Annotated in this window: 198 protein-coding genes, 6 tRNA genes, 2 rRNA genes and 2 pseudogenes (2 of these 208 cut by a window edge); 149 read left to right on the top strand and 59 right to left on the bottom strand. The window is 59.2% G+C overall.

From position 1 onward, the window contains the following. Together JFT87_RS25555 and rrf are read left to right on the top strand one after the other, a co-directional pair. A 23S ribosomal RNA gene (locus JFT87_RS25555) occupies nt 1-1,323 on the top strand; it begins 1,571 nt to the left of the window's first position. Between the two features lie 184 nt (nt 1,324-1,507). Continuing rightward, nucleotides 1,508-1,623 (top strand): 5S ribosomal RNA (gene rrf, locus JFT87_RS25550). 109 nt (nt 1,624-1,732) lie between these two features. Here rrf and JFT87_RS25545 read toward each other — a convergent pair. After that, nucleotides 1,733-3,115 carry a lysozyme inhibitor LprI family protein gene (locus tag JFT87_RS25545; protein WP_201205922.1) on the bottom strand — a complete coding sequence of 461 codons (1,383 nt, stop codon included), beginning with the start codon at nt 3,113-3,115 and terminating at the stop codon, nt 1,733-1,735. Nucleotides 3,116-3,326: 211 nt separating this feature from the next. Between JFT87_RS25545 and JFT87_RS25540 the strand changes: the two genes are divergently transcribed. The 4 genes from JFT87_RS25540 to JFT87_RS25525 all read left to right on the top strand — a co-directional run bounded on the left by JFT87_RS25540 (nt 3,327) and on the right by JFT87_RS25525 (nt 8,610). Continuing rightward, nucleotides 3,327-4,931 (top strand): tetratricopeptide repeat-containing response regulator, encoded by a 1,605-nt coding sequence (locus tag JFT87_RS25540; protein ID WP_201205920.1) that lies wholly within the window; start codon nt 3,327-3,329, stop codon nt 4,929-4,931. Beyond that, nucleotides 4,928-5,617, top strand: a complete 690-nt coding sequence (locus JFT87_RS25535) for a sensor histidine kinase (protein ID WP_201205918.1) — start codon at nt 4,928-4,930, stop codon at nt 5,615-5,617. The genes JFT87_RS25540 and JFT87_RS25535 overlap by 4 nt, the downstream gene beginning before the upstream one ends. A gap of 307 nt (nt 5,618-5,924) precedes the next feature. Next, complete coding sequence (locus JFT87_RS25530) at nt 5,925-7,166, top strand: glutamine synthetase family protein (RefSeq protein ID WP_201206755.1); 1,242 nt, start codon at nt 5,925-5,927, stop codon at nt 7,164-7,166. A gap of 70 nt (nt 7,167-7,236) precedes the next feature. Further along, complete coding sequence (locus JFT87_RS25525; RefSeq protein WP_201205916.1) at nt 7,237-8,610, top strand: MFS transporter; 1,374 nt, start codon at nt 7,237-7,239, stop codon at nt 8,608-8,610. A gap of 66 nt (nt 8,611-8,676) precedes the next feature. Here the strand turns inward: JFT87_RS25525 and JFT87_RS25520 are convergent, their stop codons facing one another. From JFT87_RS25520 to flgA, 4 genes are all read right to left on the bottom strand, one after another. Continuing rightward, entirely contained in the window at nt 8,677-9,423 is a 747-nt protein-coding gene (locus tag JFT87_RS25520; RefSeq protein WP_201205914.1) for a flagellar brake protein, read from the bottom strand. Nucleotides 9,424-9,512: 89 nt separating this feature from the next. Further along, nucleotides 9,513-9,980: a flagella synthesis protein FlgN gene (locus JFT87_RS25515; protein ID WP_201205912.1), complete on the bottom strand. Its 468-nt coding sequence runs from the start codon at nt 9,978-9,980 to the stop codon at nt 9,513-9,515. Nucleotides 9,981-10,028: 48 nt separating this feature from the next. After that, nucleotides 10,029-10,355, bottom strand: a complete 327-nt coding sequence (flgM, locus tag JFT87_RS25510; protein WP_201205910.1) for a flagellar biosynthesis anti-sigma factor FlgM — start codon at nt 10,353-10,355, stop codon at nt 10,029-10,031. A 168-nt stretch (nt 10,356-10,523) separates the two neighbouring features. Beyond that, a complete protein-coding gene (flgA, locus tag JFT87_RS25505; protein ID WP_201205908.1) occupies nt 10,524-11,285 on the bottom strand; it encodes a flagellar basal body P-ring formation chaperone FlgA in 762 nt (253 codons plus the stop codon). Between the two features lie 82 nt (nt 11,286-11,367). Here flgA and JFT87_RS25500 point away from each other — a divergent pair, with 82 nt between their 5' ends. The 6 genes from JFT87_RS25500 to flgE all read left to right on the top strand — a co-directional run bounded on the left by JFT87_RS25500 (nt 11,368) and on the right by flgE (nt 16,502). Further along, nucleotides 11,368-12,300: a chemotaxis protein CheV gene (locus tag JFT87_RS25500; protein WP_201205906.1), complete on the top strand. Its 933-nt coding sequence runs from the start codon at nt 11,368-11,370 to the stop codon at nt 12,298-12,300. Nucleotides 12,301-12,346: 46 nt separating this feature from the next. Further along, the gene (gene cheR, locus JFT87_RS25495) at nt 12,347-13,174 is read left to right on the top strand and encodes a protein-glutamate O-methyltransferase CheR (protein WP_007899126.1); all 828 of its coding nucleotides are present in this window, start codon (nt 12,347-12,349) and stop codon (nt 13,172-13,174) included. Nucleotides 13,175-13,544: 370 nt separating this feature from the next. Beyond that, the gene (gene flgB, locus JFT87_RS25490; RefSeq protein WP_201191654.1) at nt 13,545-13,952 is read left to right on the top strand and encodes a flagellar basal body rod protein FlgB; all 408 of its coding nucleotides are present in this window, start codon (nt 13,545-13,547) and stop codon (nt 13,950-13,952) included. Nucleotides 13,953-13,955: 3 nt separating this feature from the next. Next, nucleotides 13,956-14,399: a flagellar basal body rod protein FlgC gene (gene flgC / locus JFT87_RS25485; protein WP_054054819.1), complete on the top strand. Its 444-nt coding sequence runs from the start codon at nt 13,956-13,958 to the stop codon at nt 14,397-14,399. 15 nt (nt 14,400-14,414) lie between these two features. Further along, nucleotides 14,415-15,143 carry a flagellar hook assembly protein FlgD gene (gene flgD, locus JFT87_RS25480; protein WP_201205904.1) on the top strand — a complete coding sequence of 243 codons (729 nt, stop codon included), beginning with the start codon at nt 14,415-14,417 and terminating at the stop codon, nt 15,141-15,143. Nucleotides 15,144-15,173: 30 nt separating this feature from the next. Beyond that, the gene (gene flgE, locus JFT87_RS25475) at nt 15,174-16,502 is read left to right on the top strand and encodes a flagellar hook protein FlgE (protein WP_201205902.1); all 1,329 of its coding nucleotides are present in this window, start codon (nt 15,174-15,176) and stop codon (nt 16,500-16,502) included. A 306-nt stretch (nt 16,503-16,808) separates the two neighbouring features. Here flgE and JFT87_RS25470 read toward each other — a convergent pair whose 3' ends face one another. Continuing rightward, nucleotides 16,809-19,703, bottom strand: coding sequence for a ribonucleoside-diphosphate reductase subunit alpha (locus tag JFT87_RS25470; protein ID WP_201205900.1), 2,895 nt, complete (start codon nt 19,701-19,703; stop codon nt 16,809-16,811). A 736-nt stretch (nt 19,704-20,439) separates the two neighbouring features. Between JFT87_RS25470 and JFT87_RS25465 the strand changes: the two genes are divergently transcribed. Further along, nucleotides 20,440-21,153 carry a winged helix-turn-helix domain-containing protein gene (locus JFT87_RS25465; protein WP_201205898.1) on the top strand — a complete coding sequence of 238 codons (714 nt, stop codon included), beginning with the start codon at nt 20,440-20,442 and terminating at the stop codon, nt 21,151-21,153. Further along, entirely contained in the window at nt 21,150-22,760 is a 1,611-nt protein-coding gene (locus tag JFT87_RS25460; protein ID WP_201205896.1) for an ATP-binding protein, read from the top strand. Before JFT87_RS25465 ends, JFT87_RS25460 begins: the two co-directional genes overlap by 4 nt. 115 nt (nt 22,761-22,875) lie before the next feature. Here the strand turns inward: JFT87_RS25460 and JFT87_RS25455 are convergent, their stop codons facing one another. Together JFT87_RS25455 and JFT87_RS25450 are read right to left on the bottom strand one after the other, a co-directional pair. Then, the gene (locus JFT87_RS25455) at nt 22,876-23,601 is read right to left on the bottom strand and encodes a 4'-phosphopantetheinyl transferase family protein (protein WP_201205894.1); all 726 of its coding nucleotides are present in this window, start codon (nt 23,599-23,601) and stop codon (nt 22,876-22,878) included. 150 nt (nt 23,602-23,751) lie between these two features. Beyond that, nucleotides 23,752-24,543 carry a dienelactone hydrolase family protein gene (locus JFT87_RS25450; protein ID WP_201205892.1) on the bottom strand — a complete coding sequence of 264 codons (792 nt, stop codon included), beginning with the start codon at nt 24,541-24,543 and terminating at the stop codon, nt 23,752-23,754. Between the two features lie 354 nt (nt 24,544-24,897). On the opposite strand from JFT87_RS25450, the gene JFT87_RS25445 reads away from it, so the two are divergent. Both JFT87_RS25445 and JFT87_RS25440 read left to right on the top strand, forming a co-directional pair. Beyond that, nucleotides 24,898-25,575: a response regulator transcription factor gene (locus tag JFT87_RS25445; protein WP_201205890.1), complete on the top strand. Its 678-nt coding sequence runs from the start codon at nt 24,898-24,900 to the stop codon at nt 25,573-25,575. Continuing rightward, entirely contained in the window at nt 25,572-26,918 is a 1,347-nt protein-coding gene (locus tag JFT87_RS25440; RefSeq protein WP_201205888.1) for an ATP-binding protein, read from the top strand. Before JFT87_RS25445 ends, JFT87_RS25440 begins: the two co-directional genes overlap by 4 nt. Nucleotides 26,919-27,469: 551 nt before the next feature. Here JFT87_RS25440 and JFT87_RS25435 read toward each other — a convergent pair. Then, nucleotides 27,470-28,468 (bottom strand): AraC family transcriptional regulator, encoded by a 999-nt coding sequence (locus JFT87_RS25435; RefSeq protein WP_201205886.1) that lies wholly within the window; start codon nt 28,466-28,468, stop codon nt 27,470-27,472. A 340-nt stretch (nt 28,469-28,808) separates the two neighbouring features. Here JFT87_RS25435 and JFT87_RS25430 point away from each other — a divergent pair, with 340 nt between their 5' ends. Beyond that, nucleotides 28,809-30,143: a dicarboxylate/amino acid:cation symporter gene (locus tag JFT87_RS25430; protein WP_201205884.1), complete on the top strand. Its 1,335-nt coding sequence runs from the start codon at nt 28,809-28,811 to the stop codon at nt 30,141-30,143. A 143-nt stretch (nt 30,144-30,286) separates the two neighbouring features. Further along, nucleotides 30,287-31,468: a CaiB/BaiF CoA transferase family protein gene (locus tag JFT87_RS25425; RefSeq protein ID WP_201205883.1), complete on the top strand. Its 1,182-nt coding sequence runs from the start codon at nt 30,287-30,289 to the stop codon at nt 31,466-31,468. Between the two features lie 120 nt (nt 31,469-31,588). On the opposite strand, the gene JFT87_RS25420 is transcribed toward JFT87_RS25425, so the two are convergent. Together JFT87_RS25420 and JFT87_RS25415 are read right to left on the bottom strand one after the other, a co-directional pair. Then, the gene (locus tag JFT87_RS25420; RefSeq protein ID WP_201205881.1) at nt 31,589-32,083 is read right to left on the bottom strand and encodes a SprT family zinc-dependent metalloprotease; all 495 of its coding nucleotides are present in this window, start codon (nt 32,081-32,083) and stop codon (nt 31,589-31,591) included. A 154-nt stretch (nt 32,084-32,237) separates the two neighbouring features. Beyond that, a complete protein-coding gene (locus JFT87_RS25415; RefSeq protein WP_201205879.1) occupies nt 32,238-32,840 on the bottom strand; it encodes a Yip1 family protein in 603 nt (200 codons plus the stop codon). Nucleotides 32,841-33,266: 426 nt separating this feature from the next. Between JFT87_RS25415 and ttcA the strand changes: the two genes are divergently transcribed. Both ttcA and JFT87_RS25405 read left to right on the top strand, forming a co-directional pair. Further along, the gene (gene ttcA, locus JFT87_RS25410; RefSeq protein ID WP_201205877.1) at nt 33,267-34,091 is read left to right on the top strand and encodes a tRNA 2-thiocytidine(32) synthetase TtcA; all 825 of its coding nucleotides are present in this window, start codon (nt 33,267-33,269) and stop codon (nt 34,089-34,091) included. Between the two features lie 173 nt (nt 34,092-34,264). Further along, entirely contained in the window at nt 34,265-34,939 is a 675-nt protein-coding gene (locus tag JFT87_RS25405) for a DNA-3-methyladenine glycosylase I (RefSeq protein WP_201205875.1), read from the top strand. A 118-nt stretch (nt 34,940-35,057) separates the two neighbouring features. On the opposite strand, the gene JFT87_RS25400 is transcribed toward JFT87_RS25405, so the two are convergent. Genes JFT87_RS25400 through arsC form a run of 3 tightly spaced genes read right to left on the bottom strand, consistent with a single transcriptional unit; the run spans nt 35,058 to nt 36,431 of the window. Then, nucleotides 35,058-35,483, bottom strand: a complete 426-nt coding sequence (locus tag JFT87_RS25400; protein ID WP_201205873.1) for a DUF2069 domain-containing protein — start codon at nt 35,481-35,483, stop codon at nt 35,058-35,060. Nucleotide 35,484: 1 nt separating this feature from the next. Continuing rightward, entirely contained in the window at nt 35,485-36,081 is a 597-nt protein-coding gene (gene wrbA / locus JFT87_RS25395; RefSeq protein WP_201191627.1) for an NAD(P)H:quinone oxidoreductase, read from the bottom strand. Continuing rightward, the gene (arsC, locus tag JFT87_RS25390; protein WP_201205872.1) at nt 36,078-36,431 is read right to left on the bottom strand and encodes an arsenate reductase (glutaredoxin); all 354 of its coding nucleotides are present in this window, start codon (nt 36,429-36,431) and stop codon (nt 36,078-36,080) included. Before arsC ends, wrbA begins: the two co-directional genes overlap by 4 nt. A gap of 114 nt (nt 36,432-36,545) precedes the next feature. Between arsC and JFT87_RS25385 the strand changes: the two genes are divergently transcribed. Next, a complete protein-coding gene (locus JFT87_RS25385; RefSeq protein ID WP_201205870.1) occupies nt 36,546-37,013 on the top strand; it encodes a TlpA family protein disulfide reductase in 468 nt (155 codons plus the stop codon). Between the two features lie 192 nt (nt 37,014-37,205). On the opposite strand, the gene JFT87_RS25380 is transcribed toward JFT87_RS25385, so the two are convergent. Then, nucleotides 37,206-37,610, bottom strand: a complete 405-nt coding sequence (locus JFT87_RS25380) for an META domain-containing protein (RefSeq protein WP_201205868.1) — start codon at nt 37,608-37,610, stop codon at nt 37,206-37,208. Continuing rightward, nucleotides 37,610-38,044: a hypothetical protein gene (locus JFT87_RS25375; protein WP_201205866.1), complete on the bottom strand. Its 435-nt coding sequence runs from the start codon at nt 38,042-38,044 to the stop codon at nt 37,610-37,612. The genes JFT87_RS25380 and JFT87_RS25375 overlap by 1 nt, the downstream gene beginning before the upstream one ends. Before the next feature lie 134 nt (nt 38,045-38,178). On the opposite strand from JFT87_RS25375, the gene JFT87_RS25370 reads away from it, so the two are divergent. Further along, a complete protein-coding gene (locus tag JFT87_RS25370) occupies nt 38,179-38,625 on the top strand; it encodes a hypothetical protein (RefSeq protein WP_201205864.1) in 447 nt (148 codons plus the stop codon). Nucleotides 38,626-38,637: 12 nt separating this feature from the next. On the opposite strand, the gene JFT87_RS25365 is transcribed toward JFT87_RS25370, so the two are convergent. Beyond that, nucleotides 38,638-39,627, bottom strand: coding sequence for a 2-hydroxyacid dehydrogenase (locus JFT87_RS25365; RefSeq protein WP_201205862.1), 990 nt, complete (start codon nt 39,625-39,627; stop codon nt 38,638-38,640). Between the two features lie 66 nt (nt 39,628-39,693). After that, a complete protein-coding gene (locus JFT87_RS25360; RefSeq protein ID WP_201205861.1) occupies nt 39,694-42,444 on the bottom strand; it encodes a response regulator in 2,751 nt (916 codons plus the stop codon). Nucleotides 42,445-42,658: 214 nt separating this feature from the next. Here JFT87_RS25360 and JFT87_RS25355 point away from each other — a divergent pair, with 214 nt between their 5' ends. The 8 genes from JFT87_RS25355 (at nt 42,659) to JFT87_RS25320 (ending at nt 52,362) form a co-directional block, all read left to right on the top strand. Beyond that, the gene (locus JFT87_RS25355) at nt 42,659-43,381 is read left to right on the top strand and encodes a response regulator transcription factor (RefSeq protein WP_201205859.1); all 723 of its coding nucleotides are present in this window, start codon (nt 42,659-42,661) and stop codon (nt 43,379-43,381) included. Continuing rightward, nucleotides 43,368-44,810, top strand: a complete 1,443-nt coding sequence (locus JFT87_RS25350) for a sensor histidine kinase (RefSeq protein ID WP_201205857.1) — start codon at nt 43,368-43,370, stop codon at nt 44,808-44,810. Before JFT87_RS25355 ends, JFT87_RS25350 begins: the two co-directional genes overlap by 14 nt. A gap of 271 nt (nt 44,811-45,081) precedes the next feature. Continuing rightward, the gene (locus JFT87_RS25345) at nt 45,082-46,131 is read left to right on the top strand and encodes a PDDEXK nuclease domain-containing protein (RefSeq protein WP_201205855.1); all 1,050 of its coding nucleotides are present in this window, start codon (nt 45,082-45,084) and stop codon (nt 46,129-46,131) included. Nucleotides 46,132-46,211: 80 nt separating this feature from the next. Then, a complete protein-coding gene (gene cysM, locus JFT87_RS25340; RefSeq protein WP_201205853.1) occupies nt 46,212-47,114 on the top strand; it encodes a cysteine synthase CysM in 903 nt (300 codons plus the stop codon). Further along, complete coding sequence (gene rlmD, locus JFT87_RS25335; RefSeq protein ID WP_201205850.1) at nt 47,114-48,466, top strand: 23S rRNA (uracil(1939)-C(5))-methyltransferase RlmD; 1,353 nt, start codon at nt 47,114-47,116, stop codon at nt 48,464-48,466. Before cysM ends, rlmD begins: the two co-directional genes overlap by 1 nt. A gap of 122 nt (nt 48,467-48,588) precedes the next feature. Next, a complete protein-coding gene (relA, locus tag JFT87_RS25330) occupies nt 48,589-50,832 on the top strand; it encodes a GTP diphosphokinase (protein ID WP_201191607.1) in 2,244 nt (747 codons plus the stop codon). Between the two features lie 125 nt (nt 50,833-50,957). Beyond that, nucleotides 50,958-51,791, top strand: a complete 834-nt coding sequence (mazG, locus tag JFT87_RS25325; protein WP_201205848.1) for a nucleoside triphosphate pyrophosphohydrolase — start codon at nt 50,958-50,960, stop codon at nt 51,789-51,791. Between the two features lie 28 nt (nt 51,792-51,819). Beyond that, entirely contained in the window at nt 51,820-52,362 is a 543-nt protein-coding gene (locus JFT87_RS25320) for a DUF2058 domain-containing protein (RefSeq protein WP_201205846.1), read from the top strand. Between the two features lie 83 nt (nt 52,363-52,445). On the opposite strand, the gene JFT87_RS25315 is transcribed toward JFT87_RS25320, so the two are convergent. From JFT87_RS25315 to JFT87_RS25290, 6 genes are all read right to left on the bottom strand, one after another. Continuing rightward, on the bottom strand, nt 52,446-52,634 hold the full coding sequence (locus JFT87_RS25315) for a hypothetical protein (protein WP_201205844.1): 189 nt from the start codon (nt 52,632-52,634) through the stop codon (nt 52,446-52,448). A 416-nt stretch (nt 52,635-53,050) separates the two neighbouring features. Then, on the bottom strand, nt 53,051-54,271 hold the full coding sequence (fabB, locus tag JFT87_RS25310) for a beta-ketoacyl-ACP synthase I (protein ID WP_201205842.1): 1,221 nt from the start codon (nt 54,269-54,271) through the stop codon (nt 53,051-53,053). An 11-nt stretch (nt 54,272-54,282) separates the two neighbouring features. Then, the gene (gene fabA, locus JFT87_RS25305) at nt 54,283-54,798 is read right to left on the bottom strand and encodes a 3-hydroxyacyl-[acyl-carrier-protein] dehydratase FabA (RefSeq protein ID WP_042560484.1); all 516 of its coding nucleotides are present in this window, start codon (nt 54,796-54,798) and stop codon (nt 54,283-54,285) included. Between the two features lie 247 nt (nt 54,799-55,045). Next, nucleotides 55,046-56,947 carry an ATP-binding protein gene (locus JFT87_RS25300; protein ID WP_201205840.1) on the bottom strand — a complete coding sequence of 634 codons (1,902 nt, stop codon included), beginning with the start codon at nt 56,945-56,947 and terminating at the stop codon, nt 55,046-55,048. After that, nucleotides 56,944-57,873 carry an ABC transporter substrate-binding protein gene (locus tag JFT87_RS25295; protein ID WP_201205838.1) on the bottom strand — a complete coding sequence of 310 codons (930 nt, stop codon included), beginning with the start codon at nt 57,871-57,873 and terminating at the stop codon, nt 56,944-56,946. Before JFT87_RS25295 ends, JFT87_RS25300 begins: the two co-directional genes overlap by 4 nt. Next, on the bottom strand, nt 57,874-59,997 hold the full coding sequence (locus JFT87_RS25290; RefSeq protein WP_201205835.1) for a TonB-dependent receptor domain-containing protein: 2,124 nt from the start codon (nt 59,995-59,997) through the stop codon (nt 57,874-57,876). It lies immediately after the preceding gene. A 196-nt stretch (nt 59,998-60,193) separates the two neighbouring features. On the opposite strand from JFT87_RS25290, the gene JFT87_RS25285 reads away from it, so the two are divergent. From JFT87_RS25285 to JFT87_RS25245, 9 genes are all read left to right on the top strand, one after another. Then, the gene (locus JFT87_RS25285; RefSeq protein WP_201205833.1) at nt 60,194-61,219 is read left to right on the top strand and encodes an NAD(P)H-dependent glycerol-3-phosphate dehydrogenase; all 1,026 of its coding nucleotides are present in this window, start codon (nt 60,194-60,196) and stop codon (nt 61,217-61,219) included. A 31-nt stretch (nt 61,220-61,250) separates the two neighbouring features. Then, nucleotides 61,251-61,598 (top strand): DUF4389 domain-containing protein, encoded by a 348-nt coding sequence (locus tag JFT87_RS25280; RefSeq protein ID WP_201205830.1) that lies wholly within the window; start codon nt 61,251-61,253, stop codon nt 61,596-61,598. Next, the gene (gene sixA, locus JFT87_RS25275) at nt 61,595-62,047 is read left to right on the top strand and encodes a phosphohistidine phosphatase SixA (protein WP_201205828.1); all 453 of its coding nucleotides are present in this window, start codon (nt 61,595-61,597) and stop codon (nt 62,045-62,047) included. The genes JFT87_RS25280 and sixA overlap by 4 nt, the downstream gene beginning before the upstream one ends. A gap of 208 nt (nt 62,048-62,255) precedes the next feature. Beyond that, nucleotides 62,256-63,911, top strand: a complete 1,656-nt coding sequence (locus tag JFT87_RS25270) for an AMP-binding protein (RefSeq protein ID WP_201205826.1) — start codon at nt 62,256-62,258, stop codon at nt 63,909-63,911. Between the two features lie 33 nt (nt 63,912-63,944). Further along, nucleotides 63,945-64,388 carry a hotdog fold thioesterase gene (locus tag JFT87_RS25265; protein WP_201205824.1) on the top strand — a complete coding sequence of 148 codons (444 nt, stop codon included), beginning with the start codon at nt 63,945-63,947 and terminating at the stop codon, nt 64,386-64,388. Between the two features lie 292 nt (nt 64,389-64,680). Beyond that, nucleotides 64,681-65,487 carry an alpha/beta fold hydrolase gene (locus JFT87_RS25260; RefSeq protein ID WP_201205822.1) on the top strand — a complete coding sequence of 269 codons (807 nt, stop codon included), beginning with the start codon at nt 64,681-64,683 and terminating at the stop codon, nt 65,485-65,487. Beyond that, on the top strand, nt 65,484-66,338 hold the full coding sequence (locus JFT87_RS25255; protein WP_201205820.1) for an alpha/beta hydrolase: 855 nt from the start codon (nt 65,484-65,486) through the stop codon (nt 66,336-66,338). The genes JFT87_RS25260 and JFT87_RS25255 overlap by 4 nt, the downstream gene beginning before the upstream one ends. Nucleotides 66,339-66,453: 115 nt before the next feature. Next, nucleotides 66,454-67,260: a DUF4892 domain-containing protein gene (locus JFT87_RS25250; protein WP_201205818.1), complete on the top strand. Its 807-nt coding sequence runs from the start codon at nt 66,454-66,456 to the stop codon at nt 67,258-67,260. Nucleotides 67,261-67,329: 69 nt separating this feature from the next. Further along, nucleotides 67,330-68,382 (top strand): AI-2E family transporter, encoded by a 1,053-nt coding sequence (locus tag JFT87_RS25245; RefSeq protein WP_201205816.1) that lies wholly within the window; start codon nt 67,330-67,332, stop codon nt 68,380-68,382. Between the two features lie 287 nt (nt 68,383-68,669). Here the strand turns inward: JFT87_RS25245 and xopAW are convergent, their stop codons facing one another. The 3 genes from xopAW to JFT87_RS25230 all read right to left on the bottom strand — a co-directional run bounded on the left by xopAW (nt 68,670) and on the right by JFT87_RS25230 (nt 71,482). Beyond that, nucleotides 68,670-69,536, bottom strand: a complete 867-nt coding sequence (xopAW, locus tag JFT87_RS25240; protein ID WP_201205814.1) for an EF-hand domain-containing protein — start codon at nt 69,534-69,536, stop codon at nt 68,670-68,672. A gap of 138 nt (nt 69,537-69,674) precedes the next feature. Beyond that, nucleotides 69,675-70,724, bottom strand: a complete 1,050-nt coding sequence (locus tag JFT87_RS25235) for a sensor histidine kinase (RefSeq protein ID WP_201205813.1) — start codon at nt 70,722-70,724, stop codon at nt 69,675-69,677. Further along, entirely contained in the window at nt 70,724-71,482 is a 759-nt protein-coding gene (locus JFT87_RS25230; protein WP_201205811.1) for a response regulator, read from the bottom strand. Before JFT87_RS25230 ends, JFT87_RS25235 begins: the two co-directional genes overlap by 1 nt. A gap of 293 nt (nt 71,483-71,775) precedes the next feature. Here JFT87_RS25230 and pyrF point away from each other — a divergent pair, with 293 nt between their 5' ends. Next, a complete protein-coding gene (gene pyrF, locus JFT87_RS25225; protein ID WP_201205809.1) occupies nt 71,776-72,474 on the top strand; it encodes an orotidine-5'-phosphate decarboxylase in 699 nt (232 codons plus the stop codon). A 139-nt stretch (nt 72,475-72,613) separates the two neighbouring features. Here pyrF and JFT87_RS25220 read toward each other — a convergent pair whose 3' ends face one another. Continuing rightward, nucleotides 72,614-73,618, bottom strand: coding sequence for an NADP-dependent oxidoreductase (locus JFT87_RS25220; protein WP_201205807.1), 1,005 nt, complete (start codon nt 73,616-73,618; stop codon nt 72,614-72,616). A 237-nt stretch (nt 73,619-73,855) separates the two neighbouring features. On the opposite strand from JFT87_RS25220, the gene JFT87_RS25215 reads away from it, so the two are divergent. From JFT87_RS25215 to JFT87_RS28935, 4 genes and pseudogenes are all read left to right on the top strand, one after another. Further along, nucleotides 73,856-74,617 carry an SDR family oxidoreductase gene (locus tag JFT87_RS25215; protein WP_201191566.1) on the top strand — a complete coding sequence of 254 codons (762 nt, stop codon included), beginning with the start codon at nt 73,856-73,858 and terminating at the stop codon, nt 74,615-74,617. Nucleotides 74,618-74,803: 186 nt separating this feature from the next. Beyond that, nucleotides 74,804-76,180, top strand: coding sequence for an aminotransferase-like domain-containing protein (locus tag JFT87_RS25210; protein ID WP_201205805.1), 1,377 nt, complete (start codon nt 74,804-74,806; stop codon nt 76,178-76,180). 108 nt (nt 76,181-76,288) lie between these two features. Beyond that, a pseudogene (locus tag JFT87_RS28940) lies at nt 76,289-77,347 on the top strand (methyl-accepting chemotaxis protein); the annotation flags it as partial. Nucleotides 77,348-77,374: 27 nt separating this feature from the next. Further along, nucleotides 77,375-78,256 (top strand): methyl-accepting chemotaxis protein, encoded by an 882-nt coding sequence (locus tag JFT87_RS28935; RefSeq protein WP_446739748.1) that lies wholly within the window; start codon nt 77,375-77,377, stop codon nt 78,254-78,256. Nucleotides 78,257-78,402: 146 nt separating this feature from the next. On the opposite strand, the gene JFT87_RS25200 is transcribed toward JFT87_RS28935, so the two are convergent. Continuing rightward, nucleotides 78,403-79,161 carry a hypothetical protein gene (locus JFT87_RS25200; RefSeq protein ID WP_201205802.1) on the bottom strand — a complete coding sequence of 253 codons (759 nt, stop codon included), beginning with the start codon at nt 79,159-79,161 and terminating at the stop codon, nt 78,403-78,405. Nucleotides 79,162-79,554: 393 nt separating this feature from the next. Here JFT87_RS25200 and JFT87_RS25195 point away from each other — a divergent pair. The 6 genes from JFT87_RS25195 (at nt 79,555) to JFT87_RS25170 (ending at nt 80,181) form a co-directional block, all read left to right on the top strand. Next, nucleotides 79,555-79,630: transfer RNA gene (locus JFT87_RS25195), tRNA-Glu, on the top strand. A gap of 3 nt (nt 79,631-79,633) precedes the next feature. Next, nucleotides 79,634-79,709 (top strand) — tRNA-Gly (locus JFT87_RS25190). 105 nt (nt 79,710-79,814) lie between these two features. Then, a tRNA-Glu gene (locus JFT87_RS25185) sits at nt 79,815-79,890 on the top strand. Between the two features lie 3 nt (nt 79,891-79,893). After that, nucleotides 79,894-79,969, top strand: a tRNA-Gly gene (locus JFT87_RS25180). A gap of 57 nt (nt 79,970-80,026) precedes the next feature. Then, a tRNA-Glu gene (locus JFT87_RS25175) sits at nt 80,027-80,102 on the top strand. Between the two features lie 3 nt (nt 80,103-80,105). After that, a tRNA-Gly gene (locus JFT87_RS25170) sits at nt 80,106-80,181 on the top strand. 141 nt (nt 80,182-80,322) lie between these two features. Here JFT87_RS25170 and JFT87_RS25165 read toward each other — a convergent pair. From JFT87_RS25165 to JFT87_RS25150, 4 genes are all read right to left on the bottom strand, one after another. After that, entirely contained in the window at nt 80,323-82,062 is a 1,740-nt protein-coding gene (locus JFT87_RS25165) for a dipeptidase (RefSeq protein ID WP_201205801.1), read from the bottom strand. Nucleotides 82,063-82,260: 198 nt separating this feature from the next. Then, a complete protein-coding gene (locus JFT87_RS25160; RefSeq protein ID WP_201205799.1) occupies nt 82,261-82,899 on the bottom strand; it encodes a LysE family translocator in 639 nt (212 codons plus the stop codon). Nucleotide 82,900: 1 nt separating this feature from the next. Beyond that, nucleotides 82,901-83,671 carry a 2OG-Fe(II) oxygenase gene (locus tag JFT87_RS25155; RefSeq protein WP_201205797.1) on the bottom strand — a complete coding sequence of 257 codons (771 nt, stop codon included), beginning with the start codon at nt 83,669-83,671 and terminating at the stop codon, nt 82,901-82,903. A 91-nt stretch (nt 83,672-83,762) separates the two neighbouring features. Then, entirely contained in the window at nt 83,763-84,389 is a 627-nt protein-coding gene (locus JFT87_RS25150) for an alanyl-tRNA editing protein (protein ID WP_201205795.1), read from the bottom strand. Nucleotides 84,390-84,479: 90 nt separating this feature from the next. On the opposite strand from JFT87_RS25150, the gene JFT87_RS25145 reads away from it, so the two are divergent. After that, nucleotides 84,480-85,478: a LysR family transcriptional regulator gene (locus JFT87_RS25145; RefSeq protein ID WP_201205793.1), complete on the top strand. Its 999-nt coding sequence runs from the start codon at nt 84,480-84,482 to the stop codon at nt 85,476-85,478. A gap of 140 nt (nt 85,479-85,618) precedes the next feature. On the opposite strand, the gene JFT87_RS25140 is transcribed toward JFT87_RS25145, so the two are convergent. Next, nucleotides 85,619-86,026: a PA2817 family protein gene (locus JFT87_RS25140; RefSeq protein ID WP_007905217.1), complete on the bottom strand. Its 408-nt coding sequence runs from the start codon at nt 86,024-86,026 to the stop codon at nt 85,619-85,621. Between the two features lie 74 nt (nt 86,027-86,100). Beyond that, entirely contained in the window at nt 86,101-88,548 is a 2,448-nt protein-coding gene (locus tag JFT87_RS25135) for an acyl-CoA dehydrogenase (protein WP_201205791.1), read from the bottom strand. 248 nt (nt 88,549-88,796) lie between these two features. Between JFT87_RS25135 and JFT87_RS25130 the strand changes: the two genes are divergently transcribed. From JFT87_RS25130 to JFT87_RS25115, 4 genes are all read left to right on the top strand, one after another. Beyond that, on the top strand, nt 88,797-89,456 hold the full coding sequence (locus JFT87_RS25130) for a transglutaminase-like domain-containing protein (RefSeq protein WP_201205789.1): 660 nt from the start codon (nt 88,797-88,799) through the stop codon (nt 89,454-89,456). Between the two features lie 43 nt (nt 89,457-89,499). Then, nucleotides 89,500-90,123: a glutathione S-transferase family protein gene (locus tag JFT87_RS25125; protein WP_201205787.1), complete on the top strand. Its 624-nt coding sequence runs from the start codon at nt 89,500-89,502 to the stop codon at nt 90,121-90,123. A 132-nt stretch (nt 90,124-90,255) separates the two neighbouring features. Continuing rightward, nucleotides 90,256-91,188, top strand: a complete 933-nt coding sequence (locus JFT87_RS25120; protein ID WP_201205785.1) for an ABC transporter ATP-binding protein — start codon at nt 90,256-90,258, stop codon at nt 91,186-91,188. Then, a complete protein-coding gene (locus JFT87_RS25115; RefSeq protein ID WP_201205783.1) occupies nt 91,185-91,964 on the top strand; it encodes an ABC transporter permease in 780 nt (259 codons plus the stop codon). Before JFT87_RS25120 ends, JFT87_RS25115 begins: the two co-directional genes overlap by 4 nt. 81 nt (nt 91,965-92,045) lie before the next feature. Here JFT87_RS25115 and JFT87_RS25110 read toward each other — a convergent pair whose 3' ends face one another. Continuing rightward, entirely contained in the window at nt 92,046-92,561 is a 516-nt protein-coding gene (locus JFT87_RS25110; RefSeq protein ID WP_201205781.1) for a DUF2062 domain-containing protein, read from the bottom strand. A gap of 136 nt (nt 92,562-92,697) precedes the next feature. Between JFT87_RS25110 and JFT87_RS25105 the strand changes: the two genes are divergently transcribed. From JFT87_RS25105 to JFT87_RS25050, 12 genes are all read left to right on the top strand, one after another. Then, complete coding sequence (locus JFT87_RS25105) at nt 92,698-94,932, top strand: DNA internalization-related competence protein ComEC/Rec2 (protein WP_201205779.1); 2,235 nt, start codon at nt 92,698-92,700, stop codon at nt 94,930-94,932. 101 nt (nt 94,933-95,033) lie between these two features. Beyond that, a complete protein-coding gene (locus tag JFT87_RS25100; RefSeq protein ID WP_167368554.1) occupies nt 95,034-95,669 on the top strand; it encodes a MotA/TolQ/ExbB proton channel family protein in 636 nt (211 codons plus the stop codon). Then, a complete protein-coding gene (locus tag JFT87_RS25095) occupies nt 95,666-96,094 on the top strand; it encodes an ExbD/TolR family protein (protein WP_201205777.1) in 429 nt (142 codons plus the stop codon). The genes JFT87_RS25100 and JFT87_RS25095 overlap by 4 nt, the downstream gene beginning before the upstream one ends. Further along, nucleotides 96,094-97,104: a tetraacyldisaccharide 4'-kinase gene (gene lpxK / locus JFT87_RS25090; RefSeq protein WP_201205775.1), complete on the top strand. Its 1,011-nt coding sequence runs from the start codon at nt 96,094-96,096 to the stop codon at nt 97,102-97,104. The genes JFT87_RS25095 and lpxK overlap by 1 nt, the downstream gene beginning before the upstream one ends. A gap of 25 nt (nt 97,105-97,129) precedes the next feature. After that, nucleotides 97,130-97,315 (top strand): Trm112 family protein, encoded by a 186-nt coding sequence (locus JFT87_RS25085; RefSeq protein ID WP_007945752.1) that lies wholly within the window; start codon nt 97,130-97,132, stop codon nt 97,313-97,315. Continuing rightward, entirely contained in the window at nt 97,312-98,076 is a 765-nt protein-coding gene (kdsB, locus tag JFT87_RS25080) for a 3-deoxy-manno-octulosonate cytidylyltransferase (RefSeq protein WP_201205773.1), read from the top strand. Before JFT87_RS25085 ends, kdsB begins: the two co-directional genes overlap by 4 nt. Continuing rightward, nucleotides 98,076-98,540 (top strand): low molecular weight protein-tyrosine-phosphatase, encoded by a 465-nt coding sequence (locus JFT87_RS25075; RefSeq protein WP_201205771.1) that lies wholly within the window; start codon nt 98,076-98,078, stop codon nt 98,538-98,540. The genes kdsB and JFT87_RS25075 overlap by 1 nt, the downstream gene beginning before the upstream one ends. Beyond that, nucleotides 98,537-99,556 carry a UDP-N-acetylmuramate dehydrogenase gene (murB, locus tag JFT87_RS25070; RefSeq protein WP_201205769.1) on the top strand — a complete coding sequence of 340 codons (1,020 nt, stop codon included), beginning with the start codon at nt 98,537-98,539 and terminating at the stop codon, nt 99,554-99,556. Before JFT87_RS25075 ends, murB begins: the two co-directional genes overlap by 4 nt. Nucleotides 99,557-99,800: 244 nt before the next feature. Beyond that, nucleotides 99,801-100,271 carry a (2Fe-2S)-binding protein gene (locus JFT87_RS25065; protein WP_201205767.1) on the top strand — a complete coding sequence of 157 codons (471 nt, stop codon included), beginning with the start codon at nt 99,801-99,803 and terminating at the stop codon, nt 100,269-100,271. Next, nucleotides 100,268-102,589, top strand: coding sequence for a xanthine dehydrogenase family protein molybdopterin-binding subunit (locus tag JFT87_RS25060; protein WP_201205765.1), 2,322 nt, complete (start codon nt 100,268-100,270; stop codon nt 102,587-102,589). Before JFT87_RS25065 ends, JFT87_RS25060 begins: the two co-directional genes overlap by 4 nt. Continuing rightward, a complete protein-coding gene (locus JFT87_RS25055; RefSeq protein WP_201205763.1) occupies nt 102,589-103,575 on the top strand; it encodes an XdhC family protein in 987 nt (328 codons plus the stop codon). The genes JFT87_RS25060 and JFT87_RS25055 overlap by 1 nt, the downstream gene beginning before the upstream one ends. After that, complete coding sequence (locus JFT87_RS25050) at nt 103,568-104,164, top strand: nucleotidyltransferase family protein (protein ID WP_201205761.1); 597 nt, start codon at nt 103,568-103,570, stop codon at nt 104,162-104,164. Before JFT87_RS25055 ends, JFT87_RS25050 begins: the two co-directional genes overlap by 8 nt. A 190-nt stretch (nt 104,165-104,354) precedes the next feature. On the opposite strand, the gene rne is transcribed toward JFT87_RS25050, so the two are convergent. Continuing rightward, nucleotides 104,355-107,624, bottom strand: coding sequence for a ribonuclease E (gene rne, locus JFT87_RS25045; RefSeq protein WP_201205759.1), 3,270 nt, complete (start codon nt 107,622-107,624; stop codon nt 104,355-104,357). A 703-nt stretch (nt 107,625-108,327) separates the two neighbouring features. On the opposite strand from rne, the gene rluC reads away from it, so the two are divergent. The 3 genes from rluC to sppA are packed head-to-tail and all read left to right on the top strand — an operon-like array spanning nt 108,328 to nt 110,950. Beyond that, on the top strand, nt 108,328-109,290 hold the full coding sequence (gene rluC, locus JFT87_RS25040; protein ID WP_201205757.1) for a 23S rRNA pseudouridine(955/2504/2580) synthase RluC: 963 nt from the start codon (nt 108,328-108,330) through the stop codon (nt 109,288-109,290). Then, the gene (locus JFT87_RS25035) at nt 109,277-109,936 is read left to right on the top strand and encodes an HAD-IA family hydrolase (RefSeq protein WP_201205755.1); all 660 of its coding nucleotides are present in this window, start codon (nt 109,277-109,279) and stop codon (nt 109,934-109,936) included. The genes rluC and JFT87_RS25035 overlap by 14 nt, the downstream gene beginning before the upstream one ends. Before the next feature lie 24 nt (nt 109,937-109,960). Further along, complete coding sequence (sppA, locus tag JFT87_RS25030) at nt 109,961-110,950, top strand: signal peptide peptidase SppA (RefSeq protein ID WP_201205753.1); 990 nt, start codon at nt 109,961-109,963, stop codon at nt 110,948-110,950. A 129-nt stretch (nt 110,951-111,079) separates the two neighbouring features. Here sppA and JFT87_RS25025 read toward each other — a convergent pair whose 3' ends face one another. After that, nucleotides 111,080-111,658 (bottom strand): Maf family protein, encoded by a 579-nt coding sequence (locus JFT87_RS25025; protein ID WP_201205751.1) that lies wholly within the window; start codon nt 111,656-111,658, stop codon nt 111,080-111,082. 105 nt (nt 111,659-111,763) lie between these two features. On the opposite strand from JFT87_RS25025, the gene JFT87_RS25020 reads away from it, so the two are divergent. The 27 genes from JFT87_RS25020 (at nt 111,764) to JFT87_RS24890 (ending at nt 136,700) form a co-directional block, all read left to right on the top strand. Next, nucleotides 111,764-112,291 carry a YceD family protein gene (locus JFT87_RS25020; protein ID WP_008152342.1) on the top strand — a complete coding sequence of 176 codons (528 nt, stop codon included), beginning with the start codon at nt 111,764-111,766 and terminating at the stop codon, nt 112,289-112,291. 13 nt (nt 112,292-112,304) lie between these two features. After that, nucleotides 112,305-112,487 (top strand): 50S ribosomal protein L32, encoded by a 183-nt coding sequence (rpmF, locus tag JFT87_RS25015; protein WP_008152339.1) that lies wholly within the window; start codon nt 112,305-112,307, stop codon nt 112,485-112,487. A 4-nt stretch (nt 112,488-112,491) separates the two neighbouring features. After that, nucleotides 112,492-113,502, top strand: coding sequence for a phosphate acyltransferase PlsX (gene plsX / locus JFT87_RS25010; RefSeq protein ID WP_201205749.1), 1,011 nt, complete (start codon nt 112,492-112,494; stop codon nt 113,500-113,502). 125 nt (nt 113,503-113,627) lie between these two features. Then, nucleotides 113,628-114,566 carry an ACP S-malonyltransferase gene (gene fabD, locus JFT87_RS25005; protein WP_201205746.1) on the top strand — a complete coding sequence of 313 codons (939 nt, stop codon included), beginning with the start codon at nt 113,628-113,630 and terminating at the stop codon, nt 114,564-114,566. A gap of 16 nt (nt 114,567-114,582) precedes the next feature. Next, the gene (gene fabG, locus JFT87_RS25000) at nt 114,583-115,326 is read left to right on the top strand and encodes a 3-oxoacyl-ACP reductase FabG (protein ID WP_201191512.1); all 744 of its coding nucleotides are present in this window, start codon (nt 114,583-114,585) and stop codon (nt 115,324-115,326) included. Between the two features lie 191 nt (nt 115,327-115,517). After that, nucleotides 115,518-115,754 (top strand): acyl carrier protein, encoded by a 237-nt coding sequence (gene acpP / locus JFT87_RS24995; RefSeq protein ID WP_003442511.1) that lies wholly within the window; start codon nt 115,518-115,520, stop codon nt 115,752-115,754. A 108-nt stretch (nt 115,755-115,862) separates the two neighbouring features. Further along, nucleotides 115,863-117,107: a beta-ketoacyl-ACP synthase II gene (gene fabF, locus JFT87_RS24990; protein WP_201205744.1), complete on the top strand. Its 1,245-nt coding sequence runs from the start codon at nt 115,863-115,865 to the stop codon at nt 117,105-117,107. Then, entirely contained in the window at nt 117,107-117,922 is an 816-nt protein-coding gene (gene pabC, locus JFT87_RS24985) for an aminodeoxychorismate lyase (RefSeq protein ID WP_201205742.1), read from the top strand. Before fabF ends, pabC begins: the two co-directional genes overlap by 1 nt. 3 nt (nt 117,923-117,925) lie before the next feature. Next, nucleotides 117,926-119,167 carry an endolytic transglycosylase MltG gene (gene mltG / locus JFT87_RS24980; protein WP_201205740.1) on the top strand — a complete coding sequence of 414 codons (1,242 nt, stop codon included), beginning with the start codon at nt 117,926-117,928 and terminating at the stop codon, nt 119,165-119,167. A 19-nt stretch (nt 119,168-119,186) separates the two neighbouring features. Then, nucleotides 119,187-119,819, top strand: a complete 633-nt coding sequence (gene tmk / locus JFT87_RS24975; protein ID WP_201205738.1) for a dTMP kinase — start codon at nt 119,187-119,189, stop codon at nt 119,817-119,819. Then, nucleotides 119,812-120,798 (top strand): DNA polymerase III subunit delta', encoded by a 987-nt coding sequence (locus JFT87_RS24970; RefSeq protein WP_201205736.1) that lies wholly within the window; start codon nt 119,812-119,814, stop codon nt 120,796-120,798. Before tmk ends, JFT87_RS24970 begins: the two co-directional genes overlap by 8 nt. Before the next feature lie 42 nt (nt 120,799-120,840). Continuing rightward, the gene (locus tag JFT87_RS24965) at nt 120,841-121,197 is read left to right on the top strand and encodes a PilZ domain-containing protein (protein ID WP_201205734.1); all 357 of its coding nucleotides are present in this window, start codon (nt 120,841-120,843) and stop codon (nt 121,195-121,197) included. 13 nt (nt 121,198-121,210) lie between these two features. After that, nucleotides 121,211-121,996 carry a TatD family hydrolase gene (locus tag JFT87_RS24960; RefSeq protein ID WP_201205732.1) on the top strand — a complete coding sequence of 262 codons (786 nt, stop codon included), beginning with the start codon at nt 121,211-121,213 and terminating at the stop codon, nt 121,994-121,996. Between the two features lie 342 nt (nt 121,997-122,338). Further along, a complete protein-coding gene (locus JFT87_RS24955; protein ID WP_201191498.1) occupies nt 122,339-122,977 on the top strand; it encodes a TetR/AcrR family transcriptional regulator in 639 nt (212 codons plus the stop codon). 138 nt (nt 122,978-123,115) lie between these two features. Next, nucleotides 123,116-124,084, top strand: a complete 969-nt coding sequence (locus tag JFT87_RS24950; protein WP_201205731.1) for a GTP 3',8-cyclase MoaA — start codon at nt 123,116-123,118, stop codon at nt 124,082-124,084. A gap of 246 nt (nt 124,085-124,330) precedes the next feature. Beyond that, nucleotides 124,331-124,936, top strand: a complete 606-nt coding sequence (locus tag JFT87_RS24945) for a DUF4823 domain-containing protein (protein WP_201205729.1) — start codon at nt 124,331-124,333, stop codon at nt 124,934-124,936. Between the two features lie 16 nt (nt 124,937-124,952). Continuing rightward, nucleotides 124,953-125,513 carry a DUF1285 domain-containing protein gene (locus JFT87_RS24940; RefSeq protein WP_201205727.1) on the top strand — a complete coding sequence of 187 codons (561 nt, stop codon included), beginning with the start codon at nt 124,953-124,955 and terminating at the stop codon, nt 125,511-125,513. Between the two features lie 193 nt (nt 125,514-125,706). Further along, nucleotides 125,707-126,423, top strand: a complete 717-nt coding sequence (locus tag JFT87_RS24935; RefSeq protein WP_201205725.1) for a FadR/GntR family transcriptional regulator — start codon at nt 125,707-125,709, stop codon at nt 126,421-126,423. A 132-nt stretch (nt 126,424-126,555) separates the two neighbouring features. Next, nucleotides 126,556-127,431: an SMP-30/gluconolactonase/LRE family protein gene (locus tag JFT87_RS24930; protein WP_201205723.1), complete on the top strand. Its 876-nt coding sequence runs from the start codon at nt 126,556-126,558 to the stop codon at nt 127,429-127,431. Between the two features lie 198 nt (nt 127,432-127,629). Next, the gene (locus tag JFT87_RS24925; protein ID WP_201205721.1) at nt 127,630-128,448 is read left to right on the top strand and encodes an SDR family oxidoreductase; all 819 of its coding nucleotides are present in this window, start codon (nt 127,630-127,632) and stop codon (nt 128,446-128,448) included. Between the two features lie 128 nt (nt 128,449-128,576). Beyond that, nucleotides 128,577-129,581 (top strand): substrate-binding domain-containing protein, encoded by a 1,005-nt coding sequence (locus JFT87_RS24920; protein WP_201205719.1) that lies wholly within the window; start codon nt 128,577-128,579, stop codon nt 129,579-129,581. 64 nt (nt 129,582-129,645) lie between these two features. Next, entirely contained in the window at nt 129,646-131,187 is a 1,542-nt protein-coding gene (araG, locus tag JFT87_RS24915) for an L-arabinose ABC transporter ATP-binding protein AraG (protein WP_201205717.1), read from the top strand. An 86-nt stretch (nt 131,188-131,273) separates the two neighbouring features. After that, the gene (gene araH / locus JFT87_RS24910) at nt 131,274-132,167 is read left to right on the top strand and encodes an L-arabinose ABC transporter permease AraH (protein ID WP_446739740.1); all 894 of its coding nucleotides are present in this window, start codon (nt 131,274-131,276) and stop codon (nt 132,165-132,167) included. Between the two features lie 222 nt (nt 132,168-132,389). Then, nucleotides 132,390-133,103 (top strand): GntR family transcriptional regulator, encoded by a 714-nt coding sequence (locus JFT87_RS24905; protein ID WP_201205715.1) that lies wholly within the window; start codon nt 132,390-132,392, stop codon nt 133,101-133,103. Continuing rightward, nucleotides 133,100-134,098: an ADP-ribosylglycohydrolase family protein gene (locus tag JFT87_RS24900; protein WP_201205713.1), complete on the top strand. Its 999-nt coding sequence runs from the start codon at nt 133,100-133,102 to the stop codon at nt 134,096-134,098. The genes JFT87_RS24905 and JFT87_RS24900 overlap by 4 nt, the downstream gene beginning before the upstream one ends. A gap of 213 nt (nt 134,099-134,311) precedes the next feature. Further along, nucleotides 134,312-135,778: a purine-cytosine permease family protein gene (locus JFT87_RS24895; RefSeq protein ID WP_201205711.1), complete on the top strand. Its 1,467-nt coding sequence runs from the start codon at nt 134,312-134,314 to the stop codon at nt 135,776-135,778. Continuing rightward, nucleotides 135,771-136,700, top strand: a complete 930-nt coding sequence (locus tag JFT87_RS24890; protein WP_201205709.1) for a PfkB family carbohydrate kinase — start codon at nt 135,771-135,773, stop codon at nt 136,698-136,700. Before JFT87_RS24895 ends, JFT87_RS24890 begins: the two co-directional genes overlap by 8 nt. Nucleotides 136,701-136,807: 107 nt before the next feature. On the opposite strand, the gene JFT87_RS24885 is transcribed toward JFT87_RS24890, so the two are convergent. The 5 genes from JFT87_RS24885 to JFT87_RS24865 form a co-directional block, all read right to left on the bottom strand. Next, entirely contained in the window at nt 136,808-137,188 is a 381-nt protein-coding gene (locus tag JFT87_RS24885) for a Rho termination factor N-terminal domain-containing protein (protein ID WP_201205707.1), read from the bottom strand. A gap of 134 nt (nt 137,189-137,322) precedes the next feature. After that, nucleotides 137,323-137,577: a hypothetical protein gene (locus JFT87_RS24880; RefSeq protein WP_201205705.1), complete on the bottom strand. Its 255-nt coding sequence runs from the start codon at nt 137,575-137,577 to the stop codon at nt 137,323-137,325. A gap of 53 nt (nt 137,578-137,630) precedes the next feature. Beyond that, complete coding sequence (locus JFT87_RS24875; RefSeq protein WP_201205704.1) at nt 137,631-137,972, bottom strand: hypothetical protein; 342 nt, start codon at nt 137,970-137,972, stop codon at nt 137,631-137,633. Nucleotides 137,973-138,054: 82 nt separating this feature from the next. Continuing rightward, nucleotides 138,055-139,251: an MFS transporter gene (locus JFT87_RS24870; protein ID WP_201205703.1), complete on the bottom strand. Its 1,197-nt coding sequence runs from the start codon at nt 139,249-139,251 to the stop codon at nt 138,055-138,057. A gap of 112 nt (nt 139,252-139,363) precedes the next feature. Further along, nucleotides 139,364-140,017, bottom strand: a complete 654-nt coding sequence (locus JFT87_RS24865) for an HD domain-containing protein (RefSeq protein ID WP_201205702.1) — start codon at nt 140,015-140,017, stop codon at nt 139,364-139,366. A gap of 219 nt (nt 140,018-140,236) precedes the next feature. Between JFT87_RS24865 and JFT87_RS24860 the strand changes: the two genes are divergently transcribed. From JFT87_RS24860 to JFT87_RS24810, 11 genes and pseudogenes are all read left to right on the top strand, one after another. Then, the gene (locus JFT87_RS24860; protein ID WP_201205701.1) at nt 140,237-140,719 is read left to right on the top strand and encodes a GNAT family N-acetyltransferase; all 483 of its coding nucleotides are present in this window, start codon (nt 140,237-140,239) and stop codon (nt 140,717-140,719) included. A gap of 184 nt (nt 140,720-140,903) precedes the next feature. Then, a pseudogene (locus tag JFT87_RS24855) lies at nt 140,904-141,388 on the top strand (PAAR domain-containing protein). 5 nt (nt 141,389-141,393) lie between these two features. After that, the gene (locus JFT87_RS24850; RefSeq protein WP_201205700.1) at nt 141,394-142,122 is read left to right on the top strand and encodes an alpha/beta hydrolase; all 729 of its coding nucleotides are present in this window, start codon (nt 141,394-141,396) and stop codon (nt 142,120-142,122) included. A 1-nt stretch (nt 142,123) separates the two neighbouring features. Beyond that, entirely contained in the window at nt 142,124-142,486 is a 363-nt protein-coding gene (locus JFT87_RS24845) for a hypothetical protein (RefSeq protein ID WP_201205699.1), read from the top strand. A 26-nt stretch (nt 142,487-142,512) separates the two neighbouring features. Next, a complete protein-coding gene (locus tag JFT87_RS24840) occupies nt 142,513-142,653 on the top strand; it encodes a hypothetical protein (protein WP_201205698.1) in 141 nt (46 codons plus the stop codon). 17 nt (nt 142,654-142,670) lie between these two features. Beyond that, on the top strand, nt 142,671-143,576 hold the full coding sequence (locus JFT87_RS24835) for a hypothetical protein (RefSeq protein ID WP_201205696.1): 906 nt from the start codon (nt 142,671-142,673) through the stop codon (nt 143,574-143,576). Nucleotides 143,577-143,665: 89 nt separating this feature from the next. Continuing rightward, nucleotides 143,666-144,658: a 2-dehydro-3-deoxygalactonokinase gene (locus tag JFT87_RS24830; RefSeq protein WP_201205694.1), complete on the top strand. Its 993-nt coding sequence runs from the start codon at nt 143,666-143,668 to the stop codon at nt 144,656-144,658. 19 nt (nt 144,659-144,677) lie between these two features. Continuing rightward, entirely contained in the window at nt 144,678-145,298 is a 621-nt protein-coding gene (locus JFT87_RS24825; protein ID WP_201205691.1) for a 2-dehydro-3-deoxy-6-phosphogalactonate aldolase, read from the top strand. A 46-nt stretch (nt 145,299-145,344) separates the two neighbouring features. Continuing rightward, entirely contained in the window at nt 145,345-146,493 is a 1,149-nt protein-coding gene (gene dgoD / locus JFT87_RS24820) for a galactonate dehydratase (RefSeq protein ID WP_090186690.1), read from the top strand. Nucleotides 146,494-146,667: 174 nt separating this feature from the next. Further along, entirely contained in the window at nt 146,668-147,978 is a 1,311-nt protein-coding gene (locus JFT87_RS24815) for an MFS transporter (protein ID WP_201205689.1), read from the top strand. Between the two features lie 60 nt (nt 147,979-148,038). Then, a complete protein-coding gene (locus JFT87_RS24810; RefSeq protein WP_201205687.1) occupies nt 148,039-148,842 on the top strand; it encodes an IclR family transcriptional regulator in 804 nt (267 codons plus the stop codon). On the opposite strand, the gene JFT87_RS24805 is transcribed toward JFT87_RS24810, so the two are convergent. Next, complete coding sequence (locus JFT87_RS24805; RefSeq protein WP_201205685.1) at nt 148,843-149,895, bottom strand: NAD(P)-dependent alcohol dehydrogenase; 1,053 nt, start codon at nt 149,893-149,895, stop codon at nt 148,843-148,845. A gap of 192 nt (nt 149,896-150,087) precedes the next feature. Between JFT87_RS24805 and JFT87_RS24800 the strand changes: the two genes are divergently transcribed. Continuing rightward, complete coding sequence (locus JFT87_RS24800; protein ID WP_201205683.1) at nt 150,088-150,978, top strand: AraC family transcriptional regulator; 891 nt, start codon at nt 150,088-150,090, stop codon at nt 150,976-150,978. Nucleotides 150,979-151,161: 183 nt separating this feature from the next. On the opposite strand, the gene JFT87_RS24795 is transcribed toward JFT87_RS24800, so the two are convergent. Then, nucleotides 151,162-152,826 carry an electron transfer flavoprotein-ubiquinone oxidoreductase gene (locus JFT87_RS24795; protein ID WP_201205681.1) on the bottom strand — a complete coding sequence of 555 codons (1,665 nt, stop codon included), beginning with the start codon at nt 152,824-152,826 and terminating at the stop codon, nt 151,162-151,164. Between the two features lie 547 nt (nt 152,827-153,373). Between JFT87_RS24795 and JFT87_RS24790 the strand changes: the two genes are divergently transcribed. The 10 genes from JFT87_RS24790 (at nt 153,374) to JFT87_RS24745 (ending at nt 162,911) form a co-directional block, all read left to right on the top strand. Beyond that, the gene (locus JFT87_RS24790; protein WP_201205679.1) at nt 153,374-154,123 is read left to right on the top strand and encodes an electron transfer flavoprotein subunit beta/FixA family protein; all 750 of its coding nucleotides are present in this window, start codon (nt 153,374-153,376) and stop codon (nt 154,121-154,123) included. Nucleotides 154,124-154,125: 2 nt separating this feature from the next. After that, nucleotides 154,126-155,055: an electron transfer flavoprotein subunit alpha/FixB family protein gene (locus JFT87_RS24785; protein WP_201205677.1), complete on the top strand. Its 930-nt coding sequence runs from the start codon at nt 154,126-154,128 to the stop codon at nt 155,053-155,055. A gap of 80 nt (nt 155,056-155,135) precedes the next feature. Next, nucleotides 155,136-155,972 carry a substrate-binding periplasmic protein gene (locus JFT87_RS24780; protein WP_201205676.1) on the top strand — a complete coding sequence of 279 codons (837 nt, stop codon included), beginning with the start codon at nt 155,136-155,138 and terminating at the stop codon, nt 155,970-155,972. Between the two features lie 9 nt (nt 155,973-155,981). Then, nucleotides 155,982-156,338: a DUF4398 domain-containing protein gene (locus JFT87_RS24775; protein ID WP_201205674.1), complete on the top strand. Its 357-nt coding sequence runs from the start codon at nt 155,982-155,984 to the stop codon at nt 156,336-156,338. Beyond that, a complete protein-coding gene (locus JFT87_RS24770) occupies nt 156,335-157,147 on the top strand; it encodes an OmpA family protein (protein WP_201205673.1) in 813 nt (270 codons plus the stop codon). The genes JFT87_RS24775 and JFT87_RS24770 overlap by 4 nt, the downstream gene beginning before the upstream one ends. Before the next feature lie 201 nt (nt 157,148-157,348). Beyond that, nucleotides 157,349-158,788 (top strand): aminotransferase-like domain-containing protein, encoded by a 1,440-nt coding sequence (locus JFT87_RS24765; RefSeq protein ID WP_201205671.1) that lies wholly within the window; start codon nt 157,349-157,351, stop codon nt 158,786-158,788. 78 nt (nt 158,789-158,866) lie between these two features. Further along, the gene (locus JFT87_RS24760; protein ID WP_201205669.1) at nt 158,867-159,337 is read left to right on the top strand and encodes a translation initiation factor 2; all 471 of its coding nucleotides are present in this window, start codon (nt 158,867-158,869) and stop codon (nt 159,335-159,337) included. 167 nt (nt 159,338-159,504) lie between these two features. Further along, the gene (locus tag JFT87_RS24755; RefSeq protein ID WP_201205667.1) at nt 159,505-159,759 is read left to right on the top strand and encodes a YkgJ family cysteine cluster protein; all 255 of its coding nucleotides are present in this window, start codon (nt 159,505-159,507) and stop codon (nt 159,757-159,759) included. A gap of 40 nt (nt 159,760-159,799) precedes the next feature. Next, nucleotides 159,800-160,405 carry an START domain-containing protein gene (locus JFT87_RS24750; RefSeq protein ID WP_201205665.1) on the top strand — a complete coding sequence of 202 codons (606 nt, stop codon included), beginning with the start codon at nt 159,800-159,802 and terminating at the stop codon, nt 160,403-160,405. A gap of 406 nt (nt 160,406-160,811) precedes the next feature. Beyond that, nucleotides 160,812-162,911 carry an LTA synthase family protein gene (locus JFT87_RS24745; protein ID WP_201205663.1) on the top strand — a complete coding sequence of 700 codons (2,100 nt, stop codon included), beginning with the start codon at nt 160,812-160,814 and terminating at the stop codon, nt 162,909-162,911. A 58-nt stretch (nt 162,912-162,969) separates the two neighbouring features. Here the strand turns inward: JFT87_RS24745 and JFT87_RS24740 are convergent, their stop codons facing one another. Further along, nucleotides 162,970-163,128 (bottom strand): DUF3309 family protein, encoded by a 159-nt coding sequence (locus JFT87_RS24740; RefSeq protein ID WP_201206751.1) that lies wholly within the window; start codon nt 163,126-163,128, stop codon nt 162,970-162,972. A gap of 324 nt (nt 163,129-163,452) precedes the next feature. On the opposite strand from JFT87_RS24740, the gene JFT87_RS24735 reads away from it, so the two are divergent. The 3 genes from JFT87_RS24735 to csrA all read left to right on the top strand — a co-directional run bounded on the left by JFT87_RS24735 (nt 163,453) and on the right by csrA (nt 165,003). Then, nucleotides 163,453-164,268, top strand: a complete 816-nt coding sequence (locus JFT87_RS24735) for an SDR family oxidoreductase (protein WP_201205661.1) — start codon at nt 163,453-163,455, stop codon at nt 164,266-164,268. A 64-nt stretch (nt 164,269-164,332) separates the two neighbouring features. Beyond that, a complete protein-coding gene (locus JFT87_RS24730; protein WP_201205659.1) occupies nt 164,333-164,665 on the top strand; it encodes a YnfA family protein in 333 nt (110 codons plus the stop codon). 152 nt (nt 164,666-164,817) lie between these two features. Continuing rightward, nucleotides 164,818-165,003, top strand: a complete 186-nt coding sequence (csrA, locus tag JFT87_RS24725; RefSeq protein WP_201205657.1) for a carbon storage regulator CsrA — start codon at nt 164,818-164,820, stop codon at nt 165,001-165,003. A 3-nt stretch (nt 165,004-165,006) separates the two neighbouring features. Here csrA and JFT87_RS24720 read toward each other — a convergent pair whose 3' ends face one another. The 4 genes from JFT87_RS24720 to JFT87_RS24705 all read right to left on the bottom strand — a co-directional run bounded on the left by JFT87_RS24720 (nt 165,007) and on the right by JFT87_RS24705 (nt 170,225). Next, nucleotides 165,007-165,234 (bottom strand): YheU family protein, encoded by a 228-nt coding sequence (locus tag JFT87_RS24720; protein ID WP_007945785.1) that lies wholly within the window; start codon nt 165,232-165,234, stop codon nt 165,007-165,009. Nucleotides 165,235-165,404: 170 nt separating this feature from the next. Beyond that, the gene (locus JFT87_RS24715; protein ID WP_201205655.1) at nt 165,405-166,595 is read right to left on the bottom strand and encodes an osmoprotectant NAGGN system M42 family peptidase; all 1,191 of its coding nucleotides are present in this window, start codon (nt 166,593-166,595) and stop codon (nt 165,405-165,407) included. 105 nt (nt 166,596-166,700) lie between these two features. Further along, nucleotides 166,701-168,449: an N-acetylglutaminylglutamine synthetase gene (ngg, locus tag JFT87_RS24710; protein ID WP_201205653.1), complete on the bottom strand. Its 1,749-nt coding sequence runs from the start codon at nt 168,447-168,449 to the stop codon at nt 166,701-166,703. 3 nt (nt 168,450-168,452) lie between these two features. Continuing rightward, nucleotides 168,453-170,225 carry an N-acetylglutaminylglutamine amidotransferase gene (locus JFT87_RS24705; RefSeq protein ID WP_201205650.1) on the bottom strand — a complete coding sequence of 591 codons (1,773 nt, stop codon included), beginning with the start codon at nt 170,223-170,225 and terminating at the stop codon, nt 168,453-168,455. Between the two features lie 296 nt (nt 170,226-170,521). Here JFT87_RS24705 and JFT87_RS24700 point away from each other — a divergent pair, with 296 nt between their 5' ends. Together JFT87_RS24700 and JFT87_RS28730 are read left to right on the top strand one after the other, a co-directional pair. After that, nucleotides 170,522-171,652, top strand: coding sequence for a dermonecrotic toxin domain-containing protein (locus JFT87_RS24700; protein WP_201205648.1), 1,131 nt, complete (start codon nt 170,522-170,524; stop codon nt 171,650-171,652). A 16-nt stretch (nt 171,653-171,668) separates the two neighbouring features. Further along, on the top strand, nt 171,669-175,319 hold the full coding sequence (locus tag JFT87_RS28730) for an NEL-type E3 ubiquitin ligase domain-containing protein (protein WP_201205646.1): 3,651 nt from the start codon (nt 171,669-171,671) through the stop codon (nt 175,317-175,319). Here the strand turns inward: JFT87_RS28730 and mnmC are convergent. Then, the gene (mnmC, locus tag JFT87_RS24690) at nt 175,316-177,298 is read right to left on the bottom strand and encodes a bifunctional tRNA (5-methylaminomethyl-2-thiouridine)(34)-methyltransferase MnmD/FAD-dependent 5-carboxymethylaminomethyl-2-thiouridine(34) oxidoreductase MnmC (protein WP_201205644.1); all 1,983 of its coding nucleotides are present in this window, start codon (nt 177,296-177,298) and stop codon (nt 175,316-175,318) included. The genes JFT87_RS28730 and mnmC overlap by 4 nt on opposite strands. A gap of 265 nt (nt 177,299-177,563) precedes the next feature. Between mnmC and pap the strand changes: the two genes are divergently transcribed. Together pap and JFT87_RS24680 are read left to right on the top strand one after the other, a co-directional pair. Then, entirely contained in the window at nt 177,564-179,078 is a 1,515-nt protein-coding gene (gene pap / locus JFT87_RS24685) for a polyphosphate:AMP phosphotransferase (RefSeq protein WP_201205642.1), read from the top strand. 102 nt (nt 179,079-179,180) lie between these two features. Further along, entirely contained in the window at nt 179,181-180,365 is a 1,185-nt protein-coding gene (locus tag JFT87_RS24680; protein ID WP_201205640.1) for a thiolase family protein, read from the top strand. 128 nt (nt 180,366-180,493) lie between these two features. Here the strand turns inward: JFT87_RS24680 and JFT87_RS24675 are convergent, their stop codons facing one another. Next, entirely contained in the window at nt 180,494-180,688 is a 195-nt protein-coding gene (locus tag JFT87_RS24675) for a DUF6316 family protein (RefSeq protein ID WP_201191433.1), read from the bottom strand. Nucleotides 180,689-180,898: 210 nt separating this feature from the next. Between JFT87_RS24675 and JFT87_RS24670 the strand changes: the two genes are divergently transcribed. Continuing rightward, nucleotides 180,899-181,861, top strand: a complete 963-nt coding sequence (locus JFT87_RS24670; RefSeq protein WP_201205638.1) for a DMT family transporter — start codon at nt 180,899-180,901, stop codon at nt 181,859-181,861. 105 nt (nt 181,862-181,966) lie between these two features. On the opposite strand, the gene JFT87_RS24665 is transcribed toward JFT87_RS24670, so the two are convergent. Further along, nucleotides 181,967-183,361, bottom strand: coding sequence for a class II fumarate hydratase (locus JFT87_RS24665; RefSeq protein ID WP_201205636.1), 1,395 nt, complete (start codon nt 183,359-183,361; stop codon nt 181,967-181,969). A gap of 192 nt (nt 183,362-183,553) precedes the next feature. On the opposite strand from JFT87_RS24665, the gene JFT87_RS24660 reads away from it, so the two are divergent. From JFT87_RS24660 to JFT87_RS24640, 5 genes are all read left to right on the top strand, one after another. Then, nucleotides 183,554-184,081, top strand: coding sequence for a DUF2059 domain-containing protein (locus JFT87_RS24660; protein ID WP_201191427.1), 528 nt, complete (start codon nt 183,554-183,556; stop codon nt 184,079-184,081). Between the two features lie 12 nt (nt 184,082-184,093). Further along, nucleotides 184,094-184,393 carry a BolA family protein gene (locus tag JFT87_RS24655; protein ID WP_201205634.1) on the top strand — a complete coding sequence of 100 codons (300 nt, stop codon included), beginning with the start codon at nt 184,094-184,096 and terminating at the stop codon, nt 184,391-184,393. A 174-nt stretch (nt 184,394-184,567) separates the two neighbouring features. Further along, nucleotides 184,568-185,509: an oxygen-dependent tRNA uridine(34) hydroxylase TrhO gene (trhO, locus tag JFT87_RS24650; RefSeq protein WP_201205632.1), complete on the top strand. Its 942-nt coding sequence runs from the start codon at nt 184,568-184,570 to the stop codon at nt 185,507-185,509. 37 nt (nt 185,510-185,546) lie between these two features. After that, nucleotides 185,547-186,149 carry a DsbA family protein gene (locus JFT87_RS24645; RefSeq protein ID WP_201206749.1) on the top strand — a complete coding sequence of 201 codons (603 nt, stop codon included), beginning with the start codon at nt 185,547-185,549 and terminating at the stop codon, nt 186,147-186,149. Further along, nucleotides 186,142-187,959, top strand: a complete 1,818-nt coding sequence (locus JFT87_RS24640) for an ATP-binding cassette domain-containing protein (protein WP_201205630.1) — start codon at nt 186,142-186,144, stop codon at nt 187,957-187,959. The genes JFT87_RS24645 and JFT87_RS24640 overlap by 8 nt, the downstream gene beginning before the upstream one ends. A 4-nt stretch (nt 187,960-187,963) precedes the next feature. On the opposite strand, the gene JFT87_RS24635 is transcribed toward JFT87_RS24640, so the two are convergent. Continuing rightward, nucleotides 187,964-192,109 carry a deaminase domain-containing protein gene (locus JFT87_RS24635; protein ID WP_201205629.1) on the bottom strand — a complete coding sequence of 1,382 codons (4,146 nt, stop codon included), beginning with the start codon at nt 192,107-192,109 and terminating at the stop codon, nt 187,964-187,966. Nucleotides 192,110-192,325: 216 nt separating this feature from the next. On the opposite strand from JFT87_RS24635, the gene JFT87_RS24630 reads away from it, so the two are divergent. Further along, entirely contained in the window at nt 192,326-194,785 is a 2,460-nt protein-coding gene (locus JFT87_RS24630) for an EAL domain-containing protein (RefSeq protein ID WP_201205627.1), read from the top strand. Between the two features lie 79 nt (nt 194,786-194,864). Further along, nucleotides 194,865-195,626: a TenA family transcriptional regulator gene (locus tag JFT87_RS24625; protein ID WP_207200039.1), complete on the top strand. Its 762-nt coding sequence runs from the start codon at nt 194,865-194,867 to the stop codon at nt 195,624-195,626. Nucleotides 195,627-195,763: 137 nt separating this feature from the next. On the opposite strand, the gene JFT87_RS24620 is transcribed toward JFT87_RS24625, so the two are convergent. The 5 genes from JFT87_RS24620 to JFT87_RS24600 all read right to left on the bottom strand — a co-directional run bounded on the left by JFT87_RS24620 (nt 195,764) and on the right by JFT87_RS24600 (nt 200,683). Then, the gene (locus tag JFT87_RS24620) at nt 195,764-196,690 is read right to left on the bottom strand and encodes a GGDEF domain-containing protein (protein ID WP_201205623.1); all 927 of its coding nucleotides are present in this window, start codon (nt 196,688-196,690) and stop codon (nt 195,764-195,766) included. Nucleotides 196,691-197,065: 375 nt separating this feature from the next. Next, entirely contained in the window at nt 197,066-197,806 is a 741-nt protein-coding gene (locus JFT87_RS24615; RefSeq protein WP_201205621.1) for a YciK family oxidoreductase, read from the bottom strand. 109 nt (nt 197,807-197,915) lie between these two features. Then, the gene (mupP, locus tag JFT87_RS24610) at nt 197,916-198,587 is read right to left on the bottom strand and encodes an N-acetylmuramic acid 6-phosphate phosphatase MupP (RefSeq protein ID WP_201205619.1); all 672 of its coding nucleotides are present in this window, start codon (nt 198,585-198,587) and stop codon (nt 197,916-197,918) included. Nucleotides 198,588-198,591: 4 nt separating this feature from the next. Next, the gene (gene ubiG, locus JFT87_RS24605; protein ID WP_201191408.1) at nt 198,592-199,290 is read right to left on the bottom strand and encodes a bifunctional 2-polyprenyl-6-hydroxyphenol methylase/3-demethylubiquinol 3-O-methyltransferase UbiG; all 699 of its coding nucleotides are present in this window, start codon (nt 199,288-199,290) and stop codon (nt 198,592-198,594) included. A gap of 58 nt (nt 199,291-199,348) precedes the next feature. Continuing rightward, nucleotides 199,349-200,683, bottom strand: a complete 1,335-nt coding sequence (locus tag JFT87_RS24600; protein ID WP_201205617.1) for a TRZ/ATZ family hydrolase — start codon at nt 200,681-200,683, stop codon at nt 199,349-199,351. 108 nt (nt 200,684-200,791) lie between these two features. Here JFT87_RS24600 and mtnA point away from each other — a divergent pair, with 108 nt between their 5' ends. The 15 genes from mtnA to JFT87_RS24525 all read left to right on the top strand — a co-directional run. Further along, entirely contained in the window at nt 200,792-201,868 is a 1,077-nt protein-coding gene (mtnA, locus tag JFT87_RS24595; protein ID WP_201206747.1) for an S-methyl-5-thioribose-1-phosphate isomerase, read from the top strand. A gap of 424 nt (nt 201,869-202,292) precedes the next feature. Further along, entirely contained in the window at nt 202,293-204,947 is a 2,655-nt protein-coding gene (gene gyrA, locus JFT87_RS24590; RefSeq protein ID WP_201205615.1) for a DNA gyrase subunit A, read from the top strand. A 235-nt stretch (nt 204,948-205,182) separates the two neighbouring features. Then, nucleotides 205,183-206,268, top strand: a complete 1,086-nt coding sequence (serC, locus tag JFT87_RS24585; RefSeq protein WP_201205613.1) for a 3-phosphoserine/phosphohydroxythreonine transaminase — start codon at nt 205,183-205,185, stop codon at nt 206,266-206,268. Continuing rightward, nucleotides 206,268-207,362, top strand: a complete 1,095-nt coding sequence (pheA, locus tag JFT87_RS24580; protein ID WP_099169125.1) for a prephenate dehydratase — start codon at nt 206,268-206,270, stop codon at nt 207,360-207,362. Before serC ends, pheA begins: the two co-directional genes overlap by 1 nt. Nucleotides 207,363-207,374: 12 nt before the next feature. After that, nucleotides 207,375-208,487, top strand: a complete 1,113-nt coding sequence (hisC, locus tag JFT87_RS24575; protein ID WP_201205611.1) for a histidinol-phosphate transaminase — start codon at nt 207,375-207,377, stop codon at nt 208,485-208,487. Nucleotides 208,488-208,515: 28 nt separating this feature from the next. Continuing rightward, nucleotides 208,516-210,723 (top strand): bifunctional prephenate dehydrogenase/3-phosphoshikimate 1-carboxyvinyltransferase, encoded by a 2,208-nt coding sequence (locus tag JFT87_RS24570; protein WP_242486218.1) that lies wholly within the window; start codon nt 208,516-208,518, stop codon nt 210,721-210,723. Beyond that, complete coding sequence (cmk, locus tag JFT87_RS24565) at nt 210,720-211,409, top strand: (d)CMP kinase (RefSeq protein WP_054051914.1); 690 nt, start codon at nt 210,720-210,722, stop codon at nt 211,407-211,409. The genes JFT87_RS24570 and cmk overlap by 4 nt, the downstream gene beginning before the upstream one ends. 120 nt (nt 211,410-211,529) lie before the next feature. After that, nucleotides 211,530-213,224: a 30S ribosomal protein S1 gene (gene rpsA, locus JFT87_RS24560; RefSeq protein WP_059406800.1), complete on the top strand. Its 1,695-nt coding sequence runs from the start codon at nt 211,530-211,532 to the stop codon at nt 213,222-213,224. A 207-nt stretch (nt 213,225-213,431) separates the two neighbouring features. Then, complete coding sequence (locus JFT87_RS24555) at nt 213,432-213,710, top strand: hypothetical protein (RefSeq protein WP_201205606.1); 279 nt, start codon at nt 213,432-213,434, stop codon at nt 213,708-213,710. Between the two features lie 153 nt (nt 213,711-213,863). Beyond that, nucleotides 213,864-214,172, top strand: coding sequence for an integration host factor subunit beta (ihfB, locus tag JFT87_RS24550; protein WP_054051920.1), 309 nt, complete (start codon nt 213,864-213,866; stop codon nt 214,170-214,172). Between the two features lie 11 nt (nt 214,173-214,183). After that, a complete protein-coding gene (locus JFT87_RS24545; protein ID WP_201205604.1) occupies nt 214,184-214,423 on the top strand; it encodes a LapA family protein in 240 nt (79 codons plus the stop codon). A 230-nt stretch (nt 214,424-214,653) separates the two neighbouring features. Continuing rightward, nucleotides 214,654-215,730 (top strand): dTDP-glucose 4,6-dehydratase, encoded by a 1,077-nt coding sequence (gene rfbB / locus JFT87_RS24540; RefSeq protein WP_201205602.1) that lies wholly within the window; start codon nt 214,654-214,656, stop codon nt 215,728-215,730. Then, nucleotides 215,727-216,620, top strand: a complete 894-nt coding sequence (rfbD, locus tag JFT87_RS24535; protein ID WP_201205600.1) for a dTDP-4-dehydrorhamnose reductase — start codon at nt 215,727-215,729, stop codon at nt 216,618-216,620. Before rfbB ends, rfbD begins: the two co-directional genes overlap by 4 nt. Further along, a complete protein-coding gene (gene rfbA / locus JFT87_RS24530; protein ID WP_201205598.1) occupies nt 216,617-217,507 on the top strand; it encodes a glucose-1-phosphate thymidylyltransferase RfbA in 891 nt (296 codons plus the stop codon). Before rfbD ends, rfbA begins: the two co-directional genes overlap by 4 nt. A gap of 33 nt (nt 217,508-217,540) precedes the next feature. Next, a protein-coding gene (locus tag JFT87_RS24525) for a glycosyltransferase (RefSeq protein WP_342367199.1) crosses the window boundary here: on the top strand, nt 217,541-217,735 show its 5' end (the start). 762 nt of this gene lie beyond the right edge of the window; the window shows 195 of its 957 coding nt (coding positions 1-195); the start codon lies at nt 217,541-217,543; its stop codon lies off the right edge, out of view.

Raw genomic sequence — 217,735 nt, 5'->3', positions numbered from 1 at the left:
AAGCTTCAGGTAACCAGGAACCGTACCCCAAACCGACACAGGTGGTTGGGTAGAGAATACCAAGGCGCTTGAGAGAACTCGGGTGAAGGAACTAGGCAAAATGGCACCGTAACTTCGGGAGAAGGTGCGCCGGTGAGGGTGAAGGACTTGCTCCGTAAGCTCATGCCGGTCGAAGATACCAGGCCGCTGCGACTGTTTATTAAAAACACAGCACTCTGCAAACACGAAAGTGGACGTATAGGGTGTGACGCCTGCCCGGTGCCGGAAGGTTAATTGATGGGGTTAGCTAACGCGAAGCTCTTGATCGAAGCCCCGGTAAACGGCGGCCGTAACTATAACGGTCCTAAGGTAGCGAAATTCCTTGTCGGGTAAGTTCCGACCTGCACGAATGGCGTAACGATGGCGGCGCTGTCTCCACCCGAGACTCAGTGAAATTGAAATCGCTGTGAAGATGCAGTGTATCCGCGGCTAGACGGAAAGACCCCGTGAACCTTTACTATAGCTTTGCACTGGACTTTGAATTTGCTTGTGTAGGATAGGTGGGAGGCTTTGAAGCGTGGACGCCAGTTCGCGTGGAGCCAACCTTGAAATACCACCCTGGCAACTTTGAGGTTCTAACTCAGGTCCGTTATCCGGATCGAGGACAGTGTATGGTGGGTAGTTTGACTGGGGCGGTCTCCTCCTAAAGAGTAACGGAGGAGTACGAAGGTGCGCTCAGACCGGTCGGAAATCGGTCGTAGAGTATAAAGGCAAAAGCGCGCTTGACTGCGAGACAGACACGTCGAGCAGGTACGAAAGTAGGTCTTAGTGATCCGGTGGTTCTGTATGGAAGGGCCATCGCTCAACGGATAAAAGGTACTCCGGGGATAACAGGCTGATACCGCCCAAGAGTTCATATCGACGGCGGTGTTTGGCACCTCGATGTCGGCTCATCACATCCTGGGGCTGAAGCCGGTCCCAAGGGTATGGCTGTTCGCCATTTAAAGTGGTACGCGAGCTGGGTTTAGAACGTCGTGAGACAGTTCGGTCCCTATCTGCCGTGGACGTTTGAGATTTGAGAGGGGCTGCTCCTAGTACGAGAGGACCGGAGTGGACGAACCTCTGGTGTTCCGGTTGTCACGCCAGTGGCATTGCCGGGTAGCTATGTTCGGAATAGATAACCGCTGAAAGCATCTAAGCGGGAAACTAGCCTCAAGATGAGATCTCACTGGGACCTTGAGTCCCCTGAAGGGCCGTCGAAGACTACGACGTTGATAGGTTGGGTGTGTAAGCGCTGTGAGGCGTTGAGCTAACCAATACTAATTGCCCGTGAGGCTTGACCATATAACACCCAAGCAATTTGCTTGCTTCGAGCTGAAAAGCGAAAGAGCACCAGATTGCGGTGTGTGAAGACGAAACGAACCGAAAGTTCGACCGCCCCTAAAAAGGCAGCACAAAACACCGAAAACTATCCCATACCCAATTTGCTGAAGCGAGGCCATCTGGCCACGATTCGGTACCCGAATTTCTTGACGACCATAGAGCGTTGGAACCACCTGATCCCATCCCGAACTCAGCAGTGAAACGATGCATCGCCGATGGTAGTGTGGGGTTTCCCCATGTGAGAGTAGGTCATCGTCAAGATTAAATTCCGAAACCCCAATTGCGAAAGCAGTTGGGGTTTTGTTTTGCCCGCAGGAAAGTTCGTACAGCAATAAGCGCTTTGATCGCTTGAAAGTTTCAGAAACAGCGGTCAATTGGATTCGTCTGTTTCGAACTTGGCAATTGACGTGGTGACGTCGTTCAGACTTCGACGGCCATTGACCGTGTACTCGCGCTCGCGGTCGTCTACCGAGCCCGGTTTGCGCACGGTCATTTGCGCATACAGTCCATCTTTCTTGCTGTAGTCGCCGTAGTGATTGTTCATCCTCGCAATAAAACACTCACTTGCGATGATCACCGGGAAGTCAGCAACAGGCTCGATCACGTAATAGCCCGCGCCGTAACCGTAGTATTCCTCGCTGTCATTGGCTGAAGGAGGAATAGGACAAATTGGCTTTCTCTCCTCCCCGTTCCCGTATGACTCTTTATCTATCGTGGCCAAACCTTTCGCCAGCGCCCGATGCAGGCCGGGTTTCAGCGTGTAAGTGGTTTTTTTGTCTTCTTTTTGCTGTGTGCGGGGAATGCTCAGTCGATAACGGTAGCGTACTTCTACCAACGGTACTTCCACGTTAATTTGCAGCGGACTGAGCAAATAGACGTTATCGACTCCATACGAGCTGTCGCGATACGCGGCATAGACCTTGCCGCGAATGCTGATCCAGTTCACGGACTGATTGGCGCCGCGATCACTGATGGAGTAAAGCGAACTGCCAATACCTGATTCCTGGCCCAGCGCTGCGGTTCTGCGGGTGAGCCGGTCACCGTCACGGCGGTAGGTTTCGAAGAAGCTGAACAGCCCGGTGCCGCCAGTGTAGGTCTGAACGATCAGGTCGCGCTGTCCATCTCCGTCCAGATCAAGCAAGTTGAACGTAGTCTGCCCAAGTTCGGTGTCGGCATCCAGGTTTGAGGCTTGCATAGCCTTCCACTCGCTCTGGGTAACGCCCTTGGGAGAGGACTTCGGGAAGTGCGTTTTTTCAGAATATTGACCATCGTCAGACTCTGCGTAAAAGGTTGTCAGGGGGCTTTTGATCGACAATGAGGCAAGTGTCCGTTCCAGGGCAAACTCCGGATCTTTTTTGCTCATCGCTTGAATGCGCTGTTGCAGGTCGTCCATTACTTGTTTATCGATGTCATTCGGTTTGAAGACAACCGCTGCCTTCCACGCCGCTTGCAACAATTGCAGGCGCTCGCGGTAGTGCTGATCCAGGCAAGAAACATCCTCTGCACACTCATTCCGGGTGTCCAGCCACTGCCGTTGAGAACGTTTAAGTTCAGGCTGCGTCTGTACCGATGCCTTCATCAATCCCCGATAAACCATGCCCATCTGCGCATCAAGTTCATGCAACTCTTTACTTGCGCAGATAGTGTTTTCGACGACATTCGCCGCTTTTGTGCAATCCATTCCGGCCGCCATCGCTTGCTGAACAAACAGCGCTGCGCAAGCGGACACAATGCAACGTCCCTTGATGTACACGCAGTCATCCTTGTTTTGAGTAGTTATACAGGCGCGCAGGGTAATCGTTGGGCGAGGAATCTTGAAGCGCTGGCTTCAGAGAACGCTACTTCTGGCCGATAACCCACTCGGTGACTTCAAAGTCGAGCGAAATCGCTTGATAGCATTTGGCCGCCAGCTATCATCTGCGCGCCTGAAATTGCCACTTTCTTAAATTGCCTGGAAATCTTCGATGCTGTCGTATCACCAAAAGAGTTTTCTGATCGTCGATGATTTCTCGGATTTCCGCAGCTCCGTCAGGTCCATGCTGCGGGAGCTGGGCATCAAGGATGTCGACACCGCTGATACCGGTGAGCAGGCGCTGCGTATGTGTGCGCAGAAGTCCTACGATTTCATCCTGCAGGATTTTCATCTGGGCGATGGCAAGAAAAACGGTCAGCAGGTGCTTGAAGACCTGATGATCGAGAAGCTGATCAGCCATGAAAGTGTGTTCGTCATGGTCACCGCCGAAACCAGTCAGGCCATGGTGCTCAGCGCCCTGGAGCACGAGCCCGATGCTTACCTGACCAAGCCGTTCAACCGTTCTGGTCTGGCCCAGCGGCTGGAACGGCTGGTGCAGCGAAAGACGTTGCTCAAGCCGATCCTGCAGGCGCTTGACCGGGGTAAACCGGTCGAGGTGCTCAACGCCTGTATCGCCTTGTGCAAGCAAGACATCCGCTACTCGCCGCTGTGCCTGCGTTATCGCGCCGATGCCTTGCGCGACCTGAACCAGAACGAAGCGCTGGAACGTCTTTACGACGGCATCATCGCTGATCGGCCTTTGCCATGGGCGTTTGCCGGGCTGGGCAAGTTGCTGTTCAAGCGCGGCCAGGTTGCCCAGGCCAAAGGCGTCTATGAAAAAGCGCTGAAAGTATTCCCGATGATGCCGGCGCTCTATGACGGCATGGCCGATGTGTTGGTCTCGCAAGGCGATACCAAGGGTGCCCAGCGCGTGTTGGAGGAAGCCATTCGCCTGTCGCCACTGGCGGTCCGCCGGCAAGCGTTGCTGGGTAAACTGGCGATGGCCAACGAAGATTTTGACACTGCCTCTAAAGCCTATCGCCAGGCGGTGGCTCAAGGTGCCCAGTCTCGCTTCAAGGATGCCGAAAGCAACCTTGGCCTGGCCCACGCCTTGATCAGCAAGGGCAGCGAAAAGGGGCTGGACACTCGGACTCGGCTGGAAATCAACACGACCCTCAGTGCTGTGGCCAAGGAGAACCCCTCCGACCCGGGCCTGCAGATTCGTGCACGGCTGATGAAGGCTACCAGCCTGCTGCTCAACGATGCCGAGACCGCCGAGAAGCTCACCGAACAAGCGATGATGCGCCTCGATGGCATGGAGCAATTCATGAGTGCCGAAGCGGCGCTGCTGGTGGCCAAGCAACTGCAAATGCTCGGGCAAGCCACTGCGGGCGCTTCGATGCTTAAAAACTGTGCGGAGATCTACGGTGACGATCCGACAGTGATGCAGGGCATCGCCAAGTTGACTGACGATCCGACTATCCTCAATGCCAGTAACGCCGCCGCCGACCTCAACCGACAGGGCGTGCGGGTGTACAAGACCGGTAACCTGGTGGAAGCACGGGATGTGTTCCGCAAAGCCCTGGCGCTGCAACCGAAGAACATCAGTATTGCGCTGAACATGGCGCAATCGCTGCTGCATGGCACTGACACCAATGTCCCATCGGCGGAACTCGAAGAGTGCCGGACCTGCCTGAAAACGGTCGGCCTGATGCCCGATACCGACACCCGTTTTCCCCGTTATCAGAAGCTGCGAAGCAAGGCGTTTGGCGAATGAACGACAGCGAACAGGCACTCGACTTCTCCACGGTAATTGCCTCTACCGTGCACGACATGAAGAACTCTCTAGCGATGCTGATGCAGGCTCACAGCCAATGGCTGGCGCGCTTGCCCGATCAGCAGCACACCAAGGAACAGGGCGTCATCGACTTCGAGTTCGCCCACCTCAACGGCATGCTGGTGCAGTTGCTCGGGCTCTATAAGCTCGGCGTCAACCAGATGCCATTGCAGCCGGCTTACCATGAGCTGGATGACTTTATTGAAGCGCAACTGGCCGCGCATCAGGAGGTGTTCGCCAGTCGCGGCATCATGGCGACCTACGAAGTGGACCCGCTGAGCCCGTTGGGTTTCTTTGACCGGGAATTGGTTGCTTCGGTGCTGGCCAACAGCATCAACAACGCTATCCGTTACGCACGCGATGCGCTGTTGATCACGGTTAGCGACGAGGCCGGTCAACTGGTGGTGACCATCAACGACGATGGCGAAGGCTATCCGCCCGAGATGATCGAGCGCCAGGACGATTACGTGCAGGGCATCAACCACAGCACCGGCAGCACTGGTCTGGGCCTTTACTTCGCCGGGCGCATCGCTGCGTTGCATCAGCGCAACGGCGTTGGCGGATACACGCGCATCAGCAACGGCGGTCCACTGGGCGGTGGCGTCTTCAGCCTCTACTTGCCCTGATACACGTTCCTGTAGGAGCTGGCGAAGCCTGCGATCTTTTGACTTTTTACAGACAAGATCAAAAGATCGCAGGCTTCGCCAGCTCCTACCGGGGTGTGGGACATCGGTTTGGTTTTTTGTTCGCCAGTGCTTGATATTCCGAACGGGCGGAGCCTATTTTGTACGGGTCGCCGTTCGCGGCTCGCACAACAACAAGGATTGCGTCATGACAACCGATGGCCAGCGTTCACTCGCTCAGCGATTGACGGGCATTGATGAGATTGAGTGTGTTACGCCGGATTTGAACGGCGTACCCAGGGGCAAGGTAATGACTGCCGAGGGTTTCCTGGAAGGGCGGCGGTTGCAGATGGCGCGGGGTGTGCTGCTGCAATGCATCATGGGCGGATATCCGCTGGCGCGTTTTTACGGCAGCGATGATGGCGACTTGGCGCTGGTTGCGGACCCTGCTCAAATCCACCGTTTGCCGTGGAGCAAACAGCCTCGGGCATTCGCCATTTGTGATGCGGATGAACTGACCGGGGAAAGCTCCCGTCTGTCGACCCGCGGCCAACTCAAAGCGGTTATCGCGCGTTACGCCGCACATGGCCTCGCGCCAGTGGTGGCGACCGAACTTGAGTTTTTTGTCTTCGCGCCCAACACCGACCCGACGCAATCGTTCCAGCCGCCCATTGGCCTGGACGGTCGTCGCGAGGACGGTCATTCGGCGTTCAGCGTCAGTTCCAATAACGGTTTGCGACCATTCTTCAGTGAAGTCTACGAATGCATGGCCGCCCTTGGCTTGCCTCGCGATACCTTCATGCACGAGATGGGCGTCAGCCAGTTCGAGATCAACCTGCTGCACGGCGATCCGTTGCTGTTGGCTGACCAGACCTTTTTATTCAAGCACCTGCTCAAAGAAGTTGCGCTCAAGCACGGCTTGACGGTGGTGTGCATGGCCAAGCCGTTGGCGCACACGCCGGGCAGTTCGATGCATATTCACCAAAGTATCGTCGAGATCGGCAGCGGGCGTAACGTGTTCAGCGATGAGGCCGGGCAGCCAACGGCGACCTTCCGTCATTTCATCGGCGGTCAGCAGGCCGGCATGGCCGACTTCACCGCGTTGTTTGCGCCGAACGTGAACTCCTATCAGCGCTTGTGCCACCCGTTTGCTTCGCCGAATAATGCCTGCTGGTCCCACGATAATCGTGCGGCGGGTCTGCGTATTCCGGCCAGTTCGCCGGTGGCCCGTCGGGTCGAGAACCGCTTGCCTGGCGCCGATGCCAATCCGTACCTGGCGATTGCCGCAAGCCTGGCCGCCGGGCTGCACGGCATCGAAAACGAGCTGGAGCCGAGTGAGGCGATTCAGGGCGAATTCGTGGTGCCGGATAATCTTTCGTTGCCATGTACCTTGCACGCTGCCCTTGAACGTCTGAAACGTAGCCAATTGGCGATGGAACTGTTTGGCAAGGAGTTCATCGAAGGCTACATCGCTTCGAAGACCATGGAACTGACCAGCTTCTTTGATGAAATTACTCCCTGGGAACGGCGTGTTTTAGCAGCCCAGGCCTGACGACCCGTCGTCTTCGGGCTATCGTTCTCGCTAGCCCGATACTCACTGCAAGGAGCCGCTCGGAACGCCGATGCGCCAAATCTGGAAATCCTTTCGAGCGCTGTATTTCGCCTCGCTGATGATGTTGATCGGCTCGGGTCTGTTGAGTACTTATCTGGGCTTGCGCCTGGCGGCTGACCATGTCGACAGCTTGTGGGTCGGTGCGTTGATGGCGGCCAACTATTTTGGCCTGGTGCTGGGCGGCAAAATCGGCCACCGGTTGATTGCCCGGGTCGGGCATATTCGTGCCTATGCAGCGTGTGCCGGGATTGTCGGCGCGGCAGTGTTGGGCCATGGCTTGATCAACTGGTTGCCTGCGTGGCTGTTTCTGCGGGTGATCGTGGGTCTTGGCATGATGTGCCAATACATGGTCATCGAGAGCTGGCTCAATGAGCAGGCCGAAGCCAAGCAGCGCGGGTTGGTGTTCAGCGGTTATATGATTGCCTCGTACCTGGGGCTGGTGTTGGGGCAGCTGATTCTGGTTCTGCACCCGGCCTTGGGCCTGGAGCTGCTGATGCTGGTCGCCTTGTGCTTCGCGTTGTGCCTGGTGCCGGTGGCCCTGACCCGACGCATTCACCCGGCGCCTTTGCATCCGGCACCGATGGAGCCGCGGTTCTTCATCAAGCGAGTGCCGCAGTCGTTGAGCACGGTGTTGGGGGCCGGGTTGATCGTCGGTTCGTTCTACGGTCTGGCACCGTTGTATGCCTCGCAACAAGGGCTTTCGACCGAGCAGGTCGGTCTGTTCATGGGTAGCTGCATTTTTGCCGGTCTGGTGGTGCAGTGGCCGTTGGGCTGGTTGTCTGATCGTTATGACCGGGCGTTGCTGATCCGCTGCTTCGCTTTGTGTCTGGCCGTTGCTGCGTTGCCGCTGGCGATCATGACCGAAGTGCCGCTGGAGGTGCTGTTCATCGCCGGGTTCTTCTGTTCGCTGGTGCAGTTTTGCCTGTATCCGTTGGCGGTGGCGTTTTCCAATGACCACGTTGAGGGGGATCGTCGGGTTTCCCTGACAGCGATGCTTTTGGTGACCTACGGCGTCGGAGCCAGTATCGGGCCGCTGGTGGCCGGGGTGCTGATGAAACTGTTCGGCAGCCACATGCTGTATGCCTTCTTCAGCTTCTTTGCGCTGGTGCTGGTGTGGCGGATTCGCCCGAAAGCGGTGACCAACCTGCATCAGGTCGACGATGCGCCACTGCATCACGTGGCCATGCCTGACAGCATGTCGAGTTCACCGCTGGTGGCAGCCCTTGACCCGCGGGTCGATGAGCAAGTGGTGCAGGATCAGATGCAGAACCCGATCGATCCTGAACCGGACCCTGAGCCGAAACCTGAAACCGATCCGTCCCCGGAAGAACCGCACGACCCGGACACAGGTCGCGAACAAAGCTTCACCGAGGCCAGACCTTAATATCCATGCATAAAAAAACGGGCAGTCACCGCAAGGGACTGCCCGTTTTTTATTGAAGCGCAGTGCTTACATGTCGTCTTTGTCGAAGCGCCGGGCTTCGCGCTGAAGCTGATAGACGAAGCGCTCGACCTGCCGTTGCACCAGGCCGCTCATGTTGTGAAAGCGTACGCCGGCGAACGTGGTGGAGATTCTTTCTTCGAAGTGTAAGTAACGCAGTTCAACCGGGGCCGTCATGCTGCCAAAGGGCAGGGCGGCGATGAAGCGGTCATAGACTTGGCCCAGTTGCAGGCTGGAAGTGATATCGCCTTCGAAGCGCAGCTTGCAGCCAGTGGCAGAGATATCCAGCAACTTGCCGTTGATTGGCGACTTGAGTTTTTCACCGCCCAGTTCGACATTAACCAGTTGCGCCAGCTTCAACGCGGCGCGAAAGGCATTGCGACGCTGGTGGTAAACCACCTCGGTCGGCAGCGCGCCCCGATAGCAACGACCGCCACCAGACTCGTCGATGGTCAACGGACCGTTGCTTTCCCAGGCAATGCGCACACCGTCGTGGAAGCCTTCGACCCGGAATGGTTCGCCGGCCAACAGGTAGCGTTCACCGTCACGGGGGATCATCTCGTCCAGGGCGATCATGTTGCTGTCACGATCGATGTCCACCAGATAGCTCTGGAAGCGCTGGCTACGTTCGTGGAACGTGATGATCAGCGGATCATGGCTGTCTTGCAGCTGGCGCAGGTTGCCGGAGATTTCCAGGGGTGTGGTGAGCACCTTGGGTGGCTGCGGAGCATCTTCCGCACTTAAGGCATTGAACACGGTTCATCAATCTCCAGACAAAATATGACTACTAGCCGGCATTCTGCCAGCATGTTTCGCGTCTTGATAGGGCGTGCTCATTAGCGGACTCAAGCCTGACTGAGCGGACGAGGCCCGGCCATCTTGGCAGTTGATCCGCGTGCATCATAGAGCGCTGGAGGTTCGCCACCGGTGAGGATTTTCAGCTGATTGGCCGTAGCGGCCTGCTGTATCAGGATCGACTGGCCATTCTTGACGTTGGCAGCCTGGCATTGAGCCAGAAGATCGGTCAGCACATCGCTTTGTTCCAGCAACTGACCGCCAATGCTCGAATGGCTGGCGAGTTGCTCAAGGCCGGCGCGAGTGAGGGGCAGGTTCAGGCTGGCGAGGATTTCGCTGCGCTTGCGGCCATGCTGTTCGAGCAAAATGATCAATGCCTGTTTTTCCGCCAGAATTTCTTCAAGCAGTGGCATGTCGCGACCGTGCAAGGCGAGGGACTCGGTTTGCAATAACGCCAGCAAGCGTTGAGCTGGAGCAAAGTCGTCGGTGATCAGTTGCAGTAGATTAGTGTCGTGCATGGCTGGCCTTGGGTTTTAAGCGTCCAAAAGCCTGGCGCAGGCGATGGCCTAGCGCTGGGCTTCGAAGTTGAGCAGTTTGCTGGCTACACGGTTGCTGTCGACTTTATAGCTGCCATCGGCAATCGCTGCTTTCAACTCGGCCACACGGGCGTTGTCGACGGCAGGCTGATCGCGCAGCTTGTCAGTGACCTTTTGCAACTGTTGAGCCTCATTGCTGAGATGTACCGATTCCCCGCTTGTGACGGTACTGGCCTGTTCGGCCGGGGTAGTCAGCGGTGCGGATTTGCCGGCGTCGGCGGTTTCCTTGGCAACGCTGGTACGTGTACTGCCCGTAAGTGGCGAGGAGCTGTTTAAACGGCTGAAATCGATGACCATGATAAAAAAACCTCTGGGTATTTGGACGCTTGCCATGTTTTCGGCAATCCCTGCGAAAACTTTAGGCTCATTTAAGCAATGAGCCGCATGCGCCAGCACTTGTCCTGCATGGGGCACAGTTTAGGCAACAGCCAGGCGGCGCGCCATAGCTTCACAAAACAGAGAGCCCTACATGGACACTTCCACTTGGCCTGGCGCGGTGACTTGCGCCTTGATGACTCGCATGGAATTGAGGTTTTTTACCCTTATCTGTTCAGCCAGGCCACCATTGGAGAGCGCTTCGCCCGGCATGCGCACACTGAGCGTACCACTGCGTGCGGTAATCACCACCTGATCACCCTTGCGTACGACTTCCGCCTGTTCGAGATGGACCAGGGTGATGACCTGATCGCCTACCGTTTGTCGGGTAAGTTTCTGTCCGATGGCCTGGTCAACCGAGGTGAAATACCCCTGGTTGATCAAGCTGATGTCGCGCTCGCGTAAAACGACATCGCCCGGTTCGATGATGCCGGCGCGCCTGAGCGGGCGAGTGGTGGTGACGACCTCTCGAAACAGGTGCACTTGAGCGGGTACGAACACGGTCCAGGGGGAGCTGCCCTCGCAACGAACCTTGACTGTAACCCGCCCGATGGGGGTGGCCGGGCTTTCCAGGGAGGCTGTCAATTCCTTGTCGCACATGGGCATGCGCAGTCGCGGATCGAGCTGCTTGACCTCGATTTCGTAGCGACCTTCCGTTTGACTGGTAGCCAGATAGTCCTCTACGGTGAATTCAAGAAAGCCCTGAGTGACGCCGATAAGCATGTCAGGCAAGGTAACCGCATCAGCAACGGCAGGGCTGCCAGGGGTCAACAGGCAAGCAGCCGACATCACGCAAAGCAATTTGCGGTAGTTTGATGTCAGGCGTCGGAAAAATGTCGTTTGATCGTTCATAAGGGTTAAAAAGCAAGCGCCGTGCCGTTTAGTGATGAATGTGCGTCGCAACACAACTTAGCGTTGGTGTAGGAGTCTGGGCATGGCTGGTGTAATGGATTCGGTAAACCAGCGCACGCAACTGGTAGGGCAGAATCGCCTGGAGCTGTTGTTGTTCCGTCTCGACGGCCAGCAACTCTACGGGATCAACGTGTTCAAGGTTCGTGAGGTGCTGCAATGCCCCAAACTGACTCTGATGCCCAAGTCCAGTCCCGTCGTGTGCGGTGTGGCAAATATTCGTGGGGCGACCATCCCGATCCTCGATCTGGCGATGGCGACCGGTGCCGGTGCACTTAAAGATCAAAGCAATCCCTTCGTGATCATCACGGAGTACAACACCAAGACTCAGGGTTTCCTGGTCCGGTCGGTAGAGCGCATCGTCAACATGAACTGGGAGGAGATTCATCCGCCACCCAAGGGCACTGGACGCGATCATTACCTCACGGCTGTGACTCGGGTCGACAATCAGTTAGTCGAAATCATCGATGTCGAGAAAGTCCTGGCGGAGGTTGCGCCGACACCGGAAGCGATTTCGGTGGGGGTGGTCGATGTCGAAACCCAGCACAAGGCCTTGTCCTTGCGAGTGCTGACGGTCGATGACTCGTCGGTGGCGCGCAAGCAGGTGACCCGTTGCCTGCAAACGATCGGTGTCGAAGTGGTGGCGTTGAACGACGGCGAACAAGCGCTGGAGTACCTGCGCAAGCTGGTCGACGAGGGCAAGAAGCCGGAAGAAGAGTTCCTGATGATGATCTCCGACATCGAGATGCCGGAGATGGACGGGTACACCCTGACGGCCGAGATCCGCAACGACCCTCGCATGCAAAAGCTTCATATCATCCTGCATACTTCGTTGTCGGGTGTGTTCAATCAGGCGATGGTCAAGAAAGTCGGTGCCGATGACTTCCTTGCCAAATTCCGTCCTGATGACCTGGCATCCCGGGTAGTCGACCGGATCAAAGCAGCAGACATCAGCTAGGGGCCTTTTGCCCCTGGCGGTCAACACGATTTAAGAGGCGGTATCTTTGTCTACGGGTAATTTGGATTTCGAACAGTTCCGGGTATTCCTGGAAAAAGCCTGTGGCATTTTGCTCGGTGAAAACAAGCAGTACCTGGTCTCGAGCCGTCTCAACAAACTGATGGAACAGCAGGGCATCAAGTCCCTGGGTGAACTGGTGCAGCGCATCCAGACCCAGCCGCGCAGTGGTTTGCGCGAAATGGTGGTGGATGCCATGACGACCAACGAAACCCTGTGGTTTCGTGACACCTATCCGTTTGAAGTCTTGAAGAACAAGGTGCTGCCCGAAGCAATCAAGGCTGCTCCCGGTCAACGTCTGCGCATCTGGTCGGCGGCTTGCTCGTCGGGTCAGGAACCGTATTCGCTGTCGATGTCCATCGACGAGTTCGAACGGGTCAACATGGGCCAGTTGAAGATGGGCGTGCAGATTGTTGCCACCGACTTGTCCGGCACCATGCTGACCAACTGCAAGACTGGCGAGTACGACAGCCTGGCGATCGGTCGCGGTCTGTCGCCCGAGCGTTTGCAGCGTTACTTCGACCCGAAAGGGCCGGGGCGTTGGGCAATCAAGGCGCCGATCAAGAGTCGGGTGGAGTTTCGCTCGTTCAACCTGCTCGATAGCTACGCAGCGCTGGGCAAGTTCGACATCGTGTTCTGCCGCAACGTGCTGATCTACTTCTCCGCCGAGGTGAAGAAAGACATCCTGTTGCGCATTCACAGCACGTTGAAGCCGGGTGGTTACTTGTTCCTGGGCGCTTCTGAAGCGCTGAACGGTTTGCCGGACCATTACCAAATGGTCCAGTGCAGTCCGGGGATCATTTACCAGGCGAAGTGATTGCATCGGCAACACAAAAAACGGCAGGCCCGCAAAGGTCTGCCGTTTTTTTATGCCTGAACAATTTCCCACGAACAGCACAAATCCCCCTGTGGGAGCGAGCCTGCTCGCGAAGGCGGCCTGTCAGAAAAACAATTGCCGACTGACACACAGCCTTCGCGAGCAGGCTCGCCCCCACGGGGATCTGCGTTGACCTGGCAAGGGAGGCAAGCGGCAGAAAAGCGGCAGGCGGCGGAAACCCGTTGCCGCTTTTCTGGCATTGCCGCCTTGCCGATGCCCGCAAAGGCCCGGTTTACGGGCTTTTTTTAATTGGCACGCGGCTTGCTATGTTCACGTTACGAAAAATCAGGTCACCCGAAGGTTTCCCGACATGAGCATCAGCTTCGATAAAGCGCTCGGTATCCACGAACAAGCCCTGGGCTTCCGCGCTCAGCGTGCCGAAGTCCTGGCCAACAACATTGCCAACGCCGACACCCCGAACTACAAGGCTCGGGACCTGGATTTCTCCAAGGTGCTTGCCGCACAGAACGAGAAAACCAAGAACGGCACTTTCGCCTTGAACATGACGAACAGCCGTCATATCGAAGCCGAAGGCCTGGGCAATGGTGACGAGTCGCTGCTGTATCGCACGCCGATGCAACCGTCGATCGACCAGAACACCGTGGACGCCCAACTGGAACAATCCAACTACGCGGAAAACGCGGTGGGCTTCCAGGCCAGCTTCACCCTGCTCAACAGCAAATTCAAAGGGCTGGTTTCAGCCCTGCGTGGAGAGTAAGTCATGTCTCTTGCCAGTGTTTTCAACATTGCCGGTAGCGGCATGAGTGCCCAGACCACTCGCCTGAACACCGTTGCCTCGAACATCGCCAACGCCGAAACCGTCTCGTCGAGCATCGACCAGACCTATCGTGCCCGTCACCCGGTATTCGCCACCATGTTCCAGGGCGGCCAGAACGGCGGCAGCGATTCGCTGTTCCAGAGCCAGGACGCCGCCGGTCAAGGCGTGCAAGTGCTGGGCGTGGTTGAAGACCAGAGCAATCTTGAAGCGCGCTACGAGCCGAACCATCCGGCCGCCGACGCCAAGGGCTACGTCTACTACCCGAACGTCAACGTCGTCGAAGAAATGGCTGACATGATTTCCGCGAGCCGTTCGTTCCAGACCAACGCGGAAATGATGAACACCGCCAAAACCATGATGCAGAAGGTCCTGACCCTCGGTCAGTGATAAGGGGCGACTCAGATGAGTGTTACCGATACCACCAGCAGCCTCAGCATGAACGATATTCTGGCCAACTCCTCGGTGACGGCCAACAGCTCCACCGCGAATAGCCTTGGCTCTTTGGCCGGCGCCGCGACCGGCGGCCAGACACTGGGCAAGGACGCGTTCCTGCAATTGCTGGTGACCCAACTCAAAAACCAGAACCCGCTGGACCCGCAGGACAACAGTGCGTTCGTCGCCCAGTTGGCCCAGTTCAGCAGTCTGGAAGGCATCACCACGCTGAACACCACGGTCAGCTCGATTGCCAGCAACTTCAGCTCTTCGCAAGCGTTGCAGGCTTCGTCGTTGGTCGGTCGTTCGGTGATCGTGCAGACCAACTCACTGCAGGTTGATGATCCGACCAAAGCGGTTAACGGTTCAGTGAACCTGACGTCGTCCATCGCCAGCGGCACCGTGACCATTTCCGACAGCAGTGGCAACACAGTCAGAACCATCGATCTGGGCACTCAGGCGGCAGGCAGTGCTGCCTTCACCTGGGATGGCAAGGACTCGAGCGGCGCCACCGTTCCAGTCGGCACTTATACCGTCAAGGCCAGCGCGCCTGTCAACGGTACGGCGACGGACCTGGCGGTTTACCTGCCGGCCACCGTCAACAGCGTGACCCTGAGCCAGACCGGCGGCGAGCTGACGCTCAACCTCGCAGGCCTGGGCCCGGTCGCCCTGTCCAAAGTTCAAACCATTGGTATATAGAGCCGACTAACCGGCACAAAGGAGTGGAATATGTCTTTCAATATCGGCCTTAGCGGTCTCTATGCAGCCAACAAACAACTGGATGTAACCGGTAACAACATCGCCAACGTCGCGACCACCGGTTTCAAATCCTCCCGTACAGAGTTTGAAGACGTCTATTCGGCGACCAAACTCGGCAGCGGCAGCCAAGTCGTCGGCAGCGGTGTAAAACTGGCCAACGTGTCCCAACAGTTCACCCAAGGTGACATCAACAACACCGGTAACGTGTTGGACATGGGCATCAACGGTTCGGGTTTCTTCACCCTGAGCAACAACGGTTCGACGACCTACACCCGTGCCGGTACGTTCAAGGTCAACAGCGATGGTTACATCACCAACACCGACTACACCTCGCGCCTGCAAGGCTACGGTGTGGATGCCAATGGCAAAGTCATCAACGGTGTGTTGACCGATCTGAAAATTGACACTTCGAACCTGGCGCCGAAGACCACTTCGTTGGTGACTTCGACGATCAACCTGAACTCGACGGCTCCGGTTATCGACGATACCGTTCCGGCCGGCAAGTTCGACCCGACTCTGACGGCGACCTACACCAAGTCGTTCAGCACCCCGATCTATGACAGTCAGGGCAACCAGCACTCCATGGATCAATACCTGGTGAAAACCGGTGGCAATACCTGGAAGGTCTACACCCTGGTAGACGGCCGCAACCCGGATGCTACCGGCAGCGACCCGAAAACCACTGCACCGGTCGCTTCGACACTGTCGTTTGACGCCACTGGTAAGTTGACTCAGGTCAGCACGCCTAATCCGGCGGGCGGCGCTCCAATCATCAGCAGCAACCTGACGGTTAACAGCTGGGTGCCAGGCACTGTGACCAATGGCGTTTGGACAGCCAATGGCGCTGCCGCTAACCCGGCCGGTGTGACCATCTCCATGGCCAATACCACTCAGTACAACGCTGACACCGCGCGTTCGATCCCGACTCAGGACGGTTACGCCACTGGCCAGATCACCAACCTGACCATCGACGGCACCGGTACCCTGTTCGCCAACTTCAGCAACAACCAGAGCAAGGCTATCGGCCAGGTTGCACTGGCAAGCTTCACTAACGAACAAGGCCTGCAAGCGGTTGGCGGCACTAGCTGGAAAGAGACGTTCTCTTCGGGTATCCCGGGCTACGATGCTCCGGAAACCGGGACTCTGGGTTCTATCGAGTCCAACTCCCTGGAAGAGTCCAACGTCAACCTGACCAACGAACTGGTCAACCTGATTAAGGCGCAGAGCAACTACCAGGCGAACGCCAAGACCATCTCCACCCAGAGCACCATCATGCAGACCATCATTCAGATGACCTGATGCTGGTTGGGTTGTAGCGCTTCACCAAGAGCCCCTCGGAAGAGGGGCTTTTTTATGCACGGGATTTGAGGCTGGTCTCTGAATTTGCGTTGTGGGTGATGGCCTCTTCGCGGGCAAGCCTCGCTCCTACAGATTTGGCGTCGTTCATTTGCCTTGGGAGCGACATAGAATCTGTAGGAGCGAGGCTTGCCCGCGAAGACGTCAGACCGACCAACACTTTCCCCAAGGCAAAAGAAAACCCCCGACCAGTCCAGAGAACTAATCGGGGGTTTCAGATAAGCGCCGTTAAGCGCTTACCGGCTCAGCTTATTGGCAAGCTTCGCAATCCGGCTCGTCAATCGCGCAAGCCTTTGGCACTGGTGCCGGACCGGCAGGAGCTGCCAGGACCGAATCGTCACCGTGGTTGCCGCCGCTGGAAACAGCGTTCAGTTTGCCGGTGTTGATGGTCGACTTCTCGGTGCTGGTCGCGGCCAGGGCACGGAGGTAGTAAGTGGTTTTCAGGCCACGGTACCAAGCCATGCGGTAGGTCACGTCCAGTTTCTTGCCCGAAGCGCCGGCGATGTACAGGTTCAGGGACTGAGCCTGGTCGATCCACTTCTGACGACGGCTTGCCGCGTCAACGATCCACTTGGTGTCCACTTCGAAGGCAGTCGCGTAGAGCTCTTTGAGTTCTTGCGGGATGCGCTCGATCTGCTGAACCGAACCGTCGTAGTACTTCAGGTCGTTGATCATGACCGAGTCCCACAGACCGCGAGCCTTCAGGTCGCGAACCAGGTACGGGTTGATCACGGTGAATTCGCCCGACAGGTTCGATTTCACATAGAGGTTCTGGTAGGTCGGTTCGATCGACTGCGATACGCCAGTGATGTTGGCGATGGTGGCGGTCGGTGCGATGGCCATGATGTTGGAGTTACGAATGCCTTTCTGTACACGGGCACGAACCGGTGCCCAGTCCAGGGATTCGTTCAGGTCAACGTCGATGTACTTCTGGCCACGTTGCTCGATCAGGATCTGTTGCGAATCCAGCGGCAGGATGCCTTTGGACCACAGCGAACCCTGGAACGTCTCGTACGCGCCGCGCTCGTCGGCCAGGTCGCAGGAGGCCTGGATCGCGTAGTAGCTGACCGCTTCCATCGACTTGTCGGCGAACTCGACGGCAGCGTCGGAACCGTAAGGGATGTGCTGCAGGTACAAAGCGTCCTGGAAGCCCATGATGCCCAGACCGACCGGACGGTGCTTGAAGTTGGAGTTCTTCGCTTGTGGCACCGAGTAGTAGTTGATGTCGATAACGTTATCGAGCATGCGAACGGCGGTGTTCACGGTACGTTCCAGCTTGGCGGTGTCCAGCTTGCCGTTGGTGATGTGGTTCGGCAGGTTGATCGAGCCCAGGTTGCAAACGGCGATCTCGTCCTTGTTGGTGTTCAAGGTGATCTCGGTGCACAGGTTCGAGCTGTGAACCACGCCAACGTGCTGCTGCGGGCTGCGCAGGTTGCACGGGTCTTTGAAGGTCAGCCATGGGTGGCCGGTTTCAAACAGCATGGACAGCATTTTGCGCCACAGGTCTTTGGCCTGGATGGTCTTGAACAGCTTGATCTTGCCCGGGTACTCGGACAGCGCTTCGTAGTACTCGTAGCGCTCTTCGAAAGCCTTGCCGGTCAGGTCGTGCAGATCCGGAACTTCGGACGGCGAGAACAAGGTCCACTTGCCGTCATCGAAGACGCGCTTCATGAACAGGTCAGGGATCCAGTTGGCAGTGTTCATGTCGTGGGTACGACGACGATCATCACCGGTGTTCTTGCGGAGTTCGATGAACTCTTCGATGTCCATGTGCCAGGTTTCCAGGTAGGCACAGACAGCGCCTTTGCGCTTGCCACCCTGGTTAACGGCTACGGCGGTGTCGTTCACCACTTTCAGGAACGGAACAACGCCCTGGGATTTGCCGTTGGTGCCCTTGATGTACGAACCCAAGGCACGAACCGGCGTCCAGTCGTTGCCCAGGCCGCCAGCGAATTTGGACAACATGGCGTTGTCGTGGATCGCGTGGTAAATGCCCGACAGGTCATCCGGCACGGTGGTCAGGTAGCAGCTCGACAGCTGTGGACGCAGGGTACCGGCGTTGAACAGTGTCGGAGTCGAGGACATGTAGTCGAAGGACGACAACAGGTTGTAGAACTCGATCGCACGGTCTTCTTTGTTCTTCTCTTCGATCGCCAGGCCCATGGCCACGCGCATGAAGAAGATCTGCGGCAGTTCGAAACGCACGCCATCCTTGTGGATGAAGTAACGGTCGTACAGGGTTTGCAGGCCCAGGTACGTGAACTGCTGATCGCGCTCGTGGTTGATTGCCTTGCCGAGTTTTTCCAGGTCAAACGTGGCCAGGATCGGGTTCAGCAATTCGAATTCGATGCCCTTGGCGATGTACGAAGGCAGGGCCTTGGCGTACAGGTCGACCATTTCGTGGTGGGTTGCGCTTTCGGCAACTTCCAGGAAGCTCAGGCCTTCGGCACGCAGGGTGTCCATCAGCAGGCGGGCGGTCACGAACGAGTAGTTCGGCTCACGCTCAACCAAGGTGCGGGCGGTCATCACCAGAGCGGTGTTGACGTCGGTCAGGGCCACGCCGTCGTACAGGTTTTTCAGGGTTTCGCGCTGGATCAGGTCGCCGTCGACTTCTGCCAGGCCTTCGCACGCTTCGGTGACGATGGTGTTCAGGCGGCCCATGTCCAGAGGAGCAAAGGTGCCGTCGGCGCGGGTGATGCGGATCGACGGGTGAGCGTTGACGGCTTCTTCGGTCGGCGCGTGGGCAGCGCGTTCTTTCGAACGACCGTCACGGTAGATCACATAGTCGCGGGCCACTTTCTGCTCGCCGGCACGCATCAGGGCCAGTTCAACCTGGTCCTGGATTTCTTCGATGTGGATGGTGCCGCCCGAAGGCATGCGACGCTTGAAGGTCGCGGTGACTTGTTCGGTCAGGCGGGCAACGGTGTCGTGGATTCGCGACGAGGCAGCAGCGGTGCCACCCTCAACTGCGAGAAACGCTTTGGTGATGGCGACGGTAATTTTGTCATCGGTGTAAGGAACGACAGTGCCGTTACGCTTGATCACGCGCAGTTGGCCAGGCGCGGTGGCGGACAGATCCGAATTCGAATCAGCGGCCTGCGGCAAGGTGCCCTGCGGGTTCTCGCGAGTTGTGTCGGTTTGCATGGGTGTCTCCACGTTCTCTATGTTTGTTTGGGCACCATCACGGTGCCCACCGTTCCGTCCTGAAGCACTACAACCGGCGAGCGCCGGGCATAACAACTTCGGGACAGTTCAGGAAGGGGGCCTTTTGAGCGCCGCTTCCATGCCGAAGTCTTTGGTTTCAAGCCGTAGGCTGAAAACCGAATTCCTTTTGGGTGACAGTTATGGACTGCAACACCCGTACCGTTTTCGCCGCTTGGGGGTCAAAAACAGCAGCCATCCGCTCGTGCGGTTTGGTCTTCTGAAAATACGTTTGGTTCAACCAGACAAAGGCAATAAAAGCGCTTGAATTCGGTGTCTGATTTGTGTTTGGTTTTTGGGCGAAAACCCTACATGTAGGGTTTTTTTAGCGCCGAGGTACAAGATAATGCGTTTTGGGGGGTGATTGCAACGTACTACCTGTGGATAAACCTGTGCGTAAATTGTGTGTGAAACGTGGAAACAGCGTGTAGGCCGCGACCCTACTGGAGTCGACCGTTTGTCATGGTATTTTCATGATTGAAAACGGTTGGGGCAGTTTTTAAGGGCGCGAACCCTATCACAAAAAACCGCGTTGTCCGAACGCATTTGCCGACTTGTTTTCTCGGCAGTCGACGTTTATACAATCGGCCGGTACGCAAGCATTCTTATCCTCCCCAATCATTACAAAAAGACGGGCGGATCCTTCCTTATTAGTGTTGTTGGCAAGCAGAGGTCACCCGTGGAGCAAGAAGCCTGGCAGGTATTGATTGTCGAAGACGACCAACGTCTGGCCGAACTGACCCGTGATTACCTCGAAGCCAATGGCCTGTGCGTGGCAATCGAAGGCAATGGCGCCCTGGCGGCGGCGCGGATCATCAAGGAGCAGCCAGACCTGGTGATTCTCGACCTGATGCTGCCCGGCGAGGATGGCCTGAGCATCTGCCGCAAGGTGCGCGACAAATATGACGGCCCGATCCTGATGCTCACCGCCCGTACCGATGACGCCGATCAGATTCTCGGCCTGGACCTGGGCGCCGATGATTACGTGTGCAAACCGGTGCGCCCGCGGTTGCTGCTGGCGCGCATCCAGGCCTTGTTGCGCCGCAGCGAAGCGCCGGAAGTGGCCCCGGAAAAACTTCGGCGTTTGCAGTTCGGCCCGCTGGTGGTGGACAACGCTTTGCGTGAAGCCTGGCTCAATGACAACGGCATCGAACTGACCAGCGCCGAGTTCGACTTGCTCTGGCTGTTGGTGGCCAACGCCGGGCGCATCCTGTCTCGGGAAGAAATCTTCACCGCATTGCGTGGCATCGGTTATGACGGCCAGGACCGCTCTATCGACGTGCGCATCTCGCGCATTCGCCCCAAGATCGGCGATGACCCGGAGCACCCACGGTTGATCAAGACCGTGCGCAGCAAAGGTTATCTGTTCGTTCCGGAAGCCTGCACGCTGTGAACTCGATCTTCCTGCGCATCTACGGCGGCATGTGTGCGGCGCTGGTCCTGGTGGCAGTGCTCGGCGTGCTGGCGCTGCACCTGCTCAACCAGGTGCGCAGCGAGCAATACCGTGAACGCCTGGCCCACGGCACGTTTTCGCTGATGGCCGATAACCTGCAACCCATGAACGAGACCGAGCGCCACCGGGCGTTGCTGGTCTGGGAGCGTCTGTTGGGCATTCCCTTGTCGTTGCAGACCTTCGCCCAGACCGACCTCGACCTGACCCAGCGCACCCGTGTGTTGCGTGGCCATGCGCTGGTCGAACAGACCGGCCCTCACGCAGCAAAGGTTTACCGGTTGGTCAGTGACAAGGAACAACTGGTACTCACCGGGGAAGTCCAGCAGATCAGCGAGCAACTGGCCCGCGCGACCATTTACTTGTTGGCCGATGAACTGGTGCGCTACCCGGTCGCCGAACAACCCAAACGCCTGGCGCAATTGAAAGAAGATAAAGGCTTCGGTTTCGACCTGCGGCTGGTCACGGTCGAAGAGGCCGACATGGACGAGGATCAGAGTCGCCGGGTGTCCGAAGGCGACACGGTGATGGCGCTGGGCAAGGGTGGCGATTCGATCCGGGTGTTTGCCGGCATGGTCGGCACGCCGTGGGTGCTGGAAATCGGCCCGCTGTTTCAGATGAACCCGTATCCGCCGGAATGGCTGGTGCTGATCGCCGCCCTTGGGCTGACGCTGATCGGTTTGATCGTCTATCTGTTGGTGCGGCAACTGGAGCGTCGTTTGCGTGGCCTCGAAGCCGCCGCCACGCGCATCGCCAAGGGCAGCCTGGAAACCCGCGTGCCGGCGCGCGGCGCAGATTCGGTCGGGCGTCTGGCGGCGGCGTTCAACGGCATGGCCGAGCACTTGCAGCAACTGCTGGCGATTCAGCGCGAACTGGTGCGCGCGGTGTCCCATGAACTGCGTACGCCGGTGGCACGCCTGCGTTTTGGTCTGGAGATGATCGGCTCGGCCACCACGCCCCAGGCACTGGAAAAGTACCGCGAAGGCATGGACCACGACATCGAGGACCTCGACAAACTGGTGGACGAGATGCTCACCTACGCGCGGTTGGAACAAGGCTCACCGGCGCTGAATTTCCAGCGCATCGATCTCGATGCGTTGGTCAATCAGGTGATCGAGGAACTGGCACCGTTGCGTGCGGAGGTCACCGTGCAGCGAGGGCTGTGTTTGTCCGCCGCCGATAACGACGATGCCTGGGTCGAAGCCGAGCCGCGATATCTGCACCGCGCGCTGCAGAACCTGGTGGGCAACGCGATGCGCCATGCGCATTCGAAAGTGACGGTGAGTTATCAGGTCGGCCAATTGCGCTGTCGGGTCGACGTCGAGGATGACGGGCCGGGTGTGCCGGAAGTGGCGTGGGAGCGGATTTTTACGCCGTTTCTGCGTCTGGACGACAGTCGTACGCGGGCGTCTGGCGGGCATGGCCTGGGGTTGTCGATTGTGCGGCGGATCATCCATTGGCATGACGGCCGGGCGATCATCGGCAAGAGCAAGAGCCTGGGTGGGGCGTGCTTCAGTCTGAGCTGGCCGCGCAATCAGGAGCGCCGTTGAGATATGTGGTGGCGGGGCTGGCCTCTTCGCGAGCAGGCTCGCTCCCACAAGGGAACGTATTTCAATGTGGGAGCGAGCTTGCTCGCGATGAGGCCCCTCGAGACACTGAAGATCTTCAGGCCTTGATGCTGACCAGGCTCAACAACTGCCCATCCTGCACCCCAAACTGCGCGTCCAATTCGGTCCCGTTACACCACTCACTGGACAAGTCCGTGAGCAGCCGCAACCGCACCTGACCGCTCTCGGTCCATTCCAACACTTCCGCATGTTCGAAATAAAAGCGCTTTTGCACGATCGGGTAGAGCGCCTTGAACAGGCTTTCCTTCACCGAAAACGTCAGGGTAACCAGCAGCGCCAATTGATCGGTCCCGCTCGCCGCCATGCGCTGTAACTCCGGCGGTGTGAGGATCTCCCCGGCCAGGCGTTCGGCCCGTTCGACATTGAGCAGGTTTTCCAGGTCCATGCCCAAGCCGCGCCAGTGGGCCTTCTTCGCAACAATTGCCGCGGCCCGGCCGGTGCTGTGGGTGATCGAACCGGTGATGTGCGCAGGCCAAACCGGTGCCCGGTCTTCGCCAATGGCCGGGATAAAGCTCAGCCCTTCCAGTTGTTGCAGTGCGGCCCGGGCGCAGACGCGTCCGGCCAGAAACTCGGCCTGACGCTTGGCCACCGAACGCTGGATGCTCGCGGGCGGCTCGATGGCGCTGCGCTGGAAGTCATCGCCGAGCAGTCGGGACGGATCGAAATGGGTGCTGAACAGCACGGTATCGGGCAACACCGTGGGCAACGGCCAATGGCTGTCGAGCGCGGTGCAGCAGGCGGGCAGGGCGGGGGTGAGATTCATGGCGGGCATTTTGCCGGTTAGTCGGGCCAAGGTCGAGATTGGCGGTGAAGCTTTCGCGAGCAGGCTCGCTCCCACACGGGATCTACGCCGCCCAGAAAATCCCCTGTAGGAGTGAGCCTGCTCGCGATAGCCGCGCCGCGGTGTCTCTGATCAGCTAAATATTTTCTTGAAGAACGCCTTCATATCCGCCCACGAACTGGCATCCGCCGCCTTGTTGTAACCAATATCCGGCCCGCCATGATCACCATGGCTCAAGCGATCCGCATCCGGGTTGGTGAACCCATGCTTGGCGTCTGCCAGGCTGACGAATTTGTAGTCGGCCCCGGCCTTGTCCATTTCAGACTTGAACGCCGCCACATTATCCGGGGTGACCATGCTGTCCTTGGCGCCATGCTCGACGAGGATTTTCGCCTTCACGCTGCCCGGCGTCGCGGGCGTGTTGGTCGCCAGTGCCCCGTGGAAACTCACCACACCTTTCAACGGCAAGCCCTGACGCGCCGCATTCAGCACCACACCGCCGCCGAAGCAGTAACCGATGGCCGCGAGTTTGTTCGGGTCGGTCTGTGGCTGTTGTTTCAACAGATCAAGCCCGGCCTGGAAACGTGCGCTGGCCACCGCGCTGTCCTTCAGTGCTTCTTGCATGAACGCCATGGCGTCCTTCGGATGCTCGGTGTTCTTGCCGCCGCCATACATGTCGATAGCCAACGCGCTATAGCCCAGACCGGCGAGGTCCCGGGCGCGGCGCTTGGCGTAATCGTTCAGCCCCCAGAACTCATGCACCACCACAATTCCCGGGCGTGGGCCTTTGATCGCGTCGTCGTAGGCGTAGTAGCCGATCATTTTTGTACCGTCGGTACTTTGGTAGGGAATTTCCTGAGTCTTGATCGCAGCCTGAGTCAGCCCGCTCAAGGCCAGTAAAACGAGGACGAAGAACATGCGCATGGTCGGATCTCCTTTTAATAAAGTCGTCAAAACAGCCTAGTCGATTTGATTCAGCTCAGGTTTAGAGTGCGTTCAGGGGGAGTTCAGGGGCCGGTCGGTAATGTAGACCCATGATCAAACGCGCCTGCGCATGAGGAAATGCCCCCAATGACTGGTCCAGCAAAACAGTCATGCCAGTGCCAATCTCACCTACAACTGCATGTCGGCCTCGCACAATGGCATTAAACTGCGTCAGGAAGACCTCATGGGTCGCTATGATCAGTTCTGCCTGGTGGATGGCTGCAAGCTTCACCTTGTCGCCATCGAGATTTGCCGTTGCACCTTTGGAGATGTTGTTTTGCCCGGGAGAGCGTTATGAAATTGCTGGTCGTCGAAGATGAAGCGCTGCTGCGCCATCACCTGCAAACCCGCCTGACGGATAGCGGCCACGTGGTCGAGTCCGTGGGCAACGCCGAAGAGGCGCTGTATCAGACCGAGCAGTTCAACCATGACCTGGCGGTGATCGACCTCGGACTGCCGGGCATGGGCGGGCTCGACCTGATCCGTCTGCTGCGCTCCCAGGGCAAGACCTTTCCGATCCTGATCCTCACCGCCCGCGGCAACTGGCAGGACAAGGTTGAAGGCCTCGCCGCCGGTGCCGACGACTACGTGGTCAAGCCGTTCCAGTTCGAAGAGCTGGACGCCCGGCTTAATGCCTTGTTGCGCCGTTCCAGCGGGTTCACTCAGTCGACCATTGTCGCCGGGCCGTTGATGCTCGACCTCAATCGCAAGCAGGCGTCACTCGAAGAACAGCCGCTGGCGCTGACCGCATACGAATACCGGATCCTCGAGTACCTGATGCGCCATCACCAGCAAGTGGTGGCCAAGGACCGCTTGATGGAACAGCTCTACCCGGATGACGACGAGCGTGATCCGAATGTGATCGAAGTGCTGGTCGGTCGCCTGCGCCGCAAACTCGAAGGTCCCGCCGGGTTCAAACCGATCGACACCGTGCGTGGCCTCGGCTACTTGTTCAACGAGCGCTGTACTTGATTCGTTCTCTTCGCGTTCGCCTGATGCTCGCCGCCACCCTGTTGGCGGTGTTGTTCATGCTGGCGTTGCTGCCGGCGATGCAGGGCGCGTTCAGCCTGGCGTTGCAGGATTCCATTGAGCAACGCCTGGCCTCGGACGTCACCACGCTGATCTCCGCTGCCCGGGTGGAGAACAACCACTTGCAGATGCCTTTGCAATTGCCCGATGAGCGTTTCAACCTCACCGACAGCCGTTTGCTGGGCTACATCTATGACCGCGAGGGGCATCTGGTCTGGCGCTCGAAGGCCTCCCAGGAAGAGATCATCAACTACAAGCCGCGTTACGACGGGCGCGGTAGCGAGTTTGCACGCATTCGCGAGGCCAATGGTCATGAGTTCTTCGTCTATGACGTCGAGGTCAAACTGCTGGGCGGTAAAAGTGCGGCGTTCAGTATCGTGGCCTTGCAGCCGGTTCGTGAGTACGAAGCCACCCTTGAAGGCCTGCGGGAAAATCTCTATCTGGGGTTTGGCGCGGCGTTGCTGGTGTTGTTGTCGTTGTTGTGGATCGGCCTGACCTGGGGCTTGCAGGCGTTGCGCCGGCTGAGCCAGGAACTGGACCAGATCGAAAGCGGCACCCGCGAAAGCCTCAGCGAAGAACACCCGCGTGAACTGCTGCGCCTGACCGGTTCCCTCAACCGCTTGCTGCACAGCGAGCGTGAGCAGCGCAGCCGTTATCGCGATTCCCTCGATGACTTGGCCCACAGCCTGAAAACCCCGTTGACCGTGTTGCAAGGCGTCAGCGAGGACATGGCCCAGCGCCCGCAGGACCGTGACCAGGCCTGGGTGCTGCAATCGCAGATCGAACGTATGAGTCAGCAGATCAGCTATCAGTTGCAGCGCGCCAGCCTGCGCAAAAGCGGTCTGGTACGCCATCAGGTGCGCCTGCGCCCGGTGCTGCAAAGCCTGTGCGACACGCTGGACAAGGTCTACCGCGACAAACGGGTGCGGGTCGCTTTCGACCTGCCGGACCCGTGTTACGTGCCGATCGAGCAGGGCGCCTTGCTGGAGATGATGGGCAACCTGCTGGAGAACGCCTATCGCCTGTGCCTGAGCGAAGTGCGCATCAGCGTGCGCGAAACGCTTAGCGGGATTGAGTTGTGCGTCGAGGATGACGGGCCGGGCGTGCCGCCGGATCAGCGGGCGCGGATTCTGCAAAGGGGTGAACGACTGGATCGACAGCATCCGGGGCAGGGGATCGGGTTGGCGGTGGTCAAGGACATCATCGAAAGCTACAGCGCCCAGTTGACTCTGGGGGATTCGGCCATGGGCGGCGCGGCGTTCCGGATTCATTTTCCGGTGGTTTGAGGGTGGGGGCTGGTTTTTTGACCCAACTCATCTCCCTTGTGGCGAGGGGATTTATCCCCGTTGGGTTGCGCAGCAGCCCCCAGGATCTCAAGCGTTTCAGACAGATCGAGTTCACCGGTCTTACGACGGCTGCGCCGCCGAACGGGGATAAATCCCCTCGCCACGGCATGTGTTGGGTTTGCCCCCTCACCCCAGCCCTCTCCCCGAGGAGAGGGAGCCGATTTGTGAGCCTTTCAGAATCTGAGTTCGGGTATTTCACGTCGGCGTAACTCTCCCAAACATCTCGGTCAGTCCCCTCTCCCTACGGGCGGTCCGACGTTTCGGGAGGGCTAGGGTGAGGGGCTCTTGATCTTCAGCCCGAACACTGAGCCTCAGCGAGATGCCGTACGCCGGGGCGAAGCCTTTTGCTTACTTTTCGGCGTTTGGAAAAGTGAGTCGCTGTAAGAGCGAAACCCTAAGCAGCCGTTACCGCAGCAACGGATATACACCCAACCCAAACCCCAACCCCAGCCCCCCAAGCTGTTTCAGGCCGCAGAATCCTCCATCCCCCCTCACTGCTCCTGCGCCCGATAAGCCCCTGGTGTAAGTCCAGTCCACTTCTTGAACGCCCGATGAAACGCCGAAGGCTCGGAAAACCCCAACTGCTCGGCAATCTGTTGCAACGACAGATCCGCCCGCCCCAAGTGATAAATCGCAATGTCCCGCCGCAACTGGTCCTTCAATTCCTGAAAACTGCTGCCTTCTTCGCGCAAATGCCGGCGCAAGGTCTGCGGGCTGATGTGCAAGTGCGCGGCCACCGCTTCCAGGTCCGGCCAGCGCGCACTGTCGCGGCTGAGCAAACGGCGCAACTGGCTGCTCAAGCTGTCGCCGTCATCCGGGCGCGACAACAGGTCGGCGGGGGAGCGTTCGAGGAAATGCTTGAGCGTGCGCTCGTCCTGCAACAACGGCATGCTCAGGTAGCGACTGTGAAACAGCAGGCTGCTCTGGGCCGTTGAAAACTCCTGCGGGCAGGGGAATAGCAGATCGTACTCGGCGCCGTGCTCAGGTCTCGGATAGCTGAATGTCGCCTGCTCCAGGCGAATACGCTGGCCGATCAGCCAACTGCCGAGACGATGCCAGATCACAAGCAGGGATTCACTGAGGAAGTGATCCGGGTCCCGCAACTGTGAATCGTCGAGGCTCAGGCGGATCATTTCGTCTTCGCGGGTCAGGGTCAGACGCGGCGCCTCGGGGAATAGGCTATAAAACAATAAGCCGCGATGAAGTGCTTTCTCCAGGCTGCGGCAATGGATAATCGCGTGGCACATCATGGCGAAACTGCCGGGTTTGCTCGGTGCCTGCCCGAATCCCAGGTATTCGTCGTCCAGCGCCAGCCACAGGCCCTGGATCAGCCGGGTGAATTGTTCCGGCGCGATGCGTGCCCTTGGCTCGTCGAGCAACTCGGGGCTGATCCCCAGTTGTAACAACAAGCCTGAATAATCATAACCACGCCGACGCGCGCCACCGAGGGCGGCACGGGCGAAATGACTGGCGATGGTGCGTTCGCGCATAGGAGGCAGGTCCGTCCACTAAGCGCCGGATGGTAGCCGCAGGACTTGGCGATGAACAAGGCGGATATCCGCCAAATTGTAGGATGAGGTCTGGCCGATAGGCGGAAATCCGCCACATTGCTGTAGCCGGTCGGTGACAAAGAAAACCCTGTAACCCTTGATGTCAAAAGGCTTGCAGGGAATTCGGCAGAGGTGGCACGGGCTTTGCGATACAACGGGCAGATGCCTGCCGTTGAGCGGCTCGACAAAACAAATCCCTCCAGTGCAGGAGGGTTCGCAATTGAAGTGTCATGGGGCAACAGATGAATGTTGTCACGGGGCACTCTTGAGGAACTTTACAATGACGACTCGTCAGCCACTGTACAAATCCCTGTATTTCCAGGTGATCGTTGCCATCGCCATCGGCATCCTGGTCGGTCACTTCTACCCGCAGACCGGTGTGGCCCTCAAGCCACTGGGTGACGGGTTCATCAAACTGATCAAAATGATCATCGCCCCGATCATCTTCTGCACCGTCGTCAGCGGTATCGCGGGCATGCAGAGCATGAAATCGGTCGGCAAGACCGGCGGTTACGCGCTGCTCTACTTCGAAATCGTTTCGACCATTGCACTGTTGGTCGGTCTGGTGGTGGTCAACATCGTCCAGCCGGGCGCCGGCATGCACATCGACGTGAGCACGCTGGATGCTTCCAAAGTCGCTCAATATGTTGCGGCCGGTGCTGATCAAAGCGTCGTCGGCTTCCTGCTGAACGTGATCCCGAACACCATCATCGGTGCGTTCGCCACCGGCGATATCCTGCAAGTGCTGATGTTCTCGGTGATCTTCGGTTTCGCCCTGCATCGCCTGGGTGCCTACGGCAAGCCGATCCTGGACTTCATCGATCGCTTCGCTCACGTGATGTTCAACATCATCAACATGATCATGAAGCTCGCGCCACTCGGTGCCCTGGGCGCCATGGCGTTCACCATCGGTGCCTACGGTGTGGGTTCGCTGGTGCAACTGGGTCAGTTGATGCTGTGCTTCTACATCACCTGCCTGGTGTTCGTGCTGGTCGTGCTGGGCGGTATCGCTCGCGCTCACGGCTTCAGCGTGCTGAAAGTGATTCGCTACATCCGTGAAGAACTGCTGATCGTGCTGGGTACGTCCTCCTCGGAATCCGTGCTGCCACGCATGCTGATCAAAATGGAGCGTCTGGGCGCGAAGAAATCCGTTGTGGGTCTGGTGATCCCGACCGGTTACTCGTTCAACCTCGACGGTACTGCGATCTACCTGACCATGGCGGCCGTGTTCATCGCTCAAGCGACCGACACCCACATGGACATCACGCACCAGATCACCCTGCTGGTGGTGTTGCTGCTGTCCTCCAAAGGCGCTGCTGGCGTGACCGGTAGTGGCTTCATCGTGTTGGCCGCGACCCTGTCGGCTGTTGGCCACCTGCCGGTTGCCGGCTTGGCGCTGATCCTCGGTATCGACCGCTTCATGTCCGAAGCCCGCGCGTTGACCAACCTCGTGGGTAACGCCGTTGCCACGCTGGTTGTGGCCAAGTGGGTCAAGGAACTGGACACCGACGTGATGCAGGCCGAACTGGCTTCTGGCGGTCGCGGTATTGTCGACACCCGTCCTGAAGACGATCTGGGCGTGTCCGAAGGCGTCACCCCAAGCAACGTCAAATAAGACGGCTGCACTGAAAAACCCGCTTCGGCGGGTTTTTTTATGCCTGGGATTTGAGCGTAACGGTCACGACGGCTGACACATCGGGTGATTGCTGCAATGCGATTGGCTGCCTAGGCTGGAGGCATCGCTCAAGGAGTACACCCATGCCCGGTCCACTGGCATCACTCAAGGTTCTGGATTTCTCGACACTGCTGCCGGGGCCGTTTGCTTCCCTGCTGTTGGCAGACATGGGCGCCGAGGTGCTGCGCATCGAATCGCCAACCCGCATGGACCTGCTGCGGGTGCTGCCGCCCCACGACCAGGGCGTCTCGGCGAGTCATGCGTACCTCAATCGCAACAAGCGCAGCCTGGCGCTGGACCTCAAGCAGCCCGAGGCGCTGGAGGTGATCAAGCAACTGCTGCAGGACCACGACATCGTGTTGGAGCAATTCCGCCCCGGGGTGATGGAGCGCCTGGGCCTGGGTTATGAAGCCTTGAAGGCGATCAATCCGAAGTTGATTTACGTCTCGATCACCGGTTACGGCCAGACTGGCCCCTACAAGGACCGTGCTGGCCACGACATCAACTACCTGGCGCTGGCGGGGCTGGCAAGTTACACCGGCCGCGCCGACAGCGGCCCGCTACCGTTGGGGATTCAGGCCGCAGACATAGCCGGTGGCTCGTTACACGGCGTCATTGGATTGCTGGCGGCGGTGATCGCCCGGCAGCAGACGGGGCAGGGACAGTATCTGGATGTGAGCATGACCGATTGCGCCTTCAGCCTGAACGCCATGGCCGGCGCCGGGTATCTGGCCTGCGGTGTGGAACCGGAGCGCGAAGATCAGATGCTCAATGGCGGCAGTTTTTATGACTATTACCGTTCGCGGGATGGACGCTGGTTATCGGTGGGCAGCCTGGAGCCGGCGTTTATGCAGCAACTGTGCACGGTGCTGGGTCGCCCGGAACTGGCGGTCCAGGGTTTATCGCCCAAGCCAGAGCAGCAACAGGCGTTGAAAAATGACTTGAAAATTGAATTCGAGAAGCATGACTTTTCTGAGTTGTGTGAGCTGTTTGCCGGGGTTGATGCGTGTGTCGAGCCGGTGTTGAGTGTGGGCGAGGCGGTGCGGCATCCGCAGTTGCAGGCGCGGGGATTGGTGACTGAGGTGCCTCGCGGTGACGGATCAACTCAGCAGCAAATGGCTTGTCCGTTGAAGTTTTCCGAAGGGTTGCCGGCGCCCAGGTATATCGGTGCGGCGGTGGGGCAGCACACGGATCAGGTGTTGGGAGAGTTGGGGTTTAGTGCGCAGCGGATCGAGGAATTGCGGCGTGCCAAGGTGGTTGTGTAGCGCTTGATAAGACGCCTTCGCGAGCAAGCTCGCTCCCACACTGGTTCTGTGTCACGCCGAAAATCCCCTGTGGGAGCGAGCTTGCTCGCGATGAGGCCGGCATGAACACAAAAAAACCTGTTACTCGACCCGCATTTCCCCACTAAACACCAACGTACTGCGGCAACGCCGGCACAAATACCGCCGCCCCTGCCGCACCAAACTGTGCCGCTGGGCCGAAAACGGGAAATCGCTGTCGGCACACGGGCATTTGTAGATGTAGCGGGTCACGCTGCGGCGTTTGACGTCGTAGGTGTGGCAACGGTTGGGCGGCAGTTCGTAGACACCGCGCATGATCAGTTGCCACTCTTCGCCGTGGGGCTGGATGCGGTCGCCAAACAGTTGATGGGCGATCAGGTGCGCGACTTCGTGGGCCACGGTCTGCTTGAGGAAGTCTTCGGTGTTTTCCCGGTATAGCTGCGGGTTGAAGCGCAGCAGGTTCTCGTGCAAATGCGCGACACCGGCTTTTTGCCCGCGCAGCTTGAGGCTTACCACGGGGCGTTTGAAAGGTCGTTTGAAAAAGGTTTCGGCTTGTTGGTAACAGTCTTCGACGCGGGTATTGAGTTGCTCGGGCATGCTTGATGGATCTCCAGAGACGTCGAGTATGCCGCAACCCCCGGGGCTTGCGAATCGGCCAGGCGCCGAATGGTCGTTGTTCGTGCTCTTTCAATAGATATTAAAAGGCCGCCTCGCGGCGGCCTGTATTGGCAGATCTTGTTCTATTGGAGTTCTAGTTCGTGTAGACGGGACCAACGCCCAGGCCCCAGACGATCACGGTAAACGCCATGATGGCTACCAGCACCACCAACCCTACGGCGAGCACCGAGCTTGAAAACAGGAAACCCTCGTCCGATGGAATGTTCATGAAGGTCGGCAACCCCACATACAGCAGGTACACCGTGTAGCAGATGGCGGCCGTGCCGATGATCATCCCCAGCCACATGTGTGGATACAGCGCCGCCAGCCCGCCAATAAATAGCGGTGTGGCGGTGTAGGTGGCAAACGCGATGCAACGGGCCAGGCTCGGGTTGGCGTCATAGGTGCGGGCCATCCAGTGAATGAACGCGCCCATCACCGCCACACCACCGAGCATCGCCAGGTACGACATGACCGTCATCCAGATCGCGCTTTCCTGGGTCAGCATCACCGGCGCGCGGCTGCCGATGACCCAGCCGACCTGGGTGGTGCCGATAAACGCGGACACGGCAGGGATCGCCGCCAGAATCAGCGTGTGGGTGAGGTACATGTGGCTGATGCTTTCCTCTTGGTCGCCACGGATTTCTTTCCATTCCTGGTCGGGGTGGGTGAAGAGCCCCACTACGTGATGGATCATGCCAGTCACTCCTCTTGTTTTTACCATCGCCCCCCAGCGGAGCGCCTACGGGCCCAAAGTGGCCAAGTAAGTAAAGGTCTGGATATGTATGCGACCTTATGTCGCAGTATAGAAAGGTCTTAACGGCGCAGGTTGGGGGGCTTTAGAGCAAATCGCGCTGTAAATACATGGCTTAATCGCCTTGAGGTCTTGCGGGGAAGGCATTTTTGAGCTTGAAACACTTTTGTGGCGAGGGGATTTATCCCCGTTCGGCTGCGCGGCAGTCGCCAAGCAATACACCGCACAGTGTCAGGCAAACCGAGGTCGCAGGTTTTGGGGCTGCTTCGCAACCCAACGGGGATAAATCCCCTCGCCACAGGTGCTTCGCGCATCCAGGGTTTTTGCGTAAAATGCCGGCCTTTCGTCACTCCTCACGGATTTCGCGTCATGGGCACTCTTACGGTCAACCAGAACAAACTGCAAAAGCGCCTTCGCCGCCAGGCCGGTGAGGCTGTTGCCGATTTCAACATGATTGAAGACGGCGACAAGGTCATGGTCTGCCTGTCCGGTGGCAAGGACAGTTACACCCTGCTCGACGTGCTGATGCACTTTCAGAAGGTCGCCCCGATCAAGTTCGACATCGTGGCCGTGAACATGGACCAGAAGCAGCCAGGCTTCCCCGAGCACGTGTTGCCGGCGTACCTGAAAGCACTGGGCGTCGAGTATCACATCGTCGAGAAAGACACTTACTCGGTAGTCAAAGAGCTGATCCCGGAAGGCAAGACCACCTGCTCGCTGTGCTCGCGCCTGCGTCGCGGCACGCTGTACACCTTTGCTGACGAAATCGGCGCGACCAAAATGGCCCTCGGTCACCATCGCGACGACATCGTCGAGACGTTCTTCCTGAACATGTTCTTCAACGGCACGCTCAAAGCCATGCCGCCGAAACTGCGTGCCGATGACGGGCGCAACGTGGTGATCCGTCCGCTGGCCTACTGCAACGAAAAAGACATCCAGGCTTACTCGGATTTCAAACAGTTCCCGATCATCCCGTGCAACCTCTGCGGCTCCCAGGAAAACCTGCAACGCCAGGTGGTCAAGGACATGCTGCAAGAGTGGGATCGCAAGACCCCGGGTCGCACCGAAAGTATTTTCCGCAGTCTGCAAAATGTGCAGCCGTCGCAACTGGCGGACCGCAACCTGTTTGACTTCACCAACCTGCGCATCGATGAAACCGCCGCCTCGCGCTTCGTCAACGTGGTCAACCTCTGAACAAACTGTGGGAGTGGCCTGTGGTGAGGGGATTTAGCGAAACGTCGCACCGCCCCGTTGGGCTGCGCAGCAGCCCCAGTCTATTCTGGGAGCGCTTCGCGCTCCAACGGGGATGAATCCCCTCGCCACAGGGCCCGACATCAGTTTTTTTATTCAATTAACCAGGAGAGGGCATGCGCGATTACAAGTGGCTACACGAGTACTGTCTGAACCGCTTCGGTTCGGCAGCTGAACTGGAAGCCCATCTGCCGGTTCCCAAGACCCCGGCGCAATTGCGCAAGATCAGCGACGACCGCTACCTCTCGACCATGGCGCTGCGGGTCTTTCGCGCCGGGCTAAAGCACAGCCTGGTGGACGCCAAGTGGCCGACCTTCGAGGAAGTGTTTTTCAAGTTCGACCCGGAAAAAGTCGTGCTGATGAGCGCCGAACACCTGGAGCGACTGATGCAGGACGCGCGGATCATCCGCCACTTGGGCAAGCTCAAGAGCGTGCCGCGCAATGCGCAATTCATTCTGGATGTGGCCCATGAGAAGGGCAGTTTCGGCGCGTTGATCGCCGATTGGCCGGTGACCGATATTGTCGGCTTGTGGACCTACCTGAAAAAACACGGCCATCAATTGGGCGGGTTGTCGGCACCGCGCTTCTTGCGCATGGTTGGCAAAGACACGTTTGTGCCGAGCTACGACGTGGTCGCGGGGTTGAATGCACAGAAAATCGTCGACAAGGTGCCGACCAGCCAGCGGGATCTGGCGTTGGTGCAGGACGTGTTTAACCAGTGGCATGAACAGAGTGGTGGGCGGGCGATGAGCCAGATTTCGATGATGCTCGCTTATACCGTGAATCATTGAGACCGAGTCGCCCCATTCGCGAGCAAGCCCGCTCCCACAGGGGATCTGTGGTGTTCACAAATAATGTGTCCCCTGAAGATCCAATGTGGGAGCGCGGCTTGCCCGCGAAGGCGTCAGATCAGGCGACGCTGATCTCGCCCTCGCCAGCCAACTTGCGATTCAACTGAAACCGCCACCGCACATACAACAACGCCGAACAAAACACCGCCAGGCTCGCGCCCATCTCCAGCAAACCAAACAACTGCCGGTTCGGGTCATACGCGGCCAGTGCGCCCTTGATGAAATACAGGTTCACCACAAAGCACATCCACGAATGCCCGCGGGCGCTGCCGACAATCATCCCCGGCGCCAGCAACAGCAGCGGCACCAGTTCGATCAGCAAAATCACCCACGGCCGTGCGCCATGCAGGTCGGCGACCAGCAGGTAGTAGGCGCACAGCAGCCCCACGAGACCGAAAAAGCACACCAGGCTGACAACCCGCATCGCCCGGACCCGAGGTTCGAGCCATTCGATCGAGGGCAGTATCTTTGGCTTCTTGGCCATGTCAGCCCTCCAGCTTCTGTGCGGTCTTCGCCAGGCGCAGGCCCAAGGCCCGGCACAGTGCGACTTCATGCTCATTCAATCCGAGTTTGCCATCAGCCCCGGCGTGATGGCTGGCACCGTAAGGCGTGCCGCCACCCCGGGTTTCCAGCAGGGCCGATTCGCTGTAGGGCAGGCCGGTGATCAGCATGCCGTGGTGCAGCAATGGCAACATCATCGACAACAACGTGGTTTCCTGGCCGCCGTGCAGGCTCGCGGTGGAGGTAAACACGCCGGCCGGTTTGCCGACGAGGGCGCCGGTCAGCCACAGGTTGCTGGTGCCGTCGAGGAAGTACTTGAGCGGCGCCGCCATGTTGCCGAAGCGGGTCGGGCTCCCGAGGGCCAGGCCGGCGCAGTTTTTCAGGTCGTCGAGGCTGGCGTACAACGCACCTTCGTCCGGGATATCCGGCGACACCGCTTCACACTCGGTGGAAATCGGCGGCACGGTGCGCAGGCGCGCTTCCATTCCCGACTGTTCAACCCCACGGGCAATCTGCCGGGCCATTTCATTGGTCGAGCCGCTGCGGCTGTAATACAGAACCAGAATGTACGGCGCGCTCACGGCAACAACTCCAGCACATTCTCCGGCGGACGGCCGATGACAGCTTTGTCGCCGACTTCCAGAATCGGCCGTTCCATGAGTTTCGGGTGGGCCGCGATGGCCGCGATCAATTGCGCTTCGGTCAGCGTGGCATCTGCCAGGTTGAGGGTTTTGTACTCGTCCTCACCGGTGCGCAGCAATTGCCGGGCGTTGATCCCGAGTTTGCCCAACAGGCTCTGCAGTTGCGCAGCGTCCAGTGGGGTTTCGAGGTAGCGGACCACGGTCGGCGTCAGGCCGCGGGCTTCAAGGAGTTCGAGCGCACCGCGGGATTTCGAGCAGCGCGGGTTGTGATAAAGCGTCAGATCGGTCATTTGCGGGTCGCATCTTGCGTAAGGTGGCGTCTATTCTAACTGTGCAGCGCGCAATCCAGAACCGTGAGAGTCGATGGGTCGCAGGCGCATTCAATTTTGAGCAAGGATCACGACATGACAAGACGATTGGCAGCGGCGTTGGCGATCATCGGGGCGTTAATGCTGGGGGGCTGCGGCAGTGACTATGGCATCGACCAGGATGGCCACAAAGTGGCGTCCGGGCGTCTCGACAAACAATGGATTGTGGTCAATTACTGGGCCGAATGGTGCGGTCCGTGCCGCACCGAGATCCCGCAGTTGAACGCGCTGGCCGAAGAGCTCAACGGCAAAAAAATTGGTGTGTTCGGGGTCAACTTCGACAATGTGCAGGGCGATGAGCTGAAGAGCGCCAGTGAGAAACTGGGGATCAAGTTCACCGTGCTGGCCCAGGACCCGGCGGATTTCTTTGATCTGCCACGCAGTGAAGCGTTACCGGTGACTTACATCATCGATAACAAGGGCAAGGTGCGGGAACAGTTGATGGGTGAGCAGACGGCGGCGGGGGTGATGGCGAAGCTGGAGGCGTTGCAGGCAACTAACTGAACGGTGCGGTGGGAGTGATTGTTCCCACCTGTGGCGAGGGAGCTTGCTCCCGCTCGACTGCGCAGCAGTCGCAAAACCAGTGTATGCGGTGTCCCTGACGAAACGAGGGGGCTGGATTTAGGGCTGCTTCGCAGCCCAGCGGGAGCAAGCTCCCTCGCCACAGTTATTCTCCAAGCCACAAAGAGGAAGGGATCAACCCTCTTCAAGCCACCAACGCAACGGCTTGCCCTCTGCCGGCCAGAAACGCATCTGGTCGATTGGCGAGATGTCCCAGCGCTGCACGTTTTCCAGCGCTTGCAGGAAACGTTTTTCCTGCTCCATCAACGCCGGTGCGCACAGTTTGCGGGTGCTGCCTACTTTGCCGAAGCTCAGCTTGTCGCCTTCCAGGGTGTAGGGCGCAAACCAGTGGTTGCAGCCGCCATTACCGTAGGCGCGACCGTCGTCACCCAGGGTGATGGTCAAATGGCTGTAGTCCATCAACGGACGTTCGCCGATCCACTCCAGAATGTAACTGTGGTTTTGCTGCAATTGCACCGGGTCGGCGGCGCAGCCCATCAGGCTGGCGCCCGCCATCGCGGCCAGAACAAGGTGTTTCATCACGCAGGCTCCTGGCATTTCGGGCACAGGTGTTTCTCGCCGACGCTAGTCCAGCCCAGCTCGGCAATGCGCGCTGTGGCGGCAGGCTTTTCAGCCTTGTTGCCCAGTTTGGCGTCGACCGCGAACTCGAAGCTCAGTTCTTTGGCGCAGCTGTCGCAATTGACCTTCCAGGTGTGGATCGCCAGTTCACCAAACACCGGACCACTGGCCACCGCGACCCATTGGCCTGGCGGGTTGATCAAGTGGCGAACGGTTTCGACGCTCAGGCGCATGGACAAGTCCTTGCTGCCTTTGAGGGTGACCACCAGGACGTCATTATTGCGAATCGAGCCGCCGTTGCCGGTGACCTGATAACGCCCCGGCACCAGGGCGCGACATTCGGTCAGGGTGTGTTGAGGGTTCATCAGGGTGTAGCGGAAATCGTGTTCGACCATGGGTCCTCCAAATATGCGCGGTATGCTAGCACGGGCATCAACGCAGCATGGCGTGGGCATGTGACCTTCGATCAGGTTCAAATCACCTGCCCAGTCATGGCACACTGCCGCTTTTGCACCCCTAAGGAATGGAAATGGCATTGACCGAGTGTTATGAATGCAAAAGGAGCATCAGCTCTGAAACACTATCGTGCATTCACTGCGGCGCTCCGATGGCGCAGCAGGCAGCTCACGCTCACGCGCAGACTGTAGCGGCGCCTGCACGGGCATCGACGATTTCGTTCGGCAGCCTGCCGCGCAACAAGGCAGTACCGGAAGCGGTTGTGCCGCCAGCGTCGCCACCGTTGCCGAGCGCCATGTCCGCCACGGCGCAACCTCGACGTCAGCAGCAAGTCGGGCAAGGGGTTGAACTGCACATTAATGAAGACGGCAGCCGTCCCGTGGAAGGCTGGCTGAAAATCATGGTGTTCCTGCTGCCGATGGTGTTCGTCTGGTTCCTGCTGCGCCGCGGGCACTCGATGAAACAGCGTCTTTTCGGTTTTGGCTGGCTGGCGCTGTTGATTCTGGCGGCCTCGCTGTAAGCCGCTGACGCCTTACCCCTCGACCTGGTTTTGCGGCGTACCGGCCGCCCAGGTCGCAATGTTGTGCAAGGTGGTGGCGGCAATTGCGCCGAGCGCTTCATGCGTCAGAAAGGCTTGATGCGCGGTGATGATCACGTTCGGGAAGGTCAGCAAGCGCGCCAGCACATCGTCCTGCAAAGGCAGGTCGGAGCGGTCCTCGAAAAACAGTTGGGCTTCTTCCTCATACACATCCAGACCCAGATAGCCGAGTTGACCTTCTTTCAACGCGTCGATCAGTGCCGGGGTGTCAACCAGGCCACCGCGTCCGGTGTTGATCAGCATCGCTCCCGGTTGCATGTGGGCCAGTGACTGACGGTTGATCAAGTGCTTGCTCTGCTCATTGAGCGGGCAGTGCAGGCTGATGATCTGCGACTCGGCCAACAATTGCGGCAAACTCAGGTAACGCGCGCCGAGGGCTTCGACTTGTGGATTCGGGAACGGATCGTAGGCCAGCAACTGGCAACCAAACCCGTTCATGATTTTGGCGAACGTCGCGCCGATCTGCCCGGTGCCGACCACACCGACAGTCTTGCCCACCAAGTCGAAGCCGGTCAGCCCGTGCAAGCTGAAATCCCCTTCGCGGGTGCGGTTGTAGGCGCGATGCAAGCGACGGTTAAGCGCCAGGATCAGCGCCACTGCGTGTTCGGCCACGGCGTGGGGTGAATAGGCAGGCACCTGCACGATGGCCAGGCCCAGGCGTTTCGCCGCGACCAGGTCGACATGGTTGTAGCCGGCGGAACGGAGGGCGATCAGGCGGGTGCCGCCAGCCGCGAGATGTTCGAGCACCGGGGCGCTGAGGTCATCATTGATGAAGGCGCACACCACCTCGTGATGCTCGGCCAATGCCACGGTGTCGAGGCTCAAACGTGCCGATTGAAACTGCAACTCGTTGCCGGCGGGCAAGTCGGCGGCGAGGAAGCTGTCGCGGTCGTAGCCCTGGCTGCTGAAAAGAATGGTGCGCATCGTGTCCTCCTGGAAATGTCCCTGCAACATCTTAGCCGTGATGGCGTCAGGTGTTATTGCGCTGGGTCAGGCGCTGATACGCGCCTGCGCGGCCAGGCGATTGATCGAGCGCTCCAGTTCTTCAAGTGCCGCCGCAGCTTTCGGGTCCTGTTGCTTGAGCAGCGTTTCACTGCGCTGGCAGGCCGCACGCAATTGCGGTACGCCGCAGTAACGCGTGGCCCCGTGCAGGCGATGGACCCGTTCGATCAAGGCGTTCTGGTCGTTGGCTTCGCGGGCGACGCGAATCGCCTCGCGATCGGCTTCCAGCGAAGCCAGCAGCATCGCCAGCATGTCCGCCGCCAGATCCGCCTTGCCGGCAGCCAGACGCAAGCCTTCTTCGTGATCGAGCACCTGCAAGTCGCTGGCACCATGGCTGTCACTGGAGCGCTCCGGCGCCTGATTACGCAGCGCCAGGCCGGTCCACTTCAGCACCACTTGGGCCAGTTGCCGTTCGCTGATGGGTTTGGTCAGGTAATCGTCCATACCGCTTTGCAGCAGCGCACGTTTTTCGTTGGCCATAGCGTGGGCGGTGAGGGCGACAATCGGCAGCGGCGTGCAATGCCGTTCGCTTTCCCACTGACGAATCGCTTCGGTGCTTTGACGCCCATCCATGCCGGGCATCTGCACGTCCATCAGCACCAGATCGAAGGTTTCGTTCTGCACCGCTTTGACCGCGGCGTAACCGCTTTCGACGGCGAGCACTTTGGCGCCCATGTCTTCGAGCAGGGTTTGCACCAGCAGCAGGTTGGCCGGGTTGTCGTCGACGCAAAGGACCTTCGGCGCCCGGCTCGACACCGGTTCGCCGGGCTCGCTGCGCTGCTGGCGCGGGTTGACCAGATCAGACAAGGCCCGACGCAGTTTGCGGGTGCAGGCGGGTTTGGCCTGGAGCTGGCTGTGAGGGTTGGGTACCGAGAGGTGGAACAGCGTCTGCTCGGTGGTCGGGCACAGCACCAGGACTTTGCAGCCCAGGTGTTCGAGGTCCCAGATGTGCTGGTTGAGGCGCTCCGGCGGCATGTCGTTGCTGGTGATGCCAAGCACCGCCAGATCGATTGCCTGCTCGGTCTGATGGGCGCCGGTGACGCCATTGGTCAGGCTTTCCAGCGTATTGAACGGCGTGACTTCCAGGCCGCAATCTTCCAGTTGATGCTGCAACGCCTGGCGGGCCAGTTCATGGTTTTCCAGCACCGCCACGCGACGCCCGAGCAACGGCGGGCCGGGCAGGTCCTCGGCGTCGTCGCGGGTTTTCGGCAGGCTCAGGCTGATCCAGAATTCCGAACCTTCACCCGGTGTACTGTCGACGCCAATCTCGCCGCCCATCTGTTCGATCAGGCGCTTGGAAATCACCAGCCCCAAACCGGTGCCGCCGGGCTGGCGCGACAGCGAGTTATCGGCCTGGCTGAATGCCTGGAACAGGGCGCGCACGTCCTGGTTCGACAGGCCGATGCCGGTGTCCTGAATGCTGATGCGCAGTTGCACGCTGTCTTCGTGCTCTTCTTCAAGCATGGCCCGGGCGACGATGGTGCCTTCGCGGGTGAACTTGATCGCGTTGCTGACCAGGTTGGTCAGAATCTGTTTGAGCCGCAGCGGATCGCCGACCAGCGACAGGGGAGTGTCGCGATAGACCAGACTCACCAGTTCCAGCTGTTTGGCGTGGGCGGCCGGAGCGAGGATGGTCAGGGTGTCTTGCAGCAAGTCGCGCAGGTTGAACGGAATATTGTCGAGCACCAGTTTGCCGGCCTCGATTTTCGAGAAATCGAGGATCTCGTTGATGATCCCCAGCAGGCTGTCGGCGGACTTTTCGATGGTGCCCAGATAGTCGAGCTGGCGCGGGGTCAGCTCGCTTTTTTGCAACAGGTGCGTGAAGCCGAGAATGCCGTTGAGCGGCGTGCGGATTTCGTGGCTCATGTTGGCCAGAAACTCGGATTTGATCCGGCTCGCTTCCAGGGCTTCCTTGCGCGCCAGGTCCAGCTCGATGTTCTGGATTTCGATGGTTTCCAGGTTCTGGCGCACGTCTTCGGTGGCCTGGTCGACGCTGTGTTGCAATTCTTCCTGGGCGTTTTGCAGGGTGCCGGCCATGCGGTTGATGCCCGACGCCAGTTCATCCAGTTCCTGGCTGCCGAGGGGCGGCAAGCGGGTTTCCAGATGACCGTCCTTGAGTTGTGCCACTGCCAGTTTGATCTGGCTGATCGGCCGATTGATGGTCCGGCCCATGCGCAGGGCCAGCAACGCCGCACCGGCCAGGCCGGCGCCGATCAACAGCAGGCTGGCGAACAGGCTGCGGTAACCGCGCAGCAGCATGCCGTTGTGGGACAGTTCGAGTTCGACCCAGCCCAACAGGCGATCGGCTTCGTCGGGAATCACGTCGCCAGCCAGATTGCGATGCTTGCCGAACACCGGCAGCAAGTAGCGGGTCGCGTCGTTACCGCTGCGGCGTAGCATCTGCGAGCCGTTGCCGGTCGGTGCCGCATTGAGCATGGTCGGGCCCGCGTGGGCCAACGGTGTACGGTCGGGCGCGAGGAAGGTCACCGCGCGCACATCGGTCTGTTCCAGCGACTGGGTGGCGATGCGCTCCAGCAACTCGGTGTTTTTGTGGCCCATGGCCGGGGCAACCAGCGGTGCAAGTTGTTCGGCGATCATCTCGCCGCGCTGCATGAGTTGGGTTTGCAGGTCCGATTGCTGCATCCAGGTGAAATAGCCGCCCAGCACCAACGCCATCAGGCTGGTTGGAAGCAAGGTCAGCAACAGCACGCGGCCTTTAATTCCCAGTTTCTTGAGCACGCAACTCTCCTGCATCCCGCGATTGAATAACCCGCACGTGCATCCGGCACGCACCACTTGCGCAGTGTAGCGATTTGCTAGCGGGCAATCTTCGTAAAGTTGATGTCGTCATTCGTCGGCTGGATGGGCGCTTTTGCCTTCCGGGCAAACCGTGGGTTGCCCCTGGCGAGGCAATCTTGAATAATCGGCAACTGAGAATTATTTGCAGATAGTCATGACTCCCATCGCTGCTGGCCTTCCTCGTATCCTGTCTATAGAAGACGACCTCGTGCTGGGTGCTTATGTCCATGAGCACTTGGGACGCTGCGGTTTTCAAGTGACCTGGTGCCAGAACGGCCAGGAAGGCCTGGCCATCGCCCGAGGGCAACCGTTCGATGTGGTGCTGATGGACATTCTGTTGCCGGGCCTGGACGGCCTGAACGTTCTGACCCAACTGCGTCAGAGCCATGCCACCCCGGTGGTGTTGATGTCGGCACTGGGCGCCGAGGCGGATCGCATCAGCGGGTTTCGCCTGGGCGCCGACGATTACCTGCCCAAGCCGTTCAGCATGGCCGAGTTGCGGGTGCGCATCGAAGCCATCCTGCGGCGGGTGGCTTTCGACCGTCGACCCGCCCCGACAGCGATTGCGACGCCGGTCCATAGCCTGTGTTTCGACGATGAGCAGTGCGAAGTCTTTTATCGCGAGCAAGCCGCCGGCCTGACTCGCAGCGAGTATCGGCTGCTGGAAACCCTTAATCGCAACAACGATGAAGTGTTGAGCAAAGCCTTCCTTTATCAGCAGGTGCTGCAACGGGGCTACGCGGCCCACGACCGTAGCCTCGACATGCACATCAGCCAAATCCGTCGCAAGCTCAAGGCCGTCGGTTATACCGAGCGCGAAGTGCGCACAGTCTGGGGTAAAGGGTATGTATTGAGCGCCGTCGATGAAATGGTCTGACCTGCCGGGCCGGCACTCGCTGTTCTGGAAGCTGGCGTGCCTGTTGGTGGCGTTCTGTTTGCTGATGATCTGGCTGAGCTGGTCCTGGGGCCGCTACATGGAACAGAAAAACCTGTTCCTGTCCGACGAGGCCCGAAGCACCCTGACGCGTTATGCCAGCGAAGCCGAGCGCGCCTGGCAGCGCGCCGAGCGTGACGGGGTCGACAGCTGGTTGCAGAGCATGGAGTTGCGCGAGGCTGGTTGGGTCGGCGTGATCAGCGGTAATTTGCAGTCGCTGAGCAGTGCGCCGTTGAACGAGGAGGAAGTTCAGCACATGACTTTTCTGCGCGGCCTCGACTGGCCGATTCACAAGCAAGGGCGGCCGTGGCTGCGCATTCCTTTCCCCAACGATCCATCCGCCGGCAGTCTGGTGATCGAGCTGCCCGAGCGTTTTTTGCCGGGCAAATACAGGCTGTTCTGGCGAGTGGTCACCAATGGCGTGATTCCGGGGCTGTTCACCTTGTTGCTGTGTGTCGGGCTGTATCGCTTGCTGGTGGTGCCACTGAATAACCTGCGTGAGCAGGCCAATGCCTGGCGCGCCGATCAATTGAATGTGCGTCTGTCGAGCGGCATGACCCAGCGCCCGGATGAACTGGGTGAATTGGCCAGAGCGTTTGATTCCATGTCCGAGCGCCTGCAATCCACGGTCGGCCTGCAACAGCAACTGCTGCGAGATCTTTCCCACGAATTGCGTACGCCGCTGAGCCGCCTGCGCGTGGCCAGCGAAAGTGAACAAGGCCTGCCGCAGTTGCGCGAACGCATCGGTCGTGAGGTCGATGGCATGCAGCGATTGGTTGAAGACACCCTGCAATTGGCTTGGCTGGACACGGACCGCACGCCATTGCCGGAGGAGGCGATTCAGATTCAGGCACTGTGGGAAATGCTCACGGATAACGCATGTTATGAAAGCGGCTGGCCGAGTCTGCAATTGCAATGTTCGGTAGATTCTTCCTGCTGGGTGCGCGGCCATCTGAATACCCTCGCCCAGGCGCTGGAAAACATTCTGCGTAATGCGATTCGGCATTCTCCCGATGGCGGCATTGTCCGCCTCGGTGGACAGCGCGATGGCGACTTTTGGCATTTGTGGCTGGAGGATCAGGGCGGCGGGGTGGCTGAAGTCAATCTGGAACGGATCTTCTCGCCGTTCATTCGCCTGGATGGTTCGCGGCCGGGGGATGGTGGATTTGGACTGGGATTGAGCATTGCCCGTAATGCGGTGCAACGCCAGGGCGGGGAGCTTTGGGCTGAGAACACCAGGACTGGGTTGCGGCTGAATATGCGGTTGTTGGCTGATATCGATGATGTCAGTGCCGACGCCTTCGCGAGCAAGCCCGCTCCCACAGGTTCCAGTGGCGTTGCGCCAATCTTCGCCCAACGCCAAGCCCTGTAGGAGCTGTCGAGTAAAACGAAGCTGCGATCTTTTGATGTTGTTAAGAGGCAAGATCAAAAGATCGCAGCGTTCAGCAGTTCCTACATGAATGCCTATCACCCTGTAAGAGCGAGCTTGCTCGCGATGTAGTCCGTTGGTGGAGGCCAATCCTGCGAGTATGCAGGAGCGCACGCTTTCTTTTGTACGACATTTCCCAAGCTGCATCAGCGGTCATTTTTAGTGTTCTGAACGGTTTAGGCTCGTGCCTCACCTGATCCTCAAGGAATTGCACATGACTGTATCCAGCCTTACTGGCAGCCCGGATGGCGAACGCTTCAACGAAGTGCTCGCACTGATTCATAGTTCCAGACATAAGGCCATGCAAGCGGTCAATACACAGCTGATTGAGCTTTATTGGCAGGTAGGCGCGCATATCAGTCGCAAGATTGAGCGGGCGGAGTGGGGGGATTCAGTGGTTGGTCAATTGGCTGATCATTTGGCTCAGACAAACCCTGGGTTGCGTGGTTTTACCCGGTCGAATCTATTTCGCATGCGCCAGTTTTATGAAATTTATCGCTGCGAGGAGAAAGTCGCTCCACTGGCGCGACAATTATCCTGGTCGCATAACGTGATCATTTTCGGACAAAGCAAGCGCCCGGAAGAGCGGGAGTTCTACCTGAAAATGGCTGTTCAGGAAAAATGGTCGAAGCGTGAACTGGAACGCCAATTCAAGGCTGCCCTGTTCGAACGAAGTGTCGCCGATCCGGCAAAGGCATCGGCTGCTTTAAAGCAGGTTCACCCTGCAGCACTGGGGATATTCCGCGATTCCTACATGGTCGAGTTTCTCGACTTGCCTGGCGACCATGCCGAAACCGATCTGCACCAAGGATTGCTTGGTCGACTCAAGGAGTTTTTGATCGAGCTCGGTCGCGACTTCTGCTTTGTCGGCTCTCAATATCCACTGCAAGTTGGCAGTCGGGATTTCGCGCTCGATTTGCTCTTCTTTCACCGTGGGCTCAACTGTCTTGTGGCCATTGAGCTCAAGGTCGGACGTTTTGAGCCAGAGTACATGGGCAAGCTGGACTTTTATCTGGAAGCTCTGGATCGCAGTGAGCGCAAACCCCACGAAAATCCGGCCATCGGCGTATTGCTGTGCGCAAGCAAAGAAGACGAGGTCGTCGAGTACTCCCTGAATCGCAGCCTTTCGCCTGCATTAATAGCTGAGTACCAGACCCGACTGCCAGACAAGCAACTCCTGCAAGCCAAGTTGCATGAGTTCTACGCCTTGAATGTTTCGCAAGCGGAAAGCACCGAGCCAGCCGCTTATTCCCATAAGCCATAAGCACCGCACTTTGCGTGATATGGCCTGCCAACGTTTGCCGGTATGATAGGCGCCCCCGCAGTCTGGATTGCGAATACGCCATGACCTTGCAGTACCCAACCATTGCCGATTGCGTCGGCAACACTCCGCTGGTTCGTTTGCAGCGCCTGCCTGGCGCCACCAGCAACACCCTTTTGCTCAAGCTCGAAGGGAATAACCCGGCGGGTTCGGTCAAGGACCGGCCGGCGTTGTCGATGATCACTCGCGCCGAGTTGCGTGGGCAGATCCACGTCGGCGATACGCTGATCGAAGCGACCTCGGGTAACACCGGGATTGCGCTGGCCATGGCCGCCGCGATCAAGGGTTACAAGATGATCCTGATCATGCCGGACAACTCCAGCGCCGAACGCAAAGCTGCGATGACCGCCTATGGCGCCGAGCTGATTCTGGTCACCCAGGAAGAAGGCATGGAAGGCGCTCGCGACCTCGCTCAGCGAATGGAAGCCGAAGGCCGTGGCAAGGTGCTGGACCAGTTCGCCAACGGGGATAATCCCGAGGCGCACTACACCACCACCGGCCCGGAAATCTGGCGCCAGACCGAGGGCACCATCACTCATTTCGTCAGTTCGATGGGCACCACCGGGACCATCATGGGCGTGTCGCGCTACTTGAAAGAGCAGAACGACAACGTGCAGATCGTCGGTCTGCAACCGATGGAAGGCTCGGCGATTCCGGGCATCCGTCGCTGGCCGCAGGAATACCTGCCGAAGATTTATCAAGCTGATCGTGTCGACCGCATCGTCGACATGGCGCAAAGCGAAGCCGAAGACGTGACCCGTCGTCTGGCACGCGAAGAAGGCATTTTTTGTGGTGTGTCCTCGGGCGGTGCGGTGGCAGCGATGCTGCGTCTGTCCCAGGAAGTTGAAAACGCGGTGATCGTCGCGATCATCTGCGACCGTGGCGACCGTTACTTGTCGACCGGCATTTTCGACGCGCCTAACTGATGGCCAAGCAAGAGAGAGGCCTGCGCTTCCAGCCCACGGGCGGCAGCAAGGCCCCGCAAATTCCGACCGGCAAAAAGCAGCGCTTGAACATCGAGCGCCTGGCTAACGACGGTCGCGGTATCGCGTTTTTTGAAGGTCGCACCTGGTTCGTCATCGGCGCATTGGCCGGTGAGGAAGTCGAGGCGCGAGTCTTGGGTGCCCACGGTAAAGTGGTCGAGGCACGCACCGAACGGGTGTTCCAGGCCAGCGAACTGCGTCGCCCGGCACCGTGCCCGCACGCTGGTCGCTGTGGCGGTTGCAGCGTGCAGCACTTGCCCCACAACGAACAACTCGCCCTGAAACAGCGCATGCTCGCCGAGCAGTTGTCCAAGGTGGCCGGGGTCGAACCCGAAGAGTGGGCCGCGCCGTTGAGCGGTCCGGAATTCGGTTACCGGCGTCGCGCCCGTGTGGCGGTGCGCTGGGACATGAAGGCGAAAAAACTCGAAGTCGGTTTTCGCGCTGCGGGCAGTCAGGACATCGTTGCGATCACCGAATGCACGGTGCTGGTACAGCCCTTGCAGCCGATCATGACCCGCTTGCCGGAGATGCTCCGCCGCTTGAGCAAACCTCAGGCGCTGGGGCATGTGGAATTGTTCAGTGGTTCGTCGTTGGCGGTATTGCTGCGGCACATGGCGCCGTTGTCCGACGCCGACATGACGATCCTCAAGGATTTTTGTGCGTTCCATGAAGCCCAGTTGTGGTTGCATGGCGATGGCGAGCCGCAACCGGTCGATGTCACTCAACAGCTGGGTTATCGCCTGGAACAGTGGGACTTGAGCCTGGCGTATCGGCCGGGGGATTTCATCCAGGTCAACGCCGGGGTCAACGAAGCGATGGTCGCCCAGGCGCTGGACTGGCTCAAACCGCAAGCGGATCAGCGTGTCCTCGATCTGTTCTGTGGTCTAGGCAATTTTGCCTTGCCGCTGGCCAAAACCGTTCGCGAAGTGGTGGCGGTGGAAGGCGTGCAAGCGATGGTCGAGCGCGCTGCCGCGAACGCCGCTAGCAACAATCTGCATAACGCGAAGTTTTTTCAGGCCGATTTATCCCAGCCTTTGACTGATGCCGAATGGGCGCGCGAAGGCTTTTGTGCGGTACTCTTGGACCCACCACGTGATGGTGCTTTTGAGGTGGTGCGCAAGCTCAAGTCCCTGGGCGCCGAACGGTTGGTGTATGTGTCGTGCAACCCTGCAACTCTGGCGCGCGATACGGTCGAATTGATCAAGCAGGGCTACCGGTTAAAACGTGCCGGGATTCTCGATATGTTTCCTCAAACGGCACATGTCGAGGCCATGGCGTTATTTGAAGCGAGCTAGGATGGCTCGTCTGGTCCGACTGGCCGCCTGTGCAGCCGCGCTCCAGCCCGGCGCGGGCTCACGGGCAATGAAGGTCAGCGATTTGACGCATTGAATCTGCGTCGTAGGGAAGGTAAAGCAAGATGGTACAGGTGAGAGCACACCAGCCGATCAACACCGACGGCAGTATCAATCTCGAGGCTTGGCTCGATCACGCGGTCACTGTCGATCAGGCACTGGATCGCGAAGCCTTGAAAGAAGCGTGCGAGTTCGCTCGTGCGTCTGAACAGCAAGCCAATGCGGCGAAAAACCTCTGGTCCGAAGGGACCTCGAGTTTTCGCACGGGCCTTGAGATCGCCGAAATTCTCGCCGACCTCAAGCTCGATCAGGATTCGTTGGTGGCCGCGATCCTGTATCGCGGCGTGCGCGAAGGCCAGATCCAGTTGCCGGCGGTTAGCCAGCGCTTTGGCCCTGTCGTCACCAAACTCATCGACGGCGTGTTGCGCATGGCGGCGATCAGCGCGAGCCTGAGCCCCCGTCAATCCTTGGTGCTGGGCACTCAGGGCCAGGTGGAAAACCTGCGCAAGATGCTCGTGGCCATGGTCGACGACGTTCGCGTCGCGCTGATCAAACTGGCCGAACGCACCTGTGCTATCCGAGCGGTGAAAACCGCCGACGACGAAAAGCGCAACCGCGTCGCCCGTGAAGTCTTCGACATCTACGCGCCGCTCGCCCACCGCCTCGGTATCGGTCATATCAAGTGGGAGCTGGAGGACTTGTCCTTCCGTTACCTTGAGCCTGACCAGTACAAGCAGATCGCCAAGTTGCTGCATGAGCGGCGACTGGATCGCGAGCGCTTCATCGCCGACGTGATGAGTCAGTTGAAGAATGAGCTGACCGCCACCGGCGTCGATGCCGACATCAGCGGCCGGGCCAAACACATCTATTCGATCTGGCGCAAAATGCAGCGCAAGGGTCTGGAGTTCAGCCAGATCTACGACGTGCGCGCCGTGCGCGTGCTGGTGCCGGAAATGCGCGACTGCTACACCGCGCTCGGCATCGTCCACACCTTGTGGCGGCACATCCCGAAAGAGTTCGACGACTACATCGCCAACCCGAAAGAGAACGGCTACCGCTCGCTGCACACGGCGGTAATCGGTCCGGAAGGCAAGGTGCTGGAAGTGCAGATCCGCACGCACGCCATGCACGAAGAAGCCGAGTTGGGGGTTTGCGCGCACTGGCGCTACAAGGGCACCGACGTCAAAGCCGGCTCCAACCAGTACGAAGAGAAAATCTCCTGGCTGCGTCAGGTCCTCGAGTGGCACGAAGAGCTCGGCGACATTGGTGGCCTGGCGGAACAGCTGCGGGTCGATATCGAGCCGGACCGGGTCTACATCTTCACCCCGGACGGTCACGCTATCGACTTGCCGAAAGGCTCGACGCCGCTGGACTTCGCTTACCGCGTACACACCGAAATCGGTCACAACTGCCGTGGCGCGAAGATCAACGGGCGCATCGTACCGCTCAACTACAGCCTGCAAACCGGTGAGCAGGTCGAGATCATCACCAGCAAACACGGTACCCCGAGCCGTGACTGGCTGAACTCGAACCTGGGTTACGTCACCACCTCGCGGGCGCGTGCGAAGATCGTTCATTGGTTCAAATTGCAGGCTCGCGATCAGAACGTCGCGGCCGGCAAGACCTTGCTCGAGCGCGAACTCACGCGCCTGGGTTTGCCAGCGGTGGATTTCGACAAGTTGGCCGAAAAGGCCAACATGAAGACTGCCGAGGACATGTTCGCCGCCCTCGGTGCCGGCGATTTGCGTCTGGCGCAACTGGTCAATCTGGCGCAGCAACTGGTCGAGCCGGAACGCGGCAACGAACAGCTGGAATTGATTCCACGCAAAGCCACCGGCTACAAGCCTGGCAAGCGCGGCGACATTCAGATCCAGGGCGTCGGCAACCTGATGACCCAAATGGCCGGCTGCTGCCAGCCGTTGCCGGGCGATGCAATCGTCGGTTACATCACCCAGGGCCGCGGCGTGAGCATTCACCGTCAGGACTGCGCCTCGGTGCTGCAACTGGGCGGGCGCGAGCCGGAGCGGATCATTCAGGTCAGTTGGGGCCCGGTGCCGGTGCTCACCTACCCGGTGGACATCATCATCCGCGCCTACGACCGTTCCGGTCTGCTGCGTGACGTGTCCCAGGTGCTGCTCAACGAGCGGATCAACGTGCTGGCGGTCAACACCCGCTCGAACAAAGAGGACAACACTGCGTTGATGTCCCTGACCATCGAGATTCCAGGGCTGGATGCATTGGGCCGGTTGCTGGGACGAATTTCCCAATTGCCGAACATCATCGAAACCCGGCGTAACCGCACGCCGTGATGATTATCCCCTGTGGGAGCGAGCTTGCTCGCGATGAGGGCGTGTCAGTCGACATCACCGTTGCCTGACACACCGCAATCGCGAGCAAGCTCGCTCCCACATTGGTTTTGTGTAGAGATTGATTGATGTATTCACTCGAAGATTTATTGCACCTGATGAACCGCCTGCGCGACCCGCAGTTCGGCTGCCCGTGGGACATCAAGCAAACCTACGCCACCATCGTCCCGCACACCCTGGAAGAAGCTTACGAAGTCGCCGACGCCATCGAGCGTGGTGACTTCGATCACTTGCAGGGTGAGTTAGGCGATTTGCTGTTCCAGGTGGTTTATTACAGCCAACTGGCCCGGGAAGAAGGGCGCTTCGAATTTGCCGGCGTCATCGACAGCATCACCCGCAAACTGATTCGTCGTCATCCTCACGTATTCCCTACCGGTGATCTGTACGCACCGCTGGACGTCCCGCGTCTGAATGAAGAACAGGTCAAGCAGCGCTGGGAAGAGATCAAGGCTGAAGAACGGGCCGAGAAGTCAGCCGCGCCGCAGCAACTGTCCTTGCTCGATGATGTGCCTGCTGCGCTACCAGCACTGTCCCGCTCGGCGAAGTTGCAGAAGCGGGCAGGGCAGGTCGGTTTCGACTGGCCCGATGCGTTACCGGTGCTCGATAAGGTCCGCGAAGAACTCGATGAAGTGCTCGAAGCCATGGCCGACAATGACTCGGCGGCGATTGCCGACGAAGTCGGTGATCTGCTGTTTTCCGTGGTCAATCTGGCGCGGCATCTCAAGGTCGATCCGGAAACCGCCTTGCGCGGCGCGAATAGCAAATTCGAAAGACGCTTCCGTTTTATCGAACAGGCATTGCGCGACACCCACCGTCCCATAGAAGATTGCACCCTCGAAGAGTTGGACGCCTTGTGGGGCGAAGCCAAACGTCAGGAAAAGAATTTGCCCAGCTGCGGTTGAGCAGTTGCCTAAGTGAGAAATAAGCACCATGAGCATTTCCCTTCGCGACCAGTTGCTCAAAGCAGGGCTGGTCAACCAAAAGCAGGCCAAACAGGTCGGCAAAGACAAGCAGAAGCAGCAACGTCTGGTTCACAAAGGCCAGATCGAACAGGATGACACCCAGCAGCGCCTGGCTCAGGAAGCCTTGGCCGAGAAGGTCAAGCGTGACCAGGAGCTCAACCGTCAGCAGCAAGAAAAGGCTGAGGCGAAGGCTCGTGCGGCCCAGGTCAAGCAATTGATCGAAGTCTCGCGCCTGCCGAAGTTGACCACCGAGGACTACTACAACTTCGTGGACGACAAGAAGGTCAAGCGCCTCTCGGTCAACACGCTGATGCGCAACCAGCTCAGCAATGGTTTCCTTGCGATCGTGCACCATGCTGGCGGTTACGAAGTGATCCCGCGTGAGGCGGCCCTGAAGATCCAGGAGCGTGATCCACAGCGGATCGTGCAGCTGAACGTCAAGACAGAAGAAGTCGCTGCCGAGGACGATCCGTACGCGGCCTATCAGATTCCTGATGATCTGATGTGGTAAGCCTTTAAGGCCTGCAACAACGACAAACCCCGCTCATGGCGGGGTTTGTCGTTTTCAATGCTGTAATTGCTTATGCTTTGCGCCTAGGCGGAACGCGCTTCGCGTTTTTGCTCCAGTGTTTCCAGTTCGGACTTGTAGTTGTGGGCGTCAGTCTCGGAATGGAACATCCCCACCAGCATGTCTTGTTGATGTACATCCCAGATGCGGATACCGGCGGCGATGCCTTCGTGGGATTTATGTGAATCGTCGCGTTCAGTTACTTTTACAGTCATCTGCTAGCTCCAATCTCAGTTACCTGCACCAAGGCGTGTGCAGGCCTCTGTTATATATTTTGTTAGCTTCCTAAGTAAACGCTTTCGTTCGGTAACGAATAATTGCGAAATCTGCAAAAGTCCCGCAGGCCGCTAAACACGCGACATTCGGTCGCAGGCTGCTGAGTTAAATGACAAAAGTTTCATGTTCGCACTGAACAAAACCGTTGCCTGAACCAGGCGCTAATCCCCTGTGGGAGCGAGCTTGCTCGCGATAGCGTTGTGTCAGGCAACCTTTATTTTAGCTATGCCGACGCCATCGCGAGCAAGCTCGCTCCCACAGGTTTTGTGTTGGCAGGACGAGCCAGTTTTTCCAGACGAAAAAAAACGCCCCGAACCAGTCGGGGCGTTTTTGTGTGCAGCGAGGCGGCGGGGTATTACTTGCCGGCCCAGCGCTTCAGTACCAGCGTGGCATTGGTGCCACCGAAACCGAAGCTGTTGCTCATCACAGTGTTGATGGTGGCATCTTCGCGAGTCTTGGTCAGAATCGGCATGTCCGCCACTTCCGGGTCCAGTTCGTCGATGTTGGCGGAACCCGCCATGAAGTTGCCTTCCATCATCAGCATGCAGTAGATCGCTTCGTGAACGCCGGCGGCGCCCAGGGAGTGACCCGACAGGCTCTTGGTGGAGCTGATGGCCGGAGCGTTGGTGCCGAACACTTCACGCACACCTTTCATTTCCGCGACGTCGCCGACCGGAGTCGAGGTGCCGTGGGTGTTCAGGTAGTCGATCGGGGTGTCAACGGTGGACATGGCCATCTGCATGCAGCGGATGGCGCCTTCGCCGCTTGGAGCGACCATGTCGTAGCCGTCGGACGTCGCGCCGTAGCCAACGATTTCCGCGTAGATCTTCGCGCCGCGAGCCAGAGCGTGTTCCAGCTCTTCAACCACGACCATGCCGCCACCGCCAGCGATGACGAAACCGTCACGGTCGGCATCGTAGGCACGGGAGGCTTGTTCAGGGGTGTCGTTGCGCTTGCTGGACAATGCGCCCATGGCGTCGAACAGGAACGACTGGCTCCAATGTTCTTCTTCACCGCCGCCGGCGAACACGATGTCCTGCTTGCCCATCTGGATCTGTTCCATGGCGGTACCGATGCAGTGAGCACTGGTGGCGCAGGCAGAAGCGATGGAGTAGTTCAGGCCCTTGATCTTGAACGGGGTGGCCAGGCAAGCGGAAACGGTGCTGCTCATGGTCCGCGTTACACGGTATGGGCCAACGCGCTTCACGCCTTTCTCGCGCAGGATGTCCAGCGCTTCCATCTGGTTCAGCGTGGAGGCGCCACCGGAACCGGCGATCAGGCCGGTACGCGGGTTGGACACTTGCTCTTCGGTCAGGCCGGAGTCAGCAATAGCGTCTTTCATGGCCAGGTAGGCGTAAGCCGCTGCGTGGCCAACGAAGCGATAGATCTTGCGATCGATCAACTCTTCGAGAGGAAGGTCAATGGAGCCGGAAACCTGGCTACGCAGACCCATTTCAGCATATTCCGGGTTAAACCGGATGCCAGGGCGGCTTGCACGCAGGTTAGCGGAGACGGTCTCTTTGTCATTGCCCAGGCACGAAACGATGCCCAGACCAGTGATAACGACGCGGCGCATGCGGATAACCCTTAGAAGTTTTCAGTGGAGGTGAACACGCCGACCCGGAGGCCTTCGGCGGTGTAGATTTCGCGGCCGTCGACACTGACCGAACCATCGGCGATAGCGAGGTTCAGCTTGCCTTTGAGGACACGCTTGATCTGAATGTTATACGTAACTTTTTTGGCGGTCGGCAGGACCTGACCAAAGAACTTCACTTCGCCCGAACCCAGCGCACGACCACGGCCCGGCAGACCCTGCCAGCCGAGGAAGAAACCGACCAGTTGCCACATGGCATCGAGGCCCAGGCAGCCCGGCATCACCGGATCACCTTCGAAGTGACAGGCGAAGAACCACAGGTCCGGAGTGATATCCAGCTCGGCGACCAATTCACCTTTGCCGTACTTGCCACCCTCTTCGCTGATATGGGTGATGCGATCCACCATCAGCATGTTAGGCGCGGGCAGTTGCGCGTTACCTGGGCCGAACAGCTCACCGCGACTGCAGCGCAGCAGGTCTTCCCGAGTAAAGGCGTTTTGTTTGGTCATGCGAGCTCCTCAATAGTCCCGTGCGGCAGGTGGGGCGAATCTTCCCGGCCGATCGAAGCATTCATGCCTCGAGTCGACAGCCTACTCATAGACTATTGCGTTGTGGTGAAAGTCACAGCACCAAGGACATGAATGTACACTTGTGCACTGAAATTATTATTCAAGCCCCTTTTCGGGCCTGTTCGGGTGCCTAAGACTGCCGCACTTTCGCCTTTCACGCCAGTCGCAGATAGCCGAAAGGACAGTTCTACTGCACCCATCGTTGCAGAATTTGCTGCAGATCAGTCCGTTTGAAGGGCTTGGCCAGGTAATCGTTCATGCCCGCCGACAGGCACGCTTCGCGGTCACCCTGCAAGGCATTGGCCGTCAGGGCGATGATCGGCACGTCCAGGCCGCCGGGCAGTTGGCGGATCTGTCGGGTGGCTTCATAGCCGTCGATGATCGGCAATCGGCAGTCCATCAAAATGGCCTCGAAAATCAGACTCTCGGCACTGCGTACCGCCTGCGCGCCATCGGTGGCGACACTCACAGTAAAGCCCAAGCTGCGCAACATGGCCTCAATAACAGTCTGGTTGACCGGGTTGTCCTCCACCAGCAGCACATTGCGTCCTTCGCCATTGCCATTGCCTGTCGGTACCCGCGGCGGCGCCAGTTCCGGCAGCGCCTGTTTATAAAGGGCGAGGGGGATTTCCAGGGTGAACACCGAACCGCGACCTTCTTCGCTCTGGGCCCGCAATGTGCCACCCATGCGCTCGGCCAGGGTGCGGGCAATTGGCAAACCGAGCCCGGTGCCGCCGTAACGTCTTGAAATGGAACTGTCGGCCTGCTGGAACGCGTTGAACATTAATTCCAGGCTTTCGGCCGAAATGCCAATGCCGCTGTCACGCACGGTGCAGGTAAACCACAACAGATCGTGATCCAGCGATTGCCACTGCGGCTCGATGGTTACGCGACCCTGTTCGGTGAATTTCAATGCGTTGCCGATCAGGTTCACCAGAATCTGCCGGATCCGCGTCGGGTCGCCCTGAACCTGCAAGCCGCGCATGTCCTCGGGGATCCGCAGGTTCAGCGCCAGGCCCCGTTGCGCGGCACTGTGCAGGAAAGACTGGGCGCAACTGCCGATCAGGTCCGCGAGGTTGAACGGAATATGCTCAAGTTCCAGCTCTGCACGTTCGATGCGCGAGAAGTCGAGAATGTCGTTGATGACCTTGAGCAAGTGTTCGGTGGACTCCGAGGCCAGCGCCGCGTATTCGACCTGCTCCTCGGTCATGTCAGTAGTTTCCAACAGTTGCAGCATGCCCAGCACGCCATTCATCGGCGTACGCAGTTCGTGGCTCATCATCGCCAGGAAGTCGGATTTGGCGTTGTTGGCCTTTTCCGCTTCTTCGCGGGTCTGGATCAGCTGCGCCATCGCTTGATGCTGTTCGCGGCTGGCCTGTTCGAGCCCCTCGGCGAGGTTGTTGATGTGTTGCGACAAGGCGCCCAGCTCGGTGTCATCGACGATCGGCAGGGGCGTGGTGTAGTCGCCTTTCTGGATCGCCTTGACCGCGTTGCCGATGTCGCGGATCGGCTGCGACAGGCTGCCCGCCAGGCGCCGGGCCAGCAGGAAAGTAAACAGAAGGGCGAACAGCGCGAGGATCCCGGCCTTGAACAGGATTTCTTGCTGGCGCTGGCTGAAGGCGTCGTTGGACAGGCCGACGATCACTCGCCCCAGGTAGTCCTCGCTCGGCGCACTGACCGAGGTGCGGGTGTTCTGGAAGAAGTCATTGTTCAGCGCGATGCGTTGCAACCGCACCGGCGCCTGGAACACTTCGACTTGCTGCGAACGGGTGTGCGACTCCGACGGTTGCTCGACGTACACCAGAATTCGGTTCGCACTGTCCTGGACTTCCAGAAAACGCACGTTGGGCGTCGCAAGCGTGGCCTTGAGCAGGCTTTCCAGCACATCGTTGTTGCCGGAGATCACGCCGTACTCGGTGGCCGGTGCCAGTTGGTTGGCGATCAGTTGACCGGTGTGGTTGAGCTCCTGGCGCAGGTCCTGGATCCGTACGAACGTGAAGAAACTGATCAGCAGCAAGGTCAACAGCAGGGCAGGGCCGAGGCTGATGATCTGGGTCCGGGTGTTGATGTCCCAACGGCGGAAGGTCATGGGCGGCGTTCTCCTTCGGCCAACTGGCTTGCGACCGATGCTTCATCCATCTGTTCAATACCTAATGAACGAGCCACTTGCGGGTTGCTTAAGACTTTGAAGTGTTTGGGGTAGAGCGTGCGTGGCCAACTGGCCGGTGACTGGTCGAGCAAGTCGTCGAGAATCGCCAGCCAGTCGCTCTGGTCGCTGTAAGTGCTGGCCAGGCTGCCGGCCTTGACGAAACCGGCATTGGGGCCGATCAGCGCCATCTGCCGCGCGTAGCTGCTGAGCAACAGATTTTTCGCGGTTTTGGGGTTGTACAGGTCGGGGTCGTCGAGCCCCAGCAGCACATCACTGTTTTTCAGCAGCGCCTGCAATGGACGGCTGTCGCTGGTGTTTTCCCAACGTTGCGTGACGATCTCAAGGCCCAGGGGCAGCGCGGCCAGGCGCAGTTCTTTCAAAAGGAATTCGCTGTGCCGGTCATACAGCACGCCGACCCGACGGACTTGGGGCAGGATCAGCCGGGTCAGGCGCAATTGCCGCTCAATCGGCGGATCGCTCCACAGCAGGCTCAAATGGGATGGCAGCAGATTGTTCAGCCGTTGCCGCGCTTGCAGGCGGCTGATGCGCAGCACCAGTGTCGCCGGGCCCTGGCTGTCTTGCAGGCGCCAGTCGAGGCTCGGCAAATCGAGCAGGATCAAACGCGTGTCGCTGGGCAGTTTGCCCGGCGCCGGCAGGCTGGCCAGCAGCTTGAAGCGCACGCTGTCGGAGGGGCGTAACTCGCTCAGGGCCTGGGTGAAGGATTGCACGCCGGGGCTGTCTTCGGCGCCGGTCAGCAGAATGTCCGCGGCACTGACCGGCAGACTGCACAGCAGGCCGCTGACGGCCAGGCACAACCCGGCCAGCAGGCGGCCAAGGGTTGGCGTCTTCCGTGACGAAGGCTGCATCTAAAACGCTAGCTCCGCGCTGAAGTAGAGCACTCGGCGTTCGTCGTAATTATTGTCGACGAAGGTGGTGGGTTGATTGTCGAGGCGTTGCTGCAACACGCCTGCCAGTTCCAGGTTGGCCTTGCCCAGGCCGATGCGTTTGGCGATGCGTGTGTCGAGCCGTTCGAAGCGGTAGCCGTTGAGGGCGTCGTCACCATAATAGAACAGCGCGCTGTTCCAGCCCCGGCCCCAATTGCGCAGCCAACCGACGGAACCACTGTTACGCGCCGTCTGCAATTGGTCCAGCGGGTTGCTGGCCTTGGCATCGACGTAGGCATACGTCAGGCGCAGGCGATCGGCGTTGCTGAGGCGCCAGTCGAGCTGGGTTTCAGTCCCGCTGAACCGCGAGTTGTTGGCGTTGCTGGCAATGTACTGATTGTTGCGCAACGGCTCGCTGATCATGCCGGTGATTTCGTCGTAGAACAGCTTCACATCCACCGCCAGGCCCAGTTCGGCGAAGTAGCCGTTGTAGCCTAGCTCCCGTGAACGCATGCGCTCCTTGTCGAGGTCGCCGGGGCCGCGGGTCTTCACAAAGTAGCGGGCGCTGGTCTGGCCATAGGCGTTGGGCCGCAGGTTGGTCACCTGATAACTCCAGTTCACATTGTTCTCGAACATGTCCGGGGAGCGGATCGCTTCGGAATACACCGCGCGCAGGCCATGGCGCGGGTTGATCAAGTAATTGACCGCTACCCGTGGCGTCAGCGAGTTGCCGGTCAGCTTCGAGTCTTCGAACATGGCACCGCCCTGCAGCAGCCAGTGTTCGCTGGCGCGCCACTCGAGTTGACCGAACGTACGCCAGGTGGTGTCGTCGAGCGTGCCATTGAAGTAGGTCTCGGAGTCTGCCCGGTCGTAACGATAGTTCATGCCGCTGACCAGTCGCAGACTATCGGACAGGCTCAGGGTGTCTTGCAGTTCGAGGTCATAGCGCGACTCCCGGGCGCTTTGGTCAATGTCGCCGCACAGGGTTTGCCGGGCGCCGTTTCTCCATTGGTCCAGCACCTGATTGCCCAATGCGCGTTCAGCCGGGCTGCCGGCCGGTGCGCCGGGGCCGGTGTAGCGCTCCATGTTGCGCGCCAGGCGTTCGGCATAGTTCGGGCTGAGTTGCCACAGATCAGTCAGTTGTGGGCTGAACGACACTTCGGCGTCGCAGGCGCGCCAGGTCTGCTGGCGATCCCAGTGTTGCGCCGAGCCCTGGATATAGAGGCTGTGCTCGGGATTGATGTCCAGGTTCCAGCGCAGCGAGCCGGCGTAATCCTTGGCGACCACGTCGGAATTGTTCCCGGCAGCGGTAATCCCCGAAAACACCGGGCGGTAGGTGTAGGGGCGCTGGTTGGTCCCGTCCTTGGCGTTCAATTGCCAGTCGATGCTTTGACTGTCGTTGAGCGTCTGGCTGACCGCGAGATTGAAGCGGTTCAAGCGTCGGCTGTCGCGGTAATCGGCGCCGGTGCGGTCCGAGTCGAAGCCATCGTCTTGCTGGCCGGAAAGTGACAGGCGCAAATCGCCACCGTCCCAACCGGTGCCCTGGCTGGCGTAAAAGTCATTGATGCCGCGCTGGCCCTGGGTGACTTTCAGCCGCGTGCCATGGCTGTCGGCGGGGTTGCGAGTGATGATGTTGACCACCGCCATCAGCGCGTTGGCACCATAGCTGACGGTGTTCGGGCCGCGAAAGACTTCGATACGTTCGATGTCTTCCATGGCCACCGGAATATCGCTCCAGTCCACTGTGGCCAGGCCGGCCCGGTACACCGAACGGCCATCGATCAACACCTGCATACGCCGGGCTTCGCTGGCGTTGGTGCCGTGGTAATTCACCGCTGGCTGATTGCCGGTAATGTTGCCGACCATCATGCCCGGCACCAGTCGCAGCAATTCGCTGATGTCCCGGGCGCCGCTGGCGTTGATCAGTTCGCTGTCGATCACCGTCATGCTGCCTGGCACCGCCGCTGGCGACTGCTTCAATCGCGTGGCTGTCAGCACTTGCGGCAACGTTTCACTGTCCAGGAACAGATCGTCGGCCAGCAATGCCGGGCTGAAGACCAGCGCCAGAAGCAGCGGCGAGCGAGGTGAGGGCGGGCCAAAAGACACAACACAGCCTTGATAGCGATTAATTGGCGCGCATGTTAACCGAGCTCAGTGACTTTTCCAGTCACGTTAGGGGCATTTTCCTCGGTTTTATTGGTCTTCTTCCTACAAGTGCCGGTAATTGACGCAGGGGCTGGCCGCCACTGGGCCGCTCCGTATAATGCTGGCATCGCCACTGGTATGGATTAACGGATTGCATATGACTGAACAGCGCCCAATTGCGGTCCTGGGAGGCGGAAGTTTTGGTACCGCCGTGGCTAATCTTCTGGCCGAGAACGGACATCAGGTCTTGCAGTGGATGCGTGACCCCGAGCAGGCCGAGGCCATTCGGGTCAATCGCGAGAACCCGCGTTACCTTAAAGGCATCAAGATTCTGCCGGGTGTTACGGCAGTCACTGACCTGCAAGCCACTCTGGAAGCCTGCGACCTGTGCTTCGTCGCACTGCCATCCAGCGCGCTACGCTCGGTATTGGTCCCTTTTGCCAATCGTCTGAGCGGCAAGCTGCTGGTCAGCCTGACCAAGGGCATCGAAGCCCACACGTTCAAACTGATGAGCGAGATCCTCGAAGAGATCGCTCCGCAAGCGCGAATCGGCGTGTTGTCCGGGCCGAACCTGGCCCGTGAAATCGCCGAACATGCGCTGACCGCCACTGTCGTCGCCAGTGAAGACGAAGAGCTGTGCGTGCGGGTGCAGGAAGCGCTGCACGGTCGCACCTTTCGCGTGTACGCCAGTGCCGATCGCTTCGGCGTAGAGCTGGGCGGCGCGTTGAAAAACGTCTACGCGATCATTGCCGGCATGGCGGTGGCGCTGGGCATGGGCGAAAACACCAAGAGCATGCTGATCACTCGGGCGCTGGCGGAAATGACCCGTTTTGCGGTGAATCAGGGTGCCAACCCGATGACCTTCCTCGGACTGGCGGGCGTGGGCGACTTGATCGTCACCTGTTCGTCGCCGAAAAGCCGTAACTACCAGGTCGGGTTCGCCCTCGGCCAGGGCTTGAGCCTGGAAGACGCGGTGACGCGCCTGGGCGAAGTCGCCGAAGGTGTGAATACCTTGAAAGTGCTCAAGGCCAAGGCTCAGGAAGTGGGCGTGTACATGCCACTGGTCGCCGGCCTGCACGCGATTTTGTTCGAAGGGCGCACGCTTGAGCAGGTGATCGGGCTGCTAATGCGTGCCGAGCCGAAAACCGACGTCGACTTTATCTCCACCAGCGGTTTCAACTGAATCCTTAATCTACGGGCAGGGAGAACGAGACATGAACGATCCGAAAGTAGAAGCCAAGTACGAATCCATCCTGCTGCGGGTGTTGTGGATGATCGTCTTCTTGCTGGTCTGGCAAGTGGCGCAATTCATCCTCGGCGCGGTAGTGCTGGTGCAGTTGATCTATCGTTTGATCTATGGCGCCCCGAGCGCCAGCCTGATGAACTTCGGCGACAGCCTGAGCCAGTTCCTGGCGCAGATCGGTCGTTTCGGCAGCTTTCACAGCGACCAGAAACCTTGGCCGTTCGCCGACTGGCCGGCGCCGCGTACACCGGAAGGTGAAGCGCCGCATGTGGTGGCGCCTGCTCCGCATCCGGTTCGAGATGAGGAACCCAAGCTATGAAACTCTGGGTATTGCGTCACGGTGAAGCCGAGCCTTATGGCTCGCGTCCCGATTCCGAACGGGCACTGACCGCCCACGGTCGTGAAGAGGCGCTGCGCAGCGCTGCCGAGTTGATCGGTCAGCCGATCAGCGCGATCTACGCCAGCCCTTACCTGCGAGCACAGCAGACTGCGCAGTTGGTGCGTGAGGCCTTGGGCTTTGAACCGGAGATTCGTACCGTCGAGTGGCTGACCCCCGACAACCGCCCGCAAGCGGTGGCGGAGCAGTTGGTGTCGGTGGATTACGCGTTGCTGGTCAGCCATAACCCGTTGGTGGGCAATCTGCTCAGCTATCTGCAGCACGGCGCCGGGTATCCGCCGGAGCGGGTCAGCACCGCCGGGTTGGCCGAGCTGGAAAGCCCTGAGCTGTTGATTGGCTCGATGACCCTTAACAGCCTCAGACACCCTTGATACCGAGTCGGCTTCATCGCGGGCAAGCCTTGCTCCTGCAAGAGCGGATCATGCCTTTTTGTAGGAGCAAGGCTTGCCCGCGAAGAAGTTCCTCAAATCACCGCAGCCTTTTGCGTGTTTGCCTGAAATTTTTTGTGTGAAATAGTCAACCAAGCACTTGCTTGGTTGACTACGCTTGCTCCAGACCAAAAAATCAGGAGCAAGCCTTATGTCTGCTGCCTTTCGTTTGCCGCTGGACGTGTTCTACGAGCGTGAAGCCCGTCATCCCCGCCAGCGCTTTTTGGTGCAGCCGGTGGGCGGTGGCCAGGTCGAGACGCTGACCTGGGCCGACGTCGGCCATCAGGCTCGCTGCGCCGCTCACTGGCTGCGCGCCCGGGAATTGCCGCAAGGCAGTCACATCGCCCTGATCTCGAAAAACTGCGCCCATTGGATCATCGCTGACCTGGCGATCTGGATGGCCGGGCATGTGTCGGTGCCGTTGTACCCCAACCTCACTGCCGAGTCCGTGGCTCAAGTATTGACTCACTCCGAAGCCGCGCTGGCGTTCATCGGCAAACTCGATGACTGGCCCGGCATGTCCCGTGGCGTCAGCCCCGACCTGCCGACCATCAGCCTGCCATTGCACCCGCCAGGCACCTTTGATTTCAGTTGGGACGACCTGCAAAAAAGCTCGCCGATCCAGGACGACCCGAAACCCGCCGCCGATCAGCTGGCGACCATCATTTACACCTCCGGCACCACTGGCCTGCCCAAAGGCGTGATGCACAGCTTCGGCAATCTGGGGTTCGCCACCACCCGTGGTACGCAGTTGTTTGGCCTCAATGAGTCGGATCGGCTGTTGTCCTACTTGCCGCTGTGCCACGTTGCCGAGCGGATGTTCGTTGAGCTCGCGTCGATCTATACCGGGCAAACCGTGTTCTTTGCCGAGAGCCTCGACACTTTCCTCACCGACTTGCAGCGCGCCCGGCCGACAGCGCTATTTGGCGTGCCGCGCATCTGGACCAAATTCCAGATGGGCGTGTACAGCAAGATTCCGGCAAAGCGCCTCGATTTCCTGCTTGGCCTGCCGATTATCGGCAAGCGGGTAGGGCACAAAGTCCTCGCCGGGTTGGGGCTGGATGCGTTGCGCATCGCGCTGTCCGGTGCGGCTCCTGTGCCGCAGACCTTGTTATTGTGGTACCGCAAACTGGGGCTGGATGTGCTGGAGGTGTATGGCATGACCGAAAGCTGTGGTTACTCGCACATCGGCCGATCGGGTGAGAACAAACCCGGCTGGATCGGTAAGCCCTGCCCCGAGGTCGAGGTGCGGATTGCCGAGTCCGGTGAGGTCATGGTGCGCAGCGGCGCGACCATGCTCGGGTACTTCAAGGAACCGGAAAAAACCGCCGAAACCATCACCGAGGACGGCTTTTTGCGTACCGGCGATAAGGGCGAACAAGATGCCGAAGGCAACCTGCGCTTGACCGGGCGCCTGAAGGAAATCTTCAAAACCAGCAAAGGAAAATACGTGGCTCCGGCACCCATCGAGAATCGCCTGGCGGTGCATTCGCGGATCGAGCAGGTGTGCGTGGTCGGCGATGGATTGAGCGCGCCGTTGGGTTTGTGTGTGCTCTCCATCGTCAGTCAGGAAGAAGGTCGCGCCAGTCTGCATTCCAGTCTGGAAAAACTCCTGGAAGAGGTCAACGCCGTCCTCGACAAGCATGAGCGCTTGCGCCGGTTAGTGGTGGTCAAGGACAGTTGGGCAGTGGAAAACGGTTTTCTGACCCCGACCCTGAAGATCAAGCGCAACGTCATCGAAGCCGCGTATGGCGCCCGTTTCGAAGAATGGAGCGAGCGCAACGAAGCGGTGCTGTGGCAGGATTGAGTGACGAACAAAACCAACAAAGGAAAAACGGCGATGAGTCTTTGGCGTACCGCTCCCAACATCGAACAGTTGAACGCGATCCAGAAAAACACCATCGGCGAAGTGCTGGATATCCGCTTCGAAGCCTTCGACGACGAGTCCCTGACCGCGAGCATGGTCATCGACCATCGCACGCACCAGCCTTACGGTTTGCTGCACGGCGGCGCCTCGGTGGTGCTGGCCGAAACTGTCGGCTCGATGGCCAGCTACCTGTGCATCGATGCCAGCAAGTTTTACTGCGTGGGCCTGGAAATCAACGCCAACCATTTGCGCGGCTTGCGCAGCGGGCGGGTGACGGCGGTGGCCAAGGCGATTCACATTGGGCGCACCACGCATGTTTGGGATATTCGGTTGAGCAGTGATGAAGGCAAGGCCAGTTGTGTTTCGCGGTTGACCATGGCTGTGGTGCCGTTGGGTGAGAATCCTCCGACGCGTTAAACGACGTTTTATCTGCAGACGGAGTTCTGTAGCGAGGGAGCTTGCTCCCGCTGGGTCGCGAAGCGGCGCCAACCCCGGCACCATCGCTCCCCAGATGTTCCGCGTTCGCCGGTATTGCGGCTGCTACGCAACCGAGCGCGAGCAAGCTCGCTCGCCACAGGGTTCTGCGTGAATGCTTAATGGGTTATAGCTCTGGCCGGACTGTCATCATTCCTGTCAGTTACGGTCATTGCTGTAGGACGGCGTCTTGCGGACAATCAACCCCATGTTTCTCGCCCATGGATTGACCGGTATGTCGCAGCAGATCTTTTTCGCCCACGCCAATGGCTTTCCTTCGGGGACCTACGGCAAGTTGTTCGCGGCGTTGGCACCTGAGTATCAGGTGACGCATCTGGAGCAGCACGCCCATGATCCGCGCTTCCCGGCGGATGACAACTGGTACAACCTGGTGGGCGAACTGATCCATCACCTCAAGCAGCAACCAGAACCAGTCTGGGGCGTCGGCCACTCCTTTGGCGGCGTGCTGCACTTGCACGCGGCCCTGCGTTGCCCCGAGCTGTATCGCGGTGTGGTGATGCTCGATTCGCCGGTACTGACCCGTGCCGATCAATGGGTGATCCTCGCCGCCAAGCGCTTCGGTTTCATTGATCGCCTGACCCCGGCCGGTCGCACCTTGGGCCGGCGCGAAGAGTTTGCCGATCTGGACAGCGCACGCAGTTATTTTGCCGGCAAAACCCTGTTTCGCGGTTTTGACCCGGAATGCTTCGACGCCTACTTGCAGCACGGCTTGCACAAGGTCGGCGACAAGCTGCGCCTGCGCTTCGATCCGGCCACGGAAATCAGCATCTACCGTGGCGTGCCCCACACCAGCCCCGGTCGTGCACGACAGTTGAAAGTGCCACTGGCGGTGGTGCGCGGACGTAACAGCCGTGTGGTCATGCGTCACCACGCCCGCTCTGTCGGGCGCATGCCGTTGGGCGAGTCGCTGACCATGCCCGGCGGCCACATGTTTCCCCTCGAACGTCCGCAGGACACCGCCACGCTGCTGAAGGATCTGTTCAGTCGCTGGGACGGTCGCCACCAACAGGATTGCGCATGAGCCACGTTGTCGAAGAAGTCCGCCTGAGCCTGCCGCACATCGAGCTGGCGGCGCACCTGTTCGGCCCCGAGGACGGTCTGCCGGTGATTGCCTTGCACGGCTGGCTCGACAACGCCAACAGCTTTGCCCGGCTGGCGCCCAAGCTCAAAGGCTTGCGCATCATTGCGCTGGACATGGCCGGTCACGGTCATTCCGGGCATCGTCCGATTGGCGCCGGCTACGCGATGTGGGACTACGCCCACGACGTGTTACAAGTCGCAGAACAGCTGGGTTTGAAGCGGTTTGCGCTGATGGGGCACTCCATGGGCGCGATTGCTTCATTGATTATTGCCGGGTCGATGCCTGAGCGTGTCACGCATCTGGCCTTGATCGATGGCGTGATTCCTCCGACAGATAAAGGTGAAAACGCCGCCGAACGCATGGGCATGGCCCTACAAGCGCAACTGGATCTGCGGGAGAAACGCAAACCGGTCTACAGCACCCTCGACCGCGCCATCGAAGCGCGCATGAAAGGCCTGGTGGCGGTCAGTCGCGAAGCCGCCGAACTGTTGGCGCAACGGGGCCTGATGCCGGTGCCGGGTGGTTACACCTGGCGCACCGACAACCGCCTGACGCTGCCATCGCCGCTGCGTCTGACACAAGAACAAGCGATGGCCTTCGTCCAGCGCATCAGTTGTCCTGCGAAACTGGTGGTCGCGGCTGACGGCATGCTCGCCAAACATCCCGAGTTGCTGGAGCGTCTACCCTTTAGCCGTGAACAGCTGCCCGGCGGCCATCATTTGCACCTGAATGACGAACCCGGCGCCGACCTTGTCGCAGACTGTTTCAATCGGTTCTTCGCCGTTCCTTGACTTGCGCCGGGCAACTGTCGAGGCTGGGCGGGTTGAAATGGGAGACAACCATGATAGATCTCTACACCGCTGCGACCCCGAATCACACAGTCATGCTGATCCGATGAGCCTGCCCATGCGATCACTCAGTCTGCTGGCGTTGTGTTGTTTCAGCCCTTTATTGTTTGCCGCCGATGTGCCGGGCAGTCAGGACTTGCCCATTGTGCCGCGCCTGGCCGATGCGCAGATCGTCGACTTTCGCCCACCGGTGGATCTTGAGCGGATTTATCCGCTGGGCTCGATCCGCAAGATCAGCGGCCAGTTGCGTTTCGACGGCCAGGTCAGCGCCCGCGGGCAAACCACCTCGGTGACCTACGAGCTACCGCCGGAACATTCCGCCACCGAAGCGTTTACCGTTGCGCGCGAAGCCTTGCAGAAGCAGGGCGCCGAACTGCTGTTCTGGTGCCAGGCCCGCGATTGCGGCGAAAGCAGCCTGTGGGCCAATGAAGTCTTCGGCAACGCCAAGCTGTTTGGCGCCGACGATCAACAGTCTTACTTGTTACTGCGGCTGGCGGCACCCAAGGACAATTCGCTGGTGGCGCTCTACAGCATCACTCGCGGCAATCGCAAAGCCTACCTGCACGTCGAGCAATTTGAAGCCGCCGCGCCGCTGGGGGATTTGTTGCCAACGTCCGCGACCTTGCTTCGCCAGCTCAAAAGCACCGGTGAGCTCGATTTCCCGAAACTGAGTGCCGATCCCGACGACACCTGGCTGCGTTTGATTTCTCGCGGTTTGAACCTGGACACTACGCTGCGAGTCAGTGTTTCCGGGCCTAAAGCCGAGGCTTGGCGCCAATCGCTGATCGCCCAGGGCGTGCGTGCGGCGCGGATGGAAGCCGGCAACGTCGAAGGTGCTGGGCTGCACATCGAATTGTTGCGATAAGCTGCATCAGGCGAACGCGTCCCGCGCGTTCGCCTACTCTTTTGCGAACTGACTTTTTCGAGATCTTACATGCTCAATAACGATCGGCTGTTGGTGCAGATTCTGCTCCTGGTGCTGTTTGGCGCGAGCTTCTGGGTGATGGCGCCGTTCTGGTCGGCATTGTTCTGGGGCGCGGTATTGGCGTTCGCCAGTTGGCCGCTGATGCGTTTACTGACCCGTTGGCTCCATGGCCGTGAATCCCTGGCGGCGGCGTTGCTGACCCTGTGCTGGATGTTGCTGGTGGCGGTGCCGTTGGTGTGGCTGGGGTTCAACCTGGCGGATCACGTGCGCGATGCCACGGTGTTTATCAAGGATGTGCAGGTCGACGGCCTGCCGGAAGCGCCGGCCTGGCTGGGTACACTTCCCTTGGTCGGTGAACGCCTGGTGGGTGTCTGGAACAGCATCGATGAGCAAGGTGCGGCGATGATGCTGGCGGTCAAACCTTATCTGGGGCAGGTCGGCAACTGGTTGCTGGCGCGCAGTGCGCAGATCGGCGGCGGTATTCTCGAACTGACGTTGAGCATTGTCTTCGTGTTCTTTTTCTACCGTGACGGGCCGCGATTGGCGGCGTTTGTCCATGGGTTGCTGGAGCGGTTGATCGGTGACCGCGCCGGGTACTACATCGAACTGGTCGCCGGGACGGTGCAACGGGTAGTCAACGGTGTGATCGGCACCGCGGCGGCCCAGGCGATTCTGGCATTGATCGGCTTCTTGATCGCCGGGGTTCCTGGTGCGTTGGTGCTGGGGATCGTGACGTTCCTGTTGAGCCTGATTCCGATGGGGCCGCCACTGATCTGGATCCCGGCCACGGCTTGGTTGGCGTGGAAGGGCGAGTACGGGCTGGCGGTGTTCCTCGGGATTTGGGGGACGTTCATCATCAGTGGCGTGGACAACGTGCTGAAGCCATACCTGATCAGTCGCGGTGGAAATTTGCCGTTGGTGATTGTGCTGTTGGGTGTGTTTGGCGGGTTGATCGCGTTCGGGTTTATCGGTTTGTTCATCGGCCCGACGTTGTTGGCGGTGGCTTACAGCCTGTTGACCGATTGGAGCAAAAGCCAGGGTAGGGTTGAGGAGCGGCGCTGAGCGCTTTTGGGTTGGGGTGAATATCCGTTTTTACGGGTGTTGCCTGGGGCTTGGGGTTCCTTCGTAGCGGCCAGCTCCCGAGCTGACGCTCATCCTGGTAGGAGCTGAGCTTGCTCGCGAAGGCGGCCTGACAGCCGCCCCATCTCTATCTGAATGCACGCGATTCAAACTGTGGGAGCTGGCTTGCCAGCGATGGGGACATTCCAACCCGCCAATCTTCCATTGAATGTACGCAAATGACCGTTTCCAAACCCAACCTGGAAACGATCACCTTGGACCCGGTCAACTCAAGTCGCGACATTCAAATACTTGCCCACCGATGCAGTTTGCTCCAGTGAGTATTGCTTGCTCAGGTTGGCGATCATGCGATTCAGCGCTTCGGTGGTGCTTTGGGTCGAGGTTGTCTGTTGTTCATCCGGGCGTTCGCGTCCAGCTTGCAACGCCGCTTTCAGTTCGTCGCTGCTGACGCCGCCGCTACTGTCGCTGTCCAGAACCTTGAGCAGCGCCGCACTGGTGTCGGTGCTGGTTGTCGAGGTGCTGTCGCTGGCCTGCAACGCGCTACTCAATTCGGTGGCGGTGACGCTGCCGTCGCCATCGGCATCGAGTTGGCTGAACAGTTCGTCGCTGTTCACTTGCGGCGGCGGTGGTGGTGGGGGCGGGGTCAGGCTGGCGGTGAGTTCGTCCTGGCTGACGACGCCGTCCTTGTTCTTGTCCAGGGCCGAGAATATTTCGCTGCTGTTGGCGGTGCTGCCGGCGCTGGTCAAGCCGCTGCTCAGTTCGTCGCTGCTGATGGCACCGTCGCCATCGGCGTCGAGGGCGCTGATCAGGGCGTCGGCGAGGTCGGTGTTCGGCGTTTGATCGCCATGCGGTGGCGGTGGGGGCGCCATGGCGGTCATTTCTTCAGCGCTGAGGCCGCCGCTGCCGTCGCTGTCCAGGTCACCGAATTGTTTGCTCAGGCTGACCAGCAGGCCGTCGTCGGACTTTTGCGACAGGGCGCTTTTCAGTTCATCCTGATCCACCGCACCGTCGCCGTTGCTGTCGAGTTTGGCGAACAGTTCTTTCTGCAGTTGCTGGTTGCGCGCGTTTGGTGTGGTGGTGCTGCTGGTACTCGTGCTGGTATAGCTCGTGTTGCTGCTGCTAACGCTACCGATCATTGGGCTCACTCCTTGGGATGGAAAACCGGTGAGTGCACCGGCTTATGCAGCCTCAAGGGGCAAGTTGTCGTGGGTATGTGGCGTTTGTACCGGTTGGTACACAGTCGTCAGGCTGAAGCAAACCCTGTGGGAGCGGGCTTAGGTTCGGGGAAGGCAAATGACCGCAGTGAGGCCGCCGCCGGGGGTTTCTTCCAGGCTCAGTTGCCCGCCCAGGCGTTCCGCCGCCTCCCGGGCGATGGTCATGCCCAGGCCGACGCCACCGGAGTTGCGGTTACGTGAACCCTCCAGCCGAAAGAATGGCTCGAACACCGCTTCGCGTTTGTCTTCTGCAATCCCTGGCCCGTGGTCGATTACCCGGATCACCAGTTGCCCACGGCTGTCTTCGAGGGTGATCAGTGCTTGCCCGGCATAACGCAGGGCGTTGTCCATCAGGTTGTTTATGCACGAACGCAGGGCCATGGGCTGGACTTGCAGCGGTGCGCAATGACCACTGGCCTGAACATCGGCGCCCTGGTCCTGGGCGTTTTCGCTCAGGGATTCCACCAGTGCCTGCACGTCCATCCACTGGCGGGCCTCGCTGGTGCGCTGTTCGTGAAGGTAGGTGAGGGTGGCGTCAAGCATGCCGATCATGTCGTCCAGATCCTGACGCATCTGGCCTTGTAGCTTGTCGTCTTCGATTTGTTCCAGTCGCAGCTTGAGTCGCGACAGCGGGGTGCGCAGGTCGTGGGACACCGCACCGAGCATCCGAGAGCGCTGCTGCACTTGCTCGATGATGCGTCGCTGCATCTTGTTGAAGGTGTGGGCTGCTTGCCGTGCTTCCCGGGGGCCGGACTCGTCCAGTGGCGGGCTATCGAGGTTCTCGCTCAAGCGTTCGGCCGCATCGCTCAGGCGTTGAATCGGCCGGCTCAGCAGTTTGGCGCCGTACCAGGCCGCGATGACCAGTGAGATCAGCTGAAAGGTCAGCGGCACCAACGGGCCGCCGAACCAGGGCCGTGGTGGCCGTTTCTGGAAGCGCGGGTCCATCGGCGGCTGTTGCCCGTCGAAGTTCTCGGAGAACCCAGGTGGCGGCGGAGGGGGAGGCGGGCCGTAATGGTGAAACCAGAAAAATGCCAACAGGTGCGCCAGGATGATCGCGATCAGCAACACACCAAACAGGCGGCCGAACAGCGTATCGAAGCGCGCACGCATCAGCCGATGTCCCTCGCGTCGAACAGGTAACCCTCACCGCGAACGGTCTTGATCAACTGCGGTGCCTTGGGGTCATCCCCGAGTTTCTGGCGCAGGCGCGACACCAGCAGGTCGATGCTGCGATCAAAGGCTTCGATCGAACGACCACGAGCAGCATCCAGCAATTGTTCGCGACTGAGCACCCGGCGCGGACGTTCGATGAACACCCAGAGCAGGCGGAATTCGGCGTTGGACAGTGGCACCACCAGGCCATCGGCGGCGATCAACTGGCGCAAAACGCTGTTCAGGCGCCAGTTGTCGAATCGAATATTCGCACGCTGTTCGGTACGATCGTCGCGCACCCGACGCAGAATGGTCTGAATCCGCGCCACCAGTTCCCGTGGCTCGAACGGCTTGGCCATGTAGTCGTCGGCGCCCAGTTCCAGGCCGATGATCCGGTCGGTGGGTTCGCAGCGCGCGGTGAGCATCAGGATCGGGATGTCCGATTCGGCACGCAGCCAACGGCACAGAGACAAGCCGTCCTCGCCGGGAAGCATCAGGTCGAGCACCACCACGTCAAAATGTTCCGCTTGCAGCGCCAGACGCATGGCTGCGCCATCGGTGACGCCGCTGGCGTGGATATTGAACCGGGCCAGATAGTCGATCATCAATTCGCGGATCGGGACGTCATCGTCGACGATCAGGGCGCGAATGCTCCAGCGTTTGTCGTCGCCGGGCGCTTTTTGATCGTCGTTCACAGGTGCAGGGGTGTTTTGCATGCGTGCGTTCATCTGCCAGGTAGGCTGCCAACCACAAAGATGGGCTGCGAGGTTGTGGCTTCAGCATAGGCGTCCTGCCCGAAGGCGGGAAGTGCTGTAAGGACGTGTTGCGGCTCCCGAGGGTAGCGATGAAGGATGTTGTGGGCGTGTCGTGAGTGTATCCGGCTAGACACAATTGGCCAAAGGGCTAGTCTTGCTTGAGCTGCGACGACGAATTACCGATCATCGGGTCCCGCAGCGGCGCTGGTTCCGCTACAATGCGCGCCGATTTCGTCCTGCCTGAGAGCCCGCACATGTCCGTCTGCCAGACTCCTATCATCGTCGCCCTGGATTTCCCCACCCGTGACGCCGCACTGAAGCTGGCCGACCAGTTGGACCCTAAATTGTGCCGGGTCAAAGTCGGTAAAGAGTTGTTCACCAGCTGCGCCTCGGAAATCGTCGGCACCTTGCGCGACAAGGGTTTCGAAGTGTTCCTTGACCTCAAGTTCCACGACATTCCGAACACCACCGCGATGGCGGTCAAGGCTGCGGCGGAAATGGGCGTGTGGATGGTCAACGTGCACTGCTCCGGCGGCTTGCGCATGATGGCAGCCTGCCGTGAAGTGCTCGACCAGCGTACCGGCCCCAAGCCGTTGTTGATCGGCGTGACCGTGCTGACCAGCATGGAACGTGAGGATCTGGCGGCTATTGGCCTGGATATCGAGCCGCAGGAGCAGGTGCTGCGTCTGGCCGCGTTGGCGGAAAAAGCTGGCATGGACGGCTTGGTGTGCTCGGCGCTGGAAGCCACCGCACTGAAAACTGCACACCCGTCGCTGCAATTGGTCACTCCGGGTATTCGTCCGGCGGGCAGCGCACAAGACGATCAGCGCCGCATTCTGACCCCGCGTCAGGCGCTGGATGCCGGTTCCGATTACCTGGTGATTGGTCGCCCGATCAGCCAGGCGGCTGATCCAGCCAAGGCACTGGCCTCCGTAGTCGCCGAAATCGCTTAACCAGCCAGCGAAGATCCAAATGTGGGAGCGAGCTTGCTCGCGATGAGGGCATGTCAGTCGACATCAATGTTGTCTGACACACCGCTATCGCGAGCAAGCTCGCTCCCACATTGGTTTTGTGGTGCTTTGAAATATCGGGTTAAACCTTCAGAACCAACTTCCCGAAATTCTCCCCGCTGAACAACTTCATCAGCGTCTCGGGGAACGTCTCCAGTCCTTCCACAATGTCTTCCCGGCTCTGCAACTGCCCCTTGGCCATCCAGCCGGCCATTTCGTGTCCGGCGGCGGTGAATTGCGCGGCGTAGTCCATCACTACAAAACCTTCCATCCGTGCGCGATTGACCAGCAGCGACAGGTAGTTGGCCGGGCCCTTGACCGCTTCCTTGTTGTTGTATTGGCTGATGGCGCCGCAAATCACCACTCGCGCTTTCATTGCCAGGCGACTCAGTACAGCATCGAGAATATCGCCGCCGACGTTATCGAAATACACATCCACGCCCTTCGGACATTCGCGCTTGAGCCCGGCGACCACGTCTTCGTTCTTGTAGTCGATGACCCCGTCAAAACCCAGTTCATCAATCAGGAACTTGCACTTGTCGGCGCCGCCCGCAATGCCGATGACGCGGCAGCCCTTGATCTTGGCGATCTGCCCGGCAATGCTCCCCACCGCGCCTGCCGCGCCCGACAGCACTACGGTGTCGCCGGCCTTCGGTACGCCGACGTTGAGCAGAGCGAAGTAGGCGGTCATGCCGGTCATGCCCAACGCCGACAGGTAGCGCGGCAGTGGCGCCAGTTTCGGATCAACCTTGTAGAAGCCTCGCGGCTCGCCGAGGAAGTAATCCTGAACGCCCAGGGCGCCGTTAACGTAGTCGCCCACCGCAAAGCCCGGGCTGTTCGACGCAATCACTTTGCCTACACCCAATGCGCGCATTACTTCACCCAGGCCGACCGGCGGGATGTAGGACTTGCCCTCGTTCATCCAGCCACGCATGGCCGGGTCCAGGGACAGGTATTCGTTCTTGACCAGGATCTGACCCGTGGCCGGTTCGCCGACCGGTACTTCTTGATAGGTGAAGGTTTCGCGGGTCGCCGGGCCTACCGGGCGTTTGGCGAGCAGGAACTGGCGATTGGTCTGGGTAGTCATGACAGGCACTCAAGATGAATGAAGCTTTGTTGATAGACCTTCATGGCTGATGCCGCAAGGTTGGCTGATGCGGCGAATGCAGGTCGATCCAGTGCAGTGATAGTCGGGCGGTCGCTTCTATCACTGCGATTCATGGGCGCTCAACCGGCCTTCTGATAGTGCTGCCGCGCGGCAGGCCCCTGTGGCTAGACTGCAAGCACGCAATCGCTCCGCATTCTTCTCTTCGAGGACATAACAATGAGCATGACGTTTTCCGGCCAGGTAGCCGTTGTGACCGGTGCCGCCAACGGTATTGGCCGCGCCACCGCCCAGGCCTTTGCGGCTGAAGGGTTGAAGGTCGTGGTCGCCGATCTGGACACGGCGGGCGGCGAAGGCACGGTAGCGCTGATTCGCACGGCGGGCGGCGAAGCGACCTTCGTGCGCTGCAACGTCACCGTGGAAAGCGAGGTAAAACATCTGATGGACGAAGTGGTGAATACCTACGGCCGTCTCGACTATGCCTTCAACAACGCCGGTATCGAGATCGAAAAAGGCAAGCTGGCCGACGGCACGATCGATGAGTTCGACGCGATCATGGGCGTCAACGTCAAAGGCGTCTGGTTGTGCATGAAGTATCAGTTGCCGTTGCTGCTGGCCCAGGGCGGCGGGGCGATCGTCAACACTGCGTCGGTAGCCGGCCTGGGTGCTGCGCCGAAGATGAGCATTTACGCCGCCTCCAAGCACGCGGTGATCGGCCTGACCAAATCGGCCGCCATTGAATATGCAAAGAAAAAGATCCGCGTAAACGCAGTGTGCCCGGCGGTGATCGACACCGACATGTTCCGTCGCGCCTATGAGGCTGACCCGAAGAAGGGTGAGTTCGCCAATGCCATGCACCCGGTAGGTCGCATCGGCAAGGTCGAGGAAATCGCCAGCGCGGTGCTGTATCTGTGCAGTGACGGCGCGGCCTTCACTACCGGGCATTCGCTGGCCGTGGATGGTGGTGTAACGGCGTTCTAAAGCCGCGCCACAGGAAAACAACCCGCCGTCGCGCGGGTTTTTTCGCCGGCGATCAGCGCTGTGTATCCGCTAAACAATGTGTATCAAGGCGTTAGAACGGTCGCTTTTGGCGGCGTTGTCGCACAGCCTGTCCGGCACGGCTGTGATTTACTGCCGCCAGCAAAACGGACAGGAGTTTGCGAGCTCATGGAATTGAGAATTGACCGACAGGCATTGGTGCCTGTTGTACAGCAGATTGTTGACGGACTCATCGACTGGATCATGCAAAGTGGCGCGCCACCTGCCACGCGATTGCCCTCGGTTCGACAAATTGCCCGGGGCAATCTGCTCAGTCAGTCCAGTGTGGCCGAGGCCTGCGAGCGGTTGGTCGCGCAGGGCGTTCTGGCCTCACGCCAAGGGGCTGGGTTCATGGTCGCGGCGTCACCCAAAACACTCAACAGATCGGCCGCTTGTAAGGCTGGCTGCGGTGTCTCGTGTGCGGCGGTCAGCGGATTGAAACTGGGCAGCGGTGGGTTGCCCGAGAGTTGGCGTGAGTCCGATGACCTGAGTTATGCGATTCGACAGGTTGCCCGGACAGACATGGCCAGTCTGTTTGGCTACAGCTCGGCATTGGGCCTCCCTGCGCTGCGCGAACAGATCGTCAAACGCCTGAAAATACTCAGCATCGAGGCCCACGAGAGCCAACTGGTGACCACGGCGGGGGCCAGCCACGCACTCGATCTGATCGTGCGAACCCTGTTGCGGGCCGGGGACTGCGTGGTGGTTGAAACCCCCGGTTATGCACCGCTGTTCAACCTGTTGCGCTTGCATGGCGTGCACATGATCGAGGTGCGTCGCACACCGATAGGGCCGGACATCGGTGCGCTCGAAACGCTGCTGCGCGAATTTCAGCCGAGCGCGATGTTTATCAACAGTCACCACCACAATCCGACCGGCACGAGCCTGACGCCGGCGGTGGCGCAGCAGCTCCTGCAACTGTGCAGGCTGCATCAGGTGCGCCTGATCGAAGACGATGTCTACGCCGATCTGCACAGTGGCAATGGCACGCGACTGGCTGCGCTCGATGAACAGGTAATTTATGTGGGCAGTTTTTCGAAAACCCTGAGCAGTTCGCTGCGGGTCGGCTTCATCCTGGCTGACACTGAGCTGATTGCACGGCTGGCGCAGGTCAAGATGATCAGTTGCCTGGGCGCTTCGGGTTTCAATGAGGCGGTACTGGCGAGTCTGATCGCCAGTGGCGCTTATCGCAAACTCGTGCAGCGCCAGTGTCAACGGTTGAATACCGATCGCACGGCCGCGTTGCAGTTGCTCGAAGATGCCGAGTGGGAAGTCTTCGGCAAGCCTGCCGGAGGCTTGTTCATCTGGGCGCGACCGCCGATGTCCGACTACGCTCAGCTGCGCGTGCAGGCGCGGCGTTTCGGTGTGCTGCTGTCTTCTCCTACGGCATTCAGCCCGACCGGTGAAGCCAATGACTGGCAACGGATCAATGTCGCCAGTGCCTGCGATCCGCGTGCCCGGCGGTTTTTTCAGGCCACCGCTGTGGATCGACCTAAAACGTTCTGAAAACGACGTAGGCGTAGCTTTTTGCCATTATTCCGACGCCAGAGACTTGTGTTGACACAGGCCCGTTGCGAATCTCCATCTACAGACTTTGGCAGGGGACTACGAGCAATGATTTCGGCCGTGCAAGGACGTTTTGCCAACCTCGGTATGGCAAAAAAACTGGGTGTCGGGTTTGTCCTGGTGCTGTTGTTGACAGCCTTGGTGGCAGCCATTGGCGTATGGTCCCTGCGAACCATCAGTCAGCGTTTCGACGGGCTCAAGCAGATGTCATCGCTTAACAGCGGCTTGCTCAAGGTGCGTTTGCTAGAGCAGGAGTACGCCTTGCACGGCAACCCGAAAACCGCCGATGCGCTGCATCAGGGGGTTGATGCGCTGATTGCCCTGGCGACTCAGTTGAAGGCGCAGTCGGCGCTCAACGTGCCGGTCATGAACGATGTCGAGCAGTCGCTTGGTGCCTATCGCAAGGCCTTCGACGAATTTGTCTCATTGACCCAGGCCAAGGACCTGGCCCTGGAAATGGCCAGTTGGTCGGTGTCCAGCGTGGCCAATAACCTCGATGTATTGCAGGCCGGCCTCGCAGACGATGGCGCCTATGCCTTGAAGGAGTCCGAGGGCAAGGATGGTTCGCAGTTCATTGAGCAGGCCAATCAGGTCAGCCAAGTGTCACGGTTGATGTTGCAGGCCATGAATGAGGCCCGTGTGCGCCTCGACCAGAGCCGCAAGGGTGACGACGACAGCGCCGGCAAGGGCAAGATCGAGCAGGCCGACCAGGCACTGGCTCAGGCCGAGCAGCTGAAAACCACGGTCAAGGACGAGGGTTACCAGACTGTCCTCAATGAAGTGACCGGTCATATCGCCAGTTTCAGTGACAAACTCACCGAGTACACCGGCCTCCTGGCCCAGGAAAAAACCGTCTATGAGCAACTGCACCAGCGCGCCGCTCAAGTGGTGGAGCGGGTGGATCAGGCCTACGTGGCTGAAGACGGGGCGATGCAGGCCGAGCTGAAAAAGAACTCGTTGTTGATCATTGGCTCCTCGGCGCTGGCGCTGCTGGTCGGGCTGATCGCGGCGTGGGTGATTACCCGGTTGATTGTGGCGCCGCTGCGCAGTGTGATTCGTGTCGCTCAGCAGATTGCCTCGGGTGATTTGAGTGCGACGGTTGAAGTAACCCGCCGCGACGAAATCGGTCAGTTGATGCAGGCCATGCAACAGATGGGCGCAGGCCTGAGCAGTATCGTCAGTGGTTTGCAGGCCGGCATCGAACAGTTGGCCAGTTCCGCGCAATCGCTGTCAGCGGTGACCGAGCAGACCAACCTGGAAGTCAGCAGCCAGAAAGAAGAAACCGAGCAAGTCGCCACGGCAATGAATCAGATGACCGCCACGGTGCATGACGTCGCCCGTAACGCGGAGGAAGCCGCCACGGCGGCGCAGACCGCGGACGACAAGGTCGAGAGTGGTCAGCAGGTCGTACGCCAGAGCATGGCGCGGATCGAGCAACTGGCGGATTCGGCGACTTCGGCCAGTTCCAGTATCGAGAGCCTGAGTGCGGAGATCCAGAACATCGGCACGGTGCTCAGCGTGATCAAAAGCGTGGCCGAGCAGACCAACCTGTTGGCCCTCAACGCGGCCATCGAGGCAGCCCGGGCGGGTGAGCAGGGCAGGGGCTTTGCGGTGGTGGCCGACGAAGTACGGGCGCTGGCCAAGCGTACTCAGCAATCGACTGAGGAGATCGAGCGGTTGGTGAGTGCCTTGCGTTCGGCGGCGCAGTCGTCGGTACGGCAGATTCAGAACAGTGGTGAGTTGGTTAAGTTGGCGGTCAGTGATGCGCTGCAGACTGAGAGTGCGTTGGGGAGTATTGCGGCGGCGGTGTCGTTGATTCAGCAGATGAACCAGCAGATTGCGGCGGCGGCCGAGGAGCAGAGTTCGGTGGCTGAGGAGATTAATCGCAGTGTGACGAGTATTCGTGCGAGTGCGGATCAGTCTTCGTTGGCGATGCGGGGGAATGCGGCGTCCAGTATTGAGTTGGCGCAGTTGGGGGTTGAGCTTAAGGGGATGGTCGGGCATTTTCGACTTTGAGCCTTGGCGGCCTGGCAGCGGGCCCACTGCTTCGGCCAATACCCATCCCAAGCAGGAGCTGCCGAAGGCTGCGATCTTTTGACTTTTGATTGGCAAGACGCGGCATACAAAAAAGCCACCTCTCGGTGGCTCTTTTTTTCTTCCAATCAGTCGTAAATCACTTTTTTCTTCCAGTCGGCATCTGCCTCGACGTCTTTGAGGCCTTCGGTCAATTGGTTGACCTCGCCTTCTGCCGGGGCAGTTTTGTCCATGACTTGGGCGTTGGCGCGAGCCAGGAGTTTTTCCAGGTATTCGAGTTGTTCGGCGTATATCTGCGGTTCTTGTTGCTTGCGCAGGTATTGCACGCCGCGTTCGAACGCCAGGCGAGCCTGGCCAGGCTGGTTCTGTTGCAGGGAGTGTTGGCCGAGGTTGTTGAAGAACTCGATGTGCAGCAGCACCAGGATGTGGCGCACTTCGCGGATCCAGCGCTTGGCTTCATTGGTCGGCAAGAAGCCGTCCTGAGCAGCGCGGGTGATCTGGCCATGCAAGGCTTCGAGCAGGAAGCGCACGTCCTTGGCCTTGGCCTCGGTCTGGATCGGTGCCGGGGGGTTGTTCACCGGGATCGATTCGCCTTGGGCAACCAGGGTGTTCAGCTCGGCGATTCGTGCCTTGACCGATGCACTGGTTTTCTCAAGGTTCAGCAGGCGCTGGCAGACGTTCAGCTCCAGACGGGTCAGCAGCAGCTTGAGCGCTGGTGTCATCAACTGACCGGGGAAGGTCTCGGTGATTTCGCCACAGCGACGCAAACGGTCGTTGAGTTCAACCTTGGTACGGGCCTTTTCCAGCTTATTGTTTTCCACCACATGGTTCATGTAGCCAATGGCGATCAATAGTGCGATCCCGGCTATGACTAGCAGGGTGATCATGAGTGGTGTCACCGGTAAGACCTCTTTATAGGGTTCGCGTGCGAGTGTAGTGGCTTGGCATGGGGGCGCATAGGGCCGCTCGACGAGTTGAATCGGCCACGACTCTACTTATATCGGCCGCAAGGCTGCTTATATAAGTAATAGCGCGCGAGGTGCACATTGCCATCATTTGTTGCGTGGGTGGACTATAGCGCCTTGGCGGGTGCCAGAATATAGGCGTCAAACGCCGGACGACGGAAAACCCGGATTCGCCTCCCAAAGCGGGGCGAAGTCATTGATTTAAATAAATTTATATCAGGGGGTTGACGACCCCTCAATCCATCCATAGAATGCGCGCCACTTACAGCGTAAAGCACACAGCGAAACGCGGTAGGTAGTGAATGTTGTACGTGTGTCCCCTTCGTCTAGTGGCCTAGGACACCGCCCTTTCACGGCGGTAACAGGGGTTCGAGTCCCCTAGGGGACGCCATATGCGGGAATAGCTCAGTTGGTAGAGCACGACCTTGCCAAGGTCGGGGTCGCGAGTTCGAGTCTCGTTTCCCGCTCCAATTTTAAACAGCGTTGCTTTCGGGCAAAGCTGAGTGAAACCAGAACCGATATCTTCGGATACGGATTTGGGCACTGGAATACACACCATGTGTTTCAGTTAGCGTGTCCCCTTCGTCTAGTGGCCTAGGACACCGCCCTTTCACGGCGGTAACAGGGGTTCGAGTCCCCTAGGGGACGCCATTTGCGGGAATAGCTCAGTTGGTAGAGCACGACCTTGCCAAGGTCGGGGTCGCGAGTTCGAGTCTCGTTTCCCGCTCCAAATTCTAAAAGCGCCGCTCAGTGAGCGGCGTTTTTATTAGTGAAAGTTGTAGCCTGTGTCCCCTTCGTCTAGTGGCCTAGGACACCGCCCTTTCACGGCGGTAACAGGGGTTCGAGTCCCCTAGGGGACGCCATTTGCGGGAATAGCTCAGTTGGTAGAGCACGACCTTGCCAAGGTCGGGGTCGCGAGTTCGAGTCTCGTTTCCCGCTCCATATTTAACAAAAACGCCGCTCAGTGATGAGCGGCGTTTTTGTTTGTGCGCGATTTGTCGCCGCCAATAAAAAAGGACCTTCACGGTCCTTTTTTGTGCCTGCCAGAACCCGACCACACACGGGTCGGGTTCTAACCCTGGGTCAGAGCTTCGGCAACTGCCCGATACGCCCCATCATCTCGGTCACGATCTGCAGGTCCAGCAGGAACTGGTCGACAGTCTTGAACTCGTTGTCAGTGTGCCCGGTGTACTTGACCTCTGGCCGGGCCAGGCCGAACTGCACGCCATTGGGCAGCTCATGGACCGAAGTGGCGCCAGCGGAGCTGCCAAACTTGTGTTCCATGCCGAGGTTTTCAGTGGACACGGCCAGCAGGGCTTTGACCCATTCGCCCTCAGGGTTGCGGTACATAGGCTCAGCGATCGAGTAGTTGAAGGTTGCTGCAACGTGGGACTTCTTGCTCCAGGCGCCAATCTTTTCAGCAATTTTCGTCTTGAGCGCTTCCGGGGACTCGCCCTTCGGCACGCGCAGATTGACCGCGAGCTTGAAGGCTTTCTTATCCATCCCGACATAGGTCAGGGACGTGGTCAGCGGCCCCATGAAGGCATCGGAAAAACCAACGCCCAATTTGCCACCCAGATAGTCCAGGCCCCAGTTATCGGCGGCGTAACGGGCGGCGTCAGTGATGTGGTTGTGCTTGAGCGCAACCTTGCCGTCGAGGCTGTTGATGAAGTCCAGCATCCTGGCTACCGGGTTGACGCCTGATTCGGGCTCGGAGGAGTGGGCGGAGACGCCGGTGACCGTCAGTTTGACGTCCTTGCCGTCGACCTTGGCGCTCACTTCGAAGTTGCCGCCATTGCGCTTGGCATAGTCAGTCCCGGCCGTCTGCAGGCTGGCAGCCAATTCGGCGGGTTTGTCAGTCACCAGGGTGGCGACCGAAGCCGACGGAATCTGGTTAGTGGCCAGGCCGCCCGTCATCGAGATGATTTCGGCGCCTTTGCCCTCTGCCTTGCGCTTGGCAAAGCTCGCCATGACGGTGCCGTAGCCTTTCTCGGCAATCACTACCGGATAGCCGCCATCCAGCGCCAGGTTGTAGTTGGGTATCGGGTTGTGTTCGAAGTAATAGGGGATGGCGTCGCCGGTGGTTTCCTCGGTGGTGTCGACCAGCAGCTTGAAATTCCTCGCCAGTGGCAGCTTCTCTTCCTTGATGATCTTCATGGCGTAGAGCGCTACGACGATGCCGTTCTTGTCATCCTCGGTGCCCCGGCCGTACATGCGGTCGCCGATCAGGGTGATCTTGAATGGATCGAGTTTGGTGCCGTCTTTCAGGACCCAGTTCTCCGGCGTCACGGGCACCACATCGGCATGCGCGTGAATGCCCACGACTTCATCGCCACTGCCTTCCAGGGAGATTTCATAGACACGGTTGTCGATGTTGCGAAAGTTCAGGTTGAAGGCCTGGGCAAGGCCCTTGATCTTGTCGGCGATCTTGATGAATTGCGGGTTGTCATGCTGGGCAACACCTTCCACTTGGAAGGTCGGGATTTCCACCAGTTCGCGCAGAGTCTCGGTGGCAGCGGCGCCATACTTCACTCGTGCATAGAGGCCAAGCAGGCGATATATCTCGTTCTGCTGATCTGGGGAAAGTGTCTTGTTGTCGAGGAAAGCACTGATTGCCGGGCCGAGGTCGTCGGTTTTGGCAAGATCGCTCTTGGCCAGGCTTCCCAGGAACTGCCTGAAGTCTGTCACCGAGGCGTCACTGAAAGTCTTGAGAATGGTCGCGCTCTGTTGCGGGGTGATGCTGGCGTGCGCAAGTGTGGTAAACGACGAAAGGCTGGCCAGCATCAATGTAGTTGCGGCCAGTTGTTTGAGAGAAAAATCCATTGCTGGGGGCATTCCTTTGCAGGCGGTTTGTGAGAAATGTCTGATCGATAGGTCAGAAACATTTTTTAAACTAACACCATGAGGGAGCGATAGGGGAGCCCTCGAAGTGGGATCTGTCGCACAGAAACGCAAAAGCGACGCACAAACGAAAAAGGCCCGCCAGTCAGACTGAGCGGGCCTTTTGCATGAGCGCGAGGTTTACATCGATAAAATCAGGCGCCCGGCGAACAGGATCAGAATCACTCCCATGGTGCGTTCGAACCAATGCCCCATGCGCATAAACAGCAGTCGCACTCGAGCGCTGGAAAAGAACAGCGCAACGATCACAAACCACAATGCGTTCACGAAGCACATCCAAAGGCCATACAAAGCCTGGATCTTTAGCGGCGTCGTGGCGCTGATGATGGTGGTGAAGATCGCCAGGAAAAACAGCGTGGCTTTCGGGTTGGTCGCGTTGGTCAGGAAGCCGGTGGTGAATGCCTTCAACAGTGTTTGCTCGACCACTGGTTCGTCTGCCGCCTTGTCACCTTCCAGCGCGGTTTTCGGTTTGCTGCGCAACAGACTGACGCCGAGATACAGAATGTAGGCGCCGCCCACGACCTTGGCCACTGTCAGCAACCAGGGCGTGGTGTGCATCAGCGCGCCAACGCCCAGCAGGGTGTAAAGCACATGCACGGAAATCCCCGCACCGATGCCCAGTGCGGTGCAGATACCCACCAGTCGACCAAAGCGCACGCTCTGGCGAATGGTCACGGCGAAGTCCGGTCCGGGTGCGACCACGGCCAGGAAGTGGATGGTCGCCAGCGCCAGAAACTCGCCCAGGTAATTCGAAAGCATCTCAACTCCAAAAGGTAAGGGGTGAAGCATTGCCGCGGTAGCCGACAAAGAACGAAAGGCTCAATCGCGGGTCTGCCACACCCGGGGTCACCGAGTGCATGCAGCGCGAATTGAACATGATGAAATCGCCCGGGTCGGGGCGAATCTCCAGGGTTGGAGGTCCAAGCAGGGTCGGCTCGATGCCGTAACTGTCGCCACGCATTTCGTCGAACTGGTCGGGGGTAATGTCGTGGTCCCACATCTGCAACGCGCCGCCCTCGGTGGGCATGTTCAGGTACACGTTGCAGGCAAATTGCGCCTCCAGGCTTTTGGCCTGGAAACTGTCCGGGGCGTCCTTGGCGAAAATGTCGTGATGGGCGAGAAAGCACACCCCGGGCTTCACCACTCGGGACAGCCCGACATACATTTTGCGACCGTAGAGGTTCTCCAGGTGCGCGCCTGCTGGCCAGGACTCATCAAGCATGCAACGCAGGGTGTCGACCGGGGACGAGTAGGGCGCGCATCGGTTGCGCAGTTCCTCGATGTTGCTGGTGGCGCGCTCGAAATAGTCTTCGATCAGCAGTGGCTGGTTTTCCGCTTCGTAAAACGCCATGCCGATGCGACCGATGCTCGGCGCATTGATATAGCCTTCAAAGCCCGGTGCAAGAATCTTGTCGCCAATCTGCACCGCCAGCGGCTGAGGCAAAAAGCCTTTGACGCGGATGGCGAGGACTTCTTCATTGGCCAGTTTTTTTATGCACGTCTCATCGAGACGCTCGACGTCAAGCATCATGGTTTAGGTCCATCTATCGAGTAGTCAACGGAGCCCGCGAATGCAGGCGCCCCCGCGTCAGGCGATGACGGTGTCGACATCGCCAAAATGCTCAATCCACGTGGTAGTGGACGGACAACGTGCCCTTTTTCTGAGAAAGGGAGTCGATCGAGACTGTGCCCAAATCCTTCAGGCTACGTACATGGGTGCCGCCACAGCCGTAGGCCGGAAGTTCACCGAAACCGATTTCCCGGGCGCCTTCGCGCAGTGAAGTCAGGCGTGGCAGGTCATGGGCGATCCACTGTTCGATGCCGCTCTGAACGATCTGCGCATCAACCTCTTGTGCCGAGTCTGCCGGTTTGAACTGCACACGGCCTTCGTTGGGCCAGTGATGCGCCTTGGTCGGCATCCAGCCCAGCGCCTGAACGAAGTGGCCAATCAGGTGGCCGGCCGAATGCATGCGGGTATTGAATTGGCGGCGTTGCTCGTCGACCCGTATCTGAGTCATGCCGAGTTTTACCGGGTGGTCGACGTAATGGATGATCCGGTCCGGATCCTGGACCACCCGTAGCACCTGGCTTTCACCAATCCAGCCGGTATCAAAGGGCTGTCCACCGCCCTGGGGGTGAAACAGTGTGGCGCGCAAAACGACCGCGAATTCATTCTCGTGGGGCGTGCAATCCAGGACTTCCACATTAGCTTTGAGGTCATCACTATGGAAAAAGAGGCGAAGCGTCATATTCCATGCCCTTATTAAAGTTTCTATTTTTATTATATGAAGCGTGGAATTGCGTGATAATCCGTTCAAACATCAAAGGACTGTTGCGCTGTGAGCATAAATCTACCGCTACCGCTGTTGGGTGAAATGGCGATTTTCGTCAAGGTTGTCGAAACCGGCAGCTTCTCCGAAGCGGCACGTCAGTTGGGCTCGTCACCTTCGGCAGTCAGTCGCAGTATTTCGCGTCTGGAAAAAGCCCTGGCCACCCGGTTGCTGCAGCGCACCACACGCAAGCTGCGGCTGAGCGACGGTGGCGAAGAGGTGTTCAAGCGTTGCCAGGAGATGGTCAGCGCAGCCAAGTCAGTGATGGAAATCAGCGGCCAGTTCACCCATGAGGCTGAAGGCCTGGTGCGGGTCAGCGTGCCCAAAGCAGTGGGGCGATTTGTGATTCACCCGCATATGCCGGAATTTCTGCGCCGATATCCCAAAGTGGATGTGGAGTTGTTGCTCGAAGACCGGCAGGTGGACTTGATCGATGACCATGTCGATCTGGCGATCCGTATTACTGATCGGCCGCCCGCAGGACTGGTAGGGCGGCAGTTGCTGACCATTGACCACTTGCTCTGTGCGACGCCGCAGTACCTGGCCGAGCACGGCACGCCGATGCATCCCCACGACTTGCTCAATCACAGCTGCATCTACCTGGGCGAAACCCCGAGCGATGCGCGCTGGAAATTCAAGAAAGGCACTAAAGCCGTGACCGTCGGTGTGCGCGGGCGATACGCCGCCAATCACACTGGCGTGCGTTTGGGCGCGGTGTTGCAGCACATCGGCATTGGCAGCCTTCCGTACTTCACCGCCCGTTATGCGTTGGAGCAGGGGTTGATTGTGCAAGTGCTGCCGGACTGGACCTTTCTGGCCTCCTACCATGGCGGTGCCTGGTTGTTGCACTCACCGACCCGCTATCTGCCGCCCAAGCTTCGGGTGTTTATCGATTATCTGGTGGAGTGCCTGGAGAAGGAGCCAACATTGAGTAAGCCGGGTAAGCCCGGTGCGTTGGGTAAGGTGGCGGCGGAGTATGAGTTACCCGAGCGTGATGGGTTGCTCTGAAGTCAAGATCAAAAGATCGCAGCCTTCGGCAGCGCCCACAGGCGCAAGGAGCTGCCGAAGGCTGCGATCTTGTGATCTTCAAAACACAAAAAAAGCCCGCATGTTCAACCATGCGGGCCTTTTGTATTACTGATCCGGGATCAGTGCTTGCTGTCCTGGTTCGACATCGCCAGCAGTTGTTTTTCCTGGTTCCAGTCGAACGGTTCATCGTTCTGTTCGGCTTCGAAACGACGCTCTTCCAGCGCCTGATACAAGTCGATTTCATCATCGGGCATGTAATGCAGGCAGTCACCAGCGAAGTACCACAGCAGGTCGCGCGGCACCAGATGAGCGATTTGCGGGTAGCGGGTGATCACCTGGCACAGGATGTCCTGGCCCAGGTATTGGCTTTCGATCGGATCGACCGGCAGCAACGCACGCAATTCGTCGAAGCGCTCCAGGAACAAGGCATGGCTTTCTTCGGGAACCTGTTCGGCCTCACCTACGGCGACCAGGATGCTGCGCAAGTGGTCAAGCAAGACGAGATGGTCGGCAACGACATTGGACACGAGATAAGTCCTCAAGAGCAAAACGGGCGCAGGAGTATAAAGCTCCTGCGCCCATTTTTACATCGATGGCTGGATCAGCGGACCTTTCCTTCGGCCAGCGCCAACTCCTCTTTGTCGAAATCATCGACGTCGATCACCTTGCGCCGCGCCACTTCGGCGTCACGCAGGGTCTGCGCTTCACCCGGCTGCAACACCCCGGCTTCCAGCGCGGCATCGATGGCGTGCTCCCCGGCCGCCGGTTTGACTTGGCCACTTTTTAGCGCCACATGCAGCTTTTTCTGCAACGGTTGCGCTGCATTCAGCAGGTTGCAGGCGTGTTGCAGAGCACCAACGGCATCCTCGGCCGATTGCGGACGGTAGCAACCGCCGAGCAATTCTTCGAGGGTCGGATCGCCCTTGGCCCGACCAATCACTGCAGCCACTTCGGCGCCGAGTTTGTCCGACGGGCCTTTGTGACGACGACCGAACGGGAACACGATCACCCGTAGCAGGCAACCCAGCACCTTATTCGGGAAGTTAGTCAGCAGTTCATCCAATGCCCGTTCCGACTGCCCGAGGCTTTCTTCCATCGCCCAGTTAAACAACGGTGCCATGTGCTCCGGCGAATCGAGGTCGTGATAACGCTTGAGCGCGGCCGAGGCCAGGTACATGTTGCTGAGCACATCCCCCAAACGGGCCGATAGGCGTTCGCGACGTTTCAATTCACCGCCCAGCAGCATCATGCTGAGGTCGGCGAGCATGGCGAACGCGGCAGCCTGACGGTTCAGCGCGCGGAAGTAACCCTGGCTGAGTGTGTTACCCGGTGAATGTTCGAAGTGACCAAAACCAAGGTTCAGCACTAGTGTGCTGGCGGCGTTACTCACCGCGAAACCGATGTGCTTGAGCAGCAGGCCATCGAACTCGGTGAGTGCCTGGTCCTTGTCTTCACGACCGGCCAGCGCCATTTCCTTGAGTACAAACGGATGGCAGCGAATCGCGCCCTGGCCGAAGATCATCAGGTTGCGCGAGAGAATGTTCGCGCCTTCCACGGTGATGAAGATTGGCGCGCCATTCCAGCTGCGGCCCAGATAGTTGTTCGGCCCCATGATGATCGCCTTGCCGCCATGCACATCCATGGCGTGGCTGATGCACTCGCGACCGCGTTCGGTCAGGTGGTACTTGAGAATCGCCGACAGTACCGACGGTTTTTCGCCAAGATCCACTGCATTCGCGGTCAGCATCCGGGCGGCGTCCATCATCCAGGCGTTGCCGCCGATGCGGGCCATGGCTTCCTGAATCCCTTCGAACGCCGACAGCGGTACGTTGAACTGCTCGCGGACCTGAGCGTACTGGCCGGTGACCAGACTGGTGAACTTCGCCGCGCCAGTACCGACCGCCGGCAGGGAAATCGAACGCCCCACCGACAGGCAGTTCATCAGCATCATCCAGCCTTTGCCGAGCATTTCCTGGCCGCCAATGAGGAAGTCCAGTGGAATGAACACGTCCTTGCCAGAGTTCGGGCCGTTCATGAACGCGGCGCCGAGCGGCAGGTGACGGCGACCGATTTCAACCCCGGCGGTGTCGGTCGGGATCAGCGCAAGGCTGATGCCCAAATCTTCTTTCTCGCCCAGTAAATGATCCGGGTCGTAGGCCTTGAAGGCCAGGCCGAGCAGGGTGGCCACCGGGCCCAGCGTGATGTAGCGCTTTTCCCAGTTCAGGCGCAGGCCAAGGGTTTCCTGGCCTTCCCATTCGCCCTTGCAGATCACCCCGGTGTCGGGCATCGCGCCAGCATCGGAACCGGCTAGAGGCCCGGTCAAGGCGAAGCACGGAATGTCATCGCCGCGGGCCAACCGTGGCAGGTAATGGTTGCGTTGTTCGTCGGTGCCGTAATGCAGCAACAGTTCGGCCGGGCCAAGGGAGTTGGGGACCATCACAGTGGACGCGAGGTCGCCGCTGCGGGTCGCGAGTTTCATCGCCACCTGGGAGTGGGCGTAGGCGGAGAAGCCTTTGCCACCGAATTCCTTGGGGATGATCAGCGCGAAGAAGCCGTGTTCCTTGATGTGGGTCCAGGCTTCGGCTGGCAGGTCCATGTGCTGGCCAATCTGCCAGTCGGTGACCATTGCGCAGAGTTCTTCGGTCGGGCCGTCGATGAAGGCCTGTTCCTCTTCGCTCAGTTGCGCTTTTGGATAGGACAGCAGCTTGTTCCAGTCAGGACGGCCGCTGAACAGTTCGCCGTCCCACCAGACCGTGCCGGCATCGATCGCATCGCGTTCGGTTTGCGACATCGGCGGCAGGGTTTTCTGGAACCAGCTGAACAGCGGCGCGCTGAAGAATTTGCGGCGCAGGTCAGGTAGCAACAGTGGCGCCGCGACCGCAGCCAGTACGACCCAGAACACCAGCAACAGCCACCCGGATGCGTGACTGAAAATCCCCATCGCCACCACATAGACAGCCACGATACCCAAAGCAGGTAACGGGGCGATGCGGCGGTGGGCCAAATAGGCAATTCCGACGATCAGAACCAGTATCCACAACAACAGCATATTTAATCCTCCGTGAAGCCAAGGCAAAACCAACCTTCAGAGCTTAGACGGCATCCGCAAAACAGGTGGTCAGAGCAAGGTGATTGAAATCGTGGGAAACCTTAGATGGGTTTTGTAAGACCTGTGGGCAACAGGCGTGGGAAATCGTTCGTGGAGCAAGCGGCAAAGCGCCCATGTTTGGCCGAATCGTCGTTATCTCTGTGCTGAAGGTGTCGATAGACTCGAGATTCCCCCAGGAGATCATCCTCATGCACGAGTACCTGAGTCCCGGCCGCTTCATCGATAGTGACCACCCTTCGGTGGTGGAGTTCGCGGAAAAACATCGTGGCGTCAGTCGTGATCCTCGCGAGCAAGCGATCAATCTCTATTACGTCGTGCGCGAGGCGGTGCGCTACAACCCCTACACCTTCAGCCGCGACCCAGACACCTTGCGCGGCAGCTACGCGTTGGCGACGGGCGAAAGTTATTGCGTGCCCAAGGCTACGCTGCTGGCCGGATGCGCCCGGCATTGCGGCATCCCGGCAAGGATCGGTCTGGCGGACGTGCGTAATCACCTGTCGACCCCGCGCCTGCTCGAACTGCTCAAGAGCGATGTGTTCGCCATGCACGGCTACACCGAGCTGTACTTGAACGAGCGCTGGGTCAAAGCCACGCCCGCGTTCAATCAAGGCTTGTGCGAAGTGTTCAATGTCGCGCCGCTGGAATTTGACGGGATCAACGACAGCGTTTTCCATCCGTTCAACCGCGATGGCGCGAAGCTGATGGAGTACGTGGTGGACCATGGCCAGTTCTCCGACGTGCCCGAAGCGTTCTTTTTCGAGCATTTGCAAAAGTGCTATCCGCACCTGTTCGGCGAGCAACTGCCATCGCTGTTGGGCGATATGCAGAGCGATTTGAGTCGCGCCTGATCCGGCGTATGCTGCCTGCGCATTCATCCATAAAGAGGCGGTCATGCTGAAGATCTGGGGTCGGAAAAATTCGTCGAATGTCAGAAAGCCGCTATGGGCCGCCGAGGAACTGGGCCTGGCTTATGAAGCCATCGATGCCGGCGGCGCTTTCGGTGTGGTGGATACGCCTGAGTACCGCGCGATGAATCCCAATGGCCGCGTGCCGGTGATCCAGGACGACGGTTTCGTACTGTGGGAATCCAACGCCATCGTGCGTTATCTGCTGGCTCGTCATGCTGGTAACACCGCTTGGTATCCGGAAAATCTGCAGGCCCGCGCCACCGCCGACAAATGGATGGACTGGACCACTTCAAGCTTTGCCGGCCCGTTCCGTACTGTGTTCTGGGGCGTGTTGCGCACCCCGAAAGATCAGCAGGACTGGTCGGCCATCAACGCGGCGGTCAAGGAATGCGAAGGCTTGCTGTCGATGGCCGATCAGGCGTTGTCAGACAAACCGTACCTGTCCGGCGACGAGATCGGCATGGGCGACATTCCCTTGGGTAGTTTCATTTATGCCTGGTTCGAGATGCCGATCGAGCGCGCTCCGCAGCCTCATCTAGAGGCCTGGTATGCGCGACTGAAACAGCGCCCGGCGTATCAGAAAGCCGTCATGACCGCGTTGACTTAATACTCACTATCGACACACTTGACTGTACTTGTGTGGCGGCGACAAGCACCATTGCGTTCGTGCGCCGTGGTTGTATAAGTCGCCGCCCGCCCTTATTTATTCCTTTCTTCCCTTCTTGGTGCGTATCCCGATATGAGTTCCGCTCTGTCCATCCGGCAGCTAACCAAAACCTACGGCAACGGTTTCCAGGCCTTGAGTGGTATCGATCTGGATGTCGCCGAAGGTGACTTTTTTGCCTTGCTCGGCCCTAACGGCGCCGGCAAATCCACGACCATCGGCATCCTTTCGACCCTGGTGAACAAGACCAGCGGCACGGTGAATATCTTCGGTCACGACCTGGACAAGAGTCCTGCGCAGCTCAAGCGCTCCATCGGCGTGGTGCCTCAGGAATTCAACTTCAACCAGTTCGAAAAGACCTTCGACATCGTCGTGACCCAGGCCGGTTACTACGGCATCCCGCCGAAAATCGCCAAGGAACGCGCCGAGCAATACCTGACGCAACTGGGCCTGTGGGACAAACGCGATGTGCCGTCGCGTTCGCTGTCCGGCGGCATGAAGCGTCGACTGATGATCGCCCGCGCCCTGGTTCACGAACCGCGCCTGCTGATCCTCGACGAACCGACGGCGGGGGTGGACATTGAACTGCGTCGTTCGATGTGGGCCTTCCTCACCGAGCTGAACCAGAAAGGCATCACCATCATCCTCACCACGCACTATCTGGAAGAGGCTGAGCAGTTGTGCCGCAACATCGGCATCATCGACCACGGCACCATTGTCGAAAACACCAGCATGAAGCAGTTGCTCAGCCAACTGCATGTGGAAACCTTCCTGCTCGACACCAAGAACACACTGGCCGTGGTCCCACAGTTGCTCGGTTACCCGACCAAACTGCTCGATGCTCACACCCTGGAAGTCCAGGTGGACAAGGCCATGGGCATCACCGCGTTGTTCACTCAATTGGCGCAGCAGAACATCGAAGTGCTGAGCCTGCGTAACAAAACCAATCGCCTCGAGGAGTTGTTCGTGTCCCTGGTGGAGAAAAATCTGTCGAAGGTGGCGGTATGAGTTCCGAGCTGCAACCCAACCTCGTTGCCCTCAATACCATCGTTTACCGTGAGGTCCGGCGCTTTACCCGGATCTGGCCGCAGACCTTGCTGCCGCCGGCCATCACCATGGTTTTGTACTTCGTGATCTTCGGCAACCTGATCGGCAAGCAGATTGGTGGCATGGGTGGTTTCACCTACATGGAGTACATCGTGCCGGGGCTGATCATGATGTCGGTGATCACTAACTCCTACGGCAACGTGGTGTCGAGCTTCTTCGGCAGCAAGTTCCAGCGCTCCATCGAAGAATTGATGGTCTCGCCGGTGTCGCCGCATACGATTCTGATCGGCTACACCCTGGGCGGCGTGCTGCGCGGGTTGATGGTCGGGGTCATCGTGACCCTGCTGTCGCTGTTCTTCACCGATTTGCAGGTTCATCACCTGGGCGTGACCATTCTGGTGGTGGTGCTGACGGCAACGATCTTCTCGCTGCTGGGCTTCATCAACGCGGTGTTTGCACGCAACTTCGATGACATCTCGATCATCCCGACCTTCGTGCTGACACCGCTGACGTACCTGGGCGGCGTGTTCTATTCGATCACTTTGCTGCCGCCGTTCTGGCAGACCGTGTCCCTGGCCAACCCGGTGCTGCACATGGTCAACGCGTTCCGTTACGGCATCCTCGGCGTTTCGGACATCAAGATCAGCGTGGCGATCACCTTCATGCTGGTCGCGACCTTGGTGTTGTACGTCGGTTGTGCGCGGTTGCTGGTGAGTGGGCGTGGGATGCGTACCTGATTCGGGACCGAGTTGCCCGCGAAGGCGCCAGCTCAGACACCGCATAAAAACGGCCTCCCAAGCGGAGGCCGTTTTGCATTCTTACATCCGGCGTTGCTTGCGCCGCTTCCATTGTCGTCCGACCCACCAACGCCAATACATCATCGTCAGGCAATAGGCGAGGGCGCCCAGCACTAGCCCGGTCACCACTGAGCCAAGCAGAAACGGTTGCCACAACGTCGAGAGTTCGCCGCTGATCCACTCCCAGGTCAGCTCGTCCGGGAGTGAACGGGCCGGCACGTCCATCAGCCAGGCGCCGGTCTGGTACGTGCAGAAGAACACCGCCGGCATGGTGATCGGGTTGGTCAGCCAGACCAGGCTCACCGCAATCGGCATGTTGCCGCGCACCATGATCGCAAGGAAGGCGGCGAGGAGCATTTGCAGCGGAATCGGCAGGAATGCGGCGAACAGACCGACAGCCATCGCCCGGGCCACCGAATGGCGGTTGAGGTGCCAAAGGTTCGGGTCATGCAGCAACGTGCCGAGAAAGCGTAAGGATTTGTGTTCCCTGATGCTGCTCGGGTCTGGCATGTAACGTTTGAATAAGCGCCGGGGCATAAGGCTTCTCGGTCGGTTCAGGCGGCAAGTATGTCTGGATTCTATTAGCCGCCCATTCAGACTTTGTGACAATTAATAACGACGCCCGTGCAACGAGCCGGCTATGCCTAGGAGGGGGACTCTCAAGGACGGGCTTATGCGCACAGGGATGGTGGCGCTGGCCCTTGGGTTATTGGCGTTGCGTTTTTTACCGGTTTTACCGCCGGTCTGGTTATGGCTGTTGTTGCCGGTCGCGGGTTTGATGCTGCTGCCGTTTCGCACATATCCGCTGGCGTTTTTCCTCTTCGGCTTCAGTTGGGCCTGCGGGCAGGCGCAGTCGGCGCTGGATGATCGGCTACGGGCGAGCCTGGACGGCGAAACCCGCTGGGTTGAAGGCCGGGTCACGGGGTTGCCGCAGAACAATGAAGCGGTGGTGCGATTCGAACTGGCGGACGCGCGCTCGCGCCACGGGACGCTTCCGTCGCTGATGCGCCTGGCCTGGTACGGCGGGCCGCCGGTCAACAGCGGCGAGCGCTGGCGTCTGGCGGTGAAGTTGAAGCGTCCAACCGGGCTGCTCAATCCCCATGCCTTTGATTACGACGCCTGGCTGCTGGCCCAAGGCATCGGCGCCACTGGCACGGTCAAGGATGGCCAGCGCCTGTCGCCTGCCCGCTGGGCCTGGCGCGACGGCATCCGCCAGCGTTTGCTCAGTGTCGATGCCCAAGGTCGAGCGGGAGCACTGACGGCGCTGGTGCTGGGGGATGGTGGCGGGTTGAGCCGCGAGGACTGGCAAGTATTGCAGGACACCGGCACCGTGCATTTGCTGGTGATTTCCGGTCAGCACATCGGTTTGTTGGCGGGGTTGGTCTATTTGCTGATCGCCGGGCTGGCCCGTTATGGCGTGTGGCCGGCTCGCTGGCCCTGGTTGCCGTGGGCTTGCGGCCTGGCGTTTGCCGCCGCTCTCGGTTACGGGCTGCTGGCCGGATTCGAGGTGCCGGTGCGGCGGGCGTGCGTGATGATCGGTCTGGTGCTGTTGTGGCGGCTGCGCTTTCGTCATCTCGGCGCTTGGTGGCCATTGTTGCTGGCGCTTAATGGCGTTTTGCTGCTCGATCCGCTGGCGAGTCTGCAACCGGGTTTCTGGTTGTCCTTTGCAGCGGTGGCAGTGTTGATTTTCACCTTCGGTGGCCGTCTCGGCCCATGGCGTTGGTGGCAAACCTGGACCCGCGCCCAGTGGCTGATCGCGATTGGTCTGGGGCCGTTGTTGCTGGTGCTGGGATTACCCATCAGTGTCAGCGGGCCGCTGGTCAATCTGCTGGCGGTGCCGTGGATCAGTCTGGTGGTATTGCCACCCGCCTTGCTGGGAACCTTGTTGCTGCCGGTCCCCTACGTGGGAGAAGGGTTGCTGTGGTTGGCTGGCGGTCTGATCGATGGGCTGTTTCGCGCTCTGGCAGTGATTGCGCGGCAATGGCCGGCATGGATTGCGCCATCAATTGCTGGATGGGTCTGGTGGCTCGGCAGTCTCGGTGTGCTGTTGTTACTGTTGCCGCGCGGCGTACCCATGCGTGCGCTGGGTTGGCCGTTGTTGCTGATACTGTTCCTGCCGCCCCGGGAGCGAGTGGCCGACGGGCTGGCGGACATCTGGCAAGTGGATGTCGGCCAGGGGCTGGCGATCCTCATCCGCACCCGCCATCACACGGTGCTGTACGACGCCGGACCGCGTTTCGGCGATTTCGATCTGGGTGAGCGCGTGGTGCTGCCGGCCTTGCGCAAACTGAATGTGGAAAAACTGGATTTGCTGCTGCTCAGCCATGCGGACGCCGATCACGCGGGTGGCGCACTGGCGGTGACGCGCGGTTTGCCCGTCGTTCAAGTCATCAGCGGCGACCCATTGGGCCTGGCGGACGAGTTGAACGCCGAACCCTGCGCAAGCGGTCGGCAATGGCAGTGGGACGGTGTCAATTTCACACTGTGGCAATGGTCGGATGCCCAAGACAGCAATCAACGCTCCTGCGTATTGCAGATCGAGGCCAACGGCGAGCGCCTGTTGCTGACCGGCGATATCGATACGTCGGCCGAGCGCGCTCTGCTCGACAGTCCTTTGGCGGTGCCAACGCAATGGTTGCAATCACCGCATCATGGCAGTCGCAGTTCATCTTCCACGGCGTTGCTCAAAGCATTGCAACCCGAGTCCGTACTGATTTCCCGTGGCCGCGGCAATTCCTTCGGTCATCCGCACCCGACGGTGCTCGCCCGCTATCGCAAACAAGGCCTGCGCATTTACGACAGCGCCGAACAGGGCGCCATTCGTCTGCAATTGGGCGCCTTCAAGGCGCCGCAGACGATGCGTCAACAACGGCGTTTCTGGCGTGAGCCGCCGGCTGTGGGCCGCTGATCGGGGCAAGGGCGAATGCGCCTTCACGGTCGTCGGGGCAGCGGGTCCTGATCGCGGATCGGTATGTTAGAGTGGCGCACTTTTTCGAGGGGACTGTCACTGTGTGGGAATTGGTCAAATCCGGCGGCTGGATGATGCTGCCGATCATTCTGAGTTCCATCGCGGCCATGGCGATCGTTGCCGAACGTCTGTGGACCCTGCGTGCCAGCCGTGTGACCCCGGAGCATTTGCTCGGGCAGGTCTGGGTCTGGATCAAAGACAAGCAACTCAATAAAGAGAAACTCAAGGAACTGCGCGCCAACTCGCCGCTGGGCGAGATCCTGGCCGCGGGCCTGGCCAACTCCAGGCATGGTCGCGAGATCATGAAAGAGTGCATTGAAGAGGCCGCCGCCCGGGTCATCCACGAACTGGAGCGTTACATCAACGCCCTGGGCACCATCGCCGCCATGGCCCCGTTGCTCGGGTTGCTGGGGACGGTGCTGGGCATGATCGATATCTTCAGTTCGTTCATGGGCACGGGCATGACCACCAACGCCGCGGTGCTGGCCGGCGGTATTTCCAAAGCCTTGATCACCACGGCTTCGGGCCTGATCGTCGGTATCCCGTCGGTATTCTTCCACCGGTTCCTGCAACGGCGCATCGATGAGCTGGTGGTGGGGATGGAGCAGGAAGCCATCAAGCTGGTCGAAGTGGTGCAGGGCGACCGTGACGTGGATCTGGCTGAGGGCAAAGCGTGAAATTCCGCCGCAAGCAACGGGAGAATGTGGACATCAATCTCGTGTCGCTGATCGACGTGGTATTTGTCCTGCTGCTGTTTTTCGTTGTGACCACCACCTTTACCCGTGAAACCCAGTTGCGCGTCGAATTGCCGGAAGCCGTCAGCGGCTCGCCGGCCGAAGACCAGCAGCTCAAGCAGCTGGACATCGCCATCAGTGCCGAAGGCGTGTTCTCGGTGAACAACCAGTTGTTGCCCAAGAACGACCTGGCCAGCCTGATGGACGCAATGCAGAAAGAATCAAACGGCGACACCAACATGCCGCTGTCCATCAGCGCCGATGGCAAGACTCAACATCAGTCTGTCATCACCGCCATGGACGCCGCCGGCAAGCTCGGTTTCAGCCATCTGCGCATGACCACCGTAGAGGCAGCGCCGGCGCACTGATGGCCATGTCTGATCGTTTGCTCGCCGCGTGGTATCAGGGGCATCCGGCCCTGGCGCTGCTGCGGCCGCTGGAAAGTGTGTACCGCCGCGTGGTGGTGAAAAAACGTCAGCGTTTTCTCGACGGTGAGGGCGAGATCTATCAGCCGCCCGTGCCGCTGATTGTCGTGGGCAATATCACCGTCGGTGGCACCGGCAAGACGCCGATGATTCTGTGGATGATCGAGCATTGTCAGAGAAGCGGATTGCGGGTTGGCGTGGTCAGCCGTGGCTACGGCGCCAAGCCGCCGCAATTGCCGTGGCGGGTCGAGGCCGATCAAAGCGCCGACATCGCGGGCGACGAGCCGCTGTTGATCGTCCAGCGCACCGGCGTGCCGGTGATGATCGACCCGGACCGCAGCAGCGCCGTCAAAGCCTTGTTGGCCAATGAACCGCTGGACCTGATCCTGTCCGACGACGGCATGCAGCATTATCGATTGGCCCGGGATCTGGAACTGGTGCTGATCGATGCCGTCCGTGGCCTGGGCAATAAACGTTGCCTGCCCGCCGGGCCATTGCGCGAACCGATCGAGCGTCTGCAAAGCGTCGACGCCGTGCTCTACAACGGCGCCGCCAATGATCGCGACGACGGTTTTGCCTTTCAACTGCAACCCACTGCGCTGATCAATCTGAAAACGGGCGAACGTCGACCATTCGACCATTTCCCGGCAGGCCAGACCCTGCACGCGGTCGCCGGGATCGGCAATCCGCAGCGTTTCTTCAAAACCCTCGAAACGCTACACTGGCAGCCAGTACCCCACGCATTTGCCGACCACGCCGAATACAGCGTGCAGGCCTTGAATTTCACACCGTCATTGCCGTTGGTGATGACTGAAAAGGATGCGGTGAAGTGCCGTGCCTTTGCCGCCGCCGATTGGTGGTACCTGGCGGTTGATGCTGTGCCGTCGCCGGCCTTCGTGGCTTGGTTCGATACGCAGCTGATACGCCTGTTGCCGGCTCGTCTTTTGCCTTAAATCCGTTTTTATCCAGGGAATGCTCATGGACACCAAATTGCTCGATATCCTCGCTTGCCCGGTCTGCAAAGGCCCGCTCAAGCTCAGCGCCGACAAGACCGAGCTGATCAGCAAAGGCGCAGGCCTGGCGTACCCGATTCGCGACGGCATCCCGGTGATGCTCGAAACCGAAGCCCGCACCCTGACCACCGACGAGCGTCTGGATAAATGACCACAGCCTTTACCGTTGTCATTCCTTCGCGTTACGCCTCCACCCGCTTGCCGGGCAAACCGCTGCTGTTGATCGCCGGTAAGCCGATGATCCAGCACGTCTGGGAACAGGCGAGCAAAAGCAGCGCCCAGCGCGTGGTAGTCGCCACGGATGACAGCCGCATCGTCGAGGCCTGCAAAGGCTTTGGCGCTGAAGTGGTACTGACCCGTGAAGACCACAATTCCGGCACCGATCGCCTGGCGGAAGTCGCCGCGAAACTCGGTCTGGCGCCTGACGCCATTGTGGTCAACGTCCAGGGCGACGAGCCGTTGATCCCGCCGAGTGTGATCGATCAGGTTGCTGCCAACCTGGCTGCCCACACTGAAGCAAGCATGGCCACGTTGGCTGAGCCGATCGAAGACGTGGAAACCCTGTTCAATCCCAACGTGGTCAAGGTCGTCAGCGACCTCAATGGTCTGGCGCTGACTTTCAGCCGCGCCACCTTGCCGTGGGCCCGCGACGCGTTCGCCAAGAGCCGCGACCAGTTGCCGGAAGGCGTGCCGTATCGCCGCCACATCGGCATTTATGCCTACCGCGCCGGTTTCCTGCATGACTTCGTCAGCTGGGGGCCGTGCTGGCTGGAAAACACCGAATCCCTGGAGCAACTGCGAGCCTTGTGGCACGGCGTGCGGATTCACGTTGCCGATGCGCTGATCGCACCGCCGACCGGTGTTGATACCGTCGAAGACCTTGAGCGCGTTCGTCGCCTGCTGGAGGCCTGATGCGGGTTCTGTTCGTCTGCCTGGGCAACATCTGCCGTTCGCCTACGGCTGAAGGTGTGCTGCGGCACAAATTGCGCGAGGCTGGGCTGGCCGATCAAATCGAAGTGGCCTCCGCCGGTACAGGTGACTGGCACGTCGGCAAGGCCCCGGACAAGCGCAGCCAGGCTGCGGCCAAGTTGCGCGGTTATGACTTGTCAGCCCAACGTGCCCAGCAAGTCAGCCGTGCCGATTTCGCCACCTACGACCTGATCCTGGCGATGGACAACAGCAACCTGCGCAATCTCAAGGTCCTGCAACCGGCCAAGAGCAAGGCTGAGCTGGACTTGTTCCTGCGCCGCTACGCTTCAGAAGTCGACGAAGTGCCGGACCCGTATTACGACGGTGACCAAGGCTTCGAGCAAGTACTGGATTTGATCGAGCGCGCCAGTGATCTGCTGGTGATCGAGTTAAAGGGACGGTTATGAGTTTGCAGGTACACCCCGGCGTTTCCCTCAAGCCGTTCAACAGTTTTGGCGTAGACGTCCAGGCGCAACTGTTCGCCGAAGCCCACAGCGATGCCGACGTGCGCGAAGCCCTGGCCTATGCAGCGACGAACGCTGTGCCACTGTTGGTGATTGGCGGCGGTAGCAACTTGTTGCTGACCGCTGATATCCAGGCACTGGTGCTGCGCATGGCGACACGCGGGATTCGTGTATTAAGTGATGACGGCAGTCAGGTGGTGATCGAAGCCGAGGCCGGCGAGCCTTGGCATCCGTTCGTGCAACACACTTTGGCGCAGGGTTTGTCGGGCCTGGAAAACCTCAGCCTGATCCCCGGCACTGTCGGCGCGGCGCCGATGCAGAACATCGGCGCTTACGGCGTCGAGATCAAAGACGTGTTCGCCGGCCTCACCGCGCTGGATCGCCAGACCGGCGAGTTGCGTGACTTCACGCTGGCAGGATGCAATTTCGCCTACCGCGACAGCCTGTTCAAACAGCAGCCGGGCCGATGGTTGATCTTGCGGGTTCGGTTCACCCTGAACCGCACCGCACATTTGCATCTGGAATACGGCCCGGTGCGTCAGCGCCTGACCGAGCAAGGCATCGATCAGCCGACGCCGACCGATGTCAGCCAGGCAATTTGCAGCATCCGCAGCGAAAAACTCCCGGACCCGCTGGTGCTTGGCAATGCCGGCAGTTTCTTCAAAAACCCTTTGGTGCCGGCGGCGCTGGTGGCCCGGCTCAAGGGTGAATACCCTGATCTGGTCGCCTATGCGCAACCCGATGGGCAAATGAAACTGGCGGCTGGCTGGTTGATCGAGAAGGCTGGCTGGAAAGGTTTCCGTGAGGCTGATGCCGGCGTGCATAAATTGCAGGCGCTGGTGCTGGTCAATTACGGCGGCGCGACCGGTTTGCAACTGCTGGGACTGGCGCAACGGATCCAGAAAGATATTTGGCAACGATTCAGCGTCGAGCTGGAAATGGAGCCCAATCGCTATTGAAGCTACGCTTTCAAGGCGAATTTCGAAGCCCTGCACACTTCAAATGTGCAGGGCTTTTTTGTTAATGCTGGGTTAACTTAGCACCCTAACGATGCAATCTTTTGCTCCATCCAAAGCCCGATGCAGACGTTGCCGTCCGCGTAAGAGAGCCCATTTAGCCTGAGCCGATCTGCATGAACCCACCGCTAACCCCCTGGCGGCAGATTGCTCGACCCCATAACCGAAATACTATGCGGGCGTGCCCATGATTACCCTGAAACTCAATGGTCAAGATCATCAACTCGATGTCACCGAGGATATGCCGCTGCTCTGGGCAATCCGCGATGTAGCCGGTTACAACGGCACCAAGTTCGGCTGTGGCATGGGCCTGTGCGGCGCCTGCACCATCCATATCGACGGTTTGCCGGCTCGCAGTTGCATCACGCCAATCGGTTCGGTGGTTGGCCAAAACGTCAGCACCATCGACAACCTGCACGCTGACCCCGTCGGCCAGATCGTCCAGCAAGCCTGGCTCGACACCGCCGTGGCCCAGTGCGGTTTCTGCCAGGGCGGGCAGATCATGTCCGCCACCGCGCTGCTCAAGACCAATTCCAATCCCAGCGACGAGCAGATCGAAGAAGCCATGGTCGGCAACATTTGCCGTTGCGGCACCTATAACCGCATCAAGACCGCCATCCGCCAGGCCTCCGCTCACCTGAAGGAGGCCAAGGCATGAGCCAGCTCCCGAATGATTTCGCGCTGAGCAACCTCAGCCGTCGCGGTTTTCTCAAAGGTGTGGGCGCCACCAGTGCGCTGGTGCTCGCCGCAAGTTGGGGCTGGCAGGACGCTTTCGCCGAAGACAAACCGAAGAAATTCGGTGCTGATGGGATGCCCAACGGCTGGATCGACGATCCGAAGGTCTACGTCAGCATTGCCGCCGACGGCACGGTGACCGTGGTCTGTAACCGTTCGGAAATGGGCCAGGGCGTGCGCACCAGCCTGAGCATGGTGGTGGCCGATGAACTGGACGCCGACTGGGCGCTGGTCAAGGTGCAACAGGCGCCGGGCGATGAAGTGCGCTTCGGCAACCAGGACACCGACGGCTCGCGCAGCATGCGCCATTGGTACGAACCGATGCGCCGTTGCGGTGCCGCCGCGCGGACCATGCTGGAGCAGGCCGCCGCCGAGCAGTGGAAAGTCCCGGTCGGCGAATGCCACGCAAACCTGCACAAGGTCATTCACCAGCCGACCGGTCGCGAACTGGGTTATGGCGCGTTGGCCGCCGCTGCCGGTGCGCTGGCGGTACCGGCCCGCGACAGCCTGCGGCTTAAGCAACCGTCGGAGTTTCGCTACATCGGCAAGGAAGGCGTGCGCGCCATCGACGGTGCTGACATCGTCAACGGTCGGGCGGTCTACGGTGCCGATGTGCATTTCGACGGCATGCTCTACGCGACCATCGCCCGGCCTGCGGTGTATGGCGGCAAGGTCAAATCCTTCGATGCCAGTGACGCGATGAAAGTCCCGGGTGTGATCAAGGTCTTGCAGATCGAAAGCCGTCCGCTGCCGTCCGAGTTCCAGCCACTGGGTGGCGTGGCGGTGGTGGCCAGCAACACCTGGGCCGCAATCAAGGGCCGCGAAGCGCTGAAAATCGAGTGGGACGACGGCCCGAACGCCAGTTACGACTCGATTGCCTATCGCAAAGAGCTGGAAGCCGCGTCCCTCAAACCCGGCAAAGTGGTGCGCAATACTGGCGACATCGACAAAGCCTTGGGTAATGCCAACAGCACGTTGGAAGCGTCCTACTACTTACCGCATCTCGCGCAATCGCCGATGGAGCCAATGGTCGCCATCGCCCGCTACAAGGATGGCGTGTGCGAAGCCTGGGCACCAAGCCAGGCGCCGCAAGTCACCCGCGAGCGGATTGGCGAACGCCTCGGCCTGCCCTTCGATAACGTCACGTTTAACGTCACCTTGCTGGGCGGTGGTTTCGGGCGTAAATCCAAGCCGGATTTCGTTGTCGAAGCGGCGATCCTCGCCAAGGAATTCCCCGGCAAGGCAGTGCGCGTGCAGTGGACTCGGGAAGACGACATCCATTGTTCGTATTTCCACACCGTGTCCGCCGAATACCTGAAGGCCAGCCTCGACAAGGACGGCATGCCGTCCGGCTGGTTGCACCGGACCGTCGCGCCGAGCATCACCGCGCTGTTCGCCCCCGGTATGAACCACGAGGCGGCGTTCGAGTTGGGCATGGGTTTTACCAACATGGCTTACGCGATCCCCAACGTGCGTCTGGAAAACCCGGAAGCGACGGTTCACACCCGGGTCGGCTGGTATCGCTCGGTGTCGAACATTCCCCACGGCTTCGCGATTCAGACCTTCGTTGATGAATTGGCCCACAAGGCTGGGCAAGATCCGCTCAAGTACCAGATCAAGTTGCTCGGCCCGGACCGTCAGATCGATCCGCGCACCTTGAGTGAAGAGTGGAACTACGGCGAATCCCCCGAGCGTTATCCGATCGACACCGCGCGGATGCGCACGGTACTGGAAACCGCCGCCAAGGCTGCCGGTTGGGGCCGCAAGTTGCCCAAGGGCCGAGGCTTGGGACTGGCGGTGCATTACAGCTTCGTCACCTATGTGGCGGCGGTGATCGAAGTGGAAGTCAAAGATGACGGCACTTTGATCGTGCACAAGGCTGACATCGCCGTCGATTGCGGCCCGCAGATCAACCCGGAGCGGATTCGCTCACAGTTCGAAGGCGCCTGCGTCATGGGCCTGGGCAACGCGGTACTGGGCGAAATCAGCTTCAAGGACGGCAAGGTTCAGCAGGACAACTTCCACATGTACGAAGTGGCGCGCATGTCCCTGGCGCCGAAAGAAGTCGCGGTGCATTTGGTCACGCCGCCGGGTGAGGTGCCGTTGGGCGGGGTCGGTGAACCGGGCGTGCCGCCGATTGCGCCGGCACTGTGCAACGCGATCTTTGCCGCCACCGGCAAACGCGTCCGCAGCCTGCCGGTTCGCTATCAATTGCAAGGCTGGCAGAAGGCTGACGCCTGATGGACAGCGTCGATCTGAACGTTCTGCGCAGCGTGCTCGAATGGCGCCGCGCCGGCCAGCGAGTGGTGTTGTACAGCGTGGTCCAGACCTGGGGCACGGCGCCTAGGGCGCCGGGCGCCATGCTGGCCTTGCGTGAAGACGGCGTGGTAATTGGCTCGGTGTCGGGCGGTTGTGTCGAGGACGATCTGATCGCGCGGCTGCACGATGGCCGCATTCCAGCCGACGGACCGCCGGTACAGTTGATCACCTACGGCGTTACCCGTGAGGAGGCGGCGCGTTTCGGTTTGCCCTGTGGCGGCACGTTGCGCCTGACCGAGGAACGCGTCGGTGATCCGGCATGGGTTGCCGAGTTGCTGGCCCGTTGCGAGGCGCATGAAATCGTCTCGCGCTCGCTGGATCTCACGACCGGCGAAGTGCTTTTGCATTCGGCCAGCAAAACCGACGTGCTAAGTTTTGACGGCAACACCTTGCGCGCCATTTACGGTCCGCGCTGGCGATTGTTGCTGATCGGTGCCGGGCAACTGTCGCGATACGTCGCGGAAATGGCTCGACTGCTGGATTTCGAAGTGCTGATCTGCGATCCACGCACCGAGTTCGTCTACGGCTGGGAAGAGCAACACGGTCGCTTCGTGCCGGGCATGCCCGACGAGGCCGTGCTGAACATCCAGACCGACGAACGCACGGCCATCGTCGCCCTGACCCACGACCCACGGCTGGATGACATGGCGCTGCTCACCGCCCTCGATTCCAAGGCGTTTTACGTCGGTGCCCTGGGTTCGCGGGTCAACAGCCTGAAGCGCCGAGACAACCTGGCTCAGCTAGGCTTGTCTGAACAGGCCATCAATCGGCTGCACGGCCCGATTGGTCTGCACATCGGCAGCCACTCTCCGGCGGAAATCGCCTTGTCGCTGCTGGCCGAGATTGTGGCGATCAAGAATGGCGTCGAGCTGAAGCAGAAGAAGCCGTTGCGGAGAGCGTATGAGTGAATCCATCGGCGTCATCGTGCTGGCGGCGGGGCAGGGCAGTCGGTTTCGGCAAGTCGCGGGTGCTGACAAGGACAAGCTGCTGGCCGACTGTGTCGGACGCGACGGCGCGGTGCGCTCGGTGATTGAGCAGGTGCTGGTGAATCTGCCAGCGTCGATTGAGAAACGTGTGCTGGTGACCACCGAGGATCGCCCGCAGGTGATTCGCATGGCGCAGGCTTATGGCTGCGATATCGTTTCTATTCAATCGACCGGAATGGGGGACAGCATTGCCGCCGGTATTGCGGCGTGCCCGGACGTCGATGGCTGGCTGATTGTGCTGGGGGACATGCCGTTTATCTTGCCGTCGAGTATTGAACGGGTGGTCGCGGCCATTGCTGATGATGCGGTGAGTGTGCCGGTGCAGGATGGCGAGTATGGCCATCCGGTTGGGTTTGGCCGGTCGTTCGGTTCGGGGTTGCAGGGGTTGAGCGGTGATCGTGGGGCCAGACCGTTGTTCGCGCAGGGCAGGGTGGTGGAGGTTGCCGTCGATGATCCAGGCGTTTTGTGGGATATCGACGTGCCTGAATCTCTGGTATTCCCCCAATCCTGAGCCTTGCTGAAATCCCCTGTGGGAGCGAGCCTGCTCGCGAATACGGTGGTTCAGTTACATGATTACTGTCTGAAACACCGTATTCGCGAGCAGGCTCGCTACCACAATGGTTTCGGTGACGCTCGAATTGGATGGATAAAAAAGCCCCGCCAGGCTTTCACCGGGCGGGGCTTTTTAACAGCTTTTGGAATCAGACGAGAGGTTTAGGCTCGTGTTCTTTTTCCTGGGCTTCTTGGTGATGCTCTGCCGCGTCCTGAACGGAGCGTGGCGCTTCAGCGATCACCGATTCAACCACGGCTTCTTCAGCGATCGGGGCAGGGGTTGCCTCGATTACTTCAGCAGCGGCTGGTTCGGCAACAACCGGAGCAGCAGCGGCAGCCAGTTCGGCTTCTTTCTGCAGACGCTCTTCTTCACGCTTGCGACGACGCACTTCACGTGGATCGTTTGGCGCACGACCGCTTGGCGTCAGCGCGCTGACCGGAGCGGCGTCAACCACTGGGGCAGGTGCTTCGGCAACCACGGGTGCCTCGACAACCGGTGTTTCAGCGACAGGTGCCGGTTCAGCAACAACGACTGGCTCGGCAGCCTTTGCTTCTTCGGCCACCGGAGCTTCAACAACCGGAGCTTCAGCGACTGGTGCTGGAGTTTCAGCGACAGTCGGCTCGGCAACCCAGTTGAAAGCGGTCTGTTCTTCGCGAACTTCACGCACGGTCTCGGTGACGGTTTCAGCGACGGTTTCAACCGCCGGCTCGGCGACCACAACTGGCGCCGGGGCGACGAAAGCAGGTTCGGCGGCAGCTTGAACTTCAGGCTGTGCTTCACGTACCGGTGCCACTTCAACTTCCGGAGCCGCTGGAGCTTCTACCGGAGTAGTCGCTTCAACAACCGGCGCTTCTACCGGGGCAGTTTCCTGCACGGCAGCGGTGGCGCGTTCGGCTTGCTCGTTAGCCTGGGCTTCAGCAGGAGCGCTGATCACGGTGCTGGCAACGGCCGCGGTAACAGCCAGGCCGGCGGCCAGATCGGCAACGCTTGGCGCTTTGTTGGTTTCGTTGGTTTCGCCTTCGGCGGACTCGGATTCTTCCGAACCTTCGATCACGTTGCCGTTGGCATCACGTTGACGCTCGCGACGGTTGCTGCGACGACGCTGGCCACGGGAGCGGCGGCGTGGACGATCGCCTTCGGCGCCTTCCTGACCGTCTTCCTGCAGTTGCTCTTCGTTGGTCAGCAGCTCTTCTTCGGCGACGGCGGCAACAGTTTCCTGTTCGGCACGTGGCTGACGTTCTTCACGCGGTGGGCGTGGAGCGCGTTCTTCGCGTGGCTGACGGGCTGGACGCTCTTCAGCGGTAGCATCAACGGCAGCGGCTGCAACAGCAGGAACGGCATCCAGTGGTTCACGCAGTTCACGAACCGGACGCTCTTCGCGGTCGCCACGTGGCTTGCGATCTTCACGTGGAGCGCGCGGTGCACGTTCTTCACGAGGGGCGCGTGGTGCGCGTTCTTCGCGAGCAACTACTGGCGTGGTGGTCTCTTCACGGGCTTCGCGTGGCTGACGCTCTTCACGCGGTTCACGTGGTGCGCGTTCTTCACGCGGTGCACGTTCCTCACGAGGCTTGCGTTCTTCATCGCGGCGACCATTACGGTTGCGGCTCTGCTGACGACCGTTGCGACGCTCTTCGTTACGCGCCGGACGCTCGGTGGTCGCTGGCTTCTCAACCACGACTGGAGCAACAGGCTCTTCTTTGGTCGCGAACAGGCTGACCAGCGACTTCACCAGGCCTTTGAACAGGCTTGGCTCTGGTACGGCAACCGGTGCAGCAACCGGAGCGACAGCGACGACTTCGGCCGGAACCGGAGCGTTGGCGCGGGCCGGTGCAGTCTTGACCGCGGCTTCCTGGCGAACCAGGGTGCGGGTCGCAGCGGCTGGCTGGACTTCTTCCACTTCGGCAGCGGCAGCAGCGATTTCGTAGCTGGACTGGTTGATGTGGGCTTCCGGGCTGTCATCGCGCAGACGCTGAACTTCGAAGTGCGGCGTTTCGAGGTGATCGTTCGGCAGAATGACGATGCGGGCACGGGTGCGCAGTTCGATCTTGGTGATCGAGTTGCGTTTTTCGTTGAGCAGGAACGCGGCCACCGGGATCGGCACTTGCGCGCGAACTTCGGCGGTGCGGTCTTTCAGGGCTTCTTCTTCGATCAGGCGCAGGATTGCCAGCGACAGCGATTCAACATCACGGATGATGCCGGTGCCGTTGCAACGCGGGCAAACGATGCCGCTGCTTTCGCCCAGCGATGGACGCAGGCGCTGACGGGACATTTCCAGCAGGCCGAAGCGCGAGATGCGACCGACTTGCACGCGAGCGCGGTCGGCTTCCAGGCATTCGCGGACTTTCTCTTCCACGGCGCGCTGGTTCTTGGCAGGGGTCATGTCGATGAAGTCGATGACGATCAGGCCGCCGATGTCGCGCAAGCGCAACTGACGGGCGATTTCTTCGGCGGCTTCAAGGTTGGTCTGCAGGGCGGTTTCTTCGATGTCGCTGCCTTTAGTGGCGCGCGCCGAGTTGATGTCGATGGACACCAGGGCTTCGGTCGGATCGATAACGATGGAGCCGCCGGAAGGCAGTTCAACGACGCGCTGGAAAGCGGTCTCGATCTGGCTTTCGATCTGGAAACGGTTGAACAGCGGAACGCTGTCTTCGTACAGCTTGATCTTGCTGGCGTACTGCGGCATCACCTGGCGGATGAAGGTCAGGGCTTCGTCCTGGGCTTCAACGCTGTCGATCAGCACTTCGCCGATGTCCTGGCGCAGGTAATCGCGGATGGCGCGGATGATCACGTTGCTTTCCTGGTAGATCAGGAACGGCGCGGAGCGATCCAGCGAGGCTTCTTTGATAGCGGTCCACAGTTGTAGCAGGTAGTCGAGGTCCCACTGCATTTCTTCGCTGCTGCGGCCCAGGCCGGCAGTGCGAACGATCAGACCCATGTCGGCTGGAGCAACCAGACCGTTCAGGGCTTCACGCAGTTCGTTGCGCTCTTCGCCTTCGATGCGACGGGAGATACCGCCGGCACGCGGGTTGTTCGGCATCAGAACCAGGTAACGACCGGCCAGGCTGATGAAAGTGGTCAGGGCTGCGCCTTTGTTGCCACGTTCTTCTTTTTCGACCTGAACGATGACTTCCTGGCCTTCGGTCAGGACGTCCTTGATGTTGACGCGGCCTTCGGGGGCTTTCTTGAAGTATTCGCGGGAGATTTCTTTGAGGGGCAGGAAGCCGTGGCGCTCAGAGCCGAAATCGACAAAGGCAGCCTCAAGGCTTGGTTCGATGCGAGTAATCCGGCCTTTATAGATGTTGGCCTTTTTCTGCTCGCGTGCACCGGATTCGATGTCCAGGTCGTAGAGGCGTTGGCCATCTACCAGTGCAACACGCAACTCTTCGGGTTGAGTTGCGTTAATCAGCATTCTTTTCATGTAGTACCGTCGGTTTCCGGGCTGCCGGAAACGGCGTTCGGCACACACGACTTCTCACGGTCGGTGTCAGGTGCGTCAGGAGTGTGGTTGGACACTCCAGTGTCTAGCGATGTCCGGCCAATGTGGGCCGGCGTCGCGACGTACGCGTCCTGCTTGCTGTGGCTACTTAAGCACTCAGTCAGGAGGAGGAATCAACCAGCGGCTGTGGACGAGATGAAGCGTCTTGATAAAGCCTATTGCTACACAGTCCAGCGGTTGTGCATCTCCACCCTACACGTATCCCTGATAATTCGGGTGCTGCCGCGCGCAGAATCCGCAGCGGGTTGGCATTTACCGTGAGCTCCGAAAGGGGAGGTCACGCATCATGGCTAATTTAGGCGTTGTTTCCGAAGCGTTCGCTCGGGGTCATTCGCAGCTGACTGCACTTTGTGAACTGGCCATGAATATTGGCTCGCAAGGCGAGTGAAAACTCTGCTTTGCCGCTTGATTCAGGCCTCATGTCACCTGCGCTCGTTACACCTGCAAACTCCACCGTTACGTAGCGAAAGCCCCGTAGGACGGCCTCGCGTCCTGGTGAATTGCGTTGGTCAGGGCCGGTTTTTGACCGTTAGTCCGCTGTCCAGGCCGCTTTTGGCGGCGTTCGCGACTATAGCAGCAATGATTAAGTGCTTCAATTCCATAAAAAATTGTTATCATCCGCGCCATGACGACTACTGCCCCTTCGACCCCAGCCGTACAACTGCTGGAGGTCTCGCCGGAATATGCCGGCCAACGCATTGATAACTTCCTACTCGCTCGGCTCAAAGGCGTGCCCAAGACCTTGATTTACCGCATTTTGCGTAAAGGCGAAGTGCGAGTGAACAAGGGTCGGATCAAGCCCGAATACAAGCTGCAGGCGGGCGATATCGTGCGCGTGCCGCCGGTTCGCGTGCCTGAGCGCGATGAGCCAGTGCCACTGGCACAAGGCCTGCTCCAGCGCCTCGAAGCCTCGATTGTCTTCGAGGACAAGGCCCTGATTGTGATCAACAAGCCTTGCGGCATCGCTGTTCACGGCGGTAGCGGCTTGACTTACGGGGTGATCGAAGCCTTTCGTCAGTTGCGTCCTGATTGCAAGGAACTCGAGCTGGTTCATCGTCTCGACCGTGACACCTCCGGCCTGCTGATGATCGCCAAAAAACGCAGCATGCTGCGTCACTTGCACACGGCATTGCGCGGTGATGGTATCGATAAGCGCTATATGGCGCTGGTCCGCGGTAACTGGGCGGCCTCGATCAAGCAAGTCCGTGCGCCGCTGGGCAAGAGCAATCTGCGCTCCGGCGAGCGCATGGTCGAGGTCGACGAGGAGGAGGGCAAGGAGTCTGTGACCGTGTTCAAGGTCCTGCGTCGTTTCGGCGATTTTGCCACCCTGATCGAAGCCAAACCGATCACCGGCCGGACTCACCAGATCCGCGTCCATACCTTGCACGCCGGACACTGCATTGCTGGCGACACCAAGTACGGCGATGACGATTTCAGCAAGGAAATTCGTGACCTGGGTGGCAAGCGCCTGTTCCTCCACGCCTACATGCTGACCGTGCCGTTGCCTGATGGCGGCGAGCTGAAGCTGCAGGCGCCTGTGGATGAGATGTGGGCCAAGACTGTGGAGCGCCTGAGTGCACCCATCTGATTACAAACTGCTGATTTTCGATTGGGACGGCACCCTGGCCGATTCCATTGGTCGGATTGTCGAGGCGATGCATGTCGCTTCCGAGCGTTCCGGTTTTCCGTTGTGCGATGACTTTGCCGTCAAAGGCATCATCGGCCTTGGGTTGCCCGAGGCCATTCGCACGTTGTACCCGGAAATCGACGATGACGAACTGATAGCGTTCCGTCAGCACTATGCCGATCACTACATCGCCGCAGAGGCTGTGCCTTCGCCGTTGTTTGAAGGTGTGGTCGAGTCGATGACAGCGTTTCGGGCTCAGGGCTACCGTTTGGCGGTAGCTACCGGCAAGGCTCGTCGCGGGCTGGATCGGGTACTCAAGGCGCACGGCTGGGAAACCTATTTCGATATCACCCGTGCGGCGGATGAAACTGCCAGCAAGCCTCACCCTCTGATGCTTGAAGAGATCCTCGCTCATTGCGATGTGCCGGCGGCACAGGCGCTGATGGTCGGGGATTCGTCTTTTGACCTGCAGATGGCGCGTAACGCCGGCATGGATTCGGTTGCGGTGAGTTATGGCGCCCAATCCATCGAAGCGCTGAAGTTGTTCGAGCCGAAGCTGGCCATTGATCGTTTTTCAGAATTGCACGCCTGGCTCAACCGGGCTTAATACGTTTTTGCTGGGGTAGATGGCATGACCGACGAATGGAAAGCGCCTGCCAAGGCAAGCGCGGATGGCGGTGACGATAAGAGCTGGAAGCTGCTGGAAAAGACCTTGCTGGCCAGCGTGCAGGAACAGCGTCGCTCCCGTCGCTGGGGGATTTTCTTCAAGCTGCTGACCTTTGTGTACCTGTTTGCGGCGTTGCTGTTGTTCACGCCGCTGATGGACATGGAAAAAAGCGCCACCCGCGGCTCCAGTTACACAGCGTTGATCGACGTGAATGGCGTGATCGCCGACAAGGAATCTGCCAGCGCCGACAACATCGTTGGCAGTCTGCGTGCAGCCTTTGAAGACACCAAGGTCAAGGGCGTGATCCTGCGCATCAACAGCCCGGGCGGCAGTCCGGTGCAGTCGGGTTACGTGTACGACGAGATCAAGCGCCTGCGTGGTCTGCACCCGGATACCAAGGTGTATGCGGTGATTTCCGATCTGGGCGCTTCCGGCGCTTATTACATCGCCAGCGCGGCGGACGAGATCTATGCCGACAAGGCGAGCCTGGTAGGTTCCATTGGTGTGACGGCGGCCGGCTACGGTTTTGTCGGGACCATGGAGAAGCTTGGTGTCGAACGTCGCACCTACACCTCTGGCGAGCACAAATCGTTCCTCGATCCGTTTCAGCCGCAGAAGCCTGAGGAAACTCAGTTCTGGCAGGGCGTGCTCGATACCACGCATCAGCAGTTCATCAACAGTGTGAAGAAGGGGCGTGGCGATCGTCTCAAGGACAAAGAGCATCCGGAGTTGTTCTCCGGGTTGGTCTGGTCTGGCGAGCAGGCGCTGCCGCTGGGCTTGATCGATGGGCTGGGTAACACCAGCTCAGTCGCGCGTGACGTGATCGGCGAGAAAGAACTGGTGGACTTCACTATTCAGGAGTCGACGTTTGATCGCTTCTCGAAGAAGCTCGGTGCCAGCGTGGCCGAGCAGTTGGCGATGTGGATGGGGTTTCATGGCCCGTCATTGCGATAAGTCTCTTTGATGCACAAAAGAACCGGCCTTCGTGGCCGGTTTTTTTTAAGTCAAAAGATCGCAGCCTTCGGCGGCGGCCACAGGCATGTAGGGGTTGCCGAAGGCTGCGGTCTTTTGATCTTTTGCCGCTCAGGGGATCTGCACACCTTCAGCCAACAACATATCAATCAAGCGAATCAGTGGCAGCCCGATCAGGCTGGTGGCGTCAGGGCCTTCGGTGCTTTGAAACAGGCTCACCCCCAAACCTTCGGCCTTGAAGCTGCCAGCGCAGTCGTAGGGCTGCTCTGCGCGTAGATAGCGCTCGATGCGCGCCTGATCGAGTGTGCGCATGTGGACGGTGAAGGGCACGCAATCGACCTGGCACTGGCCGGTCTGGCTATTGAGCAGCGCCAGGCCGGTCAGGAAGGTCACGCTGGCGCCGCTGGAGGCCAGTAACTGCTCACGAGCCTTTTCGAAGGTGTGGGGTTTGCCGATAATCCGTTCGCCGAGTACCGCCACTTGGTCTGAGCCGATGATCAGATGAGCGGAATGACTGCCGGCCAGTGCGCGCGCTTTCTCTTCGGCCAGGCGTTTTACCAGGTCGATTGCGGATTCGTCGTGACGGTGGCTTTCGTCAATGTCTGGCGAGCTGCAGGTGAATTCAAGCTGCAGGCGGGCCAGCAATTCCCGGCGATAAACCGAGCTTGAAGCGAGTAATAAAGGCAGCATGCGCATCTCCAAAAGGCAGGGGCGAATTCTAGCGAGGCTTCCAAGTGACGGACAGGGTTGAATTTCCTTTGACATGGCTGGGTGCATCCCTATAATGCTGCGCCTATGTTGAATGACCCGATTCCACCTCACGTTGACCCGCGCAAATTGGCTGATCGTGGCACCACCCTTCAAGGTGAAATGCTGCTGGCCGATTTGGAGAGACTCTGCGACCCGCTTTCCGACACTGTCGGTACGGTGCAGGCTAAATTCGTTTTTGAACGAGATGAACGTAAATCTGTGGTCATCCACAGCTTTATCGACACCGAGGTCAAAATGGTTTGCCAGCGTTGTCTTGAGCTGGTCACCCTGCCGATCCATAGCGAATGCAGTTATGCTGTGGTGAAGGAGGGTGCGAATACCCAGTCGTTGCCGAAAGGTTATGACGTGCTGGAACTGGGCGAAGATCCATTGGATCTGCAGTCACTGATCGAGGAGGAGCTTCTGCTCGCCTTGCCCATTGTGCCTGCTCATCATCCGGAAGAATGCCAGCAGCCGGCGGGTCTCGATGAGCCCGAACCGAGCGAGGACGAGGTAACGCGGTCCAACCCGTTCAGTGTATTGGCGCAGTTAAAGCGTGACCCAAACGTTTAGGAGTTAATCAATTATGGCTGTTCAGCAGAACAAAAAATCCCGCTCTGCCCGTGACATGCGTCGTTCGCACGACGCCCTGACGGCAAGCACTCTGTCTGTAGAAAAAACCACCGGTGAAATTCACCTGCGTCACCACGTATCGCCAGAAGGCGTATACCGTGGCCGTAAAGTGATCGACAAGGGCGCTGACGAGTAATCACTTGTCTGCTCAAGTCATCGCGATTGACGCAATGGGCGGGGACTTCGGTCCCCGCAGCATTGTTCAGGCCAGCCTTGCTTGCCTGTCTGCTACACCCTCGCTGCACCTGACCCTCGTCGGTCAAGCCACCCTTTTAGAAGAACTGCTCTCCAGTCATCCGGCTGTGGATCGCGCGCGCCTGTCGATTACGCCGGCGTCCGAAGTCATCGCCATGGACGAAAAGCCTGCCCAGGCCTTGCGTGGCAAACCTGATTCGTCAATGCGCGTGGCGCTAGAGTTGCTGCGTGATGGCAAGGTTCAGGCCTGTGTCAGCGCCGGCAATACCGGGGCGCTGATGGCGTTGTCGCGGTTTGTGCTCAAGACCTTGCCGGGCATCGATCGGCCGGCGATGGTCGCGGCCATTCCGACCCAGAAGGGTTATTGCCAGTTGCTCGACCTGGGCGCCAATGTCGATTGCAGTGCCGAGCACTTGCTGCAGTTCGCGATCATGGGGTCGGTGGCGGCAGAAACCCTGGGTGTCGTTCGCCCGCGTGTGGCGTTGCTGAACATCGGCACCGAAGACATCAAGGGCAATCAGCAGGTCAAGCTTGCTGCAACATTGTTGCAAAGTGCCCGTGGTATCAATTACATCGGTTTTGTCGAAGGCGACGGTTTGTACCGGGGCGAGGCGGACGTGGTGGTGTGTGACGGCTTTGTCGGCAATATCCTGCTCAAGTCCAGCGAAGGCCTGGCGACCATGATCGCCGGGCGCATCGAAGCCTTGTTCAGGAAAAACCTGGCGTCGAAAATAGTCGGTGCGCTGGCGTTGCCGCTGATGAAGCGTTTGCAGGCGGATCTGGCCCCGGCACGGCACAATGGCGCAAGCTTTCTCGGCTTGCAGGGTATCGTGGTCAAAAGCCATGGTTCGGCCGGGGTGCAGGGTTTTCAGAGTGCGATACAGCGCGCACTGATCGAGATTCAGGAAAACCTCCCGGAGCGGCTTCACGGTCGTCTGGAGGATTTGTTGCCTTAGGCGTTTTCGTCGGACAATGCTTAAATGTGACCGCTCAGTTCAATTGGCCATCCAACTGTCAGTTTCTTGCGTCCCCCAAGCGGGACGTCAATTCTCCGACGACAAGATCATTAGGGGCTTGTTACATGTCTGCTTCCCTCGCATTCGTCTTTCCAGGACAGGGTTCGCAGTCCCTCGGCATGCTGGCCGAGTTGGGCGCGCAACATCCGATTGTCCTCGAAACATTCAAAGAAGCTTCCGATGCCCTGGGTTACGACCTGTGGGCACTGACCCAGCAAGGGCCGGAAGAGCAACTCAATCAAACCGATAAAACCCAGCCAGCCATTCTGACGGCCTCGATCGCCTTGTGGCGTCTGTGGTTGGCAGAAGGCGGCGCGCGTCCGGCTTACGTTGCCGGTCACAGCCTGGGCGAATACAGCGCCCTGGTAGCTGCAGGCAGCCTGAGCCTGGGCGACGCCGTTAAACTGGTTGAGCGTCGTGGCCAGTTGATGCAGGAAGCCGTTCCGGCCGGGCAGGGCGGCATGGCCGCTATCCTCGGCCTGGAAGATGCCGATGTGCTGGCAGCCTGTGCCGAAGCGGCGCAAGGCGAAGTGGTCAGTGCGGTCAACTTCAATTCCCCTGGCCAGGTTGTTATCGCTGGTGCAAAGGCTGCGGTCGAGCGCGCTATCGAAGGCTGCAAGGCCCGTGGTGCCAAGCGCGCCATGCCATTGCCGGTCAGCGTGCCGTCCCACTGCGAACTGATGCGTCCGGCGGCCGAACGGTTTGCTGAGTCCATCGCTGCCATTGATTGGCAGGCGCCGAAGATTCCGGTGGTGCAGAACGTCAGCGCCAGCGTGCCGGCCGATCTGGAAACCCTCAAGCGCGATTTGCTTGAACAGCTCTACAAGCCTGTGCGCTGGGTTGAATCAGTCCAGGCACTGGCTGCCAAGGGCGCGACCCAATTGGTCGAGTGCGGTCCAGGCAAAGTGCTTGCCGGTCTGAACAAACGCTGCGCCGAAGGCGTGTCGACATCCAACCTCAATACCCCAGACGCTTTCGCTGCCGCCCGTGCAGCGTTGGTCTGAATCAGGAGAAGCTTGCATGAGTCTGCAAGGTAAAGTTGCACTGGTCACCGGCGCGAGCCGCGGTATCGGCCAGGCTATCGCCCTGGAACTGGGTCGTCAGGGCGCCATCGTCATCGGCACCGCGACCTCCGCCTCGGGTGCCGAGCGCATTGCCGCTACCCTGAAAGAAAATGGTATCCAGGGCACTGGCCTGGAACTCAACGTCACCAGCGACGAGTCCGTTGCTGCGGTACTGGCGAGCATCAGTGCACAGTTCGGTGCGCCGGCGATCCTGGTCAATAATGCTGGCATCACCCGCGATAATCTGATGATGCGCATGAAAGATGACGAATGGCATGACGTCGTCGATACCAACCTGAACAGTCTGTTTCGCCTGTCCAAGGGCGTTCTGCGCGGCATGACCAAAGCCCGTTGGGGACGAATTATCAGTATTGGCTCTGTTGTGGGTGCCATGGGCAACGCAGGCCAAGTAAACTACGCAGCCGCCAAGGCCGGTCTGGAAGGTTTCAGCCGTGCACTGGCGCGTGAAGTCGGTTCGCGTTCGATTACGGTAAACTCGGTGGCCCCTGGGTTCATCGACACCGATATGACCCGCGAACTGCCCGAGGCGCAGCGTGAAGCCTTGCAGACGCAGATTCCGCTGGGCCGTCTGGGGCAAGCTCAAGAGATCGCGTCTGTGGTCGCTTTTCTTGCTTCCGACGGTGCGGCTTACGTTACTGGGGCTACAATCCCGGTGAACGGCGGGATGTACATGAGTTAAATGTGACGGATTGCTTCAAAAAAATGTCATACGAGCTGTCTAAAATCCGTTATAAAGCTGCAATCTATTTATAGGCAGAGGGTCCCTGGGTTTGAGGAGTGAAGCTTTCAGTTGAAAAACTGAAAAGTCTTTCTATACACTTACCCACTGGCCAGCTGCCTGAATTTGTCCATTAGGAGTGAAAACAAGGTATGAGCACCATCGAAGAGCGCGTCAAGAAAATCGTTGCTGAGCAACTGGGCGTTAAAGAAGAAGAAGTGGTCAACACTGCTTCCTTCGTTGAAGACCTGGGTGCCGACTCCCTTGACACCGTTGAGCTGGTGATGGCTCTGGAAGAGGAATTCGAGACCGAAATCCCTGACGAAGAAGCTGAGAAGATCACTACTGTACAAGCTGCAATCGATTACGTTACTAACCACCAGGCTTAATAGCTTGTAATCGTTGCTTGCTGTCATGGAAAAACCGCACTGCCATCACGGCGTGCGGTTTTTTCTTTAGGCCTGATGCAAAGTCGTCATTTGAAAAAGGAGAGTGCTGTGTCGCGTAGACGCGTCGTAGTCACCGGTATGGGTATGTTGTCGCCACTGGGCACGGATGTGCCGAGCAGTTGGCAGGGCATTCTGGCTGGCCGCAGTGGCATTGGTCTGATCGAACACACCGACCTTTCTGCCTATTCCACCCGCTTTGGCGGCTCGGTAAAGGGCTTCAATGTCGAGGAGTATCTGTCGGTCAAGGAAGCTCGCAAGCTCGACCTGTTCATTCAATACGGTCTGGCCGCAGGGTTCCAGGCTGTGCGCAACTCCGGTCTGGAAGTCACTGACGCCAACCGCGAGCGCATTGGCGTGGCCATGGGTTCGGGTATTGGCGGTTTGACCAATATCGAAGAAACCAGCCGCACGCTGCATGATTCCGGCCCTCGTCGAATTTCACCGTTCTTCGTGCCTGGCTCGATCATCAATATGATTTCCGGTTTCCTGTCCATCCACTTGGGTGCACAGGGACCTAACTACGCCATCGCCACCGCATGTACCACCGGTACGCACTGCATCGGCATGGCGGCACGCAACATCATGTACGACGAAGCCGACGTGATGATTGCCGGCGGCGCCGAGATGGCGGCCTGCGGTCTGGGCATGGGCGGCTTCGGTGCCTCCCGCGCGCTGTCGACCCGCAACGACGAACCAGCCCGCGCCAGCCGTCCATGGGACAAGGGCCGTGATGGCTTCGTGTTGTCTGACGGTGCCGGTGCACTGGTTCTCGAAGAACTGGAGCACGCCAAGGCTCGCGGCGCGACGATCTACGCCGAGCTGATCGGGTTTGGCACCAGTGGCGATGCCTACCACATGACTTCGCCTCCCGCCGATGGCGCCGGTGCTGCACGTTGCATCACCAATGCCCTGCGCGACGCCAAGATCAATGGCGACCAGGTTCAGTACATCAATGCCCACGGCACCTCGACTTCGGCCGGCGACCTCGCCGAAGCCCGTGCGATCAAGTCGGTGTTTGGCGACCACGCTTACAAACTGGCGGTCAGTTCGACCAAGTCCATGACCGGTCACCTGCTGGGTGCAGCGGGCGCGGTCGAGGCGATCTTCAGTGTGCTGGCGATCAACAGCCAGGTAGCGCCGCCGACCATCAACCTTGATGAGCCGGACGAAGGCTGCGACCTCGATTTTGTGCCGCACACCGCGCGCAACATGGATATCGATGTGGTGCTGTCCAACTCCTTCGGGTTTGGCGGTACCAACGGCTCGCTGGTGTTCCGCCGGTTCGCTGACTGATGGACAGCTGGGTCGACGGTCAGCCGGCTGACGCTCTGTCGCTGAAGGATCGCGGCCTGGCTTACGGTGATGGTCTGTTCGAGACTATCGCTGTGAGGAGTGGGCAACCGTTGTTGCTGGATCGGCATCTGTCGCGTCTGGCTGACGGCTGTTCGCGCCTGGCGATCGCTGCCGATCACCTGTTGATTCGCAGCGAGTTGCAAGCCTATGCCGCCGTGCTGGGTGAAGGCGTGCTCAAACTCATCCTCACCCGCGGCGACGGATTGCGCGGTTACGCCCCCGATCCTGCGGCCCGCGCCCGGCGCATTCTGCAAGGCAATCCTCCCGCTGCTTATCCTGTTATTCATGGGGAGCAGGGCGTTCGTTTGTTCCCTTGTGCGACACGATTGTCCAAACAACCTTTGCTCGCCGGCCTCAAGCACCTGAATCGACTTGAACAGGTTATCGCCCGTTCCGAGTGGCAAGACGCCGAGCACGCCGAAGGCTTGATGCTCGATCAGGCTGGTCGCGTGATCGAATGTGTCTTCAGCAATCTGTTCATGGTCCGCGATGGCGTACTGATCACTGCCGATCTCAAATGCTGCGGCGTGGCCGGCGTGATGCGCGCTGAGTTATTGTTTCAGGCTGCATCATTGGGAATCCCCACGCAAATTACCGACATCAGCCTCGATCAGCTGCAATGGGCCGATGAAGTCTTCATCTGCAACAGCGTGTATGGCATCTGGCCGGTGCGCGCCTATGCAGCACTGAGCTGGTCGGTTGGCCCGCTCACCCGTAAACTCCAAACCATTGCCCGCGCGCTACTGGATGCTTGATACGTGAGACGTAAATTCTTGCTGCTGCTGGAAACCGGACTGGTTCTGGCGGGGCTGCTGTTGGGCGCTTCGGCCTGGAAAATCAATTCGGCGCTGGAACAGCCGCTGAACATCACCCAGGAAGAACTGCTGGAGGTGCCCAAAGGCTCTACGCCGACCGGCACATTCATTCGACTCGAAACCGATGGCGTCATCAAAGACGCGTTCTGGTTGCGCGTCTATTGGCGTTTCAACCTCGCCGGCACACCGATCCACAGTGGTGAGTACCGCATGCTGCCCGGCATGACCGTCGACGGTTTGATCGATCTGTGGAAGCGCGGCGAAGTGGTGCAGTACAGCGTGACACTGGTCGAGGGCTGGAATTTCCGTCAGGTCCGCGCGGCGCTGGCCAAGGACGACAAGCTCAAACAAACCCTGACGGGGCTGACTGATACGCAAGTGATGGACAAGCTGGGCCATAGCGGAATTTTTCCTGAGGGCCGCTTCTTTCCGGACACTTACAGCTTTGTGCGTGGCATGTCCGACGCCGAGCTGCTGAAAAAAGCCTATGACCGACTCGACGAAGTACTCGCCAAGGAATGGGACAAACGATCCGTTGACGCGCCGTACACCGAACCCTATCAGGCGCTGATCATGGCCTCGCTGGTGGAGAAGGAAACCGGCGTGCCACAAGAACGTGGGCAGATCGCCGGCGTCTTTGTGCGGCGGATGGCGATCGGCATGTTGCTGCAGACCGATCCGACGGTGATCTATGGCCTCGGTGATCGTTACCAGGGCAAGTTGACTCGCGCCCATCTCAAGGAAGCGACGCCGTATAACACCTATATGATCTCCGGACTGCCGCCGACGCCGATTGCCATGGTCGGCCGTGAAGCGATTCATGCGGCGTTGAACCCGGTGGCCGGCAACAGCCTGTATTTCGTGGCTCGCGGTGACGGCAGCCATGTGTTCTCCGATGACCTGGACGCCCACAACACGGCAGTGCGCGAGTTCCAGCTCAAGCGTCGTGCCGATTACCGTTCCAGCCCGGCACCGGCCAACGCTCCGGTGACGCCGGATGCCGAAACGCCGATACCCGCCGCATCCCCCGATACCGCGGCCGAAGAAGTGCCTCAGGTGCCGACGCAGAAGCCCGCTCCTGCACCGACGGCCGCGCCTGAACCATCACCGCCAACACCAGCGCCGGCGCCAGAACCCGCACCCGCGCCTGTGCCGGATGCACCCGCGCCGCAAAGCCCGCAATGACTCTGATTAAGGACTGCCTGTGACTGGCTTGTTTATTACCCTCGAAGGCCCTGAAGGCGCCGGCAAGAGCACCAATCGCGAATACCTGGCCGAGCGCCTGCGCGCCGCCGGTATCGAAGTGCTGTTGACCCGCGAGCCGGGTGGTACGCCGTTGGCCGAGCGCATCCGCGAAGTGCTGCTGGCGCCGGTGGACGAAGTCATGAACCCCGACACGGAGCTGTTGCTGGTGTTTGCCGCGCGAGCCCAGCATCTGGCCGAGGTGATTCGCCCGGCGCTGGCGCGGGGCGCGGTGGTCTTGTGTGACCGTTTTACCGACTCGACTTACGCTTATCAGGGTGGCGGTCGCGGTTTGTCGCTGGAGCGCATCGCGACGCTGGAAACCTTCGTCCAAGGTGACTTGCGCCCGGACCTGACGCTGATTTTCGATCTGCCGGTAGAAGTCGGCCTGGCCCGCGCCAGTGCGCGCGGTCGACTGGATCGCTTCGAACTCGAAGGTCGAGCCTTTTTCGATGCCGTGCGCAGTGCTTTTCTCAAGCGTGCTGAAGCAGATCCTGCGCGTTATGTGCTGGTGGATGCTGCCCAGACGTTGCCGCAGGTTCAGCAGTCGCTGGATGCGTTGTTGCCGCGCTTGTTGGAGTTGTCCCGTGGCTGAGGCCTACCCATGGCAGGACGCCCTCTGGCAGCAATTGGCGGGGCGTAAACAGCACGCTCACGCGTATTTGCTGCATGGCCCGGCCGGAATCGGCAAGCGTGCCTTGGCCGAACGGCTGATGGCGCATTTGCTGTGTCAGCGTCCAACCGCGCAGGATGCTTGCGGTGAGTGCAAATCCTGCCTGTTGCTCAAGGCCGGCAGTCACCCCGACAACTACATCCTCGAGCCGGAAGAGGCGGACAAGGCGATCAAGGTCGATCAGGTCCGTGATCTGGTCGGCTTCGTGGTTCAGACCGCGCAGATGGGCGGGCGCAAAGTGGTGTTGATCGAGCCGGCAGAGTCGATGAACGTCAACGCCGCCAACGCCTTGCTCAAAAGTCTTGAAGAGCCGTCCGGCGATACGGTGTTGCTGCTGGTCAGCCACCAGACCAGTCGTTTGCTGCCAACGATCAAGAGCCGCTGCCAGCAGCAGGCCTGTCCGCTGCCGAGCGAGGCGATGAGCCTGGCCTGGTTGGCGACGGCGCTGCCGGATTGCTCGCAAGAAGAACGCGTCGAACTGTTGACCCTCGCCGCCGGTTCGCCTTTGGCTGCGGTCAAGTTGCAGACCCAGGGTGTGCGCGAACAGCGTTTGCTGGTGGTTGAAGGCGTGAAGCAGTTGCTCAAACAGCAGAAATCACCGACCCAGCTTGCGGAAGAATGGAAAAGCATCCCGCAATTGCTGTTGTTCGACTGGTTCTGCGATTGGTCGAGCCTGATCCTGCGTTATCAGTTGACCCAGGATGAGGAAGGCCTGGGCCTGACGGACATGCGCAAGGTCATCCAATACCTGGCGCAGAAAACCGCGCAGGGCAAAGTGCTCGCCATTCAGGACTGGATCCTCGCCCAGCGTCAGAAAGTGATGAGCAAAGCCAACCTCAATCCGGCGTTGCTGCTTGAGGCGCTGCTGGTGCAATGGGCCTCTTTGCCTATCCAGAAGTGACCGTGTGCGCCTAGACTCTGACCATCAGCAGTGGAGGTCAGCATGAATGAACCGCTCAACACCGGACCCCGTAACGGCATCTTGTCCCTGACCATCAAGGACAAGTCCGTGCTGTACGCCGCCTACATGCCGTTCATCAAGAACGGTGGCCTGTTCATCCCGACCAACAAAAGCTACAAGCTGGGGGATGAAGTGTTCATGTTGCTGAACCTGATGGACGAGGCGGGAAAAATTCCGGTCGCCGGCAAAGTTACCTGGATCACTCCCAAAGGTGCGCAGGGTAACCGGGCCGCCGGAGTTGGCGTGCAGTTCAATGACGGTGACAACACCGCCCGCAGTCGAATCGAAACCCATCTGGCCGGAGCCCTGAAATCCGACCGTCCCACTCATACGATGTAAGTTGCAGCCCTTTATGCTCGTAGATTCCCATTGTCACCTTGATCGCCTCGACCTCGCCGCCCATGACGGCTCTCTGGATGCCGCACTCGATGCCGCGCGTCAGCGCGGGGTAGGGCACTTTCTGTGTATCGGCGTCAGCGTCGAAAATGCCGCCGATGTCAAAGCCCTGGCCGAGCGCTATGACGACGTCGATTGTTCGGTGGGCGTGCATCCGCTGGATGTTCAACCCGGTGCCGCGCCCGCGCTCGATTGGCTGCTGCAGGAGCTGAATCATCCACGCGTGGTGGCGATCGGTGAAACCGGCCTGGATTATCACTACGAGCCGGAAGCGGCCGAGCTCCAGCAGGAATCGTTCCGCCTGCACCTGCAAGCTGCCCGGCAAACCGGCAAACCGGTGATCATCCACACCCGCGGTGCTCGCGCCGATACCTTGAACCTGTTGCGCGAGGCCGCATTGCCGCAGGCTGGCGTGCTGCATTGCTTTACCGAAGACTGGGACATGGCCAAGGCAGCGCTGGACATGGGCTATTACATTTCTCTGTCCGGGATTGTGACCTTCCGCAATGCCGATGCCCTGCGCGACGTCGCGAGCAAAGTGCCGGCCGACCGTTTGCTGGTGGAAACCGATTCGCCGTACCTGGCGCCGATCCCTTATCGCGGCAAACCGAACCTGCCGCAATATGTGCGGGAAGTGGCAGAGTTTCTGGCGATGCTGCGCGGTGAGTCCTACGAGCGTTTTGCCGAGCAGACGACGGAAAACTTCAAGCGACTGTTCCCGCTTGCGCATGTGAAAGGTTAAATCGCAGGCAAAAAAAACCCGGGTTCTGGGGGGTGAATCCGGGTTAAGACCATTAGGAGTAAAACAAAGGTACGCGGTCCGTTGGTACCTATATCGGCGCGACACTTGGGGGAGATGCCTCGCCGACAGTTCAAGTATTGATCAGTATTGCGCCGACGCCAGTTTCGCCGCCCCGGTTTTTAAACAAATTTGGAATACGGGCGCTTCGGAAGAGTTCTCATCAATCGTCGACCCTGCATGAAATCATCAAGAAACACAGATATGCTCGGATGATCCGTGCATTTTGGCGCAAGTTAGGCATAATACGCGGCTTCGAATTTTGACCCCAACAGACCTTTTCTTATGCATAAAGAACCTCGTAAGGTCCGTGAGTTTCGTCGCCGCGAGCAAGAAATTCTCGATACCGCGCTCAAGCTGTTCCTCGAACTAGGTGAAGACAGTGTCACCGTCGAGATGATTGCTGATGCCGTCGGTATCGGCAAAGGCACGATCTACAAGCACTTCAAATCCAAGGCGGAGATCTACCTGCGCCTGATGCTCGATTACGAGCGCGATTTGAACGAGCTGTTGCATTCGGCCGATGTCGACAAGGACAAGGAAGCCCTGTCCCGGGCCTACTTCGAATTCCGCATGCGCGATCCGCAACGCTATCGCTTGTTCGATCGCCTGGAAGAAAAGGTGGTCAAGGGCAACCAGGTGCCGGAGATGGTCGTGGAGCTGCACAAGATCCGTGCCTCGAACTTCGAACGCCTGACCCTGCTGATCAAGGGCCGGATCAGCGAAGGCAAGCTCGAAGACGTGCCGCCGTATTTCCATTACTGCGCGTCCTGGGCGCTGGTGCACGGCGCCGTGGCGCTGTATCACTCGCCGTTCTGGAGCAATGTGCTGGAAGATCAGGAAGGCTTCTTCCAGTTCCTGATGGACATCGGCGTGCGCATGGGCAACAAGCGCAAGCGCGATACCGACACGCCAAGCAGCTAAATCATTCAGCGCCCTTATTGCGCCATTATTTCGCTACATGGCGCAGTACCGCAGGAATATACTCAGGCTTAGGACTTGCTAAAACTTGATTTGTGAGTCAAGTTTTAGCGGTCCGAATATCCTTTCGCCGGAGTGATCATGATCGTTGACCGTCAAGGCAGGCGTTTTCGCAATTTGCGGATCAGCCTGACCTCAGCCTGCAATTACGCGTGTACCTATTGCGTGCCTAACGGCAAGCGGTTGGTGGCAGCGCAGGATGAACTGTCGGCCGAGGCCATGGCGCGTGGCGTGGCGTATCTGATCGAAGCCGCCGGCATCGAGCGTTTGCGCATCACCGGCGGCGAGCCTCTGGTCAGCCCCAAACTCGAAGCCTTCATGACTGCCGTCGGCCAGATGGGCCTTGAGGACATCAGCCTCACCACCAATGGTCAGTTGCTGGCGAAAAAACTGCCGCTGCTGGTGGATGCCGGCATTCGGCGCATCAACGTTTCCCTCGATACCCTGGACGCCAGTGCGTTTCGCACCATTGCCCGTGGTGGCGATCTGGCGACGGTGCTCGACGGCATGAATCAGGCCGCTGCTGCCGGCATCAAGATCAAGGTCAACATGGTGCCGTTGCGTGGGCAGAACCTCGATCAGGTGATGCCGCTGCTCGATTACTGCCTGGAACGTGGCTATGAGCTGCGGTTTATCGAGCTGATGCGCATGGGCCACCTGGCCAGCGACAACAACGCATTCCTACAACAGTTCGTCAGCCTTCAGCAGTTGTTGAGCCTGATCGGCGAACGCTACGAATACCTGCAAGCCGACGCACCGGTGGATGCCACGGCGGTACGCTACGCGATTCCGGAGCTGGGCCACTTCGGCGTGATCGCCAACGAAAGCGTGCCGTTCTGCCGGACCTGTTCACGCCTGCGGCTGTCGTCCACCGGTTGGCTCCATGGCTGCCTGTCGTCGAGTAATCGGCACTATGTCGGCGACCTGCTGGACAAGCCACGTCATCAAGCGCTGCCGGCCTTGCAGCGACTGCTGGTAAAAGCCCTGGGGGATAAGCAGGAAGTGGCGTTCTCCGGTGGCGCGACCATCATGAAAATTATCGGCGGCTGAAAGTCCCTCTGTGGCGAGGGGGCTTACCCCCGTTGGGCCGCGAAGCGGCCCCCAATCATTCCCGTGTTGCGTCAGAAACACCTCATTCACCGACTCTACGACTGCTGCGCAGCCGAACGGGGGCAAGCCCCCTCGCCACAGGTTTGTATTCCCAAGCCTGAAATCTCGATCAACTCAAGGACTGGCGCGGAAGCTGCATTCAACGCCCATTCGCCGGTTTTCCGTCACCGGCCTCTGGAGGGTAGGATGCGTAGCCTGGTTTTGCTGCTGGCCGTTTTGGCGCTTGGTGGCTGCATGAATGTCAGCGATATGGGCGAAGGTGTTCGCTACCACATGAGCGACGCGGGGCTGTTGGATCACAGCAACAGTCAGCGCTCGAACAACTTCCGCATTCAGCCGGACTCGTTCATCTTCATCGCCCAAGGTGCTTTCGCGCCACCGGGCAGCGCCTACCCACGCCCTAACGTGGTGGCGGAAACCGCCTTCGAAGGCTTTATCGAATACTTCCCCATGGTCCGTCGCGCCCAGGCGCCGGAAGGTCTCGATGCTGCCATGGGTGAAGCTCGTGCTGCTGGCGCGCATTACCTGCTCTACACCCGTTTCGCCAAGGCTGACGACCGTATCGGTAACTCGGACGAATTGATCGACCAGGAAGCCGTAGATCGCCTCGGTCTCGACAGCGGCGTGATTCAGATCATGTTGATCGAGACCAGCACCCAGTATTTGATTGATACTGCACGGATCAAGAGTCGTGGCGGTTTACTGACGTTCCACGATACCAAGCCTGAAGACCTGATAGGCCCGCCGCTGGCGCAATATGCTCGCGGCTTGTTAGGGCTCAGCGACCAGTAATTCAAAGGAGATCGCCATGAGTGGCCCGCAAAAAGCCGTCGACCTGTTGGGGCAAATCCCCAAGACCAAAGGCTTGCCCCCGGTCCACCTGTGGAACCCCGACTTCTGTGGCGACATCGACATGCGCATCGCCCGCGACGGCACCTGGTATTACCTGGGTACGCCGATCGGGCGTAAGCCGATGGTCAAGCTGTTCTCCACCATCATTCGCCGCGACGGCGATGATTACTTCCTGATCACCCCGGTCGAGAAAGTCGGCATCAAGGTCGATGACGCGCCGTTTGTGGCGATTGCCGTGGACGTCGAAGGCGAGGGCGAAGCCCAGGTCTTGCGCTTCACCACCAATGTCGATGAGACCGCCGAGGTGGGCACTGAACATCCCATTCGCGTGATGATTGATCCAGTGACCCAGGAGCCTGCGCCGTACGTGCACGTGCGGACCAACCTTGAAGCGTTGATCCATCGCAATGTGTTCTACCAATTGGTGGAACTGGCGGTGAGCCGTGAAATCGACGGGCAGCGATGGTTGGGTGTGTGGAGCGGCGGGGAGTTCTTTCCCATCGGGCTTGAGCCGTAAACACAAACCCCTGTGGGAGCGGGCTTGCTCGCGAATGCGGTGTGTCAGTCAGCACTATGTTGACTGACACACCGCTTTCGCGAGCAAGCCCGCTCCCACATTGGTTTTGTGCAGTGCCTGAAAAATCCCGATTGACTGTTAATCATATGATCATTAGCTTGAGCATCCATCGCGTCCCTGCCTCGAGGTTTTCATGTCCAGCAGTTTTCATGCGTCGACGGTCGATTGGCTAGGCTGCTGGATTGCCGCCGGCCAGGTTAAGCCCGGCGAAACCATCAAGGTTGAAGCCGACCTGGGCGAGCAGCTCGGGGTCAGTCGCACGGTCATCCGCGAAGCCATCAAAACCCTGGTTGCCAAAGGCATGCTCGAAGTCGGGCCGAAGGTCGGCACACGAGTGCTGCCGGTGCGCCGCTGGAACCTGTTTGATCCGCAAGTCGTCGGCTGGTTGTCCCGCAGCGGCTTGCCGGAAAACTTTGTCGACGACTTGCTCGACTTGCGCCGCACCATCGAACCCATGGCGGTGCGCTGGGCCTGCGAGCGGGCCACTGTCGAACAGGTTCAAGCGATCCTTCAGGCTTACAACGCGCTGGAACGAGCGGTGGATAGCGGCATCGACTACAACCGCGCCGACCAGTTCTTCCACGAGTGCATCCTCGCCGCCAGCCACAATCAATTCATCGAACAAATGGTCCCGGCCCTCGGCGCGCTGCTGGCGGTGTCGTTCGAAGTGTCCGCTGCCGACCCGGACGAACTGCGCCGCACACTGCCAATCCACAAAGACATGGCCGACGCCATCGCCGCCCGGGACGCCGCGCGGGGTGTGTGGGCCTGCATGACCCTGATCGACAACGCCGACCTGGCCATCAAGCGTTTCTACCCGCAAGTCATGGCCGACAAAAAAGCCAGCTGACCACACAAATCCCCTTGTAGGAGCGAGGCTTGCCCGCGAAGGCGTCGACACATTCAACATGGGTGTCACAGATACACAGCCTTCGGGAGCAAGCCCCCTCCCACCTAAAACAAGAACAATGCAGGAGGTTTCATGACGTGGACTGCCGTTACCCAACACCGGGCACAGCTCGGTGAAGGCCCATTCTGGGATGCGTCAACCCAGGCGTTGTACTGGGTAGACATCGCCGGCAAGCAAGCGCTGAGGCTGATCGGTGCCAACGTGCAGATCTGGCAAATGCCCGAACACGTGTCCGCCTTCATCCCCTGCGAAAGCGGCGATGCGCTGGTGACCATGACCAGCGGCGTGTATCGGCTGGACCTGGATTCGCCAGGCCTGGAACCGCGCCTCACCTTGCTTTGTGTCGCTGACCCGCAACCCGGCAATCGCCCCAACGAAGCCCGCTGCGATGCACTCGGCCGGCTCTGGCTCGGCACCATGCAGAACAACATCGGTTTACAGGGCGAGGACTTGCCCATCGAGCGCCGCTCCGGTGGCTTGTTCCGCATTGATGCCGACGCACGGGTCACGCCGCTGCTCCGAGGGTTGGGCATTCCCAACACCCTATTGTGGAGCGATGACCTGACCCGCGTGTATTTCGCCGACAGCCTCGACCGCACGCTCTATCAACATGTCATTCGCACCGACGGTAGCCTCGAACCTGCGCAAGCCTGGTTCGGCCCCCACGAACGCGGCGGCCCGGATGGTTCGGCGATGGACGCGCAGGGCTATCTCTGGAACGCCCGATGGGACGGCAGCTGTCTGCTGCGATTAAGTCCCGAAGGCCATGTCGATCAAATCATTGAACTGCCGATCAGCCGCCCAACCAGCTGTGTGTTCGGCGGCGAAGACTTGAAAACCCTATACATCACCAGCGCCGCCAGCCCGCTTAACCATCCGTTGGACGGCGCGGTGCTATCGATTCGGCTCGATGTACCTGGAAAAACCTGTACCCGGTTTGCCGGATAAATCCCAATATATGAGACGTAAAATTATATATTGAGATTATTTGGTGGTCGGGTTTATAGTCGGCTCCATCAGTTACACGCACTCACACTTAAAAAAACAAAACAGGTGAAGTGATGCAGCGATTTTCTCAAAAGCTTTTCGGCCGGACATCGACAGATGCCCGGTTTTTGTCGTGCCTGAAAAAGGGAGTCTGGATTCATGGCTGAACCTCTTTCCTTGCCACCGGTGCCCGAGCCGCCGAAGGGCGAACGACTGAAAAACAAAGTCGTGCTGTTGACCGGTGCGGCTCAAGGCATCGGTGAAGCCATCGTCGCCACCTTTGTTTCCCAGCAAGCCAAGCTGATCATCAGCGATATCCAGGGCGAGAAAGTCGAAAAAGTCGCGGCCCATTGGCGGGACAAAGGTTTTGACGTCCAGGCGATCAAGGCTGACGTGTCCAGCCAGCAAGACCTGCACGCCATGGCCAGACTGGCCGTCGAACGTCACGGCCGGATCGACGTGTTGGTCAACTGCGCCGGGGTCAACGTGTTCCGCGATCCGCTGGAAATGACCGACGAAGACTGGCGCCGTTGCTTCGCCATCGACCTGGACGGCGCCTGGTATGGCTGCAAAGCCGTGTTGCCGCAGATGATCGAGCAGGGTATCGGCAGCATCATCAACATTGCCTCGACCCATTCCACCCACATCATTCCCGGTTGCTTCCCGTACCCGGTAGCCAAACACGGCTTGCTCGGCCTGACCCGCGCCCTCGGCATCGAGTACGCGCCGAAGGGCATTCGCGTCAACGCCATTGCGCCGGGCTACATCGAAACCCAACTGAACGTCGACTACTGGAACGGTTTTGCCGACCCACATGCTGAGCGTCAGCGGGCGTTTGACCTGCATCCACCGCGCCGCATCGGTCAGCCGATGGAAGTGGCGATGACTGCCGTATTCCTGGCCAGCGATGAAGCGCCATTCATCAATGCCTCATGCATCACCATCGATGGTGGTCGCTCGGTGATGTACCACGACTGAGTAAGTGGATTTCAGCGCGGAACTCCGTCTGAATTCCAATCATCATACGATATGACTATTCGCTTCACGGTTTGACCGCTGCATCGGCTTTCAAATAACGCTCAAAAAAAATAACAAGGAGTCAGCTTATGAATCGTCGTCGTGGGATCCGTTCCCTGTGCTGTGCCGCTTTGGCGGTCACGGCGGTCAGCCTGAGCAGTTCGCTGCTGGCGGCCGAGCAAGTGAAGATCGGTTTTCTGGTCAAGCAGGCGGAAGAGCCCTGGTTCCAGACCGAATGGGCTTTCGCTGAAAAGGCCGGGAAAGAGAAGGGCTTCACCGTGATCAAGATCGCCGTGCCTGACGGCGAGAAAACCCTCTCGGCCATCGACAGCCTGGCGGCCAACGGCGCCAAGGGCTTCGTCATTTGCCCGCCGGACGTCGGCCTCGGCCCGGCCATCGTGGCCAAGGCCAAGCTCAACGGTTTGAAAGTGATGGCGGTCGATGACCGGTTTGTCGATGCCAACGGCAAGTTCATGGAAGACGTGCCTTACCTCGGCATGGCGGCTTTCGAAGTCGGCCAGAAACAGGGTGCCGCCATGGCCACCGAAGCTAAAAAGCGCGGCTGGGACTGGAAAGAAACCTACGCGGTGATCAACACCTTCAACGAACTCGACACCGGCAAGAAACGCACCGACGGTTCGGCCAAGGCGCTGGAAGATGCGGGCTTCCCGAAAGACCACATTCTCTACACCGCACAGAAAACCCTCGACGTACCGGGCAGCATGGACGCCACCAACTCGGCGCTGGTGAAACTGCCCAGCGGTGCGAAAAACCTGATCATCGGCGGCATGAACGACAACACCGTGCTCGGCGGCGTGCGCGCCACCGAAAGCGCCGGGTTTGCGGCGGCCAACGTGATCGGCATCGGCATCAACGGCACCGACGCCATCGGCGAACTGAAAAAGCCTAACAGCGGCTTCTTCGGCTCAATGCTGCCTAGCCCGCACATCGAGGGCTACAACACTGCGGCGATGATGTATGAGTGGGTGACCACCGGCAAAGAACCGCCGAAATACACCGCCATGGACGACGTGACACTGATCACGCGTGAAAACTTCAAGCAGGAACTGGAAAAGATCGGCCTGTGGAACTGAAGGCCGGTTGATTTCATCGGCGGCCCTGGCGACGGGGCTGCCTGATCTGTGTGATGAGGTGGTTATGCAAGCGCAAACACAAACACAAGAACACCGCGGCGACAGCTTGCGCTTCAACGGGATCGGCAAGACCTTTCCTGGCGTGAAGGCGCTGGACGGCATCAGCTTCGTCGCTCATCCGGGGCAGGTTCATGCCTTGATGGGCGAGAACGGCGCGGGCAAATCGACGCTGCTGAAAATCCTCGGCGGCGCCTACATCCCGAGCAGCGGCGATCTGCAGATCGGCGAGCAGACGATGGTCTTCAAGTCCACCGCCGACAGCATCGCCAGCCGCGTGGCGGTGATCCACCAAGAGCTGCACCTGGTCCCGGAAATGACCGTGGCGGAGAACCTGTTCCTCGGTCACTTACCGGCGAGTTTCGGTCTGATCAATCGCGGCGCCTTGCGCCAGCAAGCATTGGCCTGCCTCAAGGGCCTGGCGGATGAAATCGATCCGCAAGAGAAAGTCGGACGGCTGTCCCTCGGCCAGCGGCAACTGGTGGAAATCGCCAAGGCGTTGTCCCGTGGTGCCCATGTGATTGCGTTCGACGAACCGACCAGCAGCCTCTCGGCCCGAGAGATTGATCGTTTGATGGCGATCATTGGGCGGCTGCGGGACGAAGGCAAAGTGGTGCTCTACGTCTCTCATCGAATGGAAGAAGTGTTCCGCATTTGCAACGCGGTGACGGTGTTCAAGGACGGCCGCTTCGTGCGCACGTTCGAGAACATGAGCGAACTGACCCACGACCAATTGGTGACCTGCATGGTCGGTCGCGACATTCAGGACATCTACGATTACCGCCCACGCCAGCGAGGTGCAGTGGCGATGAAGGTCGACGGGTTGCTCGGGCCGGGCCTGCGTGAGCCGGTAAGTTTCGAGGTGCACAAAGGCGAGATCCTCGGATTGTTTGGCCTGGTAGGGGCAGGGCGCACCGAGTTGTTCCGGATGCTCAGCGGGCTGACGCGCAACACCGCCGGACGCCTGGAGCTGCGCGGTCATGAACTGAAACTGCGTTCACCGCGGGATGCGATTGCCGCCGGGATTTTGCTGTGCCCCGAGGACCGCAAGAAGGAGGGCATCATGCCGCTCTCCAGCGTCGCCGAGAACATCAACATCAGCGCCCGTGGCGCCCATTCCACCTTCGGTTGCCTGTTGCGCGGCCTCTGGGAAAAGGGCAACGCCGACAAGCAGATCGCCGCGCTTAAAGTGAAGACGCCCAGTGCGTCGCAGAAAATCATGTACCTGTCCGGCGGCAATCAGCAGAAGGCCATTCTCGGTCGCTGGCTGTCGATGCCGATGAAAGTCCTGCTGCTCGACGAGCCGACTCGCGGCATCGACATCGGTGCGAAAGCCGAGATCTACCAGATCATCCACAGTCTCGCTGAAAGCGGCATCGCGGTGATCGTGGTGTCCAGCGACTTGATGGAAGTCATGGGCATTTCCGACCGCATCCTGGTGCTCTGCGAAGGCGCGCTGCGCGGTGAACTGTCCCGCGACGAAGCGAATGAATCCAACTTGCTGCAACTGGCTTTGCCACGCCAACGCGCTGATGGCGTGGCGAACTGAGAGGTGACTATGATGACAATCCAAAACAACCCCTGCCGACCCCGCGCAAACCTCTGGACCTGCGGCGTTTTCTTGATGACTGGGTGATGCTGCTGGCGGCCATCGCGATCTTCCTGGCGTGTACCTTGCTGATCGACAACTTCCTGTCGCCGCTGAACATGCGTGGCCTGGGGCTGGCGATTTCCACCACCGGGATTGCCGCGTGCACGATGTTGTATTGCCTGGCGTCCGGGCATTTCGACTTGTCGGTGGGCTCGGTGATTGCCTGCGCCGGCGTGGTCGCGGCGGTGGTGATGCGCGACACCGACAGCGTGTTCCTCGGTGTTGTCGCTGCGCTGTTCATGGGCCTGATTGTCGGGTTGATCAACGGGATTGTGATCGCCAAGTTGCGGGTCAATGCGTTAATCACCACGCTGGCGACCATGCAGATCGTCCGTGGTCTGGCGTACATTTTTGCCAACGGTAAAGCGGTGGGCGTGTCGCAGGAGCAGTTCTTCGTATTCGGCAACGGCCAGTTGTTCGGCGTGCCGGTACCGATCCTGATCACCATCGTCTGCTTCCTGTTTTTCGGTTGGCTGCTGAACTACACCACCTACGGGCGCAACACCATGGCCATCGGCGGTAACCAGGAAGCGGCGCTGCTGGCCGGGGTGAACGTTGATCGGACCAAAATCATCATCTTCGCCGTGCACGGTTTGATCGGGGCGTTGGCCGGGGTGATTCTCGCCTCGCGCATGACCTCGGGCCAGCCGATGATTGGCCAGGGTTTTGAACTGACGGTGATCTCCGCCTGTGTGTTGGGCGGGGTGTCGTTGAGTGGCGGGATCGGCATGATTCGGCATGTGATTGCCGGGGTGTTGATTCTGGCGATCATCGAAAATGCGATGAACCTGAAGAACATCGATACGTTTTATCAGTATGTGATTCGCGGTTCGATCCTGTTGCTGGCGGTGGTGATTGACCGACTGAAACAACGCTAAATAAATTCACCTGCCTCACACAAAATGTGTGGGGGCAGGAGGTCCAGTGTGGGAGCGGGCTTGCTCGCGAAAGCGTCGGCACATTCAATATTGATGTGTCAGACAGACCGCTTTCGCGAGCAAGCCCGCTTCCACATTTGATCTGTGATCGTTCCCGCCTTCCGTCACCTCCCTCAAAAAATTCCTTGCTCGCCCGACCCTGTTTCGGTTATCACTTTGTACATGATTAGACAGGTTCGATTTGACAAGAAACAACGGGTGGTCGACGAACTCATCCGGCGCATCGAAAGCGGCCTCATGGAGGACGGTTTTCTGTTGCCGGGCGAGCATCAGTTGGCTCAAGAATTCAAGGTCAGCCGCGGCACGCTGCGTGAAGCCCTGGCCGAACTGAAGAGGCGCAACTACATCGCCACGCAAAGCGGAGTCGGCTCCATCGTCACCTTCGACGGTGTGGTGCTCGATCAGCGCAGTGGTTGGGCCCAGGCCCTGGCGGACAGCGGGGCGCTGATCAATACCGAAGTGCTGCGGCTCGAGGCGGTCACTCGTCCTGACTTGCTGCCGCGGTTCGGCACCGAGAAGTTCATCACCCTTGATCGTCGTCGCCGTTCCAACGACGGCACGCTGGTGTCCCTCGAACGTTCACTGATGCCCGCCACCGGAGGCCTGGAAAGCCTGCCGCGGGTTGGCCTGATTGATAACTCGCTGACCATCACCCTGGCTGCCTACGGCTACATCGGCGAACGCGGTGATCAGTGGATCGGCGCCGAGCCGTTGAGTGCCGAAGACGCCGACCTGCTCGGTCGTCCGCACGGCACGGTATTCCTCAAGGCCCTGCGCACCACGTACGACCGTCAGGGCCGGTTTATGGAACAGGTCGAAAGCCTGCTCGACCCGGTGCATTTTCGTTTGCACCTGCAATTTGGAGAGTCAAAGTGACCGCGCTCAACCGTGCCTTGGGCGCGTTCTATGGCCTGGCGTTAGGCGACGCCCTGGGCATGCCGACCCAATCCCTGAGCCGTGCCGAAATCAAGGCGCGCTTCGGCGAAATCACTGACCTGGAAGATGCCGGTCCCGATCAACCAATCGCCGCCAACATGCCCAAAGGCTCGATCACCGACGACACCGAACAGGCGATCCTGGTCGGTCAGTTGCTGATTGAGGATGAAGGCCGGATCGAACCGGCCGTGCTCGCCCAGCGGCTGATCGAGTGGGAAGCCGAGATGCAGGCCAAGGGCTCGCAGGATTTGCTCGGCCCTTCGACCAAACGCGCGATCGAGATGATTCTCGCCGGTCATTCGCCGGAAGAGGCGGGGCGCTACGGCACCACCAATGGCGCAGCGATGCGCATCACCCCGGTCGGGATCGCGGCGGATGTCGCCGATCCGCAGCGCTTCATTAAAGCCGTGGTGCAAGCCTGCCAAGTCACCCACAACACCACGCTGGGGATTTCCAGTGCGGCGGCGGTGGCGGCGGTGGTCTCGGCCGGCATCAATGGCATGGACCTGGGCGAGGCTTTGAACCTGGGCATGCAGATCGCCCAGCAAGCTGAAAGCCATGGTCACTGGGTCGCTGGCGGACGTATCGCCTCGCGGATCAGTTGGGCGCGGACCATCAGCGTCGACAGCGACAAGGCCTTGTTGGCGGACTTGCTGTACGACGTGATCGGCACCTCGGTGGCTTCGCAGGAATCGGTGGTGGTCTCGTTTGCCCTGGCCCAGCAAGTGGCCATTGGCGAGATGAACGCCTTCGAAGCGGTGTGCATGGCTGCCAGTCTGGGCGGCGACACCGACACCATTGCGGCGATTCTTGGCGCAATGCTTGGGGCTTGTCTGGGGCTTGAGAGTTGGCCGGTGGCGATGATCGACGAGATCAAAGCCGTGAATGGTCTGGAGCTTGAACCGTTGGTGAAAGGCCTGTTGGCTTTGCGCTGACCGGGCTGACGCCTTCGCGAGCAAGCCCGCTCCCACATTTGATCTGTGCACGACACAAATCCCCTGTGGGAGCGGGCTTGCTCGCGAAGGGCGCGCCGCCGATCTGATTTTTTACCCGCAACGGAAAGCACGAAGACGGCCAGGACTGCCGGGATGTGATGTCGACTTCCGAAACTGCCCACAACCAAAACAATGGCAACAGGAGCATCCAACATGAGTTCATCGAACGCCGGGCCAAGCGCCGGGCAACTGGAAACCCGCGGTATCGAGCCGGTGCCGGAAAGCGAGTGCAACGGTCATCCGCTGCAACTGTTCTGGGTCTGGTTCGCCGCCAATATTTCAATCCTCGGCCTGCCGTTGGGCGCGACCCTCGTGGCCTTTCGCGGGTTGGCCATTTGGCAGGCGATCATCGTCGCAATCCTTGGTGCAGCCGGTTCGTTCGCGGTGGTCGGGATCATCTCCATCGCCGGCCGTCGTGGTCGCGCACCGAGTCTGACCCTGTCACGAGCGATCTTCGGCGTGCGCGGCAACATCGGCCCGACCGTGGTCTCGCTGATGTCCCGCCTGGGTTGGGAAACGGTCAACACCACCACCGCCGCGTTCGTGTTGTTGTCGTTGTGCTCGATCCTGTTCGGTTCGCCTGTAGAAGCCAAAAGCGCACCCGTGCTGACGCTGATCTTCATTGCGATTTTCGTCCTGTTGACCCTGTCGGTGTCTGGCCTGGGCCACGCTACGTTGTTGGTGATCCAGAAGTGGGCGACCTATGTGTTCGGCGCGCTGAACATTGTGGTCGGCGGTTTCCTCTGCGCGACCATCGACTGGAGCGCGGTGTTCAACGCCACGCCGGCACCACTGAGTGCAATGATCATCGGCGTCGGCACCATGGCGGCCGGCACTGGGATTGGCTGGGCCAACGCTGGCGCGGACATGTCGCGCTATCAGCACCGCAGCGTCAAAGCCGTGCGCCTGGTGGCCTCGGCCGCATTCGGTGCGGGGATTCCGCTGGTGCTGCTGATCACCCTCGGCGGCTTGCTCTCGGTGGGCAATAACGACCTGGCCCAAGCCACTGACCCGATCATCGCGATCCGCGACATGCTGCCGACCTGGATGGCCGTGCCGTACCTGATCACCGCGTTCGGCGGGTTGCTGCTGTCGAACAACCTGTCGGTGTACTCCGCCGGTTTGACCACGCTGACCCTCGGCCTGAAGGTCAAGCGGGTGTACGCAGTGGTGGTTGATATCGTCGCGATCTTCGCCGGCTCGATCTACTTCATGCTGATTGCCGACAGTTTCTACGGTCCGTTCATCACCTTCATTTCCCTGCTGGCAGTGCCCATCACCGCGTGGGTCGGGATCTTCGTGGTCGACCTGATTCATCGTCATTACTACAGCCCCAAAGACTTGCTGGACGTCAGCCCGAGCAGCGCCTACTGGTATCGCGGCGGCATCGAATGGCGCGCCTTCGGTGCGTGGGCATTCGCGATTGTGCTGGGTTTCAGCTTCACCACCATCGGCACCACTGCAGAAAACATCTGGTTCCGCGGCTTCCTGTCCGACTCCTGGCTGGGCCATAACGGCCTCGGCTGGATCGTGACCTTCCTGGTGGCCGGCGGGATTTACTTTGTACTCGGCGGGGCCAAGGATCGTCGCGCTGCACTGATTGAGAACGCTCATGCCTAAGCTGTTGCACACCGGCCAGGTCATCATCGACCTGGTCATGGCCGTGGATAAACTGCCTCAGGCGGGCGGCGACGTGTTGGCGCAATCCGCCAGTTTCGAAGCCGGCGGCGGGTTCAACGTGATGGCTGCGGCCCAGCGTAATGGCTTGCCGGTGGTCTACCTAGGTCGCCATGGCACCGGGCGTTTTGGCGACCTGGCCCGGGAGGCGATGAGGACCGAAGGCATTCGGATCGGCATCACTCACAGCGCCGAGCGCGATACCGGATTGTGCGTCGCGGTGACCGACGCCTCGGCTGAGCGCAGTTTCATTTCCTACATCGGCGCTGAAGGCGAAGTGACTGCTGAAGATTTGGCCAGCGTGCCGGCCGAGGTGGGTGACTATGTCTACGTCAGTGGCTACAGCCTGCTGCATAGCGGCAAGGCCCAGGCGCTGGTGGATTGGGTGCTGGGTTTGCCGAAGGGGATCAACGTGGTGTTCGATCCGGGACCGTTGGTGGATTCGCCGGATGAACCATTGATGCAAGCCTTGCTGGCGCGTATCGATTTGTGGACCAGCAACGGCGTCGAGGCGCTGAAGTTTACCGGCGCGCCAAACATCGCCGAGGCGTTGGATCGGTTGGTCGATCATCTGCCGGCCGAGGTGTTGATGGTGGTGCGCGATGGGCCGCAGGGCTGCTGGATCAGCCAGCGTGGCGAGCGTCAGCACGTGCCGGGGTTCAAGGTTGATGCGGTGGACAGCAACGGTGCCGGGGATGCCCATGCTGGGGTGTTTGTGGCCGGGTTGGCGCAAGGGTTGGCGGCGGTTGAGGCGGCACGGCGGGCAAATGCGGCGGCGGCTTTGGCCGTTACACGGTGGGGGCCGGCGACTTCGCCGGGGGCTGCTGAAGTGGATGCGTTGATCCGTAAGACTTTTGGTGATTGAACCGACGTCTTCGCGGGCAAGCCTCGCTCCTACAGGGGATCGCGTATATCCGTAGGAGCGAGGCTTGCCCGCGAAGGGGCCTTCAAACCCAACACAAATCCTGACCGTCAGCCAGCCTTGCGCAACGCCTCTATCAGCTCTTGCTTACGCATCCCCGACCGCCCCGGAATCTTCTTCGCCCGGGCTTCTTTCATCAAACTGTCGACGGTTTGCGTGTCCCGCGAAGCCTTGCTGTTACGCGAATGACCTTCACGGCTGGCCACCGCCCGACGGGACGACTCTTTACGATCTTCAGATTTGGCACTTGCCGGTTTCCTGCGCCCGGAACCACCGGCCCGTTCGCCGCCGCCCGACTGCTTGTTCACCGTCGCCCAGGCCCGGGCTTCGGCCTCATCCTTCGAAACACCTTTGTGTTCGTAGCTTTCTTCAATGTGCTCGGCCTTGCGTTTTTGCTCGGCGGTGTATTTGTCTTTGCTTCCACGAGGCATGGGATTTCTCCTTGCATCAGCAGATGATTTTCAATGTAGGAGCCGCCGCAGGCTGCGATCTGTTGATCTTCAAAATCAACAGATCGCAGCCTGCGGCAGCCCCTACATGATTAACGATCACACGATCACTTTGCTCAGCTATCGAGCTTGCGCGCCGCCTCAACCCCCGCCGCGCTGAGTTTGATCGGCAAGCTCAGTGAATGCTCGCCAGCCTCGTTACAGGTCACATGACCATGGTGGATCAGTCCGCGATCCTGCAAAGCGGCGAGGGTATTGGCCACGACTTTCTCCCCCCGGTAATTGTCCAGGACCTCCTTGCCCAAACCGCTTGGGTGGGCGTGCAACAGACGGGTCAGGACTTCTTTTTCCAGGTTTTTATCGACGTTCATGGTTACCTCTTTCATGGATGTGGATAGGGTGTTGCGGTACTCGCGTCGGCGAACTATTGGTCGGCACCTTCGGAATCCGAACCACTGGTTGTGGTTTTCGAGCCGATACCGCTGCCAGCGTTATCGGGTGTCTGGGTGTCCGGCATGTTCATCCCGCCTTGACGGCCGGCGTCGCTGCCCTGGAGTCGCGGGTCAGTGCCCGTGGCGGGAGGTTGGTTGATCAATGGTACGCCTGAGCCATCGGTGTTCATGCCGGGGGCACTGTTGATGGCGGGGGCGCGGGGTGCCGGGGTCGGATCGGTAGGGCCGGTCCCTGCTGCGGTGGCGGATGCGGCGAAAACCGCGGGGCAGAGCAGGGCGCTGAATACGAAAGCGGTCAACCTTGACGAGATCATAGGGCTTCTCCAGTGATTGGAATCCTTACCTGTCGTTGGTCTGCCCTATGATCGGATTGGTGCCTGAGGAACGACGAACGGTCTAGATCGCCGTCGCCGTTTTGACGTTGAATCGACGCCAGAGCAGACGACCCACGGTGATCAGCCAGTTAAAAAGCGCGACTGCCAATACCGTGAGCAGCAACGTCGCCATGCCCTGTTCAACGATGATTTTCCCGGCCAGCAACGGAAAGCCGAACACGCCGATGAAGTAAGAAAGACTGAACAGCAACAGCGCCTGCGAGGTGGTGCCAGACGGTGCTTCATTAGCCGCCAGTCCGTTGATCACCGAGTAAGTCAGGCCATAACCGACCCCGAGCATGATCGCCGCCAACAGATAACTGAATCCGCTGTGCACACCAAACGCGAACATCACAATCGAACCCAGCATCAACCCCGACAGCAGGCACGACGCCCACAGCGGATCGCGCTTGACCACATAGCCTGCAATCAACATCCGACTGCTGATCGCCGCACTCATGAAGCCCAGAAAGAACAACGAGTAGTCCAGCGATCGCGCAGCGGCGTAACTGGTCTGGAAACTCGACAGGCCGCCAAATACGCAACCACCGAGGCCGACCATGATGATCGCAAACACCGCGCGCGAGCCGAGCACTTGGGTGGTCGCCTGCCAGCTGATTCTCGCGGCGGACGTGGCTTGCGTGCTTTGCAATCGCGCGCCGAGACGCCAGAACAGCACCACGCCGATCAGGCTGGCCAGCGCTGCCAGGTAAAATGCCGCTGTCACCGGATAGCCCAACGCGCTGGCGGCGCGACCCAGCAACGGGCCGCTGCCAATGCCGGTCATCATGCTGCCCGACAGCAACGCAAAGTATTTAGCTCGTTGGGACGGCGTGACCAGGCTCGCCACAATGATCGGCCCCAAGGTGTAGAACACGCCCCAGCCGAGCCCCAGCAACAGACCGAAAAACAGCAGCAAGTTACCGAAGCCCGGTGTCAGCGCGAAGCCCAGGCTCGCCGCCACCAGCAATAGACCGAACAGGGCGATCGAACGCGCTGCACCGAGCAGGTCCGATAGATGCCCGGAGACAATCACCGCCGCAAAAGTGCTGAGCATTGCCGCCGAAATCACGCTGCCGGCGTCATGCTCATTGCCACCCCGGGAACCGATCAACAGCGAGAGCAAAAACGTCGCGCCATAGGACAGCGACAGCAGGTAACTGGCGAGGCAAAACAGGCCGAACAACTTGCTTGAGACCTGGGGTGGGGCGGTAGACATGAGGCGGTTCCTTGACCAGATAAATGAGCGCTTCATCTATCTACCATGCAAGTCGCCGATGTTAGGTCCGAGGTTGCCGATTTCAGGGTTAGCGCGGACCGGAGTAAGGGGTTCAGCAGACGCCGATTTCTTCCTTGAACAGTTCCATGAAACCCTTGAGCCGTTGATGGCGAGTCTGCGCCAGGCGTTGGCCTGTGGTCGTCTGGAAACCGTCCGCCAGGTGCAGCAGCTTGGTCTGGAAATGATCGAGGCAAAAGCGCTTGTCGTCGTAGTCCCGCGCCTTGGCTTCCGGGTCTTGCGGGTCGTACAGCGCACTGCCCATGCGCCCGGCGATATAGAACGTTCTGGCGACACCGAGCATGCCGAGGGAATCGAGACGGTCGGCGTCCTGCACTATTTTGGCTTCGAGGGTGGTCGGGGCGATGTTGGCGGAAAAGCTGTGGGCTTCGATGGCGTGGGCGACGGCAGCGATTTTTGTGTTTGGCCAATCCAGTGTCGTCAGTAGCGTTGCGGCTTTTTCTGCTGCCAATCGAGACGCCTGGGAACGCAGGGGCGAGTTCTTTTCCACCGCCACGCAATCGTGCAGCAACACCGACGCCAGCAGCACTTCCAGATCTCCGCCTTCTTGCCCATGAAGCGTGCGTACGTTGTGCCATACCCGCTGCAAGTGCGACAGGTCGTGGGCGCCGTCCTCCGAGGGTTCCAGCGCGTGGGGCAGCAACTTGGCGGCGAGGGTGGAGAGTGGCGCAAAAGCAGTGTCGTTCATAAGCATCCTTGCAGGCGTTCCTGAATTTGAAACACATGATACTTCTGTGGCGAGGGGATTTATCCCCGCTGGGGCGCGAAGCGGCCTTGAAAAATGGGACTGCTGCGCAGTCCAACGGGGATAAATCCCCTCGCCACTGGGTTCTCATCAGGTTTGGAGTGTGACGAGCGCCGATTGCCGCCTTAGTATGGCGTTTTCAACTTCTGACAAGGCACGTCCATGACGATCGAGATCCGCCCGGCGACCCCCAGCGATGCACCGCAAATTCTCGCGTTCATCACTGAACTGGCCGACTACGAACGTGCCCGCCACGAAGTCATCGCCAGCGTTGCCGACATCGAGCGCAGCCTGTTCAGCGAAGGCGCCACCGCCCACGGCCTGATCTGCCTGCGGGACGGTTTACCGATTGGTTTTGCGGTGTTCTTCTTCAGCTATTCCACCTGGCTCGGCAGCAATTGCCTGTACCTCGAAGACCTCTACATCACCCCCGAACAACGCGGCGGTGGCGCCGGCAAAACGTTGCTGCGCCACTTGGCAAAAATCGCCTGCGCCAATGATTGCGGGCGTTTTGAATGGAGCGTGCTGGACTGGAACAAACCGGCCATCGACTTCTACAAATCCCTCGGCGCGCAACCACAGGAAGAGTGGGTGCGGTATCGGATGGATGGGACGGTGCTCCGGGAATTTGCCGAAGGTGGATGATGGCAATCTGATGATTTTGTTGTGCCGACCGCTCTAGTCCGGAATTGTGCGCGCCTTTTGCGCGCTCACGGACGACACTTGCAATGCATTTGGCACTCTATCTCCACGCCCGTGGAGTCTTCGCCGTGAGCGACATGGCTATCTCCCCGCCATTACTTATAACTCATGAGCAAGGAGCTTTGACTTGAGTGGAAAACCCGCCGCGCGTGTAACCGACCCTACCGCGTGCCCATTGCCAGGCCATGGCACCAACCCGATCGCTTCTGGCTCCCCGGACGTATTCTCGCCGCCGCCCGCATGACCGACAAATCCGCCTGCGGTAGCCCGATTACCGGCGCGGTGTCCGGCACGGTGTTCATCAACGGTCTCAACGCCGCCACCCTCGACAGCACCGGTGGTCACGGCAACGTGGTAATCGGTGGCTCCGGGACTGTGATTATTGGCCAGAGTGGCGGCGGGGCTGCGTTTAGTGGGTTGTTGCCGATGCCGGTGCATTTCACTGACAGGCTACAGGTGGTTAACGAGGCCTCTGGAGAACCTATCCCCGATCATCCTTATGCGATCCAGCGAGGTGATGGGCGTATTGAACATGGCATCACCGATGAGCAAGGCTTTACCCATATGGTCAGCTCTCATTTGCCAGATTCCATAAAACTATTTGTAGAGTGACTGACATGGAAGTTGCAAATCCTGACCTTAAAAATTGCACGAAACTGGCGGCGAGTCATGACTTGACCTGCAAGACTGACCAAACCCCAAAGACAGCTGCGGTGAGTGTCAAAAAGGTAGTAGTGTTTTTCATTGGTGGTGCTGGTGATAAAGAACAGTACTATGTGAGTCAACCACCTCACGGTAATGTGACCACTGCACAAGTTCAGTTGCCAAAAAAATTGAGCGATGTGCAAATGGCGAAAGTGGATTCGGTGTATCTGAGCTATAAAGATGTACGTGGAAAGAAAGATATAGATAAGTATGTGGTGCGCCACTTGGCGGGTGATAAGTCAATTCATATAAGTATTGTTGGTCATAGTCTTGGTGGGTGGAATGGCGCCCATCTGTCAACCATACTCAAGGAGCAAGGTTACACAGTTAAGTCCTTGGTCACACTTGATCCTGTTGGTGGAGGGTTAGGGGTTTGGCTAATTTCAGATATATACGTTACTACCCCAAAGCCTTGTACGGAGTTCTGGATAAATATATTGGCCGCTCCGGCGAAGCCTAATCAGTCCGATGATATAGCCGACGACGGGGAGCGATGGAAAATGAGTGCTGGTCCAGATGTCAATGTGTCGGTAAATGCCAATCACGAATCTGCGGGCGCCATGTTCAGAGCAAAGGTCCTTGGAGAGAAGTCGGCATGTGATCTTATCGCTGAAAGAATGATCAATTACCTGGAGTCGTGAAATGAGAATGCTGCTTGTGATCCTTGTTTTGACTTCGTGTATTTCGTGCGCAAAGAGAGCGCCTTTGCCGGAATCCGATCTTGAGTTTATTTCCGTTGGTAGAAGTGAGGAAAGTGCCCTTTTGGATGTTCGCTTTAGTTCGAATACTGATCTCTTGCGTTTCTTTGAGGAAAAAGCTGGTCAAAATCAGGTGGGTGACACTTTGATCTGTTCATTGGATAAAAATGGACACTTCGATACCAAGCAGGATCTGGTCCGATATCTTGAAGGAGAAGTGGCTGAGGTGGAGAGTGAGACTTCAGGGGAAAGCATTTTTACTCGGCTGAGGTTTTCGCAGTGTATACCCCGGATGGCGGAACTCTGAGTAAGTTTATTAGCAAGGAGCAGTTATTGAGTGTGTTGGGCGTGCGTGAAGATTTGGCTTGTAAATTCAGGACTGCCGCCTATTCCTACGGTCCTTATTATTCAAATCCTATGAAGGTTCCCGCTTCTGCTTTTACTCATGCCATTGAACAGAAACGTGAGCAATGAAGATAAGGTATTCGAGGTTGTTTTTGATTGCCGGGTTTGTGTTGTGTTCGTCCTGCCTGCATCTCGACGTTCCACCTGCCAGGCTTGAGTTTGTCTCGATCAATCATGCATTTTCTTCCTTGTACGATCTGCGTTTCACCTCTGACCGAAACCTCATCGATTTGTACGAAGTGCATGGACAGAGAGGCCAGATTGGAACCTCGATTCATTGCTCGCTGAATGGTGACCTGAATTTTTCCGTCGAACATCAGATCGCTCTCGAAGCTTCGGGGACGGTCAGTGAAATGCGTTTGATCGAAGGCGACCGCCGGTATGAGATGTTTGCAAGGATCAACCTGAAGAATCACGCCCTCAACGACGGCCGGGAGTGGGTCAGGCCCGTTGAGTTGGTGCAGATCCTCAAACCGAAGGAATACATTCCATGCACGGTGGTGATCACCGCGTTTCCGTATGTCGCCTATTATTCGAGAGTCATGTACATCCCCACGTCGCGATTCATTGCCCAGTTGGAAAACCCTCGTGTGGCACCGTCGCGTGTCTCGCTTAAACCCTCTGACCAACCGCGTTCATTGCTGCCACTTGCGTCGGTGTGCATCGTGCGCTGGCGCTATGAACTGGCGCTGGGATATGACCAGATCGACAGTCTCGGGCTCTGCAGTGATGTGCCCTACGCCGGCATGCTGGCCTCGTTCGCACCGAGCAAGACGAAGTTGCGGATTATTTCAGGTTCAGAGGAAACCCCGGCACCCTTTGCGGCGTACACCATCATTCGCGGTGACGGACGTCTGGAACCCGGAATAACTGACGAGAAAGGCCGTACGCATGAGGTCGGATCCACTGAGCACGAAACATTGAGGGTGATCATCAACAAGAATCTTGACGTCGTTGAACGTTGGAATCCATGGACTAATTCCATCCCATAATATGGGAGTGATATTTATATATTGAGATTTTCCCGCGTCCGGGTTTATAGTCCAGCTCACTCACTGCCAAAAACAAAACAGGTGAAGCGATGCTGGCGCAATTGATCGCGCTCGATTGGGGGACAACCTCATTACGTGCTTACAAACTCGCCGCGGGTGGCCAGGTGCTGGAACAGCGTTCGCTGTCGTCCGGCATCATGCAATTGCCACGCACGCCGCGAATCATCAACGGCCAGGAATGCACCAACGGTTTTGAACTGGCGTTCGATGAGGCCTGCGGTGACTGGCTCGATGCCCAACCCGATTTGCCGGTGATTGCCTGCGGCATGGTCGGCAGCGCCCAGGGCTGGCGCGAAGCAGCCTACTGCGACACGCCGGCAAACGTTGCCAATCTCGGAACTTCCCTACAAACCGTTCGCAGTCTTCGCGGTGTCGATGTGCACATCGTGCCGGGTGTGATTCAGCGTTCGCGTCTGCCGAACGTGATGCGCGGCGAAGAAACCCAGGTCCTTGGCGTGTTGCAGAATCTGCCGAGCGGGGCGGGCAACGATCTGTTGATCGGTTTGCCGGGCAGCCATTCGAAATGGGTCGAAGTGGCCGATGGCTGCATCGTTCATTTCGACACCTTCATGACCGGCGAAGTCTTCGCCGTGCTCAGTGAACACAGCATTCTCGGGCGCACCCAGCAACAGGGCGCGTCGTTCGATGGCCCGGCGTTTGACCGTGGTGTGCAAGTGGCCTTGTCGGCGGACGGCGAGATCGGGCCGCTGTCGACGTTATTCAGCGCCCGCAGCCTCGGGCTGACCGGCGAACTCAGCGCCACGGCCCAGCCGGACTATCTGTCCGGCCTGTTGATCGGCCATGAACTGTCGGCCCTGGCCAACGTTCAGCGGCGCCGACGCAACAGCGTGCACCTGCCCTCGATCATTCTTATTGGTAATTCACAACTCTGTGCCCGCTACAGCCGGGCCCTCGACGCTTGCGGCTTTGCCCGAGTGACGCTGGCCGAGCAAGCCACCGAGCACGGGTTGTGGCAACTGGCGGTTGCCGCCGGACTGATCAAACACAACCCATCCCGTTAAACCTGACTGGAGGTCTGACATGCTCAAGCAAGCCCTGGCGCAAAACGGCCTGATCGCGATTCTGCGTGGCCTGCGCCCGCAAGAAGCAGCGGCCATCGGAAACGTCCTATATGCCGCCGGATTTCGCGTCATCGAAGTGCCGCTTAATTCCCCCGAGCCGTACGAAAGTATCCGCATCCTGCGCAGCACCTTGCCCGCCGATTGCCTGATCGGCGCAGGCACAGTGCTGACGCCGGAACAGGTCGAGCTAGTGAAAGCGGCGGGCGGCCAGGTGATCGTCATGCCTCATAGCGATCCGAAGGTATTGCGCGCAGCGAAAGCGGCGGGGCTCTATCTGTCGCCGGGCGTGGCGACGCCGACTGAAGCCTTTGCTGCATTGGCCGAAGGCGCGGATGTGCTGAAGATGTTCCCGGCCGAGCAGATGGGCCCAGCCGTAGTGAAGGCCTGGCTCGCCGTGTTGCCTGCCGGAACCATTTTGGCGCCGGTCGGCGGGATTACGCCGGACAACATGCAGGTGTTTATTGACGCTGGCGTCAAAGGCTTTGGTCTCGGTTCCGGGTTGTTCAAACCGGGCATGACGCCTGAAGACGTCGCGGTAAATGCCAAGGCCTACGTCGCGGCATGGAACGCTCTGCGTTAAGACTTTTTGGCGCCGAGCGCGCTGCATCTAATAAGAGAGGCAAAAGATGAAAATCACCAAACTGACCACCTTCATCGTCCCGCCACGCTGGTGCTTCCTCAAGATCGAAACCGACGAAGGCGTGACCGGTTGGGGCGAGCCCGTGGTCGAGGGCCGCGCCCACACGGTTGCGGCTGCCGTCGAGGAATTGTCCGACTACCTGATCGGCAAAGACCCACGCAACATCGAAGATATCTGGACCGTGCTGTACCGCGGCGGCTTCTACCGCGGCGGCGCGATCCACATGAGCGCCCTGGCCGGTATCGACCAGGCGTTGTGGGACATCAAGGGCAAAGCCTTGGGCGTCTCGGTCAGTGACTTGCTGGGCGGCCAGGTGCGCGACAAGATCCGCGTCTATTCGTGGATCGGCGGCGACCGCCCGGCAGACACCGCGCGTGCAGCGAAAGAAGCGGTCGAGCGCGGTTTCACTGCGGTGAAAATGAACGGCACTGAAGAGCTGCAATTCCTCGACTCCTTCGAGAAAGTCGATCTGGCCCTGGCCAACGTCGCCGCCGTGCGTGACGCGGTCGGCCCGAACGTCGGCATCGGCGTCGACTTCCATGGCCGGGTCCACAAACCCATGGCCAAGGTGCTGATGAAGGAACTTGATCCGTACAAATTGATGTTCATCGAAGAGCCGGTGCTCAGCGAAAACTACGAAGCGTTGAAGGAACTGGCGCCGCTGACCAGCACCCCGATTGCCCTCGGTGAGCGGTTGTTCTCCCGTTGGGATTTCAAACGGGTGCTCAGCGAAGGCTACGTCGACATCATTCAGCCCGATGCGTCCCACGCCGGTGGCATCACCGAAACCCGCAAGATCGCCAACATGGCCGAAGCCTACGATGTGGCGCTGGCGCTGCATTGCCCATTGGGCCCGATCGCGCTCGCGGCGTGCCTGCAACTGGACGCGGTTTGCTACAACGCATTCATCCAGGAACAGAGCCTGGGCATCCACTACAACGAGAGCAACGACCTGCTGGATTACGTCAAGGATCCGCGGGTGTTCGATTACGACAAAGGCTTCGTGAAAATCCCGAATGGCCCAGGCCTGGGGATTGAGATTAACGAGGAATACGTCATCGAACGCGCGGCAGTCGGCCACCGCTGGCGCAACCCGATCTGGCGCCATGCCGATGGCAGTTTTGCGGAGTGGTGAGTTCGCTCTGACTCAACACAAATCCAATGTGGGAGCGGGCTTGCTCGCGAATGCGGTGTGTCATTCAGCATCGATTTCGACTGACAAACCGCATTCGCGAGCAAGCCCGCTCCCACAGGGTTTCAGCGCCAGTCTTTAGATCGCCTTCAATAAACATAAGAAGAGGCACACCCCATGCAACCGCAAACCCTCACCGGGCAGGCGACGTTGGTGACGCCCAGTCGCAAGCGTTTTTTCATTATGGTGCTACTGTTTATCACGGTGGTGATCAACTACCTGGACCGCAGCAACCTGTCGATTGCCGCTCCGGCGCTGACCAGCGAACTGGGCATCGACCCAATCCATGTCGGGCTGATTTTCTCGGCGTTCGGCTGGACTTATGCAGCCATGCAGATTCCCGGCGGCTGGCTGGTGGATCGCGTGCCGCCACGAATTCTCTACAGCGTTGCACTGCTGCTATGGTCGCTGGCCACGGTGATGCTCGGCTTTGCCGCCAGCTTCATCGCGTTGTTCGTCCTGCGCATGGCGGTGGGTGCGCTGGAAGCCCCGGCGTATCCGATCAACAGCCGTGTAGTTACCACCTGGTTCCCTGAACGCGAACGCGCCACGGCCATTGGTTTCTACACCTCCGGGCAGTTTGTCGGGCTGGCGTTTCTCACGCCGGTACTGGCCTGGCTGCAACACCAATACGGCTGGCACATGGTGTTCGTCAGCACCGGTATCGTCGGCATTATTTGGGCGGTGATCTGGTACGCGGTATATCGCGAGCCTCGGGATTTCAAGGGCGCCAACGACGCTGAAATCGACCTGATCCGCGAGGGCGGCGGGCTGGTGGATATCCAGGCCGAGCAAGCCAAAGTCAAAGCCAAATTCAGTTGGATCGACCTCGGGATTGTCCTGAGCAAACGCAAACTCTGGGGCATTTACCTCGGCCAGTTCTGCCTCAACTCGACGTTGTGGTTCTTTCTGACATGGTTCCCGACCTACCTGGTGAAATATCGCGGCATGGACTTCATCAAGTCTGGCTTGTTGGCGTCGCTGCCGTTTCTCGCGGCGTTTGTCGGCGTGCTGTGTTCCGGGTTCTTTTCGGACTTCTTGATCCGTCGTGGTTACACCGTCGGTTTCGCCCGCAAGCTGCCGATCATTGGCGGCCTGCTGATTTCCACCTCGATCATCGGCGCCAACTTCGTCGAGTCGACGCCGCTGGTGATTGCCTTCCTCGCGTTGGCGTTCTTTGGTAACGGCCTCGCGTCGATCACCTGGTCGCTGGTCTCGACCCTGGCCCCGGCGCGGTTGCTCGGGCTGACCGGCGGGGTGTTCAATTTCATTGGCAACCTGTCGGCGATTACCACGCCGATTGTCATCGGTTTCCTCGCCAGCGGTGATTCGTTTGCCCCGGCGATTACCTACATCGCGGTTCTCGCATTGATTGGTGCGCTTTCCTACGTGTTGCTGGTCGGCAAGGTCGAACGTATCAAGTTGTAGTCGCAGCCGTCGGGCGACCATAATGCCGCCCGTTCACTCGCTCAACGGTAAAGGCTGGATATGCAGGAAGACGCCCCAAAAATCGCCAAGGACGCCGCGCCGACCGGCACCCAGACACTGCTTCGTGGTTTGGGTGTGGTTCAGGCCGTGGCCAGTGGCGCCCGCGATCTCAAGGAAATCGCCCGACTGATCGGCACCACGCGTAGCACCACCCATCGTCTGGCCAGTTGCCTGGTGGACGAGCGTTACCTGCGTGTGGTCCCGCAAGTCGGTTATTTGCTGGGGCCGAAGCTGATCGAGCTGGGTTTCCAGGCGCGCGAAGAGTTGCCATTGGTGACCTTGGCCGGGCCGTACCTGGATGAGTTGTCGGCATTGACCGGCGACACGGTTCACTTGGCGATCCGGGAGGGCGACGAGGTGCTGTACCTGCACAAGAATCCGGGGCGCAACGGCCCGGAAATGCGTTCACGGGTTGGCCATCGTATGCCGTTGGCGCGCACCGGGATCGGCAAGGCGCTGATGCTCGATGACACGCAGGAAGACTGGAAACGGCTGTACGAAGTCAGTCTGCCGGCGGGTGGGAAAAGTCAGTTCTGGCCGCAGCACCCGGAGCAGTCCTGGGAGCAATTTCAGCAGCGCATGGTTGAATATGTGGCGGGCGGTTACGCGTTCGATCTGGAAGACAACGAACCGTCGATCCGCTGCGTGGCAGCGCCGATCCGTGATGCCAGTAAGCGCATCGTTGCTGGCATCAGCATCGCCAGTACGGTGCCGTACATGCCGCTGGAAAAAATGGCCGAGCTGATTCCCCTGATCAAAGGGGTCACGGCTCGGCTCTCGGCGGAGCTCGGGGCTAAAGTCTGATCAGACCTTGAGCGTCGCCATGTCGATCACGAAGCGGTATTTCACGTCACCGGCAATCATGCGGGTGAACGCTTCGTTGATCTGATGGATGTTGAGCATCTCGATGTCGCAGGTGATGTTGTGCTCGGCGCAGAAATCCAGCACTTCCTGGGTTTCTGCGACGCCACCGATCAGCGAGCCGGCCAGCACTCGACGACCCAACACCAGTTTGGCTGCATGCACCGGCGGATCGACCGGTTCGATCAAGCCCACCAGAATGTGCACACCGTCGAAACGGAGTGTATCGAGGTAGGGATTGAGGTCGTGCTGCACCGGAATGGTGTCCAGCAGGAAGTTGAAATGGCCGGCCGCAGCTTTCATCTGCTCAGCATCGGTGGACACAATCACGTGGTCCGCGCCCTGACGGCGAGCTTCTTCAGCCTTGCTCGCCGAGCGGGTGAACAACGTCACTTCAGCGCCCATGGCCTTGGCGAACTTGATGCCCATGTGGCCGAGGCCGCCCATGCCGAGAATCCCGACCTTGTCGCCTGCCTTCACGCCGTAGTGCTTGAGCGGCGAGTAAGTGGTGATACCGGCGCAGAGAATCGGCGCGGCACTGGCCAGGTCGAGTTTTTCCGGAATGCGCACCACGAAGTGCTCGCTGACCACGATGCTGTCGGAGTAGCCGCCCATGGTGTTGCTGCCATCGACCCGGTCCGGGGTAGCGTAAGTCATGGTCGGGCCTTCGAGGCAGTATTGCTCGAGGTTGGATTGGCAGGCTTCGCAGCGGCGGCAGGAATCGACCATGCAACCGACGCCGACCAGATCGCCGATTTTGTGCTTGGTCACGTTCGTACCGATGGCGGTAACTTTACCCACGATCTCGTGGCCAGGCATCAGCGGGTAAACGGCAATGCCCCATTCGTTGCGTGCCTGGTGGATGTCGGAGTGGCAGACGCCGCAGTAGAGAATCTCGATCGCCACGTCGTCGGCCCGAGGGCTGCGGCGTTCAAATTTCACGGGGGCGAGGGGAGTGGTGGCCGACTGGGCGGCGTATCCGATAGCGGTGTACATGAGGAACCTCGCAAAAGCGGTGACAGGTGAGGTGGGCCATTCTGGGCGTGGTGCCTGAGGGCGGCCATGGCGATTCCTCCGGGTGTCATGCCTAATCCTCCGGCATGTGCCTCGGATTGGTCGCATTGGTCCTCAGACCTGCGATGATGTTTTCATCCCGATTTCTGCAACTTTTTCTGTGATGAACTTCCCATGTTGTTGACCCGTCATCTCGATGCCAATGCCACGTTGGTTTCACTGCTCCAACCTCTGACCAATCGCGACGGTTTCGCCCCGACGGCGTTGCCGGGTGTGCAGGTGTTGCGCGCCAGTTGCGATGTGGCCCGTGGTCCGCAGATCTATGAGCCGAGCCTGGTCATCATCGTTCAGGGCAGCAAACTGGCGTATTTGGGGGCTCGTACGCTGGAATATGGCGCCGGGCATTATCTGATTCAGGCGCTGCCGGTGCCGTTCGAGTGCGAAACCTTTGCCGCGCCGGAGGGGCCGATGCTGGGGATTTCCATCGCCATCGACCGGGTACTGCTTGGCGAATTGGTGTTGGCCATGGGGCTGGTGTCGGGGCGTAACATTCCTGCGCAGACACTGGAGTCCATGACCTCGACGGTGCTCGATGATGGCATGCGCGGTTGCGTGGAGCGGTTGTTGCGCTGTCTGCACGATCCGCTGGAATGCCAGATCATGGGCCAGGCGCGTTTGCGGGAATTGTTGTTCGTCGCATTGCGTGGTCCGCAGGCTGATGTATTGCGCGCGTTGGTGGAGCAACAGGGGCAGTTCGCGCGGATTGCGGCTTCACTCAACCATCTGCACGGGCATTTCACCGAGCCGTTGAATGTCGAGACCCTGGCCAGTTGCGCGAATATGAGTGCGTCGACCTTTCATGAGCATTTCAAGCGCAGCACGTTGTTGTCGCCAGTGCAGTATTTGAAGCGCTTGCGGTTGCTCAAGGCGCAGCAGTTGTTGATGTCGGAAGGGTTGGGCGTGGCGCAGGTCGCGCACCGGGTGGGGTATCAGAGTACGTCGCAGTTCAGTCGCGAGTACAAGCGCTACTTTGAGCGCAGCCCGGGCGACGAACGCGCTGCCTGAGGATTTACACAATCATTGTGGGAGCTGGCTTGCCAGCGATGAGGCCGGCACATTCAGCATAGATATCGCCTGATCCACCGCCATCGCTGGCAAGCCAGCTCCCACAGGTATTGATGTGATGCACTGAATCGTGGGCAACAAAAAGGCCCCCATTTCGGGAGCCTTGATGTTCAAGCGTTCGGCTTACATGTTCGGGTAAGTCGGGCCGCCAGAGCCTTCCGGTGCCACCCAGGTGATGTTCTGCGAAGGGTCCTTGATGTCGCAGGTCTTGCAGTGAACGCAGTTCTGGGCGTTGATCTGGAAGCGCTTCTCGCCGTCTTCCTTGGTCACCACTTCGTACACACCGGCCGGGCAATAACGCTGGGCGGGCTCATCGTACAGCGGCAGGTTTTTGCTGATCGGGATGCTCGGGTCGGTCAGCTTCAGGTGGCACGGTTGCTCTTCTTCGTGGTTGGTACCGGAGATGAACACCGAGCTGAGTTTGTCGAAGCTGATCTTGCCGTCCGGTTTCGGGTAGTCGATCTTCTTGCAGTCCGCCGCGAGCTTCAGGCAAGCGTAATCCGGCTTGGTGTCGTGCAAGGTGAACGGCAGTTTGCCGCCGAAGATGTTCTGGTCGAGCCAGTTGAAACCGCCACCAACGATAGCGCCGAACTTGTGGATCGCCGGGCCGAAGTTGCGGCTGGCGAAAAGTTCATCGTAGAGCCAGCTCTTCTTGAAGGCGTCGACGTAGGTGGTCAGCTCTTCGGTGCCGTCCTTGTCAGCGAACAACGCCTCGGCCACCGATTCAGCGGCGAGCATGCCGGACTTCATCGCGGTGTGGCTGCCTTTGATCTTGGCGAAGTTCAGGGTGCCGAGGTCGCAACCGATCAGCGCGCCGCCCTTGAAGACCATTTTCGGCAGCGAGTTCAGGCCGCCCTTGGCGATCGCGCGAGCGCCGTAGCTGATGCGTTTGCCGCCTTCCAGATACTGCTTGAGCACTGGGTGATGCTTGAGGCGCTGGAATTCATCGAATGGCGACAAGTAAGTGTTGCTGTAGGAAAGATCGACGATCAGACCGACCACCACCTGGTTGTTTTCCAGGTGATAGAGGAACGAGCCCCCGGTGTTCTCGGTGCCCATGATGTCCAGCGGCCAACCGGCGGTGTGCACCACCAGGCCTGGCTGATGCTTGGCCGGGTCGATTTCCCAGATTTCTTTCAGGCCAATGCCGTAGTGCTGGGCGTCGGCTTCGCTGTCGAGGTTGAAGCGCTTGATCAGTTGCTTGCCGATGTGGCCACGGCAACCTTCGGCGAACAGCGTGTACTTGCCACGCAGTTCCATGCCTGGGGTGTACAGGCCTTCTTTCGGATGGCCTTCGCGGTCAACGCCCAGATCACCGGTGATGATCCCGCGGACTACGCCGTTCTCGTCGAACAGCGCTTCCTGAGCGGCGAAGCCTGGGTAGATTTCTACGCCCAGGTTCTCGGCTTGCTGGGCCAGCCAGCGGCACAGGTTGCCCAGGGAGATAATGTAGTTGCCTTCGTTGTGCATGGTCTTGGGCACAAGGAGGTCTGGAATTTTTTGCGCGCTGTCGGCGTTCTTGAGAACGAAGATGTCATCGCGGGTGACCGGCGTGTTCAGCGGGGCGCCGAGTTCTTTCCAGTCCGGGAACAATTCGTTCAGGGCGCGGGGTTCGAACACCGCACCGGACAGGATGTGAGCACCGACTTCGGAGCCTTTTTCGACCACGCAGACGCTGATTTCCTTACCGGCTTCGGCGGCTTTCTGCTTCAAGCGGCAAGCGGCGGAAAGACCCGCGGGGCCGGCACCGACGATGACCACGTCGAATTCCATGTATTCGCGTTCCACAGGTTATCTCCTACTCAAGGCTCAACAGTTTTTTTTCTAATATGGAGGTTTGGTGTCGCATCCATGAACCCCAGCGCAATGCCGGAAGTGGACAATCGATGAACCACCTTTCTCTCTAGGTGGCGCATTATATCTACACCACTCCTAGCGTCCAATACAAACGTTTGTTTGAATCGGCTCCAGGCCAGAGAAATCAAAGTAACTCGGCTTATGACTGGCCATTTTGCCGTATTGACCGGAATAGGCGTTCCGGTCAAGATACGGGCGGTTTTGCGCTCGCCGTAGGCTGACTGTTGGTTTCAAGAGCACCTCTAAAGACAGGGCGATGGCAGTACAAGGTGATGCGCAGCGAAGATTCGGCGCGCAGTTTACACGCCGCGGTAATGAATGACTCGTCAGTCACCACTGACGAACGGTCGTCATCTACTGCGAACAGTGTCACCCCGTTCAGATGCCAGCGTTTTTAGAGGTGCCCTTGCGCCCACGAGCATCAACCGCCAGGTTCGCCTAGGCGACTTTCTTTTCACCGGAGAGTAACGAGGAATCCATGAAGGTTCTTGTAGCTGTCAAACGCGTTGTGGATTACAACGTCAAGGTTCGCGTCAAGGCGGACAATTCCGGCGTCGACCTCGCCAACGTGAAGATGTCGATGAACCCGTTCTGCGAAATCGCAGTGGAAGAAGCCGTACGCCTGAAAGAGAAAGGTGTTGCGACTGAAATCGTCGTCGTCTCGATCGGCCCGTCCACCGCCCAAGAGCAACTGCGCACCGCGCTGGCTCTGGGTGCCGACCGCGCCATCCTCGTCGAATCCGCTGAAGATCTGACGTCCCTGGCCGTTGCCAAACTGTTGAAAGCTGTTGTCGACAAGGAACAGCCTCAGATGGTGATCCTCGGCAAACAAGCCATCGACAGCGACAACAATCAGACTGGCCAGATGCTCGCTGCATTGAGCGGCTACGGTCAGGGCACGTTCGCGTCCAAAGTCGAAGTGTCCGGCGACAGCGTTGCCGTGACCCGTGAAGTTGACGGCGGCGCGCAGACCGTTTCCCTGAAACTGCCGGCCATCGTCACCACCGACCTGCGTTTGAACGAGCCGCGCTACGCGTCCCTGCCAAACATCATGAAAGCCAAGAAGAAGCCTCTCGAAGTGCTGACTCCTGAAGCTTTGGGCGTTTCCACCGCCTCCACCAACAAGACCGTGAAAGTCGAAGCGCCGGCTGCACGCAGCGCGGGTATCAAGGTCAAGTCGGTGGCTGAACTGGTCGAGAAACTGAAAAACGAAGCGAAGGTAATCTAATCATGACTATCTTGGTAATCGCAGAGCACGACAACAAGGTAGTGGCCCCGGCCACCCTGAACACCGTGGCTGCCGCTGCGAAAATCGGTGGCGACATCCACGTATTGGTCGCTGGCCAGAACGTTGGCGCCGTGGCTGAAGCCGCCGCGAAAATCGCAGGCGTAGCTAAAGTGCTGGTGGCCGACAACGCCGCCTACGCTCACCAACTGCCGGAAAACGTCGCTCCTCTGGTTGCAGAGTTGGGCGCTGGTTACAGCCATATCCTGGCTGCCGCGACTTCCAACGGTAAAAACATCCTCCCGCGCGTTGCCGCGCAGTTGGACGTTGACCAGATCTCCGAGATCATCTCGGTCGAAAGCGCTGACACCTTCAAGCGCCCGATCTATGCCGGTAACGCCATCGCTACCGTTCAATCGAACGCTGCGGTCAAAGTGATCACCGTGCGTGCCACCGGTTTCGACCCGGTTGCCGCTGAAGGTGGTTCGGCTTCGGTTGAAGCGGTTGCTGCTGCTCACGACGCTGGCACTTCCAGCTTCGTTGGCGAAGAACTGGCCAAGTCCGATCGTCCGGAACTGACCGCTGCCAAAATCGTCGTTTCCGGCGGCCGCGGCATGCAGAACGGCGACAACTTCAAACACCTGTACGCTCTGGCCGACAAGCTGGGCGCGGCAGTCGGCGCTTCCCGCGCTGCGGTCGACGCAGGTTTCGTACCCAACGACATGCAGGTCGGTCAGACCGGCAAGATCGTTGCTCCACAGCTGTACATCGCGGTCGGTATCTCCGGCGCGATCCAGCACCTGGCCGGCATGAAAGACTCCAAAGTGATCGTTGCGATCAACAAGGACGAAGAAGCGCCGATCTTCCAGGTGGCCGATTACGGCCTGGTGGCAGACCTGTTCGAAGCAATCCCTGAGTTCGAGAAACTGGTCTAATCCAGTCGCTTGACTTATAAAGAGCCCGACCTTTTGGTCGGGCTTTTTTTTGTTCCGAATTTGAGTGGGAGAGTTTTGCCATGGATCTGCGCCGCCTATGTGGCTGGTCATTGCTGATGGGATTGGCGGTTTTTCCAGGGCTAACTGTCGCCGCGGGTAAGTGTGAGCGCCTGGTGGTCACCGGCAGCCCGGATGCGCCGCCTTATCTGTGGCAAGACCCGCAAAACCCCAAACATCTGATCGGCGCCAGTGCTGACTTGTTGCAGCAAGTGGCGGGGGAGTTGGGCATCAAGGTCGAAATGCTCTACGCCGGCAAACGCTCCCAGGCTCTGGACGAAGTGCGCAGCGGGCGCATGGACATGCTGGCGGACGCACCGTTGACGTTCAATGAGTTGGAAAATCTCGATTACATCCACCCGCCGCTGCTGGAAAACGACTATCTGGTTTGGACTCGCAAAGGCTCGGCCCTGGCCTACAGCGAAGCGAAAGACCTGCACGGACATCCCGGCGCCGTGTCGGAAAAGGCTCGATTGACCCAGGAATTCGGCACCTTCGCCGAGCAGCAATTAACCCTCAGCCGTACTCCAAACCTGACCCAGGCCTTTCAGAAATTGCTGTTGGGTGAGGTGGAATATGTACTCGCCGGGCGCTACGCGGGCATGGCCGCCGTGCAGGCATTGGGCATGGTCAATGACCTGCAGGCATTCCCGCAGCCGGTCGACAAACCTGGCCTGTTCCTCGCGGTTTCCCATAACTCCGCCTGCAACGATCCTTGGTTGCGCGGACAGCTGGCCAAAAAGATGACAGAATTGCCCGCGTCCGGACTGACGGAAGCCGTGCTGCAACGCAATATCGAGCGCTGGAAGGCGCAACAACAGCAACTGCAGCCACAACCCGCCAGTACCCCAAAACAGTAGGGATTTTTAGTGAGTATTCGACCTCTTTTCGCTGCCCTGGCCGTTCTGGCTCTGGCGGGTTGTGCAGCCGATCCGGCGCCGAATGAACAAATACGCCTGACCGAGCAGGCACTCGAACAAGCCAAAGCCGTTGGCGCCACTGTTGATGATGTGCCAGAACTGAAACTGGCCGAAGACAAGTTCAACCGTGCCAAGGGCAACATGACCGACCAGTCCTACAGGAATGCGCGCATGCGGGCCGAACAAGCCGAGCTGGACGCGCGTCTGGCCGAAGCCAAGGTCCTGACCCTCAAGAGCCAGGAGCAGTTGGACGTACTCAATACCCGCATCGCTCGTCTGCGCAAGCAACTGGGAGATGCCCAATGAGCCTCAAGACCAAAGCAATCGGTGGTTTGATCCTGGCAGGCTGCGCCAGCCTGTATGGCTGCGCCGGTCAGCACAGCGACGTCGCGTTGCAGCAGGCTGGTACGGACTTCCAGAAGGTCAAGGAAGATTCCAACGTGCTGCGTATCGCGCCCAAGGACGTTATCCGCGCCGGCGAGTCCCTGGCTCGGGCCGATCGCCTGTCCACCTACTGGGGCAGCGGTTACGACGTGGTGCATTACGCGTATCTGAGCCAGCGCTACAGCGAAATTGCCCGCGAACACACCAATCAGGTGCTCAACGAGGAGCAAGCCGCGAAGCTCGAACTGGAGCGTCAGCGCCTGCAACTGGCCCTGCGCGAATCCAAGTTGCTCAGCGTGCAGCAGCAGGGCAAGTGGCTGGAAGAACAGATCGTGGCGCTGGCCACCACCCAGACTGATCGCGGGCTGGTGATGACCTTGGGCGACGTATTGTTTGACACCGGCGAAGCAGAGTTGAAGAACTCGGCGAACCGTGTGGTGCTGAAGATCGTTCAGTTCCTGCAGCTCAATCCCAAGCGCGTGGTGCGGATCGAGGGCTACACCGACAGCACCGGCGGCAAGCAGGACAATCTCAAGCTGTCCCGCGACCGTGCGCAATCGGTGGCAGACGTGCTGATGGACCTGGGCATCGAAGACAAACGCATTCAGGTCGAAGGCTACGGCGATGAATACCCGGTAGACGTGAACGCCACTGAGCGCGGTCGCGCGCAGAACCGTCGGGTGGAAATTGTGTTCTCCGACGAAAAAGGCCAGCTCGGCGCCGCCCGATAAGGGCTGCGTCACTGGAAAACCCGGCCTGCCAGTCAGCGCCGGGTTTTTTTGCGCCTGCCAATTGCTTCGCAAAGCAGTACAGATTTTGCTGACACCGCACTGTACGGTCGACTATTGTGGCAACTGTCCCAGTACACTTCTAAACTGTTCCGGTATTGTTTCACACAAGAATAAAATGCCCGTGAAATCGAGTGCTGCGTCATGACCAATCTTTTGCTCTACCAACGTATTGCTCAGCAACTGGCCGAGGACATCCGCCGTGGTGTCTACCAACCGGGGGAGCGCGTGCCTTCGGTGCGCAAGATGAGCTCGCAGCTCAATGTCAGCCATGCAACGGTATTGCAGGCTTACGCCAACCTCGAAGACCAGGGCCTGATCCGCGCCCGGCCGCAGTCCGGTTATTACGTGCACCAGACCCCGGCCCTGACCGCGCCGACACCCGACATTGCCAGGGTCGAACGGCCTGGGCTGGTTACCCGCAGCAGCATCATTCAGCAAGTACTGGTTGAATCCCGTCGCGAGGGCGTCTTCCCTCTGGGCGCTGCCGTGCCGAGCGTCGACTATTTGCCGGTGCGGGCGCTGCATCAGCAGTTGGCCAAGGTCACCCGATTTCATAGTCCGCGGGCGTTCAGCTACATGTTCAGCCCAGGTTTCGAACCGTTGCGCCGTCAGGTCGCGATCCGCATGCGCGATGCTGGCGTGGTGGTCGATCCGTCTGAAGTGGTGATCACCCACGGTTGCGTCGATGCCTTGCAGATGTCGCTTCGGGTCCTGACCCGGCCGGGCGACCTGATCGCCGCCGAGTCACCGACCTATTACGGACTGCTGCAACTGGCCGACTTGCTCGGTCTAAAAGTCATCGAAATTCCCAGCGATCCCGCCACCGGCATGAGCCTGGAAGCCTTGCAACTGGCCGCGAACCAGTGGTCGATCAAGGCCTTGGTGCTGACCACCCGCCTGAGCAATCCGCTGGGCGGCACCATGCCTGAAGAGCGCCAGAAGCAATTGCTGCGCCTGGCCTCGGATTTCGACATCCAGATCGTCGAAGACGATATCTATGGCGAATTGATGTTCGAGCAGGGCCGTACCAAAGCGCTCAAGGCTTACGACCGTTTGGATCGGGTGATCTATTGCTCAAGCTTCTCCAAAACCCTGTCGCCGGGCGTGCGGATCGGCTGGATGATTGCCGGCAAGTACCAGCAGGAGATCCAGCGTTTGCAAACGTTCAGCACCCATTCGGCGTGCAGCGTCACGCAGATGGGCATCGCGGCGTACCTGGAAAACGGTGGCTACGACCGGCATTTGCGCTATATCCGTCAGGAGTATCGCAAAAACCTCAGCGCTTTCCAGTTGGCGGTACAGCAGTATTTCCCTGAGGGTACGCAGATGAGTCGGCCAACGGGTGGCTTTATTCTGTGGGTCAGCCTTCCGGGACGGGTCAACACTCAGGAGTTGCATGTGCGCGCACTGCAGCAGGGCATCAGTATTGCGCCGGGGCTGATTTTCAGTAATACGGAGCAGTTCAATCACTGCATTCGCCTGAACTGTGGCACACCCTGGAACCGCGAGGCCGAGCGGGCATTGATGACGCTTGGCATGCTGGCGACCCAACTCTGCCAGGAGACGGCTGGCGGATTCTGAACGAACGAAGGGTCGCGCTTGTCTTGTGACGTCCAACAAGCGAGCATATGGCCCTCTGCCGTCAGACTCGTTGGGTCCATGAAAGCGATTTTTCCTGCCACCTGGGTTTTGCTGTGCTTGCTGATGATCGGTCATGCGCCTGCTGTTGTGGCGGCCACGGTTCAGGAAAAACCGGCCGCCACCAGTACAGCGAAAAAATCGGTGGCTGTGAAAAAAGCAGTGCCCGCCAAGAAGCCCCAACAGAAAATCGTCAAGAAACGCCCACCGATAGCTGCCAAGTCGAAACCCGCCAGTGAAGTGGCGAAAACCAAATTACCAGCGGCCAAACTCGATCTCAGCCTGCCCAGGGACATGGTTCAAGAACTGAAGCCCAAGGGAACCATTGACCTGCCTAAGCGCGAGCCAATCCTGCCGCAAATGTTCGGCGACAAGACCAGTCAGTTCCAACTCAATGGTCGTCTGATCAGCAACGAAATGCAGCTGCAACTGCGTAACGAAGAGCGGCGTGACGTTGAAGGTGCGGCGCTGGAGTTCGAGTTCAAGCAGTAAATCATGCCCATCTGCAAGCCGCAGGCCAGACACTTCGTCGGAGACTGCTCAGTCACGTTCGCTTGAGCGAAAAAAACCCCGGCCCAGGTAATTTTAAACAGTCGTTTTAGCGGTTACTCTGTGCCACGTCCCTTTTACATATTGCCCGTCGCGAGGTGCTTGTCGTCATGAAATGCCGTGAAGGCTGTGGCGCTTGTTGTATTGCCCCTTCCATCAGTTCAGCGATTCCCGGCATGCCCAATGGCAAAGCCGCCGGAGAACGTTGCATACAACTGTCTGTCGAAAACTTGTGCAATATTTTCGGCCAGGCAGAGCGCCCGGCAGTCTGTTCGGCCTTTGAAGCCGATGTCGAGGTCTGCGGAAACAGCAGTGAAGAAGCCATCCGGTTGATTGGCTGGTGGGAGCAAATGACGGCCGCGTGATGTGTCAAAGAACGGAACTTCAACAATAAGGAATAAGACTATGGGTTCGCTGCATCGTATTGCTGTGCTGTGTGGTTTGACGGTTCTGCTGGCCACCTCGGCTGCTCAGGCCGACGATTGGAAAGTCGCCAAAAACGAAGACGGCATCAAGGTTTCCCTGAGTGAAGTGGCCGGCTCCGATTACAAGGCCTATCAGGGCGTCACCCTGATGAAGACCACCATCGCCAAACTGCGTGCGCTCCAGGAAGACGTGGCGGGAGCCTGCACCTGGATTCACGAATGCAAAGCCCAGAAGTTGCTGAAGCACGAAGGCGACCAGAGCTGGACCTATACCCAGTTCAACACCCCATGGCCAGTGACCGCGCGTGATTCGGTGTTGCACGTCACCACCATCGAAGGTGCCGATGGCAGCCTGACCCGTAAGCTCGAAGGCGTGCCGAAGTACATTCCTGAGGAAAAAGGCTTTGTACGGGTCACCAAGGTCGACGGCTTCTGGAAGTTCGTGCCTAAGGGTGATCAGGTCGAAGTGACCTATCAGGTGCACACCGAGCCAGGTGGCAGTGTGCCGTCGATGATCGCTAACAAGTTCGTGGTCGATGCCCCGTTTAATACCTTGAAAGCCCTGAAAGAACGCGCCGAGAAGTAACAGCGCCGCGCTTTCGACAACGCCCCGACTTAGTTCGGGGCGTTTTTGTTTGGGGGTTGAGCCGATATCAGCCGGTTATGCGCAATCCAATGTGGGAGCGGGCTTGGCTGAGAGGTATCAGTGCAGCGGCTTTATTGTGTTTCCAGATATGCGTTGCACGAAATTTTCACAAAGTCTCCAAGACAATCCGACCTCGCCACTTTCCCCACGACTTAGCCTCAATGCCCGTGTTCCAGAGCGCTACAGCACAGAGTTGGACGCCTCGAACAGTAATCAATGGCAATGACGCGACTGATCGTGCAACATTTGCGCACCCGCGCAAGCCCCGGGGCCAGGTACTGGCCAACAGAGGGCAGGGCGCAGCTATATTTTTGAAACTTAAACTTCCAATGGGTCCTAAAACGACATGGCAAACCCGGACGCCCTGAATCAGCAGCGAGCTTCTAGTCGCTTGCTGCAACCGACCGTCAAATCGCATCTGGCCTACACGCTACTGTGCGCCCTGGTCATGATGGTCATGTTCAGCCTGCTGCGCGTCGCGCTGCTGGTTTACAACCGCTCGATGATCCTCGATACGCCAGCCGCGACCTTCCTTGAGGCTTTTGCCAACGGTCTGCGTTTCGACCTGCGCATCGTGGTCTATCTCATTATTCCATTGCTGTTGGCGCTGTTCAGTGCCCGGGCCATGGCGGCTCGCGGGCTCTTCCGTTTCTGGCTGACCGTGACCTCCAGCATCGCGCTGTTCCTCGGCCTGATGGAAATGGACTTCTACCGCGAGTTCCACCAGCGCCTCAACGGCCTGGTCTTCCAGTATGTGAAAGAAGACCCGAAAACCGTGATGAGCATGCTCTGGTACGGTTTTCCGGTGGTTCGCTACCTGCTGGCCTGGGCCGTGGGTACCGTGATCCTGACCCTGGCGTTCAAGGGCGCCGACCGCGCGACCCGTCCTCGTGGTCCGTTCAGCGGTGGCAGCATCGGCACGCGCCAGGTTGCGCCGTGGTATGCGCGCATCGCGGTGTTCGTGGTTTGCCTTGTGATCTGCGTGGTCGCCGCCCGTGGCACCCTGCGCCAAGGCCCGCCGCTGCGCTGGGGGGACGTTTACACCACCGATTCCAACTTCGCCAACCAGTTGGGCCTTAACGGCACCTTGCAACTGATTGCTGCTGCCAAGAGCCGGATGTCGGACGAGCGCAGCAATATCTGGAAAGCCACGCTGGATCAGCCATTGGCCCAGCAGACCGTGCGTGACATGTTGCTGACCCCGAGCGATAAACTGGTCGATCCCGACATCGCCGCGGTACGCCGTAACTACACGCCGGACACCACCAAGACCCTGCCGATCAAGAACGTCGTCGTGATCCTGATGGAAAGCTTCGCCGGTCACTCGGTGGGCGCGCTGGGTCGTCCGGGCAACATCACGCCAGCCTTCGACAAACTGTCCAAGGAAGGCCTGCTGTTCGACCGCTTCTTCTCCAACGGCACCCATACCCACCAGGGTATGTTCGCCACCATGGCCTGCTTCCCGAACCTGCCGGGTTTCGAATACTTGATGCAAACCCCGGAAGGCAGCCACAAGTTGTCCGGCCTGCCGCAATTGCTCAGCGCCCGTGACTACGACGACGTGTACGTCTACAACGGTGACTTTGCCTGGGACAATCAGTCGGGCTTCTTCAGCAACCAGGGCATGACCAACTTCATCGGACGCAACGACTTCGTTAACCCGGTGTTCTCCGACCCGACGTGGGGCGTGTCCGACCAGGACATGTTCAACCGCGGCCTGGAAGAACTGAAGGCACGTGATGGCAAGGACAAAAAACCGTTCTATGCCTTGCTGCAAACCCTGTCCAACCACACGCCGTACGCCTTGCCGACGCCATTGCCGGTAGAGCGTGTGACCGATCGTGGCAGCCTGAACGAACACTTGACCGCCATGCGCTACTCCGACTGGGCGCTGGGTCAGTTCTTCGAGAAGGCGCGTAAAGAGCCTTACTTCAAAGAAACCCTGTTCGTGGTCGTCGGCGACCATGGTTTCGGCGACGAGCAACAGATCACCGAAATGGACCTGGGCCGCTTCAACGTGCCGATGCTGATGATCGCACCTGGCATCCAGGAAAAATTCGGTAAGCGTGACCACACCGTGGGCACCCAGATCGACATCGTGCCGACCATCATGGGCCGTGTCGGTGGTGATGTGGTTCATCAATGCTGGGGTCGTGACCTGCTGAACCTGCCGGAAGGCGACAAGGGTTTCGGCGTGATCAAGCCTTCGGGCAGTGATCAGACCACTGCGATCGTCACCGCTGACCAGATTCTCGTGCTGCCGAAAGAGAAAGAAATGGCACCGAAGATCTATCAGTACCAGTTGGGCGCCAACCCAAGTGCCGAGATCATTCCTGATGCTCCGCGCACCGCCGAGTTGAAACTCAAGCTTGAGGCGTTCCTGCAAACCGCGACCAAGAGCCTGCTGGATAATACGGCCGGTGTGGTGAACGGCAAGCCGGACTAACCGGTGACCCAATAAAAAGAGGCCCTTCAAGGGCCTCTTTTTTTGCCTGTTTAAAACTTTATATCTTGCCAAGCAAGAGCAGAATCAACAGCACCACCAACACCACGCCGAGGATGCCTGACGGGCCGTACCCCCAACTTCTGGAGTGCGGGAAGACTGGCAAACCACCGATCACCAAGAGGATCAGAATTACGATAAGAATTGTGCCCATGACGATTTCCTTGTTGAGAGAGTTCGAGAAGTCTTGGTGTTCAAAGGGCGGCTGGAGAGTAAGTAATTTCCAGACGGCTTACAAAATCCGACCGGTGCGAATGAAAGAAAATTCAATGTTTTTTTAATGTATTTGGATTGCTCGCTTATTTCGTTTGAAGCGCAAGATCAAAAGATCGCAGCCTGCGACAGTGCCTGCGTGAATCGGTGTAGGGACTGCCGCAGGCGGCGATCTTTTGATCCTCCATTCAGCAATCTGATGGAGCGTGGGTCGGGCAATATCCTTCGCTACACTCGGGGCATCTTCCCCAGAACAACAAGGCTGTTTGCTATGCAAAATCGCATGATGATCACTGGCGCGGGCTCTGGCCTGGGTCGCGAAATCGCGCTGCGCTGGGCCCGCGAAGGCTGGCAACTGGCCTTGTCGGATGTCAGCGAACCCGGCCTGCAAGAAACCCTGAAGCTGGTTCGCGAAGCGGGCGGCGACGGTTTTACCCAGCGTTGCGATGTGCGCGATTACAGCCAACTGACCGCGTTCGCCCAGGCTTGCGAAGAGAAACTGGGTGGCATCGACATCATCGTCAACAACGCCGGCGTGGCCTCGGGCGGGTTCTTCAGCGAATTGTCCCTGGAAGACTGGGACTGGCAGATCGCAATCAACCTGATGGGCGTGGTCAAGGGGTGCAAGGCCTTCCTGCCACTGCTGGAAATAAGCAAAGGCAAGATCATCAACATCGCGTCGATGGCAGCCCTGATGCAAGGCCCGGCCATGAGCAACTACAACGTGGCCAAGGCCGGAGTGGTGGCATTGTCCGAGAGCTTGCTGATCGAACTGGCGCAGCAGGAAGTCGGCGTGCATGTGGTTTGCCCGTCGTTCTTCCAGACCAACCTGCTGGATTCTTTCCGCGGCCCGACGCCGGCCATGAAAGCCCAGGTCGGCAAGTTGCTGGAAAGTTCGCCGATCACTGCCACTGACATTGCCGACTACATCTACACCCAGGTGGCCGCCGGCGAGTTCATGATCCTGCCCCACGAGCAGGGCCGCATGGCCTGGGCGATCAAGCAGAAGAACCCGCAACTGCTCTACAACGAAATGACCGTCATGGCCGACAAAATGCGCGCCAAGGCCAAACAAACCGCCAGCTGATCTTGCCCGCAGCCAGCACCGCCGTTAGGGTGGCCGCCATCGGCCATCCTCACGAGACGTCTGCATGCTCAATTACTTGTGGTTTTTCCTCGCCGCGCTGTTCGAAATCGCCGGTTGCTTCGCGTTCTGGATGTGGTTGCGCCAAGGCAAGAGTGCCTTGTGGGTTGTCCCGGCATTGCTGAGCCTGACCTTGTTCGCCCTGCTGCTGACTCGCGTCGAAGCAACCTACGCCGGCCGCGCCTATGCCGCCTACGGTGGCATCTACATCATTGCGTCCATTGGCTGGCTGGCGGTGGTCGAGCGGGTGCGTCCGCTGGGCTCGGACTGGATCGGCGTGGCGCTGTGCGTGATCGGTGCGAGTGTCATTCTGTTCGGCCCGCGCTTCTCCGCATCCTGAAGGAACGGTCCTTCATCCAGACGGTTTGCATGAAGCGTCTGTCGGGGGATTCGTCCTGTGCCGTAGGGCAGGACTGATTTGCGGCTGTCACATTGAAGCGCCGACGCACGCGGGGCATCTTCAGGGGCCAGTAACCCTGAAGGACGAATGCCATGCTTGTACTCAGTCGAGTTGTAGGCGAGTTGATTTCCATTGGTGACAACATTTCCGTGCGCATTCTGGCCGTCAATGGCGGCAGCGTACGCTTCGGCGTCGAAGCGCCGCAAAACGTCAACGTGCATCGGGCCGAGGTCTACGAACGCATCCAGACCAAACTGGCGAAAAGCAAAGGTCGTTAAGGATCAGTCGAACAGGTGCTTGGGCACATCGTGCTTGAGCATCAACTGGCACTGCTCGCTTTCCGGGTCGAAAACGATCAGCGCCTGGCCCTTGGTCAGTGCCTGGCGAACTCGCAGCACCCGGGTTTCCAGCGGTGTGTCATCACCGTTGTCCGTGCCGTCGCGGGTCACGAAATCCTCGATCAGGCGGGTCAGGGTGTCGACTTCAAGTTGGTCATAGGGGATCAGCATGGGCACCTCGGCGAAAACAATGGCGCGATGCTACGGCGATTGCCGGTTGCCTGCCAGTTTTGTGTTGCTTGATCTGGCCCCTTCGCGAGCAGGCTCGCTCCCACATTTGTAATGCGTTTCCCTGTGGGAGCGAGCCTGCTCGCGAAGGCGATGGTTCTGCCAACAATGATTTAACTGTCCGAACGCTGCCCCACCAAACTGTCCACCGACGGCACCCGCGTATCGCTTTCCATCTGCGTGTCATGTTCGATCTGATGACTGAACCGGTCCAGCGAACCCTTGGCCGGTTGCGCATCGCTGGCAAACACGGGCGGGCTGAGGATGTATGCGCCGAGCAGACGACTCAGCGCCGCCAGACTGTCGATGTGAGTCCTCTCATAGCCGTGAGTCGCATCGCAGCCAAACGCCAGCAACGCCGTGCGAATGTCATGCCCGGCGGTCACCGCCGAATGGGCATCGCTGAAGTAGTAACGGAACAGGTCACGGCGCACTGGCAATTCGTTGTCACTGGCCAGGCGCAGCAGGTGCCGCGACAGGTGATAGTCATACGGTCCGCCGGAATCCTGCATCGCCACGCTCACCGCGTGTTCGCTGGAATGCTGGCCGGGTGCGACCGGCGCGATGTCGATGCCGACGAATTCGCTGACATCCCACGGTAACGCTGCCGCCGCGCCACTGCCGGTTTCCTCGGTGATGGTGAACAGCGGATGGCAGTCGATCATCAACTCTTCGCCGCTGTCGACAATCGCTTTCATCGCGGCCAACAGGGCCGCAACCCCGGCCTTGTCGTCGAGATGGCGAGCGCTGATGTGGCCGCTTTCGGTGAATTCCGGCAACGGGTCGAACGCCACGAAATCGCCGACGCTAATGCCTAGAGAGTCGCAATCGGCGCGAGTGGCGCAGTAGGCGTCCAGCCGTAATTCGATGTGGTCCCAACTGATCGGCATTTCATCCACTGCGGTATTGAACGCATGCCCGGAAGCCATCAAGGGCAACACGCTGCCACGGATCACGCCATTGTCGGTAAACAGGCTGACTCGGCTGCCCTCGGCAAAACGGCTGGACCAGCAGCCGACCGGTGCCAGGGTCAGGCGCCCGTTGTCCTTCACCGCCCGAACGGCTGCGCCGATGGTGTCCAGGTGAGCGGATACCGCGCGGTCCGGGCTGTTCTTCTTGCCCTTGAGGGTGGCGCGGATAGTACCGCGCCGGGTCATTTCGAACGGAATGCCCAGCTCTTCGAGCCGCTCGGCGACGTAACGCACGATGGTGTCGGTGAACCCGGTCGGGCTGGGAATAGCGAGCATTTCCAGCAGGACCTTTTGCAGGTAGTTGAGATCCGGTTCGGGAATTTTGCTGGTCATGGAAACTCCTGATGAGTAACGAACATCGATGGTTTCGATGAAGGGAAAAACAATTGTTGCCTGGGCTGACGCCTTCGCGAGCAAGCCAGTCCAGGCGCTACATCGCTAGGAAACCGCCGGCTGACTGTGCGGAAACAACAAATCCACAAACCGCTCCGCCGTCGGCTGCGGTTCATGATTGGCCAGGCCGGCGCGCTCGTTGGCTTCGATAAACACATACTCCGGCTGGTCGGCGGCCGGCACCATCAGGTCGAGTCCGACCATCGGGATATCCAGCGCCCGCGCCGCACGCACGGCGGCATCCACCAGTGTCGGGTGAAGGATCGCGGTGACATCCTCAAGCACGCCGCCGGTATGAAGATTCGCTGTACGCCGTACGAACAGATGCTCTCCGGCCGGCAGAATGCTGCTGTAGTCGTAACCCGCCGCGTGCAGGGTGCGCTGGGTTTCGTGGTCCTGCGGGATCTTGCTTTCACCGCCGGTGGCCGCCTGACGTCGACGGCTTTGGGCTTCGATCAGCGCACCGATTGAATGCTGCCCATCGCCAACCACTTCCGCCGGACGCCGAATCGCTGCGGCGACCACCTCAAAGCCAATCACTACAATTCGCAGGTCCAGACCTTCGTGGAAGCTTTCCAGCAACACCCGAGTGTCGAACTGACGCGCCGCGTCGATGGCTTGCTGGACCTCTTCGATCGTCTGCAAATCCACCGCCACACCCTGGCCCTGTTCACCGTCCAGCGGCTTGACCACCACCCGTTGGTGCTCGTCGAGAAACGCCAGGTTGTCGTCGGCATTACCGGCCAGTTGCTGGGAGGGCAGGGTTAGACCGGCCGCTTTCAACACCTTGTGGGTCAGGCTTTTGTCCTGGCACAGGCTCATGCTGATGGCGCTGGTCAGGTCGCTCAGGGATTCGCGGCAACGCACCCGGCGCCCGCCATGACTGAGGGTAAACATCCCGGCGTCAGCGTCGTCGACCTGTACATCAATGCCGCGACGGTGAGCTTCTTCGACGATGATCCGCGCATAAGGATTGAATTCAGCCTCAGGCCCCGGCCCAAGGAACAACGGCTGATTAATGCCGTTCTTGCGCTTGATGGCGAAGGTCGACAAGTTGCGAAAACCGAGCTTGGCGTAAAGACTTTTCGCTTGGTGGTTGTCGTGCAACACGGACAGGTCCAGGTAGCTGAGCCCACGGCTCATGAAGTGCTCGATCAAATGCCGCACCAATACTTCGCCGACGCCGGGCCGCGAGCAGTGTGGGTCAACCGCCAGGCACCAGAGGCTGCTGCCGTTTTCCGGATCGTTGTAGGCCTTATGATGATTGAGGCCCATGACGCTGCCGATGATCACGCCGCTGTCCTCGTCTTCGGCCAGCCAATACACCGGGCCGCCCTGATGACGTGGGGTCAGCAACGACGCGTCGATCGGTAGCATGCCGCGGGCCTGATACAGAACATTGATCGCCTGCCAGTCCGCCTCGCTCTGCGCCCGGCGAATCCGGAAGCCGCGAAACACTCGGGTCGCCTGGCGGTAATCGCTGAACCACAGGCGCAAAGTGTCCGACGGGTCGAGAAACAACTGCGCCGGTTCCAGCCCCAAAACCTGCTGGGGCGCGGCGACATACAGCGCGATGTCGCGCTCGCCGGGCTGCTCGTTGAGCAACTCCTGGGCGATGCTCGCGGCATCGGGAAAGGTATGGCCGATCAGCAGCCGGCCCCAACCGCAATGCACCGCAATCGGTGCCGCGCCGAGTTCACTGCCGTCCTCGGCCAGGCGCGCCTGCAAGCGTTCGTAGGAGGGTGACTGGCCGCGCAACAAGCGTTGGCTGTAAGCCGTGGCGTGGGGTTTCATCAATCAGATTCCTTGTTCACTGAGCCACAGGTTCAGCGCCGCCAATTGCCACAGCTTGGAGCCGCGCAACGGGGTCAACTGGCCTTGCGGATCGGTCAGCAGGCGGTCGAGCATGGCCGGGTTGAACAGGCCGCGATCCTGGCTTGGATCGAGCAGCAGTTCGCGCACCCAGTTCAGCGTATCGCCCTGTAAGTGCTTGAGACCGGGCACCGGGAAGTAGCCCTTTTTACGGTCGATCACTTCGCTTGGAATGACCAGTCGTGCCGCTTCTTTCAAGACCTGTTTACCGCCGTCCGGCAGTTTGAATTTGCCAGGCACGCGGGCCGACAACTCCACCAGGCGATAGTCGAGAAACGGTGTTCGCGCTTCCAGGCCCCAGGCCATGGTCATGTTGTCGACGCGTTTGACTGGGTCGTCCACCAGCATGATCGTGCTGTCCAGCCGCAGGGCTTTGTCCACTGCCGCATCGGCGCCGGGTTGTGCGAAATGCTCCTTCACGAAGTCGCCCGCGGCATCGTTGGCCGTCAGCCATTTCGGCTGCACAGTGGCGGCGTAGTCTTCGTAGCTGAGGTCGAAAAATGCATCGCGATAGGCCGTATACGGATCGGCCGCGCCATCCACTTGCGGGTACCAGTGATAACCGGCGAACAACTCGTCCGCGCCCTGGCCGCTTTGCACAACCTTGCAGTGCTTGGCCACTTCACGGGACAACAGATAGAAGGCGATGCAGTCATGGCTGACCATCGGCTCGCTCATGGCGCGGAACGCCGCGGGCAGTTGCTCGATGATTTCGCTCTCCTGGATGCGCAACTGGTGATGCTGGGTGCCGTAGTGCTTGGCGATCAGGTCCGAATACTGGAACTCGTCGCCGCGCTCGCCGCCGGCATCCTGGAAACCGATGGAAAAGGTCGACAGGTTCTCGACGCCGACTTCGCGGAGTAAACCGACCAACAGGCTCGAATCGACACCGCCGGACAGCAGCACGCCGACATCTACCGCCGCCCGCTGACGAATCGCCACCGCATCACGAGTGCTGTCGAGCACCCGGTCGCGCCAGTCTTCGAGCGTCAGGTTCATCTCGTCGGCGTGGGGGCCGTAGGGCAGGGTCCACCAGGTTTTCTGCTCGGTGGTGCCGTCGGCCTCGATGCGCATCCAGGTCGCTGGCGGCAGTTTTTCAATGCCGGCGATCAACGTGCGCGGGGCCGGGACCACCGCGTGGAAATTCAGGTAATGGTTCAGCGCCACCGGGTCGAGCATCGGGCTGATATCGCCACCCTTGAGCAGCGCCGGCAAGGCCGACGCAAAGCGCAGGCGCTGGCCGGTGCGCGACAGGTAGAGCGGTTTCACACCGAGACGGTCGCGAGCGATGAACAGCCGTTTGGCGTCGCGCTCCCAGATGGCGAAGGCGAACATGCCGTTGAGTTTGGGCAGCAGTGCTTCGCCCCAGGCGTGATAGCCCTTGAGCAGCACTTCGGTGTCGCCGCCGGAATAGAAGGCATAACCAAGGCTTTCAAGCTCGGTGCGCAGTTCCGGGAAGTTGTAGATCGCGCCGTTGAAGGCCAGGGACAAGCCCAGTTGGTTGTCGATCATTGGCTGCGCCGAGCCGTCCGACAGGTCCATGATTTTCAGGCGACGATGGCCCAGGGCAATCGGCCCTTGGGCATGAAAGCCCCACGCATCCGGGCCACGGGGGGCCAGGTGATGGGTGATTCGCTCAACCGCTGCGAGGTCGGCAGGTTGATGATCAAAGCGTAACTCGCCAGCTAATCCACACATAAAGTCCTTACCGGTTTTTCCGTTGGGGAGGGTATTTCTTCAGTGGCCGACATGGCCGGTACTCAGAAACTGACCCGTGTGAAATTCAGGAGTTTTAGATCGATAAGTTATAAGGACGAGCGGTGCTCAGGCGTTTGCTGGCGCAAAAGCCTGTTTTGCAAAATGTGCGGTACATAGTTATCGGATCTATACAAAATTTCCGGCGATCGCTGCTGAATCGACCCGGATTTTGATTATCCGGCGGCAAGATCGACGCGCTACGGTGCAGCTCGCTATTGCATCCAGGAAGTTTGCGTATGTCCGAACAAGGAAGTGTTACCGCCGACGCACAGCGTCTCGGCAGTTTGCTGGAGATCACCGGGGATCTGGACAAGGCGCACGTGCTGCGAGACCGGCTGCCGTCATGGCTGATGAAGGCTGATGTGGCGTGGATGGACGGCGTGCACAGTGCTTATACGGACGCGCAGCCGCATGAGGCCGAACTGAAAAAACTGCTGCGCAAGGTCGAAGGTCTCGAGCCTTTCTGCGCGCGATTGTTGACCAGCACGCTAAAGGAAAAATTTGCCGTGGAGCTGGATGTGTACAACGATTCCCTGTGGATTGTGCACCTCAAGCACACACTCAACACCAACAAGACCCCGGCGATCTGGATCGCCCATACCTACACCGAAAAGTTCAGCCTGTTGCAGGCCGCCATGCAGAACTTTTCTGCCGATCAGGCCCAGGGCAAGGATTTAGGGCACGAAAGCTCGATTCGTCGGGGCAGCAAAGCGCGCAGGGTATCGGAACTGTCCGCCGCTGATTTTGCCAAGTGTTGCCGTGAACTCAATCTCGGCCAGCGCTATCAGACCCATTTGCAGGAAGCCATCGACCTTTCGGTGCCGGTGCAGGATGAGTGGGTCAGCAATTCGGATGCGCAGACGCTGCGCGCCTTGCACCGTCATGAATTGCGCGTCGACTCGCACTTCGCCTACCTGAAAAACGATATCAGCCTGCCAGCGCACCAGATGTTGCTCGAATTGACGGAAAGTGGCGAAGGACTCGCGGCGCGACAGACCGTGTATGACGGAAAACCACTGGTCTGGGAAAGCCTCGAAGTGCTTGATACCTGCATTTGGGGGGCGCTGGTGTTATCGGGCCGCTCTGCACAACCAGCAGAGGGCAAATGCCTGGTCTATATGCCAGGGGACACCTACCGGAGGCTGTTCGAGTACCCGTCGCTGGACGACTTCAGAATCTACCTGGAGCTCAAATTACAGGTCAAAGCCTACGCCCGGATGTTTGAGCGCTATGTTGGCCAACCTGACCACGGCACCTTTTTCAAGTCGTTCGCTGCCAGCCGCAAGCCTACGCAGATCAAACTCAAACCGGTCACTGCCGGGCTCTTGCAGTTTTTTCAACAGTTTTGTCGGGAAACTGCAGATTGATTCAAGAACCCTGGCAGTGCCGACAGCTGACTTTGACGCCGATGAACAGCGCAAACGTGAAGAACGACGCCTGGAAATTGCCCTGGCCATCGGCAATCTCGGTGGTTTTTTCGTGCCGGTGCTGGGTCAGTTGATGATGGGAGTGGCAGTCGGCGAGCTACTGAGCGAGGTGTACGAGGGCGTACAGGACTGGCGCGAGGGTGAAAAGAGTCAAGCGTTGACCCAGCTGTTTTCTGTTGTGGAGAACCTCGCCGCCATGGGGTTGTTTGCAGTAGGGGGCAAGATCGTCCATTCGATTCGTGGCACCGCGACCTCCGCGCCTGAGTTTTTTGACGGTTTCGAGCCAGTGGCGAGTCGCGATGGGCTGACGCGGCTATGGAAACCGAACCTGCGACCTTATCGTTTGCCTCCGAAACAGGCGGCGCAGATCAAGCCCACGAAGCCCGAACAGCTTCGGGTCGAGGATGAGCACTACCTGATAATGGACGATTCGGCTTATCTGGCGCGCTTCAATAAAACCCTCGATGCCTGGCGAATCAATCATCCAGGGAGTCGTGAGCACTATCAACCACCCGTGAAATACAACGGTCGCGGCTGGCAGCACATTCATGAGGATCCTGCTCAGTGGCAGCATCTGCTGTATGCCGTGCGACGGTTGCACCCCGGCACCGCGCAGATGACGGATGAAAGGCTGGAGCAGATTTGCGCACTGACGCAAACCTCGCTTGAACACCTGCAGCAACTGGCCGAGCGGCATCAAGGGGTTTCAGCGCGTTTTGATGACATGGTTCAGCGTTACGCGCTGGAGCAGCAGGTTCGCGATTTCATCTGGCAAATGGAACAACCGAATTTTGCCAGCGCCGAGAATGTCGTGCTGCAACTGCAGGCTCTACCGGATCTGCCGGGCTGGCCGCAGAACCGGTTTTTCAAAGTATTTGATAAAGCGGATGAGCTGATTTCACGCTACCCCGAGCCGCCACCGCTGGATGACGATGAACTGAGTATTCACATCACTCAGGCGCAGATGGAGGCCGGTGAGTTGCTGCAGACGACCGCTGAGGGGATCTATCCGGCAGAACTTGAAGCGTTGCTCGGTGAGCCACTTGCGGGGCGGGCGCCGGAGCCCTTGCTGGCGCGGCGCATCGGCGCATTGTTGAAGGAAGATTCCCTGCCATTGTTCCAGCGTTTGTACCCTGTGCATGATCGCGCAGTCAGCGCGCAACAGGTCTTGCTCAAGGCGCAATATCCAGACGTGCCTGTCTCTGTACTGGATGAGTTGAGCGCTGGACTCAGTAGTGTTGAACAGACGCATCTGAGCGAGACCCGGCGCATCCCGTTGACCCTTGGCCAGCAGGCGCGCGAGGCTCAAACCGAGATCCGCGTAGACCGTGCCATCAGTGGCCTGAATTTGCCGGCGTTGGCGGATGAACGCACGCGCACGCTGGCGCTGGGCTTGCTCGGAGAGGAGCCCGGTTGGCCGGAAGATTTGCGGATAGAGTTGGTGCAAGACAATCGCCTGGGCAGCGTGCTCGACAGTGCCGGTCAATCGTCGGCGAGCCATCACCGCGTGGTATTGAAGATCGGCAACGCCTATCAGGCAGTCGATGCGCCAGAACAGCCATCGAAAGCGTTGCTGCGTGGCCCGCATGCTTTTTACCAGGCCGTTATTCAGACGTTGTCAGCGGCCGAGCGCAGCGCGTTGGGCATCGCCGGTAGCAACGTTAAAGACGCCGAGCGGCTTCAGATCAGTCTGTCGGCGAAGGCGACGGATCGTGCGCAATGCGCGCGAATCATCGCGCGGCAACCGCGACCGGCGCCGCAGGATCTGTCGTTGTGCCTGGTTGCCGATGCGCCGGCGGACTCTCCCCCGATCTATCCACGGCGCCTGATACGCAAACTCAAAAAGCTCTATCCATGGTTCACCGATGTGCAGGTCAATAGCTACCTCGCTGCGTTGGGCAGCACGCATCTCGAACGCGCCACGGCGCTGCGCAAGCGCCAATTGAGCTTGGAAACACTACGTGCCGAACTCAAGGCCTGGAGTCTCGATGAGGCGCAAATGGCCAAGCTGCCGGGTGATCTGAAGCAGTATCAGGCAGCGCGGCAAAGCGTTGCCTTGAAGCTGGAGAACTGCTGGCGCCATCAGACCTTTCTCGCGGGTGAGGACAACGTGCCCGTGCCGGGCCTGAAGCTGGACGGTATGCGGGTCGGCAACCTGCCAGCGTTTAGCGGCGAAGTAGATTTCGGCCATGTTCAACGTCTGTCATTGCAGAACATGCAGTTGGCCGATGACGTCGGCTATTTTCTCAAGGCATTCAAGGGGCTAAAGCGTCTGGAACTCGACGCAAACAGCATCACTCGGCTGCCGGAAGTGCTGTCGCACATGACGCTGCTGCAAAATCTGAGTCTGCACGACAACGCCCTCGGTCTGAACGCCCACACCGCCGAAAAGCTCGCGCACATGCGCGGTTTGCACGTGCTGGATCTGAGCGATAACCCGCTGGGCGATACACCGGATGTCAGCCAGTTGAAGGCTTTGCTCAAGTTGAACCTGCGCAATACCCGGGCCCGGCAGCTGCCGCAGGGGTTGTTGACATTGTTACGCCTTGAGGAAGCGGATTTGCGCGAAAACGACATCCAGACGCTGCCCGCTGAACTGTTTGAGGCACCGATCGCACTGACCGAGAAAATCAATCTGCGCCTTAATCCATTGACGTCTCTGAGTCAGCGGGCACTGCAGGCTTACCGCGAGCGTACCGGCGTGGGCATGGGCTATCTGGAGGACGAAATCGGCCTGTTGAGTGATCAGCGTGCTCGTGAAGTCTGGTTGGCGGCGGACACGGCAGAGGGGTATCTGGAACGCTCGGCGACCTGGCAGGCACTCAAGGACGACTGGCGTTCAAGTGACTTTTTCAAAGTGTTCTATCAACTGGTGCACGCGAAGGACAACCGCCTGGTTCATCAGGAAATGGTGCGGCGGGTGTGGGCGGTGCTGGAGGCCGCCGCTGCCGACAGTGAACTGCGCGGGCTGCTGTTTGCGCTGGCGGAGGGGGAGCCCAACTGCGTGGATGCGGCGGCGTTTACCTTCAGCGAGATGGAGGTCAGTGTGATCATCGACCATGCGTTGCGCGCGTCCGGGAGTACCGGGTTGGACGACAAAATGTTGATCGCGCTGGGGCGTGGGCTGTTTCGGCTCGACCGACTGGATACCTATGCCGATCTTTTCAGTGAGCGCCGTAACGTTGTTGACCGGCTCGGCGTGCGGTTGGCGTTTCGCAAGGGGCTGGCGGACTCGCTGGATCTGCCGGGGCAGCCGAAAAACATCACGTATACGCAGGTGGGCGGCGTCACCGCGGAGGACCTCGCCGATGCCCTTGCCGACGTAACGACGGGTGAAATGTCGGCTTCTCTGCAAGCTTTTCTGGTACGGCAGAACTTCTGGCGCCGCCATCTCAAGCAGCACTTTGCACAGGACTTCACGGCCGCGACTGACCCGCTGATGGAAAAGCTCGCAGCATTGAAATCTGACTCTGCGACCTACCAGCGTGATGTGCATGCGCTGCAAAGCGAATATCGACAGGCGCGAGAAGCGCAATTCGAGCGTTTAACCCAGCGGGCGCTGGAACAGCAGGACGTGCGTTCCAGCCATGTGTGCCCGCTGCGTTAACGCGTGCCGCGTATCAGGTTGCGCAAGGCAAAGCGATTCGGGTGACAGGCCTCGGCCACGCTGCGAGGCAGCGGCAACGGTTCGTTGTTCAGCCACGCGGCGAGCAACTCGCCCGATAGCGGCGCGGTGATCAAGCCGCGTGAGCCGTGGCCACTGTTGACGTAGAGACCGTCAAGCCATGGGCAGGCGATGTCCGGTATCTGGCGCGCATCCTTGCTCAGGGCGGCGTAGGCTTGAATGAACGCTTCGCGGTCGGCGAGGGGGCCGACAATCGGCAGGTAATCGGGGCTTGTGCAGCGGAAAGCGGCGCGGCCCTGAAGGCTTTCGACAGATTGTTCATTGAGGTGCAGACGGGCGACCAGGTCGCTGGAAATCTCTTCGAGCATCGCCAGATTGCCTTGGTGTTCGGCAGTCGTTGGCGTCAAGTCATCGCTGTTGAAATCGAAACTGGCGCCGAGCGTGTGTTCGCCCAAACGGGCGGGGGCGACGTAGCCTTCGGCGCACACCACGGTGGTCAATGCCTGACTCTGCGCGGTTTCGGCGAGACAAGTGATCTGCCCGCGAATGCGCTTGAGCGGCAGCTCGGCACTTTGTGCAAAACGTTTGATTTCGGCAGCGCCGGCCAATACCACCACCGGTGCGCTGGCGAGTAGACGTTCGCCGTCGAAGGCTTGCCAGTGCTCATCGACCTTGCGCAGCTCAAGCACTTCGTGATGGCTGAGCAACTCGATGTTCGCTTGTGCCGCTTGTGCCTGACACAACGCAGGCGGATGCACCCAGCCACCTTCCGGGTAGTACAAACCGCCATGCGCCAGAGCGACACCGGCGCGGGCCTGTGCCTCAGGCTGATCGAGCCACTGCAACAGATCTTCCGCAAAGGCGTCTGCCAGTTGAGCGTGGCGTTCGGCCTCCTTGGCATTGAAGGCCAATTGCAGCACGCCGCAGTCATCCCAATCCGTGCCACGTTGCAGGGTTTCGAGCAGACGACGGGTGTAACCGAAACCGCTGACGATCAGTTGCGACAACGCGGTGCCATGGGCGGACAGTTTCAGGTACAGCACACCTTGCGGGTTGCCCGAAGCTTCTTGCGCAACGGCTTCGTGGCGCTCCAGCAAACTGACCTGCCAACCGCGAGCGGCGAGGCTGGCCGCCGTGGCGCAACCCGCCAGACCCGCGCCGATCACCAGCGCCCGACGCTCAGCGGAAATGGGCGCAGGACGAGCGAACCACGGTTTTTCAGGAGCGGGCGGCGCAACGTCTGCGGGCCAACCGAGAAACTCGCCGCGGAGGATTTCCCATTTGTGCCCGATGCCCGGCGTGCGCTTCATCTTGAAGCCTGCCGCATTGAGTAATCGACGCACCCAGCCCGTGCTGGTGAAGGTGCTGATGGTCGAGTCGGGTGCGGCCAGGCGCGCCAGTTCGGCAAACAGTTCGGCGGTCCACATGTCGGGGTTTTTCGCCGGGGCGAAACCGTCGAGAAACCACGCATCGATCTGCGCATCCAGCTGCGGCAATTGTTCCAGCGCATCGCCAATCAGCAGCGTCAGGGTCACGCGGCCGTTATCCAGAATCAGGCGTTGAAAGCCCTGATGGATCGCCACGTACTGGGCCAGCAGTTGATCGGCGAACGGTTTCAGTTCTGGCCACAACGCCAGCGCCCGCTTCAGGTCAGGGGCGGTCAACGGGTACTTTTCCACGCTGACAAAATGCAGTCGTGCACCGGCCACGGCCTGCTCTTCAAACAGTTGCCAGGCACACAGGAAGTTCAGCCCGGTGCCGAAACCGGTTTCGCCGATGACCAATCGGCCCGCTGCTGGCAACGCGGCAAAACGTTCCTTCAGGCGGTTTTGCTCGATGAACACGTAGCGGGTTTCATCCAGGCCTGACTTGTCGGAAAAATACACGTCATCGAACACTCGCGAACGCGGGCGTCCCTGGTCATCCCAGTCGAGCTGGGCGTGGGGCAATACGGGCTTCATGGCAGGCTCGGCAAACGACAAGGCGGCCATTCTAGCCGATCGGGCGAGGGGTGCTTGATCCATGGCAAGGCTTGGGTTTGCAAGCTCAAGGACAATGGGTGATTCAAGACCTGCACCGATAACCCCCTCACCACAAGGGTTTCCATGCAAGTCAGGTTTGTCATGCAATTCAAGGGTTGCCAGTCCGCACAAGAGTCAGGGGAATTTCTCCGCCTTGCCCGTGCCCAATCCGCTAGTCTTGCTCAATCTTGGAAGGGAGCCGCCCATGTTCGAATCTGCCGAAATCGGTCACGCCGTCGACAAAGAAACCTACGACGCTGAAGTGCCGGCCCTGCGTGAAGCCTTGCTTGAAGCGCAGTTCGAACTGCAGCAGCAAAAGCGTTTTCCGGTGATCATTTTGATCAACGGTATCGAAGGCGCTGGCAAGGGCGAGACGGTCAAGTTGCTCAACGAATGGATGGACCCGCGCCTGATCGAGGTCCGCACCTTCGACCAGCAAACCGACGAAGAACTGGCGCGGCCACCGGCCTGGCGCTACTGGCGGATGCTCCCGGCCAAGGGTCGCATGGGTATTTTCTTTGGCAACTGGTACAGCCAGATGCTGCAAGGGCGAGTCCATGGCGATTTCAAGAACGCGGTGCTGGACCAGGCGATCAACCAGTCCGAACGCCTGGAGAAAATGCTCTGCGATGAAGGCGCGCTGATCTTCAAGTTCTGGTTCCATCTCTCCAAGCAGCAAATGAAGGCGCGCCTCAAGGCGCTCGCCGACGACCCGCTGCACAGTTGGCGCATCAGCCCGCTGGACTGGCAGCAATCGCAAACCTACGACAAATTTGTGAAGTTCGGCGAGCGGGTGTTACGCCGCACCAGTCGCGACTATGCGCCGTGGCATGTGGTTGAAGGTGTAGACCCGTATTACCGCAGTCTGATGGTGGGCCAGATCCTTCTCGAAGGCCTGCAAAATGCGCTGAAGCGGCCCAAGGTCCATCCCGACAAAGTCAGTGCCGCGCCGCTGCCCACCCATATTGATCAGATGAACGTGCTCGACAGCCTGGATTTGACCCAGAGCCTGGAAAAGGACGATTACGAAGAACAACTGATTACCGAACAGGCACGATTCTCTGGCCTGATGCGCGACAAACGCATGCGCCAGCACGCCTTGGTGGCGGTGTTTGAAGGCAATGACGCGGCGGGCAAGGGCGGGGCTATTCGCCGGGTTGCCGCCGCACTCGATCCACGTCAATACAGCATCATCCCGATTGCCGCGCCCACTGAGGAGGAACGGGCGCAACCGTATCTCTGGCGCTTCTGGCGGTACCTCCCGGCCAAGGGTAAGTTCACGGTGTTCGATCGCTCATGGTACGGCCGGGTCCTGGTGGAGCGCATTGAGGGCTTTTGCCCGCCAGCGGACTGGCTGCGGGCTTACAGCGAGATCAACGATTTCGAAGAGCAGATTTCCGAGTCAAACGTCATCGTGGTCAAGTTCTGGCTGGCCATCGACAAGCAGACGCAACTGGAGCGCTTCCAGGCGCGGGAAGAGATTCCCTTCAAACGCTTCAAGATCACCGAGGACGACTGGCGCAACCGTGACAAGTGGGACGCCTACCGCGACGCCGTCGGTGACATGGTCGATCGCACCAGCACCGAGATCTCGCCCTGGACCCTGGTGGAAGCCAATGACAAGCGCTGGGCCCGGGTCAAAGTGTTGCGCACGATCAACCGGGCGCTGGAAGTGGCGTTCGAAAAGGCCGACAAGAAGGCCAAGAAGCACAAGCACTAAGACGATGGTTACGCATACGCCGGGTGAATGATTGTCGCGGTCGGTAATGGGGTGGACTTATGCTCGGTCCACTCTCAACCGACAACAACAATGAGGTATGCCATGCGTGAAGTGGTGATCGTCGACAGCGTACGGACCGGCCTGGCCAAATCCTTTCGCGGCAAGTTCAATATGACCCGTCCGGACGACATGGCGGCCCACTGTGTCAATGCGCTGCTCACACGCAATGACATTGACCCGGCCAGCGTCGAGGATTGCATCGTTGGCGCCGGTTCCAACGAAGGCGCCCAGGGTTACAACATCGGGCGTAACGTTGCGGTGCTGTCGCACCTGGGCATCGGCACTGCCGGCATGACCCTCAACCGTTTCTGTTCTTCAGGCTTGCAGGCCATTGCGATTGCCGCCAACCAGATCGCCTCGGGTTGCAGCGACATCATCGTCGCCGGTGGCGTCGAGTCCATCAGCCTGACGATGAAAAGCGTCAACACCGACAACCTGATCAACCCGTTGCTCAAGGAACAGGTGCCGGGCATCTACTTCCCAATGGGCCAGACCGCCGAAATCGTCGCCCGTCGCTACCACGTCAGCCGCCAAGAGCAGGATCTTTACGCGTTGCAGAGCCAGCAACGCACAGCCCAGGCTCAGGCCGCCGGGTTGTTTGATGATGAAATCGTGCCGATGGCGGTCAAGTACCGGGTCGAAGACAAGGCCACCGGCCAGGTGCAGATCCTCGATGGTGTTGTTGATCACGATGACTGCAACCGTCCTGACACCACGCTGCAAAGCCTCGCCGGTTTGAAGCCGGTATTTGCCGAAGACGGCTCGGTGACGGCGGGCAACTCGTCGCAGCTGTCGGACGGTGCGTCGATGACCCTGGTGATGAGCCTGGAAAAAGCCCTGGAGTTGGGGCTCAAGCCTAAAGCCTTCTTCCGTGGTTTCACCGTGGCCGGTTGCGCCCCGGATGAAATGGGCATCGGCCCGGTGTTCTCGGTGCCGAAGTTGCTCAAGGCCAAGGGTTTGCAGATCGCTGATATCGACTTGTGGGAGCTCAACGAAGCGTTTGCCTCCCAGTGCCTCTACAGCCGCAATCGACTGGAAATCGACAACGCGAAATACAACGTCAACGGCGGGTCGATTTCCATTGGTCATCCGTTTGGCATGACCGGTTCGCGTCAAGTCGGGCATATCGTGCGTGAGCTACAACGGCGCAATTTGCGTTATGGCGTGGTCACCATGTGCGTCGGTGGCGGGATGGGGGCTACGGGGTTGTTTGAGGCGGTGCGTTAAATCGATAGATTTGTATTGCCTGTTGAATAGCCTTCGCGAGCAAGCCCGCTCCCACATTTAACCGCATTCTCCTGGGAGAACTCGGTTAAATGTGGGAGCGGGCTTGCTCGCGAAAGCAGCACTGCGGTCTAGTGACTGGTACTCAATAGTTGCATCCGCTCGATATACGCCTGAATCTCCCGCATCGCCGCTTCAGGGCTGTCAAACGGCCCCTCGAGGGTGTTTTCCCGAGTGCTGAAATACAACTCCCCATTCACCCGGCACAACCGGTCACTGCGAAAGTGCGTGGTAGGGGCGTTGTCCTGGGCGCGCATGCCGTACATGGCAATCTCCTGAGTGTAGGTCCTGTTTACGGATCCAATGAGCTTATGCCTGAAGTACTTGCGGCGCCTGGCGACCTGATCGACGGCACTTCGTCAATTTAGCGTTGCGACCTGCACCGTTTCATTTGCGGCCAGCGAGCAACTGTCCCTGTGTGCCTCCGGGCGCTGGGCCTAGAATGACCGCTCTCGCCATTGGGCTTCGGGGGCAGCATGCACATTTCATCAGGTCGCTGGGTTTACGGGCTGTTCCTGGCGTTGCTGACGGCCCTGCTGTGGGGAATCCTGCCGATCAAACTCAAGCAAGTGCTGCTGGTGATGGACCCGGTGACGGTGACCTGGTTTCGCTTGCTGGTGTCCGGCGGTTGCCTCTTTCTATATCTGGCGACGACCAAGCGTCTGCCGAGCCGCAAAGCGCTCGGCCCGAAGGGTGGCTGGTTGGTGCTGATGGCGGTGCTCGGCCTGGTGGGCAATTACGTTTTGTACCTGATGGGCCTAAACCTGCTCAGTCCCGGCACCGCGCAATTGGTGGTGCAGATGGGACCGATCATGTTGCTGATCGCCAGTCTGTTTGTGTTCAAGGAGCGGTTCAGCGTGGGGCAGGGGATTGGCCTGCTGGTGCTGCTGATCGGTTTCGGGCTGTTTTTCAATCAGCGCCTGAGCGAATTGCTCACCTCCCTGACTGACTACACCGCTGGCGTATTGATGGTGTTGGCGGCGTCCACGGTCTGGACCTTCTATGCGCTGGGCCAGAAGCAATTGCTGACGGTGTGGAATTCGTTGCAGGTGATGATGGTGATTTATCTGTTCTGCGCGCTACTGCTGACGCCGTGGGTGCATCCGCTGGAGGCGCTGAATCTGAGCCCGCTGCAAGGCTGGCTGCTGCTGGCGTGCTGCCTGAACACACTAATCGCTTATGGCGCATTTGCTGAAGCGTTGGCGCACTGGGAGGCTTCGCGGGTCAGCGCGACATTGGCCATTACGCCGCTGGTGACGTTTGTCGCCGTGGCACTGGCCGCATCGTTGTGGCCGGAGTACGTGCATGCCGAAACGATCAATGGCCTGGGTTATGGCGGGGCGGTGTTGGTGGTGCTCGGGTCGGCGCTGGTGGCGTTGGGGCCATCGTTGATGGCCGGGCTCAGGGCGCGGCGGTTGCGGATGGCGGTCGGTCGATAGACCGCGTCATCGTTCTTCGCGGGCAAGCCACGCTCCCACAGGGGAATGCGATCACCTGTAGGCGCGAGCCTGCCCGCGAAGACTGACTGTCAGGCGCTACACATCTCAGCCCTTGGCACCCGCCTCCAACATATTCTCCGGTCTTACCCAGGCATCAAACTGTTCATCGGTCAGATAACGCAACTGCAACGCCGCCTCACGCAAGGTCAGTCCTTCGGCGTAAGCCTTCTTGGCAATCTCGGCGGACTTGTCGTAACCAATGTGCGGGTTCAACGCGGTCACCAGCATCAAGCCACGTTCCAGGTGTTCCGCCATTTTCGCTGCATCCGGTTCCAGCCCGGCGATGCAATGCTGCTGGAAGTTGCTGCAACCATCGCCCAGCAGGCGAATCGATTGCAGCAAATTGTGGATGATCACCGGTTTGAACACGTTCAATTGCAGGTGCCCCTGACTCGCAGCAAAGCCGATGGCGACGTCGTTGCCCATCACTTGGCAAGCCAGCATCGACAAGGCTTCGCACTGGGTCGGGTTGACCTTGCCAGGCATGATCGAACTGCCTGGCTCGTTGGCCGGCAGTTTCACTTCAGCGATACCGGCGCGTGGTCCGGAGCCGAGTAAACGCAGGTCGTTGGCGATTTTCATCAGCGTCACGGCGAGGGTTTTCAGCGCTCCCGACAGCGTCGTCAGCGGTTCGTGGCCGGCGAGCGCGGCGAATTTGTTTGGCGCAGTGACGAATGGCAGGCCGGAGAGCGCGGCCAGTTCGGCGGCGATCGCCTCGCCAAAGCCGTGAGGCGAGTTCAGCCCGGTGCCGACAGCGGTGCCGCCCTGCGCGAGTTCACACACGGCTGGCAGTGCGCTGCGGATCGCCCGCTCGGCGTAATCCAATTGTGCGATGTACGCGGACAGTTCCTGGCCAAAGGTGATCGGCGTGGCGTCCATCATGTGGGTACGCCCGGTCTTGACCAGTTTCATGTGCCGGGCCGACAGCTCGGCCAGCCCGCCAGACAACTCATTGATAGACGGCAGCAAATGCTGCTGCACCGCTTGAACGGTGGCGATATGCATGGCGGTAGGGAAGCAATCGTTGGAGCTTTGGGAGCGGTTGACGTGATCGTTGGGGTGTACCGGCGACTTGCCGCCGCGGGCGTTGCCGGCCAGTTCGTTGGCGCGACCGGCGATCACTTCGTTGACGTTCATGTTGCTCTGGGTGCCACTGCCGGTCTGCCAGACCACCAGCGGGAACTGATCGTCGTGGTTGCCGTCGAGTACTTCGTCGGCCGCTTGCTCGATCAACCGGGCGATGTCCGCGGGCAAGTCGCCGTTGCGGTCGTTGACCCGGGCCGCGGCTTTCTTGATCAGCGCCAGGGCGTGCAGCACAGCCAGGGGCATGCGTTCCTGACCGATGGCGAAGTTGATCAGCGAACGTTGGGTCTGGGCGCCCCAGTAGGCGTCATCCGGGACGTTCACTTCACCAAGGCTGTCGGTTTCGATACGGCTCATCGGTCACACTCCTGTAGGTCTGATTGCGCAGTTTAGGCCGTGTTCGGCAGCAGTGGTTCCATCAGTCTGTTTTTTGACCACTGAGCCTTAGAAATCAAGCCCCATAAGGGGTGGGGGTTGAGCCATGACGTTTTTTAGGCGCAGAATGGTCGCCCTTGGGGTTTTACCTCGCCTGCTAGAAAAGGAAACTCGATGACTCGTCTTCGTGCCATCTGTACCGCGGTTGCACTGGTTTGCGCCAGCGGCCAGGTTTTTGCCGATACCGCCAGCCACAACGCCAGTGCCGAAGCTTTCCTGACCCTGGCGCACGCTGACAAATTGGGCACTCCGGTGTACATGCAAGTGCAGCAAATGTTCGCTCAGCGCTTTGAGCAAACCAAAGCCCCTGAATCGAAAAAAGCCCTGCTGGATACCTACCAGGCCAAGGCCAACGCCGCGCTGGACGCAGCCATTGGCTGGAACAAGCTGAAGCCGGACATGGTCAAGCTCTACACCACCAACTTCAGCGAATCCGAGCTGAAAGATCTGGTTGCGTTCTACCAGTCGCCACTGGGTAAAAAAGTCCTGGAAAAAATGCCGCAGCTGACTCAGCAATCGGCCCAGATGACTCAAGCCAAGCTCGAAAGCGCAGTGCCTGTGGTCAACAAACTGCTGGATGACATGACCAATGAGCTGGTGCCTAAAGGCGCCGCTGCTCCAGCTGTCAAGAAAAAGCCTTAAGCGGAGTTCGGTATGACCATGCAACAACGCATCGAGTCGACGCTGGGGCTGTTGCAGCCCGAGCACCTGCAAGTGCTGGATGAAAGCCACATGCACAGCCGTGGGTTGCAAACCCACTTCAAGGCTGTGGTGGTCAGTCAGCAGTTCGAAGGTCTCAATCGCGTCAAGCGTCACCAGAAGGTCTACGGCACTCTGGGTGAGCTGATGGGTGAGTTTCATGCGTTGGCGCTGCATACCTACACGCCTGAAGAATGGGCACAGATCGACGCGGCCCCGGCCTCGCCGACCTGTGCAGGAGGAAAGCAGCGATAAGCTTCGAGCTGCAGGCTGCAAGCAGAATCACAAGCGGCAACGGACCGCTTGGCGCTTGAAGCTCGCCGCTTGAAGCTGCTTTTTTGCTAGAATCCGCAACGCGCCGCTTACCCGGCGCGTTTTTTTTCGCATCCGGTTCACCCCTTACGAGGGTAGCCACCTGGAGAATCACCCATGACACAACAGATTGTCGTGGCGGCACTTTATAAGTTCGTCACCCTGGAAAACTACGTTGAGCTGCGCGAGCCACTGCTGCAAGCGATGGTCGACAACAGCGTCAAAGGCACGCTGCTGATCGCCGAAGAAGGCATCAACGGCACCGTCTCCGGCAGCCGCGAAGGCATTGACGGGCTGATGGCCTGGCTCAAGAACGACCCGCGCATGGACGATATCGATCACAAAGAATCGTACTGCGACGACCAGCCGTTCTACCGCACCAAAGTCAAACTCAAGAAAGAAATCGTCACCCTCGGCGTCGAAGGCGTGGACCCGAACAAAAAGGTCGGCACCTACGTCGATCCAGAGAACTGGAACGCGCTGATCAGTGATCCGGAAGTCCTGTTGATCGACACCCGCAACGACTACGAAGTCGCGATCGGCACCTTCGAAGGCGCCATCGATCCGAAAACCACCAGTTTTCGCGAGTTCCCCGACTACATCAAAGAACACTTCGACCCGGCCGTGCACAAAAAAGTCGCGATGTTCTGCACCGGCGGCATTCGTTGCGAGAAGGCTTCGAGCTACATGCTCAGCCAAGGCTTCGATGAGGTCTACCACCTCAAGGGCGGGATTCTGAAGTACCTCGAAGAGGTGCCGCAGGAAGAAACCAAGTGGCAGGGCGACTGCTTTGTGTTCGATAACCGCGTGACCGTGCGCCACGACCTGAGCGAAGGCGACTACGATCAATGTCATGCCTGTCGTACACCGATCAGCGCCTGCGACCGCGCATCCGAGCACTACGTGGCCGGCATCAGTTGCCCGCATTGCTGGGATAAGCTGAGCGAGAAAACCCGTCGCAGCGCCATCGACCGGCAGAAGCAGATCGAACTGGCCAAGGCGCGCAACCTGCCGCACCCGATTGGTTACAACTACAAGCAATCACCTTCCGAGGCTTGAATCCATGTCTGCCCGCCTGCTCTATGTGATGGACCCGATGTGTTCCTGGTGCTGGGGTTTTGCGCCGGTGGCCGAAGCGCTGGTCGAGCAGGCGCAGGCGGCAGGGGTGGAGTTGCATCTGGTTGTAGGCGGCTTGCGCACCGGCAGTGGCGCGGCTCTGGAGCCGACCACCCGGCGCTACATCCTTGAGCACTGGCAGGCGGTCACCGAGGCTACCGGTCAGCCGTTCAAGCTCGACGGCGCGCTGCCTGAGGGCTTTGTCTACGACACCGAGCCTGCTTGCCGGGCCTTGGTGACGGCGCGCAGCCTGGCGCCGGATTGCGCCTGGACGCTGCTGGGGCTGATTCAACACGCGTTTTACGCCGAAGGGCGCGACGTCACTCATGCCAGCGTGCTGGTGGAGTTGGCGGAGCAGGCCGGTGTGCCGCGTATCGAGTTCGCCGCCGCATTCGACCGCGCCGATCAACACGCCGCCACCGCGGCCGATTTCACCTGGGTTCAGGACCTCGGCATTGCCGGGTTCCCGACCTTGCTGGCCGAACGTGATGGTCAACTGGCGTTACTGACCAACGGCTATCAGCCGCTGAGTGTCCTGTCACCGCTGCTCGGCCGCTGGCTGGAGCGCGCTGCCTGTGCATGACCTGCCCGATGACGCCCCAACTCCACCGCGTGTCGATCGACTGAGCTGGGCGGAAATCCGTCGACTGGCCCTGCATCACAAGAAATCCCTGTGGATCGCCAACGGCGTCGCCGTTCTGGCGACCCTGTGCAGCGTGCCGATTCCCTTGCTTTTGCCGTTGCTGGTGGACGAAGTGTTGCTGGGTCACGGCGACTCGGCCCTGAAGATCATGAACCACGCACTGCCCGATGCCTGGCAGAAAGCCGCCGGCTATATCGGGTTGATGCTGCTCGTGACGTTTACCCTGCGTTGTGCGGCATTGCTGTTCAACGTGGTGCAGGCGAAGTTGTTTGCAGGTTTGGCCAAGGACATCGTTTATCGGATCCGTGTGCGGCTGATCGAACGTCTCAAGCGCATTTCCCTGGGCGAATACGAAAGCCTGGGCAGCGGCACGGTGACCACGCACCTGGTTACCGACCTGGACACCCTCGACAAGTTTGTCGGCGAAACCCTCAGTCGTTTCCTCGTGGCGATGCTGACCCTGGTCGGCACCGCGAGCATTTTGTTCTGGATGCACTGGAAACTGGCGCTGCTGATCATGCTGTTCAACCCGCTGGTGATCTACGCCACGGTGCAACTGGGTAAGCGGGTCAAGCACCTGAAGAAGCTGGAGAACGACAGCACCTCGCGCTTCACCCAGGCGTTGACCGAAACCCTGGATTCGATTCAGGAAGTGCGCGCTGGCAACCGTCAGGGCTTCTTCCTCGGACGACTCGGCCAACGCGCCCGGGAAGTGCGCGACTACGCGGTGAATTCCCAGTGGAAAACCGATGCGTCGAACCGTGCCAGCGGCTTGCTGTTCCAGTTTGGTATCGATATTTTTCGCGCGGCGGCGATGCTCACCGTACTGTTCTCCGACCTGTCCATCGGCCAGATGCTCGCGGTGTTCAGCTACCTGTGGTTCATGATCGGCCCGGTGGAGCAATTGCTGAATCTGCAATACGCCTACTACGCTGCCGGTGGTGCGCTGTCACGGATCAACGAGTTGCTGGCCCGCGCCGATGAGCCGCAATACCCGGGCGGCGTCGATCCGTTCCAGGGGCGCGACACGGTGGGCATCGACGTTCAGGGCTTGAGTTTCAGTTACGGCGACGAGTTGGTGCTGGACCAGATGAACCTGACCATCGCTCCCGGTGAAAAAGTCGCGATTGTCGGCGCCAGCGGTGGCGGCAAGAGCACCCTGGTGCAGTTGCTGCTGGGCTTGTACACGCCGCTGGCCGGGACGATCCGCTTCGGCGGCTCGACCCAGCAGGAGATCGGCCTGGAAACGGTTCGGGAAAATGTCGCGGTGGTGCTGCAGCATCCGGCGTTGTTCAACGACACCGTGCGGGCGAACCTGACCATGGGCCGCGAACGCAGTGACGAAGCCTGCTGGCAGGCCCTGGAAATCGCTCAGCTCGATGGCACGGTTCGCGCCTTGCCCCAGGGCCTGGACAGTGTTGTAGGTCGTTCCGGCGTGCGCTTGTCCGGCGGGCAGCGCCAGCGTCTGGCGATTGCCCGGATGGTCCTGGCCCAACCGAAAGTGGTGATCCTCGATGAAGCCACCTCGGCCCTTGATGCCGCCACCGAATACAACCTGCACGAGGCGCTGGCGCGGTTCCTCAGCGAGCGCACCACCCTGATCATTGCCCACCGACTGTCAGCCGTTAAGCAGGCTGACCGCGTGCTGGTGTTCGATGGCGGGCGCATCGCCGAGGATGGCGACCATCAGCAATTGATTGCTGAGGGTGGTTTGTACGCCAAGCTTTACGGGCATCTGCAACGCCACTGAGTGCTCACTTCCAGAGCACGTTCATCGCCTCCGGTCCGCCTTCATAACCAAACTGCTTCATCACCACCGCGCAGGAATCGCACGGCGCCATGGTCGTGGCGATGGTGATCGAGTCCAGGGTTTGCGCATCCGGGTATTTGCCGCGGATCACGCGGATGAGTTTGCTCTCCGTATCCAGTGAAGTCGGCCGTGAGGTCAGGGCTGGCGAGTAGGTCTCGATGTTGTCGATGGTGTGAGGAATCGCGCGGATCTTTCCGGAATCGGAGACGCTGAGCGAAGTCGCCGAGAACCTGCTGGCATGATCAATGTTGATGTAGGTCGTGTCACCGAGCGTTACTTGAGCGGAGTCTTTATGCCGTGCAAACAGGGGCAGGAAGGCGGTGTCGCCCTGTTGCCCGGAGACACTGACATACACTTCCCGGGTGCCGCTTTGCGTGCTGATTTCAGCGAACGCGATGTTTCTCGGGCTGTGCAGCTTGTTCCCCGTGCGGTGGCTGATCAGGTGCTGCAGTTGCTGCATGGTGTTGTCGATCTTCAGTGCCTTCGCTCCGCCCGCCGCTGAATCAACGGTGATCACGGTTTCCTCGAACAATGCATTGAACACCCGCGCCGTGGTCTGCCGAATACTGTCCGGTGCCGCTCGGGACAGTGACCAGGTAGCGGCACCGTCACTGGAATGCCTGACGATCATTCTTGTGGAATGGTCGAACAGAACCGCTTCTCCCGGGCTGGTGTCGACTTTGATCAATCGCAGGGTGTCGGGTGGGTGGGTGAGGCCGCCAATCGGAATGGCAAGTTCTTCCATGGCCTTCAATGCCCGCTCCACTGCTGCGGTGCCGTAAATCCGTGCCATGTTGTTGGCATTGAGCGAGCCGGTGTAGACCGTTGTCAGTTCGTCTCGGAGCTCGGTTGGCAAGCTGTCGGCTTTGCGCAAGGTCAGGGGAGTGGAGAGACTTTGCCCGGGTGGGAGATCGGCAAAAAAGAAATCTCCGGCGTCCAGTCGAGTGAATACGTAATGCTTTGAACCGTCGATGGCCGGCACGATGATCGCCCCTGTCTCAAGGGTATCGACCCGATTGCGCGCACCCAAGGGAATCTCCACGTTGATTCTTGCGTAAATGCCTTTTTGAAAAGCCAGTGTCGCCGGGTGCTGGTTCTTAACTTTCAGGGTCTTCAGCCGCAGTGGTTGCGCGGCAATCGCTGGCGTGTAAATGCTGTCGCCAAACCAGGGTGCCCAGCCTTTGCTCTCGTCAAAACTGCCAACGGCCGGGGTGGGCGCCGGTTCACGGGTGACATAGCGGGTTTTGCACAGGTCATCCCCGGCGCGCTTGACCCGGCATGGCAGCGCTTTGTACAGCGGTCGATCATCAATCAAATCGGCGCGGCGCAGGTGGTCGCCGTCGAGGCGGTACGGGATGTCATCGACCAACAGCGTGGTGCGACCATCGACCTCAAATATTTCCCGGACGCGCGCGTGCTCCGGTAGTGCTGCCAGCGCATGGTTTTCAGTCGGCGGCAACGCCTTGAAGGTCGATCTGCCGAGGACGAGTTGTCTGTTGTTGTGCAGACGCGGGCCGTAGGGCAGGGACGTTGCGGGATCGACCAGATGCAGCCGCTTCAAATCCGTTGATCGGGTGTGGCGCACCAGTACGTCATCAATGCCGTTGATCGTCGCCAATTGGTCGTTCACGGTCAGCGCTTTCCAGTGACCGGGATCGATTGCTTGCGGCAGGTTGTGAAACAGTCGGAAGTTCGCAACTGCGCTCAGCGTTCTGATGCCCGTGGCGCCCGCGCGACCGGCGATGAGTAAGCCTTTTCCCACACCTTTGAGCAGCGACGGAATGCCGTCCAGCGGGTTGAGGTTTTTGACTGAAGACAGCAACAGCTTGCGGGTCAGCGTCGAAAAGGTCGGCAGGCTGGCCTTGACGGTCACGCGCGCTGTGCCGGTTGCAGTCTTGATCAAGCGAATCGACCCCGACATGAACTTGCCGATGGGGCAAAGAAACGAGGCCAGGTCCAACAGCAGCCCGACGCCGCCCAGCACCTTGCTGTTGGCATTTTCCGCCTGCAGATCATCAAAGCTGCCCCAGAAAGGCACGAATCCTTTGACGATCGTTACCAGCATTTCCAGGCGGTTTTCGCTTTCTGCGCGGAGGATGTCGAAAGCGCTCATGCCCCGGGCGTCGATGCGCAGTTGCTGCTCATCGACATAGAGAAACGTCGAAGCGATGTAATCGGCCACATCATTCAGGCGCGCGGTCAGCGCTACCGGTTGACTGCCTGATTCGACTGCGTCTGCTGACGGTACATGCGCCACGTGATCGAAATAACCTATGCAATAAGCTTTTTGCGCAGGCGTCGTGCCATCGAAATGAGCTTTGTCGTCGATCAGCAGTGAAGTGCTGATGTTGCGTTCGGGCGAATAGGTTTGGTTGGGGATGACCGCGTGCAAAGGAAATTCGGTGCGGACGCCAGCGATAGTCGAAAATCGCAAACCGGGTCGTAAACGGATAAGGCCGGCGCTTGGAATGACTTCGTAGTAACTGATCTCGTCGTCCTTGCTCACCTTGAGCAGGAAACCCTTTCTGGCCCTGATGTCTGTCGAGTGCCCGTTCTGCTTGAGTGGGATGCGCAGTCGCAGCACCTCGACATCACCCTGTGAAATCGTCCCGCGTTCAGCGAGTGGCAGGGACGCCATCAGGCTGGCAATCAAGGTTTTATAGGCCTGCGTGGCCGTTATCAGGTAGCGGTCGAAGGCAGATTCAAACACCACGTTGATATTCGGCAGTGTCTTGCCGTTGGCAATGAATCCTCCGGAAAAATAGGGCTGGTAATGCCCAGCGGCATCTTTGCGCTCGAGCAAGCATCGCCGTTTGTTGTCGATCCGCAACGTTGTGCTCGTGCGTGTCGTGCCATCGGCTTCGGTAACGCCCCACCTTTTTTGGTTTTCAAACTGATCGTCAACGTAGAGGTCGAGAAAGGTGTAGCGGGTCAGCTTCACATTCGGCATGTCCCTGAATGAAAGCGATGTGGGTGGATCGAGGGGGAAAAACCGCTGGCCAAGTGATTCCAGTGCGTTGCTGCCAAACTGATCGTCAATAAAGTGCCTGGCCATTTTCAGCCGTTCAGGGATTGGGTCTTCGAGTGCCATTACGGCCGTATTCAAACCTGCGCTGTGGGTTTCCAGTGCCTTTATCGCTCGCTCGAAATCTTCCTCGCTGTAGTCTGAGGCGGTTCGCGGCTCAACGAATCCCATGCACACCGCCCATTCCAATGCTGGGCCAAGCCGCAATCCGGCAATGTGTTCAAGTTGATCGGGAGTGGCGCCTTCACTCTGTTGTAGAGGCAGATTGACCAGCGCCTGAAAAGGCAACGACTGTGTGCGATTCAACCCCAGTGCCTCGGCCAGCAGCACGCCGTGCATGAAGTTGACCCACACCACTGAGCTTTTATAGCGCAACTCGGACGGCACATCGGCAACCGCGAAATCCCCGGAGAGCCGGTTCCGGGTAATCCGCGCCAGGATGATCGCCTCTTTGGTATTGGCCGCACGAAGGCTGCGTTGCAAGTGCTGTTCGAAGTCATCGTGCAGTGTCTGGTAACTCTTGCCCCAGTGGGCAGGGGCTTGCCAGTCGAATCCGGCGAGTGCTTGTGGTTCCTCGGCCAGTGGCTTGTGCAGGTAAAGGCAGATGGCTTTGCAGAGCAGTTGATAGCGCACCGACTCCGGTGTCTTTTCACCCGGCAGCGCGCCATACCATTTGAGGGTTTTCAGCAGACGGTCTGTCAGATCCTGTGAGGGTGCGGTATCGAGTATTCGCTGGAGAAACACCGAGGGGGTTGCGCGTACGTCTTCACTGGAGGGGTGATACAGCACGTCGCCGGCCAGGCGGCGGATCAACAGCGGACTCGACTTCATGAAGTCTTTGACGGTGTCGTAGATGCGCTCATCCATCCGTTGCGCGTTGTAAGTGTCGATGCTCATTGACTGCGCGAGCGCAGGCTTCGCGCGTAAAAGTGATCTGTACCGTTTGTGATCGCGGGCGGTAGGGCGGGCAATCAGCGCGTCGATATCCGCGACTTGATCGCGCCCCAGGGCTTGTCTGGCGACGTATTCTGCGGTCTCGGGTGCCGTTGAAGAGGTCAATGTCATGTCGCACTCCTTGCGTAGGGTTTCCTCCAACAGAAGGGGAAACCTGAAGTGCCCAGTAAATCGAGTCTTGCCGTAGCGATGGCGGTACATATATATACGTGCCGCCGGACTGCAATGAGGCTTATCCGCTTCTTGCCGTAACCGGGATCGCCTCCTAGTCTAGGGTGTGGTCTGGTTGCAAAGGATGATCAGGGCAGTGCCTATGCAAGGGACCTCATGAAGCCAAAACGGACTCTCGGAACGCCACGATTGTTGGGCATCGTCTGGCCGTTTATCGCCGTCGTGCTATTTCAAGCGTTGCTCGGTGGCGTCAGCCTGTATGTGCTGTCGGCGGTTCGCGGCTATGTGGCCGGTGAAAGCCTGTGGTCCAAGGGCCAGAAAGACGCCATTTATTACCTCAATCTCTACGCCGACAGCCGCGATGAGGCGATCTTCCTCAAATACCAGAACGCAATTGCCGTGCCTCAGGGCGGGCATGAGTTGCGTCTGGCGCTGGACAAGCAGCCGCCGGATCTCGACGCCGCGCGGGTGGGGATTCTCAAGGGCGGCAATCACCCGGACGACGTCTCCAGCCTGATCTGGCTGTACCTGAACTTCCGGCATTTCAGTTATCTGGAAAAGGCCATTGATCGCTGGACCGTGGGCGACGCTTACCTGGTGCAACTCGATGACGTTGCTCGGGAGATGCACCAGGGTGTCGTCGATAATCAGGCCACCTCTGCCGACATCAAGCGCTGGAAGGATCAGATTTTTGCGATTAACGACGGCGTAACCCCGGCCGCCAAGGCCTTCAGTGATGCATTGGGCGAGGGCTCGCGGGTGATTCTGCGGCTGTTGCTGGTGACCAACCTGGCCACTGCGCTGGGGTTGATCGTCCTGGCGTTGCTGCGCACTCACAAACTGCTCAAACAGCGCCACGCCTTCGCCGAGGCCCTGCAACTGGAGAAAGACCGGGCGCAGATCACCCTGCAGTCAATTGGCGATGGCGTGATCACCACGGATGTCGAAGGGGCGATTGCCTACATGAATCCGGCAGCCGAGGCCATGACCCACTGGAAAGCCGAGCAGGCCACGGGGTTGCCCTTGGCCGCGCTGTTCAATCTGCTGGACGAGAACGCCCAGGCCGACGGCTTTACCTTGATCGAGCACATCTTGAGTGGCCAGCTCAGCGGCGGCAGCGAGCATTCCAAACTGATCCAGCGTCTGGATGGCAGCACCGTGTCGGTGACCCTGGTCGGCGCACCGATCCGCAACGCCGGCAAGGTCAGCGGCACCGTGCTGGTGCTGCATGACATGACCCAGGAACGGCAATACATCGCCAATCTGTCCTGGCAGGCCACCCACGACGCCCTGACCGGGCTGGCCAACCGCCGCGAATTCGAATATCGCCTGGAGCAGGCGCTGCACAACCTGACACGGCAGCCGGGGCGCCACGCCTTGATGTTCCTCGACCTGGACCAGTTCAAACTGGTCAACGACACCTGCGGCCATGCGGCGGGCGACGAATTGCTGCGGCATATCTGCGCCTTGCTGCAATCCGGTTTGCGCGAAGGCGACACCCTGGCCAGATTGGGTGGCGACGAATTCGGCATCCTGTTGGAGAACTGCGCACCGGAGCATGCGGAGAAAATCGCCGAGGTACTGCGCCAGACCGTGCAAAACCTGCATTTTGTCTGGAAAGGCCGGCCGTTCCTGACCACCGTCAGCATCGGTCTGGTCCATGTAGCGCAGACACCCACCACGCTCGAATCCTCGCTGCGCGCCGCTGATATGGCCTGTTACATGGCCAAGGAAAAGGGCCGCAACCGGGTTCAGGTCTACCATGCCGACGACTCGGAACTGTCTCTGCGTTTTGGTGAAATGGCCTGGGTGCAGCGTTTGCACATGGCGCTGGAAGAAAACCGGTTCTGCCTGTACGCCCAGGAAATCGCTCCTTTGGGGCATGTCGAGCAGGGCGGTGGGCATATCGAAATACTGCTGCGGCTGCATGACGAGGCCGGGCGGATGATTTTGCCCGACAGTTTCATCCCGGCCGCTGAGCGTTATGGGCTGATGACGTCGCTGGATCGCTGGGTTGTGGAGAACGTATTCAAGATCATTGCCCAATGTATTGCCGAACAGCGCAAAGGCCCGTTGGCCATGTGTGCGATTAATCTGTCAGGCATTACTATCGGAGATGAGGCGTTCCTGGACTTCCTGCGTGAACAGTTTGTTACTTACGCTATTCCTCCTGAAATGATTTGTTTTGAAATTACAGAAACCAGCGCTATTGCGAATTTAGGAAGTGCAATCAGATTTATTAATGAACTCAAAGGTTTAGGTTGCCACTTCTCGCTAGATGACTTTTGCGCCGGAATGTCCTCGTTCGCTTACTTGAAACATTTACCTGTAGACTTCTTGAAGATCGACGGGAGTTTCGTAAAGGATATGCTGGACGACCCGATTAACCGCGCTATGGTCGAGGTGATCAATCACATCGGCCATGTCATGGGTAAACGCACCATTGCCGAGTTTGTCGAGACACCCCAGATCGAGCAGGCGTTGCTCGAGATCGGTGTGGATTACGCTCAAGGGTATGTCATCGAACGCCCGCAACTGTTTACCTGCGATAGCTTGCAAAGTCGTCCCGCCAGACCGCAACCGCTGTTATTCAAGGCGCCTGGCACGTTCCGTTGAAATCTCTTGCTGATCCTTACAATCACAAATCAAAAGGAGCCGAACAGTGATCGACACATTCAACCGAACCGGACCACTCATGGAAGCTGCAAGTTATCCCGCCTGGGCTCAGCAACTGATCCAGGATTGCAGCGAGAGCAAACGTCGGGTTGTCGAGCACGAACTGTATCAGCGCATGCGAGATAACAAACTCAGCGCCAAGACGATGCGTCAGTACCTGATAGGTGGCTGGCCGGTAGTCGAGCAGTTCGCGTTGTATATGGCACAAAACCTGACTAAAACCCGCTTTGCCCGCCATCCTGGTGAAGACATGGCGCGCCGCTGGTTGATGCGTAACATTCGCGTCGAACTGAACCACGCCGATTACTGGGTGCACTGGAGTCGGGCTCACGGTGTCAGCCTGGAAGATCTGCAAGCGCAACAAGTGCCCCCGGAGCTTCATGCGTTGAGCCACTGGTGCTGGCACACAAGTTCAGCGGATTCGCTGATCGTGGCCATCGCCGCTACCAACTACGCCATTGAGGGCGCGACCGGGGAGTGGTCGGCGCTGGTCTGTTCCAGTGGCGTGTACGCGGCAGCCTTCCCTGAGGAAGATCGCAAGCGGGCCATGAAGTGGCTGAAGATGCACGCCCAGTACGACGATGCCCACCCGTGGGAAGCGCTGGAAATCATCTGCACCCTGGCGGGCCAGAACCCGAGCAAATCCCTGCAAGTGGAACTGCGCCAGGCTGTGTGCAAAAGCTACGACTACATGTTTCTGTTTCTGGAGCGCTGCATGCAGCAGGAACACGCGGAACGGGCGCCGGTAGTTCGTGGGCGGATGGCGCTGGCTGAAAGCTGATCTAACTGCAACACACAACCTAATGTGGGAGCGGGCTTGCTCGCGAAGACGGACTGACAGTCACCATTTAAGTCGACTGTCACACTGCTTTCGCGAGCAAGCCCGCTCCCACATTGTTTTGTATTGTTCGTGAACGCTCAGCCCGCCATCGCCAGTCGATTGCGCCCCTCGCGCTTGGCCACGTACAGCGCACTGTCGGCTCGGCGCAACAGGCTCTCGGCGGATTCACCGGGCAGCAGGGTCGAACAACCCAGGCTAACGGTCAGCTCGATCAACTGGCCATCGGCGTGATACTCCTGAGCCTGGGCGGCAAACCGCAGGCGCTCGCCGACCATGGCCGCCGCTTCCCGAGTGGTGTTGGACAGCAGAATCAAAAACTCCTCGCCGCCAAACCGAAACACCATGTCCACGTTGCGCAATTGGCCCTTGATCGAGGCGGCAACCGCTTTGAGCACTTCATCACCAGCGCTGTGCCCATGGCTGTCATTGACGCGTTTGAAGTGGTCGATATCGAGCATCAGCAACGACAAGGGCTGCAAATGCCGCCGCGACATTTCGATTTCCCGTTGCAGGGTCTGGTCCATGGCAACGCGGTTGCCGGTGTCGGTGAGCGGGTCACGCAAGGCACTTTGGGTCGCTGCGCGGTAGAGCAGGGCGTTACGCATTGGATAGAGCAGTGCAGACAGCAGCGACTCCAGGTTGCCCAGTTCCTGCTCGCTGAAACGCTGATTGCGGCGGAACACCAGTTCACCCAGATGTTCACCTTCATGGCTCAGGCTGTAGCTGACCGAATGATGACCGCGAAGACCAAACTCCAGCCGCAAGTCACTGGCCTTGTGCTGATAGCCCAAGGCATCGAGCGGTACTAGACGCTGAATTTCACGAAAAAAGAGCCCGAGAATGCGTTGCGGCTCAAGACTGGTTTGCAGCTGCAAGCTCAGTTGCTGACGCAATTGCGCAAGACTGACCGGCCGTTCCGGAAGAGGAGGCTGCTGACCAAAGCCCAGGCGTTGCAATTTGGCGCTATCGAAGTCAATTGCGTTGGTCTGGGAAGGTGATTTCATATGGCGTGAGCCCCTAAGCAGTAAGGCTGTCTTACAGGCTGGGTGAGAGCGGCTTTGGGCTGCGCGTCATACTGGTCCATCAGTCCCGTAGGACATTTGGTCCGAGTCTAGTCCGCTTTGTCGAAGATTAGTAACCTGCCGACTCAGGCGCTGCTGCCAACTGCTTTCACACTGCGTGTCTGAACAAAATTAGAGCGAAAGTCGTGCCATTCGGTTCATTCGGATAAAAGCCGTTCTAAATCATTTGGTTAGGATGCTTTTGAAGAAGTGCCGCGCAGTTCGGCGGCATTTGTTTGACTGTAAAGGGCAGGGGTTGCAGCGGTTGAAGCGTGCAGCGGCAATAAAATGCCGCAGCACAAAAGCGACGCACGGCCGTTACTGGGCGTTGAATGCCTGGCCGTTGATGCCGGTGCTGTCCGGGCCCATCAGGTAAAGGTAGACCGGCATGATCTCCTCAGGCGTTGGGTTGTTCTGCGGGTTTTCACCGGGATACGCCTGGGCGCGCATGCTGGTGCGGGTCGCGCCGGGGTTGATGCTGTTGGAGCGTACCGGTGCCACGGTGTCGACCTCGTCGGCCAGCGTTTGCATCAAGCCTTCGGTGGCAAACTTGGACACGCCATAAGCTCCCCAATACGCCCGACCCTTGCGCCCGACGCTGCTGGAGGTGAACACCACGGAGGCGTCCTGCGAGAGCTTGAGCAGCGGCAACAAGGTGCTGGTGAGCATGAACATGGCGTTGACGTTGACATGCATGACCCGCATGAAGTTTTCGCCGGACAACTGCTCGATCGGCGTGCGCGGACCAATGATCGAGGCGTTGTGCAACAGGCCATCAATATGGCCGAACTCGGTCTCGATCATCGCTGCCAACTCATCGTATTGATGGGGCAGGGCGGTTTCCAGATTGAACGGGATCACGGCTGGTTGTGGGTGACCGGCCGCTTCGATTTCGTCGTAGACCTGAGTCAGGTTGGCTTCGGTCTTGCCCAGCAGCAATACGGTGGCGCCGTGGGCGGCATAGGTCTTCGCGGCGGCAGCACCGATGCCACGGCCAGCACCGGTGACCAGGATGACCCGGTCCTTGAGCAATTCAGGGCGGGCGGAATAATCAAACATAAAAAACCTCACAATCCATTTAAACGCTAAAAGATCGCAGCCTGCGGCAGCTCCTACAGATAATCACAACCTGTAGGAGCTGCTGCAGGCTGCGATCTTTTGACCTTGATCAGCAACTGCAGAGCGCGCTATCCAGAACCTTGCGCAACTCCAGCGGATGATCCACCACCACGTCCGCACCCCAATGCCGCGGGTTATCGTCCGGATGGATGTAGCCATACGTCACGGCAGCAGTCTTGGTGCCAGCATCGCGACCAGACTCGATATCACGCAAATCATCGCCGACAAACAACACGCTGGCCGGGTCCAGATTGAGCATCTTGCACGCCAGGATCAATGGCTCCGGGTCAGGCTTGCTGTTCTTTACGTGATCCGGGCAGATCAGCAGCGCAGAGCGCTCCGCCAGCCCCAGTTGCTGCATGATCGGTTCGGCAAAGCGCAGCGGCTTGTTGGTGACCACGCCCCAGATCAGGTTGGCCTTCTCGATGTCGGCCAGCAGTTCGCCCATGCCGTCAAAGAGTTTGCTGTGAACTGCGCAATCCTTGAGGTAACGCTCCAGAAACTCCAGGCGCAATTGCTCGAATCCCGGCGATTCCGGGTCCATGGAGAACGTCACCGCGACCATCGCCTTGGCGCCGCCGGAAATCTCGTCGCGAACGTGCTTGTCATTCATCGGCGGCAAGCCGCGATCGGCACGCATCGCCTGGCAGATGGCAATGAAGTCCGGCGCGGTGTCGAGCAGAGTGCCGTCCATGTCGAAAAGGACTGCTCTGATTCGCATCGGCTTACTCCTCGCGCAAGGTCTGGATCATGTAGTTGACGTCCACGTCGGCCGCCAGTTTGTAGTGCTTGGTCAGCGGGTTGTACGTCAGGCCGATGATGTCCTTGACGGTCAGGCCGGCCATGCGGCTCCAGGCGCCCAGTTCGGACGGGCGAATGAATTTCTTGAAGTCATGGGTGCCGCGCGGCAGCAGCTTCATGATGTATTCGGCGCCGATGATGGCGAACAGGTACGCCTTCGGGTTGCGGTTGATGGTGGAGAAGAACACCTGGCCGCCAGGCTTGACCATGCGGAAGCAAGCGCGGATCACCGAGGATGGGTCCGGCACGTGTTCGAGCATTTCCAGGCAAGTGACCACGTCGAATTGCTCGGGCATTTCCTCGGCCAGGGCTTCGGCGGTGATCTGCCGGTATTCGACCGTCACGCCGGATTCCAGCTGATGCAGTTGCGCGACCGCCAGCGGTGCTTCGCCCATGTCGATGCCCATGACGGTAGCGCCGCGCTGAGCCATGGCTTCGCTGAGGATGCCGCCGCCGCAACCGACGTCGAGGACTTTCTTGCCGGCCAGGTTGACTCGTTCGTCAATCCAGTTGACCCGCAGCGGGTTGATGTCGTGCAGCGGTTTAAACTCGCTTTCGCGGTCCCACCAGCGATGGGCCAGGGCTTCGAATTTGGCGATTTCGGCGTAGTCGACGTTGCTCATGGTTTAAGTCCTCTAAAACTTGAAAAATCCTGTTGCCCCGGTGTTCGGTCCGGGGGGCTTACGATTCTGTATGGCCGCTGATGCGTTGGCCCCAGGCCTTGGCCGTGGCGCACAGTTGTTCTTCATCCAGCCGCGTCAGGCGCCGGTCGTCGAGCAGTTGCTTGCCGGCGACCCAAAGGTGTTTCACGCAGTCGCGGCCGGTGGCGTAAATAAGTTGCGAAACCGGGTCGTAGACCGGTTGCTGTGCCAGGCCGGACAGGTCGAAAGCGACGATGTCGGCGGCTTTGCCGACTTCCAGCGAGCCGACTTCAGCTTCGATTCCCAGCGCGCGGGCACCGTTGAGCGTGGCCATGCGCAAGGCGCGGTGGGCGTCCAGCGCCGTGGCCGAGCCGGCGACAGCCTTGGCCAGCAACGCGGCGGTACGGGTTTCGCCGAGCAGGTCCAGGTCATTGTTGCTGGCCGCGCCATCGGTGCCGACGGCGACGTTAACCCCGGCCTGCCACAGGCGTTCCACCGGGCAGAAGCCGCTGGCCAGTTTCAGGTTTGATTCCGGGCAATGAATCACATTGGTGTTGCTTTCTACCAGCAACGCCAGGTCTTCATCGCTGATCTGGGTCATGTGAACGGCCTGGAAGCGCGGACCGAGCAAGCCCAGCCGACCGAGGCGCGCCAGCGGGCGTTCGCCGCGCTGTTCGAGCGATTGCTGCACTTCGAAGGCGGTTTCATGGACGTGCATGTGGATCGCCGCGTCCAGTTCCTCGGCGATTACCCGGATTTTCTCCAGGTTTTCGTCGCCCACAGTGTAGGGGGCGTGGGGGCCGAAGGTGATTTTGATCCGCTCGTGGTGCTTGAGATCGCCGAACAGTTCAACGCCCTGACGAATGGCTTCATCCGCAGTGGCAGCACCTGGAATCGGGAAATCGAGGATCGGAATCGCGATTTGCGCGCGAATACCGCTGTTATGCACCCGCTCGCTGGCAACCTTCGGGAAGAAATACATGTCAGAGAAGCAGGTGATGCCCCCTTTTATTTGCTCGGCGATGGCCAGATCCGTGCCATCGCGCACGAAATCTTCATCGACCCATTTGGCCTCGGCCGGCCAGATGTGGTTTTCCAGCCAAGTCATCAACGGCAAATCATCGGCCAGGCCGCGGAACAGCGTCATCGCCGCGTGGCCATGGGCGTTGATCAGGCCGGGGCTGAGCAAAACATCTGGCAGCTCACGAATTTCAGTCGCGTTACACTTCAGCGCTTCGGCACGCGGGCCGATAAACACGATGCGACCGTCGCGGATACCCAGGCCGTGCTCTTTGAGGACCACGCCTGCGGGTTCGACGGGTACCAGCCAGGTCGGCAGCAATAATAAGTCGAGCGCAACGGCAGGTTTCGGCATCGAGGGTCGGTTCCAGTGCTTTTGTAAAGGATGGCGAAGTATACCCGAGCGTCTTCGCGGGGGGATCGCTATAATCGGCGGCTTTTGTTCATGAGTGCGGGGTGAATGATGCGCGATCGACTGTTGGCTGCGGAGAAGGTGAAGGCCATCGATTGGCGTGATGGCGCCCTGTACCTGCTGGATCAGCGTATTTTGCCGTTCGAGGAAACCTGGATCGCCTACACCAGCGCTGCTGGCGTGGCCGAAGCCATTCGTTCGATGGTGGTGCGCGGTGCGCCGGCGATTGGCATCAGCGCCGCGTATGCCATGGTGTTGTCAGCCCGCGCCCGAATTGCCGAGGGCGGTGACTGGCAGGCAGCGTGGGAGGAGGACTACGCGGTGCTGGCCGATTCCCGTCCGACGGCGGTGAATCTGTTCTGGGCCTTGAGTCGCATGCGGGATCGCCTGGATCGTCTCAAGGGAGATGCAGACCCTCTGGCGGCGCTGGAGGCTGAAGCTATCGCCATCCACGAAAGCGACCGCGAAGCCAACCTGACCATGGCGCAACTGGGTGTCGACCTGATCCGTAAGCATCAGGGCAACGCTCAGGCGATCCTGACCCACTGCAACACTGGCGCTTTGGCCACTGGCGGTTTCGGCACGGCACTGGGCGTCATTCGCGGCGCGTTTATCGAGGGCATGGTCGAGCGCGTCTACGCCGACGAAACCCGTCCCTGGCTGCAAGGTTCGCGGTTGACCGCGTGGGAATTGGCCAATGAAGGCATTCCGGTAACCCTCAATGCTGACTCTGCTGCCGCGCACATCATGAAGACCAAGGGCATTACCTGGGTCATCGTCGGCGCCGACCGGATCACCGCCAATGGCGACGTGGCCAACAAAATCGGTACCTATCAACTGGCAGTGAGCGCCATGCACCACGGCGTGCGGTTCATGGTGGTGGCGCCGAGTTCGACCATCGACATGAACCTGGCCAGCGGCGATGACATTCCTATCGAAGAGCGCGACGGCAGCGAATTGCTGGACGTCGGCGGCAAGCGGGTCGGAGCGAATGTTGACGCCTTCAATCCGGTGTTCGATGTGACGCCGGCCGACCTGATCGATGCGATCGTCACTGAAAAGGGCATTGTCGAGCGGCCGGACACGGCGAAAATGGCGCAGTTGATGTGCCGCAAGCGTCTACATTGACGGTATTTGTTGTCCGATAAATCGCCTTTGCGGGTAAGCCTCGCTCCTACTGAACACACAAACCTGTAGGAGCGAGGCTTGCCCGCGAAGAACGATGACACGGTCTCCTGCTTCCGAGCTCCCGCATTTCGCTAGCAAATCTGGGGCTGTGGCAGCTCTAAGCCTCTCTCGTCCCCGTTAAGCCTGTCACCGGTCAACTAACTATGCTCCATGCGCATCTGGGGGATAGGTGCGTGGCGGCTCTTGTGATAACATCCGGCGTTTTCCGAGGCAGTCCCACGGGGTTGTCTTTACTGCGCAGATCCATGGCTTAACTCGTTGATTTGTCGTAAGTCGGTGCATGGCACTCAGCCTGCGTCGGCGAGCTTCGTTCGTCCCATATGGATGTGACGAAGTTTCACCAGAAAAAGGAATCGAGCTTCTCATGGGCGAACTGGCCAAAGAAATCCTCCCGGTCAATATCGAAGACGAGCTGAAGCAGTCCTACCTCGACTACGCGATGAGCGTAATTGTCGGGCGGGCACTGCCGGATGCGCGCGATGGCTTGAAGCCCGTGCACCGGCGTGTGCTGTTCGCGATGAGCGAGCTGGGCAACGACTTCAACAAGCCGTACAAGAAATCTGCCCGTGTTGTCGGTGACGTGATCGGTAAGTATCACCCTCACGGTGATACCGCGGTGTACGACACCATCGTTCGGATGGCGCAGCCATTCTCCCTGCGCTACCTGCTGGTAGACGGTCAAGGCAACTTCGGTTCGGTGGACGGCGACAACGCCGCGGCCATGCGATACACCGAAGTGCGCATGACCAAGCTGGCGCACGAGCTGCTGGCTGACCTGCACAAAGAAACCGTGGACTGGGTGCCGAACTACGACGGCACCGAAATGATCCCGGCGGTCATGCCGACCCGTATTCCCAACCTGCTGGTCAACGGCTCCAGCGGTATCGCCGTGGGCATGGCGACCAACATTCCGCCGCACAACCTCGGTGAAGTCATCGACGGTTGCCTGGCGCTCATCGACAACCCAGAGTTGACCATCGATGAGCTGATGCAATACATCCCGGGTCCGGACTTCCCGACCGCTGCGATCATCAACGGTCGCGCCGGCATCATCGAAGCCTACCGCACCGGTCGCGGTCGCATTTACATGCGCGCCCGCTCGATGATCGAAGACATCGACAAGGTCGGTGGTCGCCAACAGATCGTCATCACCGAACTCCCTTACCAGCTGAACAAGGCCCGTCTGATCGAGAAGATCGCCGAGCTGGTAAAAGAGAAGAAGCTCGAAGGCATCACCGAACTGCGCGACGAGTCCGACAAGGACGGTATGCGCGTCGTGATCGAGCTGCGTCGTGGCGAAGTGCCTGAGGTCATTCTCAACAACCTCTACGCCCAGACCCAGCTGCAAGCCGTGTTCGGTATCAACATCGTTGCGTTGATCGACGGCCGTCCGCGGATCCTGAACCTCAAGGACCTGCTGGAAGCCTTCGTTCGTCACCGTCGTGAAGTCGTTACCCGCCGCACCGTGTTCGAACTGCGTAAAGCCCGCGAACGCGGTCACATCCTTGAAGGTCAAGCGGTTGCCCTGTCGAACATCGACCCGGTCATCGCCCTGATCAAGGCTTCGCCGACGCCGTCGGAAGCCAAGGAAGCGCTGATCAAGACCGCGTGGGAATCTTCCGCCGTAGTCGCGATGGTTGAACGTGCCGGTGCCGATTCCTGCCGTCCAGAGACCCTGGACGAGCAATACGGTCTGCGCGAAGGCAAGTACTTCCTGTCGCCAGAACAGGCGCAAGCCATTCTGGAACTGCGTCTGCACCGTCTGACCGGTCTGGAGCACGAGAAGCTGCTGGCCGAGTATCAAGAGATCCTCAACCAGATCGGCGAACTGATCCGCATCCTCAGCAGCGCCACGCGCCTGATGGAAGTGATCCGCGAAGAGCTGGAAGTGATCCGCGCCGAATACGGCGACGTGCGTCGCACCGAAATCCTCGATGCCCGTCTCGACCTGACCCTGGGTGACATGATCCCGGAAGAAGAGCGCGTCGTGACCATCTCCCACGGTGGCTATGCCAAGACCCAGCCATTGGCTGCGTACCAGGCTCAGCGTCGTGGCGGTAAAGGCAAATCGGCGACCGGCGTCAAGGATGAGGACTACATCGCTCACCTGCTGGTTGCCAACAGCCACACCACGCTGCTGCTGTTCTCCAGCAAAGGCAAAGTGTACTGGCTGAAAACCTACGAAATCCCGGAAGCATCCCGCGCTGCCCGTGGTCGTCCGTTGGTCAACCTGCTGCCGCTGGGCGATGGTGAATACATCACCACCATGCTGCCGGTCGATGAGTACACCGAAGGTCACTTCATCTTCATGGCTACCGCTAACGGCACCGTGAAGAAGACTCCTCTGGAATCCTTCAGCCGTCAGCGCAGCGTTGGTCTGATCGCGCTGGAGCTGGATGAAGGCGACGTGCTGATTTCCGCCTCCATTACCGATGGCGATCGCGAAGTCATGCTGTTCTCCGACGGCGGCAAGGTAACTCGCTTCAAGGAAACCGACGTTCGCGCCATGGGCCGTACCGCTCGCGGTGTCCGCGGCATGCGTCTGCCGGAAGGCCAGAAACTGATTTCCATGCTGATCCCGGAAGAAGGCAGCCAGATCCTGACCGCTTCGGCCCGTGGTTTCGGCAAGCGTACAGCGATTACCGAGTTCCCTGAGTACAAGCGTGGCGGTCAGGGCGTTATCGCCATGGTCAGCAACGAGCGTAACGGCCGTCTGGTCGGTGCAGTCCAGGTGCTCGACGGCGAGGAAATCATGCTGATTTCCGACCAGGGCACCTTGGTTCGTACTCGTGTCGACGAAGTCTCCAGCCTGGGTCGTAACACCCAGGGCGTGACCCTCATCAAGCTCGCCAGCGATGAAACGCTGGTCGGTCTGGAGCGGGTTCAGGAGCCGTCGGAAGTCGAGGGCGAAGAGCTGGAAGGTGAAGAAGGTGCAGTGTTCGACGGCGAGGTCGTGATCGACGACGCTGTCGAAGACCAGCAACTCGACGCCGCAGCCGACGAAGAACCGCAGGAATAAGCGGACAAACAGGGGGCGGATGAAGATTCGCCCCCTTGTTGTTTGTCCTGTGGGATTGTTTTTAATGTAGGGCTGTAGGAGCTGTCGAGCGAAGCGAGGCTGCGATCTCTTGATCTTGCTCTCGCTTTTGTTATGTGGGTCCGTACGAAAAGATCGCAGCCTCGCTCCGCTCGACAGCTCCTACAGATCAAATAGATTTATTGCGTGATACCACCAAATCAGAGCGAGATTGGATGTGAGCAAGAGAGCCTATAACTTCTGTGCCGGTCCTGCGGCACTTCCTGAAGCTGTCCTGAAACGCGCCCAGGGTGAACTCCTTGATTGGCACGGCAAGGGCTTGTCGGTCATGGAAATGAGCCATCGCAGTGATGAGTTCGTGTCCATCGCCACCAAGGCCGAGCAGGATCTGCGTGATCTGCTGAATATCCCTTCGAACTATAAAGTGCTGTTTCTGCAAGGCGGCGCCAGCCAGCAATTCGCTCAGATCCCTCTGAACCTGTTGCCTGAAGGCGGCTCGGCCGACTATATCGACACCGGTATCTGGTCGCAGAAAGCCATCGAAGAAGCCTCGCGTTACGGCCACGTCAATGTCGCCGCTACCGCCAAGCCTTACGACTATTTCGCAATTCCCGGTCAGAACGAGTGGAAGCTGTCGAAAGACGCTGCCTACGTTCACTACGCGCCGAACGAAACCATTGGCGGCCTGGAATTCCAGTGGATCCCGGAAACCGGTGATGTACCACTGGTCGCTGACATGTCTTCCGACATCCTCTCGCGTCCGGTCGATGTGTCGCGCTTCGGCATGATCTACGCTGGCGCCCAGAAAAACATCGGTCCGAGCGGCATCGTCGTGAACATCATTCGCGAAGACCTGCTCGGTCATGCCCGTTCCCTGTGCCCGACCATGCTCAACTACAAGGTCGCAGCGGATAACGGCTCGATGTACAACACCCCGCCGACCCTCGCCTGGTACTTGTCGGGGCTGGTATTCGAGTGGCTGAAAGAGCAGGGTGGTGTTGAAGCCATCGGCAAGCTCAATGAAGTGAAACAGCGCACGCTGTACGACTTCATCGACGCCAGCGGCATGTACAGCAACCCGATCAACAAGTCGGACCGCTCGTGGATGAACGTGCCGTTCCGCCTCGCCGATGATCGCCTGGACAAGCCATTCCTGGCCGGTGCCGACGAGCGCGGCCTGCTGAATCTCAAGGGTCACCGTTCCGTGGGCGGCATGCGTGCCTCCATCTATAACGCCGTCGACATCGTTGCGGTCAACGCACTGATTTCGTACATGGCAGAGTTCGAGAAGGAACACGGCTAATGTCTGAGCAAGAACTCAAGGCACTGCGCGTTCGCATTGATGCCCTGGACACCAAAGTCCTGGAGCTGATCAGCGAGCGTGCACGCTGCGCCCAGGAAGTTGCGCGAGTAAAGATGGCCTCGCTGGCCGAAGGCGAAGTGCCGGTGTTCTATCGTCCTGAGCGCGAAGCTCAGGTGCTCAAGCGCGTGATGGAGCGTAACCAGGGGCCGCTGGGCAACGAAGAGATGGCGCGACTGTTCCGCGAAATCATGTCCTCGTGCCTGGCCCTCGAGCAGCCATTGAAAGTGGCTTATCTCGGCCCTGAAGGCACCTTCACCCAAGCCGCTGCCATGAAGCATTTCGGTCATGCGGTGATCAGCAAGCCGATGGCGGCGATCGACGAAGTGTTCCGTGAAGTGGCGGCCGGTGCGGTGAACTTTGGCGTGGTCCCGGTGGAAAACTCCACCGAAGGCGCGGTCAACCACACCCTCGACAGCTTCCTTGAACACGACATGGTCATCTGTGGTGAAGTCGAGTTGCGGATTCACCACCACCTGCTGGTCGGTGAGAACACTAAGACCGACAGCATCAGTCGCATCTATTCCCACGCCCAGTCCCTGGCCCAGTGCCGCAAGTGGCTGGACGCCCATTACCCGAATGTCGAGCGCGTGGCGGTGTCCAGCAACGCCGAAGCGGCCAAGCGGGTCAAGGGTGAGTGGAACTCGGCGGCGATTGCCGGCGATATGGCTGCAGGTTTGTACGGGTTGACCCGTCTGGCCGAGAAAATCGAGGATCGCCCGGACAATTCCACGCGATTCCTGATGATCGGCAGCCAGGAAGTGCCGCCGACTGGCGACGACAAGACTTCGATCATCGTCTCCATGAGCAACAAGCCCGGCGCACTGCACGAGTTGCTGGTGCCGTTCCACGACAACGGCATCGATCTGACACGGATCGAGACCCGTCCGTCGCGCAGCGGTAAATGGACCTACGTGTTCTTCATCGACTTCGTCGGCCACCACCGCGACCCACTGGTCAAGAGTGTGTTGGAAAAGATCAGTCAGGAAGCAGTGGCACTCAAAGTGCTGGGTTCCTACCCGAAAGCAGTTCTCTAAGGGCGGTAGCAAATGAGTGGTGACTTCCTCGCTCTGGCACAGCCGGGCGTGCAACAACTTTCGCCCTACGTTCCGGGCAAGCCCGTGGACGAACTGGCGCGTGAGCTGGATATCGATCCGGCCAAAATCGTCAAACTGGCGAGCAACGAAAATCCGCTGGGCGCCAGTCCCAAGGCATTAGCAGCCATTCGCGAAGAATTGGCTGAGATGACCCGTTATCCGGATGGCAATGGTTTTGCGCTCAAGACCCTGCTGGCCGATCAATGCCGCGTCGAGCTCAATCAAGTGACGCTGGGCAACGGTTCCAATGACATTCTGGAACTGGTCGGTCGTGCGTATCTGGCGTCGGGCCTGAACGCCGTGTTCAGCGAGCACGCGTTTGCGGTCTACCCAATCGTGACCCAGGCCGTGGGTGCTGACGCGCGCGTTATCCCTGCCAAAGACTGGGGGCATGATTTGCCGGCCATGCTGGCCGCGATCGATGCCGACACCCGTGTGGTGTTCATTGCCAACCCGAACAACCCGACCGGGACCTGGTTCGGCGCCGAAGCACTGGACGAGTTTCTGCAGGATGTACCGGCTCATGTGCTGGTGGTACTGGACGAGGCCTACATCGAGTACGCCGAAGGCAGTGACTTGCCGGATGGCCTGGACTTCCTGGCGGCGTACCCGAATCTGCTGGTCTCGCGCACGTTCTCCAAGGCCTACGGCCTGGCGGCGCTGCGGGTTGGTTATGGCTTGTCCTCCGCCGTGGTCGCTGATGTGCTGAACCGCGTACGCCAGCCGTTCAACGTCAACAGCCTGGCCCTGGTCGCTGCTTGCGGCGCACTTCAGGATGCCGACTATCTGGCCGAAAGCCGTCGCCTGAACGAAGCCGGCATGCTGCAACTGCAAGCGGGTTTCCGTGAGCTGGGGCTGAGCTGGATTCCGTCCAAGGGCAACTTTATCTGTGTCGATCTGGGGCAGGTTGCCGCGCCGGTCTTCCAGGGCTTGTTGCGCGAAGGCGTGATCGTGCGTCCGGTGGCTAATTACGGCATGCCGAATCACTTGCGCATCACCATTGGTCTGCCGGCTGAAAACAGCTGCTTCCTTGAGGTGCTGACTAAGGTTCTGGCTCGTGGTTGATGTCACTGCACTGCAATCTGCTGAACCTATGATTGGTCGCCTGGTGGTGGTCGGTCTGGGGTTGATCGGCGGTTCGTTTGCCAAGGGCTTGCGTGAAAGTGGCCTGTGCCGCGAAGTGGTCGGGGTCGATCTTGATCCGCAGTCGCGCAAGCTGGCGGTTGAGTTAGGCGTGGTGGATCGCTGTGAAGAAGACTTGGCAGCTGCTTGTCAGGGCGCAGACGTGATTCAGTTGGCCGTGCCGATCCTCGCCATGGAAAAAATGCTCGGCCGACTGGCTGGCATGGATCTGGGGCAAGCGATCCTGACTGACGTTGGCAGTGCCAAAGGCAACGTGGTGCGTGCGGCTACTGAGGCGTTCGGCGGTATGCCGGCGCGTTTCGTGCCGGGGCATCCGATAGCCGGTTCCGAGCAGAGCGGGGTGGAAGCCTCCAATGCCGAGCTGTTCCGTCGCCATAAAGTGATTTTGACGCCGCTGGATCAGACCGATCCGGCAGCTCTGGCTGTGGTCGACCGTTTGTGGCGCGAATTGGGCGCCGACGTCGAGCACATGCAGGTCGAGCGCCATGACGAAGTGTTGGCGGCAACCAGCCATTTGCCACACTTGCTGGCATTCGGTTTGGTCGACTCATTGGCCAAGCGCAATGAAAATCTTGAGATCTTCCGTTACGCTGCGGGCGGTTTCCGCGATTTCACAAGAATCGCCGGTAGCGACCCGGTCATGTGGCATGACATCTTCCTCGCCAACCGCGAAGCTGTCCTGCGCACACTCGATACATTTCGCAGCGACCTCGACGCCTTGCGCGACGCGGTCGATGCAGGGGATGGGCACCAATTGTTGGGCGTATTCACTCGCGCCCGGGTTGCCCGCGAACATTTCAGTAAAATCCTGGCCCGCCGGGCTTATGTGGACGCTATGAACTCCAACGACCTGATTTTCCTGGCACAACCTGGTGGCCGCCTGACTGGGCGGATTCGTGTACCGGGCGACAAATCGATTTCCCACCGTTCGATCATGCTTGGCTCCCTGGCCGAAGGCACCACCGAAGTGGAAGGTTTCCTTGAGGGCGAAGATGCCCTGGCGACCTTGCAAGCCTTCCGCGATATGGGTGTTGTGATCGAAGGTCCGCACCACGGTCGCGTGACCATTCACGGCGTGGGCTTGCATGGCCTGAAGCCTGCGCCAGGTCCGATCTATCTGGGCAACTCCGGCACATCGATGCGTTTGTTGTCTGGCCTGTTGGCTGCGCAAAGCTTCGATAGCACCCTGACCGGTGACGCCTCGCTGTCCAAGCGTCCGATGAATCGCGTGGCCAATCCGCTGCGTGAAATGGGCGCCGTGATCGAGACCGCCGCTGAAGGTCGTCCTCCGATGACTATCCGTGGCGGCAACAAGCTCAAAGGCCTGACCTACACCATGCCGATGGCCAGCGCCCAGGTTAAGTCCTGCCTGCTGCTGGCGGGTCTGTACGCAGAAGGCAAGACCACCGTCACCGAGCCAGCGCCGACTCGCGACCACACCGAGCGCATGCTGCGCGGCTTCGGCTACCCGGTGACCGTCAACGGCGCCACCGCGTCGGTCGAGTCCGGCCACAAACTGACTGCGACCCACATTGAAGTGCCGGGCGACATCTCGTCGTCGGCGTTCTTCCTCGTGGCCGCGTCGATCGCCGAAGGTTCGGAGTTGGTGCTCGAGCACGTTGGCATCAACCCGACCCGCACTGGCGTGATCGACATCCTGCGCCTGATGGGCGCCGACATCACCCTGGAAAACCAGCGTGAAGTGGGTGGCGAACCTGTTGCGGACTTGCGCGTGCGGGCAGCTAAACTCAAAGGTATCGAGATTCCCGAAGCGCTGGTTCCGCTGGCCATCGACGAGTTCCCGGTATTGTTCGTGGCTGCGGCCTGTGCCGAAGGGCGCACCGTGTTGCGCGGTGCCGAAGAGTTGCGAGTCAAAGAGTCGGACCGGATTCAGGTCATGGCTGATGGCTTGCTGGCGCTGGGCGTCAAGTGCGAACCGACCCCGGACGGCATTATCATCGACGGCGGCCAGATCGGCGGCGGCGAAGTGCATGGTCACGGCGATCACCGGATTGCGATGGCATTCAGCGTTGCTTCGCTGCGCGCCACTGCACCGATCCGCATCCACGACTGTGCCAACGTCGCGACCTCGTTCCCGAACTTCCTCGCGCTGTGCGCGCAGGTCGGTATTCGTGTTGCACAAGAGGCTCAGTCGTGATTATCAAGCCACCGGTCATCACCATCGACGGGCCAAGCGGCTCGGGCAAGGGCACTATTGCCGGGATTCTGGCCAAGCGTCTGGGTTGGTGTCTGCTGGATTCCGGTGCGCTGTATCGTTTATTGGCATTCGCTGCGCGCAACCATGGCGTCGACCTGACCAATGAAGAATCGCTGAAGCTGTTGGCCGCTCATCTGGACGTGCAGTTTGTCGGCGCGACGGAAGGTCATCCGCAGCGGATCATTCTCGAAGGTGACGATGTCACCGACGACCTGCGTAATGAGCAAGTCGGCGCCTGGGCTTCTCAGGTCGCCGCACTGCCGGCTGTGCGCGATGCGCTGCTACAGCGCCAGCGGGCGTTTCAGGAGCCGCCGGGCCTGGTGGCCGATGGTCGCGACATGGGCACAGTGGTGTTTCCCGATGCTCCGCTGAAGATATTCCTTACGGCCAGTGCCGAGGAGCGTGCGCGCCGTCGATACTTGCAGTTGAAGGGCAAAGTCGATGGTGTTAGTCTGTCGAGTCTGCTAGATGAGATACGTGTCCGCGATGAGCGTGACACCCAGCGAGCGGTAGCCCCGCTCAAACCGGCGGCTGACGCCATACAGCTGGATTCCACGGAATTATCCATCGATCAGGTGCTGGAACGCATCATGAGCGAGATCGCCATTCGCGATATCGCCGGGTGACCAAGAAGCTTTGCAGGGGACCAGTCATAGTCTTGCGATGCTTCTTCTAATGAACGTAACCCACATCGTCTGGGATGTGGAGATGGGCGTATTCTTCGCCCTTATTCAACAGGAATTAAAATGAGCGAAAGCTTTGCGGAACTCTTTGAAGAAAGCCTAAAAACCCTGAACCTTCAGGCAGGCTCCATCATCACCGGTGTTATCGTTGATATCGATTACCAAGCTCGCTGGGTAACCGTTCACGCTGGCCTGAAGTCTGAAGCACTCATCCCGCTTGAGCAGTTCTACAACGATGCTGGCGAACTGACTATCAACGTCGGTGACGAAGTTCACGTTGCTCTGGACTCGGTTGAAGACGGCTTTGGTGAAACCAAGCTGTCCCGTGAAAAAGCCAAGCGCGCTGAATGCTGGATTGTTCTGGAAGCAGCCTTCGCAGCCGAAGAAGTGGTCAAGGGCGTTATCAACGGTAAGGTTAAAGGCGGCTTCACTGTCGACGTTAACGGCATCCGTGCGTTCCTGCCAGGTTCTCTGGTTGACGTCCGTCCAGTGCGCGACACCACGCACCTGGAAGGCAAAGAGCTGGAATTCAAGGTCATCAAGCTCGACCAGAAACGCAACAACGTTGTCGTTTCCCGTCGTAGCGTCCTCGAAGCCGAGAACTCCGCTGAGCGTGAAGCTCTGCTGGAATCCCTGCAGGAAGGCCAACAAGTCAAAGGTATCGTCAAGAACCTCACCGATTACGGCGCATTCGTCGATCTGGGTGGCGTCGATGGCCTGCTGCACATTACCGACATGGCTTGGAAACGTATCAAGCATCCTTCCGAAATCGTCAACGTTGGCGACGAGATTGATGTCAAGGTTCTGAAGTACGATCGCGAACGCAATCGTGTTTCCCTGGGCCTCAAGCAACTGGGCGAAGATCCATGGGTTGCTATCAAAGCCCGTTACCCAGAAAGCACTCGCGTTACCGCTCGTGTAACCAACCTGACCGACTACGGCTGCTTCGCTGAGCTGGAAGAAGGCGTTGAAGGTCTGGTACACGTTTCCGAAATGGACTGGACCAACAAGAACATCCACCCTTCGAAAGTCGTACAAGTCGGCGACGAAGTGGAAGTTATGGTTCTGGACATCGACGAAGAGCGTCGTCGTATCTCCCTCGGCATCAAGCAGTGCAAATCTAACCCATGGGAAGATTTCTCTGGCCAGTTCAACAAGGGCGATAAAATCTCCGGCACCATCAAGTCGATCACCGATTTCGGTATCTTCATTGGTCTGGACGGCGGCATCGACGGTCTGGTTCACCTGTCCGACATCTCCTGGAACGAAGTGGGCGAAGAAGCCGTTCGCCGCTTCAAGAAGGGCGACGAGCTGGACACCGTTATCCTGTCGGTTGACCCAGAGCGCGAGCGCATCTCCCTGGGTATCAAGCAACTGGAAAGCGATCCGTTCTCCGAGTACGTTCAAGAGAACGATAAAGGCGCAATCGTTAAAGGCATCGTGAAAGAAGTTGACGCTAAAGGCGCCATCATCACTCTGGCCGACGATATCGAAGCGACTCTGAAAGCCTCCGAAATCAGCCGTGACCGCGTTGAAGACGCGCGTAACGTTCTGAAAGAAGGCGAAGAAGTAGAAGCCAAGATCATCAGCGTTGACCGTAAGAGCCGCGTAATCCAGCTCTCGATCAAGTCGAAAGACGTTGAAGACGAGAAAGAAGCAATCCAGAGCCTGCGCGACAAGCCAGCGACTTCGGAACCTGCTGCTGGTCCTACCACTCTGGGCGACCTGTTGCGTGCACAAATGGAAAAACAGAACTAAGTTCTGTCAGACCATAGAAAAAGGGCGACTTCGGTCGCCCTTTTTTGTGCCTGCGATTTGGTGAGGCGGGGTGGTGTGCTGGGCTGATAGTTGAAACCAATTGCTTTTGTTGGTTGTCTGTTTCTTTAATCGGATCAATCGCCTATTCGCGACTAAGCTTGGTCTTAAGCATGCGATAGTCGGGTATAGCCTGACATAAGGAAATGGATGAACAAGTTTATTGTCCTCGCAGCAATCCTGGTTTTGGCGGGGTGTACCACAAGCGCCAAGACTCATGCGGTGCGTGGCGTCAGTGGAATAGAGATTGATTGTTCGGGGTTGGGCTCCGGTTGGGAGAAGTGCCAGAAGCGCGCTGCAAAGGAGTGCAAGGGCGCCGGCTACAAAGTGGTGACGCGATCGGATCAGGCCAAGGATGAAGATGAGTTTCCCTTTGGCTTCAATCCAGCAGGCTACGTGACGCGAACCATGCTGGTGATGTGCCGCTGAGTGAGAGCTCGTCCAGTTTGTTGATTTGACGCCCTGAAAATGGGCGTTTCGACGCTGGTGAAGATATGTCAATACACGGGCTGTTCAAATTCATCCGGGCATGCTAAAACCTTTGAAGCGCTGATCTAGCTGCTTGAAAAAGAAGGGAAAAATATGACGAAGTCGGAGTTGATCGAACGAATTGTCACCCATCAAGGGCTGCTCTCATCCAAGGATGTTGAGCTGGCCATCAAGACCATGCTTGAGCAAATGTCCCAATGTCTGGCCACTGGGGATCGTATTGAGATCCGTGGTTTTGGCAGCTTCTCCCTGCACTACCGCGCCCCACGGGTAGGTCGTAACCCGAAAACCGGTCAGTCCGTCAGCCTTGATGGCAAGTTTGTTCCGCATTTCAAGCCGGGCAAAGAGTTGCGTGACCGGGTGAATGAGGAAGAGGAGGAAGGCTTTGATCTCCATAACTAAAGGGGCGACGCATGCGAAACCTTAAGCGTGTACTCCTTGGCGTATTTATTCTGTTGCTGATTCTGGCGATTCTGGCGTTTGTTCTTGAAAATCAGCAATCGGTTTCACTGCTGTTTCTCGGCTGGGCAGGTCCACAGCTACCGGTATCGGTGGTCATGGTTATCGCACTATTGATCGGCATGCTGATCGGGCCGATTCTGGGCTGGTTTTTGGGGCGTGCGTCCAGGCTTTCACGCAAGCGCCTTGTCTAAATACGACAAAGGCCACTAACCGTTCGAATTTGCGCTGCAGCTTATCTATATCCATTAGTAAAACCGTCATTAAGCTGTAAAATGCTGGGCTTGTTCGATAATGGCGTAGTCCTGCATCGGTTCAGGCTGACTCTATCAGAGGCCACAGCTGGTTTGATGGCTTTTGCATTCATGGATTAGACAGTGCTCGGTTTGGCGGCCCTGTCAGCAACTCAAGGGTATGGTTTCGCGTGAAAATTCTAGTAACCGGCGGCGCCGGGTTCATCGGCTCGGCAGTCATCCGTCACATCATTTCCAATACTACCGACTCGGTTGTTAACGTCGATAAGCTTACTTACGCCGGTAATCTTGAGTCGTTGGCCGAAGTTAGCCAGGACTCGCGTTACGTGTTCGAGCGCGTCGACATCTGCGATCGCGATCAGATCGACCGTGTTCTGCGTGAACACCAACCAGATGCCATCATGCACCTGGCCGCAGAATCCCACGTAGACCGCTCGATCACTGGTCCGTCTGAGTTCATTCAGACCAACATCATCGGTACTTACACTTTGCTGGAAGCTGCGCGCCACTACTGGGCTGCACTGGATGATGGGCGCAAAGCCAACTTCCGTTTCCACCATATTTCCACCGACGAAGTTTACGGCGACCTTGAAGGTCCGGAAGACCTCTTCACCGAAACCACCCCGTATCAGCCAAGCTCTCCTTACTCGGCGAGCAAGGCGAGCTCTGATCACCTGGTTCGTGCCTGGAGTCGTACCTACGGCCTGCCGACACTGGTCACCAACTGCTCGAACAACTATGGTCCATGCCACTTCCCTGAGAAGCTGATCCCGCTGATCATTCTTAATGCGCTGGAAGGCAAGCCGCTGCCGGTTTACGGCAAAGGCAACCAGGTTCGTGACTGGCTCTACGTCGAAGATCACGCCCGCGCACTGTACAAAGTCGTGACCGAAGGCGTTATCGGTGAGACGTACAATATTGGCGGTCATAACGAGAAGCAAAACATCGAGGTTGTGCATACCCTTTGCGCGTTGCTCGACGAGTTGCGTCCTGACTCCGCCCATCGCCTACACGCGAGCCTGATCACCTATGTTCAGGATCGCCCAGGCCATGACCAGCGTTACGCGATTGATGCCAGCAAAATCCAGCGTGAACTGGGCTGGACGCCAGAAGAAACGTTTGAGACCGGTATCCGCAAAACGGTTGAATGGTATCTGAGCAACACTGAGTGGGTGGATCACGTTAAGAGCGGCAGCTATCAGCAGTGGATCGACCAAAACTACGCGGATCGCTCGAGCAAGGCATGAAGATCCTTCTGCTAGGAAAGAACGGCCAGGTCGGCTGGGAGCTTCAGCGTTCTCTCTCGCCGCTTGGTGAGTTGATTGCACTGGATCGCCAGGTGGTCGATGGTTTGTGCGGCAACCTGTCTGACCTTGACGCATTACGTGCGACTATCCGTCAGGTCAAGCCTGGCGTCATCGTCAACGCCGCGGCTTATACCGCCGTCGATAAGGCCGAGTCCGAAACCGAACTGGCCGACCTTGTGAACGGTCAGGCGAGTCAGGTCATGGCTGAAGAGGCTTTGTCCTTGGGCGCCTGGTTGGTTCACTACTCGACCGACTACGTTTTTAGCGGTCATGGTTTGACGCCATGGCAAGAGACTGACGCAGTCGCACCAGCGAATCACTACGGCGCAAGTAAGCTGGCCGGTGAGCAGGCGATTATCGCGTCTGGCTGCAAGCATCTGATCTTTCGTACCAGTTGGGTCTACGGTGCTCGCGGCAACAACTTTGCGAAGACCATGCTGCGCCTGGCCAAAGATCGCGAAACCCTGAGCGTCATCGCAGACCAGATTGGAGCGCCGACAGGTGCCGACATGATTGCCGACGTCACGGCGCTAGCCATTCAGCAAGTGCTACTGCGCCCAGAGCTGGCGGGGTTGTATCATCTGGTGGCCGGTGGCGAAGTGTCTTGGCACGGCTACGCCAGCCATGTGATCGGTTTTGCTCAGGCCAATGGCGAGCAACTAGCCGTAACATCGATCAACCCGATCGAAACGACCGCTTATCCAACACCTGCGCGCCGCCCTCTGAATTCTCGTTTGAATACTCAGAAGCTGCGTGACAATTTTTCTCTACACTTGCCGGATTGGCAAAGTGGCGTAACCCGAATGCTTAGGGAAATTCTGAACAAATGACCACGACAAATCGTAAAGGCATCATTCTCGCTGGTGGCTCGGGCACGCGCCTGCATCCGTTGACCCTTGGCGTGTCCAAGCAGATGTTGCCGATCTACGACAAACCGATGATTTTCTATCCGCTTTCGGTACTGATGCTGGCGGGTATGCGTGAGATTTTGATTATCTCCACACCTGATGACCTGCCGTGCTTTCGCAAGCTGTTGGGAGATGGCAGCCTGTATGGTATCAAGCTGACCTACGCCGAGCAGCCTAGCCCGGATGGCTTGGCTCAAGCGTTCATCATCGGTGAAAAGTTCATTGGCAAGGATCCTTGCTGCCTGATCTTGGGCGACAACATTTTCTACGGTCAGCACTTCTCGGACAATCTTCGTTCGGCCAGCGCTCAACAGCATGGTGCTACGGTATTCGGTTATCACGTATCTGATCCGGAGCGTTTTGGTGTGGTTGAGTTCGACGCAACTGGTCGGGCGCTCAGCATTGAAGAAAAGCCGTTAAAGCCAAAATCCAACTATGCGGTGACCGGCCTGTACTTTTACGACAATGATGTTGTCGAGATCGCCAAGAACATCAAGCCGTCCGAGCGTGGCGAGCTGGAAATCACCGACGTTAACCGTGCGTACCTCGAACGGAAGACGCTCAATGTTGAAATGCTGGGCCGTGGCTTTGCCTGGCTGGATACCGGCACCCACGACTCGCTGCTCGAAGCCAGTCACTTCGTGCATACCATCGAACAACGTCAAGGTCTTAAAGTGGCCTGCTTGGAAGAAATCGCTTACCACAATGGCTGGATCACTGCCGAGCAGCTAAGCGCCCAGGCCGAAGCGCTAAAAAAGACTGGCTATGGTCAGTATCTGTCCAAGCTGTTGACCGTAGGTCCTCACTGATCCGCCTATTTTTTCTTACGTGAGTCGTAATCAGTGATTAGGCCAAGAATTGCGGTGTTATTGGCTGCTTATAATGGAATGAAGTGGATCGAGGCACAAGTGCGCTCGATCCAAGATCAAGTTGGTGTAGACGTAACAATCTTTGTCAGTGTTGATCCCTCTTCGGATGGAACCGAAGCTTGGGTTGAGGCGCTTTCCGAGAATGCCACTAATGTAGTTTTGTTACCT

This window comes from Pseudomonas sp. TH15 (assembly GCF_016651105.1).
GTDB lineage: Bacteria > Pseudomonadota > Gammaproteobacteria > Pseudomonadales > Pseudomonadaceae > Aquipseudomonas.
The sequence above is the reverse complement of the archived record's forward strand: the minus strand, read 5'-3'. Positions and strand labels throughout refer to the sequence as shown.

Excerpts from the sequence above, each read along its gene's own strand:
- JFT87_RS25540 (WP_201205920.1), top strand. The coding sequence starts at position 3,327 with ATGCTGTCGTATCACCAAAAGAGTTTTCTGATCGTCGATGATTTCTCG.
- JFT87_RS25535 (WP_201205918.1), top strand. The coding sequence starts at position 4,928 with ATGAACGACAGCGAACAGGCACTCGACTTCTCCACGGTAATTGCCTCT.
- JFT87_RS25530 (WP_201206755.1), top strand. The coding sequence starts at position 5,925 with ATGACTGCCGAGGGTTTCCTGGAAGGGCGGCGGTTGCAGATGGCGCGG.
- JFT87_RS25525 (WP_201205916.1), top strand. The coding sequence starts at position 7,237 with ATGCGCCAAATCTGGAAATCCTTTCGAGCGCTGTATTTCGCCTCGCTG.
- JFT87_RS25515 (WP_201205912.1), bottom strand. The coding sequence starts at position 9,980 with ATGCACGACACTAATCTACTGCAACTGATCACCGACGACTTTGCTCCA.
- flgM (WP_201205910.1), bottom strand. The coding sequence starts at position 10,355 with ATGGTCATCGATTTCAGCCGTTTAAACAGCTCCTCGCCACTTACGGGC.
- flgA (WP_201205908.1), bottom strand. The coding sequence starts at position 11,285 with ATGAACGATCAAACGACATTTTTCCGACGCCTGACATCAAACTACCGC.
- JFT87_RS25500 (WP_201205906.1), top strand. The coding sequence starts at position 11,368 with ATGGCTGGTGTAATGGATTCGGTAAACCAGCGCACGCAACTGGTAGGG.
- flgB (WP_201191654.1), top strand. The coding sequence starts at position 13,545 with ATGAGCATCAGCTTCGATAAAGCGCTCGGTATCCACGAACAAGCCCTG.
- flgC (WP_054054819.1), top strand. The coding sequence starts at position 13,956 with ATGTCTCTTGCCAGTGTTTTCAACATTGCCGGTAGCGGCATGAGTGCC.
- flgD (WP_201205904.1), top strand. The coding sequence starts at position 14,415 with ATGAGTGTTACCGATACCACCAGCAGCCTCAGCATGAACGATATTCTG.
- flgE (WP_201205902.1), top strand. The coding sequence starts at position 15,174 with ATGTCTTTCAATATCGGCCTTAGCGGTCTCTATGCAGCCAACAAACAA.
- JFT87_RS25470 (WP_201205900.1), bottom strand. The coding sequence starts at position 19,703 with ATGCAAACCGACACAACTCGCGAGAACCCGCAGGGCACCTTGCCGCAG.
- JFT87_RS25455 (WP_201205894.1), bottom strand. The coding sequence starts at position 23,601 with ATGAATCTCACCCCCGCCCTGCCCGCCTGCTGCACCGCGCTCGACAGC.
- JFT87_RS25450 (WP_201205892.1), bottom strand. The coding sequence starts at position 24,543 with ATGCGCATGTTCTTCGTCCTCGTTTTACTGGCCTTGAGCGGGCTGACT.
- JFT87_RS25445 (WP_201205890.1), top strand. The coding sequence starts at position 24,898 with ATGAAATTGCTGGTCGTCGAAGATGAAGCGCTGCTGCGCCATCACCTG.
- JFT87_RS25435 (WP_201205886.1), bottom strand. The coding sequence starts at position 28,468 with ATGCGCGAACGCACCATCGCCAGTCATTTCGCCCGTGCCGCCCTCGGT.
- JFT87_RS25430 (WP_201205884.1), top strand. The coding sequence starts at position 28,809 with ATGACGACTCGTCAGCCACTGTACAAATCCCTGTATTTCCAGGTGATC.
- JFT87_RS25425 (WP_201205883.1), top strand. The coding sequence starts at position 30,287 with ATGCCCGGTCCACTGGCATCACTCAAGGTTCTGGATTTCTCGACACTG.
- JFT87_RS25420 (WP_201205881.1), bottom strand. The coding sequence starts at position 32,083 with ATGCCCGAGCAACTCAATACCCGCGTCGAAGACTGTTACCAACAAGCC.
- JFT87_RS25415 (WP_201205879.1), bottom strand. The coding sequence starts at position 32,840 with ATGATCCATCACGTAGTGGGGCTCTTCACCCACCCCGACCAGGAATGG.
- ttcA (WP_201205877.1), top strand. The coding sequence starts at position 33,267 with ATGGGCACTCTTACGGTCAACCAGAACAAACTGCAAAAGCGCCTTCGC.
- JFT87_RS25405 (WP_201205875.1), top strand. The coding sequence starts at position 34,265 with ATGCGCGATTACAAGTGGCTACACGAGTACTGTCTGAACCGCTTCGGT.
- JFT87_RS25400 (WP_201205873.1), bottom strand. The coding sequence starts at position 35,483 with ATGGCCAAGAAGCCAAAGATACTGCCCTCGATCGAATGGCTCGAACCT.
- arsC (WP_201205872.1), bottom strand. The coding sequence starts at position 36,431 with ATGACCGATCTGACGCTTTATCACAACCCGCGCTGCTCGAAATCCCGC.
- JFT87_RS25385 (WP_201205870.1), top strand. The coding sequence starts at position 36,546 with ATGACAAGACGATTGGCAGCGGCGTTGGCGATCATCGGGGCGTTAATG.
- JFT87_RS25380 (WP_201205868.1), bottom strand. The coding sequence starts at position 37,610 with ATGAAACACCTTGTTCTGGCCGCGATGGCGGGCGCCAGCCTGATGGGC.
- JFT87_RS25375 (WP_201205866.1), bottom strand. The coding sequence starts at position 38,044 with ATGGTCGAACACGATTTCCGCTACACCCTGATGAACCCTCAACACACC.
- JFT87_RS25370 (WP_201205864.1), top strand. The coding sequence starts at position 38,179 with ATGGCATTGACCGAGTGTTATGAATGCAAAAGGAGCATCAGCTCTGAA.
- JFT87_RS25365 (WP_201205862.1), bottom strand. The coding sequence starts at position 39,627 with ATGCGCACCATTCTTTTCAGCAGCCAGGGCTACGACCGCGACAGCTTC.
- JFT87_RS25355 (WP_201205859.1), top strand. The coding sequence starts at position 42,659 with ATGACTCCCATCGCTGCTGGCCTTCCTCGTATCCTGTCTATAGAAGAC.
- JFT87_RS25350 (WP_201205857.1), top strand. The coding sequence starts at position 43,368 with ATGAAATGGTCTGACCTGCCGGGCCGGCACTCGCTGTTCTGGAAGCTG.
- JFT87_RS25345 (WP_201205855.1), top strand. The coding sequence starts at position 45,082 with ATGACTGTATCCAGCCTTACTGGCAGCCCGGATGGCGAACGCTTCAAC.
- cysM (WP_201205853.1), top strand. The coding sequence starts at position 46,212 with ATGACCTTGCAGTACCCAACCATTGCCGATTGCGTCGGCAACACTCCG.
- rlmD (WP_201205850.1), top strand. The coding sequence starts at position 47,114 with ATGGCCAAGCAAGAGAGAGGCCTGCGCTTCCAGCCCACGGGCGGCAGC.
- relA (WP_201191607.1), top strand. The coding sequence starts at position 48,589 with ATGGTACAGGTGAGAGCACACCAGCCGATCAACACCGACGGCAGTATC.
- mazG (WP_201205848.1), top strand. The coding sequence starts at position 50,958 with ATGTATTCACTCGAAGATTTATTGCACCTGATGAACCGCCTGCGCGAC.
- JFT87_RS25320 (WP_201205846.1), top strand. The coding sequence starts at position 51,820 with ATGAGCATTTCCCTTCGCGACCAGTTGCTCAAAGCAGGGCTGGTCAAC.
- JFT87_RS25315 (WP_201205844.1), bottom strand. The coding sequence starts at position 52,634 with ATGACTGTAAAAGTAACTGAACGCGACGATTCACATAAATCCCACGAA.
- fabB (WP_201205842.1), bottom strand. The coding sequence starts at position 54,271 with ATGCGCCGCGTCGTTATCACTGGTCTGGGCATCGTTTCGTGCCTGGGC.
- fabA (WP_042560484.1), bottom strand. The coding sequence starts at position 54,798 with ATGACCAAACAAAACGCCTTTACTCGGGAAGACCTGCTGCGCTGCAGT.
- JFT87_RS25300 (WP_201205840.1), bottom strand. The coding sequence starts at position 56,947 with ATGACCTTCCGCCGTTGGGACATCAACACCCGGACCCAGATCATCAGC.
- JFT87_RS25295 (WP_201205838.1), bottom strand. The coding sequence starts at position 57,873 with ATGCAGCCTTCGTCACGGAAGACGCCAACCCTTGGCCGCCTGCTGGCC.
- JFT87_RS25285 (WP_201205833.1), top strand. The coding sequence starts at position 60,194 with ATGACTGAACAGCGCCCAATTGCGGTCCTGGGAGGCGGAAGTTTTGGT.
- JFT87_RS25280 (WP_201205830.1), top strand. The coding sequence starts at position 61,251 with ATGAACGATCCGAAAGTAGAAGCCAAGTACGAATCCATCCTGCTGCGG.
- sixA (WP_201205828.1), top strand. The coding sequence starts at position 61,595 with ATGAAACTCTGGGTATTGCGTCACGGTGAAGCCGAGCCTTATGGCTCG.
- JFT87_RS25270 (WP_201205826.1), top strand. The coding sequence starts at position 62,256 with ATGTCTGCTGCCTTTCGTTTGCCGCTGGACGTGTTCTACGAGCGTGAA.
- JFT87_RS25265 (WP_201205824.1), top strand. The coding sequence starts at position 63,945 with ATGAGTCTTTGGCGTACCGCTCCCAACATCGAACAGTTGAACGCGATC.
- JFT87_RS25260 (WP_201205822.1), top strand. The coding sequence starts at position 64,681 with ATGTCGCAGCAGATCTTTTTCGCCCACGCCAATGGCTTTCCTTCGGGG.
- JFT87_RS25255 (WP_201205820.1), top strand. The coding sequence starts at position 65,484 with ATGAGCCACGTTGTCGAAGAAGTCCGCCTGAGCCTGCCGCACATCGAG.
- JFT87_RS25250 (WP_201205818.1), top strand. The coding sequence starts at position 66,454 with ATGCGATCACTCAGTCTGCTGGCGTTGTGTTGTTTCAGCCCTTTATTG.
- JFT87_RS25245 (WP_201205816.1), top strand. The coding sequence starts at position 67,330 with ATGCTCAATAACGATCGGCTGTTGGTGCAGATTCTGCTCCTGGTGCTG.
- xopAW (WP_201205814.1), bottom strand. The coding sequence starts at position 69,536 with ATGATCGGTAGCGTTAGCAGCAGCAACACGAGCTATACCAGCACGAGT.
- JFT87_RS25235 (WP_201205813.1), bottom strand. The coding sequence starts at position 70,724 with ATGCGTGCGCGCTTCGATACGCTGTTCGGCCGCCTGTTTGGTGTGTTG.
- JFT87_RS25230 (WP_201205811.1), bottom strand. The coding sequence starts at position 71,482 with ATGCAAAACACCCCTGCACCTGTGAACGACGATCAAAAAGCGCCCGGC.
- pyrF (WP_201205809.1), top strand. The coding sequence starts at position 71,776 with ATGTCCGTCTGCCAGACTCCTATCATCGTCGCCCTGGATTTCCCCACC.
- JFT87_RS25220 (WP_201205807.1), bottom strand. The coding sequence starts at position 73,618 with ATGACTACCCAGACCAATCGCCAGTTCCTGCTCGCCAAACGCCCGGTA.
- JFT87_RS25215 (WP_201191566.1), top strand. The coding sequence starts at position 73,856 with ATGAGCATGACGTTTTCCGGCCAGGTAGCCGTTGTGACCGGTGCCGCC.
- JFT87_RS25210 (WP_201205805.1), top strand. The coding sequence starts at position 74,804 with ATGGAATTGAGAATTGACCGACAGGCATTGGTGCCTGTTGTACAGCAG.
- JFT87_RS28935 (WP_446739748.1), top strand. The coding sequence starts at position 77,375 with ATGCAGGCCATGCAACAGATGGGCGCAGGCCTGAGCAGTATCGTCAGT.
- JFT87_RS25200 (WP_201205802.1), bottom strand. The coding sequence starts at position 79,161 with ATGATCACCCTGCTAGTCATAGCCGGGATCGCACTATTGATCGCCATT.
- JFT87_RS25165 (WP_201205801.1), bottom strand. The coding sequence starts at position 82,062 with ATGGATTTTTCTCTCAAACAACTGGCCGCAACTACATTGATGCTGGCC.
- JFT87_RS25160 (WP_201205799.1), bottom strand. The coding sequence starts at position 82,899 with ATGCTTTCGAATTACCTGGGCGAGTTTCTGGCGCTGGCGACCATCCAC.
- JFT87_RS25155 (WP_201205797.1), bottom strand. The coding sequence starts at position 83,671 with ATGATGCTTGACGTCGAGCGTCTCGATGAGACGTGCATAAAAAAACTG.
- JFT87_RS25150 (WP_201205795.1), bottom strand. The coding sequence starts at position 84,389 with ATGACGCTTCGCCTCTTTTTCCATAGTGATGACCTCAAAGCTAATGTG.
- JFT87_RS25135 (WP_201205791.1), bottom strand. The coding sequence starts at position 88,548 with ATGCTGTTGTTGTGGATACTGGTTCTGATCGTCGGAATTGCCTATTTG.
- JFT87_RS25130 (WP_201205789.1), top strand. The coding sequence starts at position 88,797 with ATGCACGAGTACCTGAGTCCCGGCCGCTTCATCGATAGTGACCACCCT.
- JFT87_RS25125 (WP_201205787.1), top strand. The coding sequence starts at position 89,500 with ATGCTGAAGATCTGGGGTCGGAAAAATTCGTCGAATGTCAGAAAGCCG.
- JFT87_RS25120 (WP_201205785.1), top strand. The coding sequence starts at position 90,256 with ATGAGTTCCGCTCTGTCCATCCGGCAGCTAACCAAAACCTACGGCAAC.
- JFT87_RS25115 (WP_201205783.1), top strand. The coding sequence starts at position 91,185 with ATGAGTTCCGAGCTGCAACCCAACCTCGTTGCCCTCAATACCATCGTT.
- JFT87_RS25110 (WP_201205781.1), bottom strand. The coding sequence starts at position 92,561 with ATGCCCCGGCGCTTATTCAAACGTTACATGCCAGACCCGAGCAGCATC.
- JFT87_RS25105 (WP_201205779.1), top strand. The coding sequence starts at position 92,698 with ATGCGCACAGGGATGGTGGCGCTGGCCCTTGGGTTATTGGCGTTGCGT.
- lpxK (WP_201205775.1), top strand. The coding sequence starts at position 96,094 with ATGGCCATGTCTGATCGTTTGCTCGCCGCGTGGTATCAGGGGCATCCG.
- JFT87_RS25085 (WP_007945752.1), top strand. The coding sequence starts at position 97,130 with ATGGACACCAAATTGCTCGATATCCTCGCTTGCCCGGTCTGCAAAGGC.
- kdsB (WP_201205773.1), top strand. The coding sequence starts at position 97,312 with ATGACCACAGCCTTTACCGTTGTCATTCCTTCGCGTTACGCCTCCACC.
- JFT87_RS25075 (WP_201205771.1), top strand. The coding sequence starts at position 98,076 with ATGCGGGTTCTGTTCGTCTGCCTGGGCAACATCTGCCGTTCGCCTACG.
- murB (WP_201205769.1), top strand. The coding sequence starts at position 98,537 with ATGAGTTTGCAGGTACACCCCGGCGTTTCCCTCAAGCCGTTCAACAGT.
- JFT87_RS25065 (WP_201205767.1), top strand. The coding sequence starts at position 99,801 with ATGATTACCCTGAAACTCAATGGTCAAGATCATCAACTCGATGTCACC.
- JFT87_RS25060 (WP_201205765.1), top strand. The coding sequence starts at position 100,268 with ATGAGCCAGCTCCCGAATGATTTCGCGCTGAGCAACCTCAGCCGTCGC.
- JFT87_RS25055 (WP_201205763.1), top strand. The coding sequence starts at position 102,589 with ATGGACAGCGTCGATCTGAACGTTCTGCGCAGCGTGCTCGAATGGCGC.
- JFT87_RS25050 (WP_201205761.1), top strand. The coding sequence starts at position 103,568 with ATGAGTGAATCCATCGGCGTCATCGTGCTGGCGGCGGGGCAGGGCAGT.
- rne (WP_201205759.1), bottom strand. The coding sequence starts at position 107,624 with ATGAAAAGAATGCTGATTAACGCAACTCAACCCGAAGAGTTGCGTGTT.
- rluC (WP_201205757.1), top strand. The coding sequence starts at position 108,328 with ATGACGACTACTGCCCCTTCGACCCCAGCCGTACAACTGCTGGAGGTC.
- sppA (WP_201205753.1), top strand. The coding sequence starts at position 109,961 with ATGACCGACGAATGGAAAGCGCCTGCCAAGGCAAGCGCGGATGGCGGT.
- JFT87_RS25025 (WP_201205751.1), bottom strand. The coding sequence starts at position 111,658 with ATGCTGCCTTTATTACTCGCTTCAAGCTCGGTTTATCGCCGGGAATTG.
- JFT87_RS25020 (WP_008152342.1), top strand. The coding sequence starts at position 111,764 with ATGTTGAATGACCCGATTCCACCTCACGTTGACCCGCGCAAATTGGCT.
- rpmF (WP_008152339.1), top strand. The coding sequence starts at position 112,305 with ATGGCTGTTCAGCAGAACAAAAAATCCCGCTCTGCCCGTGACATGCGT.
- fabD (WP_201205746.1), top strand. The coding sequence starts at position 113,628 with ATGTCTGCTTCCCTCGCATTCGTCTTTCCAGGACAGGGTTCGCAGTCC.
- fabG (WP_201191512.1), top strand. The coding sequence starts at position 114,583 with ATGAGTCTGCAAGGTAAAGTTGCACTGGTCACCGGCGCGAGCCGCGGT.
- acpP (WP_003442511.1), top strand. The coding sequence starts at position 115,518 with ATGAGCACCATCGAAGAGCGCGTCAAGAAAATCGTTGCTGAGCAACTG.
- pabC (WP_201205742.1), top strand. The coding sequence starts at position 117,107 with ATGGACAGCTGGGTCGACGGTCAGCCGGCTGACGCTCTGTCGCTGAAG.
- JFT87_RS24965 (WP_201205734.1), top strand. The coding sequence starts at position 120,841 with ATGAATGAACCGCTCAACACCGGACCCCGTAACGGCATCTTGTCCCTG.
- JFT87_RS24960 (WP_201205732.1), top strand. The coding sequence starts at position 121,211 with ATGCTCGTAGATTCCCATTGTCACCTTGATCGCCTCGACCTCGCCGCC.
- JFT87_RS24955 (WP_201191498.1), top strand. The coding sequence starts at position 122,339 with ATGCATAAAGAACCTCGTAAGGTCCGTGAGTTTCGTCGCCGCGAGCAA.
- JFT87_RS24950 (WP_201205731.1), top strand. The coding sequence starts at position 123,116 with ATGATCGTTGACCGTCAAGGCAGGCGTTTTCGCAATTTGCGGATCAGC.
- JFT87_RS24945 (WP_201205729.1), top strand. The coding sequence starts at position 124,331 with ATGCGTAGCCTGGTTTTGCTGCTGGCCGTTTTGGCGCTTGGTGGCTGC.
- JFT87_RS24940 (WP_201205727.1), top strand. The coding sequence starts at position 124,953 with ATGAGTGGCCCGCAAAAAGCCGTCGACCTGTTGGGGCAAATCCCCAAG.
- JFT87_RS24935 (WP_201205725.1), top strand. The coding sequence starts at position 125,707 with ATGTCCAGCAGTTTTCATGCGTCGACGGTCGATTGGCTAGGCTGCTGG.
- JFT87_RS24930 (WP_201205723.1), top strand. The coding sequence starts at position 126,556 with ATGACGTGGACTGCCGTTACCCAACACCGGGCACAGCTCGGTGAAGGC.
- JFT87_RS24925 (WP_201205721.1), top strand. The coding sequence starts at position 127,630 with ATGGCTGAACCTCTTTCCTTGCCACCGGTGCCCGAGCCGCCGAAGGGC.
- JFT87_RS24920 (WP_201205719.1), top strand. The coding sequence starts at position 128,577 with ATGAATCGTCGTCGTGGGATCCGTTCCCTGTGCTGTGCCGCTTTGGCG.
- araG (WP_201205717.1), top strand. The coding sequence starts at position 129,646 with ATGCAAGCGCAAACACAAACACAAGAACACCGCGGCGACAGCTTGCGC.
- araH (WP_446739740.1), top strand. The coding sequence starts at position 131,274 with ATGCTGCTGGCGGCCATCGCGATCTTCCTGGCGTGTACCTTGCTGATC.
- JFT87_RS24905 (WP_201205715.1), top strand. The coding sequence starts at position 132,390 with ATGATTAGACAGGTTCGATTTGACAAGAAACAACGGGTGGTCGACGAA.
- JFT87_RS24895 (WP_201205711.1), top strand. The coding sequence starts at position 134,312 with ATGAGTTCATCGAACGCCGGGCCAAGCGCCGGGCAACTGGAAACCCGC.
- JFT87_RS24890 (WP_201205709.1), top strand. The coding sequence starts at position 135,771 with ATGCCTAAGCTGTTGCACACCGGCCAGGTCATCATCGACCTGGTCATG.
- JFT87_RS24885 (WP_201205707.1), bottom strand. The coding sequence starts at position 137,188 with ATGCCTCGTGGAAGCAAAGACAAATACACCGCCGAGCAAAAACGCAAG.
- JFT87_RS24880 (WP_201205705.1), bottom strand. The coding sequence starts at position 137,577 with ATGAACGTCGATAAAAACCTGGAAAAAGAAGTCCTGACCCGTCTGTTG.
- JFT87_RS24875 (WP_201205704.1), bottom strand. The coding sequence starts at position 137,972 with ATGATCTCGTCAAGGTTGACCGCTTTCGTATTCAGCGCCCTGCTCTGC.
- JFT87_RS24870 (WP_201205703.1), bottom strand. The coding sequence starts at position 139,251 with ATGTCTACCGCCCCACCCCAGGTCTCAAGCAAGTTGTTCGGCCTGTTT.
- JFT87_RS24865 (WP_201205702.1), bottom strand. The coding sequence starts at position 140,017 with ATGAACGACACTGCTTTTGCGCCACTCTCCACCCTCGCCGCCAAGTTG.
- JFT87_RS24860 (WP_201205701.1), top strand. The coding sequence starts at position 140,237 with ATGACGATCGAGATCCGCCCGGCGACCCCCAGCGATGCACCGCAAATT.
- JFT87_RS24850 (WP_201205700.1), top strand. The coding sequence starts at position 141,394 with ATGGAAGTTGCAAATCCTGACCTTAAAAATTGCACGAAACTGGCGGCG.
- JFT87_RS24845 (WP_201205699.1), top strand. The coding sequence starts at position 142,124 with ATGAGAATGCTGCTTGTGATCCTTGTTTTGACTTCGTGTATTTCGTGC.
- JFT87_RS24830 (WP_201205694.1), top strand. The coding sequence starts at position 143,666 with ATGCTGGCGCAATTGATCGCGCTCGATTGGGGGACAACCTCATTACGT.
- JFT87_RS24825 (WP_201205691.1), top strand. The coding sequence starts at position 144,678 with ATGCTCAAGCAAGCCCTGGCGCAAAACGGCCTGATCGCGATTCTGCGT.
- dgoD (WP_090186690.1), top strand. The coding sequence starts at position 145,345 with ATGAAAATCACCAAACTGACCACCTTCATCGTCCCGCCACGCTGGTGC.
- JFT87_RS24815 (WP_201205689.1), top strand. The coding sequence starts at position 146,668 with ATGCAACCGCAAACCCTCACCGGGCAGGCGACGTTGGTGACGCCCAGT.
- JFT87_RS24810 (WP_201205687.1), top strand. The coding sequence starts at position 148,039 with ATGCAGGAAGACGCCCCAAAAATCGCCAAGGACGCCGCGCCGACCGGC.
- JFT87_RS24805 (WP_201205685.1), bottom strand. The coding sequence starts at position 149,895 with ATGTACACCGCTATCGGATACGCCGCCCAGTCGGCCACCACTCCCCTC.
- JFT87_RS24800 (WP_201205683.1), top strand. The coding sequence starts at position 150,088 with ATGTTGTTGACCCGTCATCTCGATGCCAATGCCACGTTGGTTTCACTG.
- JFT87_RS24790 (WP_201205679.1), top strand. The coding sequence starts at position 153,374 with ATGAAGGTTCTTGTAGCTGTCAAACGCGTTGTGGATTACAACGTCAAG.
- JFT87_RS24785 (WP_201205677.1), top strand. The coding sequence starts at position 154,126 with ATGACTATCTTGGTAATCGCAGAGCACGACAACAAGGTAGTGGCCCCG.
- JFT87_RS24780 (WP_201205676.1), top strand. The coding sequence starts at position 155,136 with ATGGATCTGCGCCGCCTATGTGGCTGGTCATTGCTGATGGGATTGGCG.
- JFT87_RS24770 (WP_201205673.1), top strand. The coding sequence starts at position 156,335 with ATGAGCCTCAAGACCAAAGCAATCGGTGGTTTGATCCTGGCAGGCTGC.
- JFT87_RS24765 (WP_201205671.1), top strand. The coding sequence starts at position 157,349 with ATGACCAATCTTTTGCTCTACCAACGTATTGCTCAGCAACTGGCCGAG.
- JFT87_RS24760 (WP_201205669.1), top strand. The coding sequence starts at position 158,867 with ATGAAAGCGATTTTTCCTGCCACCTGGGTTTTGCTGTGCTTGCTGATG.
- JFT87_RS24755 (WP_201205667.1), top strand. The coding sequence starts at position 159,505 with ATGAAATGCCGTGAAGGCTGTGGCGCTTGTTGTATTGCCCCTTCCATC.
- JFT87_RS24750 (WP_201205665.1), top strand. The coding sequence starts at position 159,800 with ATGGGTTCGCTGCATCGTATTGCTGTGCTGTGTGGTTTGACGGTTCTG.
- JFT87_RS24745 (WP_201205663.1), top strand. The coding sequence starts at position 160,812 with ATGGCAAACCCGGACGCCCTGAATCAGCAGCGAGCTTCTAGTCGCTTG.
- JFT87_RS24735 (WP_201205661.1), top strand. The coding sequence starts at position 163,453 with ATGCAAAATCGCATGATGATCACTGGCGCGGGCTCTGGCCTGGGTCGC.
- JFT87_RS24730 (WP_201205659.1), top strand. The coding sequence starts at position 164,333 with ATGCTCAATTACTTGTGGTTTTTCCTCGCCGCGCTGTTCGAAATCGCC.
- csrA (WP_201205657.1), top strand. The coding sequence starts at position 164,818 with ATGCTTGTACTCAGTCGAGTTGTAGGCGAGTTGATTTCCATTGGTGAC.
- JFT87_RS24720 (WP_007945785.1), bottom strand. The coding sequence starts at position 165,234 with ATGCTGATCCCCTATGACCAACTTGAAGTCGACACCCTGACCCGCCTG.
- JFT87_RS24715 (WP_201205655.1), bottom strand. The coding sequence starts at position 166,595 with ATGACCAGCAAAATTCCCGAACCGGATCTCAACTACCTGCAAAAGGTC.
- ngg (WP_201205653.1), bottom strand. The coding sequence starts at position 168,449 with ATGAAACCCCACGCCACGGCTTACAGCCAACGCTTGTTGCGCGGCCAG.
- JFT87_RS24705 (WP_201205650.1), bottom strand. The coding sequence starts at position 170,225 with ATGTGTGGATTAGCTGGCGAGTTACGCTTTGATCATCAACCTGCCGAC.
- JFT87_RS24700 (WP_201205648.1), top strand. The coding sequence starts at position 170,522 with ATGTCCGAACAAGGAAGTGTTACCGCCGACGCACAGCGTCTCGGCAGT.
- mnmC (WP_201205644.1), bottom strand. The coding sequence starts at position 177,298 with ATGAAGCCCGTATTGCCCCACGCCCAGCTCGACTGGGATGACCAGGGA.
- pap (WP_201205642.1), top strand. The coding sequence starts at position 177,564 with ATGTTCGAATCTGCCGAAATCGGTCACGCCGTCGACAAAGAAACCTAC.
- JFT87_RS24680 (WP_201205640.1), top strand. The coding sequence starts at position 179,181 with ATGCGTGAAGTGGTGATCGTCGACAGCGTACGGACCGGCCTGGCCAAA.
- JFT87_RS24675 (WP_201191433.1), bottom strand. The coding sequence starts at position 180,688 with ATGTACGGCATGCGCGCCCAGGACAACGCCCCTACCACGCACTTTCGC.
- JFT87_RS24670 (WP_201205638.1), top strand. The coding sequence starts at position 180,899 with ATGCACATTTCATCAGGTCGCTGGGTTTACGGGCTGTTCCTGGCGTTG.
- JFT87_RS24665 (WP_201205636.1), bottom strand. The coding sequence starts at position 183,361 with ATGAGCCGTATCGAAACCGACAGCCTTGGTGAAGTGAACGTCCCGGAT.
- JFT87_RS24660 (WP_201191427.1), top strand. The coding sequence starts at position 183,554 with ATGACTCGTCTTCGTGCCATCTGTACCGCGGTTGCACTGGTTTGCGCC.
- JFT87_RS24655 (WP_201205634.1), top strand. The coding sequence starts at position 184,094 with ATGACCATGCAACAACGCATCGAGTCGACGCTGGGGCTGTTGCAGCCC.
- trhO (WP_201205632.1), top strand. The coding sequence starts at position 184,568 with ATGACACAACAGATTGTCGTGGCGGCACTTTATAAGTTCGTCACCCTG.
- JFT87_RS24645 (WP_201206749.1), top strand. The coding sequence starts at position 185,547 with ATGTGTTCCTGGTGCTGGGGTTTTGCGCCGGTGGCCGAAGCGCTGGTC.
- JFT87_RS24635 (WP_201205629.1), bottom strand. The coding sequence starts at position 192,109 with ATGACATTGACCTCTTCAACGGCACCCGAGACCGCAGAATACGTCGCC.
- JFT87_RS24630 (WP_201205627.1), top strand. The coding sequence starts at position 192,326 with ATGAAGCCAAAACGGACTCTCGGAACGCCACGATTGTTGGGCATCGTC.
- JFT87_RS24625 (WP_207200039.1), top strand. The coding sequence starts at position 194,865 with ATGGAAGCTGCAAGTTATCCCGCCTGGGCTCAGCAACTGATCCAGGAT.
- JFT87_RS24620 (WP_201205623.1), bottom strand. The coding sequence starts at position 196,690 with ATGAAATCACCTTCCCAGACCAACGCAATTGACTTCGATAGCGCCAAA.
- JFT87_RS24615 (WP_201205621.1), bottom strand. The coding sequence starts at position 197,806 with ATGTTTGATTATTCCGCCCGCCCTGAATTGCTCAAGGACCGGGTCATC.
- mupP (WP_201205619.1), bottom strand. The coding sequence starts at position 198,587 with ATGCGAATCAGAGCAGTCCTTTTCGACATGGACGGCACTCTGCTCGAC.
- ubiG (WP_201191408.1), bottom strand. The coding sequence starts at position 199,290 with ATGAGCAACGTCGACTACGCCGAAATCGCCAAATTCGAAGCCCTGGCC.
- JFT87_RS24600 (WP_201205617.1), bottom strand. The coding sequence starts at position 200,683 with ATGCCGAAACCTGCCGTTGCGCTCGACTTATTATTGCTGCCGACCTGG.
- mtnA (WP_201206747.1), top strand. The coding sequence starts at position 200,792 with ATGCGCGATCGACTGTTGGCTGCGGAGAAGGTGAAGGCCATCGATTGG.
- gyrA (WP_201205615.1), top strand. The coding sequence starts at position 202,293 with ATGGGCGAACTGGCCAAAGAAATCCTCCCGGTCAATATCGAAGACGAG.
- pheA (WP_099169125.1), top strand. The coding sequence starts at position 206,268 with ATGTCTGAGCAAGAACTCAAGGCACTGCGCGTTCGCATTGATGCCCTG.
- hisC (WP_201205611.1), top strand. The coding sequence starts at position 207,375 with ATGAGTGGTGACTTCCTCGCTCTGGCACAGCCGGGCGTGCAACAACTT.
- JFT87_RS24570 (WP_242486218.1), top strand. The coding sequence starts at position 208,516 with ATGATTGGTCGCCTGGTGGTGGTCGGTCTGGGGTTGATCGGCGGTTCG.
- rpsA (WP_059406800.1), top strand. The coding sequence starts at position 211,530 with ATGAGCGAAAGCTTTGCGGAACTCTTTGAAGAAAGCCTAAAAACCCTG.
- JFT87_RS24555 (WP_201205606.1), top strand. The coding sequence starts at position 213,432 with ATGAACAAGTTTATTGTCCTCGCAGCAATCCTGGTTTTGGCGGGGTGT.
- ihfB (WP_054051920.1), top strand. The coding sequence starts at position 213,864 with ATGACGAAGTCGGAGTTGATCGAACGAATTGTCACCCATCAAGGGCTG.
- JFT87_RS24545 (WP_201205604.1), top strand. The coding sequence starts at position 214,184 with ATGCGAAACCTTAAGCGTGTACTCCTTGGCGTATTTATTCTGTTGCTG.
- rfbD (WP_201205600.1), top strand. The coding sequence starts at position 215,727 with ATGAAGATCCTTCTGCTAGGAAAGAACGGCCAGGTCGGCTGGGAGCTT.
- rfbA (WP_201205598.1), top strand. The coding sequence starts at position 216,617 with ATGACCACGACAAATCGTAAAGGCATCATTCTCGCTGGTGGCTCGGGC.